This window comes from Corynebacterium sp. ACRPF, assembly GCF_022347395.1.
Taxonomy (GTDB): Bacteria; Actinomycetota; Actinomycetes; order Mycobacteriales; family Mycobacteriaceae; genus Corynebacterium; species Corynebacterium tuberculostearicum_D.
In genome coordinates this window covers 1-230,686 of record NZ_JAKRNB010000001.1, presented here as the reverse complement: position 1 = coordinate 230,686, position 230,686 = coordinate 1, and the positions used below count along the sequence as shown (strand labels likewise).

General features: G+C 59.2%; 202 protein-coding genes, 5 tRNA genes, 1 rRNA gene, 2 pseudogenes and 1 riboswitch (1 of these 211 cut by a window edge). Of the genes and pseudogenes, 132 read left to right on the top strand and 78 right to left on the bottom strand.

Annotation, left to right across the window (positions count from 1 at the left end; genetic code table 11):
- Positions 1–152 carry the start of an O-methyltransferase gene (locus tag MHX61_RS01050; RefSeq protein ID WP_239191627.1) on the bottom strand. The gene continues 496 nt to the left of window position 1, outside the view, so 152 of the gene's 648 nt are visible here — the first part of the coding sequence; the start codon lies at positions 150–152; its stop codon lies off the left edge, out of view.
- Positions 153–303: 151 nt separating this feature from the next.
- Between MHX61_RS01050 and sigE the strand changes: the two genes are divergently transcribed.
- The 3 genes from sigE to MHX61_RS01035 all read left to right on the top strand — a co-directional run bounded on the left by sigE (position 304) and on the right by MHX61_RS01035 (position 2,061).
- Positions 304–933 carry an RNA polymerase sigma factor SigE gene (sigE, locus tag MHX61_RS01045; protein WP_005323510.1) on the top strand — a complete coding sequence of 210 codons (630 nt, stop codon included), beginning with the start codon at positions 304–306 and terminating at the stop codon, positions 931–933.
- A 100-nt stretch (positions 934–1,033) separates the two neighbouring features.
- The gene (locus tag MHX61_RS01040; protein WP_034668126.1) at positions 1,034–1,483 is read left to right on the top strand and encodes an anti-sigma factor; all 450 of its coding nucleotides are present in this window, start codon (positions 1,034–1,036) and stop codon (positions 1,481–1,483) included.
- Between the two features lie 23 nt (positions 1,484–1,506).
- Positions 1,507–2,061 (top strand): twin-arginine translocase TatA/TatE family subunit, encoded by a 555-nt coding sequence (locus MHX61_RS01035; protein ID WP_239191626.1) that lies wholly within the window; start codon positions 1,507–1,509, stop codon positions 2,059–2,061.
- Between the two features lie 4 nt (positions 2,062–2,065).
- Here MHX61_RS01035 and MHX61_RS01030 read toward each other — a convergent pair whose 3' ends face one another.
- Positions 2,066–3,196 carry an Mrp/NBP35 family ATP-binding protein gene (locus tag MHX61_RS01030; RefSeq protein ID WP_239191625.1) on the bottom strand — a complete coding sequence of 377 codons (1,131 nt, stop codon included), beginning with the start codon at positions 3,194–3,196 and terminating at the stop codon, positions 2,066–2,068.
- Between the two features lie 105 nt (positions 3,197–3,301).
- Here MHX61_RS01030 and MHX61_RS01025 point away from each other — a divergent pair, with 105 nt between their 5' ends.
- Positions 3,302–4,042: a hypothetical protein gene (locus tag MHX61_RS01025; RefSeq protein ID WP_239191624.1), complete on the top strand. Its 741-nt coding sequence runs from the start codon at positions 3,302–3,304 to the stop codon at positions 4,040–4,042.
- 452 nt (positions 4,043–4,494) lie between these two features.
- Here the strand turns inward: MHX61_RS01025 and MHX61_RS01020 are convergent, their stop codons facing one another.
- Together MHX61_RS01020 and MHX61_RS01015 are read right to left on the bottom strand one after the other, a co-directional pair.
- A complete protein-coding gene (locus MHX61_RS01020; RefSeq protein ID WP_239191623.1) occupies positions 4,495–8,235 on the bottom strand; it encodes a multifunctional oxoglutarate decarboxylase/oxoglutarate dehydrogenase thiamine pyrophosphate-binding subunit/dihydrolipoyllysine-residue succinyltransferase subunit in 3,741 nt (1,246 codons plus the stop codon).
- 159 nt (positions 8,236–8,394) lie between these two features.
- The gene (locus tag MHX61_RS01015) at positions 8,395–9,129 is read right to left on the bottom strand and encodes a hypothetical protein (protein WP_239191622.1); all 735 of its coding nucleotides are present in this window, start codon (positions 9,127–9,129) and stop codon (positions 8,395–8,397) included.
- A 116-nt stretch (positions 9,130–9,245) separates the two neighbouring features.
- On the opposite strand from MHX61_RS01015, the gene MHX61_RS01010 reads away from it, so the two are divergent.
- The 3 genes from MHX61_RS01010 to MHX61_RS01000 all read left to right on the top strand — a co-directional run bounded on the left by MHX61_RS01010 (position 9,246) and on the right by MHX61_RS01000 (position 12,896).
- Positions 9,246–10,949, top strand: a complete 1,704-nt coding sequence (locus MHX61_RS01010) for a carboxylesterase/lipase family protein (protein ID WP_239191621.1) — start codon at positions 9,246–9,248, stop codon at positions 10,947–10,949.
- Between the two features lie 81 nt (positions 10,950–11,030).
- A complete protein-coding gene (locus tag MHX61_RS01005) occupies positions 11,031–11,879 on the top strand; it encodes a hypothetical protein (RefSeq protein WP_005327531.1) in 849 nt (282 codons plus the stop codon).
- Between the two features lie 174 nt (positions 11,880–12,053).
- Positions 12,054–12,896 (top strand): hypothetical protein, encoded by an 843-nt coding sequence (locus MHX61_RS01000; protein WP_239191619.1) that lies wholly within the window; start codon positions 12,054–12,056, stop codon positions 12,894–12,896.
- Here the strand turns inward: MHX61_RS01000 and MHX61_RS00995 are convergent.
- On the bottom strand, positions 12,893–13,411 hold the full coding sequence (locus MHX61_RS00995) for a hypothetical protein (protein WP_239191617.1): 519 nt from the start codon (positions 13,409–13,411) through the stop codon (positions 12,893–12,895). The two genes, MHX61_RS01000 and MHX61_RS00995, sit on opposite strands and share 4 nt — an antisense overlap.
- 112 nt (positions 13,412–13,523) lie before the next feature.
- Between MHX61_RS00995 and MHX61_RS00990 the strand changes: the two genes are divergently transcribed.
- Positions 13,524–14,765, top strand: coding sequence for an MFS transporter (locus MHX61_RS00990; RefSeq protein ID WP_239191614.1), 1,242 nt, complete (start codon positions 13,524–13,526; stop codon positions 14,763–14,765).
- A gap of 14 nt (positions 14,766–14,779) precedes the next feature.
- On the opposite strand, the gene MHX61_RS00985 is transcribed toward MHX61_RS00990, so the two are convergent.
- Positions 14,780–16,072, bottom strand: coding sequence for an Nramp family divalent metal transporter (locus MHX61_RS00985; RefSeq protein ID WP_239191604.1), 1,293 nt, complete (start codon positions 16,070–16,072; stop codon positions 14,780–14,782).
- 93 nt (positions 16,073–16,165) lie between these two features.
- On the bottom strand, positions 16,166–19,288 hold the full coding sequence (locus MHX61_RS00980; protein WP_239191602.1) for a DEAD/DEAH box helicase: 3,123 nt from the start codon (positions 19,286–19,288) through the stop codon (positions 16,166–16,168).
- A 367-nt stretch (positions 19,289–19,655) separates the two neighbouring features.
- Between MHX61_RS00980 and MHX61_RS00975 the strand changes: the two genes are divergently transcribed.
- The gene (locus tag MHX61_RS00975) at positions 19,656–19,859 is read left to right on the top strand and encodes a hypothetical protein (RefSeq protein WP_239191599.1); all 204 of its coding nucleotides are present in this window, start codon (positions 19,656–19,658) and stop codon (positions 19,857–19,859) included.
- On the opposite strand, the gene MHX61_RS00970 is transcribed toward MHX61_RS00975, so the two are convergent.
- Complete coding sequence (locus MHX61_RS00970) at positions 19,846–20,241, bottom strand: (deoxy)nucleoside triphosphate pyrophosphohydrolase (RefSeq protein ID WP_239191596.1); 396 nt, start codon at positions 20,239–20,241, stop codon at positions 19,846–19,848. The two genes, MHX61_RS00975 and MHX61_RS00970, sit on opposite strands and share 14 nt — an antisense overlap.
- Before the next feature lie 133 nt (positions 20,242–20,374).
- On the opposite strand from MHX61_RS00970, the gene MHX61_RS00965 reads away from it, so the two are divergent.
- The gene (locus MHX61_RS00965) at positions 20,375–21,721 is read left to right on the top strand and encodes a YjiH family protein (RefSeq protein WP_239191591.1); all 1,347 of its coding nucleotides are present in this window, start codon (positions 20,375–20,377) and stop codon (positions 21,719–21,721) included.
- Between the two features lie 8 nt (positions 21,722–21,729).
- Here MHX61_RS00965 and hutG read toward each other — a convergent pair whose 3' ends face one another.
- Positions 21,730–22,662, bottom strand: a complete 933-nt coding sequence (gene hutG / locus MHX61_RS00960) for a formimidoylglutamase (protein ID WP_239191589.1) — start codon at positions 22,660–22,662, stop codon at positions 21,730–21,732.
- Between the two features lie 63 nt (positions 22,663–22,725).
- Here hutG and MHX61_RS00955 point away from each other — a divergent pair, with 63 nt between their 5' ends.
- Together MHX61_RS00955 and hutH are read left to right on the top strand one after the other, a co-directional pair.
- Positions 22,726–23,469 carry an IclR family transcriptional regulator gene (locus MHX61_RS00955; RefSeq protein WP_239191588.1) on the top strand — a complete coding sequence of 248 codons (744 nt, stop codon included), beginning with the start codon at positions 22,726–22,728 and terminating at the stop codon, positions 23,467–23,469.
- Between the two features lie 77 nt (positions 23,470–23,546).
- Entirely contained in the window at positions 23,547–25,100 is a 1,554-nt protein-coding gene (gene hutH, locus MHX61_RS00950) for a histidine ammonia-lyase (protein WP_239191586.1), read from the top strand.
- Here the strand turns inward: hutH and MHX61_RS00945 are convergent.
- Positions 25,078–25,869, bottom strand: coding sequence for an SGNH/GDSL hydrolase family protein (locus tag MHX61_RS00945; protein WP_239191584.1), 792 nt, complete (start codon positions 25,867–25,869; stop codon positions 25,078–25,080). The genes hutH and MHX61_RS00945 overlap by 23 nt on opposite strands.
- Before the next feature lie 189 nt (positions 25,870–26,058).
- Between MHX61_RS00945 and hutU the strand changes: the two genes are divergently transcribed.
- The 4 genes from hutU to MHX61_RS00925 all read left to right on the top strand — a co-directional run bounded on the left by hutU (position 26,059) and on the right by MHX61_RS00925 (position 32,183).
- Positions 26,059–27,735 carry a urocanate hydratase gene (gene hutU / locus MHX61_RS00940; protein WP_239191582.1) on the top strand — a complete coding sequence of 559 codons (1,677 nt, stop codon included), beginning with the start codon at positions 26,059–26,061 and terminating at the stop codon, positions 27,733–27,735.
- Positions 27,736–28,905 carry an imidazolonepropionase gene (hutI, locus tag MHX61_RS00935; protein WP_239191579.1) on the top strand — a complete coding sequence of 390 codons (1,170 nt, stop codon included), beginning with the start codon at positions 27,736–27,738 and terminating at the stop codon, positions 28,903–28,905.
- A gap of 43 nt (positions 28,906–28,948) precedes the next feature.
- Positions 28,949–30,808 (top strand): DEAD/DEAH box helicase, encoded by a 1,860-nt coding sequence (locus MHX61_RS00930; protein WP_239191576.1) that lies wholly within the window; start codon positions 28,949–28,951, stop codon positions 30,806–30,808.
- Positions 30,809–30,956: 148 nt separating this feature from the next.
- Positions 30,957–32,183: an HNH endonuclease signature motif containing protein gene (locus tag MHX61_RS00925; protein WP_239191573.1), complete on the top strand. Its 1,227-nt coding sequence runs from the start codon at positions 30,957–30,959 to the stop codon at positions 32,181–32,183.
- Between the two features lie 20 nt (positions 32,184–32,203).
- Here the strand turns inward: MHX61_RS00925 and MHX61_RS00920 are convergent, their stop codons facing one another.
- From MHX61_RS00920 to putP, 3 genes are read right to left on the bottom strand one after another with little or no spacing between them, the layout of a single operon-like run.
- Complete coding sequence (locus MHX61_RS00920) at positions 32,204–32,653, bottom strand: DUF2269 domain-containing protein (protein ID WP_239191570.1); 450 nt, start codon at positions 32,651–32,653, stop codon at positions 32,204–32,206.
- Between the two features lie 44 nt (positions 32,654–32,697).
- Complete coding sequence (locus MHX61_RS00915) at positions 32,698–33,276, bottom strand: HNH endonuclease family protein (protein ID WP_239191564.1); 579 nt, start codon at positions 33,274–33,276, stop codon at positions 32,698–32,700.
- A gap of 37 nt (positions 33,277–33,313) precedes the next feature.
- Positions 33,314–34,879, bottom strand: a complete 1,566-nt coding sequence (putP, locus tag MHX61_RS00910) for a sodium/proline symporter PutP (protein ID WP_204609485.1) — start codon at positions 34,877–34,879, stop codon at positions 33,314–33,316.
- Positions 34,880–35,046: 167 nt separating this feature from the next.
- On the opposite strand from putP, the gene MHX61_RS00905 reads away from it, so the two are divergent.
- The 7 genes from MHX61_RS00905 to MHX61_RS00875 all read left to right on the top strand — a co-directional run bounded on the left by MHX61_RS00905 (position 35,047) and on the right by MHX61_RS00875 (position 43,738).
- The gene (locus MHX61_RS00905) at positions 35,047–38,082 is read left to right on the top strand and encodes a DEAD/DEAH box helicase (RefSeq protein ID WP_239191561.1); all 3,036 of its coding nucleotides are present in this window, start codon (positions 35,047–35,049) and stop codon (positions 38,080–38,082) included.
- A 3-nt stretch (positions 38,083–38,085) separates the two neighbouring features.
- A complete protein-coding gene (locus MHX61_RS00900) occupies positions 38,086–38,907 on the top strand; it encodes an SWIM zinc finger family protein (RefSeq protein WP_239191558.1) in 822 nt (273 codons plus the stop codon).
- Positions 38,907–40,025: an exonuclease SbcCD subunit D gene (locus MHX61_RS00895; RefSeq protein WP_239191555.1), complete on the top strand. Its 1,119-nt coding sequence runs from the start codon at positions 38,907–38,909 to the stop codon at positions 40,023–40,025. Before MHX61_RS00900 ends, MHX61_RS00895 begins: the two co-directional genes overlap by 1 nt.
- The gene (locus tag MHX61_RS00890) at positions 40,025–42,610 is read left to right on the top strand and encodes an AAA family ATPase (RefSeq protein WP_239191553.1); all 2,586 of its coding nucleotides are present in this window, start codon (positions 40,025–40,027) and stop codon (positions 42,608–42,610) included. The genes MHX61_RS00895 and MHX61_RS00890 overlap by 1 nt, the downstream gene beginning before the upstream one ends.
- 4 nt (positions 42,611–42,614) lie before the next feature.
- On the top strand, positions 42,615–43,121 hold the full coding sequence (locus tag MHX61_RS00885; protein WP_239191547.1) for a MarR family winged helix-turn-helix transcriptional regulator: 507 nt from the start codon (positions 42,615–42,617) through the stop codon (positions 43,119–43,121).
- Between the two features lie 5 nt (positions 43,122–43,126).
- On the top strand, positions 43,127–43,426 hold the full coding sequence (locus tag MHX61_RS00880; RefSeq protein ID WP_005323427.1) for a hypothetical protein: 300 nt from the start codon (positions 43,127–43,129) through the stop codon (positions 43,424–43,426).
- A 108-nt stretch (positions 43,427–43,534) separates the two neighbouring features.
- Entirely contained in the window at positions 43,535–43,738 is a 204-nt protein-coding gene (locus tag MHX61_RS00875) for a hypothetical protein (protein WP_005323426.1), read from the top strand.
- A 56-nt stretch (positions 43,739–43,794) separates the two neighbouring features.
- Here the strand turns inward: MHX61_RS00875 and MHX61_RS00870 are convergent, their stop codons facing one another.
- From MHX61_RS00870 to MHX61_RS00860, 3 genes are read right to left on the bottom strand one after another with little or no spacing between them, the layout of a single operon-like run.
- The gene (locus MHX61_RS00870) at positions 43,795–44,961 is read right to left on the bottom strand and encodes an ABC transporter permease (RefSeq protein ID WP_239191544.1); all 1,167 of its coding nucleotides are present in this window, start codon (positions 44,959–44,961) and stop codon (positions 43,795–43,797) included.
- Between the two features lie 3 nt (positions 44,962–44,964).
- On the bottom strand, positions 44,965–45,864 hold the full coding sequence (locus MHX61_RS00865; protein WP_239191540.1) for an ABC transporter ATP-binding protein: 900 nt from the start codon (positions 45,862–45,864) through the stop codon (positions 44,965–44,967).
- 2 nt (positions 45,865–45,866) lie between these two features.
- Entirely contained in the window at positions 45,867–46,274 is a 408-nt protein-coding gene (locus MHX61_RS00860; protein WP_239191536.1) for a hypothetical protein, read from the bottom strand.
- Between the two features lie 197 nt (positions 46,275–46,471).
- On the opposite strand from MHX61_RS00860, the gene MHX61_RS00855 reads away from it, so the two are divergent.
- Positions 46,472–47,269: a MerR family transcriptional regulator gene (locus tag MHX61_RS00855; protein WP_239191534.1), complete on the top strand. Its 798-nt coding sequence runs from the start codon at positions 46,472–46,474 to the stop codon at positions 47,267–47,269.
- Positions 47,270–47,333: 64 nt separating this feature from the next.
- Here MHX61_RS00855 and MHX61_RS00850 read toward each other — a convergent pair.
- The 5 genes from MHX61_RS00850 to MHX61_RS00830 all read right to left on the bottom strand — a co-directional run bounded on the left by MHX61_RS00850 (position 47,334) and on the right by MHX61_RS00830 (position 52,067).
- A tRNA-Arg gene (locus MHX61_RS00850) sits at positions 47,334–47,407 on the bottom strand.
- Between the two features lie 53 nt (positions 47,408–47,460).
- The gene (locus MHX61_RS00845; protein ID WP_239191532.1) at positions 47,461–49,035 is read right to left on the bottom strand and encodes an alpha/beta fold hydrolase; all 1,575 of its coding nucleotides are present in this window, start codon (positions 49,033–49,035) and stop codon (positions 47,461–47,463) included.
- A gap of 124 nt (positions 49,036–49,159) precedes the next feature.
- The gene (locus MHX61_RS00840; RefSeq protein ID WP_239191530.1) at positions 49,160–49,780 is read right to left on the bottom strand and encodes a lactate utilization protein C; all 621 of its coding nucleotides are present in this window, start codon (positions 49,778–49,780) and stop codon (positions 49,160–49,162) included.
- The gene (locus MHX61_RS00835) at positions 49,777–51,282 is read right to left on the bottom strand and encodes a lactate utilization protein B (RefSeq protein ID WP_239191528.1); all 1,506 of its coding nucleotides are present in this window, start codon (positions 51,280–51,282) and stop codon (positions 49,777–49,779) included. Before MHX61_RS00835 ends, MHX61_RS00840 begins: the two co-directional genes overlap by 4 nt.
- On the bottom strand, positions 51,282–52,067 hold the full coding sequence (locus MHX61_RS00830; protein ID WP_204611449.1) for a (Fe-S)-binding protein: 786 nt from the start codon (positions 52,065–52,067) through the stop codon (positions 51,282–51,284). The genes MHX61_RS00835 and MHX61_RS00830 overlap by 1 nt, the downstream gene beginning before the upstream one ends.
- Positions 52,068–52,281: 214 nt before the next feature.
- Between MHX61_RS00830 and argS the strand changes: the two genes are divergently transcribed.
- From argS to thrB, 4 genes are all read left to right on the top strand, one after another.
- The gene (gene argS, locus MHX61_RS00825; RefSeq protein WP_239191526.1) at positions 52,282–53,934 is read left to right on the top strand and encodes an arginine--tRNA ligase; all 1,653 of its coding nucleotides are present in this window, start codon (positions 52,282–52,284) and stop codon (positions 53,932–53,934) included.
- Positions 53,935–55,272, top strand: a complete 1,338-nt coding sequence (gene lysA / locus MHX61_RS00820; RefSeq protein WP_239191524.1) for a diaminopimelate decarboxylase — start codon at positions 53,935–53,937, stop codon at positions 55,270–55,272.
- Positions 55,273–55,446: 174 nt separating this feature from the next.
- On the top strand, positions 55,447–56,790 hold the full coding sequence (locus tag MHX61_RS00815; RefSeq protein ID WP_239191520.1) for a homoserine dehydrogenase: 1,344 nt from the start codon (positions 55,447–55,449) through the stop codon (positions 56,788–56,790).
- Positions 56,791–56,814: 24 nt separating this feature from the next.
- Entirely contained in the window at positions 56,815–57,744 is a 930-nt protein-coding gene (gene thrB / locus MHX61_RS00810) for a homoserine kinase (RefSeq protein ID WP_239191517.1), read from the top strand.
- Here thrB and MHX61_RS00805 read toward each other — a convergent pair.
- From MHX61_RS00805 to MHX61_RS00790, 4 genes are all read right to left on the bottom strand, one after another.
- Positions 57,731–58,390: a metalloregulator ArsR/SmtB family transcription factor gene (locus tag MHX61_RS00805; RefSeq protein WP_239191514.1), complete on the bottom strand. Its 660-nt coding sequence runs from the start codon at positions 58,388–58,390 to the stop codon at positions 57,731–57,733. The two genes, thrB and MHX61_RS00805, sit on opposite strands and share 14 nt — an antisense overlap.
- 38 nt (positions 58,391–58,428) lie before the next feature.
- Positions 58,429–60,261, bottom strand: coding sequence for an ATP-binding cassette domain-containing protein (locus MHX61_RS00800; protein WP_239191511.1), 1,833 nt, complete (start codon positions 60,259–60,261; stop codon positions 58,429–58,431).
- Positions 60,262–60,264: 3 nt separating this feature from the next.
- Positions 60,265–61,029: a molybdate ABC transporter substrate-binding protein gene (modA, locus tag MHX61_RS00795; protein ID WP_239191508.1), complete on the bottom strand. Its 765-nt coding sequence runs from the start codon at positions 61,027–61,029 to the stop codon at positions 60,265–60,267.
- Between the two features lie 67 nt (positions 61,030–61,096).
- Positions 61,097–61,357 (bottom strand): DUF2249 domain-containing protein, encoded by a 261-nt coding sequence (locus MHX61_RS00790; RefSeq protein ID WP_239191505.1) that lies wholly within the window; start codon positions 61,355–61,357, stop codon positions 61,097–61,099.
- Positions 61,358–61,423: 66 nt separating this feature from the next.
- On the opposite strand from MHX61_RS00790, the gene MHX61_RS00785 reads away from it, so the two are divergent.
- The 3 genes from MHX61_RS00785 to MHX61_RS00775 are packed head-to-tail and all read left to right on the top strand — an operon-like array spanning position 61,424 to position 65,036.
- Positions 61,424–62,503: a hypothetical protein gene (locus tag MHX61_RS00785; RefSeq protein ID WP_239191502.1), complete on the top strand. Its 1,080-nt coding sequence runs from the start codon at positions 61,424–61,426 to the stop codon at positions 62,501–62,503.
- Positions 62,490–63,668 carry a beta-carotene 15,15'-monooxygenase gene (locus tag MHX61_RS00780; RefSeq protein ID WP_239191499.1) on the top strand — a complete coding sequence of 393 codons (1,179 nt, stop codon included), beginning with the start codon at positions 62,490–62,492 and terminating at the stop codon, positions 63,666–63,668. Before MHX61_RS00785 ends, MHX61_RS00780 begins: the two co-directional genes overlap by 14 nt.
- Entirely contained in the window at positions 63,669–65,036 is a 1,368-nt protein-coding gene (locus MHX61_RS00775; RefSeq protein ID WP_239191496.1) for a multicopper oxidase domain-containing protein, read from the top strand.
- Between the two features lie 227 nt (positions 65,037–65,263).
- Here MHX61_RS00775 and MHX61_RS00770 read toward each other — a convergent pair whose 3' ends face one another.
- The 5 genes from MHX61_RS00770 to MHX61_RS00750 form a co-directional block, all read right to left on the bottom strand.
- Positions 65,264–65,851 (bottom strand): molybdenum cofactor guanylyltransferase, encoded by a 588-nt coding sequence (locus tag MHX61_RS00770; protein WP_239191495.1) that lies wholly within the window; start codon positions 65,849–65,851, stop codon positions 65,264–65,266.
- Positions 65,851–66,330 carry a cyclic pyranopterin monophosphate synthase MoaC gene (moaC, locus tag MHX61_RS00765; RefSeq protein ID WP_239191494.1) on the bottom strand — a complete coding sequence of 160 codons (480 nt, stop codon included), beginning with the start codon at positions 66,328–66,330 and terminating at the stop codon, positions 65,851–65,853. The genes MHX61_RS00770 and moaC overlap by 1 nt, the downstream gene beginning before the upstream one ends.
- 9 nt (positions 66,331–66,339) lie before the next feature.
- On the bottom strand, positions 66,340–67,539 hold the full coding sequence (locus MHX61_RS00760; protein WP_239191493.1) for a molybdopterin molybdotransferase MoeA: 1,200 nt from the start codon (positions 67,537–67,539) through the stop codon (positions 66,340–66,342).
- Positions 67,540–67,549: 10 nt separating this feature from the next.
- On the bottom strand, positions 67,550–68,662 hold the full coding sequence (moaA, locus tag MHX61_RS00755) for a GTP 3',8-cyclase MoaA (protein WP_239191491.1): 1,113 nt from the start codon (positions 68,660–68,662) through the stop codon (positions 67,550–67,552).
- A 66-nt stretch (positions 68,663–68,728) separates the two neighbouring features.
- On the bottom strand, positions 68,729–70,510 hold the full coding sequence (locus MHX61_RS00750) for a long-chain fatty-acid--CoA ligase (RefSeq protein WP_005327634.1): 1,782 nt from the start codon (positions 70,508–70,510) through the stop codon (positions 68,729–68,731).
- Between the two features lie 355 nt (positions 70,511–70,865).
- On the opposite strand from MHX61_RS00750, the gene rho reads away from it, so the two are divergent.
- From rho to MHX61_RS00650, 20 genes are all read left to right on the top strand, one after another.
- Positions 70,866–72,713, top strand: a complete 1,848-nt coding sequence (gene rho / locus MHX61_RS00745) for a transcription termination factor Rho (RefSeq protein WP_239191489.1) — start codon at positions 70,866–70,868, stop codon at positions 72,711–72,713.
- Positions 72,706–73,782: a peptide chain release factor 1 gene (gene prfA, locus MHX61_RS00740; protein WP_198492893.1), complete on the top strand. Its 1,077-nt coding sequence runs from the start codon at positions 72,706–72,708 to the stop codon at positions 73,780–73,782. Before rho ends, prfA begins: the two co-directional genes overlap by 8 nt.
- A gap of 6 nt (positions 73,783–73,788) precedes the next feature.
- Entirely contained in the window at positions 73,789–74,625 is an 837-nt protein-coding gene (gene prmC, locus MHX61_RS00735; RefSeq protein ID WP_239191487.1) for a peptide chain release factor N(5)-glutamine methyltransferase, read from the top strand.
- 32 nt (positions 74,626–74,657) lie between these two features.
- On the top strand, positions 74,658–75,326 hold the full coding sequence (locus MHX61_RS00730) for an L-threonylcarbamoyladenylate synthase (protein WP_005327639.1): 669 nt from the start codon (positions 74,658–74,660) through the stop codon (positions 75,324–75,326).
- 12 nt (positions 75,327–75,338) lie between these two features.
- Positions 75,339–76,514, top strand: coding sequence for a glycosyltransferase family 4 protein (locus MHX61_RS00725; RefSeq protein ID WP_239191485.1), 1,176 nt, complete (start codon positions 75,339–75,341; stop codon positions 76,512–76,514).
- Positions 76,515–76,587: 73 nt separating this feature from the next.
- Entirely contained in the window at positions 76,588–76,965 is a 378-nt protein-coding gene (locus tag MHX61_RS00720; protein ID WP_239191637.1) for a hypothetical protein, read from the top strand.
- A gap of 458 nt (positions 76,966–77,423) precedes the next feature.
- Positions 77,424–78,236: a F0F1 ATP synthase subunit A gene (gene atpB, locus MHX61_RS00715; protein ID WP_049361382.1), complete on the top strand. Its 813-nt coding sequence runs from the start codon at positions 77,424–77,426 to the stop codon at positions 78,234–78,236.
- Positions 78,237–78,339: 103 nt separating this feature from the next.
- Positions 78,340–78,582 carry an ATP synthase F0 subunit C gene (locus MHX61_RS00710; protein WP_049361381.1) on the top strand — a complete coding sequence of 81 codons (243 nt, stop codon included), beginning with the start codon at positions 78,340–78,342 and terminating at the stop codon, positions 78,580–78,582.
- A 44-nt stretch (positions 78,583–78,626) separates the two neighbouring features.
- A complete protein-coding gene (locus MHX61_RS00705; protein WP_239191484.1) occupies positions 78,627–79,199 on the top strand; it encodes a F0F1 ATP synthase subunit B in 573 nt (190 codons plus the stop codon).
- Positions 79,200–79,205: 6 nt separating this feature from the next.
- Positions 79,206–80,021, top strand: a complete 816-nt coding sequence (locus MHX61_RS00700; protein ID WP_239191482.1) for a F0F1 ATP synthase subunit delta — start codon at positions 79,206–79,208, stop codon at positions 80,019–80,021.
- A 60-nt stretch (positions 80,022–80,081) separates the two neighbouring features.
- Entirely contained in the window at positions 80,082–81,722 is a 1,641-nt protein-coding gene (gene atpA / locus MHX61_RS00695) for a F0F1 ATP synthase subunit alpha (RefSeq protein ID WP_023021750.1), read from the top strand.
- Positions 81,723–81,772: 50 nt separating this feature from the next.
- Positions 81,773–82,762 carry a F0F1 ATP synthase subunit gamma gene (locus MHX61_RS00690; RefSeq protein ID WP_239191478.1) on the top strand — a complete coding sequence of 330 codons (990 nt, stop codon included), beginning with the start codon at positions 81,773–81,775 and terminating at the stop codon, positions 82,760–82,762.
- A gap of 3 nt (positions 82,763–82,765) precedes the next feature.
- Entirely contained in the window at positions 82,766–84,211 is a 1,446-nt protein-coding gene (gene atpD, locus MHX61_RS00685) for a F0F1 ATP synthase subunit beta (protein ID WP_049361377.1), read from the top strand.
- A gap of 10 nt (positions 84,212–84,221) precedes the next feature.
- Positions 84,222–84,590, top strand: a complete 369-nt coding sequence (locus MHX61_RS00680; RefSeq protein ID WP_049361376.1) for a F0F1 ATP synthase subunit epsilon — start codon at positions 84,222–84,224, stop codon at positions 84,588–84,590.
- Between the two features lie 185 nt (positions 84,591–84,775).
- Positions 84,776–85,252, top strand: a complete 477-nt coding sequence (locus tag MHX61_RS00675) for a DUF2550 domain-containing protein (RefSeq protein ID WP_239191476.1) — start codon at positions 84,776–84,778, stop codon at positions 85,250–85,252.
- 23 nt (positions 85,253–85,275) lie between these two features.
- Entirely contained in the window at positions 85,276–85,968 is a 693-nt protein-coding gene (nucS, locus tag MHX61_RS00670; protein WP_179386385.1) for an endonuclease NucS, read from the top strand.
- On the top strand, positions 85,968–86,252 hold the full coding sequence (locus MHX61_RS00665; protein ID WP_234447200.1) for a hypothetical protein: 285 nt from the start codon (positions 85,968–85,970) through the stop codon (positions 86,250–86,252). The genes nucS and MHX61_RS00665 overlap by 1 nt, the downstream gene beginning before the upstream one ends.
- Positions 86,253–86,262: 10 nt before the next feature.
- The gene (locus MHX61_RS00660; protein ID WP_005323373.1) at positions 86,263–86,571 is read left to right on the top strand and encodes a thiamine-binding protein; all 309 of its coding nucleotides are present in this window, start codon (positions 86,263–86,265) and stop codon (positions 86,569–86,571) included.
- A complete protein-coding gene (locus tag MHX61_RS00655) occupies positions 86,572–87,498 on the top strand; it encodes a tetratricopeptide repeat protein (protein ID WP_239191475.1) in 927 nt (308 codons plus the stop codon). It begins immediately after the preceding gene.
- 20 nt (positions 87,499–87,518) lie between these two features.
- On the top strand, positions 87,519–87,911 hold the full coding sequence (locus tag MHX61_RS00650) for a low molecular weight phosphatase family protein (protein WP_239191474.1): 393 nt from the start codon (positions 87,519–87,521) through the stop codon (positions 87,909–87,911).
- A gap of 4 nt (positions 87,912–87,915) precedes the next feature.
- On the opposite strand, the gene glgB is transcribed toward MHX61_RS00650, so the two are convergent.
- Positions 87,916–90,033, bottom strand: a complete 2,118-nt coding sequence (gene glgB / locus MHX61_RS00645) for a 1,4-alpha-glucan branching protein GlgB (RefSeq protein WP_239191472.1) — start codon at positions 90,031–90,033, stop codon at positions 87,916–87,918.
- A 44-nt stretch (positions 90,034–90,077) separates the two neighbouring features.
- Positions 90,078–92,087 (bottom strand): maltotransferase domain-containing protein, encoded by a 2,010-nt coding sequence (locus MHX61_RS00640; RefSeq protein WP_239191471.1) that lies wholly within the window; start codon positions 92,085–92,087, stop codon positions 90,078–90,080.
- Between the two features lie 58 nt (positions 92,088–92,145).
- On the opposite strand from MHX61_RS00640, the gene MHX61_RS00635 reads away from it, so the two are divergent.
- From MHX61_RS00635 to MHX61_RS00610, 6 genes are read left to right on the top strand one after another with little or no spacing between them, the layout of a single operon-like run.
- Positions 92,146–92,967, top strand: coding sequence for an ABC transporter ATP-binding protein (locus tag MHX61_RS00635; protein ID WP_005327654.1), 822 nt, complete (start codon positions 92,146–92,148; stop codon positions 92,965–92,967).
- Positions 92,964–93,791, top strand: coding sequence for an NUDIX hydrolase (locus MHX61_RS00630; protein WP_239191469.1), 828 nt, complete (start codon positions 92,964–92,966; stop codon positions 93,789–93,791). The genes MHX61_RS00635 and MHX61_RS00630 overlap by 4 nt, the downstream gene beginning before the upstream one ends.
- Positions 93,788–94,921 carry an SAM-dependent methyltransferase gene (locus tag MHX61_RS00625; RefSeq protein ID WP_239191468.1) on the top strand — a complete coding sequence of 378 codons (1,134 nt, stop codon included), beginning with the start codon at positions 93,788–93,790 and terminating at the stop codon, positions 94,919–94,921. The genes MHX61_RS00630 and MHX61_RS00625 overlap by 4 nt, the downstream gene beginning before the upstream one ends.
- A 24-nt stretch (positions 94,922–94,945) precedes the next feature.
- Positions 94,946–95,728, top strand: a complete 783-nt coding sequence (locus MHX61_RS00620) for an electron transfer flavoprotein subunit beta/FixA family protein (protein WP_239191467.1) — start codon at positions 94,946–94,948, stop codon at positions 95,726–95,728.
- Between the two features lie 8 nt (positions 95,729–95,736).
- Positions 95,737–96,678 carry an electron transfer flavoprotein subunit alpha/FixB family protein gene (locus MHX61_RS00615; RefSeq protein ID WP_005323364.1) on the top strand — a complete coding sequence of 314 codons (942 nt, stop codon included), beginning with the start codon at positions 95,737–95,739 and terminating at the stop codon, positions 96,676–96,678.
- Positions 96,678–97,793, top strand: a complete 1,116-nt coding sequence (locus MHX61_RS00610; protein WP_239191465.1) for a cysteine desulfurase family protein — start codon at positions 96,678–96,680, stop codon at positions 97,791–97,793. Before MHX61_RS00615 ends, MHX61_RS00610 begins: the two co-directional genes overlap by 1 nt.
- Here the strand turns inward: MHX61_RS00610 and MHX61_RS00605 are convergent.
- Entirely contained in the window at positions 97,790–98,959 is a 1,170-nt protein-coding gene (locus tag MHX61_RS00605; protein WP_239191463.1) for an HNH endonuclease signature motif containing protein, read from the bottom strand. The two genes, MHX61_RS00610 and MHX61_RS00605, sit on opposite strands and share 4 nt — an antisense overlap.
- Before the next feature lie 208 nt (positions 98,960–99,167).
- Between MHX61_RS00605 and MHX61_RS00600 the strand changes: the two genes are divergently transcribed.
- Entirely contained in the window at positions 99,168–100,328 is a 1,161-nt protein-coding gene (locus MHX61_RS00600; RefSeq protein ID WP_239191461.1) for a glycoside hydrolase family 25 protein, read from the top strand.
- Here MHX61_RS00600 and MHX61_RS00595 read toward each other — a convergent pair.
- Positions 100,309–101,145 (bottom strand): spermidine synthase, encoded by an 837-nt coding sequence (locus MHX61_RS00595; RefSeq protein WP_239191459.1) that lies wholly within the window; start codon positions 101,143–101,145, stop codon positions 100,309–100,311. The two genes, MHX61_RS00600 and MHX61_RS00595, sit on opposite strands and share 20 nt — an antisense overlap.
- 94 nt (positions 101,146–101,239) lie before the next feature.
- Here MHX61_RS00595 and mnmA point away from each other — a divergent pair, with 94 nt between their 5' ends.
- A complete protein-coding gene (gene mnmA / locus MHX61_RS00590; RefSeq protein WP_204609373.1) occupies positions 101,240–102,325 on the top strand; it encodes a tRNA 2-thiouridine(34) synthase MnmA in 1,086 nt (361 codons plus the stop codon).
- Here mnmA and MHX61_RS00585 read toward each other — a convergent pair.
- Positions 102,318–102,685: pseudogene (locus MHX61_RS00585) on the bottom strand (PH domain-containing protein). The gene mnmA and the pseudogene MHX61_RS00585 overlap by 8 nt on opposite strands.
- A 77-nt stretch (positions 102,686–102,762) precedes the next feature.
- On the opposite strand from MHX61_RS00585, the gene MHX61_RS00580 reads away from it, so the two are divergent.
- Positions 102,763–103,677, top strand: a complete 915-nt coding sequence (locus MHX61_RS00580) for a methionine synthase (protein WP_204609371.1) — start codon at positions 102,763–102,765, stop codon at positions 103,675–103,677.
- Here the strand turns inward: MHX61_RS00580 and MHX61_RS00575 are convergent.
- The 4 genes from MHX61_RS00575 to MHX61_RS00560 all read right to left on the bottom strand — a co-directional run bounded on the left by MHX61_RS00575 (position 103,674) and on the right by MHX61_RS00560 (position 107,357).
- Positions 103,674–104,795 carry an ATP-binding protein gene (locus MHX61_RS00575; RefSeq protein ID WP_239191457.1) on the bottom strand — a complete coding sequence of 374 codons (1,122 nt, stop codon included), beginning with the start codon at positions 104,793–104,795 and terminating at the stop codon, positions 103,674–103,676. The genes MHX61_RS00580 and MHX61_RS00575 overlap by 4 nt on opposite strands.
- Positions 104,796–105,155: 360 nt before the next feature.
- Positions 105,156–106,148, bottom strand: a complete 993-nt coding sequence (locus MHX61_RS00570) for a serine hydrolase (protein ID WP_239191455.1) — start codon at positions 106,146–106,148, stop codon at positions 105,156–105,158.
- On the bottom strand, positions 106,148–106,645 hold the full coding sequence (locus tag MHX61_RS00565; protein ID WP_204609364.1) for a helix-turn-helix transcriptional regulator: 498 nt from the start codon (positions 106,643–106,645) through the stop codon (positions 106,148–106,150). Before MHX61_RS00565 ends, MHX61_RS00570 begins: the two co-directional genes overlap by 1 nt.
- Before the next feature lie 40 nt (positions 106,646–106,685).
- Positions 106,686–107,357 (bottom strand): 3'-5' exonuclease, encoded by a 672-nt coding sequence (locus MHX61_RS00560; RefSeq protein WP_204609362.1) that lies wholly within the window; start codon positions 107,355–107,357, stop codon positions 106,686–106,688.
- 45 nt (positions 107,358–107,402) lie between these two features.
- On the opposite strand from MHX61_RS00560, the gene ligA reads away from it, so the two are divergent.
- Entirely contained in the window at positions 107,403–109,472 is a 2,070-nt protein-coding gene (gene ligA / locus MHX61_RS00555; protein ID WP_255717422.1) for an NAD-dependent DNA ligase LigA, read from the top strand.
- A 10-nt stretch (positions 109,473–109,482) separates the two neighbouring features.
- On the opposite strand, the gene MHX61_RS00550 is transcribed toward ligA, so the two are convergent.
- The gene (locus MHX61_RS00550) at positions 109,483–110,142 is read right to left on the bottom strand and encodes an amino acid-binding ACT domain protein (RefSeq protein ID WP_204609358.1); all 660 of its coding nucleotides are present in this window, start codon (positions 110,140–110,142) and stop codon (positions 109,483–109,485) included.
- A 204-nt stretch (positions 110,143–110,346) separates the two neighbouring features.
- Between MHX61_RS00550 and gatC the strand changes: the two genes are divergently transcribed.
- The 3 genes from gatC (at position 110,347) to MHX61_RS00535 (ending at position 112,712) form a co-directional block, all read left to right on the top strand.
- On the top strand, positions 110,347–110,643 hold the full coding sequence (gatC, locus tag MHX61_RS00545; RefSeq protein WP_005327681.1) for an Asp-tRNA(Asn)/Glu-tRNA(Gln) amidotransferase subunit GatC: 297 nt from the start codon (positions 110,347–110,349) through the stop codon (positions 110,641–110,643).
- Positions 110,644–112,131: an Asp-tRNA(Asn)/Glu-tRNA(Gln) amidotransferase subunit GatA gene (gene gatA, locus MHX61_RS00540; protein ID WP_239191451.1), complete on the top strand. Its 1,488-nt coding sequence runs from the start codon at positions 110,644–110,646 to the stop codon at positions 112,129–112,131.
- An 86-nt stretch (positions 112,132–112,217) separates the two neighbouring features.
- Positions 112,218–112,712, top strand: a complete 495-nt coding sequence (locus MHX61_RS00535) for an META domain-containing protein (protein WP_239191450.1) — start codon at positions 112,218–112,220, stop codon at positions 112,710–112,712.
- Positions 112,713–112,781: 69 nt separating this feature from the next.
- Here the strand turns inward: MHX61_RS00535 and MHX61_RS00530 are convergent, their stop codons facing one another.
- Positions 112,782–113,105, bottom strand: a complete 324-nt coding sequence (locus MHX61_RS00530; protein WP_005323344.1) for a hypothetical protein — start codon at positions 113,103–113,105, stop codon at positions 112,782–112,784.
- A 47-nt stretch (positions 113,106–113,152) separates the two neighbouring features.
- Here MHX61_RS00530 and MHX61_RS00525 point away from each other — a divergent pair, with 47 nt between their 5' ends.
- The 3 genes from MHX61_RS00525 (at position 113,153) to MHX61_RS00515 (ending at position 116,633) form a co-directional block, all read left to right on the top strand.
- Positions 113,153–114,529: an MFS transporter gene (locus MHX61_RS00525; RefSeq protein WP_204609350.1), complete on the top strand. Its 1,377-nt coding sequence runs from the start codon at positions 113,153–113,155 to the stop codon at positions 114,527–114,529.
- A gap of 24 nt (positions 114,530–114,553) precedes the next feature.
- Entirely contained in the window at positions 114,554–115,585 is a 1,032-nt protein-coding gene (locus MHX61_RS00520; protein ID WP_005327686.1) for an ATP-dependent 6-phosphofructokinase, read from the top strand.
- A 79-nt stretch (positions 115,586–115,664) separates the two neighbouring features.
- The gene (locus MHX61_RS00515; RefSeq protein ID WP_370658395.1) at positions 115,665–116,633 is read left to right on the top strand and encodes a bile acid:sodium symporter family protein; all 969 of its coding nucleotides are present in this window, start codon (positions 115,665–115,667) and stop codon (positions 116,631–116,633) included.
- A gap of 14 nt (positions 116,634–116,647) precedes the next feature.
- Here the strand turns inward: MHX61_RS00515 and MHX61_RS00510 are convergent, their stop codons facing one another.
- Positions 116,648–117,433, bottom strand: a complete 786-nt coding sequence (locus MHX61_RS00510) for a DUF4261 domain-containing protein (protein ID WP_239191445.1) — start codon at positions 117,431–117,433, stop codon at positions 116,648–116,650.
- 57 nt (positions 117,434–117,490) lie between these two features.
- Here MHX61_RS00510 and gatB point away from each other — a divergent pair, with 57 nt between their 5' ends.
- From gatB to MHX61_RS00490, 4 genes are all read left to right on the top strand, one after another.
- Positions 117,491–118,996, top strand: a complete 1,506-nt coding sequence (gatB, locus tag MHX61_RS00505; protein ID WP_040425024.1) for an Asp-tRNA(Asn)/Glu-tRNA(Gln) amidotransferase subunit GatB — start codon at positions 117,491–117,493, stop codon at positions 118,994–118,996.
- A 135-nt stretch (positions 118,997–119,131) separates the two neighbouring features.
- Entirely contained in the window at positions 119,132–120,184 is a 1,053-nt protein-coding gene (locus MHX61_RS00500) for an NAD(P)-dependent alcohol dehydrogenase (RefSeq protein WP_204609344.1), read from the top strand.
- 202 nt (positions 120,185–120,386) lie between these two features.
- Complete coding sequence (locus tag MHX61_RS00495; RefSeq protein WP_239191443.1) at positions 120,387–121,814, top strand: hypothetical protein; 1,428 nt, start codon at positions 120,387–120,389, stop codon at positions 121,812–121,814.
- Positions 121,815–121,831: 17 nt separating this feature from the next.
- Positions 121,832–122,902: an aldo/keto reductase gene (locus MHX61_RS00490; protein WP_239191441.1), complete on the top strand. Its 1,071-nt coding sequence runs from the start codon at positions 121,832–121,834 to the stop codon at positions 122,900–122,902.
- An 18-nt stretch (positions 122,903–122,920) separates the two neighbouring features.
- Here MHX61_RS00490 and MHX61_RS00485 read toward each other — a convergent pair whose 3' ends face one another.
- Positions 122,921–123,613 (bottom strand): LysE/ArgO family amino acid transporter, encoded by a 693-nt coding sequence (locus MHX61_RS00485; protein WP_239191439.1) that lies wholly within the window; start codon positions 123,611–123,613, stop codon positions 122,921–122,923.
- Between the two features lie 70 nt (positions 123,614–123,683).
- Here MHX61_RS00485 and MHX61_RS00480 point away from each other — a divergent pair, with 70 nt between their 5' ends.
- The 4 genes from MHX61_RS00480 (at position 123,684) to MHX61_RS00465 (ending at position 126,473) form a co-directional block, all read left to right on the top strand.
- Positions 123,684–124,556, top strand: a complete 873-nt coding sequence (locus MHX61_RS00480) for a LysR family transcriptional regulator ArgP (RefSeq protein ID WP_204609335.1) — start codon at positions 123,684–123,686, stop codon at positions 124,554–124,556.
- Positions 124,557–124,625: 69 nt separating this feature from the next.
- Positions 124,626–125,576: a DoxX family protein gene (locus MHX61_RS00475; protein ID WP_239191437.1), complete on the top strand. Its 951-nt coding sequence runs from the start codon at positions 124,626–124,628 to the stop codon at positions 125,574–125,576.
- Between the two features lie 83 nt (positions 125,577–125,659).
- Positions 125,660–126,166: a hypothetical protein gene (locus tag MHX61_RS00470; RefSeq protein WP_239191435.1), complete on the top strand. Its 507-nt coding sequence runs from the start codon at positions 125,660–125,662 to the stop codon at positions 126,164–126,166.
- Positions 126,159–126,473: a transcriptional regulator gene (locus MHX61_RS00465; RefSeq protein WP_239191433.1), complete on the top strand. Its 315-nt coding sequence runs from the start codon at positions 126,159–126,161 to the stop codon at positions 126,471–126,473. Before MHX61_RS00470 ends, MHX61_RS00465 begins: the two co-directional genes overlap by 8 nt.
- Here the strand turns inward: MHX61_RS00465 and MHX61_RS00460 are convergent.
- The 3 genes from MHX61_RS00460 to MHX61_RS00450 all read right to left on the bottom strand — a co-directional run bounded on the left by MHX61_RS00460 (position 126,448) and on the right by MHX61_RS00450 (position 130,255).
- On the bottom strand, positions 126,448–127,722 hold the full coding sequence (locus MHX61_RS00460) for a glycosyltransferase family 87 protein (protein ID WP_239191431.1): 1,275 nt from the start codon (positions 127,720–127,722) through the stop codon (positions 126,448–126,450). The genes MHX61_RS00465 and MHX61_RS00460 overlap by 26 nt on opposite strands.
- Before the next feature lie 80 nt (positions 127,723–127,802).
- Positions 127,803–129,656: a dihydroxy-acid dehydratase gene (ilvD, locus tag MHX61_RS00455; protein ID WP_239191429.1), complete on the bottom strand. Its 1,854-nt coding sequence runs from the start codon at positions 129,654–129,656 to the stop codon at positions 127,803–127,805.
- Positions 129,657–129,712: 56 nt separating this feature from the next.
- On the bottom strand, positions 129,713–130,255 hold the full coding sequence (locus MHX61_RS00450; protein WP_204609322.1) for a PH domain-containing protein: 543 nt from the start codon (positions 130,253–130,255) through the stop codon (positions 129,713–129,715).
- Between the two features lie 308 nt (positions 130,256–130,563).
- On the opposite strand from MHX61_RS00450, the gene MHX61_RS00445 reads away from it, so the two are divergent.
- The 8 genes from MHX61_RS00445 (at position 130,564) to MHX61_RS00410 (ending at position 140,617) form a co-directional block, all read left to right on the top strand.
- Positions 130,564–132,414, top strand: coding sequence for an acetolactate synthase large subunit (locus MHX61_RS00445; RefSeq protein WP_204609320.1), 1,851 nt, complete (start codon positions 130,564–130,566; stop codon positions 132,412–132,414).
- Positions 132,415–132,416: 2 nt separating this feature from the next.
- Positions 132,417–132,935, top strand: coding sequence for an acetolactate synthase small subunit (gene ilvN, locus MHX61_RS00440; protein WP_005327728.1), 519 nt, complete (start codon positions 132,417–132,419; stop codon positions 132,933–132,935).
- Between the two features lie 99 nt (positions 132,936–133,034).
- Complete coding sequence (gene ilvC / locus MHX61_RS00435; protein WP_239191427.1) at positions 133,035–134,048, top strand: ketol-acid reductoisomerase; 1,014 nt, start codon at positions 133,035–133,037, stop codon at positions 134,046–134,048.
- A gap of 112 nt (positions 134,049–134,160) precedes the next feature.
- The gene (locus MHX61_RS00430) at positions 134,161–135,951 is read left to right on the top strand and encodes a DUF262 domain-containing protein (RefSeq protein WP_239191425.1); all 1,791 of its coding nucleotides are present in this window, start codon (positions 134,161–134,163) and stop codon (positions 135,949–135,951) included.
- A complete protein-coding gene (locus MHX61_RS00425) occupies positions 135,941–136,846 on the top strand; it encodes a hypothetical protein (RefSeq protein WP_239191423.1) in 906 nt (301 codons plus the stop codon). The genes MHX61_RS00430 and MHX61_RS00425 overlap by 11 nt, the downstream gene beginning before the upstream one ends.
- A 63-nt stretch (positions 136,847–136,909) precedes the next feature.
- Positions 136,910–138,496 carry a phosphoglycerate dehydrogenase gene (serA, locus tag MHX61_RS00420; RefSeq protein ID WP_239191421.1) on the top strand — a complete coding sequence of 529 codons (1,587 nt, stop codon included), beginning with the start codon at positions 136,910–136,912 and terminating at the stop codon, positions 138,494–138,496.
- Positions 138,497–138,613: 117 nt separating this feature from the next.
- Positions 138,614–139,633 carry a 3-isopropylmalate dehydrogenase gene (locus MHX61_RS00415; RefSeq protein WP_239191420.1) on the top strand — a complete coding sequence of 340 codons (1,020 nt, stop codon included), beginning with the start codon at positions 138,614–138,616 and terminating at the stop codon, positions 139,631–139,633.
- Between the two features lie 174 nt (positions 139,634–139,807).
- On the top strand, positions 139,808–140,617 hold the full coding sequence (locus tag MHX61_RS00410) for a fumarylacetoacetate hydrolase family protein (protein ID WP_005323319.1): 810 nt from the start codon (positions 139,808–139,810) through the stop codon (positions 140,615–140,617).
- Between the two features lie 216 nt (positions 140,618–140,833).
- On the opposite strand, the gene MHX61_RS00405 is transcribed toward MHX61_RS00410, so the two are convergent.
- Positions 140,834–141,937: an isochorismate synthase MenF gene (locus tag MHX61_RS00405; RefSeq protein WP_239191419.1), complete on the bottom strand. Its 1,104-nt coding sequence runs from the start codon at positions 141,935–141,937 to the stop codon at positions 140,834–140,836.
- Between the two features lie 100 nt (positions 141,938–142,037).
- On the opposite strand from MHX61_RS00405, the gene MHX61_RS00400 reads away from it, so the two are divergent.
- Positions 142,038–143,177, top strand: coding sequence for a PHB depolymerase family esterase (locus tag MHX61_RS00400; RefSeq protein ID WP_239191417.1), 1,140 nt, complete (start codon positions 142,038–142,040; stop codon positions 143,175–143,177).
- An 84-nt stretch (positions 143,178–143,261) separates the two neighbouring features.
- Here the strand turns inward: MHX61_RS00400 and MHX61_RS00395 are convergent, their stop codons facing one another.
- Genes MHX61_RS00395 through MHX61_RS00365 form a run of 7 tightly spaced genes read right to left on the bottom strand, consistent with a single transcriptional unit; the run spans position 143,262 to position 152,827 of the window.
- On the bottom strand, positions 143,262–144,743 hold the full coding sequence (locus MHX61_RS00395; RefSeq protein ID WP_239191415.1) for a choice-of-anchor M domain-containing protein: 1,482 nt from the start codon (positions 144,741–144,743) through the stop codon (positions 143,262–143,264).
- The gene (locus tag MHX61_RS00390; RefSeq protein WP_005323315.1) at positions 144,740–145,648 is read right to left on the bottom strand and encodes an anchored repeat-type ABC transporter permease subunit; all 909 of its coding nucleotides are present in this window, start codon (positions 145,646–145,648) and stop codon (positions 144,740–144,742) included. Before MHX61_RS00390 ends, MHX61_RS00395 begins: the two co-directional genes overlap by 4 nt.
- Entirely contained in the window at positions 145,645–146,379 is a 735-nt protein-coding gene (locus MHX61_RS00385) for an anchored repeat-type ABC transporter ATP-binding subunit (protein WP_370658394.1), read from the bottom strand. The genes MHX61_RS00390 and MHX61_RS00385 overlap by 4 nt, the downstream gene beginning before the upstream one ends.
- Positions 146,366–147,244 carry a choice-of-anchor M domain-containing protein gene (locus MHX61_RS00380; RefSeq protein ID WP_204609296.1) on the bottom strand — a complete coding sequence of 293 codons (879 nt, stop codon included), beginning with the start codon at positions 147,242–147,244 and terminating at the stop codon, positions 146,366–146,368. Before MHX61_RS00380 ends, MHX61_RS00385 begins: the two co-directional genes overlap by 14 nt.
- A complete protein-coding gene (locus MHX61_RS00375; RefSeq protein ID WP_239191411.1) occupies positions 147,237–148,745 on the bottom strand; it encodes an anchored repeat ABC transporter, substrate-binding protein in 1,509 nt (502 codons plus the stop codon). Before MHX61_RS00375 ends, MHX61_RS00380 begins: the two co-directional genes overlap by 8 nt.
- Positions 148,745–150,346 carry a choice-of-anchor M domain-containing protein gene (locus tag MHX61_RS00370; protein ID WP_239191406.1) on the bottom strand — a complete coding sequence of 534 codons (1,602 nt, stop codon included), beginning with the start codon at positions 150,344–150,346 and terminating at the stop codon, positions 148,745–148,747. The genes MHX61_RS00375 and MHX61_RS00370 overlap by 1 nt, the downstream gene beginning before the upstream one ends.
- Positions 150,347–150,382: 36 nt before the next feature.
- Positions 150,383–152,827 (bottom strand): choice-of-anchor M domain-containing protein, encoded by a 2,445-nt coding sequence (locus MHX61_RS00365; RefSeq protein ID WP_239191405.1) that lies wholly within the window; start codon positions 152,825–152,827, stop codon positions 150,383–150,385.
- 232 nt (positions 152,828–153,059) lie between these two features.
- On the opposite strand from MHX61_RS00365, the gene gltX reads away from it, so the two are divergent.
- From gltX to MHX61_RS00345, 4 genes are all read left to right on the top strand, one after another.
- Complete coding sequence (gltX, locus tag MHX61_RS00360; RefSeq protein WP_239191636.1) at positions 153,060–154,553, top strand: glutamate--tRNA ligase; 1,494 nt, start codon at positions 153,060–153,062, stop codon at positions 154,551–154,553.
- A gap of 238 nt (positions 154,554–154,791) precedes the next feature.
- Positions 154,792–154,863 (top strand) — tRNA-Gln (locus MHX61_RS00355).
- 39 nt (positions 154,864–154,902) lie between these two features.
- A tRNA-Glu gene (locus tag MHX61_RS00350) sits at positions 154,903–154,975 on the top strand.
- Between the two features lie 667 nt (positions 154,976–155,642).
- A tRNA-Glu gene (locus tag MHX61_RS00345) sits at positions 155,643–155,718 on the top strand.
- A 427-nt stretch (positions 155,719–156,145) separates the two neighbouring features.
- Here the strand turns inward: MHX61_RS00345 and MHX61_RS00340 are convergent.
- The 4 genes from MHX61_RS00340 to MHX61_RS00325 form a co-directional block, all read right to left on the bottom strand.
- Positions 156,146–158,353 (bottom strand): YhgE/Pip domain-containing protein, encoded by a 2,208-nt coding sequence (locus MHX61_RS00340; RefSeq protein ID WP_239191404.1) that lies wholly within the window; start codon positions 158,351–158,353, stop codon positions 156,146–156,148.
- Between the two features lie 3 nt (positions 158,354–158,356).
- Positions 158,357–161,008: a YhgE/Pip domain-containing protein gene (locus MHX61_RS00335; RefSeq protein ID WP_301438135.1), complete on the bottom strand. Its 2,652-nt coding sequence runs from the start codon at positions 161,006–161,008 to the stop codon at positions 158,357–158,359.
- A gap of 214 nt (positions 161,009–161,222) precedes the next feature.
- A complete protein-coding gene (locus tag MHX61_RS00330) occupies positions 161,223–161,516 on the bottom strand; it encodes a hypothetical protein (protein ID WP_234447205.1) in 294 nt (97 codons plus the stop codon).
- Between the two features lie 183 nt (positions 161,517–161,699).
- Entirely contained in the window at positions 161,700–162,383 is a 684-nt protein-coding gene (locus MHX61_RS00325) for an IclR family transcriptional regulator (protein WP_239191400.1), read from the bottom strand.
- A gap of 52 nt (positions 162,384–162,435) precedes the next feature.
- On the opposite strand from MHX61_RS00325, the gene leuC reads away from it, so the two are divergent.
- The 3 genes from leuC (at position 162,436) to MHX61_RS00310 (ending at position 165,582) form a co-directional block, all read left to right on the top strand.
- Positions 162,436–163,857, top strand: coding sequence for a 3-isopropylmalate dehydratase large subunit (gene leuC / locus MHX61_RS00320; protein ID WP_239191398.1), 1,422 nt, complete (start codon positions 162,436–162,438; stop codon positions 163,855–163,857).
- Positions 163,858–163,878: 21 nt separating this feature from the next.
- A complete protein-coding gene (gene leuD / locus MHX61_RS00315) occupies positions 163,879–164,469 on the top strand; it encodes a 3-isopropylmalate dehydratase small subunit (protein ID WP_204609277.1) in 591 nt (196 codons plus the stop codon).
- A 201-nt stretch (positions 164,470–164,670) separates the two neighbouring features.
- Positions 164,671–165,582, top strand: coding sequence for a hypothetical protein (locus MHX61_RS00310; RefSeq protein ID WP_239191396.1), 912 nt, complete (start codon positions 164,671–164,673; stop codon positions 165,580–165,582).
- A 102-nt stretch (positions 165,583–165,684) separates the two neighbouring features.
- On the opposite strand, the gene MHX61_RS00305 is transcribed toward MHX61_RS00310, so the two are convergent.
- The gene (locus MHX61_RS00305; RefSeq protein WP_239191394.1) at positions 165,685–166,683 is read right to left on the bottom strand and encodes a bifunctional NUDIX hydrolase/histidine phosphatase family protein; all 999 of its coding nucleotides are present in this window, start codon (positions 166,681–166,683) and stop codon (positions 165,685–165,687) included.
- 161 nt (positions 166,684–166,844) lie between these two features.
- Between MHX61_RS00305 and MHX61_RS00300 the strand changes: the two genes are divergently transcribed.
- Positions 166,845–167,843, top strand: a complete 999-nt coding sequence (locus tag MHX61_RS00300) for an NAD(P)H-dependent glycerol-3-phosphate dehydrogenase (RefSeq protein ID WP_239191392.1) — start codon at positions 166,845–166,847, stop codon at positions 167,841–167,843.
- 22 nt (positions 167,844–167,865) lie between these two features.
- Complete coding sequence (locus MHX61_RS00295) at positions 167,866–168,927, top strand: D-alanine--D-alanine ligase family protein (protein WP_239191390.1); 1,062 nt, start codon at positions 167,866–167,868, stop codon at positions 168,925–168,927.
- 13 nt (positions 168,928–168,940) lie between these two features.
- Here the strand turns inward: MHX61_RS00295 and MHX61_RS00290 are convergent, their stop codons facing one another.
- A complete protein-coding gene (locus MHX61_RS00290; protein ID WP_239191388.1) occupies positions 168,941–169,840 on the bottom strand; it encodes a DUF3515 domain-containing protein in 900 nt (299 codons plus the stop codon).
- Here MHX61_RS00290 and MHX61_RS00285 point away from each other — a divergent pair.
- The 8 genes from MHX61_RS00285 to MHX61_RS00250 are packed head-to-tail and all read left to right on the top strand — an operon-like array spanning position 169,788 to position 177,009.
- Entirely contained in the window at positions 169,788–170,825 is a 1,038-nt protein-coding gene (locus MHX61_RS00285; RefSeq protein ID WP_200435227.1) for a thiamine-phosphate kinase, read from the top strand. The two genes, MHX61_RS00290 and MHX61_RS00285, sit on opposite strands and share 53 nt — an antisense overlap.
- Before the next feature lie 2 nt (positions 170,826–170,827).
- Complete coding sequence (locus MHX61_RS00280) at positions 170,828–171,466, top strand: uracil-DNA glycosylase (RefSeq protein ID WP_204609263.1); 639 nt, start codon at positions 170,828–170,830, stop codon at positions 171,464–171,466.
- Positions 171,467–171,476: 10 nt separating this feature from the next.
- Positions 171,477–172,820 carry a DAK2 domain-containing protein gene (locus MHX61_RS00275; protein WP_239191386.1) on the top strand — a complete coding sequence of 448 codons (1,344 nt, stop codon included), beginning with the start codon at positions 171,477–171,479 and terminating at the stop codon, positions 172,818–172,820.
- A gap of 2 nt (positions 172,821–172,822) precedes the next feature.
- A complete protein-coding gene (locus tag MHX61_RS00270) occupies positions 172,823–174,955 on the top strand; it encodes an ATP-dependent DNA helicase RecG (protein ID WP_239191384.1) in 2,133 nt (710 codons plus the stop codon).
- Between the two features lie 19 nt (positions 174,956–174,974).
- The gene (locus tag MHX61_RS00265; RefSeq protein ID WP_005327804.1) at positions 174,975–175,187 is read left to right on the top strand and encodes a biotin/lipoyl-containing protein; all 213 of its coding nucleotides are present in this window, start codon (positions 174,975–174,977) and stop codon (positions 175,185–175,187) included.
- A complete protein-coding gene (gene rsmD / locus MHX61_RS00260) occupies positions 175,188–175,769 on the top strand; it encodes a 16S rRNA (guanine(966)-N(2))-methyltransferase RsmD (protein ID WP_204609257.1) in 582 nt (193 codons plus the stop codon).
- Positions 175,770–175,795: 26 nt separating this feature from the next.
- Positions 175,796–176,269 carry a pantetheine-phosphate adenylyltransferase gene (gene coaD / locus MHX61_RS00255; protein ID WP_005323291.1) on the top strand — a complete coding sequence of 158 codons (474 nt, stop codon included), beginning with the start codon at positions 175,796–175,798 and terminating at the stop codon, positions 176,267–176,269.
- On the top strand, positions 176,266–177,009 hold the full coding sequence (locus tag MHX61_RS00250) for a sulfite exporter TauE/SafE family protein (RefSeq protein ID WP_005323290.1): 744 nt from the start codon (positions 176,266–176,268) through the stop codon (positions 177,007–177,009). The genes coaD and MHX61_RS00250 overlap by 4 nt, the downstream gene beginning before the upstream one ends.
- Before the next feature lie 84 nt (positions 177,010–177,093).
- Here the strand turns inward: MHX61_RS00250 and MHX61_RS00245 are convergent, their stop codons facing one another.
- From MHX61_RS00245 to MHX61_RS00225, 5 genes are all read right to left on the bottom strand, one after another.
- Entirely contained in the window at positions 177,094–177,858 is a 765-nt protein-coding gene (locus tag MHX61_RS00245) for an amino acid ABC transporter ATP-binding protein (protein WP_005323289.1), read from the bottom strand.
- A complete protein-coding gene (locus MHX61_RS00240) occupies positions 177,858–178,811 on the bottom strand; it encodes an amino acid ABC transporter permease (protein WP_239191381.1) in 954 nt (317 codons plus the stop codon). The genes MHX61_RS00245 and MHX61_RS00240 overlap by 1 nt, the downstream gene beginning before the upstream one ends.
- On the bottom strand, positions 178,804–179,691 hold the full coding sequence (locus MHX61_RS00235) for an ABC transporter substrate-binding protein (RefSeq protein WP_239191380.1): 888 nt from the start codon (positions 179,689–179,691) through the stop codon (positions 178,804–178,806). Before MHX61_RS00235 ends, MHX61_RS00240 begins: the two co-directional genes overlap by 8 nt.
- The gene (locus MHX61_RS00230; protein WP_239191379.1) at positions 179,691–180,527 is read right to left on the bottom strand and encodes a DUF368 domain-containing protein; all 837 of its coding nucleotides are present in this window, start codon (positions 180,525–180,527) and stop codon (positions 179,691–179,693) included. The genes MHX61_RS00235 and MHX61_RS00230 overlap by 1 nt, the downstream gene beginning before the upstream one ends.
- Before the next feature lie 412 nt (positions 180,528–180,939).
- The gene (locus tag MHX61_RS00225) at positions 180,940–182,148 is read right to left on the bottom strand and encodes an IS110 family transposase (protein ID WP_239191378.1); all 1,209 of its coding nucleotides are present in this window, start codon (positions 182,146–182,148) and stop codon (positions 180,940–180,942) included.
- 486 nt (positions 182,149–182,634) lie between these two features.
- Here MHX61_RS00225 and MHX61_RS00220 point away from each other — a divergent pair, with 486 nt between their 5' ends.
- Positions 182,635–184,818, top strand: a complete 2,184-nt coding sequence (locus tag MHX61_RS00220; RefSeq protein ID WP_239191376.1) for a metallophosphoesterase — start codon at positions 182,635–182,637, stop codon at positions 184,816–184,818.
- 53 nt (positions 184,819–184,871) lie between these two features.
- On the opposite strand, the gene MHX61_RS00215 is transcribed toward MHX61_RS00220, so the two are convergent.
- Positions 184,872–184,945 (bottom strand) — tRNA-Leu (locus MHX61_RS00215).
- A 148-nt stretch (positions 184,946–185,093) separates the two neighbouring features.
- On the opposite strand from MHX61_RS00215, the gene polA reads away from it, so the two are divergent.
- The 3 genes from polA (at position 185,094) to MHX61_RS00200 (ending at position 189,118) form a co-directional block, all read left to right on the top strand.
- The gene (gene polA / locus MHX61_RS00210) at positions 185,094–187,742 is read left to right on the top strand and encodes a DNA polymerase I (protein ID WP_239191374.1); all 2,649 of its coding nucleotides are present in this window, start codon (positions 185,094–185,096) and stop codon (positions 187,740–187,742) included.
- Positions 187,743–187,803: 61 nt separating this feature from the next.
- Positions 187,804–188,685 carry a DNA glycosylase AlkZ-like family protein gene (locus tag MHX61_RS00205; protein ID WP_239191372.1) on the top strand — a complete coding sequence of 294 codons (882 nt, stop codon included), beginning with the start codon at positions 187,804–187,806 and terminating at the stop codon, positions 188,683–188,685.
- A gap of 76 nt (positions 188,686–188,761) precedes the next feature.
- Positions 188,762–189,118 carry a hypothetical protein gene (locus MHX61_RS00200; protein ID WP_239191370.1) on the top strand — a complete coding sequence of 119 codons (357 nt, stop codon included), beginning with the start codon at positions 188,762–188,764 and terminating at the stop codon, positions 189,116–189,118.
- Here the strand turns inward: MHX61_RS00200 and MHX61_RS00195 are convergent.
- Positions 189,082–189,558: an RDD family protein gene (locus MHX61_RS00195; RefSeq protein ID WP_239191368.1), complete on the bottom strand. Its 477-nt coding sequence runs from the start codon at positions 189,556–189,558 to the stop codon at positions 189,082–189,084. The genes MHX61_RS00200 and MHX61_RS00195 overlap by 37 nt on opposite strands.
- Before the next feature lie 3 nt (positions 189,559–189,561).
- Positions 189,562–190,293 carry a class I SAM-dependent methyltransferase gene (locus MHX61_RS00190; RefSeq protein WP_239191366.1) on the bottom strand — a complete coding sequence of 244 codons (732 nt, stop codon included), beginning with the start codon at positions 190,291–190,293 and terminating at the stop codon, positions 189,562–189,564.
- Positions 190,294–190,544: 251 nt separating this feature from the next.
- Between MHX61_RS00190 and rpsA the strand changes: the two genes are divergently transcribed.
- From rpsA to MHX61_RS00155, 7 genes are all read left to right on the top strand, one after another.
- Positions 190,545–192,005: a 30S ribosomal protein S1 gene (rpsA, locus tag MHX61_RS00185; protein WP_023021654.1), complete on the top strand. Its 1,461-nt coding sequence runs from the start codon at positions 190,545–190,547 to the stop codon at positions 192,003–192,005.
- A gap of 297 nt (positions 192,006–192,302) precedes the next feature.
- Positions 192,303–194,354, top strand: coding sequence for a glucose PTS transporter subunit IIA (locus MHX61_RS00180; RefSeq protein ID WP_239191364.1), 2,052 nt, complete (start codon positions 192,303–192,305; stop codon positions 194,352–194,354).
- An 81-nt stretch (positions 194,355–194,435) separates the two neighbouring features.
- Positions 194,436–195,035, top strand: a complete 600-nt coding sequence (gene coaE, locus MHX61_RS00175) for a dephospho-CoA kinase (protein ID WP_239191354.1) — start codon at positions 194,436–194,438, stop codon at positions 195,033–195,035.
- A 90-nt stretch (positions 195,036–195,125) separates the two neighbouring features.
- Positions 195,126–195,488 carry a DUF4259 domain-containing protein gene (locus tag MHX61_RS00170; RefSeq protein ID WP_005327840.1) on the top strand — a complete coding sequence of 121 codons (363 nt, stop codon included), beginning with the start codon at positions 195,126–195,128 and terminating at the stop codon, positions 195,486–195,488.
- A gap of 42 nt (positions 195,489–195,530) precedes the next feature.
- Positions 195,531–197,624, top strand: coding sequence for an excinuclease ABC subunit UvrB (gene uvrB, locus MHX61_RS00165; protein ID WP_239191352.1), 2,094 nt, complete (start codon positions 195,531–195,533; stop codon positions 197,622–197,624).
- Between the two features lie 129 nt (positions 197,625–197,753).
- Positions 197,754–198,206 (top strand): universal stress protein, encoded by a 453-nt coding sequence (locus MHX61_RS00160; protein WP_005323274.1) that lies wholly within the window; start codon positions 197,754–197,756, stop codon positions 198,204–198,206.
- Positions 198,207–198,289: 83 nt separating this feature from the next.
- Positions 198,290–198,730 carry a universal stress protein gene (locus tag MHX61_RS00155; RefSeq protein ID WP_204609222.1) on the top strand — a complete coding sequence of 147 codons (441 nt, stop codon included), beginning with the start codon at positions 198,290–198,292 and terminating at the stop codon, positions 198,728–198,730.
- A gap of 67 nt (positions 198,731–198,797) precedes the next feature.
- On the opposite strand, the gene MHX61_RS00150 is transcribed toward MHX61_RS00155, so the two are convergent.
- From MHX61_RS00150 to MHX61_RS00135, 4 genes are all read right to left on the bottom strand, one after another.
- On the bottom strand, positions 198,798–199,814 hold the full coding sequence (locus MHX61_RS00150) for an App1 family protein (RefSeq protein WP_239191350.1): 1,017 nt from the start codon (positions 199,812–199,814) through the stop codon (positions 198,798–198,800).
- A 20-nt stretch (positions 199,815–199,834) separates the two neighbouring features.
- Positions 199,835–202,060 (bottom strand): UvrD-helicase domain-containing protein, encoded by a 2,226-nt coding sequence (locus tag MHX61_RS00145; RefSeq protein ID WP_239191348.1) that lies wholly within the window; start codon positions 202,058–202,060, stop codon positions 199,835–199,837.
- A gap of 163 nt (positions 202,061–202,223) precedes the next feature.
- Positions 202,224–203,240, bottom strand: a complete 1,017-nt coding sequence (locus MHX61_RS00140; RefSeq protein WP_239191346.1) for a DoxX family protein — start codon at positions 203,238–203,240, stop codon at positions 202,224–202,226.
- Positions 203,241–203,317: 77 nt separating this feature from the next.
- Positions 203,318–203,920, bottom strand: coding sequence for an MBL fold metallo-hydrolase (locus MHX61_RS00135; RefSeq protein WP_204609214.1), 603 nt, complete (start codon positions 203,918–203,920; stop codon positions 203,318–203,320).
- Between the two features lie 65 nt (positions 203,921–203,985).
- Between MHX61_RS00135 and uvrA the strand changes: the two genes are divergently transcribed.
- The 17 genes and pseudogenes from uvrA to MHX61_RS00050 all read left to right on the top strand — a co-directional run bounded on the left by uvrA (position 203,986) and on the right by MHX61_RS00050 (position 221,982).
- Entirely contained in the window at positions 203,986–206,826 is a 2,841-nt protein-coding gene (uvrA, locus tag MHX61_RS00130; RefSeq protein ID WP_239191344.1) for an excinuclease ABC subunit UvrA, read from the top strand.
- Between the two features lie 7 nt (positions 206,827–206,833).
- The gene (locus MHX61_RS00125; protein WP_239191342.1) at positions 206,834–207,682 is read left to right on the top strand and encodes a hypothetical protein; all 849 of its coding nucleotides are present in this window, start codon (positions 206,834–206,836) and stop codon (positions 207,680–207,682) included.
- Between the two features lie 270 nt (positions 207,683–207,952).
- Positions 207,953–208,474 carry a translation initiation factor IF-3 gene (gene infC / locus MHX61_RS00120; protein WP_080970442.1) on the top strand — a complete coding sequence of 174 codons (522 nt, stop codon included), beginning with the start codon at positions 207,953–207,955 and terminating at the stop codon, positions 208,472–208,474.
- 36 nt (positions 208,475–208,510) lie between these two features.
- Positions 208,511–208,705 (top strand): 50S ribosomal protein L35, encoded by a 195-nt coding sequence (gene rpmI / locus MHX61_RS00115; protein WP_005323265.1) that lies wholly within the window; start codon positions 208,511–208,513, stop codon positions 208,703–208,705.
- A 55-nt stretch (positions 208,706–208,760) separates the two neighbouring features.
- Positions 208,761–209,144, top strand: a complete 384-nt coding sequence (gene rplT, locus MHX61_RS00110; protein ID WP_005323264.1) for a 50S ribosomal protein L20 — start codon at positions 208,761–208,763, stop codon at positions 209,142–209,144.
- 152 nt (positions 209,145–209,296) lie between these two features.
- Positions 209,297–209,749 carry a TM2 domain-containing protein gene (locus MHX61_RS00105; protein ID WP_239191340.1) on the top strand — a complete coding sequence of 151 codons (453 nt, stop codon included), beginning with the start codon at positions 209,297–209,299 and terminating at the stop codon, positions 209,747–209,749.
- A gap of 108 nt (positions 209,750–209,857) precedes the next feature.
- A complete protein-coding gene (locus MHX61_RS00100) occupies positions 209,858–210,661 on the top strand; it encodes an RNA methyltransferase (RefSeq protein WP_204609205.1) in 804 nt (267 codons plus the stop codon).
- Positions 210,662–210,764: 103 nt separating this feature from the next.
- Positions 210,765–211,811 carry a phenylalanine--tRNA ligase subunit alpha gene (gene pheS, locus MHX61_RS00095; RefSeq protein ID WP_239191338.1) on the top strand — a complete coding sequence of 349 codons (1,047 nt, stop codon included), beginning with the start codon at positions 210,765–210,767 and terminating at the stop codon, positions 211,809–211,811.
- A gap of 24 nt (positions 211,812–211,835) precedes the next feature.
- Positions 211,836–214,349: a phenylalanine--tRNA ligase subunit beta gene (pheT, locus tag MHX61_RS00090; protein ID WP_239191327.1), complete on the top strand. Its 2,514-nt coding sequence runs from the start codon at positions 211,836–211,838 to the stop codon at positions 214,347–214,349.
- A gap of 147 nt (positions 214,350–214,496) precedes the next feature.
- The gene (locus MHX61_RS00085) at positions 214,497–214,823 is read left to right on the top strand and encodes an aminotransferase class III-fold pyridoxal phosphate-dependent enzyme (protein WP_239191325.1); all 327 of its coding nucleotides are present in this window, start codon (positions 214,497–214,499) and stop codon (positions 214,821–214,823) included.
- Positions 214,820–215,740, top strand: a complete 921-nt coding sequence (gene argF, locus MHX61_RS00080; protein ID WP_239191321.1) for an ornithine carbamoyltransferase — start codon at positions 214,820–214,822, stop codon at positions 215,738–215,740. Before MHX61_RS00085 ends, argF begins: the two co-directional genes overlap by 4 nt.
- A gap of 3 nt (positions 215,741–215,743) precedes the next feature.
- Positions 215,744–216,226, top strand: coding sequence for an arginine repressor (locus MHX61_RS00075; RefSeq protein ID WP_005323257.1), 483 nt, complete (start codon positions 215,744–215,746; stop codon positions 216,224–216,226).
- Positions 216,227–216,307: 81 nt separating this feature from the next.
- Entirely contained in the window at positions 216,308–217,528 is a 1,221-nt protein-coding gene (locus tag MHX61_RS00070) for an argininosuccinate synthase (RefSeq protein WP_150850449.1), read from the top strand.
- Positions 217,529–217,534: 6 nt separating this feature from the next.
- Positions 217,535–218,965: an argininosuccinate lyase gene (gene argH / locus MHX61_RS00065; RefSeq protein ID WP_239191316.1), complete on the top strand. Its 1,431-nt coding sequence runs from the start codon at positions 217,535–217,537 to the stop codon at positions 218,963–218,965.
- A gap of 218 nt (positions 218,966–219,183) precedes the next feature.
- The gene (locus MHX61_RS00060; protein WP_239191315.1) at positions 219,184–220,701 is read left to right on the top strand and encodes an amino acid permease; all 1,518 of its coding nucleotides are present in this window, start codon (positions 219,184–219,186) and stop codon (positions 220,699–220,701) included.
- Positions 220,702–220,713: 12 nt separating this feature from the next.
- Positions 220,714–221,751 (top strand): ornithine cyclodeaminase, encoded by a 1,038-nt coding sequence (locus tag MHX61_RS00055; protein ID WP_005323253.1) that lies wholly within the window; start codon positions 220,714–220,716, stop codon positions 221,749–221,751.
- Positions 221,752–221,798: 47 nt separating this feature from the next.
- Positions 221,799–221,982, top strand: a pseudogene (locus MHX61_RS00050) (Trm112 family protein).
- 137 nt (positions 221,983–222,119) lie between these two features.
- On the opposite strand, the gene MHX61_RS00045 reads toward MHX61_RS00050, so the two are convergent.
- The 6 genes from MHX61_RS00045 to thiC are packed head-to-tail and all read right to left on the bottom strand — an operon-like array spanning position 222,120 to position 228,148.
- Positions 222,120–223,295: a ThiF family adenylyltransferase gene (locus MHX61_RS00045; protein WP_239191313.1), complete on the bottom strand. Its 1,176-nt coding sequence runs from the start codon at positions 223,293–223,295 to the stop codon at positions 222,120–222,122.
- The gene (locus MHX61_RS00040) at positions 223,295–224,083 is read right to left on the bottom strand and encodes a thiazole synthase (protein ID WP_239191312.1); all 789 of its coding nucleotides are present in this window, start codon (positions 224,081–224,083) and stop codon (positions 223,295–223,297) included. Before MHX61_RS00040 ends, MHX61_RS00045 begins: the two co-directional genes overlap by 1 nt.
- Before the next feature lie 10 nt (positions 224,084–224,093).
- A complete protein-coding gene (thiS, locus tag MHX61_RS00035) occupies positions 224,094–224,297 on the bottom strand; it encodes a sulfur carrier protein ThiS (RefSeq protein ID WP_200287553.1) in 204 nt (67 codons plus the stop codon).
- 24 nt (positions 224,298–224,321) lie between these two features.
- Positions 224,322–225,530 (bottom strand): glycine oxidase ThiO, encoded by a 1,209-nt coding sequence (gene thiO, locus MHX61_RS00030; RefSeq protein WP_239191311.1) that lies wholly within the window; start codon positions 225,528–225,530, stop codon positions 224,322–224,324.
- Positions 225,523–226,188 carry a thiamine phosphate synthase gene (locus MHX61_RS00025; protein ID WP_239191635.1) on the bottom strand — a complete coding sequence of 222 codons (666 nt, stop codon included), beginning with the start codon at positions 226,186–226,188 and terminating at the stop codon, positions 225,523–225,525. Before MHX61_RS00025 ends, thiO begins: the two co-directional genes overlap by 8 nt.
- Positions 226,189–226,216: 28 nt before the next feature.
- Positions 226,217–228,148, bottom strand: a complete 1,932-nt coding sequence (gene thiC, locus MHX61_RS00020; protein WP_239191310.1) for a phosphomethylpyrimidine synthase ThiC — start codon at positions 228,146–228,148, stop codon at positions 226,217–226,219.
- Between the two features lies 1 nt (position 228,149).
- Positions 228,150–228,264, bottom strand: a riboswitch (TPP riboswitch).
- Positions 228,265–228,412: 148 nt separating this feature from the next.
- Between thiC and MHX61_RS00015 the strand changes: the two genes are divergently transcribed.
- The 3 genes from MHX61_RS00015 to MHX61_RS00005 form a co-directional block, all read left to right on the top strand.
- Positions 228,413–228,586: a Trm112 family protein gene (locus tag MHX61_RS00015; RefSeq protein WP_034656461.1), complete on the top strand. Its 174-nt coding sequence runs from the start codon at positions 228,413–228,415 to the stop codon at positions 228,584–228,586.
- Between the two features lie 64 nt (positions 228,587–228,650).
- The gene (tyrS, locus tag MHX61_RS00010; protein WP_239191308.1) at positions 228,651–229,937 is read left to right on the top strand and encodes a tyrosine--tRNA ligase; all 1,287 of its coding nucleotides are present in this window, start codon (positions 228,651–228,653) and stop codon (positions 229,935–229,937) included.
- 631 nt (positions 229,938–230,568) lie between these two features.
- Positions 230,569–230,686 (top strand): 16S ribosomal RNA (locus tag MHX61_RS00005); the annotation flags it as partial.

The window sequence follows — 230,686 nt, the reverse complement described above, 5'->3', positions numbered from 1 at the left end:
GCCGTCAGCGTGGTGAGCAGCTGGCCCGTAGATTCATCTGGAACCGGCAGACCGTACTCATCGGCGTGGTCGCGCGCGCCACGCAGGGCCGCGGAGGGCTCGCTGGTGGTCTCGATATAAGAACGCAGTGCTTCATATGCGGTAGTAGTCACGTAATAAACCATAGGGAAAAGTGGCTGCCGATGTGGCAAAAACGCGCCTAGCCAGCGAGGTTGTGGTGGGTGGGGATAATGTGACGGACTCACAGGAAATTATCAGCACTGTGGCTGGAGTTTCACTTTGAAGTATAGAAAGATGACATGCATGACAACAACGAAGCGCGATGCCGAATCCCTTCAGCCCGCCACCCCTGAGGCGGAGTTGACCGGTACCGCGGCGTTCGATGCCGGCGAAGCCGACATGCCCGCCTGGGGTGACCTCGTGGCCGAACATGCCGATGGCGTCTACCGCTTGGCGTATCGCCTCTCCGGCAACCAGCACGATGCAGAAGACCTCACCCAGGAGACCTTCATGCGCGTCTTCCGCTCCCTGGATAAGTATCAGGCCGGTACGTTTGAAGGCTGGTTGCACCGTATTACCACTAACCTCTTCTTGGACATGGTTCGCCATCGCTCCAAGATCCGCATGGAGGCACTACCGGAGGATTATGAGCGCGTGCCCGGCACGGATATGACGCCGGAGCAGGCCTATACCGTGGCCAACTTGGACCCGGCGCTGCAGTCCGCGCTCGATGGACTGGCTCCCGATTTCCGCGTGGCCGTGGTGCTGTGTGATGTGGTTGGTATGAGCTATGACGAGATTGCAGAGACTCTCGGCGTCAAAATGGGTACGGTGCGCTCCCGCATCCACCGTGGCCGCTCGCAACTGCGTGCGGCACTGGAAAAAGAGGCGCAAACCAATGCGGAAACCCGCATGCTGCTGCGCACGCGTTAAACCATCGCGCGCTAAGCTTTAAAGAAACTGCATAGTCCCCGCTGCCGGCGGGGACTTTCCGTGTCCCTGAAGGCCAAGCAACTAGTGGAGGAGGGTGTCGATGGACTCGCTGCGAGGACGCCGGACCGTGTCCACGCTGAGCGTGCGCGGCGGATTCGATGCCGCCCAGGCCAAAGCCCGCGATAAGGCGAAAGCCAAGGCGCGGCGCAGCGATACCATCGGGCACCTCGGCCCAGAGGCTGTCGTTGCCTTCGTCGACGGGGAGATGGAGCCGAAATTCATGCACCGCGTGCGCATCCACTTGGTGCACTGCGCCGAGTGCCGCGCGGATGTACATCAGCAGCGCCATGCCTCAGAGTGGGTTCGCCACTGCGCGGATTCCGCTAAGGTCAAGGCGCCGCAATCCCTGCTGGCAAAGCTCGCGGGCATTGCCACCGAAGAGGTTGCGCCCGGGCCGGATGCGGCAACGCCCGTGCACCGGCCGCAGCAGGATTTTTTGGACAAGGTGGAGATGGTGGTTCGCGCAATCAAGCACAATCAGCGCGGCTAAGAGTGAGGGACTAGTATTTAACCGTGTTTTCTTCCATTGGTTGGCCCGAGATTTTCGTCATCGTACTCTTGGGCATCATCGTCATCGGCCCGGAGCGCATGCCCGAGGTGATTAAGGATGTGCGTGCAGCCATCTACGCGGCGCGCAAGGCCATCAATAACGCCAAAGCAGAGCTCAATGGCGAGATGGGGTCGATTACCTCGGAATTCGATGATATCCGCGGCCCGCTCACCCAAGCCGCCCAGTGGACGCGCCTCGGCCCGAAGGGCGCAATCACCAAGGCGCTTTTCGACGGCGACGATTCCGCCTGGGACGATTTCAACCCCAAGAAAATGGCAGAAAACGTCAAGACCGCTACCGCTCCACAGGAGCCGGAGGAGCAGCCGCAGCCTCAACCGCAGCAGCAGCGCCCGAGCTTCGACTACTCCCAGATCTACGCTGAGCAGCCGCAGCCAGAGCCCCGGCCGCAGCAACGCACCGCAGCCCCCCAGCCGACGGAGCAGCCCGCGCCCGAGAAAAAGCCGCCACGCGGTGGGGAAGAATCCACCGGCGGCGGCATGTGGGGCGATGTGACCTAAGGCGTTAGTTCACGCCCAAGTTGAGGTTTTTGCCCACCAGGGAATCGGAGCGGATGGCCAGCTTATCGGCCACCGCTTGGATCTGCTTGGCAGCGGGGGACTCGGGGGAATCGAGAACAATCGGCGTGCCGGCATCGCCACCGCTGCGCAAAGTGGGATCCAGCGGCACGGAGGCCAGCAGCGGCACCTCATGGCCCAAGATGACACCTAGGCGATCGGCCACAATCTGTCCGCCGCCGGAGCCAAAGACATCCATGGTGGAGCCATCCGGCATCACCATGGCACCCATGTTTTCAATGACGCCGGCCACGCGCTGGCGGGTCTGCTGGGAGATGGATCCGGCGCGCTCTGCCACCTCGGCCGCCGCAGCCTGCGGGGTGGTGACAATGAGTAGCTCTGCATTGGGAATGAGCTGGGCTACGGACAAGGCGACGTCGCCAGTGCCCGGAGGCAGGTCCAAGAGCAGCACGTCGAGGTCGCCCCAGAAAACGTCAGCCAGGAACTGCTGCAGCGCGCGGTGGAGCATGGGTCCGCGCCAGACCACCGGTGCATTGCCCTCCACAAACTGCCCGATGGAAATGTGCTTAATGCCATGAGAAATCGGCGGCAGCAGCATCTCATCATCGAGCACAGTCGGCCCGTCGGTGCAGCCCAAGAGGTTAGGGACGGAGTGGCCGTAGATATCGGCGTCCACAATACCAACCTTGAGGCCCTTCTGGACCAGCGCTGCAGCCAGGTTGACGGTCATGGAGGATTTGCCCACGCCGCCCTTGCCGGAGGCCACCGCGAAAACGCGAGTGGTGGAATCCGGCTTTGCAAACGGGATTTCCGGCTCGGCCTGGCCGCCGCGGAGCTTCTTCTTGAGCTCGCGACGCTGCTCATCGCTCATGGCTTCCATCGTCACCGTGACGTTTCCAACGCCCTCGATATCCTCTACCGCGGCGCGGGTATTGGACTCGATGGTGGACTTCATGGGGCAGCCAGCGATGGTGAGGTAAATTTCCACGGCTACGTCATTACCAGTGACGGTAACGGACTTCACCATGTTGAGCTCGGTGATGGGGCGGCCGATTTCGGGGTCTTCGACGCGGGAGAGTGCCTCGCGTACGGCGGATTCAGTAATAACGCTAGACATAACTCTTGCCATCTTAGTCACGCCGCAACAGGAGGTAAACACACCCTCGGTGTAGAATCAGCTAGACGCTCACGCGCCGCTAACTAAAAGGAGAAGAGTATCGCTATGCGCAGCTTTGCCCGTCCCGCCCGCGCCATTGTCGGTGTGGTGCTGTCCGCAACGCTGCTTTCCGGCTGCTCTTCCCAGTTCGATACCAACCCCTTTGCCGAGAGTCCCCAGAGCGAGCCCATTGGCATTTTGGTGGATACCAATGAGACCGACCAGCTTGTCCTTGCGGAAATCTTCCGCCAGGAGCTGATGGGGCAGGGCCGCGAGGCGTCCATTGTGAAGGAAGACATCTTCCAAGAGACCAAGGGTGGGCGTTCCATGAACCCGGGCGGCAATTTCTATGTGGGCTGCACCGGCGCGTTCCTTAATATCCTCAATCCCGGTGAGGCGCGGGCGATTTCTAAGGATTACAAAAAGGCACAGAAAGCCTCCGAGCCCGGCGGCGAGGACTACCTGGCCCGCACCCACATTGCGCTCATGTCGAGCTTGCCCACGGATACCTCCACGGTCGAGCCTTCCGGTGCCAGCGGCTGCGAGGACGCCGAGCCCGAATTGCCAGAGAATTTTGTGGTGCTCTTTCAAGACGATCTTTTCGACCGTGAAGAGCGCCAGGCTGTGGCCTCGCTGACTAAGTTCATTACCCAAAAAGACCTCTCTGACATGGTCGAAGAGGTAGAAAACGACGACTCCAGCGCGGAGAAGGTCGTGCGCTCCTGGATGAATTCTTCCGGCGGCGACATCGCCCATGAAGAAGGCGACTCCGATTCTTCCGGCGGGTCGAATCTCACTGGTTCTTAATATTTGACCGTTGGCAGGTTTGTGTGAGTTTCCCGGGCTTGTTGGCAACTTGGAGCTCCTGATGGTTAGCAACCGGCAGACCAACACCTCCACAGGATCAAGGACACGTGTGACTCGATATGGAACCATTCTGGGCTCGTGAATACCGACGCTAGTGCTTTTCATTGCTCCCGGGTTTGAGTGACAAGCATCCGCGACACGATTGGACATATCGAGTAAGCGCGCTAATTCTTAACCCGCTCCCTTGGCGCTCATGGGAAAGCGACCGCCAAGACAATAGTGTTCCGCTGGTGAGCGCGAAGGAATCGGAGATGAGAAAAGACGTGAGAGGGCAAGAACGCCGAGGGAGTGCTCCGGCAGAAGCAAGAACAGAAGCTTTACTAATGCTGGTGTCGGCATGAATAAACCCCAGTGAGGAGGTCCTCACTGGGGTTTAAACGGGGCAGAGGCGACTAGATGTCGAAAGCCTCTTCCAGCAGGTTCTTCTGCTCAATCTGGTGCACCTTGGCGTTACCGGTGGCAGTCGAGGACTGAGCACGGCGGGAAACGCGAACCAACTCCGGCATATCCGGAATCAGGGTGCGCAGGTGCTCGTTGTAGAACGGCCATGGGCCCTGGTTGGCCGGCTCGTCCTGAACGAAGCGAACCTGGGTGGCATTCGGGTAAGCCTCGAAAGCCTCGCGCAGGCGGTTGAACGGAATCGGGTGGAGCATCTCCACGCGGACGATGGCGATGTCATCGCGACCATCGGCCTCGCGCTTCTTTTCCAGATCCCAGTACAGCTTGCCGGAGACCAGCATGATGGTCTTGACCTTGTCGGTATCGCCGACCTTCTTGCCGTTGACATCAACGAAGTTCGGGTCGTTGATAACGGACTGGAAGCGCTTGACTTCGGTGAAGTCTTCCACGGCGGAGGTAGCCGCCTTGTTGCGCAGCATGGACTTCGGGGTGAAGACGACCAGCGGGCGCTTCATCTCACCGAGTGCCTGGCGGCGCAGCAGGTGGAAGTGGTTAGCCGGGGTGGAAGGCTGAGCCACGGTCATGGAACCCTCAGCGCACAGCTGCAGGTAACGCTCGATGCGGGCGGAGGAGTGGTCCGGGCCCTGGCCCTCGTAGCCGTGTGGCAGGAGAAGTACCAGGCTGGACAGCTGGCCCCACTTGGCCTCACCGGAGGAGATGTACTCGTCGATGATGGTCTGGGCGCCGTTGGCGAAGTCACCGAACTGTGCCTCCCAGGCCACGAGGGCGTCTGGGTTGCCCACGGTGTAGCCGTACTCGAAGCCCATGCCGGCGAACTCGGTCAGCGCGGAGTTATAAACCATGAACTTGCCGCCGTTGCCCTTGGAGGTGGCGATGGCGTGCATCGGGTTGTACTCGTTGCCGTTGCGTGGGTCGAAGGTGACGGCGTGGCGCTGGGTGAAGGTACCGCGACGGGAATCCTCACCAGCCAAGCGGACAACCTTGCCCTCGCCGGCCAGGGAACCGAAGGCGATGAGCTCGCCCCAGCCCCAGTCGATGCCGCCCTCGCGGGAGGACTTCTCGCGCTCCTTGGCTACCTTGCCCACGCGCTTGTGGTACTCGAAGTCCTCTGGTGGGTTGCCATAGGCGGCACCCAGCTCGGCGAGTTCCTCGGCGGTAATCGAGGTATCCAGGCCGCGGGTGAGTTCCTGGGAGGAGGTGATACCGGTCTGCTCCTTCGGGCGAGCCTTGCCAGCTTCCTTGTGCTCAGCAAAGACGGATTCCATCTGGTCATGGAAGTCGCGAGCCGCTGCCTCGGCGTCCTCGGCGGAAAGGTCACCACGGCCGATGAGGTCGTTGGTGTAGTGCTCGCGCACTGCCTGGTGCTCGTCGATGACCGAGTAGAGCTCCGGCTGAGTCATGGACGGATCATCGGCCTCGTTGTGACCGCGCAGGCGGTAGACCATGAGGTCAATGAAGACGTCCTTGCCAAACTGGCGGCGGTACTCGGCTGCCATCTGACCAACCCAGACAACTGCCTCTGGGTCATCGCCGTTGACGTGGAAGACCGGGCAGTCGAAGCCCTTGGCCAGGTCGGTGGCGTAGTGGGTGGAGCGGCCGGAGTCCGGGGTGGTGGTGAAGCCCACCTGGTTGTTGACCACGATGTGGACGGTGCCGCCGTTGGTGTAACCGCGCAGCTGGGACAGGTTGATGGTCTCCTGGACAATGCCCAGGCCGGTGAAGGAAGCATCACCATGCAGCATGACCGGAACAACGGTGTGGCCCTCTGGGCCCTTGTCCAAGATGTCCTGCTTAGCGCGGGCGATGCCTTCCATGACCGGATCGACGGCCTCGAGGTGGGATGGGTTGGCGGCAAGGGTGACCTTGATTTCGCCATCGCCAAACATCTGCAGGTGGTGGCCCTCGGAGCCCAGGTGGTACTTCACGTCACCAGAGCCGCCGAGCTGGCCGCCCTTGTAGTTGCCGTCGAACTCGCCGAAGATATCGGCCAGTGGCTTGCCCACGATGTTGAACAGGACGTTGAGGCGGCCGCGGTGTGGCATGCCGATGACGACCTCGTCCAGATCCTGGCCGGCGGCGGTATCAATGATGGAATCCAGCAGCGGGATGAGGGTCTCGGCGCCCTCGAGGGAGAAGCGCTTCTGGCCCACGTACTTGGTCTGCAGGAAGTTCTCGAATGCTTCGGCGGCATTGACTTTCTGCAGGATGTACTTCTGCTCCGCGTTGGTCGGCTTCGGCATGCCTGCCTCCAGGCGGTCCTGCAGCCAGCTGCGCTCATCGCGGTCGAGGATGTGGGTGTATTCGGAGCCGACCTTCAAGGTGTAGGCGGCGCGCAGGCGAGAGAGCACCTCGCGCAGGGTCATCTGCTCCTTGCCGCCAAAGCCACCGACGTTGAAGGTGCGGTCCAGATCCCAAATCGTCAGGCCGTGGGTCGCGATGTCGAGGTCGCGGTGGTCCGGGTTAGGCAGGCCCGGCTGTACCCAGCCCAGCGGGTTGGTATCGGCCAGCAGGTGGCCGCGGGAGCGGTAGGACTCGATAAGCTGCATGACGCGGGTGTTCTTGTCCACGCCGGAGTTCGGCACGTCCTGTGCCCAACGGAACGGCTCATAAGGCACGCCCATGGAGGAGAAGAGGTCGTCCCAAAAGGCGCCGTCGACAAGCAGCTGGCCAATGGTGCGCAAGAACTCGCCGGACTCTGCACCCTGGATGACGCGGTGGTCATAGGTGGAGGTCAGGGTAACCAGGCGGCCAACGCCCAAGTCTGCCAAGCGGTCCGCGGAAGCACCGGCGAACTCGGCCGGGTAATCCATGGAGCCCACGCCGATGATGGAGCCGGCGCCCTTGGTCAGGCGGGCGATGGAGTGGCGGGTGCCGATGCCGCCTGGGTTGGTGAGGTTAATGGTCACACCAGAGAAGTCATCCATGGTGAGCTTGTTCTTGCGAGAACGGGTAACGATGTCCTCGTAGGCCTCAACGAACTCGGAGAAGGACTTGGTCTCGCACTCCTTGATGGCGGCGACGACCAACGCGCGGGAGCCATCCTTCTGCGGCAGGTCAATGGCCAGGCCCAGGTTAATGTGTTCCGGCTGGATGACATAAGGCTTGCCATCCTTTTCCTCGTAGCGCACGTTCATGTCTGGGTGCAGCTGTACGGCCTTAACCATGGCGTAGCCGATGATGTGGGTAAAGGAGATCTTGCCACCGCGAGTGCGCTTGAGGTGGTCATTGATCATGGAGCGGTTTTCCCACATGAGCTTGACCGGCATATCGCGCACGGTGGTAGCGGTAGGAATCTCCAGGGATTCCTCCATGTTCTTTGCAATGGCCTTGAACATGCCCTTGAGCTGGCGCTCGTCGCCGCCCTTGTAGTCTTCGATGCGATCGAGCGGGGACTCGGACTTCTTCACGGACTGCTTTGCCTTAGCGGACTTTTCCTGCGCCTTGGCCACGGACTTATCCACGTTGGTCTCGCGGGCCTCCTGCTTGCGGGCGGTAGTCGTACCCTCAGTCTTCTTTGCGGCAGGCTTAGACGGCTTCTTCGGGGCTTCCTTGGCAGGTGCCTCAGACTTGGGCGCGCCGTTTGCTTCGAAGTAGTCGCGCCACTCCTTATCTACGGAGCTAGGGTCCTTGGAGTACTGCTGGAACTGCTCGTCTATCAGCCACGCATTGGGGCCGAAGATATTCGATGTGCTCACGGCAGGTATTCGCCTCATTTCTCTGCTTTAAAATGGTCGTTTATTCGACTTTAGTGCGGCCTTTGCACGAGCGCATGCGTCACTCGCCAAAGAGTCTGCCTACATGATACGGGTCATACCCCTAAACTCACTATGTTAGGGGTATCAATTGCCCCACTTATCGGTTCCCGGCTACCCCTAGGCTTGGGTGAGGGGAGAAAGCTGCTCGCTGGCGTGCTCGATGACCTGCTTGGCCAGCTTGCGGTTGGCGGTAGTGCCGAGCACGGCGCCGATGCCCATGGGCATGAGCTTGCTGATCCACGCCCACTCCAGGCGCTTGGTGATCTGCTTGGTAAAAAGCTTGGTCAGGCGGCCGTTGATTCCAGACAGCGTCGGGCCGGAGAAACGGGACAGGCTAGCGGCCGAGCGCATGCCCGCCACGCTATTGAGATCACCCACAAAGGTATCCACCAAAGCGGAGCCCTTCGAACCGGTCAGCACCAAAAGTACAAGGGCGCGGCGGCGCTCGGGGGACTTGATGTCATCGCCATGCAGGTAGGCCGAAGCCAAGATGTACCACGCGGTCGCCTCCAAAAAGACCACGGATTCGCCGGCGATGGTAGCTGCGCCGGTTACCAAGCCAACACCTGGGATGGCAGCGGAAGCGCCCGCGGCCGCACCCGTGCCGGAGGTGATATTAAGGAAGTGCTTGTCAATGAGCTCCTGTAGCTGCTGCGGGCTCGCGTCCTTATTGCGCTTCTTTAAGTTCTCGACGTACTTGATGATGACACCGGACTGTACGGCCACTGCGCGGTCCAGGGAATTGAGGAGCGCGGAGGTAAAGCGGTTGGTATCTTCCGGATCGATGTCATAGGTATCAAGGGTGTCGACCTCGGCGGAGTTGTCCTTCTTGTCTTTAGTAAAGAAACCCATGTGTCCTTTTCTTTCGCTAAAACTTATCTGCGCCCAGCATAGTAAAGGCTCTATTAATACGCCGTCGCGCCGCAAAGAGATCGCCGAGGGCGTGCAGGGCACCTAAGCTAGAGGGCATGGTTACGCCGCACGAGAACAACCGCGACTCCGAGGGTTTCCCTCTGGAGGAGTCTTCTGCGGCGGCGCGCCTCAAAGCAGAGCAGGCCCACGAACGCGCCCGCCGCGCGCACGAAGAGGCCCAAAACGCCCTGGCAGATGAGCTCACCGTGCGCACTACCTCCGGGTGGGTGCGCGGCGTTATAGAGGAGGACCTGCGCACCGATCGCCCCATTAGCGCCGGGCCGGTGCTCACTTGGCGCGGCATCCCCTTCGGCGATACCACCGCCGGGGACAATCGCTTCCGCGCCCCGCAGCCCGCACCGGCCTGGGAGGGCGTGCGCGATTGCAGCCAGTTCGGCCCACCGGCCCCGCAGACCACGTATTCCTGGACCGACCGCATTATCGGCTCCGAGGACTGTCTGCACCTCGACATCGTGCGCCCGCGCACTGAAGAGAAGCTTCCCGTGGTGGTCTACCTACACGGCGGCAGCTTCATTATGGGCTCGTCCCACATGCTTATGCTCCGCGGCTTTGAGTTAGCCACCCGCATGGACGTGGTCTACGTATCCATTAACTTCCGCCTCAACTCCCTGGGCTATTTGGATCTGCGCAGCCTGGGCGGGGACTGCAGCGCTAACCCGGCGGTGGCCGATCAGATCCTGGCGCTGCAATGGGTGCGCGACAATATCGCGGCCTTTGGCGGCGATCCTGATTCCGTCACCCTCATGGGCGAATCGGCCGGCGGCGCGGCGGTCCTCACCCTTATGACGAGCCCGGCCGCGGAGGGCCTCTTCCACCGCGCCATCGCCCAGTCCCCACCGATTGCGATGATCCATTCCCGCGCCCAGTCCACCTTGTGGGCGCGCGAGCTGGTTCACCGCCTGGCCTTGCCCCGGCGCACCTCGGTGGAGGACCTGCGCCAGGAAAACTTTGCCGATCTGGTGCGCTCGGGCCAATCCATGATGTGGCGGGCCGGCGAGCTCATTCACCTTAATTCCTGCTACGCGCCCACGGTGGATGATGAGCTCATTCCGGAACACCCCATCGCCGCCTTTGAAAACGGGAACCAGCACCAGATTCCGCTGCTCATCGGCACAAACTCGGACGAGGCTAGCTTTGGTAAATTCCTCTTCCAGCGGCAAAGCTCCCGTGAGCGCGCCGCCTTGCGCCTTCTGGCTTCCTTCGATCCCCAGCACGCCCCCGAGGTCGTCGCCGCCTATGACGGCGCGGTGGCCCGGGAGGACTTTGCGCACCTGCTTGCCGACGCCCTCTTTTGGGCACCCTCCACCCGCATCGCCACCGCCCATGCAAAAGTGGCGCCAACGTGGATGTATCGCTTCGACTTCGCCTCTGCCGTGCTCAAGTGGCTCGGCCTCGGCGCGATGCATTCGATGGAGCTCGGCAATGTCTTCGGTGACCCTTATTCCTCGCGCGCGTCTTTCCTGACCAATTGGGGCTCGCGCGCGGAGATGGAGGAACTTACCGCCACCATGCAGCAACACTGGTCCGCCTTTATCCACGGCGGCCGCCCGGAGATGAGCTGGCCACGCTACGGGTCCAACCACCGCGCCACCATGATCTTCGATGCCGAGGCCTATATTGAGCACGCCCCGCACGAGCTCAAGCGACAAGCCTGGGAGGGATACCACATGTTGGAGTGGGGAAGTGGGCGCCCGGAGCTGGTGAGATCTTTGGGCTTCCAACCATCCGGGTGGGAATAACGGTAGACTCCACAGTGACCGCGGGCGGCGGCTTGCCTACCGTGGGAACCTCTGCTTCCGAAGGATGGATTTTAAACCACCATGAGCTTTTTCGAAGATATTGCTTCTGCATTGGATGCCGAGGGCATCGAGTCCCGCGTCAACGATGACGTCATGTTCGTTCCAATCACCTCTGATCTGGAAATCCAATTTATTGAAATCGATCCGCTTCTCCCCGCCGCGAACGTCTACATTGCCGCGGCGGATGTTGATGAAGACGATGAGGAATTTGAGGCAGTCCTCGTCTCCGTCGCCTTCTCTGTAGATGATGCCGTGGAGGCGGTGTCCCGCCACATCGCTACCGACCAGGTGGTCACCGTTCTGCGGGACCTGCTGGAGGGCACCGATGAGCGCATCGCGGAACTAGAATTTGCCCAAGATGAGCTCAACCCGCACCTCGTCGTGGCTGAAGTGGCCAATGACTCGGAGCTGCGCGTGCTCGTGGAAACCATCGACGGCGTCCCGTCCGCCATCGTGCGCTTCCTTGCCTTCGATTTCGATGAAGACGATCTCGATGACATGGAGGATGAGGCAGTCGCCCTCGCCTGGGAAGTGGACGAAGAGGATGAGGACCTCGACGAGGCTGACCGCCTCGCCCTCTTTGATAACGCCGAGTTTGATGACGTTCCCATCGTGGAGGTTCCCGCTGAGGCCCTTGAGCTTGGCACCTACACCGACTTCGATCGGCTCTTTGATGTCCTAGGCCTCGTCTCCGAGCAGGCCCTGGACTGGGAAGCACAGCTCGTCTCTTTTGATGACGAGGACTACGAAGAGCCCGATGTCTACGACATCTTCGGCGAAGACGACGAGGACGAAGACGAGGACTACTTCGACGGCGACGATGCCGACCTGGATGACGAATCCGACGCCCCCGCAGCCGACGAAAAATAATCTCCGCCTCCCCATAGCCCAGCCCCGCCGCCACCAGCGGCCAGGCTGGGCCTTTCCCGTTTTAGGGGCCCTTTTGTGTTGCTACTTTCGCGCGCCGCCAATTAGGCTTTAAGACAATCCCAGCGTGCAGCTGGAAATCCGCCCTAAACCTAGCCTTGTGAGGAGGAGAAGACCATGGCGATGACCCGCGATACCACGTGGCGCTACGTCCTTGTTGTAGTAGCCGTGGCACTCTCACTTGCCGCGTGGTTTTGCACCGTCTTTGGTGTGTACTCCACGGTGAATGTGACTTTCGAGTCCTACCTGACCGCCAGCGTCTGGGTCCTCCTCCTGGTGGCCGCGGTGCTGCTATATACCTCGCAGCATGGGTTGGTGCCTAACTGCATCCTCCTGTATCCCATCTTCGGCGCCTCCATTAACCTGCTATTGGGCTCGTTGACGGTGCGCACGCAGGTGCCGATGTTCTTCGACACAGTCGGCACCGCCATCGTCGCCATCATCGCCGGTCCCGTGCTCGGCATGGCCACGGGGCTTACCACCACCGTATTGGGCGGAGTGTACTTTGCCTATGATCTCGCCTTTGCGCCCGTAGGTATTTTTATCGGTGCCGCAGTAGGCCTGCTGGCCCGCCGCGGGGTATTCAACAAGCTGTCGTGGATTATTTTCTCCGGCCTCGGAATGGGCATCGGCTCCGGCGTGATGAGCGTGTACGTGCTCATCTTTTCCTTCAGCGGTCGCCCGCGCAAGGGGCCAGAAAACCTCACCAAGTTCTACGAGATGATCTTCCAAGACGAGCGCCTGGCCATCATCTTGCAGGGCCTTACCTCGGACATTTTGGATAAGGTCTTTACCGTCCTCATCGCCTGCTTGGTCCTGCGCTTTATGCCAAAGGCAATCGCCCGCCACTATACGGTGACCTTCAACCACGAGGTGATGAGGAAGGTGCTCCACGCGCCTGACCCGCATGCAGAGTCAGACGCCTCTGCGCAGTCAACACAACAGCGCGCGACGGCCTAGGCGGCTTGGCTGAAGCCGGCGAAGAGTGACTCGGGGGAGTGGACCGGCTGATAGGAGCTATCAACGAGCCACACATAAGTGGCATTCGGGCCACGGGAGACCTCGTGGACTGCACCCACCATCTCTGCCGGCACGAGCGTGCGCACCCAGCCTTCTGCCACGGCCGGATCTACCGGCTGGCCAAAGTTCTCGGTAATGCGGATGGTGATCAGATAGGCCGGAATACGGTCTTGCCCAAAGCCGCGCACGCGGGCCTTCACACGCGCGCCCACGCGGTGGCGGGTAATGCTCATGCAATACTCTCCGCCCGGTCCACCGGCGGGCGTCGGCAGTTGCTTTATCGGTGGGCGCCAGGTGGGTGTAGGGCGCGCCAAGGAGCGCGGGTGGTGCATGATGGCGGCGATGGAATTGATGGTGTCGTATTCGTGGTAGAGCAAGTCCGCCGCAATCTCGGAAGCGGACTGGGGCAGGTTCATTGCGGTGGGCTGGGGAAACTTCTTTTGTACGTTGTGCATGGCCATCACACTAGAACCCAGCGCGGACACAGCCCCACCAAAAACAAACACATGTTCGAACATAGGCTGCAAATAGCTTTCCCTGACGCCAAGGATTAGAGTTGCAGCCGATATGATGAATACACGCAGTGGGGAAGCAGAACACGAGGCAGCGCCCAAGATTCCGCGCGAAATCTGGGTCATGGTTACGGCCGCCTTTATTATCGCTTTGGGCTACGGCCTCATCGCCCCGCTGCTTCCGCAGTTCGTGGTGAGCTTCGATGTTTCCATGGCTGCCGCGGGCCTTGTAGTCTCCATCTTCGCCGCCTCGCGCCTGATCTTCGCGCCCATGTCCGGATCGCTTGTGGATCGCGTTGGCTCGCGCCGCGTCTATCTCATCGGACTCATGACCGTCGCTGTGACCACGGGTCTAGTCTCCATTGCGCAAAGCTACTGGCACATCGTGGCCCTGCGCGCCCTGGCCGGCATTGGCTCGACCATGTTCACCGTCTCCGCCATGGGTCTTATCGTGCGCATGTCCCCACCGACGATTCGCGGCAAGTGCTCTGCCACCTACGCCACGGCCTTCCTGCTCGGAAATGTCGCCGGCCCCGTTCTTGGTGCCAGCCTGTCCTTCCTGGGTTTCCGCTGGCCATTTTTCATCTACGGCGTGGGCGTGGCGCTGGCCGCGTTCGTCGTCTGGTGGCAAATGCCTCGCGTGAACCACAAACAAGCCAGCAAGGATAAGCTGCCACCCATGCGCCTGCAGGAGGCCTGGGGCGATACCGCCTACCGCGCGGTGCTGACCTCCAACTTTGCCCATAGCTGGATCAACATGGGCGTGCGCGTATCCGTCCTGCCGCTTTTTGCCGCCTCCATCTTCCACAATGGCGCGGCCGCCTCCGGCCTGGCGCTCGCAGTCTTCGCGGCCGGCAACGCCATCGTGCTGCAGTTCTCCGGCAAGTGGTCCGACATCCATGGCCGCAAGCCGCTTATCCTCATCGGCCTCTTTGGTTCGGCCATCTTCATGGTGCTCATGGGCATGGCTACCAGCGTGTGGTTCCTCCTGCTCATTTCCGCCTTCGCCGGCGCCTCCTCCGGACTTATCAACCCCTCCCAGCAGGCCGCGGTGGGTGACATCGTGGGCAATGACCGCTCCGGCGGCAAGGTGCTATCCACCTTCCAGATGGCAGGAGACTTCGGCCAAATCTTGGGCCCCATGCTCATTGGCCTGCTTGCCGACGCCTCCGGCTTCCCCCTCGCCTTCACCGTCTGCGGTGCCATCGCCTTCATCGGCATCATTGCCTGGGCATTCGGTCGCGACCCGCACGCCGGGGTGGGGAACAAGCCGAAGCGAGTGCCGCAGGGGAAGTAGGTACTAATTCTCGGCTAGAGAATTTCACCCAATTGGGAAACACATAGATAAACGAAGGCAACGGAGATTACCGCCATCAAGGTGTTGACGATCCAACCGTTTCTCCATTGCTTTGGGGTGTGTTTGGTATTCAGCAGGACCAAAAGCGTAAGGCCTAAGAACGGCATAAACAAAGCGCCCAGGACGCCGTAGGCGATGATGAGTCCGGTTGGTCTTCCAAGGAGCAAAAGCAGCATTGGTGGGAAGGTCAGCCAGATGAGGTAAGCGCGGTAGTACTTTCCACCAGTGCTGGTTCGGGGATCGCCTTGCGGAATCTTTTTGAGGTGACCGATGTAGTCAGCAAACATCAGGGATACACCGTTCCAAACGCCAAGGCAGGAAGAGAATGCGGCGGAGAAGAACCCGACGATGAACAACTTAGACATGAACGTTCCGTAGCGGTCCTCGAGAACGTCCGCCATATCAACGAGCCCCTGATCATTATCGGAGACCGCGACGTTGGCGCTGTAAAGGAGTTCAGCGCCCAGCGCGAGTGTAGCCAGAACAAAAATACCGGTAACTGCGTAAGCCACCGCATTGTCCATGCGCATAACCTGCATCCATTTCGGTGTGTACCATTCCTTTTCTCTTAGCCAGTAGCCATAAGCGGCAAGCGTGATTGTGCCGCCCACTCCGCCGGCGATGGACAACACGTAGACGAAGGAGCCATCCGGAATCTGCGGTACCAAACCGCCGATGACCTCGGGAAGGTTCGGGGCCGTAATGGCTGCGATGCCCACCACGGTGACAAACATGATTCCGACCAAGATGGCTGATAGCTTCTCGAAAAGCTGATACCGCCCAAGCCAAGTTAGAGTAAAGCAGGATATTCCGGCAATAATTGCCCACATTTCTAGGCTGGTACCTGGGAAAAGAGCGCTAAGAGCGAGACCAGCGCCGGACATCGATGCGGCACCGTAGACAAGACCCCAAATAACGATATAAGGGGCAAAATACCAGGAAGTCCACCGTCCCAACTCGCGCCAGCCATGGAACATAGTGTTTCCGGTAGCAAGGCTATACCGACCGACGCCTTCGACCAGCACAATTTTCATAATTGTTCCGATAATGACCGCCCACAGGAGTGCGTAGCCATAGCGTTGACCGGCAATCATGGTGGCAACTAGGTCGGCTGCGCCGACGCCTGTTGCTGCCGCAACTAGCCCCGGACCGACCAGGGTCCATTTCACTCTTGTCTGGTCGGTTGATTCTGTGTCGTGCTTGCCCCCTGCAGGCCGGGCGGAATTCGATTCGCTGGTCTGGCTCATAGCACCCTCTCGATTGATTGTGTTTCTAATCACTATAGGGAGAGTGCTGTCTAGTATCAGGAAAACGAGGAATTCAATTCCTCGAGCGGAGATTTAAGCCACCGTTCTTCCCGCAGCATAGAGAGCCTTGGGCATTGACCTCTGGAGCTTCCACTCAAATTGAATTGGCTTTTCTCCATGGTGGGAAACATAATCCACTGCACCGAGGTAGGTATATGCGCTCGCTGTCCCTACTTCGTTTTTCTTGGTAAAGCGCGAGGCAATGAGAATTTTTCCATCTCGCTCCTGATGGCCGATATATCGCCTAGCCGCCTTTGATTTCAAAGTGGTTGTCGATTGAGATTCCCAGTGCAACAGATCGGGTGATATTGGATAGTCTCGGTAATTCGTGGAGGCACTGACTTGCTCGTCCTTTTGAAACGTCACCAAGAAAAGATCAGTGTTGATATCGGGAAAATATTTCACACCTTCGCGTGGCAGGTTTACAAGCTGCTGAAGGCTTCCTGACTCTAAAGCACCAATAAGCTCGGCCAACGAATAATCCGCATGCGTTTCCAAAACTGAACTATCGCTATGCTGTGGAACGATGCGCGAGGAGTCGCTGCTCAGTTGCATAACCTGCTCCAACTCCCAAGCAACTTGTGGATGCTGGCGCAAAATCGTCAGGGCGGCGTCATAGGAACCAGGGTGTGGAGAATTTGAGTTCGCCCAGAATCCGAGTACGAGCATTCGGGTGAAGGCCTGGTCTGATGGCCCCATGTCGGAGTAGCGAAGATTTGAGGAGGAAAGGATACGCAGATAGGCATCGATTCGGTGTGGATCGTTGACGTGAAGGAAGACCCGAATTCGGTTAAGCAAAAACGATTCGGTCTCATCCGTGTTTTGCTGTAGTAGCCCTTCTTCTCGAAGTAGCCGGGTCCATGAATATTTGGATGGCCGGTAGATATCCTCTAATTGCAGGTTCGAATCCTCAAGGAACTCTTTGAGATTCGTGGTTCGAATCTCAGAGAGCAATGCACGCACTTTGCGTAAGGAATTCCGTGAGACCTTCTTGACGTTTCGAAGAACCTGCTCGGTCGTCGTTTGGTCGAACTGGATATGCGAACCCGGTGGGGTGGTGGGGAAGCCCTGCTCAATTTCTTCAGCTAAGCGCTTGCCCCGCTTCCGGGTTAAGGCATGGAACTTTCTCTCAAAATCAAAATCGACGTGCTGCTGTCCAATGAAATCGAGAATGACACAGGAGTCCTTGCCCGGCGAAAGACGAAGACCACGACCCAGTTGTTGTAGAAAGACCACAGGGCTTTGTGTCGGGCGGAGCAAAAGAAGGGTGTTTACAGCAGGAATATCAACACCCTCATTAAATATATCTACAGAGAACAGGACTTTGACGTCGCCAGTCTCCAGATCTTTAATGGCCTGAGCGCGCTCGGTGGCTGTGAGATTGCTTGTTACCGCTCGTGCTGGGATTCCGAATTGCTGGAACTGCTGCGCCATATATTCTGCGTGAGCAATCGTGACGCAAAACCCGATAGCCTTCATATCTGAGAGGTCGAAGATGCGCCGGTTTAGCTCGTTAACAATGAAGCGGGTGCGCTTTTCTCCCGCTTTGATGTAAAACTCGGAGAGCTCTTCGGTGTTGTAGTCCTTTTTTCCTCGGCTCCAAGTCAATGAGGAAAGGTCCGTTCCATCGGCAATCCCGTAGTAATGCATAGGGACTAAGAGCTGTAGACGCAAGGCATCCCACAAACGCAGTTCATGTGCTACGCGATAGTCAAAGTATTTCTGGACGTTTTCGCCATCACCACGTTCTGGTGTTGCCGTTAAACCCAGGAGCTCTTGTGGCTGGAGGTGGTCCAAAAGTGCTTTATAAGTGGGGGCTTGTGCGTGATGAAACTCGTCGATTACTACGGCATCAAAATGCTTGCTATTTAGGTTTTGTAAACGGGAAGCGCTGAGAGATTGCACGCTGGCGAACACATAGTCCCAGCGGCGAGGCTGAGCGCCGTCGACTAGCAGCTCGCCAAAGTCCGCGTCTTTAAGCACTTCCTGGAATGTCCGGCGGGCTTGTTGAAGAATTTCTTTCCGGTGTGCAACGAAAAGCAGCCGAGGGCGTCGCTTCCATTGTTCGCATAGGTTCCGGTAATCCAATGCGGCAACTACTGTCTTTCCTGTTCCTGTAGCAGCAACCAGGAGGTTCCTATGCCGATCTTTTACCTCACGCTCTGAGCGTAGCGCTTCGAGCATTTCTTCTTGGTAGGGGTAAGGAGTTACCTCAAGGCCAGATAACTCCAGTTGGCGAAGTGCTCCGGAGTTTTCGCCACCCTTGGCAACGCGAAGAGACCGCTCGAGTCTCTCCATGTCGCGATTTGGGTCGAAGGTCTTGAAATGACTGTCGTGCCAGTAGCTATCGAAAGTCTTGATGAACTTATCGATTACTTCAGGAGTCGCGGTATTGGACCCGCGGACATTCCACTCCCAACCATCGACGAGAGCAGATCGGGAAAGGTTGGAACTGCCGATAAAGGCAGTATCGAATCCGGACTTTCGGCGGAATAGCCAAGCTTTGGCATGAAGGCGAGTGGATTTGTGCTCATAGCAAATCTTTACTTCGGCCTGATACTTTTCAACCAATCGCTCGAGCGCAGCTGCGTCGGACGCACCGCAGTAGGTAGAAGTGAGTAGCCGGAAAGGGATCTCGTTATCGCGAAGGTACTCGAGTTGTCTATCAAGAACGCTGATGCCGGAGTTCTTGATGAACGCACAGAGCAAATCAACCGAATCAGCAGTTTTAATTTCTCTCTCGATTTCGCTGGTTAAACTAGATTCTCCCTGGGCATTGGTGAATAGTGCACTCTTGGTGAGTGAAACATCCGGAAGCAGAGGAGGCTCTGCCAACCCGGAGTTGTATACGGCGTAGAGGAGTTCTTCGGAATCAATCTCTTCATCTTCACCCAGTAGAAGCGCGATGTTGTTGATTAGGGCAACCCGGTCTTCGGGTGACTTTAAACCGTATAGCCGTCGCTCTAGAAGTGAACCAATGTGTTGTGAAACCGCCGAGGTATAGCGGCCATGAGCTTCTTCATCGGAGCTTCTTCCAATACCGAATCCTGCAGCAGGATGTTGGCTTAACGTTTCGTTCATGCGTTCACGGATTCGGGCCGTAATAGGGGTCTCGTAAACGCCGAAAGGTAGGGAAGAGTCAGGGTTAGCACTCATAATGACCAAATTCTAAAGGCTTCGGAATGCAAATTGGCTGATTCAAGGATTGGCGAAGTAATTTTTCTCCAGGCGGTGTTGCCCTTCAGTGATTTTGAGGCATGGCATTCACTAGAGTTCTTTGATCTCAATTAAGAAGATCAATCCCTGCAGCCTAGACCTATATCCCTGTCGATTGGAGATCGGATTGAGAAGTCCAAAATGGCTACGTGATGAGATTCTTTTGGTCGCCGAAATTGGAATCCGTTTAGGATGGCCGGCTACAGGACCTAAGGAGGAAATATCTCGGGTTTCCAACCTTCTGGCCAGGGGAGTCATGTATGGAGACGAGTTCCAGCCCGGTCCTAAATTTAGGAATGTCAACGGCGTGAGCCGAAAATACTTTGATCTCTACTCGGCTCGCCCCTCCTATGAAGGACAAACGACCAACGGAGGAAAGGCAACGCAGGAAATCGCAGCATTGGCGGAATCCGATCCGCAATTGGTAGTGCGTTTGGCGGAGGATATCCGCCGCATGCTGGCAGAAGGCAAATACGAAAGGAAGAATCTTTCTTTCCTTAGCTGTGACTAGAAGCAATAGCTTCTACTGCCGGGATATCTGCGGGAGCCCACGTCAGGTGCGCGGCCTCTGTGGAGGTAACCCATTTTGTATCGTCGTGATCGGTCAGGCGTAGGTCGCCGTCGACAAGCGTGCAATAGAAAGTGGTTAGCTCAATGGTCGCAAATTCGTACTCATAGGTTGTTGTCGTCACTTTCTGGCCGACCTCGGCGATGAGGTTAAGCTCCTCGCGAATTTCACGAGCTAGGGCTTGCTCAGGGGTTTCACCAGGCTCGATCTTTCCACCCGGAAATTCCCAGTGGCCTTCCAGTGGCTTGCCTGGTTTCTTGCGGCAGGCGAGGAACCGCTCGCCGTCGTGGAAGACGGCGCCAACGACGCGAATGGGGTTAGACATGACTCCATTGTGCCTTGGATCTCGGAAACATCTAGACAGTGAACTGTTACTTAGATAACATATCCCCAATGTTCGCGTAAGGCTGTCACGCGGGCTTGATTTTTGTATGCAAGCTTGAGGAGACGGTTTTACTGTGACTTCTACCGAATCTGTCTACACCTCGCACCAGAGCCATGACGGGGAAATCCCGCAGCCTGGGGGACGGTGGAAACTCTTTTTATATAGCGCCATCGGCGCGTTCGTATTCTTCCTGCCGGTGACGTACCAGGATAAGCGCTCCATTCCTTTGGACCACATGGTCACCATGGTGCGCGAAGGGATTCCAGCGGCGGTGCCGTGGATTATCTTTGCCCTTGCCGTCTATGGCACGGTGCGCAGCTTTACCACCGGGGCGTTTAAGGAAAGCGCGCTGCAGGCGGTCTTTGCGGTGCTCAACATTGTGGGCGCGGTGGTCTCCTTCCTCATGGTCATCGATGCGCTGCCGTGGGTGCTGGGCGATGAAGACCTAGTGCCGTTCCTGTGGAACTCCATCGCGATTCCGGTAGGCCTCATCGTGCCTATCGGTGGTGCGTTCCTGGCGTTTCTCATTGGCTTTGGCCTGCTGGAATTTGTTGGCGTGCTCATGCAGCCCATCATGCGGCCGCTGTGGAAGACGCCGGGGCGCTCCGCCATTGACGCGGTGGCCTCGTTCGTGGGCTCGTACTCGCTGGGCATTTTGGTGACGGACCGCGTCTACCAAAAGGGTGGCTATACCGGGCGCGAGGCGGCCATTATTGCCACCGGCTTTTCGACGGTCTCTGCGGCCTTCATGGTCATTGTGGCCAAGCAGCTTGACCTGATGAAAATCTGGGGCACCTACTTTATTGTCACGCTCATCGTGACCTTTGTGGTGACGGCCATTACCGTGCGCATTCCGCCGCTGCGCACCATTCCGGATGAGTACTGTGCAGAAGCACACCCAGACCCGGAAAAGCCGGTGGAGGGCTCGCGCATCAAGAACGCGTGGCGCGAAGCAATGCTGGCACTGCAGCGCGCGCCGTCCTTGTGGGAGTCCATCTGGGAGAACCTGCGCGATGGCGTGCGCATGGCGGCGGCCATCGTGCCTTCCATCATGTCGGTGGGCCTTATCGGCCTACTGCTCGCGCGCTTTACACCCATCTTCGAGTGGATTGGCTACCTGTTTTACCCATTCGCGTGGGTAGTGCAGCTGCCGGAACCGGTCCAAGCCGGCAAGGGCGCGGCCATGGGTATTGCGGAGATGTTCCTGCCCGCCACCGCAGTGGCAGACAGCGACAGCATGGTGCTCAAGTTCGTCATCGGCGTGGTGGCAGTCTCCGCCATCATCTTCTTCTCCGCGCTAGTGCCGTGCATCTTGGCTACCAAGATTCCGGTGAAGCTCACCCACCTGGTCATCATCTGGTTTGAGCGCGTGGCGCTGACCATCCTCATCGCCACGCCGATTGCCCACCTGCTGTTTTGAGGTAGGAGCTAGGCCCCGAGGTGGGCCGTGACGATGTCATCGATTAACCGCGCCGCTGCTTTGGCGGTGCGGTTATCTATGTCAAAGGTGGGGTTGAGCTCGACGACGTCCACCAGGGCCAGCTTGCCCGTTCGCGCAATAGCCACGGCCATGGCGCGGATGCGCTCGTAGCTGACGCCTAGCGACGCCGGGGCGGATACGCCCGGCGCGGTGGATGCTGGCAGGACGTCGAGGTCGATGGATAGGTGGACCTTGTCCTTGCCCTCGGTGGCTCGGGCGGCAAGCTCGCCGCATTCGGCCGGGGAGAGGTTGACCAGCTCTTCGTCTAGGGTGATGGCCACACCGAGGGACTCGGCTTCGTCGAAAAGCACCGCGGTGTTATTGGGGCGGGAGATGCCCAGCACGGTGTAGTCGAAGTCATCGGTGAGCTCCGAAATCTGCTTGAACGGGGTGCCGGAGGTGGCGTGGTCCGCGCGGCGCAGATCGAAGTGGGCGTCCAGGTTGATGATTTTGGTGGCGCCTACCGCGCGGTAGAGGCCGCGGTGGGAGCCGAAGGCGGTCTCGTGACCGCCGCCCAGAATGATGGGGAGGGTGCCGGCTTCGACGAGCTCTTGCACCTTATCGGAGAGCGCATCGTGGGCGCCGTCGAGGTCGTCGGCTTGGGTGGTGATCGTGCCGGCGTCGGCAAGCGCATGCGCATGGTGCACCGACAAGGAACCCAGTGCGGAACGCAGCGCGGCCGGGCCTGCGGCTGCACCCTGGCGGCCGCCATTGCGCAGCACGCCCTCATCGGAGGCAAAGCCCAGGAGGGTTATCGGGGCGGGGGAGTCGGTGGACTGATTGATAACGCTATGCCAACGGGCATGCTCTGGGCCAGGGCCATCAGAGCGGCCGGACCATTCGGGGGCGGGGGTGAAAAGTTCAGCTTTTTCGGTGTTCATGGTTACCGAGGGTAGGCAAGAACGCGGGATATGGCAGGAAAATTCTGCCTACAATCACTAAGTGTGAGTACAAATCGAGTTCCAGCGGCCCGTCACGCGTTAGAGATTCTTAAGTTGTTATCGACGATTGACGTACCAATTTCTGCTGCCAGGATACAAGGTGAACTGGGACTGCCACGGTCATCTACCTATCACTTGCTAGCGGAGATGGTCGATGCCGGTTTTGTGGCGCACTTGCCGGAACATAAGACTTATGGCCTGGGCCTTGCGGCCTATTCCATGGCTTCGGCCTATGTAACTCAACAGCCTTTGGTGCGAATGGCTACTCGGGACTTGGAAAGGTGCGCGGATCTGGTGGGTGGATCGGGGCACTTGTCTCGTATGGCTGGATCGGAAATCTTGTACCTGCAGGAGGTCCGTGCTGCAGGGGCAATCTCTTTGGTGACCGAGGTTGGAGTGCGATTGCAAGCGCATAAGACGGCGTCCGGGCGCGTAATGCTGGCGCATCTTCCTGACGCAGAGGTGCGAGCCGCTTTTGATACCGCGGGTGGCAGTGGCTTTTCTGCTTTGAAGGAGCGCTTGCGGTTGGTGGCCGCGCGGGGTTGGGACCAAGAGGTGGAGGAAATTACTCGCGGCCAGGCTTCTGTAGCGGTCCCTATTCTGGACCATCTGGACCGCCCTGCGGCGGCGGTGGCGGTGACGTATCCGGTAAGGACGCCAGATGCAAAGGTGGATGGCGCCATTCGGGCATTGCAGGAGGTGTCAGACAAGGTCGCGGGGAAAATGTACCGCAATCGAAGAAAGTGATGTAGCATACATCTATCGCGTTGGGTTGTCGCGCGACACATTTTTGATTATCAATCCCTACTCCAAGGAGTTTTGCCATGCCTAACGCCTACCCATCCACCGTGACCGTCAACATCGGTGCGCTGAGCATCGAGGACGTCGTTGCCGTTGCCCGCTATGGAGCGAAGGTGGAGATTGCGCCCGAGGCTCTCGAAGAGGTAGCCGCAACCCGCGAGCGCGTGGAAGAACTGGCACAGGATCCGACCCCGGTCTATGGCATTTCCACCGGCTTTGGTGCACTTGCCCGCCGCCACATTCCGGAGGAGATGCGCGCCCAGCTGCAGCTTTCCCTGGTGCGCTCGCATGCTGCGGGAACTGGCCCGGAGGTGGAAGAAGAGGTCATCCGCGCGCTTATGCTCCTGCGCCTGTCCACCTTGTGTACCGGTCGGACCGGCGTGCGCCCCGTGGTGGTAGAAACCTATGCCAAGGCGCTGAACGCTGGCATCGTTCCGGTGGTGCGCGAGTATGGCTCGCTGGGCTGCTCTGGCGACTTGGCGCCGCTGGCACATTGCGCGCTGGCCCTGCTGGGTGAGGGCGAGGTGCGCGTCAACGGCGAGCTTAAGGACGCGGGCGACGCCTTGGCCGCGGCCGGAATCGAGCCGCTGCAGCTGCGGGAAAAGGAGGGGCTCGCGCTTATTAACGGCACCGACGGCATGCTCGGCCAGCTCTGCCTGGCCATTACTGACCTGCGCGCGGCCGCAAAGACCGCCGATATTGCCACCGCCATGACCGTGGAAGGGTTGCTCGGCACTCTCGTGGTCTTCGCCGATGACCTGCAGCAGCTGCGCCCGCACCCGGGCCAGGCCGATGCCGCGGCGAATATCCTCCAGGTGGCCGAAGGCTCGGAGATCCTGGAGGCCGCGCTCGAGGAGTTCAAGAAGAACCAGGTGCAGGATGCCTACTCCGTGCGCTGCGCCCCGCAGGTTGCCGGCGGGTTCCGCGATACCCTGGCCCACACCGCCCAGGTGGCCGAGCGCGAGCTCGTCGCCGCCGTGGACAACCCGGTGGTGGCCAAGGACGGCCGCGTGGTCTCCAATGGCAATTTCCACGGTGCGCCGGTGGCCTATGCGCTCGATTTCCTCGCCATCGTCACCGCGGACTTGGCGTCCATTTCCGAGCGCCGCACCGACCGCTTCTTGGACCCGGCGCGCAACCGCGGGTTGAATGCTTTCCTTGCTGATGGCCCCGGTGTCGACTCCGGTCACATGATCGCGCAGTACGCGCAGGCTGGCATCGTCAGTGAGATGAAGCGCCTGGCCAACCCCTCCTCGGCCGATTCCATTCCGTCTTCGGCCATGCAGGAAGACCACGTGTCCATGGGCTGGTCCGCCGCCCGCAAGCTGCGCAAGGCCGTTGATGGGCTGCAGCGCGTGCTCGCCGTAGAGATCCTCACCGCCGCCCGCGCCATCGACATACGCGAGGGTACCCCGGCCAAGGGAACCGGCGCGGTGATTGAGAAGCTGCGCGAGACTGTGGAGGGCCCGGGCGTGGACCGCTACCTGTCCCCGGAAATCGAGGAAACTGTACGTCTAGTCAAGGAGGGCGCTCTTATCGACGCCGTCGAGGACGCTACCGGCCAGCTGCGCGGCTAAGGGCTTGGGCCATCGCCACCTGTCCCGCGTGGGTGGGGTGCATGGGGAAGGAATCGGTCTCCTCGCCCGTAAAATCCACCCACGGCGAGGGGGAGCAGGCGGTGTGGTCTAGGGCGGCGTCGGCAAGCACGTAAGTAGCCCCATTGCGCTCGGCGGCCTCGCGCACCGCCTGGTTGATGCGCTCGATGGAGCGAGCCACCCATTCCCGGTCAGTGGCCGGGATTTTTTCTATGTAGGGGCAGGTCTCCCCGCGCTTTATGAGGGGAAGGTAGCCGGTAGCGAGGATTTTCGCGTTAGGGGAGCGACGGTGAATCTCCTCGTAGACCTTGTCGAGCCGGCGCGGCAGATCGCGGATTTCCAGGTCAATCTGCGCGCCGGATTCCGCCTGGCAGATATCGTCCGTGGCGCACTGGGTAAGGCGCACGAAGCTGGCGTCATTGCCGCCGATGGATAGGCTCACCAGGTCGGTGTCCTCGCGTAGGGCGTCCACCTGGGCGGGGTGCTCGCCGGCGGAGGAAAGCACGTCGAGGGTACTGGCGCCCTGGCAGGCCACATTGGTGAGCTTTGCGCCCATCTCCTTGGCCGCGAGCTCGGGGTAGGAATCCTGTGCGCGCACGCAGGTATTGGGCGGATCCAGTGGCAGCGTGGTCGAGCCCATGGCCGCATAGGAATCTCCCAGCGCCACATAGTGGGGCGGCTGCGGTTCCTCGGCGGGGGTGGAACAAGCGGCGAGGAGGGCCACGGAAAGGAGGGGGATGAACCGACGCATGCAGGCCATCGTAGATCATCCCGTGGGTGTCTCATATACTAGACAGTTCGGGTTTGTGTGGCATGGTACACAGAGCTAGGTCACAGTACCTTGTGACATGTGACGCTGAACAAGTCCTCGGGGACAGCCCCGGGACACCGGCCTAGGGGGCTTGGGAGGGCGTCAGAAAAGCACGACGAAAGGAAGCCCATGTCTCAACCACGCGAAGTACGCGCGCCGCGCGGAACCGAACTGTCCGCCAAGTCCTGGCAGACCGAAGCGCCCCTGCGCATGCTCATGAATAACCTCGATCCCGAGGTTGCCGAGCGCCCCGAGGACCTCGTGGTCTATGGCGGCACCGGCCGCGCAGCACGCAGCTGGGAAGCCTTCGACGCCATCGTTGAATCCCTCAAGGATCTCGAGTCCGATGAGACCTTGCTGGTGCAGTCCGGCAAGCCGGTGGGCATCTGGAAGACCAACGAGTGGGCACCGCGCGTGCTCATCGCTAACTCCAACCTCGTGGGAGACTGGGCTAACTGGGAGCACTTCCGCAAGCTCGAGGACGAGGGCCTCATGATGTACGGCCAGATGACGGCCGGCTCCTGGATCTACATCGCCACCCAGGGCATCCTGCAGGGCACCTTCGAGACCTTCGCGGCCGTGGCCAAGAAGCGCTTCGGCGGCAGCCTAGCCGGCACCTTCACCCTGACCGGTGGCTGCGGCGGCATGGGCGGCGCACAGCCGCTGTCCGTCACCCTCAACGGCGGCGCCTGCCTCATCGTGGACGTGGATGAGACCCGCCTGAAGCGTCGTCAGCACAAGCGCTACCTGGATGAGGTTGTCACCGACCTCGACGAGGCCCTCAAGCTGGTCCTAGACGCCAAGGAGAACAAGAAGCCCCTGTCCGTCGGCCTCGTGGGCAACGCCGCCGAGGTCTTCCCAGAGGTTTTGCGCCGCCAGCGCGCCGGGGAATTTACCGTAGACATCGTCACGGACCAGACCTCCGCACATGACCCTCTGTCCTACCTGCCTTCTGAAATCACTATGGAAGACTGGCACAACGAGGCCAAGGCGGATCCGACCACCTTTACCAAGAAGGCTCGCGAGTCCATGGCTGCCCAGGTCCAGGCTATGGTCGAGTTCCAGGATGAGGGTGCCGAGGTCTTTGACTACGGCAACTCCATCCGCGATGAGGCCCGCAAGGCCGGCTACCAGCGTGCCTTCGAGTTCCCGGGCTTCGTTCCGGCCTATATCCGCCCGCTCTTCTGCGAGGGCCTGGGCCCCTTCCGCTGGGCCGCGCTTTCCGGCGACCCGGAGGACATCAAGGTCACCGACCAAGCACTCAAGGAGCTCTTCCCGGACAACGAGCACCTGCACAACTGGCTCGACGCCGCCGAGGAGTACGTCGAGTTCGAGGGCCTGCCGGCACGCATTTGCTGGCTGGGCTACAACGAGCGCCACAAGGCTGGTCTGCTCTTTAATGACCTGGTCCGCGAGGGCAAGATCAAGGCGCCGATCGTCATCGGCCGTGACCACCTGGATTCTGGCTCCGTGGCATCCCCATACCGCGAAACCGAGGCCATGCTCGATGGCACCGATGCCGTGGCCGACTGGCCGCTGCTCAATGCCATGACTGCCGTATCTTCCGGCGCTACCTGGGTTTCCCTCCACCACGGCGGAGGCGTGGGCATGGGCCGCTCCATCCACGCAGGCCAGGTCACCGTTGCAGACGGCACCGAACTCGCCGCGGCCAAGTTGCGCGCGGTGCTCACCAATGATCCGGGCATGGGCGTTATCCGCCACGTCGATTCCGGCTACACTCGCGCGCAGGAGGTCGCCGACGAGCGCGGCGTCCGCATTCCGATGGAATTCAAGGCAAGGGACTAGATGAGCACACTTTTTACCGGCATTTCAGAACTCCGTACGGTCAGCGAAGGTGGCACGCTTAACGACGCCGCCATTATCGCCCAATCCGGCACCATCGCCTGGGTCGGCCCAGCCTCCGAGGCACCGGCCGCCGACGAGAAGGTGGACTTAGGCGGCCGCGCCGTCCTGCCCGGCTGGGTAGATTCGCACACCCACATGGTCTTCGATGGTGACCGTTCCGCTGAATTCGAGGCCCGCATCTCCGGCGGTTCCTATGAGGCAGGCGGCATCGCCGTGACCATGGACGCCACCCGCCAGGCCGGCACCGACCGCCTGGACAAGCTGGTGGCGGACCGCGTGGCCGCCGGCCGCCGCGGTGGCACCACCACCTTCGAAACCAAGACGGGCTACGGCCTCAATACCGAGTCCGAGGTGGAGGCCGCCAAGGTAGCCTCCCGCCACGTCGATGACGTGACCTTCTTAGGTGCGCACCTGGTCCCGCCGGGAGCGGACGCGGAGGAGTACCTCGACGAGGTCGTTGGCCCCATGCTCGAAGGCGTTGCTCCCTACGTGCAGTGGATCGACGTCTTCTGTGAGCGCGGCGCCTTCAACGAGGAACAATCCCGCCGCGTGCTGGAGGCCGGTAAGAAGTTGGGCCTTGGCCTGCGCGTGCACGGCAACCAGCTGGGCGTGGGTCCAGGCGTTGCCCTCGCCGTCGAACTGGGCGCCGCCTCGGTAGACCACGTCAATCACCTAACCGACGAGGACGTCGAGCTGCTAGCCAATTCCGATACCGTGGCCACCATGCTGCCGGCGTGCGACCTGTCCACCCGCGAGCCGCTCGCCCCGGGCCGCACGCTTCTCGACGCCGGAGCTACCCTCGCCATCGCCTCCAACCTCAACCCCGGCACGTCCTATACCTCTTCGATGAATTACTGCGTGACCACCGCGGTCCTGCAGCAGCACCTCTCCGTCGATGAGGCCATCCACGCCGCCACCACCGGCGGAGCGACCGCCCTGCGCCGCCACAACGTTGGCAACGGCCACGACCCGCAGGGCCGCCCCGCCAAGGGCACCATCGTGGAGGGTGCCGCCGCGGACCTGCACGTGCTCGACGCCCCCAGCGCCGTGCACTTGGCTTACCGCCCAGGCATGCCACTGAGCTACCGCACTTTCGTCGCGGGCGCTTAGGATATGGAGTTTGGGGCGGCAATCGCGTAGGGTTGGTGAAGCAATGAGCATTACCGATAACGCCACCGGCGGCGTCAACGAGCCGGAAGATTTTAATAAGTCGGAATCTCAGGACAACTCGCAAGGTGTCACCAAGGACACCAGGGCTGCGAATACTTCTGAGGACACCGGCGCTGAGTCCCAAGATTCAGCCAACGACAACTCCCAGGGGTTCGCGCATCTTGGCCTGCCAGAGAAAATTCTGGAGGCCGTTGCGAAAGTTGGCTTCACCAAGCCGTCCCCCATTCAGGAAGAAACCATCCCGATCTTGATGGAAGGCCGCGACGTTGTCGGCCTTGCCCAGACCGGTACCGGCAAGACCGCAGCCTTTGCGCTGCCGGTTCTGTCACAGATTGACACCAAGGCCCGCCACCCGCAGGCCCTCGTGCTCGCGCCAACCCGCGAGCTGGCCCTGCAGGTGGCGGACTCCTTCCAATCCTTCGCCGAGTCCCTCAAGGGTGTCGAGGTGCTGCCTATCTACGGTGGCCAAGCCTATGGCATTCAGCTATCCGGTCTGCGCCGCGGTGCGCAGGTCATCGTGGGCACCCCGGGTCGCGTCATCGACCACCTGGAGAAGGGCTCGCTGGACCTGTCCCAGTTGCAGTTCCTCGTCCTCGATGAGGCCGATGAGATGCTGAACATGGGCTTCCAAGAAGACGTCGAGCGCATCCTGGAGGACACCCCGGACCGCAAGCAGGTGGCGCTTTTCTCGGCCACCATGCCGAACGCTATCCGGCGCCTTTCTAAGCAGTACCTCGACAACCCCGCCGAGGTCACGGTGAAGTCCGAGCGCCGCACCAATGACAACATCACGCAGCGCTTCCTCCTCATTCCGCACCGCGCAAAGATGGATGCCTTCACCCGCATCCTTGAGGTCATCAATTACGACGCCATCATCGTCTTCTGCCGCACCAAGCACGAGACTGAAGAGGTGGTCGAGACCCTGCGTGACCGCGGTTTCAGCGCCGCCGCCATCAACGGCGATATTGCGCAGGCGCAGCGTGAGCGCACCGTCGATCAGCTCAAGGATGGCCGCCTAGACATCCTCGTGGCTACCGACGTCGCCGCCCGTGGCCTCGACGTTGAGCGCATCACGCACGTGGTGAACTTCGATATCCCGAACGATACCGAGTCTTACGTGCACCGCATCGGCCGCACCGGCCGCGCTGGACGCTCCGGCGAAGCCATCCTGTTCGTCACCCCGCGCGAGCGCCGCATGCTGCGCTCCATCGAGCGCGTGACCAACGCCCGCTTGGAAGAGATGGAACTGCCGTCCGTCGATGAGGTCAATGAAAAGCGCAAGGAAAAGTTCGCGGAGTCCATTACCAACTCCATGGATAATAAGCAGGCGGATTTCTTCCGCACCTTGGTGCGCAAGTACTCCGAGGACAATAACGCGGCCATGGATGACATCGCCGCAGCCCTCGCCGTCATGCTGCAGGGCGGCAAGAACTTCCTGATGGAAGACAAGCCGCTTCCCAAGCCGAAGCGCGACCGCGATCGCCGCGATGATCGCAAGCGCGATTTCAAGGGCGGCGGCAAGGGTCGCGGCCCCAAGCGGCCGGACGGAGACTTTGAGACGTACCGATTGGACGTCGGCAAGCGGCAAAATGTGCGCCCGGGAGCCATCGTGGGCGCTATTGCCAACGAGGGTGGCCTGTCTGCTAAGGACTTCGGCCGCATCACCATCGCGGTGGGCCATACCCTGGTTGACCTGCCAAAGAACCTTGACCCGGCAGTGCTGGATCGCCTGAAGGATACCCGCATTTCCGGCCAGCTGATCAAGATTCAGAAGGACACCGGCCGCCCGCCACGCCGTGACCACGGCGGTGGACGCAAGCGCGGTGGACGCTGGCGCGACTAGCATTTTCGACTGAATGGGCCTCTTCGGAGGCCCATTTTTTCGTGCCTTTTGACCTGCGGTTTTCCTATAAACGGGGGTAGTGTGTCGGAGGGGTTTTGTATACTGGAAGCGCAAACATGTTCTAGAGAAACTTCTGCGGGGGAAGTCCATGAATGCGCCCTACTTTGCCAATACCAATCCAGCAAATTCCACCTCACAAGCAGCTACAGACATTCGCAAGGCAGAATACCTCCTATGGAAACGCCTGCATCCAGACCCGGATGATGATATCGAAATAATTAGCCAATCACTGTCGGATCTCACCGGAACACGGCAGTCCCGAATTAGAAATATTATTTTCGCCTTTGAGCGATTGCAGGAGCTGCCGCGCCTTAAAGCCCGGCAGGAAGAGCACTACCACTTAGATTTAGACCGCTTAATTACCATCGATCAGACCCTCTCCAAGTTGGGAGAGATTGACGCCGAACAATGCCTGCTTATCGACGCCGAATTAACCACCTACCTCACCCCCAAACGCCCCAACCAAAAATTACCGTCCCATCGCAACCTGCGGCGAAAGCTGCGGGAGCTCATTGTCCGCCTTGATCCGACCATCGCCGCACGCGATCCGCGGCGCAAGGAGTCCTATCACCTCGAGCCTACGGGCGGGGAGTGGGCCGCTGTTTGTCTCGACGTGGGCCTAGAGACTGCCGAAATCATTGACCGAAATATTCGCGGTGTGGCCTCGGAGAAGGACATCTCCTTGGCTCAGGCTGCGGTCGAGTTGCTCACTGGCGAGGCTGAGGCTAAGGCGAAGGTGGTGCTCAATATGTACCGCTGCGATCTGCCGGATGCTCCCGCCTTCGTCCAAAGCTTGGGGTGGGTTTCGCCGGAGGTTGCCGATGACATGCAATCGCGGGCCACGACCGTGCGCGACATGGAGAAGGCGGCACAAGATGAAAGCGGAAACTATGTCACGCCGCCGCATATTCGCGCCTTTGTGGAAGGGCTCGATGGAACCTGCCGGTGGCCCGGATGTACGCGGCCGGCGATGGCTTCCCAGATGGACCACCGGCATGATTTCGCTGACGGAGGACCTACTTCGGCGGCAAACTTGACCTGCCTGTGTCAACATCACCACAACATCAAGACTGATGGACGGGCGTTTTATATCAAGGATCCGATTAGCGGGGACGTCGTCTGGCTCTTTGAAGATTCGACTTGGGTCTATGACGAAGCCAGCGGGCCGCTCGCGCCGAAGAATCGGAGGTGGGCGCAGACTGTGGCGCAGGCGACGCGGCGGCGTCGAGAAAATGCGCACGAAGATGCGCAAAAGCTGAAGGAAGAGCTAGAAAACGAGAAAAGGGACAGTGAAGACACTGTCCCAGAGGAGTAAATGGCTTTTTAGAAGGCCACTTAGAAGTGGACGTACATCAGGATGAGGCAGATGATCCACAGAAGGTTGAATACGCCGCCGAATGCGGACAGTGGCTTCTTAGCTGCCGCGTAGTCGAAGGATTCAGTCGATTCGAGGGCGGCCATCGCCTTCTTCTGCTTTGGCAGAATGACGAAGAAGAGCAGGCACCATGCGATGATGGCAACCAAGATGGCGATGTGGAAGTTCACTTCGGACTTGTAAGCGCTGATATCGGAAAGGAATACGCCGAGGCCGAGGATAGGCACGATGGCAGAGATGTAGCCGTAGGTATTGGTGATGTTGTGCAGGACGCGAGCGGAGCCGAGCGCCGCGTGGTCACCCTGTGCTGCCTTGACCATTTGGGTCTGGAAGCTAGAGGTTGATACGCATACTGGGCCGATCAAGAGAATGGCTGCGGCCACGTGGAGGAATACAAGGAAAGAAGTCATTGAAAGAACCCTTCAATCGCGGAAAGTTGCCACGTCAACCCTAATCAATTTCCGGTGAGTACGGCTAACCGACATTGCCTTTGCATCACCCGCACGTCCTTGGAAGGCAGGGGAAGGGAGTACTTTCGGGCTATGTCAGCAAGGCGGCGGGAATAGTCGCAGCGGTTGGCGGGAGGTAGCCATTCCGCGGGGAGGGCGTCTGACTTTTCTTGGTTGAGCTCACGGCTGGTGGCTACGAGATTGAGCGGGTCGTTGCCAAAGCGGACCTTGGTTTCGCGGTCCCACTCGGAAGCGCCCATGTCATAGGCCGCGGAGAGGGGAAAGATGTGGTCGATCTCAATGGGCGAGGTAGCGGGAATGGTGGTGCCACTATAGGGGTCATAAAGGGCCCCGCTGCGGGCGTGGCAGGCGTGGAGGGGTTCGCTGGATTGGCTTTCTAGAATGACCTCGCGGGTGGTGCAGGCGCCGTGGGGCTGCCAGATGCCGAAGTCTTCACGGTTGTAGCCGGCGGCTTCGGGGCGGGAGGGGAGCGTGGTGACGTCAAAACGCGGAAAAGGCCACGCATACCATGCACCGATGAGGACGGTGATGCATGATAGCGCGGCCAGGTAATAGGACTTCATGTCCTATTGGACTGCGAGGAGTCCGCGTTGGTTCCGATTACTTATCGGTGACCTTTTCTGCGGCTTCCTCAAAGTCGAGGTTGGAGTCATTTTCCACGAGCTTGGCCAGCTTGGTGGACTCTTCGAATTCGGCAACAACCTCTGGCTTAGGCTCCTTCGTGAGCTTGGAGACAATAACCGCCACGATGAGGGCCAGGAAGAAGCCTGGGACGATTTCGTAGAGGACGTCGGAAAGCGGAGACATGCCCCAGCCAATAGCAACGATTGCACCGGTAAGCATGCCGGCAATGGCACCGGCGGAGTTGAGGCGCTTCCAGTACAGGGAGAGCAAGATGATCGGGCCGAAGGCAGAACCAAAGCCTGCCCAAGCGAAGCCAACCAGACCCAAAATGGAGTCAGATGGGTTGATTGCCAGCAGGGCGGCGATGACCGCGATGGCGACGATGGCGGTGCGGGAGAGATTGATGAGGACCTGCTCGCTGGGCTTCTTCTTAGCAAAGATGAGGAAGAGGTCCTCGATGAGGGAAGTAGAGACGACGAGCATTTGGGACGACATGGTGGACATGATGGCGGCCAGAACCGCGGTCAGGACGAAGCCTGCGGGCAGTGGGTGCATCATGGCCTGCGCCATATCCAGGAAGATGGTTTCGAAGTTCTCCTGGTCGGTGATGCTGTGGCCGGTCTGGGTGAAGTAGACGGTGCCAGAGAGAGCGACGAAGATAGCGCCGATAACGGACAGACCCATCCAGGTAACGCCGTAGAAGCGGCCCTGGCGGGCGTCGGAAGGCTTACGCAGCGCCATGAAGCGGACCACGATGTGTGGCTGGCCAAAGTAGCCCAGGCCCCAGGCCAGGTTGCCGATGATGACGCCAGCGGAAACGCCCGCGAACATGGAGAAGTAGTTGTCATTTTCCACTACGCCATCGGTGCCGTAGGCATTATTGCTTGCGAAAGAGAAGATGGAAGCAGGATCGCTGAGAGAGACGATTGCCATAATTGGCACGATCATCAAGGCGACGAACATAAGCACGCCCTGGACGACGTCCGTGTAGGACACAGCCAAGAATCCGCCGACGAAGGTGTAGAAGATGGTCACCGCGGCGATAACAAGCATGCCGGTGAGGTAGTCGCCACCGAAGGTGGACTCGAAGTAGCGGCCGCCGGAGACCATGCCGGAGGAGACGTAGAAGGTAAAGAAGAAGATGATGATGGCTGCGGAGATGATGCGCAGCAGGCGGGACTTATCGTGCAGGCGGTTTTCAAAGAAGGACGGCACGGTAATGGAGTTGGCCGCGATCTCCGAGTAGGAGCGCAGGCGCGGTGCGACCCACTTCCAGTTTGCCCAGCAGCCGACGAGCAGGCCGATGGCCATCCATAGCTCGGACATGCCGGAGAGGAAGAGCGCGCCAGGCAGGCCCATGAGCAGCCAGCCGGACATGTCGGAAGCGCCTGCGGAGAGGGCCGCTACGAATGGGTGCAGACCACGGCCGCCCAAAACATAATCGTCATATTGATCGGTTTGCTTGTAGCTCCAATAGCCAATGGCTGCCATTGCGAGGAGATACACGATCATCGCAATGACGTACCAAGTTGAATCTTGCACGTTTTACTCCTTGTAGGTGTGTGATGACATTCTCACGTTAACGGGGTCACAAGGTTAACCCAAGCGAAAACACAGGTGTGGCGCAGATCTCCGTTTCGATTTTCTGTCGTTCAACTGGGAAAAGGGTGGAACATAACGAGCCTGTAACAAAACCAAAAGGGGCTGCTATGCTGGCGGCTATGGCTTCTTACCTCGTGCATGGACTGTGGCTCCCCGTTACGGGACTAGGTCTATGGATTGAACAGGTAGAAGGACACAAGATCGTCATGCCCAATGCCGTTCCTGAGGGCACCTTCCCGCCAGCGGTGGAGTCCATCCTGGCGAAGAAATCCTTCCGCAACCGAGCGCGGGTATCGCTGCGTACGCCAAAGGGCAAGGATGTCTCCCTGATGGTGCCCATGGCGATGTTCGGCCCCGAAGAGGCCGTGGCGGCGCTCGCCCAAATGGAGCACCTGAACCACAAGCCGCCCGCCACCATCGCCCCCGACCTTCAGTGGCTGATTCATGCCTACAGCGGCCTGTGCAAGTTCGTGCGCGCCGGGCGCGTGACCTTCCGGCTGGCTTACCAAGCCAATGAGTGGTTCCCCATGTGGCAGCTGGCCTCCGGCCTGGGCGAGCGCGGCTGGCTCGCGGAGATGATGGCGGTCGCGCCGGGCATTTTGCACGTGAATAATCGGGCGCTCTCGGATGACATGGCCGATGAGCTCACCCACTGGATTGCCTTTCGCGAGCTGCGGCCCGTGGCGGAGGCGCCGCGGCCGATGCCATGGCACGAGTTCGCCCGCGCCCTGCTCGATACGCGGCCAATCCGGCGGGGACGCTCGCAGCTGCTGCGCGGGCTCAATGAGTGGAAGAATTCCATCTACGAGGTTGAGCTCCAGCTGGTCTACATCGTGGAGGAGCCGCTTGACGTTGACCCGGATACGGCCAAGTGGCCAGTGCGCGTGCGGGTGCGCTCGGGCACGGATTCTCCGCGGCCGGTGTCGGCGCAGAGTTTGGATAGGGCGAGTGTGGAAAAGCTGCGCGAGGCTCACCGCAAAGCCGTGCGCATCGCACCCACGCTGGGGGAGACCGCGCAGCTGCCGCAGCCTGGCGACGGCGACTGGGACGTCTACCTTGAAACCCACCAGCTCACCCACTTTATTACCCACGAGGTGGATAAGCTCAAGGCCAGCGGCGTGACCGTCATGCTGCCCAAAGCCTGGGCACAGATGGAGACTAAGGCCAAGCTGGAAACCCACGAGGCCCGCGATCCGGCCGAGGCCGCCACGAAGAAACACATCGGCATGAATAAGCTGGTGGACTATAACTGGCGCATGTCCGTAGGCGATGTGGAGCTGACCGAAGAAGAGATGGAGGACCTGGTCAATTCCAAGTCCGGCCTCATTCAGCTGCGCGGCAAGTGGGTCATGGCCGATAAGCAGGTCGTTTCCCAAGTCTCCGGCTACATGGACGCGCTGCGGGAAAAGTCCATCGCGCGCAAGAAGAAGGAGCTCGAGCAGCTAGCTGCCTCCGCGGAAATGGCCAAGCAGCTCGACCAGCCAGGGTGGGAAGCCCTGATGGCGGACGTGGAACGCCGTCGCCAGGAGTTTAATGAGGGCGGCGAGGAGCACGAGCAGGTCACCGTGGCTGAGCTGCGCGAGCTGGCGCTGGAGTCCATGACCCAAGAGCCCATCGAGTTCACCGGCAGCACCTGGCACACGGCGCTGCTCGGCGGGGTGGATAAGGTCGCCCCGGAACGCGTGGAGATCCCCACGACTGTGCAGGCGGAGCTCCGCGAGTACCAGCGTCGTGGCGTCGACTGGCTGTATTGGATGTCGCGCAACAGCATTGGGGCAGTGCTTGCCGACGACATGGGGCTCGGCAAAACCCTCCAACTACTGTCCCTACTCGCGGTGGAAAAGGACCGCGGTGAGCAGACCGGTCCCACGCTCGTGGTGGCACCAACGTCCGTGGTGGGCAACTGGGCCCGCGAGGCTCAACGCTTCGTTCCAGATTTTAAGGTCATGGTGCAGCACGGCTCGAGTCGCCCGCGCGGCGAGGACTTTTTTAAGGAGGCCGGCGTGAGCGATCTCGTTATCACTACCTACGGCACCGTGGGCCGCGACTTTAATGACATGGGCGAGGTGGGCTGGCAGCGCGTTGTCCTCGATGAAGCCCAGGCCATCAAGAACTCCGCGACCCGCTCGTCCAAAGCCGTGCGCTCGCTGCCCTCAGAGCACCGCGTGGCGCTGACCGGCACCCCGGTGGAAAATCGACTCTCCGAGATGCGCTCCATCCTGGATTTCTGCAATCCCGGCGTGTTGGGCACCGCCTCGTTCTTCCGCAATCACTTTGCCAAGGCCATCGAGCGCAATAATGACGAGGAGATGTCCGAGCGCCTCCGCCAACTCACCGCACCGTTTATCCTCCGCCGCGTCAAGACGGACCCGAATATTATCGATGACTTGCCAGAAAAGTCCGAGCAGATCCTCACCGTATCCATGACCACCGAGCAGGCCGCCCTGTATAAGGCACTGGTCAACCAGGTAAAGAAGGACCTGCAGGAGGCGACAGGCATCAATAAGCGCGGTTTGGTGCTGGCCTCGCTAACCCGCATTAAGCAGATTTGTAATCACCCCGCGCACTACCTAGGCGATAACTCGCCGGTGACGCTGAAGGGCAAGCACCGCTCCGGCAAGGTCAAAGAGCTCATGCGCATCGTGGACGAGGCCACCGAATCCGGCGAGCGACTCCTCGTCTTTACCCAGTACAAGGCCTTTGGCGATATCCTGCAGCCTTACCTGAGCGACCAACTCGGCCGCGAGATCCCCTTCCTCCACGGCGGAGTAACCAAGAATAAGCGCGACCAGATGGTGGAAGATTTCCAGTCCGAGGACGGACCGCCGGCGATGATCCTATCGCTCAAGGCGGGTGGCACCGGCCTGAACCTCACGGCCGCCTCTATCGTCGTGCACATGGACCGCTGGTGGAATCCGGCGGTGGAAAACCAGGCGACGGACCGTGCCTTCCGCATTGGCCAGCGCCGCAATGTGCAGGTGTATAAGATGATCACCGCAGGTACGCTGGAGGAATCCATCCAGGATATCTTGGACGGTAAGACGCAGCTGGCCGGCGCCGTGGTGGGCGAAGGCGAGGGCTGGCTCACCGAGCTGGATCCGGATCAGCTGGCCGCACTCATGAGCTACCGGGGGAGGGAGTAATCCATGGCCGTCCAAGGCGACGACAATGTTATCTATGCCAATTTTGGCACTCGCAAGCGGGTAAGCACCCCGGCCGAGGTCAATCACGTGGACCGCAGCGGGCGCATCCTGTCCACTACCGCATCGCGTATTGCTGCCTTTACCTCGCAGGGCGCGGATCGCGGCCGGATTACCCGCGGCCGCCAGTATGCCGAGGGCGGACACGTCGTGGGTCTCGAGGTGCGCAACGGTGCCATCCACGGGCGCGTGGCTGGCTCCCAGAACGAGCCCTTTGCGGTGCTCATCCAGCTGCCGTACCGCAATAACGACGATATTGCCCAGCTGGCCACCGAGTTCGCCCGGACCCCCAATTCCGTGGCCAATGCGCGCAAGGGCCTGCTTTCCGACGCCGCCCTGGACACCCTCTTTGCCCCCGAGGCCGAAGACCTCCGCCTGACCTGCGACTGCCCGGATGGCGAGTACGTGTGCAAGCACATCGTGGCGGTGGGCGATAAGCTCGCCACCCGCGCTGATGCGGACCCGGCCGTCATCTTTAATATGCGCGGGCTGGACTTTGCCCGGCTGGAGCGCATGGTCTTAGAGCAGGCCAAGACGGTCAGCCGCGAAAGCTTTACCCCGAGCGACCTGTCCGAGGAAGAAAAGAATGACATCTTCTGGAACGGCCGCGAGCTGCCGAAGCTGCCGCAGCCCAAGGTAGCCCCAGCCATCGATGACTCCGATCCGGACCTGTTGCGCAAGGCCATGCGCTCGGTTTCACACACCAATCTGGATCTCCTGCGCGCGGTATCCGATATTGAAGACCTCTACTATCACCTCTCGCACTAATGACTGCTACCACGTTTATCCATACCTCCGATTTTCAGCTGGGCATGACCCGGTGGTTCTTGAAGGGCGAGGCTCAAGGCCGCTTTAATGATGACCGCGAGGCCGCCATCGTCCGGCTGGGAGAGCTGGCTCAGGACACGGGCGCGGACTTCATAGTCGTGGCCGGCGACGTCTTTGAGCACAATGCCCTCTCGCGCGAAATCCTCGCCCGCGCCACGGAGATGTTCAAGCGCCTGCCGGTGCCGGTCTATGTCCTGCCCGGCAACCACGACCCGCTGGTGGCGGATTCGGTCTTTTATAAGGCCAGCGCGGACAATGTCCACGTCATAGCAGACTCGGAGCCCATCGAGGTCGCACCCGGCGTGGAACTGGTTGGCGCGCCGTACCTGTCCAAGCGCGCGAATCACGACTTGGTCCGCCAAGCGCTCGAACCCTTGGAGCCGGCCGCGGGCATCCGCATCGCAGTCGGCCACGGCCAGGTGGACTCCCGCTCCGGCGAGGATGACGCCGATACCATCGACCTTGCCTTCGTCGAGGACTGCCTGGACCGCGGGGTCATCGACTACCTGGCGCTGGGCGATACCCACTCCACCGCGAGCCTTGGCACGACCGGCCGGGTGTGGTTCTCCGGTAGCCCGGAGACCACGGACTATAAGGAAACGAGTACTGGTGGCGGCGAATCCGATTCCGGCAATGCGTTGGTGGTGCGCGTGGGGGATAAGGTGGACGTCGATAAGCGCCGCATTGGCCGCTGGACCTTTGAAGCCCTCGACGCTGCCGTGGATTCCGCCGAAGACGTGGACCGCTTCCTTGCGCGCCTAGGCGAGTACCCCGATAAGGTGCGCACGGCCGTGAAATATAGCCTGCGCGGCACGCTCGGCGTCGAGGCCCACGCCCGCCTGCAGCGCGGACTGGACGAGTATGAGGCCGTATTTGCGTCCCTGCGCCCGCGTGAGCGCACCATGGACCTTTACTTGGAACCCAGCGAGGAGGAATTGGCCAGCCTCGATATTTCCGGCTATGCGGCCGAAGCGCTGCATGAACTATTGGATAACCGCGAGGATCCCGTCGCCCGCGACGCCGCCAACCTGCTATTCCGCCTGGAGGGACAGTCCTAATGCGCATCCACCGCCTAGAACTCACCAACGTCCGCGGCATTGAGCACCTGGTCCTCGATGAGCTGCCCGAGACCGGTGTCGTGGTCATCCACGGCGAGAACGAGGCCGGCAAGTCCACCATCGTGGAGGCGCTCGATGTGGTGCTCACCGAAAAGCACAGCGGCCGCTCCAAGCGCATTCGCTCCCTGCAGCCGGTGGGCAAGGACGTTGCCCCGGAAGTAACGGCCGAGCTGAGCGTGGGGGAGTACCGCTTCCGCATTGCCAAACGCTGGCTGTCTAAGAAATCCTGCGAGCTGAATGTTTCTTCCCCACGGCCGGCGCAGTTTACCGGCAGCCAGGCCGACGATGAGCTGGAGCGCATCCTCTCTGAGCATTTGGATCGCTCGCTTGTCGACGCCCTCTTTATGCGCCAAGACGACACCGGCGAGGCCATCTCTGCCGTTGGCATTCCCAGCCTGACCCGCGCGCTCGAGCGCGAATCCGGCCTGGCCGAGGACGAGGTCTCCGGCGACGATTCCGCGTTGCTCGCTCGCGTGGACAAGGAATACCAGCGCTACTTCACCGCGGCGAAAGGTAACCCGGCCGGCGAGTACAAGGACGCCGTCGCAGCCCTAGCCCGCGCCGAAGAGGGATACACAGAAGCCACCCGCGTCCTGCGCGAGCTCGATTCCGTGGTCGAGCGCTACGAGCAACTCGAGCGCGACCAAGCCGCCGCTGAAGCAGAGCTCCCCGCCGCCCGCGCCGATCTCACCGACAAACAGGCGCAGGCCGAGGAAGCCGCCACCGCGCAGGCCACCCTGGACTCCCATAAGGCCACCCTCGCTCGTGCTTCAGAGGATCTTGCCCGTGCGCAAGCCGCTGTCACCGAGCGCGCCGGGCTCGTCACCGCGGCCGAGGAAGCTGCCGTGGCCACCGAGGCCGCCCAGGACAAGCTCACCGCCGCCCAGGACAAGGCGAAAGAAGAAGCCGCGTCCAGAGAATCGCTGGAGAAGCATCTAGCAGAAGCCAAAGAGGACTATGCCGCGGCCCGCACCACTCTTAAACAGGCACGTCGCCTACAGGACAAGCAGAAGTTTGAGCAGCTCAGCGCCCGGCTGGAATCGCTTGACGGCCTAGCTGCCGAGGTGGACCAGGCCCGTGCGACCATCGCCCAGCGCGGCCGCGAGGTCACCGCTGCCGATATCACCGGCCTGCATAAGGCGGACTCAGCGCTGTCGGTGGCCGAGCGCCTGCACGAGGCTGCCGCCGCCAAGGTCCATTTCTCCGGACCTGCTGGCTCCACCATCCGCGTTGATGGCGAGGACATCGAGGTGGGGGAGGACACCGCCGTTGAGCTTGTCGACGCCCGCGTTATCACCATCGGCGATATCACCGCCCGCTTTTCGGCCGGTTCCTATTCCGCGCAAGACACCCAGCGCGATGTGGAACAGGCCCGCACCCGGCTGCACGAGCTGCTCGATACCCTGGGCGTAGGTTCAGTGGCTGCGGCCGAGGAAGCCCATGAGACGCACCGTGCACAGAACGACGCCCTCGATGCCGCCACCCGCGCTCTTGCCGCGGAACTGGGACCGGATGATTTGGGTGAGCTGCGCGCCCAGCATGCCGCACTGGCTGAGAAAGTCGCAGACCTTGCGGACGAGGAGGAGCTAAACCTCGTCGCCGCCGAAGCCGCGGAGGAAGAAGCTAGCGAAAAGGTCGATGCGCTCGACCGCGAACTCGTGCCGTACCGCGAAAGCCGCCTAGCCCATGAGGCTGTGCGCCTCGATGCCGAACTTGCCGCGGCCCGCGAAAACGCGCAGCGCGTGACTCGAGACCTTTCCTCCGCGCGCGAACGCGCCGCCGACGAGGACCTGCGTGCCGAGGTCAGCCGCCTAGAAGGCGTCGTGGGAGACCTGCGCGGGCAACTGGATCAGATGGAAGCTGTAGACCTTAAGACCGCCAACTCCTTGGTGGAAGGCGCGCAGTCCCACCTGGATTACCTGACCGACCGGATCCAACGCTGCGAGGTAGACCTTGGTCGGCTTTCCAGCGAGGTGAATTTCCACTCCGGTGCCGCCGAGCGCGCCCAACAGGCCACCGCGGCGGTGGAGATGGCTCGGGCGGTATATGAGAGTGTGGACAAGCGTGCGCAAGCCGCTCGCTATCTGCGAGAACTTTTGCTCAAGCACCGCGACGCCGCCCGCCAGCGCTACGCCGCGCCCTTCGTGGCTGCACTGTCGCGGCTGGCCCGCACCGTGTACGGCGGCGACATCACTTTCGAGCTCGATGACGACCTCCGCGTGACCACCCGCACCCAGGACAATGAGACGGTGAGCCTAGCGAGCCTGTCTGGTGGTGCCCGCGAGCAGCTGGCCATCCTCACCCGCTTTGCCATCGCGCAATTGGTGGGGCCGGAGTCGGTTCCCGTCATTGTGGATGACGCGTTGGGCTCTACCGATGCACACCGCCTGCAACTTATGGCCACGCTCTTTTCCCACGTGGGCCGAGACAACCAGGTGTTGGTCTTTACCTGCATGCCGGAGCGCTACTCCCGCGTGCCGGGACGCAGTGAGCGCGACATAGCCGCGCTCAAAGGGGTAATCTAGTGCCATGCCTTATCAAACTCGCTGGTTAGACGACGAAGAGCAGGAGCTATGGCGCCTGCTCCTTGGCGCCGTGCGCAAGATCGATAGGGGAATGGAGGAAACGCTCAAGGCCGGCGGCGAAGTATCTGCCTCCGAGTTCGCCGTCCTCGTTGCCCTGTCCGAGGCACCGGAACAACGCCTGCGCCTGCACGAACTGTGCACGCAGCTGGAGTGGGACCGCTCCCGCGCCTCCCACCAAGTAACTCGCATGGAAAAGCGCGGCCTGCTCACCAAGGAACCAGACGAGGACGATGCTCGCGGCATCAACGTGTGCGTGACTCATGTTGGCCTAGAACACCTGCGGCGTGCCGCTCCTGAACACGTGGAATCCGTGCGCCGCATGGTCTTTGACCATCTGCAACCCGAGGACGTACCGGCGCTGCGGCGCTTTTTCGCCGGAGTACTTCAGGTCAATAACATCCCGGGCTATGAGGGGTACGTGCCAGATTCGCTACTACACGGAAAGGATTAAGCTCCATGATGGGACAAGAGCTCTTTGAGCACCCGAAGAAGCAATATAAGACCTACGGGATCACCGCGTTGGAGGAGCTTAGCCCGCGCATCGGCGATCCAGAGGTGCACTTGGACGACGCCGCCAGCGAGGACCAGGTTGCCGCCATGGAGGAGGCACTAGAGGCCTACCCAGATTCCGCTCTCACCTATGACCAAGACACCGAGCTGTGGATCGTCGGCGCGGAAGAGGACATTGAGCGCATGCTTGGTGACCGCGAGTCCTTCGTAGAGGCGCTGCTCAATGATGAGGACCCAGGAATTTAATCGCCGATTTTCGGTGTCAATCAAAAGTGCGAGGAATGCGGCCTTCTGGGCGCTTAACTGTTAAGATATCCGTAGTTAATCCTCGGTGGATCGAAAGGTTTTATCATTATGAACGAGCGTGAGGCTCAGGAACAGCGCGAAGCAGCAGCCCGGGATAAGAGCAAGGGCTGGGTTTCCGTCTTCGTCCAGTGGATCCCGAACATGCTGCTGGCACTGGTAATGGTTGCTGCCATGTTCTTCGGTATGTACTACATCGAGCACGGCACCTTGGACATCACCCAGCCGATCACCAACGAGTTCATCACTCAGTAGCTTCGGCGCATAGAAGAATCCGGCTCCCGCACTACGGCGGGAAGCCGGATTATTTTTTACTTGCCCAGCGCCTGACGCCAAGTCATCTTCCTGCCATTATTCAAAATGGCGCGGCGGTAGATGCGGCCAACCATGACGATAATAAGTGCGGTGGTCAAGGCCATCAGCAGGTAGCTTGCAGCAAGTCCCAGCCAGCTGAGGTTGCCTCCGGCCACCTGCATAGGGGCGACCAGCATGGATACCGGCGGCAGCCAGGTCATGACCTGCATCCATGTGGCATCTAGGTGCATCCAGCCGAACATCGGTACATACATGGTGGCAAAGACGAGGAACAGGATAGGTGCCTGCGTGGATTGGAGATCCTCGGTGCGCTGCACCATCGAGCCGGCTGCAGCGTAGAGGCTGCCAAAGAAGAGCAGGCCGAGAATCTCGCCAACAAGGAGGACGGCTACCAAGCCGTAGTCCAGCTCGATGTCACTAGCCAATCCAGTCGTAGCAAGAGAGATAGCACCGCCGCCCAAGATGAGCAGCGTGGCTAGGAATCCAACGATGGTATTGCCCAGAATCTTGCCGGCCAAAAAGTCCACCGGACGCACGGAAGACAAGATAATTTCCACCACTCGAGACGACTTTTCCTCCGTGACGCGGCCGCCAATGAGGCCGGCGAAGGTCATGACGGAAAAGACGACCACCATTGCGCCAATGAGGACCGTGGCTACGCCGGCCATCTTTTGCTCTGAGCCGTCCTCTTCTTCTAAGTTCACCTGGTTGACTGTGGTGGATGGGGTAGCGTCTGCTAAGTCCTGTGGGTCGATATTGAGCTTATCCAGCGCCGTTGCTTGTGCTTGAGAAGACACGATTTGGTTGACCGTGGTAGTTACCGCGGCAGGCGTATCGCCCTTGCTGAGGAGATCCCAGCCGTCGTTCTCTGCCGGTACTAGGGCGGCATCGGCCTCGTCGTCTTCCACCAATTGCTGTGCTTCTGCGCGGTCTTTTGCCTCTGTGGCATCGATACCGGAATCATCAAAGGCAGACGCTTCCATGCCCACGACGGCTACGGAATCAGGTTCGTCATCGCCGCTGAAGAAGCTGATAGCAAGTGGCGCGATAATGGCGCCGAGGATGAGTAGCAGCATAGTGCCCACTACCATCTTCGACTTCAGCGCGACTGCCATCTCACGCTTGGCTACAACCCCGATGGTCTTCATTGCGGAATACTGCATGGCTTAGGCCTCCTCATTCTGGTTGCTGGTGACGACGTCCTGGAAAAGTTCGGTGAGATCTGGGATCTTGCGGCCGAAGGAATGCACCGGGCCAGCGGCTAAGGCCGACTGCAGGATCGTCTGGTCATCTACGGCGGGATCGGCTTGGAGCACTACGGCATCGGCAGTTTCTGCCACCAGCTCCGTGCCTTCCGGATACCAGCCGCGCGCTGGGGTAGCGACCTCGAAGCGAGGCGGGCCTTGGCTGCGCAGCTTATCGACGCCCCCTTCAGCCACCATATGCCCCTTCGTCACAATGCCCACGCGGTCACACAAGCGCTGCACCAGGTCCAACTGGTGCGAGGAGAAAATGACGGGCACACCTCGGTTGGAGCGCTCGCGCAGCATGTCTGACATGACGTTGACCGCAACCGGGTCTAGGCCGGAGAAAGGCTCGTCCAGAATCAGCATGTCAGGATCATGGATAAGGGAGGCCGCCAGCTGCACCCTCTGCTGGTTGCCCAAAGACAAGTCATCGAGCTTATCGTCCATACGCTCACCCAGGCCAAGCTGCTCAAGGAGCTCAGTGCCGGCGCGCTTGGCAGCGGGTTTATCCATGCCGTGCAGCGTGCCGAGGAAGACTAGCTGGCTCAGCAACGGCTCCTTGCCGTAGAGGCCGCGCTCTTCAGGCATATAACCTATGCGGCGGCGATTATCGTCATTAATTGGGGTGCTATCGAAATAGACTTCGCCGGAGTCTTTCGCTAGCACACCAAGCGCAATGCGCATGGTGGTGGACTTTCCGGCGCCGTTGGAGCCGACGAAGCCGAAGATTTCGCCTTCGCCAACGCTAAAGGTCATATCCCGCAGGGCTTGAGTCTCCCCGAAGGACTTATTGAGGTGATCGATGGTCAAAGTGGGCATGTTTAGTCCTCCGAGTTCTGGTTGAAGGTCAGTGCGTAGCCGACAGCGGGCAGGGTGGCAGAGATGAAATAACTAAAGAGCAGGTAGTAGCCGACTCCTAAGAGAAATTTGGTGCTATTTAATTCGAAGATATCTGCGCCCAGGAACCCAAAGTTGGATATGAAAGCAGCCGCGCTCCCGCCGATAAGCAATGACGTAGACAGCTTGAACGCCTTTTGCCGCCAGTGGTCCAGTACCTGGGCCTCATATTCATCGAGAGAGGCCAGAGGCTTCGTGTCCTTGGAGTCGATGGAAATTCGCAGAATGGTCCACGGTACGCACGAGAGCGCGATTGTTATCGACATGGCAAAGAGGGCCCAATAGGCGGAAAATGCTAGGGCAATGATGAGGAAAATCGCGGATACGGCCACGCAGCCATACATTGACGCGATTAATCCACGTGTGGGGCCGGGTCTGCGGAACCGTTCGGCGCGGATCGTTGTTGAAACAGGGGCGTCGTTTGCTGTCATACACCCAAGTGTTGCATAAACCCAACACTCTGGCAAGTGTTTCTGGAGATTCTCTCTGCAGTTGACCCTGACGCAGCGTAAGGCGTGACAATGAAGCCATGGACGACATCGATGAAGTTCTATATACCGTTGGCGAGGTAGCCGCGCTCTTCCGCATTACGGTACGGACTCTGCATCACTGGGAGGCACAAGGCTTGCTGTCTCCAACGTGGCGCAGCTGGTCCAATTACCGGCTCTATACCGAACAGGACTGCGCCCGCGTGCAGAAGATTCTGATCTATCGCGCCACCGGTATGAAATTGACCGATATTAAACAGCTGCTAGATGGCGGTGCCTCCGATTTAGAACATTTGCGGAGGCAAAAGGAGAGCCTGCTCGCGCAGCGCGACAGCCTTACTGACATGCTGGCAGCAATTGACACCTTGATGGAGGATGCAATGAATAACCGAAAGCTCACCACCGAAGAAATCGGACAGATTGTCGGCGATGCCAACTTCGCCGCGCATCAACAAGAAGCCGAGGAGGCCTACGGATCGAGTGAGGATTGGGCTGTGTATCAGCAGCGCACTGCCGGCTGGTCGAAGAAAAACTGGAGCGATGCGCAAGCCGGCGTGGTTGAGGTGGAAAAGGAGCTGACCCAGGCCGTAGCGAGCGGTGCGGATGTGTGGTCGGAGGAGGCGCAGGGGCTCGTCGAAAAGCACCGCGAAGCATTAAGCGCCTTCTTTCCCGTCACGCCGGCAAAGCACTTCTTAATCTCGCGCGGCTACGTAGCTGACGAGCGCTTCCGTGCCCATTATGAGGCGCAGCAGGAGGGGCTGGCCCAGTGGTTGGCGGACGCGATTGAGCATGCGGCTAAGGCGCAAGGAGTGGATACCGTAAACCCGGAGTGGAAATAATTAGCGGGCCGGAAGATAAATAAGCCGCTGACCACTAGAAAGGTCTAGTGGTCAGCGGTAACCGTGTCCCCGACAGGGATCGAACCTGCGACCTTCGGTACCGGAAACCGATGCTCTAATCCGCTGAGCTACGGAGACATCGCTGGGAAAATTCCCAACGATGTGATTTTAGCGCATGGGGTAGTGGGGGACTAAATCAACCCGGGGGCGTCGGCAGTAGTGACTTCGCCGGTGCGCAGGTAGTGCACGCCAATGTCATCAACGACCTTATTCTTAGAGGCAAAGTGCCCATGGCCAGGGCCGTGGACGGTGACTACACGCGACTGCATCGGCTTGGAGAGGCTCGTGTGGTATTGGTACGGCGTTTGTGGGTCGCCCGTTGCTTGAATCTGGAGGGGCTTGGTGGCGAGCTTGGAGCCGTCGAGAGGTGCCTGGCCCGTGACCGGCGCACGTCCACCACAGCCTGCGCCGGAGCCGTAGAGAGAGTTGAATTGGGTGAAGGGATCAGCGCTGACGAAGTTGGACCACAGGTAGCTCGGGTATAGCAGCGGATTTCCAGGCACGGTATTTTCATTACAGACAATGAGGTTCTGCATATTCGACGCCTGAGCGAGGAATTCTTGCTGTTTGCGCAGTGTCTCTGGGTCAGGCTGCTCGGTGTCCATGGGCTCGCTGCCATTCAAGTGCTTGGCAAAGGCATCCCATTGCGAAGGGGTCGGTACAACCAGGAGGCGCGTCATGTTCAGTAACGGGGAGGCTACTTGCAGGGCGTTGGGGTTTTGAATCTTCTGGCTGAGGAACTCCGCCTGCACGCGCAATGGGCCGGTGGCGGTCATAATGTCCGCACCGGGCTGACCGGCAAATTCGAGGCCTGGAGGTAGGTCACCAATCTTGGCGTTCGGTGGCAAGACGGTAGGGCGTACACCTGCCTCACGAGCTACCTTTTGAGACCACTTTTCATAGACCTGCAGCGGGGTGGTGCCGAGGTGGTACTTGGCGTCATTTTTGGCAATGAACCCAAAGAGATCATGCAGTCCCTTTTCATAGCCACGCTGTTGCGAAGCAAAGATGCCATTCCACGCCAGCTTGGGGCTCATGCCCGAATCCAACAGGACCTTGCCGGTATGCTCCGGATACTTGGTGGCGTAGGCGGAGCCGAGGTAGGTGCCATAGGAGGTGCCGGCAATGTCAATCTTTTCTTCGCCCAAGGCGCGGCGCACCATTTCCCAGTCCTGCAGAGTATTCGCGGTGGTCAGCGAGTTGGTATAGCCCGGGGTGTGCTTTTCGCAGGCATCGCGGGTGAGCTTACCTACCTGGAGGCTTTCTTGGAGCGGATTACTGGTGGCCGTGGCATCGCACTTTACTGGCGTGGAGCCGGGCAAGCCACGCGGTTGTACACCGATGGTGTCCCACTCATCGCGCACGGCCTGTGGCCATGGATTAGCGCTATTGCCGGCCCAACCATAGGCATCGCCACTTGGGCCACCAGGGTTGGTAAACAATGCGCCACGGCGGGCGCTTGGCTTTGCGGCGGGAACGCGCACGAAGCCGACGCTAATGGTGCCGGCCTGTGGGTTGTCGTAATACGTAGGCACGTCGATGCGGCCGCATTCGGCATTGGCGACGTCCACTTGCTCGGGGCAGTCTTCCCAGGAAATGGCGGGCTTGGTTTCTTGCGGAGCGGCCGTGGCAATCGGCGCGGTGACACCAAGGGCGACCGCAGCAGCTCCGAGCGTGGCCGCAAGCTTAGAAGAAAAAGAAAGCATAGGTTAGGTCTCCAGAATAAAAATGATTGGTAGACCTAGCCTATGCTTTTTTGATGCTTTTAGCATCATATTCACAGTAGGTGGGTGCCCTCACCGGCCGAGGCAGGAGAGGGGCTACACAGAACTACTTGACGATGACAACGATGAGGTCACGCGGGCCGTGCACGCCCTCGACACGAGTGAGCTCGATATCGGAGGTAGCGGATGGGCCAGAAATCCAGGTCGCTGGCTTCTCCGGGTTCATGCGGGAGATGACCTCAGGGATGCCGTAGACGATCTCATTCTGGTGGACGATGCACAGGTGGCGGTCCGGAACCAGGGTCAGTGCGCGACGGCCGCAACGCTCGTCAGACTCGAGCACGATAGTGCCGGTCTGCGCGGAGGTGACGTGGGAATAAGTAACCACAGCGTCGGTCTCGTTCAGGGTGCGCGGATCGACGGATTTATCGTCCGGCTTGGCGTCGAAGCCCTCGAAAAGGCTGGCGTCCATGCCTTCGGCGTAACGAATGTCGTTGCACTCGCGGTCCTTGAGGATCGTGGCGATGGTCTGCTTGAGCTCGCCTTCCTCGGTGACGTGCACCTCGGCCTTGTAATCCTCGAGTCGGTCAATGAGCATATCGCGCAGCTCGTCCGCGTTCAGGGTGCCCTCGTGGTGGTAATCGCGCGGGGCATCAACGTGGTCGGGGAGACCAGCCTGCTTCTGGGCGGAGCGGATGCGGCTTAGGATTTCCTGCTTTGCGTTCACTTTTTGGACTCCTCACGGGCCTCGGCAAGAAGTTCCTTGCCTTCTTCGGACTCGAACCACTGGCGGAAGGACTTCTTTGGCGGAACCGCGGTGTCGCGGCCCTCGGACCAACCGGACATAAACAGTGGAAGGGATTCGATGGTCTTGTTGGTGCCACCCAAGATGCGGCCCAAGGCGACCATGTGAGTTGCCTTGTTCCACAGCTTCGGGTTGCTCCACAGTAGCTGAATGGTCTTGAAGAGCTTCGGCTCGATTGGTGGGGTGGCGTGGGTGACCTTCTGGTGGCGGTTTTCCAAAATGACGTCGGAAAGCGGAATCTTCACCGGGCACACCTCGTCGCAGCGGCCGCACAGCGAGCACGCATAAGGCAGGCTGGCGGAAGGATCGTTGTGATCCTTCATGCCGGTCAGCTGCGGCGTCAGGGAGATGCCGATCGGGCCAGGGTAGACAGAGCCGTAGGCGTGGCCGCCGGCGCGCTCGTAGACTGGGCAAACATTCAGGCAAGCCGAGCAACGGATGCACTTGAGAGCCTGGTGGCCGATCGGGGAGGACAGGGCCGCGGTACGGCCGTTATCCAGCAGCACCAAGTGGAAGTTCTGCGGGCCATCGCCCTCAGTAACGCCGGACCACATGGAGGTGTACGGGTTCATACGCTCCGCGGTGGAAGAACGCGGCAGCAGCTGGAGGAAGACCTCCAGATCCTGGAAGGTAGGAACCAGCTTTTCGATGCCCATCACGGTAATGAGGGTCTCCGGCAGGGTCAGGCACATACGGCCATTGCCCTCGGACTCCACGATGTTGATGGTGCCGGTTTCTGCCACGCCGAAGTTGGCGCCGGAGATGGCAACCTTGGCCTGCATGAACTGCTCGCGCAGGAACTGGCGGGATGCCTCGGCCAACTCTGCCGGTTCTGCCTGCAGGGTGTCATCGGTATTCGGCATCTTGTTGAGGAAGATATCGCGAATCTCCGCGCGGTTGCGGTGGATAGCCGGAACCAGAATGTGGGACGGCTTATCCTCGCCCAGCTGCACGATGAGCTCGGCCAGGTCGGTCTCGCGAGCGTTGATGCCCGCTGCCTCCAGGTGCTCGTTCATGCCGATTTCCTGGGTGGCCATGGACTTAACCTTGACCACATCGGTCTCGCCGGTGGCGCGGATTAGGCCCTCAATGATCTGGTTAGCTTCCTTGGCGTCACGTGCCCAGTGGACGACGCCGCCGCGAGCCTTGACTGCCTCTTCGAACTGCTCGAGCAGCTCTGGCATGCGGGCGGCAACGTCTTCCTTGATGGCGGAACCTGCAGCGCGCAGCTCCTGCCAATCATCCAGCTCCTCCACAGCGTTGGAGCGCTTCTCACGAATGGAGGTGGTGGCGTGCTGCAGGTTGTGGCGCTGGGTGGCGTTATTCAGGCCAACGTGTGCCAGGGGAACAAAGGCCTTGCTGCCGCGCAGGTTGCCGTAGCCTTCCGGCGCGCGCGGTGGGGTGGTATCGAGGAAAGAGGTCATTAGAGCATCGTCTCCTTGGAGTAAGCGGCGGAGGTCGGAGTCCATGGGTGCTCCTTGGTGGAAGCCAGGATCTCAGCCATGTGAACGGCGCGGACGCCGGAACGCTGGCGGCTCAAGGCGCCGCCGATGTTCATCAGGCAAGAGGAGTCACCGCCGGTGACGAACTCCGCCTCGGTTTCCTTGATGTGGCGAGTCTTATCGGTGACCATCGCGCGGGATACCTCTGCGTTCTTGATGGCGAAGGTGCCGCCGAAGCCACAGCATTCTTCCTTATTCGGAAGGGTGACCAGTTCGATGCCTTCGACTTCCTGCAGTAGCTGCAGTGGGCGGTCGCCCAGCTTCAAAAAGCGCAGGCCGTGGCAGGAGGGGTGGTACGTCACGCGGTGAGGGAAGAATGCGCCCACGTTGGTAACGCCTGCCACGTCTACCAGGAATTCCGGTAGGTCCAGGGTCTTCTGGGTGGTCTTGCGGGCGCCGTCGACGTCGGCGGAGTTGCCGTAACGGTCGGCGATGCGCTCGTGCTGCTCACGAACGGCGCCGACGCAGGAACCAGAGGCAGCAACAACGTAGTCAATGGAGGGATCTGCGAAGGCATCCGCATAGGAGCGGATCATGCCCAGGGTTTCCTTCTGGTAACCGGTATTGATGTGCATCTGGCCGCAGCAGGTCTGCTCCTCCGGGAAGACCACCTCGTGGCCCAAGCGGGAGAGAACCAGTGCCGTTGCCTTTTGTACGTCCGGGAAAAGGGCGTCACCAATGCAAGTGGAAAATAGCGCAATGCGCATACGGTGCTCCTCGTTGATTCTTGACATGGGGGGGGTAGGCACAACCCTACTCCTTTTAAGCAGTACGTGCGTAATGCGTCCCTTTGTTGACCAGCAATTATTTCGCAATATCAATGTTGCAAAAAGCTCTTATCAAACGTTTGTCCTGCAAAGAGGAGTTTTCTGGCCCGGCCCTTTTCACACTTGACTTTTCAGTCCACTAGAATCGTGCGACATGACACCAGCTGATTTGGCCACATTGATTAAAGAAACTGCCGTTAAGGTCATGGAAAGCCATGAGCTTGATTCCTCCGTTTTGCCGGAAACGGTAACTGTAGAGCGCCCACGCAATCCTGAGCACGGCGATTACGCCACCAACGTGGCATTGCAGGTGGCTAAGAAGGCAGGTGCAAACCCGCGCGAGCTGGGCGGCTGGTTGGCAGAGGCCTTGGCGGACAATGATGCTGTTGCAGAGGCCGACATCGCGGGCCCTGGTTTCATTAATATTCGCCTAGCTGCCGACGCCCAGGGAGAGATCGTCACGCAGATCCTTCGCGCCGGCAAGGAGTACGGTTCTAACGATTCCTTTGCGGGTAAGAAGGTTAACCTCGAGTTTGTCTCCGCTAACCCGACCGGGCCGATCCACCTCGGCGGTACCCGTTGGGCGGCCGTGGGCGATTCCCTGGGCCGCGTGCTGGAGGCCTCTGGCGCGGAGGTCACCCGCGAGTATTACTTCAATGACCATGGCGGCCAGATTGACCGTTTCTCCCGTTCCCTGGTGGCTGCTGCGAAGGGCGATCCTACTCCGGAGGATGGCTACGGCGGAGCCTATATCCAGGACATTGCCCAGGCCGTCGTGGAGAAGAACCCATCCGCGCTAGAGGGCAGCGACGAAGAGGTCCAGGAAGCTTTCCGCGCAGACGGCGTGGAGATGATGTTTGCGCAGATCAAGCAGTCCCTGCACGAGTTTGGCGTGGACTTTGATGTCTATTTCCACGAGAACTCCCTCTTCGAATCCGGTGCGGTCGATGCCGCGCTGGAAAAGCTCAAGGCCGAAGGCCATATGTACGAGGCCGAGAATGCGTGGTGGCTCAAGTCCACCGTTTACGGCGATTCCAAGGACCGCGTGGTGGTCAAGTCCGATGGCAATGCAGCTTATATTGCAGGTGACATTGCCTACGTGGCCGATAAGTTCGACCGCGGACACGATTTGAATATCTACATGCTCGGCGCTGACCACCACGGCTATGTGCCACGCTTGAAGGCTGCCGCAGCCGCCTTGGGCTACAATGCCGACGCCGTCGAGGTGCTCATTGGCCAGCTGGTTAACCTCCTACGCGATGGCAAGCCAGTGCGCATGTCCAAGCGTGCGGGCACGGTCATCACCATGGAGGATCTCGTGTCCGCCATCGGTGTGGATGCTTCCCGTTATTCCCTGGTGCGTTCCTCTGTGGACCAGAGCATCGATATTGACTTAGGCCTGTGGGAATCCCAGTCCTCCGATAACCCCGTCTACTACGTGCAGTACGGCCACGCCCGTCTGTGCTCTATCGGCCGCAAGGCAGCCGAGCTGGGCGTCGATGCGGAAGGCGCGGATCTTTCCTTGCTCACCCATGATCGCGAGGGCGACCTCATCCGCACCCTGGGTGAGTTCCCAGCCGTGGTGGAAGAAGCCGCGCAGCTGCGCGAGCCGCACCGCATCGCCCGCTATGCCGAGGACCTCGCTGCAGTCTTCCACCGCTTCTATGACTCCTGCCAGGTTCTGCCCAAGGCTGGCGAGGACGAAGCTCCTATCCATGGTGCCCGCCTCGCGCTGGCACAAGCCTCCCGCGTGGTCTTGGCCAATGCCTTGACCATGGTGGGCGTGAGCACTCCGGAGAAGATGTAAGTGGCGGATTTCAATGAGCTGCCGGCCCACGTCTGGCCGCGCAATGCAAAGCGCGAGGAAGACGGCGTAGTAACCATTGCTGGTGTTCCGCTGCCGGATTTGGCGGAGGAATTCCAGACCCCGCTCTATGTCTTCGATGAAGATGACTTCCGGTCTCGCTGCCAGGATATGGCCCGCGCTTTCGGTGGACCCGAGCACGTGCACTATGCCTCCAAGGCATTCATTTCGAAGAAGATCGTGAACTGGGTCAATGAGGAAGGCCTGTGCTTGGATGCGGCCTCGCTCAATGAGCTCAAGATTGCCTTGGCCGCGGAGTTTCCGGCCGAGCGCATCACCACGCACGGCAACAATAAGGACGATGAATACCTGCGTTTGTGCGTAGACGCCGGCGTGGGCCACGTGGTCATTGATAACGAGCTCGAGCTGGAAGAACTCAATCGCATTGCGGGCGAGGCTGGCAAGGTCCAGCCGGTGATGATCCGCGTCAAGCCGGGTGTTGATGCGCATACGCACGAATTCATCGCCACGGCGCATGAGGACCAAAAGTTCGGCATTTCGCTCGCCACGGGTGCGGCCTTTGCTGCGGCCAAGCGTTGCTTGGAGGCGGACAACCTGCACCTGAGCGGCCTGCACTGCCACGTGGGATCCCAGGTCTTTAATGCGGAGGGCTTCAAACTTGCCGCAGAGCGCGTCATGGGGCTGTACCGCCAGATTTATACCGAGCTGGGCGTGACGCTGGAAGAGCTCGATCTGGGCGGCGGCTTTGGTATTCCCTACATGACTTATGAGGAGGCGCTGGATATCGAGCGCGTGGCCGGCGATATGCTCGGCGCGGTCAAGCACACCGCAGAGGAGCTGGGCATTGAGGCGCCCTTCCTCTTGGTTGAGCCCGGTCGCTCCTTGGTTGCCGGCTCGGCGGTGACCGTCTACCGCGTGGGTACCGTCAAGGATGTAGAAACCGGCAAGTCGGATCTGCCGCTGCGCCGCTATATCTCCGTCGACGGTGGAATGTCAGACAATATCCGCCCGGCACTCTATGGTTCGGCCTATGACGTGCGCGTGGTCAACCGCTTTAGCGATGGGGAAGAGGTGCCCTCCCGCGTGGTGGGCTTCCATTGCGAGTCCGGCGATATTCTCCTTGAAGACGGCGAGCTACCCAATGATATCCAGCCGGGAGACTTGATCGCCTTTGCTGCTACCGGTGGCTACCAGTACATGATGTCCTCGCGCTATAACGGTGCGGTGCGCCCGGCGGTCGTCGCCACGCGCGTGGGCCAGACCAAGCCCATGCTGCGCCGCGAGACCATCGAGGATCTTCTTTCCCTCGAAGTGGACTAGCCCGGCCACTCGGCCCCCGTCACAGCGCCTAATTTAATTCAGGGCCTGTGACGGGGACTTTTCTATCTGTTGACCCATTTACGGCGAAAGTAGACAGCTTGTTCTGTATAGTGTCCTGTATCCGCTTTTAGCGGGCACTAAACCTTTACCCCAACCGCACAATGGAGACGGATTATGGCTGCATCGACTAGCGAGCTTCAGGCACACGAGCATTCCGGCAAGGGCGAGGGCGAGACCGTTGGTATCGCGCTGCTGGGCTTTGGCACCGTTGGTGCTGAGGTCTTTCGCCTGCTGGGAGAGAATGCTCATGCCTTTGCTCACCGCATCGGTGGCCCAGCCGAGATTCGCGGCATCGCCATCCACAATAAAAATAAGCTGCGCCCGGGTGTGCCCCAGGAGTTGTTGACCGATGACGCCAAGGCGCTCGTCGCCCGCGACGATATCGACCTTGTGGTTGAGGTTATCGGCGGTATCGACTTCCCACGCGAGCTGGTGCTCGCCGCACTTAATTCCGGAAAGTCCGTGGTGACCGCCAATAAGGCCCTGGTTGCCGCGCACGCAGACGAGCTGGCGGAGGCCGCCGACCGCGCCGGTGTAGATCTCTACTTCGAGGCTGCCGTAGCCGCCGCGATTCCGGTAGTGGGCATGCTGCGGCGCTCCTTGGCTGGCGATCAGGTAGAGCGCATCTCCGGCATCGTCAACGGCACCACCAACTTCATCTTGGACGCGATGGAGTCCACGGGCGCTTCCTATGATGAAGCGCTGGCGGAGGCTACCCGCCTGGGCTATGCCGAGGCCGATCCCACCGCGGATGTAGAGGGCCATGACGCCGCCTCCAAGGCCGCCATCATGGCGTCTTTGGGCTTCCACACTCGCGTGAAGTTTGAGGACGTCCACTGCGAGGGCATTACCAAGGTCACCGCCGCGGATATCGCCGCGGCCAATGATGCCGGCTATTCCATCAAGCTGCTGGCCATTTGCGAGCGCCTTAAGCGTGAGGACGGCTCCGAGGCGGTCAATGCCCGCGTGCACCCCACGTTGGTGCCCAAGGAGCACCCGTTGGCCTCCGTGAGCGAGTCCTATAATGCCATCTTCGTCGAGGCCGAGGCCGCAGGTTCCCTGATGTTCTACGGCAATGGAGCGGGTGGCAATCCTACGGCTTCTGCCGTGCTTGGCGACGTCGTCGGGGCAGCCCGCAATATCGTCCACGGCGGCCGCGCCCCAGGCGAGAATACCTATGCCAACCTGCCTATTGCAGACTTTGGTGAGGTAGAAACCCGCTACCACATCGATATGGAAGTCCAGGACCGCACCGGCGTCTTGGCCGCCATCTCCGCCGTCTTTGCCGACAACGACGTTTCCCTGCGCACCGTGCGCCAGGAAGACGGCGAGGACACCGCCCGCCTCATCGTGGTCACCCACGCCGCGAAGGAGGCCGCCTTGGACACCATTGTGGCTGCCTTGGGCGAGCTCGAAGAGGTCAATGCCGTTCATTCCGTAATCCGCCTCGGCAGCTAGCCCAGCCAAATAGACTGGATAGCTATGAGCATCGAAGTTGAAGTCGGCACTAAAGCCATCGTGACCGTTCCCGCCTCCACGGCGAACCTGGGCCCAGGATATGACACCTTGGGCATGGCGTTGAGCCTGTATGACACCGTCGAGGCAGAGGTCACCACCTCGGGCCTTACGGTGGAGATTTTCGGCGAGGGTGCAGAAGACCTGCCGCGCGATGGCTCCCACTTGGTGGTCAAGGCGATTCGCTCCGCACTCTCGGCGGCCGACGCCACCGTGCCCGGTCTGCGCGTGGTCTCGCATAATAATATCCCGCAGTCGCGCGGCCTGGGCTCTTCCGCTTCCGCCGCAGTGGCGGGCGTGGCCGCCGGCAATGCGCTGGCGGGAAGCCCCCTAACCCAAGAGCAAGTGGTGCAGCTTTCTTCCGCCTTTGAAGGCCACCCCGATAATGCGGCCGCCTCCGTGCTGGGAAATGCTGTGGTGTCGTGGACCAATGTCCCCGTCGACGGCCATTCTTTGCCGGACTACCGCGCCGCATCCATCAAGGTGCACGAAGATATCCGCGCCACCGCGCTCGTGCCTGATTTCCACGCCTCCACCCAGGCGGTGCGCCGCGTCCTGCCCTCACACGTGACGCATTCGGATGCGGCGTTCAACGTCTCGCGCACCGCGGTCCAAGTGGCGGCATTGCAAAACTACCCGGATCGCCTGTGGGAGGGAACCCGCGATCGCCTGCACCAGCCGTACCGCGCGGATGTGCTTCCAGTGACCGCGGAGTGGGTCAACCGCCTGCGCAACCGCGGCTATGCGGCCTACCTATCCGGCGCCGGCCCCACCGTCATGGTGCTGCACACCGAGGATATTGAGGAGGGCATTCTTGCCGACGCCCGCGAGCAGAACCTCCGCGTCATCGACCTCACCGTGGCCGGCCCCGTCAGCGTGGAGCTTACGCAGGCTTAATCTTTAGCCGGCACACGTTGGGGTGCTGGCGCGGCACCAAGGTAATCGAGGTGTCATCATCGCTGGTTTCTTGCAGGAAGCCGGCGTGTACAGCGCACAGGAACGGCGAAGGCTCAAGCCCCGAAGAGACAAAGGGGCAAGCATGAAGCTCGATGTCGGTCGAGTCCGGCTTGGTGGCAGGATCAAAGCCCATATCGCGCAGGGTGGCAAAGAGCGTATCGAGCGCACCATCGGAGGCATCCGCGCCCGCAGCGCGCGCCCAGCGTCGCCCGATCTCTATGGCCTTGGCCGAGGCGGCGTCATCAAGCTCTTCCTTATCCGCCAGCATCGTGGTCAGCACTTCCACCAAGGTGATGTATTCCTCTGCCACCGCTTTATTATCCGGAATGCGGGCTTGGAAGATGAGGGAGGGGCGCCCGCGGCCCTTACTCGGCGCGGACACCACGTTGACGGCCCCAGCGTTGACCAGTTCATCGATGTGTCCGCGGGCGGTGTTGACGTGCATGCCTAGTTCCTCGGCAACGGTGCCGGCCTTGGCGCCTTCGGGGTGGCGTTGCACAGCGGTGAGGACCTCGCGCTGCTTGGGCGAGAGGTTGAGGGCCTCTGGAAAAAGTTCGGTGGTGGACCGGGGAAGTGAATCAGGCATGGTGGAAATCCGCCTTGGGGTCTGCGAATACAGAAAAACTAGTTGGGGTGGACAAAAACGTTTGCTTTAGACACTGTTAAGGATACGATGTTACCCGCCGCGACGCTTAAAGCGAACTCGCGGTCTACCGGTACTGTAGCCTCTTGGCCGCCCAGATCAACGCGCAGCTGCGCCGCTGCGAGGCTGGTGGCCTCGACGGCCAAGACGCGCGCTTCCCATTGATTGCAGGCCTCTGGGGCCGCGCCAATTGTGGCCGCATGCGGGGCAAAGGTCACCGCCACCTTCTGCCCAGGCTCAATAGACGCAGCCTCCTTAGTCGCCAGAACGGTAATATCGCCGCACGCGACCTCGACGGCGGACGCGCTGATCCCGGTCACGGTTCCTTCGAGGCGGTTGAGACCCGCTAGCGCCGCAACAAAGCCCGTTGGCGGTGCCTCAAGCAGACGCGCGGTAGCGCCGTGCGCCCGCACCTGGCCGGATTCCATGACCAGCATGTCCTGAGCCAGGTGCGCAATATCGAGCGCATCATGGGTGACAAGCAGCGTGGTACGGTCTGCGCGGGCCGCGTGCAAGAAGTGGCGCCACCTCTCGGCCGATTTCACATCGACTGCGGCAAGGGGTTCGTCCACAATCAGGACGGCCGGCCGTGCGGCTAGCGCGCGCACCAGCGCTACGTGGGCGGCCTGGCCGCCGGACAAGGCGGGAACGGGGACGTCGGCAAGCTCGTATAATCCCGCCGCCGCCAGGAGCTCCTGCGCACGGGTTTTATCGCGGGTGACCATGGCGACCGCCTCCACGGCTGTCGAGCGCGGCGGCAGGCCCGGACGCTGGGTGAGCAAGACGACGTCGGCGCACTCCGGGGAGACCTCCCCGCCGCTCAGACGCCCGGCAATGCGACCCATCAAGGTCGTCTTGCCGGAACCATTCGGGCCCACCACGGCCGTAATGGCGCGCGGGGAAAAATCCGTGCGCACACCGTCGACGGTCACAGACAGCGCCGGCGCATCAGTGGGACGGGTAAGGGTGCGCAGCTTATCGACGTCCAATTCATGCAATCGCCGCGCCTGCGGCTGGTAGTTCCGCCGCCGCAGGGCAGGCAGGCCCGCAAACGCCAGGCAGGCCAAGGCCAACCCGATAAGTAGCGCGGAGAGCACGTACGCGCCATCCGCATCGACTTCGCGCTCTAAATAAATGCCCAGCGGCATGGTGCGGGTGACCCCCGGCTGCGAGCCGGCAAAGGTCAGGGTCGTGCCGAATTCGCCCAGCGAGCGCGCGAAGGCCAACCCCGCGCCCGTGGCCAAGGCCGGGGCGATGGAGGGAAGGGTAATTTTGCCCAGGACCTCCCACCGGCCCAAGCCGACGCCGCGCGCAGAGGCGAGGATCTCCTGGTCCAGCTGGCGCAATGCCGAATCGACCGCGACCACCACAAAGGGCAGCGCCACAAAGGTCTGCGCCATAACGACTCCGGGGAAGGCGAAGGCGAAGTGGATGCCGAGGGCGTCGAGAAGCGGGGCCAGGTACCCCTTGCGGCCGAAAGCTGCGGTAAGGGCCAAGCCGCCCACCACCGGTGGCATGGCCAAGGGCAGGTAGACCAAGAGACGCACTACGGCGCTGCCGCGGCCGAGCTGCTGCACCCACAGGGCCAGCCCCAAGCCCAGTACGAGCGCAAGGATCATGGATTGGAAGGCTGCTGCCACTGAGATGAGCAGCATGTCCTGGTTCTCGTCGCGCGCGAGGTAGTCGCCTATGCGCGCCCACGGCACGCGCAGGCCAAGGGCGGCAACGGGGACGATGATGGTCGCTACCGCAATGAGGCCAATAAGGCCGATAAGAAGCGGGGCTTTGGGGCGAATAGGCTGTGGGGCGGACATAGTCTACTCCGCCGGGGTGAAGCCGCGCTCGCGCCAGGTGGACGCAAAGTCGCCGCTCAGGATATCGAGCACCGCGCGAGCCTGGTCGGGGTGGGATGCTTCTGCGGTAACGGCGCCCACAATCTGGTTAGTGAATTTCTCTGCCCCAGGAATGTCAATCACCTCGACATCATCGCCGGCCGCGGCGGCATCGGTGGAATAGACCCACCCAGCATCCGCCTCGCCCGAGGCGACCTTTCCTAAAACGTCGGCTACCTGGCGTTCTTGGGAGGATGGATGGACGTCCAGGCGCTTATCAGAGATGATCTGGGAGGAGATATCGCCGCAGGGAACTTGGGGATCGCAGAGCACGAAGTGGTCGGAGTGGGGCAGATCCTCCACGGAATGGATTCCCGCCGGGTTGCCCTTGGGCACGACCATGACCATGACATTGGTGGCAAGCACCTCGGGCGTGGCAACCGTGCCATCCTGCACCGCCTTATCCATGGTCTTTTTCGAAGCCGTGAGGAGAAGATCGGCCGGGGCGCCCTCGCGCAGCTTGCTTACCAAATCGGAGGAGCCGCCATTTTCAAAGCTCAGATTCACTGGCGGCTCCAGCTGGCCTGCGCGCTGAGTGAGTTTCTCATTGATGACGCGGGTGGAGGATGCAGCCAAGACATTGAGCGTGGCAGCATCCGCGTCCTGGGTGGAGGTCGTTGACGTTGGGGGAGCGCAGGATGTAAGCGCGAATGCGAGGGCGGCGAGGAGTGCGGCGGCGCGCTTCTTCATCTGCGGAGGGCTCCTTCTACTGCGGAGAGTGTGACCTATCCAGGATAGCCCTCCGCCCCGCGCGGGTTTAGCTCACGCGGGTGAACTTGATGTGGAAGTCGTTTTCTTCTTCCTTGAGGTAGTCCAGCTCGAAGTTCTCCTCGCGGGCCTCGACCTCCTTGAGCAGGGGAACCGGATTATGCGGGGCGATGAGGATCATGGACTCGCCTACGTTCAAGGTGTCCAGTGCGCCATGGATGGCGCCGTGGCGAACAGCGTGCGGAATTTCGGAGGCATTCAGAGTTGGGATGGAGTGTGGCTTATTGGCATCGGAGATGGGCAGTTGCATAGCGAGTGGTCCTTTCTTAAGGGGTGCGAGTTTCGCTCTGTAGCCAATATTAGTACGATAAAACCCGTGCAAAATAATAGCGTGGCGCATCGCCTCATCTTCCTCGCCTTCGCAGGTCTATCGTTGCTGGTAGGCCTGGCTGCGGGTGCCACCCTATTGGGGTTGACCGCCACCCCTGGCGCGTCTTTCGCCGCCGACCACGGACCACTCATGGTCTTCGGCTTCGTGGGCGGAGCCATCGGCCTTGAGCGCACCGTTGCCGTGCGCACCTCCTGGGCGTGGGCCGGGCCCGTCTGCCACGTTGCCGGCGTGCTGGGCATTCTCGCCGGCCTGCCGCGGGCGGTCCCCGCAGTGTGCTTTGCCGCCAGCTTCCTTGTCTTGGGCTTCATTTACGCCACCATCTATCGCCGTCAGGCGAGCCTTGCGATCTTGGTGCAGGCAGCTGGTGTAATCGGGGGAGTAGCAGCTGCTGCCCTGTGGGCCATGGGCCCGGGGTTCGCCGCGGCGATGCCGTTGTGCGTCCTCTACGCGGTGGCCACCATCATCGGCGAGCGCATGGAACTAGCGCGCGTCACCATGGCCGGAACCCGCGCCGAAAACCACCTGACCCTCCTAGTTCTGGGGCTGGCGGCGGCCAGCGTCATCTACGTGCTTTCCCCAGCGGTGGGCTATCGCGCCATGGGCCTGGTGCTCATTGCCACCGCAGCGGCCACCGCGCAGGTGGACGTGGCCAAGAATTTGGTGCGCTCTCACGGCCTGCCGCGCTACTCGGCGGCGTGCATGTTGGCCGGCTACGGCTGGCTCGCCCTCGGCGGTTACCTCTGGCTGCTGCACGGACAGTCCACCGGCTTTGCCTATGAAGCCTCAGTACACGCCATCTTCTTGGGCTTTGTCATGTCCATGATTTTTGCGCATGCTCCCATCATTTTCACCTCCGTTATCCGCCGCCGTTTGCCTTATCACCGGGTGCTCTTTGTGCCGGTGGCGCTCTTACACGGTGGCCTTGCGTTGCGCATCCTTGCCGATTGCGCCGAGCACACCACTGCCCTCCACACCGGCGGGGTGGTTACGATAATCGCAGTGTTAGTTTTTCTCGCCTGCGGGATTGCCCTGACCGGAAAGGAGGCGCGACGTGCGCATTCATGACGTATCCCTGGCCGCGCGCGGCCGCTGGCATACCCTGAGCGCCGCCCTTATTGGCTTGTGGATTTTTACCGGCCTCGGCCTGCTCATCGCTGCATCCTTGGGCGCTCCTGTGGTGTGGTGGGATATCATCCATCCCTTCACCATTGGCGCGCTGACCACGGCAATCATCGTCTTTTCCACCCATTTCACTGAGGCGTTGACCCGGACTGCGGGCGGGGACTATCGGGGCGTCGGCAGTCGCGTGGGCCTCGTGCAGCTCGGGCTTATCCTGCTGCTCATTGATAGGGCGGGGTATGACTGGGGCCCGCTTGCCGACGCCGCCTCTGCCCTCATCATCGCCGCCCTCACCTGGCACCTGTGGTTCATCGCGCGGCGCCTGCGCGGCTCATTGTCTGGTTCTTTTGCCGTGACCGTGCCCTTTTATATCGCGGCGTCTGTGTTCATGATTGTCTCCGTAGTGCTTGTCATCCTCAGCGGTAATGGGGTAGGCGAGTATTCCCTCCTTGTCGGCGCCCACTCGCGCGGCATGATCTGGGGCTTCGCATGGCTTACCGTCATCGGCACGGTGGTCACGTTGCTCCCCACGCTATCGGCCACCGCGATTTCGCCCACCGCTCGCGCGCGGTGTACTCGCGCGCTCATCGTGCACTGTGTTGGCCTGGCCTTGGCGATGGCGCTGTACGCGGTGGGCCTTACCCGCGCCGCAGGCGTGGCTCAACTGCTCGTGGTCCTGGCGGCGGTACTCATCATCCAGCCGGTGCTTGCCACCGTTATGGGGCGCTCGCCGCGGCTGACCACCGCCACCGTGGCCGTTATCGCCGGACTGCTGTGGGTGCTGGCGCTGTGTGCCGGTGACGCCATTTCCGCAGCGGTGGGTGCCTACCCGCGCGCCATCACCCTGATATTGCTGCCAGGCTTCCTCGGTGCCGGCCTCTTGCAGTTGGTCACCGGTGTCCTTCACCACTTGCTACCCATCCTTATCGGCGCACGCCCTAATACCACCGAGCGCACCGGCTACGCCCGTCTGCTGCTCATCAACCTGGGCGGAGTGCTGACATTGCTAGGCGCTACCGTGGCCGGGCTTATCATGATGGGGATAGGCCTTGCCGCCAACGTTATCGCCGTCGGCCGAGCCATCTACTTACAGAAAAGACTGGAGAGTTAAATGCTGAGCGTTTCTTCCTCACAACCTGCGGACAAACCCGCGCCGAAGGATTCTTCCTGGGCCTCGTGGCTGCTCATCGGCATCGCGCTGGCAGCGGTCATCGCGCTCGCGGTGGTCAATTCCACTGGTAAGGGCTCGGAGTCCGCGGCACCGGTATCCTCTGGCGAAACGCAGACCGTTGACGTGGGCGTGGATGGTATGGCCTTTACCCCCTCGTCCATCGACATCGATCCCGGCACCCACCTGGTGGTCAACTTCACCAACTCCGGCGACCAAGTCCATGACCTTAAGATTGGCGACGCCGAGACCGGCCGCGTCGACCCCGGCGAGACCGTCCAACTCGACGCTGGAGTCATCGACTCCTCCGAGGAAGGCTACTGCACCATCGCCGGCCACAAGATGCAGGGCATGACCTTCCAGGTCAACGTGGGAGACGGCGCCGCTGCAGGACATGACCATGCGGTGTCCTCAGCTAGCAACCCGCACGTAGACGTGCCAACCGCCGCCGAACTTGGCGCACAGCGCGACGAGTTTTCCGCCTTTGACGCCACCTTGCAGCCGGCCGCTGAGACGAAGACGCACAAAGAGACCTGGACGATGACCGAGGAAGTCGTGGAGGTCGCCCCCGGCATCAAGCAGATGCGCTGGCTCTTCAACGGCCAAGCCCCTGGTCCCACCCTGCGCGGCAAGGTGGGCGATAAGTTCGAAATCACCATCAAGAACGAGGGCTCCATGGCCCACTCCATTGACTTCCACGCCGGCGAGGTCAACCCAGATAAGACCATGAAATCCATCCAGCCGGGCGAGGAGTTGACCTACAAGTTCACCGCGAACCGCTCCGGCATCTGGATGTATCACTGCTCCACGATGCCCATGTCCCTTCACATCGCCAACGGCATGGCCGGCAATGTCATCATCGATCCGCCGAACCTTAAGCCCGTTGACGCGGAGTATAACTTCATGGCTACCGATGTCTTCCTAGGCGAGGAATCCACTGGCGCCGACGCCCAGCGCGTTGCCGACGGCCGCTTCGACCTGATGGCCTTCAACTACTACCCCGGCCAATATGACGCAGAGCCCATCAAGGCCAAGGTAGGCGATACCGTCCGCCTGTGGCTGACCAACCTAGGCCCCGACCAGCCGTTGAGCTTCCACGTTGTGGGCGAGCAATTCGATACTGCCTACAAGGAAGGCGCCTACCTCATCAAAAATGAGGACTCTACCGGCTCGCAAGCCCTAGACCTCCTCCCGGCGCAAGGCGGATTCGTTGAGATGACCTTCAACGAGCCCGGTACCTATTCCTTTGTCAATCACATCATGACTAACGCGGAGAAGGGCCAGCACGGCAAGTTCATCGTTACCGAGTAGCCCTCCAGCGGTACGGCCCCTCCCGCTCCTCCCGCCCTTCGCGCTTACCAGCGACCGTTCGTGGTCACATTTGATGCCCACCGTGAGCGCGAAGGGCGGGTTTGTGTATTCGTCCATCCCTCGCGCTCACGGAGGCGGCGATTTCGCGCTTGCTGCGGCTCTCAGTGAGCGCGAAGGGAGGGGAGGCGGAGACTTCTCCCTTGGCGGTCACCGGCGGAAGTGGAGGACTAGCCGAGCGGCTGCCGGTGAGCGCGAAGGGCGGTGTGGGGAGGGAACGCAGGAACCTCGCGCAGCTCCGCACGGGTGTCGTAGTCGCGTTCGGCGCCGGTGCCGGGAATCTCGATGAAGTTGGCGCCACGGATGAGGCGGCGGACGGAGACGTTCCGAGTCGTAGGAAGGGATTCGAGCTGAGAGTGGAGCGCGGGAGCGCGCCAGAGGGAACACAGCGGCTGGAGGTATCCGTCGGCGGCACGGGTGAGGACGGCATCGGCCGAGGAGGAGACGAGCGCCGAGTGCAGGCGGGGAAGCATTAGCGGCGAATCGGGGGCATCCACGGCGAAGAGGGCGAGCTCGGAGCAGTGGGATAATGCCTGGGCGCCGGCCGCGATGCCGGCGACGGGACCACCGTAGAGCGGTGACTCGCAGACCTGGGGCACGCCAAGGCGATGCGGAGAGACGGCCACGGTCGGCGTGCCGTAGGGAAGCTGGGCGAGCAGGCGGTCGATAAACCGCGTGCCGTGGACAAAAAGGGAGGCCTTATCGGTGCCGCCCATGCGCCTGCCGTGGCCGCCGGCGAGGATGACCGCGCCGAGCATTAGGACTCCGGGAGGGTGCGGGACCAGTCCCCGGAGCGGCCGCCGGATTTCGCCACGATTCCGCAGCGGCGGATAAACGCGGAGCGGTCCACGCCCTTGACCATGTCGATAATGGCGAGCGCGGAAACGTTCACGGCCGTCAGCGCCTCCATTTCCACGCCGGTGCGGTCGGCGGTGCGGACGGTAGCGGAGATGGACACGTGGTCGTCGGCAAGCGTGAGTTCGACTGCGCAGCCGTGTACGCCGATGGTGTGCGCCAGCGGAAGTAGCTCGGGGACCTTCTTGGCGGCCGAGATTCCGGCAATGCGGGCTACCGCGAGGACATCGCCCTTAGGCACGGTGCCATCGCGCAAGGCGGCCATGACCTCCGGAGAACAGGCGACCTCGCCCTCCGCAGTGGCGGTGCGCACCGTGGGCTGCTTCTCGGTGACGTCGACCATGTAGGCGGCGCCGTCAGAGTTCAGATGGGTAAATTCCATGGTTGCTCCTTAATACAGATAAACGGTGATGTCCTCGCCCATGGCTGGGGGCTCGGAGTCGATGAGGCAAAAGCCAGTGGTGCCGGCCAGGGACACGACCCGGTGGCTGCCGTGGGGCAGGTGCGAGGTGATGGCGGGCGCTGCCTGAAAGTCTACGGTGACGGGAACAATGGTCGGCCGTCCGCGGGAGGCGGGAAGGGGAGATTCCACTCGGGCGCGCAGGTTGACCCGCTGGCGTGGCGCGGGGTGTCCGGACAGTGCGGCGATAAGTGGCCGGGCATAAAGCTGGAAATCGACGAAGGCTGCCACGGGATTGCCGGGCAAGCACAGCACCGGGGTGTCATTCCACAGGGAGTAGCCCTGCGGGGCACCTGGGCGCTGGTCGACGTGCCCGAACCACGCGGAATCCGTGCGCCCGAGTACGGTGTGCACGACGTCGAAGGCGCCGGCTGATACGCCACCTGAGGTGATGATGAGGTCGTGGGAGGAGGAAAGCTCATCTAGCGCAGAGGCTAAGTCCGCAGGGGCATCACCCACGTGTACGTGTGCGTCTGCCCCTGCAAGGGCTGCGAGCATCGGGCCATTGGAATCCGGCAGCTGGCCGGGGGCGAGCTCCGCGGGGGAAGTGACGAGTTCTTCGCCGGAGGAGATGACCGCGATGCGTGGGCGCCGGTAGGCCGTAACGGTATATACGCCGGCGGAGGTGAGTGCGGCGATGACGGCGGCGTCGATAAGCGTGCCGGCGGTGGCGACTGGCGCGCCGGGCTGTATGTCCTCGCCGGCGGGGCGGATATGTGATTTGGTGGGGGCCTCCGTGATGGTGACCTCGTCCGGAAGTGCTACCGGGCCGGCCGGGGTGGTGGTGTTTTCTACGGGAACGACGAGCATTCCTGCGGTATCGGCCACGGGGGCGCCGGTCATGATGCGAACGGCGTGGCCGGCGGGCACATCGATGGGAGCCGAGCCGGCCGGTACATCGCCGGCGACGGGGAGGGTCCATGGTGCGGAGGAGGAAAGATCCGCGGCGTGGACGAGGAAGCCATCCATGGCCGAATTGGCATGGGGCGGCACGGGGAAGCGCGCGGTGGCGTCGGCGGCGAGGACGCGGCCGATGAGGGAGGCGTCGACGGGCGCGGACTCGGCCGGCGGCGTGGAAGCCAGCGCGAGTACGGCATCGAGGTGCGCGGAGATGCTGCGGGGCGTGGACATAAGACTCAGGTTAGCCGCCGATGGCGGACATCGGACGGTCCGGTTGGAGAAAGCCCTCGTCATCAATGCCATGACCGGGCTTTTTGGTCCACATTTCCCCGGCCCAAGCCTCCATGATATCCTCATCGCTCGCGCCGGAGCGCAGCAGGTCTCGCAGTGGGGTTTCGGAATTGCCAAAGAGGCAATTGCGAATGGCGCCATCGGTAGTAAGGCGGGTGCGGTCGCAATCGCCGCAGAAGGGGTGGGTGACCGAGGCAATGATGCCCAGCGTGCCGCGCGTGCCATTCGGAGCGCTGACCTCCCATAGGGCGGCGGGGGCGGAACCGCGCGGTTCGCGTGCCGGCTCCATGGAAAAATGGGTGCGCAGGCGGGCGAGGATGTCTTCGGCCGTGACCATGTCCTCGCGGCGCCATTGCTCGCGGGGCCCGAGCGGCATCTGCTCGATGAAGCGGAGCTGGGCGCCGTGGTGGACGGCATAGTCCGCCAGGGGAACGATGTCTTCTTCGTTTACCCCGGGCATGACCACGGCGTTGATCTTAATGGGATGCAGGCCCGCGGCATCCGCGGCGGCGATGGCCTGCAACACGTGGTCGAGCCGGTCGCGGCGAGTGAGCGCGGCGTAGCGCTCGCGGTCGATGGTGTCGAGCGAGATATTGATGCGGTCGAGCCCGGCCGCGGCGAGGGCGCCGGCGCGCTTTTCTAGGCCAAGACCGTTGGTGGTCAGCGCGGTGGATGGGGAGCGGCCCTGGTCGGTGCGCAGCTGCTTGGTCGCGGCAATAATTTTCTCCAGCGACTTGCGCAGCAGGGGCTCGCCGCCGGTAAAGCGCACTTGGCGGATGCCCAGCTTGCCGACGCCTATCCGGATCAGCCGGATGGTTTCCTCATCGCTCAAGGTTTGCTCTGTGGGCATCCACTCTAAGCCTTCGGCCGGCATGCAATAGGTGCAGCGCAGGTTGCAGCGATCCGTGAGCGAGACGCGCAGGTCGCGGGCTTGGCGTCCATAGCGATCCAACAGTGCGCGCGTGCCATCAGCGGCCGGTGCAGGCAGATCCGCCGGCGGTTTCGCTCGGCCCACGGTAGGCAGGGGCAGGGAAACGACGGGCTGCTGGGAGGAAGAGGTCATTGGTGCCAGTCTAAGAGAGGGGACGAGGTACACCAAGCTGCAACGGCGACTGACGCGAATTTATTCCTAGTTTTCCCGGCTTAAATCGGCGGCGTTGGTGGCATCGAGGCGCTGGGATTCGCCTGGGCCCTTGAGGCGGATGATGTTGTACTCACCTTCTGCCAGGTGGGCGCGCAAATCTTTCTTATCGAACTTGCCCACGGATGTCTTATCGATGGACTTCACAAAGGTCCAATACTCCGGCAGCATCCAGCTCGGCAGTTCCTTGCGCATGCTGGCGCGCAGGCGCTCTGCGGTTTCGATGGTGGGCGAGGCGCCCTCGGCCAATACTGTGACGGCGAGTGGGCGCTCGACCCATTGCTTATCGGGGTAGCCAATCACGGCGGCCTCGACGACAAGCTCGTCAGACATGATGAGGTTTTCTAGCTGCACGGAATAGATCCATTCGCCGCCGGAGCGAATGACATCGCGGGCGCGGTCCTCCACGGTAAGGAAGCCGTCCTTGGTAACAGAGCCGACGTCGCCAGTGCGCAGCCAGCCATCGGCGGTGAACTTATCCTCCGCGGCCTCGACTTGTTTGCCGCGGAATTCGGAGGCGATTTCGCCCGGCTCAGCGGTGGGCGAGTGGTAGTAGGAACCGGTGACTAGGTTGCCGCGCACCTGCAGCTCGCCGGCATTGCGGTCGGTGCGGGCGACAACTTGCCCGTCGTTGACCACGCGGTATTCCAGTGAGGCGGGGATGCGGCCTTGGGATACGCGGTAGGCCCAGCGGGTATCGCCGGAGGCACCTTGGGGCGGGCGGGCAACGCTGCCCACGGTGGAGGTTTCCACCATGCCCCACACGTGGACCACATCGACGCCGTAGCGCTCCTCCCACATCTTGATCAGCGTCGGCGGGACGGGGGAGCCGCCGGCGTAGATCTCGGTGAGCGTCATGCGCTCTGGTGGATGGTGCATGTAGTGGACAAAGAGCTGAATCCAGATGGTGGGCACGCCGTGTGCCACGCGCGGAGAGGTAGCGGCGATGGCTTTGGCTAGGGTGGGGGCGGACACGTCGGCGTCGGGAAGCACCAGCGGGGTGCCCGTCATGAAACAGGTGAAGGGAACGCCCCAGCTGAGCACGTGGCAGATAGGAATGCAGCACAGGAAGGTCTCGCCGTGGGTAATGCACAGCGAGTCCGAGGAACGCAGCTGCATGGCCTCTAGGTAGAGGGACCGGTGCGAATACAGCACTCCCTTGGGAGCGCCCGTGGTGCCCGTGGAATAGCACAGCGCCGCGGCCGTGCGCTCATCTAGTTCGGGCCAGTCATAGACGGTTGAGCGGCCGTCGATAAGAGCCTCGTAGGAATACACCTCAACCCCGCGGGGGAAAAGGTGGGCAAATTGCTGCGCTGGTTGGGCGCCGGTGATGATGACGCTTCCCACGGAGTCGGTGCCTACGAGCACCTTGCCTAGCTGCTGCGCCAGGCGGGGATCGCACACGATAGCGGAGATTTCCGCATGGTTAATAATGTGGCGAATCTGGTCATTCATCAGCTGTTTATTCAGCGGGGCGAAAATTGCGCCTTTGCAGGCGGTGCCGAACATTACCTCCAAGTGCTCGGCGCAATTCCACATAAAGCTGCCCACGCGCTCATCGCTGGTGATGCCCAATTCATCGTGAATGGCGTGGGCGAACGCGGCGGCGCGGGCGGCGATATCGCGGAAGGTAACTTCCTCGGCCGGATCGAATTCCGAGCCGGTGCCCTCACCGTGCCAGGTGGTAACCGTGGTGTCCCCGTGTACCGAGGCACCGTATTCCAAAATGCGGGTCAGGGAGAGGGGGATATCCATCATCGTGGAAAGCATGCCTCTACTGTAGCGGTGTCATGGTGCGGGCGTTGCGCCCTATGCGTTATACTTGTTCGCGACTGGTAGGAAACCGGAAAGTTTTAGCTCCCCTTTCCTATGCATTCGGGCCCAGAGAAGTATTTTTGCCCGCAGTCGTTTCTTGATTTCTTCCGGTTCGCGCACTAGCTGTGCGAAGTCTCCTCGAGGACACGGAAGAGGCCTCATACTTATTGCCCGGCAGGACGCACATGCGCCTTGGCACGAGGGCGAGAAGTCCTAGAAAAATACACATTGGCTTCCAGTGCAACGCCGCGAGCATAGGCTGCGGCGGCTCCCGCATAATCGGACCTGGTCAAGCAACGAAAGGATATCCGTGAGCGAAACGGACAACACCGCAGCACAGGATCTTGCATCCCTGAAGCTGCCGGAATTGCGCAAAATGGCCGCAGAGCGCGGCCTACGTGGTGTCTCTGCCCTGCGCAAGGGGGATCTCATCACCGCCATCAAGACCGGAAAGGTTCCGCCTAAGGCCAAGGCCAAGGTGGAAAAGGCCGCTCAGGTAGAAAAGGCGGACAAGGCAGAGAAGCCTGAGAAGGCAGATAAGCCGCGCAATAAGGCGCAGGATGAAGCGCCGCACAAGGCGGAAAAGCAGGAAGAATCCAGCGAGAAGAAGGATAATCGCCAGCAGGGCTCTGGTGAGGAGCAGCGCTATGAGTCGCGCTCCCAGGCCCGCCGCGCTCGCCGCAACCGCGCCCGCCGCCAAGAGCGTCAGGAGCGCCAGGAACGCCAAGAGCGCGAGGAGCGCAACCGCAACGAGGAGCAGGGCGGCACTAAGGACAGCCGCGACAAAAACTCCCAGGACGGCTCCGATAGTCAGGGCGAGAAGAATGACCGCGGCGATAATAAGCAGCGCGGCAACCGCCATGAGGACAACAATAACCACGAGCGCGGCAACCGCCGTGGGCGCCGCAACCGCCGCAACCGCCGCGGCCGCGGAAATAACAATGACAATACCGGCGGCAACGATTTGCAGGTCCGCGAGGGCGATGAGCTGCAGGCCGTCGGCGGCATCTTGGACGTCGTAGACAATAATGTCGCCTTCCTGCGCACCACGGGCTACCGTGCCGCGGCTTCCGACGTCTTTGTGAACAACGGCATCGTCCGCCGCCTGGGCCTGCGCTCTGGTGACGCCATCACCGGCCAGGTCAAGGTCTCCGGCCCGACGCATACGCACGGCAATGGCCGCAACCGCCGCAAGTACAACCAGCTGGTACAGGTCGATACCGTCAACGGCATCGATCCGGAAGGCGCAAAGCAGCGCCCGCACTTTAATAAGCTCACCCCGCTGTACCCGAATAAGCGCTTGCGTTTGGAGACGGATCCGAAGATCCTCACCACCCGCGTCATTGACCTCATCATGCCGATTGGTAAGGGCCAGCGCGCGCTTATCGTCTCCCCGCCAAAGGCCGGTAAGACGACGATTCTGCAGAATATCGCCAACGCGATTTCTACCAATAACCCGGAGTGCTACCTCATGGTCGTCCTTGTAGACGAGCGCCCTGAGGAAGTTACGGACATGCAGCGCTCCGTCAACGGTGAGGTAATTGCCTCCACCTTTGACCGCCCGCCATCAGAGCACACCTCCGTGGCGGAGCTGGCTATCGAGCGCGCCAAGCGCCTGGTGGAGCAGGGCAAGGACGTCGTGGTCCTGCTGGATTCCATTACCCGCCTGGGCCGCGCTTATAACAATTCCTCCCCGGCTTCTGGCCGCATTCTCTCCGGCGGTGTGGACTCCAATGCGCTCTACCCACCAAAGCGCTTCCTGGGTGCCGCCCGCAATATCGAAGAGGGTGGTTCGCTGACGATTATCGCCACCGCCATGGTGGAGACCGGCTCTACCGGCGATACCGTCATCTTCGAGGAGTTCAAGGGCACGGGCAACGCCGAGCTGAAGCTGGATCGTGGCATCTCTGAGCGCCGTGTCTTCCCGGCTGTGGACGTCAACCCGTCCGGTACTCGTAAGGACGAGCTGCTGCTCGTTCCAGAGGAGGCACGCATCATGACCAAGCTGCGTCGCATCCTCTCCGCCTTGGACTCCCACCAAGCCATTGACCTGCTCATTAAGCAGCTGAAGAAGACCCGCTCCAATGGCGAGTTCTTGATGCAGGTGGCCTCCTCGGCCCCGATGGCTGCGGATAAGGATGAAGAAGATTATGTCTAATCAGGTTTCGCTCGTTGATGACATCGTGTCCGAGTACCAGGGCATTGAGATGCAGATGGCCGATCCGGAAGTAGCCGGTGACCAGAAACAATTCCGCAAGCTCTCCAAGCGCTACGCGGAGCTGCGCCCCATCATCATGGTCAATGATGAGCTCACCCAGGCGCGCGAGGATCTCGCTGATGCCAAGGAGATGGCCTACGAGGATCATGACTTCCAGGAGGAAGCGGACCGCCTAGAAAAGTCCGTGGAGAGTTTGGAAGAAAAGCTCGCTGACCTGCTCGCGCCGCGCGATGAGCAGGATTCCGAGGACATCATTATGGAAATCAAGGCCGGCGCGGGCGGCGAAGAAGCGGCTCTCTTTGCCGGCGACTTGGCCCGCATGTACGAGCGTTATGCGGACAAGACGGGCTTTAATTGGGAGGTTTTGGGCCTCAATGAGTCCGATTTGGGCGGTGTGAAGGATATGACCATTTCCTTCCGCTCCAAGTCCCCGTCGCGCGATGGTGCATGGTCCGTATTCAAGTTTGAGGGCGGCGTGCACCGCGTGCAGCGTGTTCCGGTTACCGAATCCCAGGGCCGCATTCAGACCTCTGCTGCCGGCGTGCTGGTCTACCCGGAGCCGGAAGAGGTCGAGTCCGTCAATATCGATGACAAGGATATTCGCGTCGACGTCTACCGTTCTTCCGGTAAGGGCGGTCAGGGCGTGAACACCACCGACTCCGCGGTGCGTATTACCCACCTGCCTACTGGGCTTATCGTGACCTGCCAGAAGGAGCGTTCCCAGATTCAGAATAAGGCGCGTGCGCTGCAAGTTTTGCAGGCCCGTCTGGATCAAATGGAGCGCGAGGCGCGCGAGGCTGAGGCCGGCGAGCAGCGCGCCTCTCAGGTACGCACCATGGACCGTTCCGAGCGCATCCGCACCTATAACTGGCCGGAAAACCGCATCACGGATCACCGCATTGGTTACAAGGCCAATAACCTGGACTCCGTGCTGAACGGTGACATGCATGACCTTATTAAGGCCTTGCAGGACCAAGAGCGCGCCGAGCGCCTCGAGGCCGAGGGCTAAACCAGCGTGGAAAACACGTATGGACGGGCGCTGCGCCGCGGGGTGCAGCGCCTTCGTGCTGCCGGGGTGGCCAGCCCTGAATGGGATGCACGCATCCTGGCCGCGCACCTCATCCACTGCGGCCACATGAATATCCCGCTCGATCAGGCTCCTATGCCCGGCTTCGACGTGGCCTATGATGCGCTGCTGCGCCGCCGGGAAGCCCGCGAGCCTTTGCAGTACGTACTAGGCAGCGCCTGGTTCGGCCCGCTGGAGCTCAAGGTGGGCCCGGGCGTGTTTATCCCGCGGCCGGAAACCGAGGTGATGGCGGACTGGGCGGTGCGCAACGCAGATGGCCCGCGGCTGGTAGATCTGTGCACCGGCACGGGCGCTTTAGCGCTCTATCTGCACCACTATCTACCGGAGGCGCAGGTGAAGGCAGTAGAGCTTGCCGACGCCGCCCTGGCTTACACCCACGCCAATGCCCGTAACACCGGGGTAGAGGTCATCCAGGCTGACGCCACGGCCGACGATACTTTGGCGGAATGGAATGGGACCGTGGATCTCCTCGTGACCAACCCGCCCTACGTGCCAGAGACCCCGGATCTTGATCCCGAGGTCTATCATGACCCGCATAACGCGGTTTTTGCCGGAGCGGATGGGATGGGGGTCATTTCCGGCCTTATCCCGACCATTGCGCGCCTTGTGCGCCCCGGCGGCAAGTTAGCCATCGAACACGACGATTCCACGAGCGAGGCCGTACAAGCCGCGTTGGCCCGACACGGCGGCTTTGAACAGATCGCCCCGCTGCAAGACCTGACGGGAACGCCCCGCTTTGTCACTGCGGTGCGCGGGGTAGACTAAGACACCATTGAGGGCAAGAAGGGGAAAAGATTATGCAAGGAAAGATTTTTAACTGCGCCGATGATGCCGAGCGCGAAGAGGGCATGAACATTGCGGTCAAGGCTGCGCAATCCGGTCGCCTTGTGGTTATGCCCACCGATACGCTCTACGGACTCGGCTGCGATGCCTTTGATAATGATGCTGTAGCCAACCTCTTGGCCACCAAGCAGCGTGGCCCGGATATGCCGGTGCCGGTTTTGGTGGGTTCCTGGGATACCGTTCGCGGTCTGGTAGCTTCCTATACGGATACCGCGCGTGACTTGGTGGAGGCCTTCTGGCCCGGTGGCCTGTCCATCGTCGTTCCGCAAGCGCCGTCTCTGCCGTGGAATCTGGGCGATACCCGCGGCACCGTGATGCTGCGTATGCCCTTGCACCCCATCGCCATCGAGTTGCTGCGCGAGGTTGGCCCCATGGCAGTCTCCTCCGCCAATATTTCTGGCCACCAGCCGCCGACCACGGCGCTTATGGCCAAGCAGCAGCTAGGTAAAGCCGTAACGGTTTACTTGGATGGGGGAGAGACGGCCGTCGGCAAGCCCTCGACCATCATTGATCTCTCCGGCGAGCGCCCATACCTCCTGCGCGAAGGCGCGCTTTCGGCCGAGGAAATCGGCGAGGTCATTGGCGTCGACGCGCAGACCCTGCGCACCCGCCCACAAGCTTAAGGAGGCATTCGCGTGAGCGGCAGTGGTGTCCCGCTGCGCGAGCTGGCCCTCGTCATCCTCGTCGCAGCAGCATTTACGTATCTCACCACCGGTGTGGTGCGCTCCTTTTTGGTGCGCACTGGCCGCGTGGCGGAGATTCGCCTGCGCGACGCCCACACACAGCCCACCCCGCGCATGGGTGGGGTGGCGATGTTTACCGGCTTCGCGGCGGCGATATTCCTCGCAGCCCAGCTTCCAGCCTTGACTCGGGGCTTTATGCCCGTCACTCCGGAGATGAATGCGGTGCTCTGGGCGGCCCTGGCGCTCGTGCTCGTCGGAGTGGTTGATGACTTGGTGGAACTGAGTGCCATAGTGAAGCTTTTTGGCCAGCTCTTTGCGGCCACCTTGATGAGCGGACTGGGCCTTACCTGGACGCTGCTTTTCATCCCTTTTGGCGGCGGCACCACGGTCGTCCTCGACCAATTACAAAGCACCCTGCTCACCGCATTCTTTACCGTTTTGCTGATCAATGCCATCAACTTTGTCGACGGACTCGATGGCCTAGCGGCAGGCCTTGGCATGATTGCGGGCGGGGCAATTCTGGTCTTTTCCTTGACCGTTCTCCACGACCAAGGCGGTGCAGTCTCGGCCTACCCACCGGCCATCATCAGCGCTGCCTTGGTGGGAATGTGCGCTGGATTCTTGCCGCATAACTTCGAACCGTCGCGCATCTTCATGGGCGATTCTGGCTCGATGCTTATTGGTCTCTTGCTCGCTGCGGCCTCGACTTCCGCGTCTGGCAAGATCAACATGTCGCTTTACGGCACGGTGGACATTGTCGCTTTGATGTCTCCCATCATCGTGGTGGCCGCAGCGGTGTTTATTCCAGTCCTGGACCTTGTCTGGGCCGTCATTCGCCGTCTGTCCCAGGGACGGTCACCGTTTGCTGCGGATAAGGCGCACATCCATCACCGCCTACTCTCGCTCGGCCATACCCACCGCCGGACCGTGCTGGTTCTTTACCTGTGGGTCTCCGCCGTAGCCTTCGGCGCGGTGTCCTTTTCCATCGTGCCCGCGTCGGTGGCCATTGGCGTCACCATCGTTGCCTTGCTCCTCGCGTTCGCGGCGACCCTCGTGCCTTTGCGCCAAGGAAAGATTGGGCCTGCCGCGCGAGAGACCGTCGTGGTGAAGGAATCCGAGCCCTCGTGAGGTAGGGTGTGTAGCCGTGAGTGAAGCACAAGCGACTACGCAACCCTCGGAATTTGATGACCACCGCCGTCCCATGCAAAGGGCGGTCAAGCTGGGTGGTCTTGCCCTGCTGGTTATCACGGTGGTCTCCTTGGCCGTCTGGGGCGGTATCAGGGGTCTCCCCGGCATTTGGGGAGTCCTGGTCGGTGCCGCTATCGGTGGCGGCTTCGTCTTGTTCACCGCTTTGTCGGTTTTGCTGACCGCCAATACCACTCCTGCCAACACCATGGCCGTGGTGCTGGGCGGTTGGCTGCTCAAGGTCATCGTCTTGGTCATGGTGCTTCTCGTAATCCGAGATATGGATTTCTATGACACCATGGCGCTGTTCGTAACCGTCATGCTGGCACTTTTTGCCACCTTGGGCACGGAGGTGTGGGCAGTAGTTACCTCGCGCGTCACCTACGTCTCGTAGTAGGGAAGAGGCCTCCTAAAGGGCCCACCGCTTTTCTGGAAGGAAAGGTGGTGGGCCCTTTTGCTTTGCGTGCATGCAATCGTTTCTGTCGTGGTTACCCCCGTCAAGGTGGGGAAATAGGCAAGTGTGATGAACTCCACGTAGCAGGATTTAGGCAGAATGTGGCCTTTTTGTTGTGAATTTGTGGCGGAATTGAGCCCGCAGCGGTGAAACTAGGGGCGTTAGTGGCCCCCCACGTGCGAAAACTCTTGATCTAACTGATACGCTTTTCTTCGGGTTACCGCGGGCTAGCACAAAAGCTGGCTTTCGCAGCGGTGAATCCCTGTCTTGCGCACGCTGATGTGCGACGGAGTCCGTGTGTGAGGCAGAGAGTTTGAGACGTCCATCGCACCACACGGCCTTCGACAAGCTGTGTGGCCCGAACACGGGAGAGAACGCTGAGCGTTACAACATTGGCCATGAAGGGTAGCTTCCACGCACCCGAACTGGACCCAGAATTTTTCCCGGGGCACGTAACCGATGATGGCGGAGTCGTTGACCTCTGGTTGAGCGATTTTGCCAACGGTTGGTTCGCTTTGGATCGCATCATGCTCGTTCGCCTTCTGATGGCGGCCGTGCTGGTGCTCCTATTTGTTGTCGCCTTCAGGAACCCCAAGCTGGTTCCTAAAGGAATTCAAAACGTAGGCGAGCATGCGATTGACTTCGTGCGAGTTCAGATCGCAGAAGACATCTTGGGCAAGAAGGAAGGACGTCGCTTCCTTCCACTTTTGGCCTCTATCTTCTTTGCAGTTTTGTTCTGGAACCTCACAACTATTGTGCCGGGTCTGAACATTTCTCCGAACGCCCGTATCGGTATGCCAATCGTCTTGGCAGCTGTTGCGTATATCGCCATGATTTACGCCGGCGCTAAGCGCTATGGCTTTGGCAAGTTCATCAAGTCCTCGGTGGTTATTCCTAACCTGCCGCCGGCCTTGCACATTCTTGTCGTGCCGATTGAGGCTTTCTCTACGTTTGTTATGCGCCCAGTCACCCTGGCTCTTCGTCTTATGGCGAACTTCCTGGCTGGCCACCTCATTTTGGTCCTGTTGTACTCGGCTACGAACTTCTTCTTCTTCCAGTTCAACGCCTGGACCGCAGTGGGTGGCTTGACCCTGGTCGCAGCGGTTCTGTTCACGCTTTACGAGCTTATCGTCATCTTCTTGCAGGCATACATCTTTGCCCTGCTGACGGCGGTATACATCGAATTGTCGTTGCATGCAGATTCGCACTAACAACAACGCGAACCTCGCGGTTAACTAAATACCCCAAAATCAAACCAACACCGCCCCGCAGGACACTCCCGCGGGATATACATTGAAAGGGAACGACTTTCACATGAACGAGATCATCCTGGCTCAGGACGCAGCAACCACCTCCTTCGACGGCCTTCAGTCCCTCGGCTACGGCCTGGCCACCATCGGCCCGGGCCTGGGCATCGGCATCCTCGTTGGCAAGACCGTTGAGGGCATGGCACGCCAGCCTGAGATGGCCGGCCAGCTGCGTACCACCATGTTCCTGGGTATTGCCTTCGTTGAGGCACTTGCCCTCATCGGCCTCGTTGCAGGCTTCCTGTTCTAAAGAACGCTTTACACAAGTAAATCGAACTTTAAGAACGGAGACCCATGAACAACGTCATTTACTACCTTGCAGCAGAAGGAAGTGAGCACCTGCCGTGGGAGAGCGGCAACTCCATCCTCCTGCCCAAGATGTACGACTTAGTCTGGTCAATCATTCCGTTCGCCATCATCTTGCTGATTTTCGCGAAGTTCGTTCTTCCGAAGTACAGCCAGATGCTGCAGGAGCGTGAAGACCGGATCGAGGGCGGCTTGAAGCGTGCCAAGGCTCAGCAGGCCGAGGCTAAGGCTGCTCTGGAAAAGTACAATGCTCAGCTGGCCGACGCCCGTGCAGAGGCAGCCGAGATCCGCGAGCAGGCGCGCGAGCGCGGTAAGCAGATTGAGGCAGAGGCTAAGACCAACGCGGAAGAAGAGTCCCGCCGCATCGTCGCCAATGGCGAGAAGCAGCTGGAGGCTTCCCGCTCGCAGGTTGTTACTGAGCTGCGTTCCGAAATGGGCCAGAACTCCATCAACCTGGCGGAGAAGATTCTGGGCGGCGAGCTTTCCGACGCCTCTAAGAAGTCCTCCACCATTGATGGCTTCTTGTCCGAGCTCGACTCTGTGGCACCGGCCGGAAAGTAGGCAACTATGAAGGCAGCTAGCCGCGAAGCACTCGCAACCTCGCAAACCCGCTTGGATGAGATCCTGGCAGGCGACAACAATGTCGCCACCGCCGCGCAGGCGGGCCTGGATATCTTCGAGGTTGTCGATGTCTTGGATGCAGACCGCGAATTGCGCGTCGCATTCACCGATATCGCCGCCCCGAGCGAGGCACGCAAGTCCCTGGCAGAGACCCTGTTTGGCTCCAAGATTTCCGATGGCGCATTGCGCATCATCCAGGAAGCTGCGGCCGCACAGTGGTCCACCCCGAAGGACTTTGTCAAGGGCTTGGTGTCCCTGGGCCGCCGCGCACTGCTGCGCGGCGCTGAGGCGCAGGGTCAGCTGGGCCAGGTAGAAGACGAGCTCTTCCGCCTGTCCCAGATCCTTGACCGTGAGGGCGAGCTCACCCAGCTGCTTTCCGACCGAACTGCTGATTCCGCCCGCAAGCGCGGATTGCTGGCAAACGTGCTCTACGGCAAGGTCACGATGTTTACTGAGGCACTCGTGCTTCAGGCCATCTCCCGCCCAGAGCAGAACCCGATCGATGACGTAGCCGCACTGGCCGATACTGCAGCTGACCTGCAGGACCGCACCATTGCGCGCGTTACCGCAGCGGGTGAACTAAACGAAGGCCAGCAAGCAGTACTCGCTGAGAAGCTGGGCAAAATTTATGGTCGTGCGATGTCCATTCACTCTGAGGTTGACACCAGCCTCCTCGGTGGCATGCGCATCCGCGTCGGCGATGAAGTCATTGATGGCTCCACGGCAGGCAAGATTGCCCGCCTGCGTGCCCAGATGGCGTAGCCGAAACGACAGAAACGATTTAAGTAAGTGCTGGAAGATACTACCGAGAGCAGGAAGAACATGGCGGAGCTGACGATCTCCTCCGACGAGATCCGTAGTGCGATTGCGAACTACACCTCGAGCTACTCCGCGGAGGCCTCCCGTGAGGAGGTCGGCGTGGTCATTTCGGCAGCTGACGGTATTGCGCAGGTTTCTGGCCTGCCATCCGTTATGGCGAATGAGCTGCTCGAGTTCCCAGGCGGCGTTATTGGCGTCGCACAGAACCTCGACACCAACTCCATCGGTGTCGTGGTCCTGGGTAACTTCGAGTCCCTCAAGGAGGGCGACGAGGTTAAGAGGACCGGCGAGGTTCTCTCCATCCCAGTGGGCGAGGAATTCCTCGGCCGCGTAATTAACCCATTGGGTCAGCCGATTGACGGCATGGGCCCAATCAACGCTGAAGAGGAGCGCGTCCTCGAGCTGCAGGCACCGTCCGTGCTGCAGCGCCAGCCGGTTGAAGAGCCAATGCAGACCGGCATCAAGGCTATCGACGCAATGACCCCGATCGGCCGCGGCCAGCGTCAGCTGGTCATCGGTGACCGTAAGACCGGTAAGACCGCGGTCTGCATCGATACCATTTTGAACCAGAAGGCTAACTGGGAGTCCGGCGACAAGGATAAGCAGGTACGCTGCATCTACGTCGCTATCGGCCAGAAGGGCTCGACCATCGCCGGCGTGCGCCGCACCCTTGAGGAGCACGGCGCACTGGATTACACCACCATCGTGGCTGCACCGGCTTCCGATTCCGCCGGCTTCAAGTGGCTGGCACCGTTCTCCGGTGCAGCGCTGGGTCAGCACTGGATGTACCAGGGCAACCACGTCCTGGTTATCTACGATGACCTGACCAAGCAGGCTGAGGCCTACCGTGCCATTTCCTTGCTGCTGCGCCGTCCGCCGGGACGCGAGGCATACCCAGGCGATGTGTTCTACCTGCACTCCCGCCTGCTTGAGCGTGCTGCAAAGCTTTCCGACGACATGGGTGCTGGCTCCATGACCGCCCTGCCGATCATCGAGACCAAGGCAAACGACGTCGGCGCCTTCATTCCGACCAACGTCATTTCCATTACTGACGGCCAGGTCTTCTTGGAGTCCGACCTGTTCAACCAGGGCGTTCGCCCGGCTATTAACGTCGGTGTTTCCGTCTCCCGTGTCGGTGGCGCTGCACAGACCAAGGGCATGAAGAAGGTCGCCGGTAACCTGCGTCTGGACCTGGCTTCCTACCGTGACCTGCAGGCCTTCGCGGCATTCGCATCTGACCTGGATGCTGCTTCCAAGGCTCAGCTGGAGCGCGGTTCCCGTCTGGTCGAGCTGCTCAAGCAGTCGGAGTCCTCCCCGCAGCCGGTGGAGTACCAGATGGTGTCCATCTACCTCGCCGAGGCTGGCATCTTCGACGTCGTTCCCGTTGAAGACGTCCGCCGCTTCGAGGACGAGGTGCACGAGTACCTCAATGCCAATACCCCAGAGGTCTTTGAGCAGATTTCCGGCGGCAAGCCGTTGACCGATGAGTCCAAGGACGCATTGGTTGCGGCAGCTAAGGACTTCCAGCCGACCTTCCGCACCTCCGAGGGCCACAACTTGGGCTCCGAGGCGCCGGTAGAGCCTTTGGATGAAAGCGACGTAAAGAACACCGAGCTCAACGTCTCCCGTAAGACGGCTAAGTAGAGTTCAGAACTCACAACTAACCGTCTAGATTAAAGAAGGGAGGAGAAACGATGGCTAATCTTCGCGAACTACGTGACCGCATCCGGTCCGTTAATTCGACTAAGAAGATCACCAAGGCCCAGGAGCTCATTGCTACCTCGCGCATTACCAAGGCGCAGGCTAGGGTAGAGGCCTCTCAGCCGTACGCGGCTGAGATGACCAGCATGATGAACAAGCTGGCTGCCGCCTCTACATTGGAGCATGACATGCTGCGTGAGCGTGAAGACGGAAACGTCGCCGCCATTCTCGTGGTCACTTCTGACCGCGGTATGTGCGGTGGCTATAACAACAACGTCTTCAAGAAGGCTGCACAGCTGCAAGCTCTCCTGGAAAGCAAGGGCTACGAGGTAGTTCGCTACGTTACTGGTAATAAGGGCATCGGCCACTACAAGTTCCGCGAGGACGAGGTAGTTGGCAGCTGGGGCGGTTTCTCTCAGGATCCAACCTGGGAGACCACCCACGATGTGCGCCGTCACTTGATTGATGGCTTTATTGCTGGTTCCCATGGCACTACCAAGGGCCGCGACGGCCTGCATGCGCAGGGTGAGGGCGCCGGTGTACGTGGCTTTGACCAGGTACACGTTGTCTACACCGAGTTTGAGTCCATGCTGACCCAGACCGCGCGTGCTCAGCAGCTGTTGCCAGTTCAGCCGGTTATTCAGGATGAGGAGTACCACCTCGGTGACTCCGCTCTGTCTGACTCCGAGTCTGCGGACGACGTTGCCGCAGGATTCGAGTTCGAGCCAGACGCAGATACGCTCATGGAAGCCCTGCTTCCGCAGTACGTCTCGCGTATCCTGTTTGCTATGTTCTTGGAGGCTTCCGCTTCCGAGTCCGCTGCACGCCGTACAGCTATGAAGTCTGCTACTGACAACGCAACCGAGATGGTCGAGGACCTCTCTCGCGTGGCTAACCAGGCCCGTCAGGCACAGATTACCCAGGAAATTTCAGAGATCGTCGGTGGCGCTGGCGCGCTATCTGACAGCGCAGAAAGTGACTAGATTATGACTACAGCTCTGCAAGAGCAGAATGCACAGTCTTCGGCAGTCGCCGGTCGTGTCGTGCGCGTCATCGGTCCGGTTGTGGACGTGGAATTCCCACGTGAGGCACTGCCGGCCCTGTACAACGCACTGCACGTCGACATTAAGCTCGAAGCTGTTGCAAAGACCGTCACCCTCGAGGTCGCTCAGCACCTCGGTGACAACCTTGTCCGTACCGTCTCCATGGCACCGACCGACGGCCTCGTCCGCGGTGCCGAGGTCATCGACTCCGGAAAGCCAATTTCCGTGCCGGTCGGCGACGTCGTCAAGGGCCACGTCTTCAACGCCCTCGGTGACTGCCTCGACGAGCCGGGTCTCGGCCGCGATGGTGAGCAGTGGGGCATCCACCGCGAACCGCCAGCGTTCGACCAGCTCGAGGGTAAGACCGAGATTCTGGAGACCGGCATTAAGGTCATTGACCTGCTGACCCCGTACGTTAAGGGCGGCAAGATTGGCCTGTTCGGCGGCGCAGGTGTGGGTAAGACCGTTCTCATTCAGGAGATGATTACCCGTATCGCCCGTGAGTTCTCCGGTACCTCCGTCTTCGCTGGCGTCGGCGAGCGCACCCGTGAGGGCACCGACCTCTTCCTGGAGATGGAAGAGATGGGCGTGCTGCAAGATACCGCACTTGTCTTCGGCCAGATGGATGAGCCGCCAGGAGTCCGTATGCGCGTGGCTCTGTCCGGCCTGACCATGGCGGAGTACTTCCGCGATGTGCAGAACCAGGACGTGCTGCTGTTCATCGACAACATCTTCCGCTTCACCCAGGCCGGCTCTGAGGTTTCGACCCTGCTGGGTCGTATGCCTTCCGCCGTGGGCTACCAGCCAACCCTGGCAGATGAGATGGGTGTTCTGCAGGAGCGCATTACCTCGACCAAGGGCCGTTCCATTACGTCCCTGCAGGCCGTTTACGTTCCTGCCGATGACTACACCGACCCGGCCCCGGCAACGACGTTCGCTCACTTGGACGCCACTACCGAGCTGGACCGTGCTATTGCTTCCAAGGGTATTTACCCAGCAGTGAACCCGCTGACCTCTACCTCTCGTATCCTCGAGCCGGGTATCGTTGGCGAGAAGCACTACGAGGTTGCACAGCGCGTCATCGGTATTCTGCAGAAGAACAAGGAGCTCCAGGACATCATCGCCATCCTTGGTATGGACGAGCTGTCTGAGGAAGATAAGGTCACCGTTCAGCGTGCCCGCCGTATCGAGCGCTTCTTGGGCCAGAACTTCTTCGTCGCACAGAAGTTCACCGGCCTGCCGGGCTCCTACGTGCCGCTGTCTGAGACCATCGATGCCTTCGAGCGCATCTGCGATGGCGAGTTTGACCACTACCCAGAGCAGGCCTTCAACGGCTTGGGTGGCTTGGACGACGTCGAGGCTGCATACAAGAAGTTGAACGAGAAGTAGGGAGAGGCACATGGCTGACATCACCGCCGAATTGGTTTCCGTCGAGCGCCTGCTGTGGTCTGGACAGGCCTCCATGGTCACGGCTGAGACCACCGAGGGTGAGATCGGCGTGCTTCCCGGTCACGAGCCAATGATCGGTCAGCTGATCGATAATGGCGTGGTGACCATCCACCCAGTGGACGGCGAGCGCCGCGTCGCCGCCGTGCAGGGTGGTTTCCTCTCCGTTACCCAGGACAAGATCACCGTCCTCGCTGATTGGGCCATCTGGTCCGATGAGGTGGATGAGGAGAAGGCTCAGAATGATTTCGCTTCTGAGCACGAGCTCACCAAGTCCCGTGGCGAGGCCGCACAGCGTGCAGTTCGCCGCGCCAAGGCTTAATACCTTGGATTGGTAGGAGAGGGCAGCAATAGCCGCCCTTCCTGCTCTCTTAAGGCGCATCGGTTTATAGCCGGTGCGCCTTCTTCGTTTTTCTTTGCCTTTTCTTATTGGCGTGTAGGCCCTTCAAGGCGCTACAATCCAAAGAATCAGTTTCCCCACAGAGCGAGGATGGCGTGAAAAGGCCCATGAATTCAACGGTGGTTGCAGTGCTTCTGTGGGCCCTTGGAGTGGCCCTGCTGCTAGTTATTTTTCTGGCTGCGCTTCGCTTTTTCACCGTGCGATCGCGCGGTACTTCAGTCCTCCTGCGCCGAGTTCCGGCTAAGAATTCCCTTTCCTGGCGCCATGGTTCGTTGCGTTATGAAGGAGAGTTTGTGGAGTATTTCAAGCTCCGTTCTGTCTCTCCGCGCTGCGATCTGCGCATCAACCGCCTCGACATCGAAGTAGTGAGCACCCGCCCGCTTGATGATGACGAGGCTTCTTTTATGTCCGCTGCCACCGAGGTCGTTCGCTTTCGGGCTAAGGGAAAAGAATATGAGCTGGCTTCCGACGCCCACGGCATCATGGCCTTCGGGGCGTGGGTCGAGGCCGCTCCATCCAAGCGCCAGCAGCGCTTTGACTTCCGGCAATTGCGCGAGCGCGCTACCCGTCAATCCAAGCGATAGGCCCACCCGCTAGGGTAGAGAGCATGCGTTTAGTAATCGCCCGATGCTCAGTAGATTACGTGGGCCGCTTGGATGCCCACCTGCCGATGGCAGACCGCCTGCTCATCGTCAAAGCGGACGGTTCCGTGTCCGTGCATGCCGACGACCGCGCTTATAAGCCGCTCAACTGGATGACACCCCCGTGCACCCTGAAGGAGTCCGCGATTGAGGACCTCGACGGTGAAGATACGGGCGAGGTCTTGTGGCTGGTGGAAAACCCTAAGGGCGAACAGTTGCGCATCACCATTGCTGAGATTCATGAAGAAATCTCCTATGACATGGGCGAGGATCCAGGCTTAGTCAAGGATGGCGTCGAGGCTCACCTACAAGAGCTCTTGGCAGATCAGATCGATACCTTGGGCGAGCGCTACACCCTGGTGCGCCGCGAATATCCCACCGCCATCGGCCCCGTAGACATTATGGCGAAGGATGAAAACAACAATAATGTGGCGATTGAGGTAAAGCGCCGGGGTGGCATCGATGGCGTAGAGCAGCTGACGCGGTATCTGGAGCTGCTTAACCGCGATGAGCTTCTCGCCCCTGTGTCCGGTGTATTCGCGGCCCAGGAAATCAAGCCGCAGGCACGTACCTTGGCTGAGGACCGCGGGATTCGGTGCGTCGTACTGGATTACCAAGAGCTGCGTGGGCTCGAGTCGAATGAATTGCGGCTGTTCTAATGCCACGGCGAAATAGGCGCAAACCCGTAGAGATCCGATCCCTGCCTAAGGACGGCTCAACTTTCCTCGGCTCGCAAACGGTCGAGGGGCCAAGCTGGACGCACGGCGAACCCTATGTCATGCGGCATATCGGTTCTGCTCGGGCCCAGAAATATTACGTGTGCCCGGGGTGTAACCAGAACATCCCACCCGGGGTGGCACACATCGTTGCCTGGCCGCGGGACGTGGGCCGCCAGGGCGACGATCGCCGGCACTGGCACCGCCACTGCTGGGAGCGTAGGTAGACTGGCGGGCATGATTGTTGCATTTTCTGTAGCCCCTGCGGTGGTCAATAATGACTCCCAAGAAATGGCCGATGCTGTGTCCGAGGCCGTGCGCGTGGTCCGCGAATCCGGCCTGCCCAACGAGACCAATGCCATGTTCACCTTGCTCGAAGGCGAATGGGACGAGGTCTTTGACACGATTAAGAAGGCCACCGATGCAGTGCGTGCGGTTTCCCCGCGCACTTCTTTGGTGGTTAAGGCCGATATTCGCGAAGGCGTAACTAACCAGCTAACGGATAAGGTAGATGCGGTTAATCGCCGCCTTGCAAAGGAGGACTAGATGACTTCACCAAATAATGCTTATGTAGGAGGAGCGCTCGACCTCAGCCAAGTCAAGGCGCGAGCCGAGGCCCGGCAAAAGGCACAGGAGTCGCCGCAGGCAAATGCGGGCGGCATCCAACCCTTCTTCGCGGTAACCGAGGCCAACTTCGACCAAGATGTGGTTCGCCGGTCTACGGAAGTTCCGGTCGTGGTCCTCATCGGTACTGCTCGCTCTACCCAGTCGGAGCAGTTGAAGACTGACCTTGCGGATTTGGCCGCGCAAGGAAACTTGAGCTTCTTGGTTGCTTACGTGGATGCGGATGCTACTCCGCAGGTTGCGCAGGCCTTTGGCGTTAAGAATCTGCCGACAGTCGTGGCCTTGGGTGCTGGACAGCCGCTGACCAATTTTGAGGGCGCGCAACCCAAAGACGCCCTAAAGCAATGGGTCGATACCTTGGTGCAGAATGTTGGTCCACAGCTGAAGGGCTTGCAAGGCAATGAGGCATCGGAACAGCCACAGGAGGAAGAAGAGGATCCGCGGCTCCAGGAAGCAGAAAGCTTCTTGAACGCCGGCGACTTTGATGGCGCTCTCAACGTCTACAACTCCATCTTGGAATCTGAGCCCGATAATGTGCAGATCAAGCAGGCGCGTGACACCACGGTCTTGCTCAAGCGCCTCGACCCCGCCAACCAAACCGAGGATCCGATTGCGGCCGCGGAGGGGGATAAGGGGGACGTCGATAAGCAAATGCGGGCTGCCGACGCCGAGGTGGTAGCCGGAGCCCCAGAAAAGGCCTTTGATCGCCTCATCGAGACGATGAAGACAACGGCCGGCGACGAGAAGTCCCGCGTACGCGAGCGCCTGCTGGAGCTCTTTGGGCTCTTTGAGGGCAATGACCCACGCGTCCTGGAGGCGCGCACCAAGCTGGCGAGCGCCCTGTACTAGCTTGGGTAGCATGGGAAAGCATGACTTCAGTGCTTTTTCTTTGCAATACCAACCGAGGCAAGTCGCAAATGGCAGCGGCGCTCGCCCTCAAGCATGCACCAGATTGGGATATTTACTCTGCTGGCGTGCAAACTACCGATGAGCACGTCAAGCAAGGAATCAACAAAGAGGCGAAAGCTTCCCTGGCGAAGGTGGGAGTAGAGATGTCGGGTACGCCCACTCTCGTGGATCCCCAGATTGCCGCAACTGTTGACCACGTGGTGGTGGTAGGCGATGCGGATTATGATGGTCCAGCGCAGAGATGGGACATTGAGGATCCATCGCTACGCGGATTGGAAGGGGAAGAGCGCATGGACGCGCTGCGCGATGACATCGATGCCCGTGTGGCGGAGTTCGTGCGCGCGCACCGGTAGCGAACTAGCCTTCCAACACATACCACTGCACGGAATTGGCCGGCAGATGCAGGGTCGTGGAGTTGTTCTCCACGCGGACTCGCTGGGGAAGTGGATTTCCGGCGCCTTCATAGACGGCGTCGTCGGTGTTGAGCACCATCTGCCACTCGCCGTCGTGTGGAACCCAGAGGCCATAGTTGGGGATAGAAGAACCAGAAAGGTTGCACACGGCGAGCAGGGCAGAGGCGTCTGCGCCGTAGCGGACGTAGCCCAGAACGTTATTGGTCGAGTCATCCGCCTTGACCCATTGGAAGCCGTCCTGGTTGAAATCCTGGCTCCACAGTGCTGGGGTATCGCGGTAGACGAGGTTAATATCCCGCACGAGGCGCTTGATGCCCTGGTGCCATTCGCTACCCCAACCGTCGAGGTTGCTCCAGTCCACGGAATGCCCCTCGGCCCACTCGGTAGTCTGGCCAAATTCCTGGCCCATGAAGAGCAGGTTCTTGCCGGGGTGGGAGAACATGTAGCCATAGAGGGCGCGGAGGCCGGCGGCCTTATTCCAGTCGTCGCCAGGCATGCGTTCCCACAGCGAGCCCTTGCCGTGGACTACTTCGTCGTGGCTAAACGGCAGTACGTAGCGCTCGGAGTAGGCATAGACCATGGAGAAGGTGAGCTCGCCATGGTGATAGGAACGGTGAATGGGCTCGTGCTTGAAGTACTCCAAGGTGTCATTCATCCAGCCCATATTCCATTTCAGGGAAAAGCCTAGGCCGTTTTCAGAGGTGGGGGCGGTAACGCCCGGCCAGGAAGTGGATTCCTCGGCGATGGTGAGCACGCCTGGATGCGTGCGGTTGAGGGTGGCGTTGGTTTCCTGCAGGAATTGCACGGCCTCAAGGTTCTCGCGGCCGCCGTATTGGTTGGGCAGCCACTCATCGCGGGAATAGTCCAGGTAGAGCATGGAAGCCACGGCGTCTACGCGCAGGCCGTCGATGTGGAATTCTTCGGCCCAGTAGAGGGCGTTGGCCACGAGGAAATTGCGGACCTCGTTGCGGCCGAAGTCAAAGACATAGGTGCCCCAATCGGCCTGCTCGCCGCGGCGGGGATCGGGGTGCTCGTAGAGAGCCTGGCCGTCAAAGCGACCAAGGGCCCAATCATCCTTGGGGAAGTGTGCCGGCACCCAGTCCACGATGACGCCGATGCCGTTTTCGTGCAGGGCATTGACCAGCTCTCGGAATTCATCCGGCGAGCCCCAACGCGCAGAAGGCGAGTAGTAGCCAGAGACTTGGTAGCCCCAGGATCCGCCGAAGGGATGCTCGGCCACGGGCAGGAGCTCGACGTGGGTGAAACCGTGCTCCTTGAGGTACGGGATGAGCTCCTCGCGCAAGCGGTTGTAGTTGGCACCAACCTTCCACGAGCCAACGTGCACCTCATAGACGCTCATGGGCACATCGAGCTTGCCGGTGCGCTTGTCCATCCAGGCGGAATCGGACCAGGCGAAGCTGGTGGAATCCACGATAGAGTCCGTCTCCGGCGGGCAGGCGGTGCGCTTAGCTAGGGGATCGGCCTTGTCCTTGCGGCCCTCGTGGCTAAAGATGGCGAACTTATAGTGCTCGCCAGCACCGATACCGGGAACAAAAACCTCCCATACTCCGGTAGATCCTAAAGAACGCATCGGATACTGGGTGGGGTTCCAGCCACAGAAATCGCCCACAACGGCAACGCCCTGGGCATTAGGAGCCCACACGGCAAAGGAGACGCCGGACACGGTACCCATCTCGGTGTCATAGGAACGCAGGTTGGCGCCGAGGACATCCCAGAGGCGCTCGTGGCGGCCTTCCCCAATCAGGTGCAGATCTAGCGAGCCGACGGTGGGAAGGAAGTGGTATCCATCGGCCACGGTGCGGGTAGGGGCCTCGGGGTAGGTGATCTCTAGGCGGTAATCGCAGTTATCGCCAATTTCCGCCTCCCAGATGTCATCGCCGACCAAATCCATGGACACGGACTGCGTGGGAGTGTGCAGCTGCACCTCGGTAGCGCCTGGTTGGCGGGTGCGGACGGTACCTTCGTGCCAACCGTAGAAACCGTGCGGGTCATGGTGGCGGCAGTCATTGAGGCGAGCGAGGTCGGCGGCCGGGATAGTCATACAATCAGAGTACCTAGTTCGAGTGCGGTCCGGTGGGCGAATATTTACGGGCGATAGTCGCTAACTACCCGCCAGGTGAGCTGTTCCTGGAGGGCGTGGTCGGCAGGGGGAAGGACGAAGACATGGGCGACGTCGCGAAGCGGCTCTAGGCGCACAAAGTTGCGCTCGGACCAATGGTAGGCAGAGCCGGTAATCGTGTCCTGGACGGTATAGGACTCGCCGGAGTGGCGGCCGATAGCCTGCATATCTACCGTGACGGTGGCTTCCTGTGCATTGCGCGGATCCAGGTTGACAACAACGAGGACTACGTTGCCGGTGGTCGGATCCGCCTTCGAATAGGCAATGATGGCTTCATTATCGGTCTCATGGAACCGCAGGGTGCGCAGTTGCTGCAAAGCGGGATTATCGCGGCGGATCTGGTTAAGCAGCCGGATATAGGACTCAAGGGAATCTCCGGAGGCAGCCGCCGCCGCAAAATCGCGCGGGCGTAGTTCGTACTTCTCAGAGTCGAGGTATTCCTCAGAACCTGGGGCTACCGGGGTGTGCTCGTAGAGTTCGAAGCCGGAGTACACGCCCCACAGCGGTGACATGGTCGCGGCTAGGACAGCGCGAATGGCGAACATGGCACGACCACCGGTCTGCAGGGATTCGTGCAGGATATCCGGGGTATTAACAAAGAGGTTGGGGCGGCAGATATCTGCTTGGTCGACGTGCATCTGGCCAAATTGGGTGAGCTCTTGTTTAGAGGTCTGCCAGGTGAAGTAGGTATAGGACTGGGAAAAACCTGCCTTCGCTAGACCGAAGAGGCGAGGGGCGCGGGTAAAGGCCTCGGCCAAGAAGATGACATCCGGATGGGTGGCATGCACGCGGGTAATTAGCCAGTCCCAAAAGTTTGCCGGCTTGGTGTGCGGGTTATCCACGCGGAACGTACTCACTCCGGCTTCGACCCAAATCATCAAGGTTTCATAGATTTCGTGGTAGATGGCATCAGGAGCGTTATCGAAATTAAGCGGATAAATATCCTGATACTTCTTTGGCGGGTTCTCGGCATAGGCGATGGTGCCATCCGGAAGTACGGTGAAAAATTCAGGGTGGCTCTTCGCCCACGGATGGTCGGGCGACGCTTGAAGAGCAAAATCGAGTGCTACTTCCAGCCCGAGTTCCTGGGCGCGGGTGACTAGTTTCTGGAAATCCTCCATTGTGCCCAAGTCCGGATGGGTGGTGGAGTGATCTTGGATGGCCCAGGGGCTTCCCACATCCCCAGGCTCGGCAACGACCGAGTTATTCTTTCCCTTGCGGTGCACCTTGCCGATGGGATGGATAGGCGGAAAGTACACTGTATCGAAGCCCATATCGGCCACCCGCTCCAGTGCCTTGGCAGTGGTAGCAAAAGTGCCGTGGACCGGATTTCCCTCTTCATCCCAGCCTCCCGTGGAGCGGGGAAAAAGCTCGTACCACGAGCTATAGAGTGCGGCCGGGCGCTCCACATATACCTCGTGGATCGTGCCCTCCACCAGCAGGTCGCGCAGGGGATGCGAGTGCAGGATGCCTGCCACCTCCTCCGAGAGCGCTACCTGCACGCGCTTATCGACGTCCAAGGACTCATCCCCCAAGTCCCGAGCGGCCGCAAAGAGCGGTTCCACCACATCCGACGGGGTTTGCAGAGCCGCGCGAGAAAACAACTCTGCGCCATGCTGCAGGTCATTGGCCAGCTCAGCAGCGGATTGCCCAGCCGCCATCTTCTTGGTTACCGCGTTTTTCCACGTGGCGATGGGATCGGACCAGGCATCGACGCGGAAGTACCAGGTGCCTTGGGTGCCCGGGGTAAATACGCCGTGTACGCGATCCTGGTCATCGGGATCAACCTGCATGGTGACCGAGGAGGTAGCCGTGGTCCGTGCCGCCCACGCAGACAGGGTTGCCGAGACCGCGTCGTGGCCCTCGCGCCAGACGAGGGCGGTGACAGGAATTACCTCGCCTACAATTGCTTTGGAGGCTACAGAACCGGCGGAGATAAGCGGGCGGACATCGTCAATACCAAGGCGAGTAGTCATGCCCATAAGACTAATGCAGCTGTGTCAATTTCACCGGGCAAAGAACAAATCAGTCACAATGGAAGGCGTGAACGACGTAACTCCCACTGATCAAGATTGGCTCGTAGATTTTCGCGGCGTCGAGCTGCGCCGCGGCGGCAAGACCCTCGTCGGACCCGTGGACTGGCAAGTAGAGCTCGATGAGCGCTGGGTCATCATCGGCCCCAATGGCGCGGGCAAGACCTCGCTGGTGCGCATGGCCGCGGCCGAAGAGTTCCCCTCGAAAGGCACCGCCTTTTTGATGGGGGAGCAAATCGGCAAAACCGACATGCGCGATCTGCGCGCGCTTATCGGCATCTCCTCCGCGGCGGTGCAATCGCGCATCCCGGACACTGAGCGAGTGGACGATCTAGTTGTCTCCGCCGGCTACGCTGTGTTGGGCCGCTGGCGCGAAGAATACCAGGACATGGATTTCTCCCGCGCGGATGACATCTTGGCCCAAGTTGGCGCCACCCACCTCAAAGAGCGCACGTGGGGAACCCTGTCTGAGGGAGAAAAGAAGCGCGTCGTCCTCGCTCGCGCTCTCATGTCTAACCCGGAGTTGCTCATCCTCGATGAGCCGTCCGCCGGAATGGACCTGGGAGGCCGCGAAGACCTGGTGGGATACCTTGGCAATCTAGCTATGGATCCCGATGCCCCAGCGATAGTCATGATCACCCACCACGTGGAGGAGATTCCCTATGGCTTCACCCACGCCATGCTGTTGGATGAGGGTAAAGTTGTGGCAAAAGGACTGATTAATTCCGTCCTCACCTCCGAAAACCTGACTCGCGCCTTCCACCAGCCAATTCAGGTGGACCGCATTGGACAGCGATACTTCGCCCGCCGAGCTTCTCTATGACCAATCCTTTTCATGATCGTCTCGATGCCATTGACGCCAGCGATACCACCGGCTTCCACGGTGGGCGCCTGGCGGCAACCGTCCTGCTCCTTCGGGACGGCGCTGACGGTCTTGAAGTGTGGGTACAAGAGCGCGTCCACACGATGCACAACTACCCGGGGCATTCAGTATTTCCAGGCGGCGGTGTAGACCCCCGTGACTTTCCGCCGCGTGCCTGGGACTCGGGCGAGCTATGGGCCGGAAAGTCTGTCATCTCCATGGCCCGCCGGATGGGCGTGACCAAGTACAAAGCCCACGCTCTCGTTTTCGCCGCTGCCCGCGAGCTCTTCGAAGAGGCCGGCACCCTTTTCGCCATCCGCGAGGACGGCATTGTCTCCAATGCGCGGCGCTACCACAAAGAGCGAAAACTACTAGAAAACCACACCATTTCCTTTACCGAATTCCTCAGCAATAACGGCATGCGTGTCGACGCCGATATGCTCCTTCCCTGGGCGCGCTGGGTAGGAAAGGGAAAGAGCCATTGGTTCGACACCTTCTTCTTCGTTGGGGTGTTGCCCTCCGGCCAAGAACCCGATGGGGATACCGATGAAGCAGACGATGCCGGATGGTTCTCCCCGCAGCTCATCCTGGACGGCTGGCGCGCCGGGCTGGTGCGCCTTGCCATCCCCACGTGGGCACAGATGCAGAGGCTGAGCAAGTATTCCTCCGTACAAGAGGTCCTAGAGGATGCGTCCTTTTCGGACCTGCGCCCCGTCATTGGGGATCCCCGCGAAGATCCCCGTTACCGCGAATTCTTCTCCACCACCCCTTTAGACCGAATATGAGTTATACCCCCGCAGAAGTTGACTTCCTTGCCGAGCACCAAGAGGACATACCACACCTCGACCTCACCTTAACCAAGGCTTCTCGGCTCAAAGACACCGAAATCCTAAAGTCTAAGTTCGGTGAGTATGGCCGCGCGGTCATGGAGCTGGTAACCGCCCGCAGTTCCGGCAAGCTTCCGCACGATTGGCTTATGGATGCGGACTCCGCCCAGCAAGCAACCCCCTTCGAAGTGGCGGCGTATCGGACGAAATTCCTCGCCGAGCAGGGAGTGCGCAGCGTTCACGACGTCACCTGTTCTATCGGCACCGAAGGCTATAACTCTCCGCTCGACTATTTTGGCTCAGACCTGGATGAATCACGGGTAAGAATGGCGAGGCATAACCTCTCTTCCGCCAGGATTTTCCGCGCGGATGCGCTGACGACTACTACCACTGCCGATGTTCTCCTTGCAGACCCGGCCCGCCGCGCCGGCGGCAGGCGGATCACGCGGCCGGAGGATTTGGTGCCACCGCTCCCGGAGGTCGTCGACAAGCACCGCGGCAAGGAATTGGCCATCAAGTGCGCGCCTGGCCTTGATTTCAGCGAGTGGGATGGTCTCGTTACCGTCGCAAGCGTCGATGGCGGGGTAAAAGAAGCCTGCCTTTATACCCCAGGCCTTGGCAGCGGCCGAAGGGCAGTGGTGATTCGTGGAGGCAAGCTAGATGTCCTCGACGACCGCGCAGACAACCTACCCGATGCCGGAGACATTGGCAGTTACCTCATCGACCCGGATGGGGCCATCGTGCGAGCGGGATTGGTCCAGCATTACGCGGCCAGGGAAGGGCTGCATCAAATCGATCCGCGCATCGCATACCTGACAGGAGAGAGGATTCCGGAGGGGACTTCGGGATTTCCATTCATAGAAAAAGTACCCCTAAAGAGATTAAAATCCGTACTTAAATCCTATGATGCGGGAAGCCTAGAAATCCTTGTACGCGGGGTAGAAGTGGACCCTGACCAGCTGCGGAAGAAGATGAAGCTGAAGGGAAAGAAACCTTTTGCGGTCATCATTACGCGAATTGGCTCACAGGGAATCGCCTTGCTGTGTCAACCCCGAGTATTATCGTCCGAGGATAATTACGCAACATAAATATATCGGAAAGGTGAGTGCCCAATGCCAACTATCGTGGCTCTGGTCAAACACGTGCCGGATACGTGGTCTACCAAGTCTTTGAACGATGACCACACCCTGGATCGCACCTCCGTGGATAACGTCATTGATGAGGCTAATGAGTACTCCGTGGAACAAGCCCTGCGACTGCGCGACAATAACCCCGATGCTGGCTACAAGGTCGTAGCGCTGACGATGGGGCCGGCCCAAGCCGACGAGGCACTGCGTAAGGCTTTGGCCATGGGCGCCGACGATGCCGTGCTCGTCTCTGACGACTCCCTGGCTGGAGCGGACGCGCTATCGACCGCGTGGACCCTCAATGCCGCGCTCAATAAGCTTGACGACGTCCAGCTGATCACCGCCGGTGCCGAGGCTTCCGACGCCTCCACCGGCCTGCTTGCCGGCCTGCTCGCCGAATACCGCCAGCTGCCGGCCCTTACCGGCCTGCACAAGGTAGAGCTAGCTGACGGCACCCTGCAGGGCACCCGCGATGATGCGCGCGGTACCTGGGAACTCGAGGCGCCACTGCCGGCGATCGTTACGGTGAACGATAAGAGCGACAAGCCACGATTCCCCAACTTCAAGGGCCTTATGGCAGCTAAGAAGGCAGAAATCACCACCTTCACCTTGGCTGATCTGGGCATCGAGGCTATTGCGCCGACGACCTCTGTGTCGGCCGCTGAGAAGCGCCCACCGCGCACCGCCGGCGAAGTTATTTCGGAGCCCAACCCGCAGGACGCAGCGAAGAAGATCGTTGACTTCCTGTCCGCAAAGAACTTGATTTAGGAGTAGATATGTCGCACGTTTACGTACTAGTTGAGCACGACGCGGACAACCTCCTTCCCGTTACCGGCGAGCTGATTACGGCCGCGCGGGAATTGGGTACGGTGTCCGCAGTGGTCGTCGGCAAGCAGGCCGATAAGTTCGATGCCGACCTTGCCGCCCTCGGCGCCGCACAGGTAGTTCAGGCAACGGCCGAGGATTATGACCAGCGGTTCCTTACCCCGGAGGTCGATGCCCTGCATGCGCTTGGCGCTGCAAACCCAGCGCCCATCGTGCTGGCCGCAACTCCGGCCAATAATGAGATTGCCGGCCGCCTCGCGGCTCGCCTCGCCTCTGGCGCGCTGGTCAATGTCAATGGCATCGCCGCTGATGGCTCCGCCAAGATGAGTATTTTCGGTGGTTCTTATGAGACCACCTCCACCGCCGCTGGCCAGTGCCCGATCTACACCCTCCGCCCAGGCGCGGTTGAGGCTGCGCCACAGCAAGTGGAGGCGCAGCCGGCGCCGATGCCGTTGCCGGCCGCCACGGGCAAAGACGTCAAGGTAACTTCCTTTACTCCGGCACAGAAGTCCGCACGACCGGAAATTACCGAGGCCAAGGCAGTCGTCGCAGGTGGCCGTGGCGTGGGCGACGAGTTCGGCGCCGTCGTCGAGCCGCTTGCCGACGCCCTCGGAGCCGCAGTCGGCGCCACCCGCGACGCCGTCGATGAAGGCTTTTATGACGCCGCCTATCAGATCGGCCAGACCGGTGTTACCGTCTCGCCCGACCTCTACATCGGCTTGGGCATCTCTGGCGCTATCCAGCACACCTCCGGTATGCAGACTTCCGGCACCATTGTGGTGGTCAACCAAGACCAGGATGAGCCGTTCTTCCAGATCGCTGATCTCGGCGTCGTGGGTGACCTGCATGAAATCGCACCAGCCCTGACCGAGGAACTGAAGGCGCGCCAATAATGCCGCACTACTTCGACTATGCCGCTACCCAGCCGATGCGCCAGAGCGCGATTGACGCGTGGGTGGCGGCGGCCGGCTCCCTCAACTCCGGCGCGCAGTATGGTTCTGGCCGCAAGGCTCGGTCCGTGCTGGATGATGCCCGCGAAAAGGTCGCTTCCCTCCTCGGCTGCGAGCCCATCGAAGTCATTTTCACCTCTTCTGGCACCGAGGCGGACAATATCGCCATTCAGGGCCTCTACGCGGCTGGGCAAACGAACCGCATTGTTTCTACCGATATTGAGCACCCGGCCGTGCGCGATACTGTCTCTAAGCTGGAGAAAACCGGAGCGGCCGTCGATATCCTTCCCGTCGACCGTTCTGGGCACATCGCAGATCTGTCGGTCCTAGACACGCTTGCCGACGTCGCTACCTGCATGTGGGCCAACAACGAAACCGGCGCCATTCAGCCAATCGAAGAGATCGCAGCCCGAGCGAATGCGACAGGCACGCCCGTGCACGTCGACGCGGTCCAAGCCGTGGGCAAAGTCCCCATCAACTTTTCCTCGCTAGGGGTCACCAGCCTCGCCGCCAGTGCCCACAAGTTCGGCGGTCCCCGCGGCATCGGCCTGCTTTTGGCCAAGCGCAGCCCTGCGCCACAGCCGATCGCCTACGGTGGCGGCCAAGAGCGAGGTATTCGCCCAGGCACCGTAGACGTCGCGAGCGCTTCCGGTCTGGCTGCAGCGCTGGAGGAATCAGTCTCCGAAATCACCATCCAAGGCGAGCGAATTGCGGCTCTCCGCAATAAGCTGCGCGACGGAATCCTTGCCACCATCGATGACGCGGTGGTCAATTCCGCTGAGCCGTGCTTGCCTTCCCACCTGCACGTCTCTTTCCCCGGTGCTGACGGCGATAGCCTCATCATGCTGCTGGATTCATTGCAGATCGAGGCCTCTACCGGCAGTGCTTGCAGCGCTGGCGTTAACCGAATGTCCCATGTCCTCGAAGCAATGGGCGTAAGTGAGGCGGAAGGAATCGGTTCCCTGCGCTTTACTCTTGGCCGGCTCACTTCGGACGAGGACGTTGACTACGTCTTGGCTCATCTGCCGGAGGTCATTTCTCGAGCCCGCTCCGTCTAGCTATCATTCCTTTCCTTTGCTGCTGCCCGCCGGGCGGCGATCGCTTGGCCTACTGTTAGCGCCCAGTTCTTGTTCTTGGGCGCTAGCGGTCCTTGGGGCTCATCGTATTCCCAGCGGCCATCGTCAAAGAGCCATACTATGTCCCCAGTATGCGGGTCCATGATGTAGAAGGCGCCACCACCGGTCTTGATGTTGTGGTGATGCTGGCATAACGATGCCAAATTGCTACCCGCAGTTTTCCCTCCCTGTGCATGGTCAATTCGGTGGTCCTTTTGACAGTTTTCTGCGGGGCGATTGCAGCCCGGGAATCGGCACACGCCATCGCGGCCTTCTACGTAGGCGCCAATGAGCGGGGGAGTGACGTAGCTTTCGCTCTCCATTCCTTTGGCACGATCCATGTCTCGCGTCTGGGTGGGGCACAGACTGTCAGCGGTCTCTGGGCTTACCCACCCGAATCCCCGGATAAATGCGGGAGCCGCCTCCTGGTCGTGGGCTCGGTACATGTGAAGAACCACTTTCGTCCGCGACTCTATTTCGCCCAGAATCAACTTGGCTAGCGCTTCAGCTTTGGTGAGATTATGCTCTTCGGCAGCCTTACTGACGTGTTCATCGATAGCTATCATGGTTGCTTCATCGAATTCGACTGCTAGTCCGGCCTTTCCGCCGAAGCTGGGGTAGGTGTAATAGGAGTCGTTCCCTGTGTCAGACCCCGTATCCTCTTTGGGGTTTGGGTCCTCTACAGCGATGAGGCCATTTAGTTTTCGCCGCAAATTCGTATTCGAAGGCAGTACCTGGCCGGGCTTAGTGGGGGTCAGGTAGCTCGCGAGCTCTTGGTCTATCCGCTCGAGTATCTCGGTCGGGATGTCGCCAAGCTTGCTCAGCACGGCGTCGATAGTAATAAGACGAGAGAAATCCAGGAAGTAATAGGTTTCCTGGAGTGCTTTTGTGAGTGGCAGCTCTGCGAGTCGATATAGGGCCATTGTTATGTCTCGCGTGCGCCGCTCGCTTAAGCCCGTCCGGGTAGAAAGTGTGTGGCAGGAGATGTCGAAATCGTCCTCTAGATCTGGCTTGACCTCTCTCCAGAACAGGTAATCTTGCTTTCTGATTTCTGTGGCTTTAACTGCTATGGGATCGTTGGGGTCATTGACTATGTAGTAGGCATCCAAGATTAAATCCCCCGATTAGTAGAACTAGTGTGCGTAGTTTCATGGTGTCCATTTTAAGCCGTGTCCTGCCGCTTCGCAAGAGTTATGGGCAAATATGTGTTCTAAAAGGTTGTATTCCCAGAAGGGGGAAACGGAAGTAAAGAAAAATATCTCAAGTGGTGCGTGTTAAAGATGTGACAGAAGTGAAGGCGTTGCTAAACTCACGCGCATGACTTCAAAGAAGGCACTCCGAAAGAGCATTACTGCGGTAGTCACCGTGGCTGCACTAGCTGTAAGTGGTACCGCCGTTGCCCAGGCGGTGAGCTTTGGTGCACCTAAGGGCATTGACGTGGCGGCGCACCAGCATCCGGGCGGCATGCCCATTGATTGGTCTAAAGTGCGGTCCGACGGACAGTCCTTTGCATTTGTGAAGGCTACCGAAGGCGGGGATTGGGTAAACCCCCACTACGTACAGGATATTCAGGCGGCTAATGCTGCTGGACTCAAGACCGGTGCATACCACTACGCACGTCCGGCGGGCGACGCCAAGACTCAGGCGGCCAACTTCGCCGCGCAGATCGCCCTTGCCCCAGATCAGACATTGCCTCCTGCACTTGATATCGAGGTGGCGGAAGGAAAGTCTGCGGCACAGCTGGAGCAGTGGATTGAAGAATTTACTAGCGAGCTCAAGCGTCTTACCGGCCGCACGCCCATGATTTACACCTACAAGTACTTCTGGATGGGGCAGATGAATAACTCCCAGAAGTTCTCGGATATGCCACTGTGGCTTGCAGCCTATCAGGACCAGGCGCCTGAAGCGGTGGGCGGATGGAAGGAACTTTCCTTCTGGCAGCGTTCTGGTTCTGGCAAGGTAGCAGGCATTTCTACCGACGTCGATATGAACCTGTTTAATGGTTCCAAGCAGCAGCTGCAGTCTTTCAGTGACGGCAATTACGTCGACGTCGGCGGCGCGCTAGAGCAGCTGGTTGTCAGCGATGGTCTTGACTTGAGCTCCGATAGTACGCCGCTCATTGGCGCTATTTTGGCACTGGCAGCGGGGTTGATTGCGATTCCGCAGCTTGCCGACGCCGCCCAAAAGTCCGGCCTCGATCCCCAAGCGGCGGAGGGCCTGGCTGGCTTCGTAAAGACCCTTAAGGACAAGGATGCCCTCCCAGTGGAGGACCTGGGCGATATGGCCAAGGGCAACTTCTCCGTCAGCGACCTAGCTATCCTGCTGGACAATGCCGGTCACGTGAACAACGTTAAGTCAGGCAACGTCTCCGAGTCGGAGGTATCGGAAGCTAAGAATGCCGCCAAGAATGCCGGCGCTGACGTGCCTGATTTCGACGCGGCGCAGGTAGCTACGCTGCTTAATCGCGTGCTGCAGTAGCGCCGGTGAAAAACGCGCGGGTCCAGGCCTCGTCTTTGTAATGGGCGGGCACTGCCCCGCCAAGGAGTGCCTTTGCCAGCTGGGCGGCTTCGACGGAGCCCTCGGCTGGCATTTCTGTATCTGAGGCCACCAGGATGATGTTCCCGTAGCGCCGGCCTTTGAGCATCGGTGGGTCCGCGATGACGGCGAGGTGGTCAAATACCTTATCCAGGCCCGCGAGCTCGCTCTTTGCCAGCTGGAGATCGGAATGGTCTCCGCAGTTGGCTACGTAGAGGCCGCCCGCCGCCAGCGACTGCTTTGCAGCCTGAAAGAATTCCACGGTGGTGAGGTTGGCGGGTGTCTTATCGCCTGCGAAGACATCGCGGATGATGATGTCGCGGCTGGACGGAAGGAACCCCTCGGTTTCTTTGCGTGCTTCGCCGGCGCGGATTTTGACGGTGGGGGAACGGGGGACGTCGAAAAGCGTACGCACCAATTCGCCCAGCTTGGCGTCCAACTCCACCACGGTGTGTCGGCTGCCCGGGAGCCTGCTAGCGAAGTAGCGCGGGAGGGAACATCCCGCGCCGCCTAGGTGGGTGACGCGGAGCTTATTTGAGGGTCGAGTATTGAGGTGCTCAACCGCCGCCGCAATCCAGCGCATGTACTCGAACTCGAGCTCCTCCGGTTCGCCGAGCACAATGTGGCTGCTTGGCACGCCATTAACGTTGAGGATATAGGCACCATCGCGGAACTCATCCGGCACTACCTCGGCCGTGCCGGTAGAAATGTCGTAGGTGCCGGTGATTCCCGGATCGGTGGAAGCTCGCTTTCTGCCCATGTCACACAAGCTTAGGGAATGGATTCGATTTAAACCGCGTTGGGGCTAGGGAGTAGACTTTCGGGCCTGTAGTCAAGGTGAAATGGGGAGCACAATGCGAGTATTGGTTGCCATGTCCGGCGGCGTGGACTCATCGGTTGCCGCCGCCCGTGCAGTAGAAGCCGGCCACGAGGTGATTGGCGTTCACCTCGCGCTGCACAAAGACGCGCAGCAGACCAGGGAAAAGGCCCGCGGTTGCTGTTCGTTGGAGGATTCGGCCGACGCCCGTCGTATCTGCGATAAGCTGGGCATTCCCTTTTATGTGTGGGACTTTTCAGAAGAATTCAAAGAAGAGGTCATTACGGACTTCGTGGATTCCTACGCCCGCGGTGAGACACCCAATCCCTGCCTGCGCTGCAACGAGAAGATTAAGTTCCGAGCGCTGCTGCAAAAGGGCATGGCGCTTGGCTTCGATGCGGTTGCGACGGGCCACTATGCAACCATCGATGAAGACGGCTACATGCGCCGGTCTTTGGACGAAAATAAGGATCAATCTTATGTGCTCGGCGTGATTTCGGCTGAGGAGTTGGAGCACTGCTTTTTCCCCATCGGCGACACCCCCAAACCACAGATCCGCGAGGAAGCCGCAGCACACGGATTTTCCACCGCGAAGAAGCCGGATTCCTATGACATTTGCTTCATTCCCGACGGTAATACGCAGGCGTTTCTGGGTGCACGCATTGGGCTTCGCCCCGGCATGATCGTGGATCAACAGGGCACGGAGCTCAAGGAGCACGATGGTGCGTGGAACTACACCATCGGCCAGCGCAAGGGCCTAGACATCAAGGCGCCGGCTGCCGACGGCCGCCCCCGCTACGTCACCGATATTGATGCTGCTACCGGCACGGTTACCGTCGGCGCCCGCGAGGACTTGGCCGTAACCTCGATTCAGGCCGATCGCCTGAAGTACCTCCACCCAGGCATGGATGGGGATTTCGAGTGCGAGGTTCAGGTGCGCGCACACGGCTCCGTGGTGCCATGTACCGCCCACGTTGACCGCGAGGCGGACGAAATGCACCTCGAACTCAAGGAGCCGCTATCTGGTGTCGCCCGCGGCCAAGCGGCGGTGCTGTACTTGCCTTCGCCGGATAAGCTGGGAGACATCGTTATCGGCTCCGGCACCATCTGTGGAACTAATTAAGCACGCAGTTGGCAATGAGCCGATCTAGCGCTCGGACATCGATATCGGGGCCAATGTTGATTTTGAATTCGCCAGCCCTCGTCCACAGCTGCAGCTCAGCATTGAAGTCAAGGAGCTTTCCCGCGTTTTCCGTGGACCACATGTTAATGGAGGAATAGGGCAGGGAGTACATCTCTACCTTTTGCCTGTAAGGCCTTGAGCGTCGCGGATGATGAGGCGCCTATTGGTAAATACGGCGGCATCACGGACTGTCTTGAAAGCGCAGACGGGATATTCCTGTTCGGCCAAAACAGTGGAAATGTCCTGGGGAATTTCGCACTCGTTGTAGAAGGTCCAGCCGGAGTATTTTTCCACGCCCATAGTAAGGTTCCTTTCCAAGTGATACGTCGCGTATCGGGTAGATAATTCTGAAAAATAATACTAGCGCCGAGGTGAATATGGACGCTTTTGGCTTAGGCCCTATGCCGGGATACTCCATGAGTGAGGCGGCAGACATCGTGATGGGCGAGACGGGTGGTCTCCCGCACCTTCCGCAATTGCCGGACCGCGGGATTCACGCTGGGGCAATTGGGCGAACAGCGGGCTTGTTGGAAGCAGTCTCCATTGACCGCGGACCGCGCTCATGGGTGCTCAGCGATCGGCCGCAGCTCATCTCGCATCGGATAGGCGACCAGATGAGCCGGGATCTGGACGAGATTCAGGAGGTGTGGGGCGAGTCAGTTCCGCGCATCAAGGTCCAAGCGGTAGGCCCGTGGAGTTTGGCGGCCGCTGTGGAGCTAGGAAACGGGCACCGCGCGATTACTGATTCGGGTGCGTTCCGGGACTTGTGTGGTGCTCTATTGGCCGGAATTCAGGAACACAAGGCACAGGTAGCACAGCGCTTTGGGGCAGAAGTGCGGGTCCAGCTGGACGAGCCCCTGCTTGCCCACGTCCTGTCGGGCACCCTTCCAGGCACCACCGACTTCGATACGATTAGGGCTGTTCCCGCGGACCAAGTCAACGCGACACTGGCGGAGTTTTGCGCGGACTACCTCCGGCTTCGCGAGCCACTATGGGAAGTGGGAGCGAAGACGGTACTGCTCGATTTCGCTGGTCTAGCCTCGCCCGAGCATCTCGATGGCTTGGGGCAGTGGATTGATGGTGGCGCTCGCGTTGGTCTCGGCGTGGCAGGGCACGATGCTCGCACGGAAGCTATTTCTATTGCTCAGCACTTCGACCGCATGGGGCTATCACGGGAGCGAATTCCAGGGCAGGTTGATATCTTCCCGTGGCCGGTGGACAAGGCAGCGCACAGCTACTCTTTTGCCGCTGAGGTGGCGGGCATCCTCGTCCGCGACGCCGGCGATCTTTAATCGACGCGCCCGCGGCTATCCGTGGTGGTGAAGTATTCGCCCATATAGGGAATGACGTAGCGTAGCTTGCCATGGGCGGTGGGTTCGATGAGGTCGGCGTCGATAAGCCGCTGGCGGGTGGCCGACAAGGAGCGCACCGTGCGGTCCATGTGGCGCGCGATGTCTGCGATGGTGGCGATGCCATCGACTTCGACTGCGGCCATCGCCTCCAGGAACTCCCGCTGCGCCGGCGGCAGGGCCAGCGTCGCAGGCTGGTGCACCTGCGCGCCCATGATTGATATTGCGTCCGGGGCGATGGAGGCAATTGTCTGCTGGGAAATGCCGCTTTCTTGATTCCGGCGACTGCGCTCCCAAGCCAGCGAGCCCACCAATTGCACGAGGTAGGGGTAGCCGCGGGTGAGCGCGGCGGCGTTCGTAATCGCGTCCTGGCTAAACTCCAGTCCCGACCCCGAGGCTGTATGTTCGAGCGCCTGCTCCGCATTGGCCGGCGATAAGGGACCGAGCACGAATTTCTGGGCCCGGCGCAGGAAGGTGACCCCGGGCAGGTCCAGCAAGTGGTTGACCCCCTGCGGCAGGCCAGCGGCCACCAAGGCGATGTCGATTTCATCGCGCACCAAGTCTTGGTAGGCCACGGCGATGGTGGTGAGCTCTTCGACGTCGGCGTCTTGGACCTCATCGATGGTAAGGAGGATGCCGGTGCCGTTTAGCTCGGCGGATAGCTCGCGTAGGCGGGTATTCAACGTGGGGGTGAAGCGGTCTTCCTTCTGGTGGTCGAAGCCAATCGATCCTACGCCGCCGATGCCGATGCGGCTGACCTTCTTTTTATCGCTGGGCGAGAGCCGCTCGAGAAGCCTCGGAATCGTGGTGTTGACCAGTTCCTCCACCATGGTGGAGCGCCCGGAGGCACGCAGCGTTACCCAACCGCGCGCTTCAGCAATGTCTTCCAACTCGTTGATGAGGACCGTTTTGCCGATGCCCCTAGCGCCGCTTAGCACCATGGAACGGGAGGCATTGCCTGCCGAACCATCGAGGGCGGTGCGGAAACTATCGAGCACGACGCCGCGGCCGACCCAGAACAGGGGAGGGGCGCCGAATGTCGGGCGGAATGGGTTGTCCATGCGGCTAGTGTAACCCGTTTGCCGGAGATTTGGGAGACTTTCGGCTCAATGTGGAGATTTGGGAGACTTTGTAGATTTCTTACTGTGGTTTGTAGGTTTCTTACTGTGGAGAGAGTCTAGGCGCCAAGCGATGGCACCGATGTGCAGGGAGCCAGCGGTAACAATCGCGTACCACCATCCAAAATCTACTGCTCGGTACCACGGCATTGCGATGCCGACAAGAGCAATGATGGCGACCGTGAAGATTGCGTCTATAACCAGCATAGGGGAAGAAACTGGCTTCTTTAGGGTCTTCCATGCAGACCAGAGCTCGAACGCAGTGATAGCGGCAGGGATTAATGTGAGGAGCATTGTGGTTTCCTAAATCCTCTCGAAAAGTGCTTCTGCGAGGTCTTCAGTTCCCGCCGGCGAGTCATTATTTGCGAAGGCTGCGCGATTTTCCTTCGGATCAATGATGAGCATTGTGGAGTAGCCGTAGGTGCCGCCGTTGTGCCAAAAGCTCTTGCCGTCATCATTCTCCTGCCATCCATAGCTAGTGTCGCCATGTTCCATAAACCATGTAGCGAAAGCTGCCATGTCATGAGCGGTGGACCGAATGGCTCCAGCTGCGGCGGAACAGCCTTCCATTTCCCAAGGCTCAGCAGTTCGGCCTGCGGCTGTGAGTCCGCGAGGGGCTTCGTCGGGGACGGAACCTGGTGTCATGAGGTAGGTTTCCTTCATTCCGGCGGGCTTTAGGATTCTCTCGTGGAGTAATTGTTCGTATGGCGTATCGGCAGCCGTTTCTAAGGCGTGGCCGAGCAGCGCGTAGCCCAAGTTGGAATAGGATTCTGTGCCACGATCTGCAAGCTCCGATTCGGTTGCTGAATCGACGATATCTTGTGTGGATACACCTGCGTACGGGTTTGAACCGGTGATGCTAGAGACAGCAGATGAGAAAGTCATGGCTTTTGCCTGTCTGGGTAAGCCCGAGGTGTGATCGAGTAGCTCCCGAACTGTTACGTCGGAGACTGGTGAGTCACCAACCTCGAGGACTTCACCCATCGTGGTGTCGAGGCGAATTTTTCCCTCTTCTACCAGTTGGTGGGCAATTTCTCCGGTGAACATCTTGGTGGCAGAACCGATCTCTACCTCGGTGTGTTCATTGGCGCCGAGTCCGGCGAAGGTGGCCTTTCCCTGATCAAGTGTGAAGGCGGTGAGGTTGTTGAAACCAGCTTCTGAGTGTTCCCGTAGGTGCGTGGAGAGTCCTGGATCTCCGGTTGCGGTATCGGCCATCGAGATTCGCTGGGGTCCAACAATGAGTAAGAAGGTGGCCGATACCACGGTTACGACGGCGGCGAGGGCTAATTTGCGCATTAGTGGGCCTCGCTTGCGGTAATGATGGTCAGGAGGGGCACCACTCGGGCGGGGCGAAGTGCGTATTTTCCGCCTGTTTTGGTGGTCCAGCCCGCGCTAGTGAGGGCGCTGAGGTGGTGATAGGCCGTGCCGGTAGACGTGACGATTTCTTCTTCGGCAAGTTCTGTGGCGCTGGCCGGTGCGGTAAGGAGTCGGCGCAGGATCTCGCCACGAATGGGGTGGGCCAGAGCAGCAAGGCGGTCGAGGTTTTCGGACCAGTCTCCATTGGTTACTGCCCTTGTTGGTCGCTGCCATTGGTAGGTATAAGAGCCCTCGCCGATAGTGAGGTTGCCGCCAAAGATTACGGACCCCTCGGGAAGCTCTTCAGAAGGCTCGAGGGTGTCCGCAAGCCACATGGTGGACTCGCCTGTGGGAGCTTCCGCCTGAGTTGGTGTGGGGTTTTCGAGCTTGGCGACGCGCTCCTCGAGAGCTGAAACTCGGGATTCTAAAGATTCCATAGTTCTAGAATTCCAAAACTCTAGAACTATGGCAATGGGTTTAAGAAATCAGCGGCCACGCCGTCGAGACATCCGAGGCATCGCGGCCCTTGCCTTCTAGGTACTTCTTGAAGGCGACGCGGTCCTCGTACCACTTGACGGCCTGGAACTCCATGAGTTCGTTTTCCTCCATCTGTGCCAGGTTGGGGTAGTGCTGGCGAACCTGCTTCCAGGCCACGCGGGCGGCCGCGAGGGCGTCGGCAGTAGCTTCGTGGGCATTACCCAACTCGACGCCGTAGTGCTCGCACACGGCGCCAAGGGTGCGCTTTCCCTTGCGCCACTTATCGCTGACGCGGTCAATCACGTAGGGGTCGTAGACTGGGCCGGTCACCGTAAAATCGCCGGTGAGGCTGCGCAATACGGTGAGATCAAATGCTGCGTTGTAGACGATCAGCGTCAGGCCATCCTCCCATGCGGCCTTGATGGCTTCGACCGTGTCTTTTAGCACCTCCTCGTGCGGGCGGCCCTCGGCGCGGGCCTTTTCCGTAGTAATTCCATGGACATTGGTTGCTTCCTGCGGAATTTCGATTCCGGGATCGGCTAGGTGCTCAATTTTTTGCACATCGCGGCCGTCAATGCGGACTAGGGCGGAGGTAACAATGCGGGCTTCTTTAGGGTTAGCCGAGGTGGTCTCAAGGTCGAAGGCGAGCATGCGGGAGGCGTCGAAATTCATGATCCATACCTTAGTAGCTAGCCCCGACACGAGGGATAGCTACACTTGGGCAGCGTGACTAATCCAGTTGATCTGCACCGTGAATGGAATGACCTCGCGCAGGAAGTGCGCCGCCACCGCAACCTGTACTACAACGGTGAGCCGGCTATTCCCGACGCCGACTTTGATGCACTTTTCCAGCGCCTACTTGCGCTAGAAGAAGAGCACCCAGAGCTTGCCGTGCCTGATTCGCCCACCCAGCAGGTGGGTGCTGCCCCGAGCGCCGGCGAGGATATTGAGCACCTTGAGCGCATGATGAGCTTGGACAATGTTTTTAGCGCTGGCGAGATGCAGGATTGGCTGGATAGAACACCGGCTAAGACCTATCTCACCGAGCTGAAGATTGATGGCTTGTCTATCGACTTGGTTTATCGCAATGGGCGCTTGACCACCGCTGCTACTCGTGGCGACGGCACGGTGGGCGAGGAGATCACTGCCAATGCCCGCGTAATCGAGGATATTCCGCATGGGTTGACGGGAACTGCTGAATACCCTGTCCCGGAGCTTATCGAGATCCGTGGCGAGGTATATATGCGACCCGAGGATTTCGAGGAGATCAATGAGGACCGCGCGGCTGATGGCAAGGATAAATTTGCCAACCCGCGCAACGCCGCGGCCGGTGGACTTCGCATGAAGGACCCCGCCGAGGTGAAAAAGCGCCGCCTGAAGATGGTGTGCCACGGCTTGGGCGCGCGCGAGGGATTCTCGCCCACCTCACAGCACGATGCCTATAAGGCGATTGCGGCCTGGGGGCTGCCCGTTTCCCCGTATACCAAGCAGGTGCACTCAGCCAAAGAGGTTCAGGACGAGGTGGCGCATTGGGCAGAACACCGCCACGACGCCATCTTTGAAATGGATGGTCTCGTGGTCAAGGTGGATGATTTGGCGTCGCAGCGAGCGCTGGGTGCGACTTCCCGCGCACCGCGCTGGGCCATTGCCTACAAGTATCCGCCGGAGGAAGTGACCACGAAGCTCAAAAACATTGAGGTGGGTGTTGGTCGCACCGGGCGAGTAACCCCGTACGCAGTGATGGAGCCAGTCTTCGTTTCTGGATCTACGGTGGAGATGGCTACCCTGCACAACCAATCCGAGGTCAAGCGCAAGGGCGTGCTCATTGGGGATACCGTCATTATCCGCAAGGCGGGCGAAATTATTCCGGAGGTCCTTGGGCCGGTGCGCGAGCAGCGCGATGGTAGCGAGTACGAGTGGACCTTCCCGGAGAACTGTCCCGCATGCGGTACGAAATTGGCCCCGCAGAAGGACGGTGACGCGGATTGGCGTTGTCCCAATACGCAGTCCTGTCCGGCGCAGCTCTCGGCACGATTGGAGTATCTGGCCTCCCGCAAGGCGTTGGATATTGAGGCTTTGGGCGAGAAAGGTGCGATGGATCTGATCGACAACGGCATTCTCGTTGATGAGTCGGAGCTTTTTGAGCTCACCGCGGAAAAGCTATTGGCCTCAGATGTCTATACCGCAAAGAAGGACACCAAAGACAAGCGCTCTAAGAAGGAGGGCAACGTCAAGGTCAATACGGCAGGCCAGAACTTGCTAAACAACCTGGAGGAGGTAAAGGGGCGCGACTTCTGGCGCGTCTTGGTCTCGCTGTCCATACGTCATGTAGGCCCGATTGCGGCTCGGGCGCTTGCCTCCCGCTATGGATCCATGGACAAGCTGCGCGCTGCGAAGACGGAGGAGCTTGCAGAGGTCGATGGCGTCGGCATGACCATCGCGCAATCCTTCCACGATTGGTTCGAGGTGGATTGGCACCGCACGATTGTGGACAAATGGGCTGCTGCGGGCGTGGCCATGGAGGTAGCGGCCGAGGACCACAAAGAGCAGACCCTCGAGGGCTTGACCATTGTGGTTACCGGCAGCTTGGAGAACTTCACTAGGGATTCCGCGAAAGAGGCTATTGTCTCTCGCGGCGGCAAGGCCACCGGTTCGGTGTCGAAGAAAACCTCGTATCTAGTAGCAGGTGCAAACGCCGGATCGAAGGAGGATAAAGCTCGCGAGCTAGACATCCCGATCCTCAACGAGGCGCAATTCCAGCAACTACTAGAGACCGGCGAAGCCTAGTTTGCAGTGGCTATTTGAGGAAGCTGCCCAAGATAGTGCCGATGTGGCCCAGGTGCTCGACCTCGGAGGCGAGGTAGTCAGGGCCGCCGGTTCGACCCATGGCGATGACTAATCCGGTATCGCCGAGTGGGGCGGCGGCGAGTGCGGAGTCAAGCAGCGACCAGCTTTCGGGCACCCACTCGTCGCGTTCGGGGCTGAGGACGCGGGCGCTTTCCACCTCAATGTCGTGGGGAACGGTGCCGTCATCTTCCGGCGCCGCATTGGAGGAGGCCAAGCGGCGGATGGGCTCGTTATTGTCAATGACGATGCACCAGGTGGATGTGAGTGCCTTCGGGATCGCCGCGACAACCTCTTCCATGGCCGCAGTGACATTGGTGGCGTTAGCTACACGCGCGAGCAGCTCGATCTGGCCGCGGCGGTCTACTCGGCCGCTAAACGGGCGGATGGAATCAATTTCCACGCCGTCCACGGAGGAGGCGGCGGTGATGAGGACATCGGCCATTGTGCCTTGGGGCAGCTCAATGACGATGTCGTCCATAACGGTGCCATCGGGGAAGTTTTCTACGATGTCGACCGATTGGATATTGCCGTCGACGAGTCCAAAGGCGTCGGCAAGCTGGCCCAGGCTGCCAGGGGCATCGGGGAGCAGTACACGGATCAAAAAGGACATGGTCTCGCACGCTTTCGGTAGTTTGTAGTCCCAAACATGATACGTGCGTCACAATGCGGGCTTCAAGCAACGCAAATTTGGGGTGACGCGGCAGCCGTCGCGTTAGGTGCAGTACCATGGGTCGTTAGCAATTCACATAGTACATGCATCGTGTGAATATTTTTCACCCGCATGTCGATTATGCAGATAAAGGATGGAGTTCGCGTGTCTGAGATTTCGCGTGATGAGGTAGCCCACCTCGCCAAGCTTTCCCGCCTGGCCCTCAGTGAGGAAGAGCTAGCCCAGTTTGCAACGCAGATTGATGAAATTGTTGATTCCGTTTCCGCGGTAGGAAACGTGGATACTGAGGGTGTGGAGCCGATGAGCCACCCGCACTCCGTGGACGCCCCGATGCGCGAGGACGTTATTGTGCGCACCCTTACTGCAGAACAGGCCTTGGACCAGGCGCCGGCCGTAGAAGATGAGCGCTTTGTCGTGCCACAGATTTTGGGAGGAGAATAAATGTCTAACCTGACCGTTCCCGCGGAGGGCTTGACCTCCCTGACTGCCGCCGAGCTGGCGGAAAAGATTCATTCCCGCGAAATTACCTCCCGCGAGGTTACCCAGGCCTTCCTGGATCGCATCGCAGAGACCAATGAGGAGCTTAACTCCTTCCTGCACGTGGGTGCGGAAGAAGCCCTCGCGGCTGCCGACGCCGTGGATAAGGCCTTCGATGCTGGCGAAGAGCCTGCTTCTGGTCTGGCTGGCGTGCCACTGGCGCTGAAGGACTTGCTCGTTACCACCGATGCGCCGACCACCGCGGCGTCCAAGATGCTGGAGGGCTACGTTTCTCCGTATGACGCCACTGTGACCAAGCGTCTGCGCGAGGCCGGGATTCCCATCCTGGGCAAGACCAACCTGGATGAGTTTGCCATGGGTTCTTCCAATGAGAACTCTGCCTTTGGTCCAGCGCATAACCCTTATGACACCGAGCGCACCCCGGGCGGCTCGGGCGGCGGTACCGCAGCTGCACTCGCCTCCGGCCAGGCACCGCTCGGCATTGGTACCGATACCGGCGGCTCCATCCGCCAGCCAGCCGCGCTGACCAATACTGTGGGTGTTAAGCCAACCTACGGCACCGTGTCCCGCTATGGCCTCATTGCTGCTGCATCTTCGCTGGATCAGGCCGGCCCCTGTGGCCGCACGGTCCTAGATACCGCGCTGTTGCACGAGGTCATCGCCGGCCACGATGCCTTCGATGCGACCTCCGTGGATAAGCCGGTAGCACCGGTTGTCGCCGCCGCCCGCGAAGGTGCCAAGGGAGACCTGTCCGGTGTAAAGGTCGGCCTCATTAAGCAGTTTGAGCGCGATGGCTGGCAGGAAGGCGTGATGGAGAATTACCACGCCGCCGTCGATCAGCTGCGCGAGCAGGGTGCCGAAATTGTTGAGGTTGATTGCCCGCACTTCGATGACGCCCTGGCGGCGTACTACCTGATCATGCCGTGTGAGGTCTCGTCTAACCTGGCACGTTTCGATGGCATGCGCTACGGCCTGCGTGCCGGCGATGACGGCTCCCACTCCGCGGAGCAGGTCATGTCCCAGTCTCGTGCGGAGGGCTTTGGCCCCGAGGTAAAGCGTCGCATCATGCTGGGCACCTATGCGCTGTCCGTGGGCTACTACGACGCCTACTACCTGCAGGCGCAGCGCGTGCGTACCCTCATTGCGCAGGACTTTGCCCGTGCCTTCGAGCAGGTTGACGTACTCGTTTCCCCGACCACCCCGACTACCGCCTTCAAGCTGGGGGAGAAGGCCGAGGATCCGATGGCAATGTACAACTTTGACCTGTGCACCCTGCCGCTGAACCTGGCCGGCCTGTGCGGCATGTCTGTGCCGTCCGGTATGGCGAGCGATACCAACCTGCCCACCGGCCTGCAGATCATGGCTCCGGCCTTTGCGGATAATCGCCTGTACAAGGTGGGCGCTGCCTATGAGGCTGGCCGCGATAAGTAAATCGCCGCCTGTGGAGTCCCTGACGATTCCATAAAGGTTTCTTTACCCCCGTTGAAGTTATATTCGGCGGGGGTAAATTATTGGGTATGCATTTCAAAAAGACCGCACTGTTTTCGCTGTCCGCCGCTGTGCTGATGGGCGCTGGAGCTGCCAACGCTGCGCAGGTTCCCGACATCGATCCGGGGTTTAGCATGACCGCGCCGACCCAGTCTGATCTGATTTCTCCGCTCCCGGAGGGCGCAGAGAAGCTGGAGCCTCACATTGAAGGACAGACCATCACCGGCGACCTCCACTCCGTTAAGGAAGACGGCAAGCTGAGCGTCTCCTTTGCTAAGGACCGTACCCTGGCGGTCAATGATGGCTGCAATACCTACACCACTACCTACGAGGTGGCCAAGGATGGCACCATCAGCGTGGGCGAGTTCAATTCCACCCGCGCGGCCTGCGATGAGCATACGCAGGAGCTTTCCGACGCCCTCCGTGGCCTCCTCGAGTCCAACCCCTCCTTCTATAACCTCCCCGGCGGCACCGTTGCCTTGGGTAGCGATAATGCTGCGGTTGAGTTCACGGTGGCCAAGTAGAAACTAGCGCCGCGCAAGAGAAATGCGCACCATGTCTAGGGACGTGGTGCGCATTTGTGTGGGTGGAGACTATTTGGCGTCGGAAAGCGCATAAGCCGCGCCCGCCGAGGCTGCAGTGACGCTGAGTACCGCCGGCCACGCACCGATCTTCTTGGCCAGTGGGTGGGAGGCGCCGAATGCGCCCACGTAGAGTGCGCACAGGCCGGCGGTGGTAGCCGGGGTGGTTTTCTTGGCCCAAGAGCGACCCGCCCATACACCGGCAGCGGCGAGGATTACGCCGCCTAGCGGGCGAATGCCGGTCTCGCGGGCGGTGACCCAGCCACCGATGAGGCCGAGGGTGACAGTAGTCGCGGTAGAAACGTCTTGGGGCTTTTTAATATCGATCATGGACATGCAGCCAGTCTAGGTCGACATTTCTCGGACCGCTAGACTCTAAGGCCATGACTGTGGAGACGCATCTGCCGCCCGAGCGCCAAGCATGGCGCGCCATGTTTGCATTGTCCCTCGGATTCTTTGTATCCCTGCTGGACCAATCCATGGTGGCGGTGGCGCTGCCTGACCTGCAACGCGAGCTCAACGCAGGCGTAAACCACACCATGTGGGTATCCGCGGCCTATTTGTTGGCTGTGGTGGTGCCGCTGCTCTTTGCCGGCCGCTTGGGCGATGTTTTAGGCCAGCGCCGGATGTTCTGTTTGGGTGTGGGCATTTTCGGACTCGGTGCGGTGGCGTGTGCCGTGGCGCCCACAGTGGAAGTGCTCATTGCGGCGCGTGCCGTGCAAGGCGTGGGTGCGTCCCTCCAGATGCCACAGACCATGTCCGTTATCAATCGCATCTTTGCGCGCGAGCGCCGTGGGCGCGCACTGGGTGTGTGGGGCGTCATTGGCTCGGTAGCTGCACTTGCCGGTCCACTCGCCGGTGGCTTTCTGGTCGGGCACTTTGGGTGGCAGGCCGCCTTTTGGGTACACGTTCCCTTCGTGGTGCTAGCCATTGTCTTCGCGCTGCTGTGGGTGCCTGAGCTGCCCACGACCGCGCAGTCTATCGATGCGCCCTCGGCCATCGTGTCGCTCATCGCCTTGGCGGCAATCGTCTTTGGTATTCAGCAGGGCCCGGTGCTTGGCTGGGGATGGACCATTTGGCTGATCCTGCTCGCCGGAGTTGTCGCTAGCGTCTGGTTTATTCGATTGCAGGCAACTGCCCAGGCCCGCGGGTCGAGTCCGCTGGTGCCGCTGGCGCTATTTAGTGACCGCAATTACCTGGCGGGCTCGGTAGGAATCATTGCAATGGGGTTCATGGCGGCCGCAGTGATGCTGCCCATCATGTTGTGGCTGCAGACCATGCAGGGAGTGCCTGCGGGCGAAGCCGGCATCATCGTGGCTCCTATGGCGCTGGTGTCTCTCCTGATATCTCCGCTCGCTGGCATCATGGCGGATTATGTTAACCCGCGGATCCTGGGGGTGCTGGGATTTTCCATCCTGATACTTTCGCTCCTTGCGGCATGGTGGGTCATGCAGGTCGACGCCCTTCCGTGGGTCCTCGGTCTGCCCATTGCCGGGCTCGGCGTGGGACAGTCCTTCATTTGGGGTTCCAACGCAGCTACCACCTTGCGCGATATCTCGCCGGAGCTTATGGGCGCTGCCTCCGGTGTGTATAACACCTCCCGCCAGGTGGGTTCCGTGGTGGGAGTTGCCCTGGTATCCGCAGTTATGCAAACGGGTAACCCAGAGGCGGCAATTATTAATTCGCTGCTCGTCATCGTGGCTGCGCTGGTGGTGGGCCTGGTTTCTGCCCTAGGTTTTAGGGACACTCTGCAGGCCTAAAAATCGCGCGCTAGATTGGTAGATATGCGTCTAGGTGTTTTAACGTCCGGCGGCGATTGCCCCGGCCTCAATGCTGTAATCCGTGCGGTAGTGCGTACCGCGTCCAATGAATTTGGAGATACCGTTGTAGGTTATGAAGACGGCTGGGTCGGTCTGATGGAAGACCGCCGCCGCGATCTTTATGACGATGCGGAAATCGACCGTATTTTGTTGCGCGGCGGCACCATCCTGGGTACCGGCCGCCTGCATCCGGATAAGTTCAAGGCCGGCCTTGACCAGATTAAGTCCAACATGGCGGATGCCGGGGTGGATGCCCTTGTCGCCATCGGTGGTGAAGGTACCCTCAAGGGCGCAAAGTGGCTTTCTGATAACGGCGTGCCAGTAGTGGGCGTGCCGAAGACCATTGATAATGACGTTAACGCCACCGACTACACCTTTGGTTTCGATACCGCCGTTTCTGTGGCCACCGATGCTATCGACCGTCTGCACACCACCGCAGAGTCCCATAACCGCATCCTGATCGTGGAGGTTATGGGCCGCCACGTGGGATGGATTGCCCTGCACGCGGGCATGGCCGGCGGCGCGCACTACACCGTGGTACCGGAAGAGCCCTTTGATATCGCGGAGATTACGAAGGCGATGGAACGCCGCTTCCAGATGGGCGAGAAGTACGGCATTATCTGCGTGGCAGAAGGCGCCCTCCCGAAGGAGGGGACTATGGACTTCGAGGCCGGCGGCGTCGATCAGTTTGGGCACCAGACTTTCAACGGCATCGGCCAGGTAATCGGCGATGAAATCAAGGCACGCACCGGGTATGACGTGCGTACGACCGTGCTGGGGCATATCCAGCGCGGCGGCACGCCGACGGCCTATGACCGCGTGCTTGCTACTCGCTACGGCGTGCACGCAGCGCGCGCCATCCACGAAGGCAAGTCTGGCATGTGTGTTGCCCTCCATGGTGAGGATATTGACCTCGTCCCGTTGGAAGATGCCGTGGGTACGCTGAAGACGGTACCGGAATCGCGTTATCGCAACGCCCAGGCGCTCTTTGGCTAGAGGCATACTGCGTTCCGAATATTAAGATAGCGCTCCCACTGGGTGGGAGCGTATTCTTTTGCCCATGAGTATCGATAGCATGACAGATAATCGGGTGGAGGCGCCCGCTGCGCCCTCCTCAGCGCAAGACCGTCAAGCGCTCATTGCAGCGCTAGGCTTTCCCGTGCTCGTGATTATCGGTGGCGTGGTGGGATACCTCGCGCCAGAGACCGCAGCTTCCTTCGCCCCGCAAGTCACCCCACTGCTGGGTATTGTCATGTTCGGCATGGGCCTAACCCTCAAGCCGGTAGATTTTGCCTTGGTGGTTCGCCGTCCGCTGCCCGTTCTCATCGGAGTAGTAGCGCAGTTTGTCATAATGCCGCTGGTGGCGCTGTTGGTGGTCGCTGTGATGGATCTTCCTGATGCTGTAGCGGCCGGCGTTATCTTGGTGGGCTGCGCGCCCGGCGGCACGAGTTCCAACGTGGTGTCTTACCTTGCGCGCGGTGATGTGGCTTTGTCGGTGACCATGACGTCCATTTCCACCCTGTTGGCGCCGGTCCTCACGCCGTTGCTGACACTGTGGCTGTCAGGGGAGTACATGCCGGTCTCCGCCTCGGCCATGGCGTGGTCCATTGTGAAGGTCGTGCTCATTCCGGTTATCGCCGGCATTCTCATCGGCATGCTGGTTCCCCGAGTGGTGATAAAGATTAACGCGGCATTGCCGTGGATCTCGGTTGCGGCCATTTCAGCCATTGTGTGCATTGTGGTTGGCGGAGCGCACGACACCATCGCTACCGCAGGCGTACTCGTCTTCGCCGCAGTGGTAATCCACAACGGCTGCGGCTACGGCTTGGGCTACCTGGCCGGAATGCTGACCAAGCAGCCGATCGCCGCGCGGCGCACCATGGCCGTCGAGGTGGGCATGCAAAACTCCGGCTTGGCTACCTCCCTGGCATCGACCTATATGAACCCATTGGCCGCCCTGCCAGGTGCCGTCTTTTCGGTGTGGCACAACCTCTCTGGTGCGGTGCTGGCAGCCATCTGCCGCTATTCGGATTCCCGGAAGTAGGACCGGGAAACCCGCTAAAAATTAATCGTGACCGCAGGATAGGATTCGTCTACAAACCAGGGTTCTTTCTGCACGGTCAGTGGGGGCTGGCCTTGCTCGAAAGAGAGGGTGTCGCCGTCTTTGACGGTGGCGCCTTGCAGAACATGGTCTGTGATATTGGCCAGCTTGTAATAGAGATCGGTGGGATCCATGGATTCGGTCGCTGCCTGGACTTCAGGGTGTCCGGCTTGGACCAGCCCAACGGTATAACCCAAGATCTTGTTTTCTTTTTGGGTAAGCCACACTGGGGCGATGTGCATTGGGGCAAGGTTGTCCCGAACGGCCTCGAGGAAAGTATTCGGCGCGATAGAAACGTTGCCGCGCGGGTTATGCACTATCAGGCAGTCGGGGTGCTCGGCTACTACCGCGGTGGCCTTGGAGAGCAGCTCAAGGTGATCGCGGCGGGCTTCGCGGAATTGCTTCGCGCGATCATCTTCGGTCTCGCCGGGAAGCACGGACACGAGGATTTGTGCGGTGGCGGAATCGAGGCCGCGAGCATCCGCGCTCAAAATGGGGTGGAGGCCATAGCTTTCGCGGGTGGGAGGGGTATCGACGGCTTGGTAGTGCAATAGGAAGGACTCATCAAGCTCGACCATGATGCTTCCGGGATTTTTGCCCGGCGTGATATCTCCCAGGCGATCGCCAAAAGTGGTGGTCAGGCGCTCGCTTACCTCTTCAGGGGTAGGGGCAGTGCGGAAGACTGCGATGTTGATCAATGGGGCATCGATAAGCGCGGCATCAACGCTATGTGGTGTAGTCATAATATTCAGCTTAGGGGCGTGAGCGCGCGGGCGCATGGACGTATTAAGATGGCACGCATGACTGCTGCGATGTATGACCTGATGGACTTCGATGAGGTCCTAGAAAAGTTCGAACCGGTAATGGGCATGGAAGTCCACGTAGAGCTGGATACGGAAACCAAGATGTTTTCTACCTCTCCTACGAACTTCAACGCAGCGCCTAATTCCAACGTTGACCCGGTCTCCCTGGGCCTGCCCGGTGCGCTGCCGGTAGTTAACTCCAAGGGCGTGGAGGGCGCCATCAAGATTGGCCTGGCGCTTAATTGCTCCATTGCGGAGTCCTCTCGCTTTGCCCGCAAGAATTACTTTTACCCGGACCAGCCGAAGAACTACCAGATTTCCCAGTACGACGAGCCGATTGCCTATGACGGCTACCTGGACGTTGTGCTGGAAGACGGCACCGAGTGGCGCGTGGAAATCGAGCGTGCCCACATGGAGGAAGACACCGGCAAGCTGACCCACCTCGGTGGTGCGGACGGCCGTATTCACGGCGCCACGGCATCCCTGGTGGATTGCAACCGTGCGGGCATTCCTCTCATTGAGATCGTTACCAAGCCGATCATTGGCGCCGGTGAGCGCGCGCCGGAGGTGGCTAAGGCCTACGTTTCCGCGCTGCGTGAGCTCGTTGCAGCCTTGGGCGTTTCCGACGCCCGCATGGATCAAGGCTCCATGCGTGTGGACTCCAACCTGTCCCTGCGCCCGGTGGGCCAGGAAGAGTTTGGTACCCGTACCGAGACCAAGAACATTAACTCCCTGCGTTCCGTGGAGCAGGCGGTTCGCTTCGAAATGCAGCGCCAGGCGCAGGTGCTCGAAGATGGCGGCACCATTGATCAGGAAACCCGTCACTATCAAGAGACCGATGGCACCACTTCGAAGGGTCGTCCGAAGGAAACCGCGGAGGATTACCGTTACTTCAATGATCCGGACCTGCCGCCGGTCATCGCCCCGCGCGAGTGGGTAGAAGAGCTGCGCCAGACCCTTCCGGAACTGCCATGGGTTCGCCGTGCGCGCATCCAGGAAGAGTGGGGCATCAAGGATGAGGAGATGCGCGACTTGGTCAACGCCGGCGCCCTCGACCTCATCGTGGATACCGTTGAAGCCGGTGCGAAGCCGGACGAGGCACGCTCCTGGTGGGTTTCCTACCTGGCCGGCAAGGCCAACGAGCAGGAGACCGATCTTGCTGGTCTGTCCATTACCCCGCAGCACGTGGCGCGCGTTATCGCGCTCGTCAACGAGGGCAAGCTGACCACCAAGCTCGCACGCAAGGCCGTCGACGGTGTGTTGGCGGGCGAGGGTGACGTCGACGAGGTCGTCGAAAAGCGCGGCTTGGAGGTCGTGCGCGATGATGGCGCCATCGAGAAGGCCGTGGATGACGCGCTGGCCGCCAACCCGGACATCGTGGAAAAGTACCGTGCCGGCAATAAGAAGGTCACCGGTGCCATCGTGGGTGCGGTCATGAAGGCCACCCAGGGCAAGGCCGATCCGGGCCAGGTCAATAAGCTCATCGCAGAGAAGCTGAACTAAGACCCCCACATAGCCAGCCGCGTTTTCCTCCTCAACGAGAGGGGCGTGGCTGGCTTTTTGGTTTTCCTTCCCCGTTAGAGTTGGTGATTATTTTCGTTAGGCGAGGTCAGTGGGGTTACGCGTAGGGTCGTGGGCATGACAATTAAGAGCAAAGTATTGCAAAAGGAAAGCCCTGAAGCACCATTCAAGGTCGTAGAAATTGAGCGCCGCGATCCGCGCGAAGACGACGTGGTCATTGATATCAAGGCTGCAGGCATCTGCCACTCCGATATTCACACGATCCGCAACGAATGGGGCCAGGCCCACTTCCCGCTGACGGTGGGCCACGAGATTGCCGGCGTCGTGGAAGCCGTGGGCGATAAGGTCACGAAATTTAAAGTCGGCGACCGCGTTGGCGTTGGCTGCCTGGTCAACTCCTGTGGTGAGTGCGAACAGTGTCGCAACGGCCAGGAGCAGAACTGCCTGAATGGCAATGTGGGCACCTATAACTCCGAAGATGTAGACGGCACCATTACCCAAGGCGGCTACGCCCAGAAGGTAGTCGTCAACGAAAACTTTGTGTGCACCATCCCGGAGGGCATTGACTTTGATGTCGCAGCCCCGCTGCTGTGCGCCGGAATCACTACCTATTCACCGCTGGCTCGCTGGCAGGTCAAGGAAGGCGACAAGGTTGCCGTAGTAGGCCTGGGCGGCTTGGGCCACATGGGTGTGCAGATCGCGGCGGCCAAGGGTGCGGATGTAACCGTGATTTCCCGCTCCCTGCGCAAGGAAAAGGAAGCCTACGAGCTGGGTGCTAAGCATATTCTGGCCACAGGTGAGGACGAAGACTTCTTTGATAACCACCGTGGTGAATTCGACCTCATCTTGTCCACCATTTCTGCCCAGTACTCCCTCAATGACTACCTGCAGCTGCTGAAGCCGCGCGGCATCATGTCCGTTGTCGGACTTCCACCGGAAGAGCTGGGAGTACACATGAGCAGCCTTGTCGGCGGCGGCAAGGTGCTAACCGGTAATAACATCGGCGGCATTGCAGAGACCCAGGAAATGCTGGATTTCTGCGCCGAGCACGGCATCGGCGCCGTTATTGAAAAGATCGGCGTCAACGATGTTGATGACGCCTATGAGCGCGTGGTGGAAGGCGATGTAAAGTTCCGCTTCGTGATTGATACCGCGACCTTTGACGACTAAAGCGTTAGGTTGATTTCGCGGAACGCCCGAATGTGATTTACCACAACATCGGTATGTGCCAGTAGGTGTTTAACGGGTCACTTACGTACCATTCCTTAAGGAACGCATACCGGTGTTGTGTAGCCCATGTGCTGGGGAGTGGGGGACAAGGGGCCGCGCGCACCAGTATGCGAGAGATATTCGCTACAAAAGTTAGGCAACCGTGTCTTCTAAAAACATTATCGCCATTGCCATGTCCTTCGTGGGCTTGTTGGTGGGCGCCGGCTTTGCCACGGGCCAAGAGGTGGTGCAGTACTTCACTGCCTTTGGTTCCTGGGGTATTCCCGGCATCATTATCGCCGCACTGATCATGACCCTTGCCGGTACCGTGTTCTTGCAGCTGGGCAGCTACTTCCACGCTTCTGAGCACAATACCGTTTTCCGCAATGTCACCCACCCGATCGTCTCCAAATTGCTGGACATCGCGGTCATCATCACCCTCTTTGCCATTGGCTTTGTGATGTTGGCTGGCGCGGGTTCCAATATGGAGCAGCAGTTTGGCTGGAAGACTTGGATCGGCTCCACGCTCATGTTGGTATTGGTGCTTATCGTGGGCATGCTCGACGTGGATAAGGTATCCAAGGTTATCGGTGCTGTAACACCGACCATCATCATTGCGGTCATTGGTGTTGCCATCTACACCGGCCTCAATATGCCGGATGACATCGGCGCCGCTATGGACGCCTCCAGCCAGATCGACACCCCGATTGGTAACTGGCTCATTTCCGCACTCAATTACAACGGCCTGGCGCTGATGCTCGCCGTGTCCATGTCCCTGGTTATCGGTGGCGACAATATCAGCCCACGCGAGGCCGGTTGGGGCGGCGTTGTAGGCGGCGTCATCTACTCCATCATGATGGGCCTTGCCGGATTCTCCTTGCTGATGAACTCGGACAAGGCACAAGGCTCCGATATTCCGATGCTGTCTTTGGTAGATAGCGTTAACCCGACGCTCGGCTCCATCATGGCGGTCATCATTTACTTGATGATCTTCAATACCGCTATCGGCATGTTCTACGCACTGGGCAAGCGCCTGTCTGCTGGTCATGAGAAGCGCTTCCCGGTTATCTTCGTTATTGGCTGCTTGGCTGGTTTCGCCGTGTCCTTCGCCGGCTTCAAGACCCTGATGAACTACATCTACCCCGTCATCGGCTACATGGGCATTCTGATGGTAGCCATCCTGGTCTTTGCTTGGTTCCGCAGCCAGTCTCAGATCCAGGATGAGGCCGTGCGCCGTGAGCGCGTACGCGCCCTCATGCATCTGAAGCTGCATCCGGACAAGGCATATGATGCTGAGCGCTATGACGATGAAATTGGCCAGCACATCGAGGACTCCAATATGGACAATGAGGCCCTCTACGATGAGCTGGTGGATGAGGTCACCGAAGAGCTTGACGGCGACGATGACGTGGACTTTGACAAAAAGAAGTACGCAGAAAAGCGCCACGACTACTCCTATTACACCGAACGCGACGCGGTAGAAACCGACCGCACCCCGGAAGAAATTGAAAAGTGGGTCGAAGAAACCGGCGCATCCGGCGCCCCTGAAGAAGATGAGGAGCTGCCAAAGGCTGACAATTCCAAGAATTAAGCGGACAATGGGGTGCTATGAGTATCTATGCACCCGCATCTGACCGTTATGATTCGATGGAGTACCGCCGAGTAGGCAACTCTGGGCTGAAGCTGCCGGCCATTTCCCTTGGCCTATGGCAGAACTTCGGCGACGACCGTCCCCTGGCCACGCAGCGCGAAATCCTGCGCGCGGCGTATGACCGGGGGATTACTCATTTCGATTTGGCCAATAACTATGGCCCTGAACCAGGCGCCGCGGAGGACAACTTCGGACGCATCTTCGCCCGTGATTTCCGCCCCTTCCGCGATGAAATGATCATTTCCTCCAAGGCCGGCTGGGTGATGAATGATTCGCCCTACGGTTTCGGCGGCTCCCGCAAGTACCTGGTGAGCTCCTTGGACGCTTCCCTGAAGCGTATGGGCTTGGATTATGTGGACATCTTCTACCACCACCGTCCGGACCCGGATACCCCGCTGGAGGAGACCCTGTATGCGCTGCGGGATATCGTAGCCTCCGGCAAGGCGCTGTATGTGGGCATCTCCTCTTATGGTCCGGAGCTCACCGCTGAGGCCGTGGAGTTTATGGAAGATGAGGGCTGCCCGTTGCTGATTCATCAGCCCAGCTATTCCATTTTGAACCGCTGGATTGAGCGCCCGGGCGAAGACGGCGAGTCGCTGCTTGATGTCACGGCGCGCAGCGGCCTAGGCGTCATCGGCTTCGGCCCGTTGGCGCAGGGTATGCTCACGGACCGCTATATCGACGGCATCCCCGCAGATTCGCGTGCGGCGAAGAATAAGACCTTGGAAAAGGACTGGCTCAATGAGGAGAACCTTTCCATGATCCGCTCGCTCAACGATATTGCAGGCAAGCGCGGGCAGTCGCTGGCCCAGATGGCCATTTCGTGGGTGCTGCGTGACCAGGGGGATCGCACGCTTACCTCGGCGCTGTTGGGTGCTTCTTCGGTGGAGCAGCTCGAGCACAACCTGGGCGCGCTGGATCACCTTGACTTCAGCGCGGAGGAGCTGGCTGCGATTGACGACGTCGCCCATGACGCCGGCATCAACCGCTGGGCCGGCGCCACCGCCTCCCGCGTGCGAGGAAACTAGGCGGGTTGAATCCCGGCCCTAGAGCAGGAGCAACTTGAGCGTTAGGCCAATCATGATGACGCCGATGCCGAAGTTGATCCAGCGCCACACTGTGGGCCGGGACAGCACGTGGGAAAAGCGCGCGGCGCCAAAGCCGATGAAGGGGAACCAAGTGAAGCTGGCGCAGATTGCACCCACGGCGAAAAGCCAGCGCCCCGATTCGCCATATTGATTAGCAATGCCGCCGAGCATCACCACGACATCTACATAAGCGCCTGGGTTAAGCCATGTTAAGGCCAGGGCGGTAAGCAGCGGCTTAACCCAGGAGGGGGAGCGCTTAATCTCGACGCGAGTTGCGGTCTTGGTCGTGCTGTGTGCCTGAGAGCCATCGAAGGAGGCGACTTCCTGCGGGACCTTTGGCTGCGTGGATTCAACCTCGATGGCCTCGCCTTTGGTCTTGAGCGCATCGCGGAAGCAGGTGAAGGTGAAATACGCCAGGTAGGCGGCGCCAACATATTTCAAAACCTGCAGGGCGTTGGGGAACTTTTCTACCAAGTAGCCCACGCCGGCCGTGCCGGAGGTGATCAGGATGACGTCAGAAAGCGCGCAGACGACAATGATGAGGCCAATGTGGTCGCGGCGAATGCCGTATTTGAGCAGCATGGCATTTTGTGGGCCGACGGCCACGATGAGCGATAATCCCAAGAAGAAACCAGCAAGCACGAGGGACATGCCTTCTAGTGTGAATTCCCGGCCTGAATTAGTCCAGTTAATGAATCTACAGTTGGTTTAGAATAGCTTCATGAACCCGGTGCACCTAGAAACTTTGCTCGCCATCGTGGACGAAGGCAGCTTTGATGTTGCCGCAGCCGTGCTCGGCATATCGCCGTCTGCGGTAAGCCAACGCATCAAGGCGCTAGAATCGAGCACCGGTCGAGTGCTCCTTCGCCGTGCCACTCCGGTAACCGCGACAGAAGCGGGGGAGATCCTGGTGCAATCCGCACGCCGCATGGCGTTAGTACAGGCCGAGACGGACGCCCGCCTAGGCCACCGCCTGGCCCGCGTCCCGCTCTCAGTCGCAGTGAACTCGGATTCCCTAGCGACATGGTTTCGTAGGGTCCTTAGCGATACCGCGCGGCGGGGCGATGTCGCCCTGCGCATCCGGATTGAGGATGAGGCGCGCACCTTAGCCATGCTGCGGCGGGGCGATGTGCTTGGCGCAGTGACGAGGGAAGCCACGCCGGTCTCGGGCTGTGAGTCGAGCTTTTTGGGTACGATGCGCTACTTCCCAGTCGCGGCACCACATATTGCAGAAAGCTTCCATAGCGGCCGGCTGACCTGGGAAACTATGCCCCTTGTTGGCTATGGTCCCAACGATCAGGTACTGGATGATGCGATGCGGGAGCGCTTCATTGATTCGGCCGTGGTCCGTGCGCGGGTGTCACAGATTCCCTCTTCCGAGGGCTACCTCGAGGCCGTTCGCGTCGGCCTGGGGTGGGGATTGCTACCCCAGGCCCAGGCACTGCCGCTTTTGGAGGCGAAAGAGCTGGTGCTTCTCGACGACTCCCCGCTCGATATCGACCTCTACTGGCAGCGTTGGCGCTTGGAGTCAGAGGTTTTGAGCGAACTTACGCGTTCGGTTATCGAGGCTGCGACCGATCTAGTGGCAACGTAGCACGCGTGCTCGCGCGGCGCGCCGTGGTGGGTACCACAAAAGTGCAGGCACGTGCCCTAAATTGGAGCTATGAGCGATAAGCAGCAACCGGATAAAGCCACCCCGTTTGATGAGGATATGGACGTGCCTACCTATAACGCGAAGCCCGCTAGCAAGGATTCTGTCTCCGGCCAGGGGAAGTCGAAGCCTGGCCTCTTCGAGCGCGCCGGCCGCGCTGAGCCGCAGGAGATCAAGCCGTCCCAGGCGCAGCAGGACCACCCGGAAACCGAGGTACTGTCCTACTCCAGTGCGAATGAGGCCGCGCGTCAGCAAAGTGGCGGCGGCGAGGAGACCGTAGCCTTCGCGCAACCGGAGTCCACCACGTCGGCCAGCGTGGAGCAGGAGACGGCACTTGCTACTGCCGACGCCCCCGCGGACAGCGCCCTCAGCACTGAAACCGCAGAGGAGCGCGAGGCTCGACTGCAGGCGGAACAAGAAGAAAAGGAAGGCTATCAACGCTACGGTCGCCGCGGCACCATCGACTTCGGTCTGCTATTCATTCGCATCGCACTGAGCGCCTACCTGATCATTGCCGGTGCAAAAACCTTTTTCGAGCTCGGTGATAGCCAGGGCTTGTCCGGTCTAGAGGGCGACTTTGCTAACTATGCCTGGGATACCGCACTGTCCATTGCGGTGCCGACCATGCAGCTTATCGCTGGTGTGTTCTTGCTGCTCGGCCTCATCACGCCGCTGGCGGCCATGATTGGCCTGGTAGTGACCGGCTTTACTGCCGTCCACGAGCTAGCTCAGACCGATGCCGGCCTGGACGTCTTTAGCTGGCCGGAATCCGTATGGCTTTCCTTGGTCCTCTTTGTCATCGCAGTGGGCCTGCAGTTTACTGGCCCAGGCTTTATCTCCCTAGACTTCAAGCGCTCGTGGGCACGCCGCCCACTGGGTACTTCCTGGGCCTTTGTTCTCATCGGCATCGCCATCCTCGCCGCACTCTGGTTCTTCGGCGCAGGGGTTAATCCGCTGAATTAGGCCCTTATAGATTGTCCGTCGCAATAGCGGCGGATTTTCTTTTCCCCTTGCTTTCCAGGGTGGAAAGTATGATACTTTCTAAAGTGGAAAACAACGAAAGGTCGAGGACGAAAGGAACGGTGATCATGGACGAAAGTGTGCACGAGGCACTGACCTTCAATGAAGAAGTGGAAAAGGATCAAAGCGACAAGCGGAAGACTGCGCTTAATGCTCTGTTTGCTGCAGCGCTGGCAGTACTTTGGTTTATCTTGAGCCAATGGGGGAATGGCATGCCGTGGTGGGTGTTCCTCGGCTTCGTGGTGTTTGGTCTTGGAGCAATCATGTGGGTTGGTGCCCATCAGAGTGATGTGCGTCCGAGCTATAGGCAGGATCCATTCAACCAGCCGGAGCCGGATAAGAAGTACTATTTCGGAATCATTCTGATTTTTATCCCTACGTTTTTCCAGACCTTTCTCGAAGGACACATGGTAATTACGGCCGTAGCATTCACGTTGTGGGGCTTGGGCGTGTTTTGGGTTCTCAATTCTGGTGCGATGGATCTGTCCACGCGAGACCACGAGAGTAATAAGCGGGCAAGCGACGATGAGTGAGCTTGATCCGATAATCCACCCGCTTAATCGGTTTAAGATTTGTGCGGTGCTCAACGCGGCTGGCGCAGTGGAAGGCGCCATCAACAAAGAGATGCGTTTTGCCGCGATTCGAGACAAGGTTAATCAGTCCGATGCCACGCTGTCTAAGCAGCTAAGCGCACTGGAAAAAGAGGGGTATATCAGCCGCTTTCGCGAGTATGGATCTTCGCGTGGCAAGGACACGGTATGGGTGATGCTCACGGCGAAAGGTAAGGCCGCATTCGATTCGCACCTTGCAGCGCTTAAGACACTAGCGGGGCAGGAGTAGCGGTACTCGCGTTCCGGTTATTGCGCTGGGAGGCATAGAAAGCGGCTGCGAAAAGTGCGACGGCCAGTATGGTTAGCCATACGAAGTCATCCACCCAGAACTTTTGGTAGCGCTCCATGGCGTGGACATCGACTTGATCGCCCCACCACCACTTAGGCGGAACTGTCAGCAGCATGGCTGCCCAGGCGATAAGGACGGTCAGGAGGCTGCCTGCAGCCCAACCTGACGGCAGCCAGGTCCAGGCGCGGTAGACAAAGACCGGGATGATGAGCGTGAGCCAGACCCAGTGGTGCGACCAGGAAACAGGGGAGATGAGTAGGAGGGTGAGGGCGGTGACCAATTGGGCGTCGACAAGCAGATGCTCTTCGCACAGTCGCTTGATAAGCCACGCAGCAAAGGCAATAACCACTAGGGAGGCTGCGAGCCACGCAAGGTTGATGGTCAGTCCATTGGCGTCCATGGCTTCCGTAGAGGAATACATGCGCTGAATGGCTCCCTTGATGGAACTATTGGACTGGTACTCGGTTGCGACGCCGAAGTCGCCGCCAGAGCCCATATCGAGCAATTTAGAGCTGAAGAACTCCACGAATGCGTCCCAGCGGAAGGCTGCGGCGAGGAGAGTGGCTGCGACTGCGGAGAGGAAAGCCGTGGCAATCTGTTTCCATTCCTTGCGCACGAGGAAGTAAAGCAGCATTGCTAGCGGAGTAATTTTGATGGCCGCGGCCAGGCCAATCAAGATGCCTTGTGGTAGGAAGCGCTTGCGTGGGACGAGGTCGAGGGTAACCAGCGTCATGACCACGATATTTATCTGTGCAAAGCCGTTATTGAGGTCAACCGGCTCGAAGCGCAAGGCAATGGCCCAGGCAATGGCGGTAACGGGCAAGAGGAAATCCGGCTTCTTTAGCACCGCCTTGAAGACAAAGTAGAGGCAGACGAGCAGGAGAAGATCGGACAGGACAACCATGATGTCGCCCGCCATATCGTGGTCAATGCCGTCAAAGGCCGTGAGCGGAACCATGACGAGCGCGCCAAAGGGCGGATAAATAAAGGGAAGTTCAATATCGCCGGCCAGCATGGGCTCGCTATAGACGGAGCGGTGCTCAAGGAAGGCCTTGACGCCCTCGCGGTAGACCACCATATCGATAGGAAAGTCCGTGATGCGGGTGTCTTGAACAACCTTCCAGGCGCCAAAAATGAGACCCAGCAGAGCTAAGGCATAACGAAAAAGTGGGGTGCGCGCGAGTTTCATCGCAGTACACTTTATGCGATCTGCAGGTAAACGGGTGCGCACCCCACCGAGGCTCACAGGGATTTAGCAGTCACTACTGTCTAATTCACATGGCCATCGACAACGCGCACCGCGCCGCGATCGGCGGAGGTGGCCATGGCTGCATACGCGCGCAGTGCCTTGGTGATGGGGCGGTTGCGGTTCACTGGAGTCCACGGTTTCTCGCGCTGTTCCTGGGCGGCTCGGCGGCGCTCCAGCACGTCCTCGTCCACATCGAGGGTGAGTTGGCGCTCGTGGATGTCGATGGTGATGGTGTCGCCATTTTCGATGAGCCCGATAAGGCCCTGGTGGGCCGCCTCGGGGGAGATGTGGCCGATGGACAGGCCGGAGGTGCCGCCGGAAAAGCGGCCGTCGGTAATCAAGGCGCATGCCTTGCCCAAACCTGCGCCCTTGAGGAAGGAGGTGGGGTGGAGCATCTCCTGCATGCCAGGGCCACCGGACGGGCCTTCATAGCGAATGACTACCACGTCGCCCGGCTGAACTTCCTTGTTCAGGATTATCGATACGGCCTCTTCCTGGGATTCGACCACACGGGCAGGTCCAGAGAAGGTCCACAGCTCTTCTTCAACGCCCGCTGCCTTGACGATGGCCCCGTCTGGAGCTAAGTTTCCGCGCAGGACAACTAGGCCGCCGTCGGAAGAAAAGGCGTGATCGGCGTCGTGAATGCAGCCATGAGCGGCGTCAGTGTCGAGCTCGTCCCAGCGGTTGGATTGGGAAAATGGTTCGGTAGTGCGCACGCCGCCCGGCGCGGCGTAGTACAGTTCGCGGGCCTCATCGGTGGCGTGCGGGTTGCGGATATCCCAGTCATCGAGCCATTGCTCGGCGTTGTCGTATAGCGCCGTATGCACCTTCAAGTTCAGGTGCCCGGCGCGGCGAAGCTCTCCCAAGATGGCGGGGATGCCACCGGCACGGTGCACATCCTCAATGTGGTAGGTGCCATTGGGCGCGACCTTGGACAGGCAGGGCACGCGGTAGGAGATGTCATTAATATCGTCGAGGGTGAAATCCACCTCGCCCTCTTGTGCGGCCGCGAGCGTGTGCAGGATGGTGTTGGTGGATCCGCCCATGGCCATGTCAAGCGCCATGGCGTTGGTGAAGGCTTCCTTGGTGGCGATATTGCGGGGGAGAACGGATTCGTCCTCCTCGCCGTAATAGCGGCGGCACATATCGACGATGGTGGAGCCGGCCTTTTCAAATAGGCTGCGGCGGGCCGTGTGGGTGGCCAGGGTGGTGCCGTTGCCGGGCAGCGCCAAGCCGAGCGCCTCGGTCAGGCAGTTCATGGAATTGGCGGTAAACATGCCGGAACAGGAGCCGCAGGTGGGGCAGGCGGATTCCTCTACCTGGGTCAAGCCTTCATCAGATACCGCGTCATTGGCAGAGGCGGTAATGGCGGTGATGAGGTCGGTGGGGGCGTGGGCTACGCCATCAACCACGACGGCTTTGCCGGCCTCCATCGGTCCGCCGGAGACGAAGATGGTGGGAATGTTCAGGCGCAGCGCTGCATTGAGCATGCCCGGGGTGATTTTATCGCAGTTGGAGATGCATACCAGGGCGTCGGCAGTGTGGGCATTGGCCATGTACTCGATGGAATCGGAGATGATTTCGCGTGAAGGCAGCGAGTAGAGCATGCCGCTGTGGCCCATGGCGATGCCATCATCGACCGCAATGGTATTGAATTCCTTGGGTACGCCTCCGGCCTCGCGCACGGCGTCGGCGACGATATCGCCAACGTTCTTAAGGTGTACGTGGCCGGGGACGAATTGGGTGTAGGAGTTGGCGATGGCGACGATCGGTTTGCCAAAGTCATTTTCCTTGGTGCCGGTGGCCCGCCAAAGGGCGCGGGCGCCAGAGGCTTGGCGGCCGACGGTAGTTACTTTTGAACGCAGCGGGAACATGGTTTTCAGTCACCATTCCTTCAAGGGATGTGGGGGGGAGAGCGTAGGCGGCGTATTTAGTTTTCGGCCGAAGGCTTGAGCTCGGGGTGGCGCTCGAGGTAGTCCTCATACTCTTCTTTGCTGAGGAGGACTTGTTGGCCGTCACGGTGGACAATTACCACCTTGTCATCTGCCGCTTCACGGCCCTGGGTAAGGGCGTCAGGGATGCGGCCGCGGGAGGCCTCCGAAAGTCGCGGGAGCGAGTTAAAGGTAACGCCGGGCAGGCTGTGCTCCGCGCCGGCCTTGGTGCGGGCGAAGGTGCGGGCGCGTTGGAAGCCGATTCCGGCAAAATCGTCCCATGCGATCTGGATATTTTTCCGGAATGCGTAAGAGATAGCGATTCCAGATTCGGAGACTTTGGTGCGGGATTTTATGACCCACCACAATCCGAGGATGGGGATTATGAACAGCCAGGCGAGGTATTTGGGGGCCCATCCGATGCTCAGCAGAGCAATGGCGGACAGGATGAGGATGCCCAAGATGTGGTTGCGGGATGGCTTGAAAACCTCTGCCTGGGTGGTGGACTGACGAGGTTGGTTGTCCTTAGGTGGTGGAGTCATAGTGTGCAAGCCTAATTCACTAAGGCCGGCAAGGGCGAACCTATTTTTCAGACGTGTCCCATCACGTGGGAATGTGATCCCAAAAGGGGGTAGTCTCCACGAGGGTAATACCTATCAAGGTATAGTCATGTTCATGATCATTATTCGACTTCAGGTAGTACCAACGCGGTGGTGACCGCGACGCCTCATGACGTCGACGCATTTCGCCCCCGCAGACAGATAAGCCCGCGGGGGCTTTGTTTATATCTGGGGTCGGTACCGATGATGATCAGGACCTGTAATAGACCATTCCAAGGAGCACATTAACCGTGGTTACGACAACTTCGCCCACGCCCGCTTCGGTGGCTGCGGCCTCACGCGCCCACGCTCCGGAGCGGATGAGTGGTGCCCACGCCATTGTCCGCACTCTCGAAGACCTGGGAACCGATCTAGTCTTCGGCATTCCAGGCGGTGCCGTGCTTCCTCTCTACGATGCCTTGCACACCTCGACCAAGCTGCGCCATGTGCTCACCCGCCATGAACAGGGCGCCGGCCACGCCGCCGAAGGCTACGCCCAAGCCTCCGGCAAGGTAGGCGTATGCATTGCCACCTCCGGGCCGGGTGCGACCAACTTAGTGACAGCGCTTGCCGACGCCAACCTGGACTCCGTTCCCATCGTCGCCATCACCGGCCAGGTGGGCAGCAACCTCTTGGGAACCGATGCCTTCCAAGAGGCCGATATTCGCGGCGTGACGATGCCGATTACCAAGCACAACTACATCGTGACGGAACCGAGCCAGATTCCAGCTGCCATTGCAGCCGCATTCCATCTGGCTGCTACGGGTCGTCCGGGGTCGGTCTTGGTGGATATCCCCAAGGATGTGCAAAACGGTGAATTGGAATATTCCTTCCCAGCTACGTTTGATCTGCCTGGATATAAACCGACGACCAAGCCGCACCATCGCCAGATCGTGCAAGCGGTTGAGCTCATTGCACAGGCAGAAAAGCCGGTTATCTATGCCGGCGGCGGTGTTATCAAGGCCGAGGCGGCCAAGGAGCTGCGCGAGTTTGCGGAATTTTCCGGAATCCCTGTCGTGACTACGCTCATGGCTTTAGGCGCCTTTCCGGAATCTCATCCGCTGCACATGGGCATGCCGGGCATGCATGGCACCGTCCCTGCGGTTGCGGCCATGCAGCGAGCTGACCTGTTGATTACTATCGGCGCGCGATTCGATGATCGAGTAACCGGTGATGCCTCCACCTTTGCCCCTGAGGCCCAGGTAATTCATGCGGATATTGACCCGGCTGAAATTGGGAAAATCTGCGACGTTGCAGTGCCAATCGTGGGTGATGCGCGCAACGTGTTGGCAGGTCTCTTAAAGGAGTACCGCAAGAACTCCGGAGTGAATTCACCGGAAGTAGGCCCATGGCGGGACTACCTCGATGGGCTCAAGGAACGGTTCCCCCGTGGCTATGATCCCACTCCGGATGGGCAGCTCAATCCCCAATTTGTGTTGGAAAAGCTGAGTGAAACCGTAGGTCCTGGGGCTATCTACTGCGCCGGTGTGGGTCAGCACCAGATGTGGTCGGCACAGTTCATTGACTTTGAACACCCACGCTCCTGGATCAACTCCGGTGGTGCCGGAACTATGGGCTATGCCGTGCCGGCGGCCCTAGGCGCCAAAGCAGCATGCCCGGATAAGGAAGTGTGGGCGATTGACGGTGACGGTTGCTTCCAAATGACCAACCAGGAGCTCACCACCGCCGCATTGGAAGGCTTTCCGTTTAAGGTTGCCGTCATCAATAACGGCAACCTCGGCATGGTCCGTCAGTGGCAGACACTGTTCTTCAATGAGAACTATTCCAATACCAAGCTGCGAGAACGAGATGTTTATACCCCCGACTTCGTCCGCCTGGCAGAGGCGCTGGGGAGTGAGGCTATCCGCGTCACCTGTGAGGAAGAGGTGGTGCCGGCCATTGAACGGGCCCGCGCAATCAATGACCGCCCCGTGGTCATTGACTTCATCGTTGGTGAGGACGCTCAAGTCTGGCCAATGATTGGCGGTGGGGCGTCTAACGAAGAAATTCAATATGCCCGCGGTTTGCGCCCGCTGTTTGATGAAAATGAATCGGCAGCAGAGACTCCTGCCGATATCGACGAGACTATCCAGGAGGTATAGGCATGGCACCCAGTGACGTTTCCCGGCATACCCTGTCGGTCCTGGTAGAAGACGTAGAGGGAATCCTGTCGCGCGTGACCGGCATGTTTTCCCGGCGTGGCTACAGCATCATTTCGCTGGTTTCTGCGCAAACGGAAAATCCAGGGATTAACCGACTAACCATCGTGGTCGACGCTTCCGAAAGGATTATGGAACAGGTGACCAAGCAGCTCAACAAGATTGTGCCGGTCATCAAGGTGGTGGAGCTCGAAGCAGACTCGACTGTGGCGCGAGCCCTGATGCTGGTCAAGGTGGCTGCGAATAATGCCAACCGGCCGCAGGTGGTCGATGCCGTTAATATCTTCCGTGCCCGCGTGGTAGACGTGGCACAAGAATCAGTGGTGGTGGAGGCTACCGGTACCCCTGGAAAGCTGGCGGCGCTTCTCGACGTCCTGGAGCCATTCGGTGTGCTCGAGCTGGTGCAGTCTGGTGACGTGGCCTTGGGGCGTGGACCCAAGGCGATGGCGCCCCCGCGAAATTAAATCCCACTATATGGTCACTCCGTCTCATGTGGTGGTATAGTGCTAGGTGGGACGTTGATTCATTAAACTTACAATCACTACAGAATTGAGGACTACAACATGGCTATTGAAACCTTCTACGACGATGATGCGGATCTGTCTATCATTCAGGGTCGCAAGGTATCCGTTATTGGTTACGGCTCCCAGGGGCATGCACACTCGCAGAACCTGCGCGATTCCGGCGTCGAGGTTGTTATTGGTCTGCGTGAAGGTTCCAAGTCGGCGGCCAAGGCCGAGGAAGCAGGCTTTGCGGTCAAGACCGTTGCAGAGGCTGCCAAGTGGGCAGACGTAATCATGCTGCTGGCACCAGATACCTCACAGAAGCAGATCTTTGAAGATGAAATTGCCCCCAACTTGGAAGACGGCAATGCGCTGCTGTTTGGGCACGGCTTGAATATCCACTTTAAGCTGATTGAACCGCAAGCCAATGTCACCGTTGGCATGGTTGCACCTAAGGGGCCTGGCCATTTGGTTCGCCGCCAGTTCGTTGATGGCAAGGGCGTTCCGTGCCTCATCGCTACCGAACAGGATCCTAAGGACGAAGGCCACGATCTGACCCTGTCTTATGCAGCGGCCATCGGTGGTGCGCGTGCTGGCGTTATCCCGACGACCTTCGAAGCAGAGACGGTTACTGACCTCTTTGGCGAGCAGGCTGTCCTGTGCGGTGGCGTAGAGTTCCTGATTCGCACCGGCTTCGAGGTCCTGGCTGAGGCTGGATACGAGCCAGAAATGGCCTACTTTGAGGTGCTGCACGAGATGAAGCTCATCGTGGACCTGATGTTTGAGGGCGGCATCGCCAACATGAACTACTCGGTATCTGATACCGCCGAGTTTGGCGGCTACATTTCTGGCCCTCGCGTTATTGATGCTGATGCCAAGCAGCGCATGAAGGATATCTTGTCCGATATCCAAGACGGCACCTTCACCAAGCGCCTGCTGGCCAATATTGAGGGCGGCAACAAGGAGCTGGAGAGTCTGCGTGAGGAATTTGCACAGCACGAAATTGAAAAGACCGGCACCAAGTTGCGCGATTTGATGAGCTGGGTCAAGAACCCGCTGGATGCTACTGCCTAGGAATAAAAGGCGGTGTCTGTAGCGCACACCCACGGTGAACAGGCATGTTTACCGTGGGTTTAGCTTTATTTGTTTCAGGTAAAACTCCAGTGCAGGGAGTAGGATGAGGGCCATGGGTTTTACGACGCCAAGCTATGATCTCAAAGACCTCTTTGCACGAATTGATCGCGGGGATATCCAGTTACCTGACTTCCAGCGCAGTTATGCCTGGGATGAAGATCGTATCCGTTCTCTCATTGTTTCCGTGCTGCGCGGCTATCCCATCGGTGCGCTCATGGCTCTTGATACCCGAAACGAAAAGATGCGCTTCCGTCCCCGTGCCCTAGCCGGCGCACCTGAAACCGGCGTCGACCCCGGCTTGCTCCTTTTGGACGGGCAGCAGCGCCTGACCACCCTGTATCACTGCTTCAACGGCGAGGGCTTTGTAGATACCACTGACTTCCGCAAGAAGAAGATTCACCGCCGCTTCTTTATCGATATTCGCGCGGCCGTTCGCGGAGATCTAATGCCGGATGATGCCATCTTCGCGGTCAATCAAGACGGTAAGATTCGCTCGCACTTTGCACCAGCAATTGAGGGCGATATCCTAACGCGCGAAGATGCACTAGAGAATATGTGCATTCCCGTGGCTTCTTTGCTCAGTGAAGACGGCGTGGGCATGCTTTTTGAACTTGCGGCGACCAAGCAGGAATACAGCGCGGAACTGGCTGCCTTTAATAATCGCATCGTTCGACCTTTGTCCGGCTATGACCTGCCAATGATTCGACTTTCCCGCGAGACGGAGAGAGCCGGAATCGGCTCGATTTTCGCTCAAGCGAACTCGGCTGGTTTGCAGATGGACGTATTCGATCTGCTTACTGCCGTCTTTGCCTCTGAGGACCCCAGCTTCCACTTGGCCGCTGATTGGCACGAAGTGGAAAAGGACCTGCGGAAGTCTCCAGCCTTGGACGGAATTGGCCGCACCGAGTTTCTCTCCGCAGTATCGCTTCTGGTCTCCGGTGAAAAGGGCTGTGCCGGTGGCCAGCGCGAGGATATTTTGAAATTGTCATTGGCGGAGTACAAGTCGGCAGCCAACGATCTGCGCATCACCTTCCGCGAGGTATCAGAGTTCTTGGCGCAGCGCTGCATCCTTAGCATGGATCAGGTTCCGTTTAATGAGCAGATTGTTCCCCTGGCAGTCATTATCGCTCGCTTGGCCAAGCGCGGGGGAGCGCTTTCTACCGAGCAGTCCTGGAACCGCATCAACCAATGGTTCTGGTGTGGCGTCTTTGGCGAGCTCTACGGCTCTTCTGCGGTGCAGCTACGTGCTGCTCGCGACGTGGATGAGGTCACCGAATGGGTAGCCGGTGCAACGGATGAGGCGCCGAAGACCGTTACCGATGCCACCTTCCGTGAATCCCGTCTGCTTTCCGTAGATGGCAAAGATGGCGTATGGCACGGACTCTATGCCCTCCTCATGGCGCGCGGCGCGAAGGACTGGCGCACCGGAAAGGCCTTCACTCGGCATACCTTTGAAGAGCTCAAGCCAGGCTTTTTCCCTGTGTTCCCGCTCAATTGGTGCAAGCGTCACGGCGTCGATCCCGTCTTGGCTGGGTCGGTGATGAACTACACCCCGATGGGCAAACGAACCGAGGTAGTGCTCGACGGTTTCGCCCCCAACCGCTACCTACCTCGTGTTCAGTCCAAGTCCATCATGGAAGATGCGCAATTTGATGAGGTGCTAGCATCCCACGAAATGAACCTGGATTTCCTGCGCGCATCACAGCCGCGTGAATTCCTTGCGGACCGCCGTCACCGTTTCTTGGGCATCGTGGAATATGCTTTAGGTAAACCCGTTATCCGCGATGTGGATGAAGCAAACCTTTTTGGTGGAGAGGAAGGTCCGCAAGCTTTTGATCGCTAAATCTGTGCGCTTGGCCGCTACAGTGCTTGTTGCTTCTCTTGCGCTAGCAGCCTGTGGCACTCCGGTCACAGAATCCAAGCTGGTCAGGCGTGGTCTGTCCGACTTGGACGAGTCCGAAATCGATCTCAACAAGGCCAAGGCGGAAAACCAAAACCGTCTTATTGATCCGAAATTTGATGGCAAGTTGGTCATTGTTAATGACCCCATTGGAATTGAAGCCAGCCGACTATTTTTTGAAGATTCGGATTCGCTTGTCCTTTTTGCCCCGGACGATAAATCTATTCTTCGTGCAGCAACCTTGGCGGTAAACCAGCATTTGCCAGCGGTGCAGTATGAGGATGCTAGGCGTTTGGAAATCCATAAGTTGCTCACGGACTTGGGAGTAAGTCGCTTGGTGGTAGTAGGTGACGTGCCGTGGACGAAAACCTCTGGTGAATTCAGCGTGATCAAGGATCCAGGAACGCATAAGGCACTAGGGGAGTTCACGGCATTCCAATATGGTTCCAAGGTGGTAGCCTCGCCGGAGCAGATGGTAAAGGATATTGCACGGCTGGATAAGACTCCCCATATGGAGCTGCGTCCTGCCTGGGTGCCGTATGAAGGCGAACTTGATGCCGGAGAGGAAAAGAACCAACCCATCCCAGCACAGTCCCGCAGGGACGGCCAGATGGCGCCAAATATCGTTGCCACTAAGGATAGTCCCATCGCGAACGTAATTACCGCGGCAGCCTACGGTGGAAGAGTTTTGGTCGTGCCGACTGCTGATCCGCTAGCGGATAAGCACAGTATGGCTGCTGTAGCGGGCCGTGAGGACGGCGCCGTAGTAGCTTTGGGGCCGGAATTCGGTCGAGTGAAAGAATTTAAGGCAAAAATCAAGCAGGGCACCCCTGACTGAACTACACTTCCTTGACACGCGGTTATACCGCGTACACCGCATCACACTTAAGCGAAGGAAGATATGTCGAAGCCGGTAGTCCTTATCGCCGATAAATTAGCCCAGTCCACGGTTACGGCCTTGGGGGATTCTGTTGAGGTCCGTTGGGTGGATGGGCCGAATCGTGCCGAGCTCCTCGCCGCGGTTCCGGAGGCAGAGGCTTTGCTGGTGCGCTCTGCCACAACCGTTGATGCAGAGCTATTGGAAGCGGCTACAAAGCTCAAGATTGTGGGCCGTGCCGGGGTGGGACTGGACAATGTCGATATTCCGGCGGCCACAGACAAGGGCGTCATGGTGGTCAATGCGCCAACATCGAATATTCACTCTGCGTGTGAACAGGCAATTGCACTGCTCTTAGCGACGGCGCGCCAGATACCAGCGGCCGACCAGGCCCTGCGCGAAGGGGAGTGGAAGCGCTCTTCTTTCAAGGGCGTAGAGGTCTACGGAAAGACCATCGGTATTGTTGGCTTTGGGCACATTGGCCAGCTCTTTGCCCAGCGTCTGAAGTCCTTTGAGACGACCATTATCGCGCACGATCCCTATGCCAACCCGGCTCGCGCGGCAGCGTTGGGCGTGGAATTGGTTGAGTTAGAAGACTTGATGTCGCGTTCCGATTTCGTGACCATTCACCTGCCAAAGACTCCGGAGACAACCGGAATGTTTGATAAGGAACTTTTGGCCAAGGCGAAGCCAGGACAGATTCTCATTAACGCAGCGCGAGGCGGTTTGGTAGATGAAGCGGCTCTGGCTGAGTCTATCGAGTCGGGACATCATCGAGGTGCGGGCTTTGACGTTTATGCCACAGAACCGTGCACTGACTCTCCGCTCTTTAAGCTGCTGCAAGTCACCGTGTCCCCGCACCTAGGCGCCTCCACTGTAGAGGCCCAGGACCGTGCGGGAACCGATGTGGCGGAGTCTGTCTTGAAGGCGCTTAAAGGAGAGTTCGTGCCGGATGCGGTCAACGTCTCCGGCGGGCCAGTGAGAGAAGAGGTCGCTGGTTGGTTGGACCTCGCCCGCAAGCTAGGACTTACTGCTGGCCGCCTTTTGGGTCAGGCCCCCGTGGCCGTCGAGGTGGAGGCCTGTGGCGAGTTGTCTACCGAAGACGTGGAAGTGTTAGGACTTTCTGCCGTCCGGGGTCTGTTTAGCGGCGTGACTTCGGAGCCGGTGACCTTTGTCAATGCAATGCAGATCGCGCATAGTCGTGGGGTAGAGGTTGAGGTATCTACTAATGCGGAGTCCAAGGGGCACCGCTCTTCCCTGCAGGTGAAGGTTATTGGTGCTGATGGCGAGGTCTCCTCGCTCACCGGCGCGCTTATCGGCATCGATGGAACCGAAAAGTTCATTCGCATCAACGGCCGCGGCGTAGATATGCGTGCTACCGGCCGCAACCTCTTCTTCCGCTACGCGGACGCCCCAGGTGCACTGGGAACGGTGGGTACCAAGTTGGGTGCTGCGGGAATCAATATCGTCGCGGCTGCACTTACGCACGGTAAACAGGAATCTGATGCTGTGCTGATTCTGCGCGTGGAGGCCGAGGTACCAGAGCATCTCATCGCCGAAATTAATGCGGCCTTGGGTGCTGAATGCGAACAGTTGAACATGGAAGCATAAGGCTGCGGACTGCAACAGAATCTCAACCCGCGTGGTGCTAGGTAATTTCCTGCGCTACGCGGGTTTGTTTTGGTAGGGTAATCCCATATCCACTCTGTGAGAAAGGAATCCTACATAATGAAACTTGCGGTGATTGGCGGCGACGGGATTGGACCAGAAGTGACAGCCGAGGCACTCAAGGTGCTGCGAGCGGTTCGCTCCGATATCGAAACCACCGAGTATGACCTCGGTGCGCGGCGTTATCTGCGCAATGGGGAGCTTCTTGCGGACGCTGACTTGAAGAGCCTGCGAGAACACGATGCGATCCTGTTGGGGGCGATCGGCGCCCCAGGTGAGGTGCCGCCGGGCGTGCTGGAGCGGGGGCTGTTGCTTAAGATGCGGTTTGCGCTGGATCATCACGTGAACCTGCGTCCCTCTAAGCTCTATCCCACCGCTTCCTCCCCGCTGGCTGAACCGGGCGATATTGATTTCGTTGTGGTGCGCGAAGGTACCGAGGGTTTGTACTGCGGAAACGGCGGCACTTTGCGGGAAGGTACTGAGCATGAGGTAGCCAGTGAGGTATCGCAAAATACCCGCTTCGGCGTGGAGCGTGTAGTGCACGATGCGTTTGCGCGAGCAGCGCAGCGCCATAAGCATCTGACCTTGGTGCACAAGACAAATGTCTTGGTCAATGCTGGTGGTTTGTGGCAACGCACTGTTAATGAAGTCGCCGCCGAGTTTCCAGAGGTTGAGGTGGATTATCAGCATATTGATGCGGCGACCATTTATATGGTGACCGATCCGGCGCGCTATGACGTCATTGTCACCGATAACCTTTTTGGAGACATTCTCACCGATTTGGCGGGCGCGGTAACTGGCGGCATTGGGCTTGCTGCCTCCGGAAACATCGATGCTTCTGGCACGAATCCTTCCATGTTCGAGCCGGTGCATGGTTCTGCACCAGATATTGCCGGGCAGGGAATAGCGGACCCGACGGCGGCAATCTTGTCCGCCGCCATGCTTCTTCGTCACCTGGGCGATGAGTCTAATGCGCAGCGGATTGAGGATGCTGTGGCTCAAGATGTTGCGCACCGCGGCGATGGGCCGGTAAAGACCGTCGAAGTCGGTGACCGAATCGTCCAGCTTCTCGTCGAATAGAACGGGCTTCTTGCGCTGGGCGCTTGCCGACGCCCCCAACCCCCGCGTCCTGGCGTAGTCCGCACTGGGGTTAGCAACGGTGATTAAAGGACAATGGGAATTTACTCAAATTAACTAATTAACACCGTACCCTTTGCACACATGTGAAGGAGGCGATTGAGTAGGATTGCCGCTATGCGTTTAGGACGAATTGCACACCCAGAAGGAATCTGTTTCGCCATTATCGATGGGCCAAAAGACGCCCCAATGGAAGAGCTAGTAGCAAAGGAAATTGCCGGCACGCCCTTTACTCCGCCGGAGCCAACCGGCCGCGAGTGGAAACTTAACGAGGTTCGCCTCTTGGCGCCGACCCTTCCCACCAAGGTGGTAGCACTTGGCCGCAACTATGCGGACCACGTTGCCGAGGTTTTCAAAAAGTCTGCCGATAGTCTTCCTCCCACCATCTTCATTAAGCCATCTACCGCGGTCATTGGCCCGGATGCTGCAATCAAGATTCCGGACTACGCCACCAACGTCGAGTTTGAGGGCGAGCTAGCCGTGGTCATTTCCAAGCCGTCGAAGAATATCAAGGCCGAGAACTGGAAAGACCATGTGCTCGGCTACACCATCTGCAACGACGTTTCTTCCCGCGACCTGCAGTTTAAGGATGGTCAATGGGCTCGGGCCAAGGGTATTGATACTTTCTGCCCGCTCGGCCCGTGGATCGAAACCGATCTGGATAGCTTGAATCTGGACGATCAGAAGATTAATGCGTATCTGACGCACGAGGGTTCTCGCGAGCAAAAGCAGGATTCCAATACGGACCAGATGATCGTGAAGATGGGCGGCATTTTGGAGGAGATCTCCGCTGCCTATACCTTGCTGCCTGGTGATGTCATTACCACAGGCTCCCCGGCTGGCACCGCTCCTATGGTCCCGGGCGACACCATCGAAATCGAGATCCCAGGCCTCGGCACCCTGCGCAACTCCGTCCACCGTGCATAACCCAAGCCACTAGGAGCACCGCGCCTGCGTACCCACCTCCGAAGAAATGGGGGAACACTACCAGAGTTCTGGGCGGGTGTGATCGGGCAACCCCAATGAGACCCTTGTCGATTACGCCGCGGGACTTAACCCCGGCACCGCCCTCGGCATTGGATGTGGGGAAGGCGCGTGTGCGCACCACCGCAGCGACGTCGTGCTCGTCGCCAAGCGTGCAGCCTAGAGGCTGAGCGCCTTCAATATGGTGCGCAGCTTGGCCGTGGTTTCTTCCAGCTCGGCATGGGCATCGGAATCGCCTACGATGCCACCGCCGGCCCAAGCACGCGCGGAAAGTCCATCGCCGGCCACTTCCGCGCAGCGGATGGCCACCATGTACTCGCCGTCGCCGGAGCTATCGCACCAGCCGACCGCTCCGGCATAGAATCCACGGTCCGTTTCTGCCGTCTCAATGAGAGCTTGGGCGGCCTCTGCAGGGGTGCCACAGATAGCCGGGGTGGGGTGCGCTGCCAAGGCAAGCTCGAGCGCAGTCAAGTCTTTATCCTTGAGCGTTCCGGAAATTGGCGTGCCTAGGTGCCACATCTCATTGGTGCTAATAAGTTGCGGGGCGTCCGGGATATCTAGCCGCTCGCATAATGGGCTAAGCACCCGGCGCAGGTGTTCCACTACAAAGGAATGCTCGTGGAGATCCTTGGCAGAATGCAAGAGATCTTGGCCTGCGATGTGATCCTCAGCCGCGGTGGCGCGGCGCGGTGACGATCCGGCCAAGGGGAAAGCAGACACCGTCGAGCCCTGACGCTTGACCAAAACCTCTGGGGAAGAACCAACCAGCATCGCGCCCGGCCGGCCAGCAGGGGAGAGATCGGCAATGAATCCATCGCGGTTGGCGGAAAGTTCGATAAGGCGCGCCGCGACCAAGCGAGGATCAATAGCCTCAGGGAATTCGATATCTACGGCGCGGGCCAAAACCACCTTGTCCAGTTTGGAGGTCTCAATGGTGCCGATGGCTGCCTCTACGCGGCGTAGGTGCTCTTCGGGTTCTGGATCGAATCCGACCACTCGCGAGTTTAGGCTCTTATTGCGGTAATAGGCGTGCGGCTCCAAGGGGCCCTCTTCGCGGATGATGGCCTCCGGCACCGTTAGCGCGGCGGGTGTGTCAGAGTCGAACGGAATCGCACCGACGACCATGTCAACATCTTTGCTGCGCAGGGCAGAAATCGCCGCGTCGGTGTCGTTAAAAGTGTGGCGCGCACCTTGGGTACGGACAGACCCCGTTGCTCGCGAAAGCAAAAAATCGGGGGCGGTGCTTGGTCTGTCTTCGTGCATGGGGATCTAGCTTAATGCCTAGGGCTTTTCTTACAGAATTGAGTGTGCACTGGGCGTGTAAACAGTGAATCAAGTGAATAATGTGGTTAATTTTAACCTTGTGGCTAATGTTACTAAGTTTCTTCATCGTTCCCTATACCTAATCCTCGCTGCTGCGCTGGCTAGCGCTGCGCTTGTGTGTGCTGCGCCTGCCCATGCACAAGAAGGGCCAGCTCCCGCACCCGCCCCTGGCCCTGAAGAAGCACCGCAGCCAGCGCCAGCTCCAGCACCTGCTCCCGAAAATGCAAAGCCGGTTACCCCGCAGCCCGATGGGTCCCACCTAGTTCCAGAAGGTGTTAAGGAATCCACCCCGGCACCAGTAGAAGGTGGCAGCAGCGATGACACTGCAGCCCCTGTTCCGGATGGATCATCTCTTCCCGAGCCAGCGCCGCAGCCGGCAATGGTAGATACCAGCATCAATCCCAACCCGCCGTTTGCGCCGGGTTCCATGCAGTCCCTAGAGATGGAGCACGAGGGTAAGACCCGCAGGTACTTGTTGCGTATTCCAAACCACTACTCGCCGGAAAAGGCGGCGCCCGTTCTCTTCGGCTTCGGTGGGTGGGGAGATTCCCCGGAGAACTACTCCAGCTACGCGCGCATGCAGACCACCGAGGCCAATAACGAGGCCATCATCGTCTATCCAGAGGGATTTGAGCGAGCTTGGGAGGCAGCGCCCTATGCCAAGACCCGCGATGGGGAGGATATCCGCTTTATCAAGCGCATTCTTGATTCGGTAGACAAGGACTACCACGTAGATCGAAACCGCGTATACGCCATGGGCATGTCCAACGGCGGCGGCTTTACCTCGGTGCTTGGCTGCCACGCACAGGACACCTTTGCTGCTGTAGCTATGGTTTCGGGCGCCTTCTACAACCCGGTTGAGGTCAACTGTGCCGATGCGCCGATGAATACCCTCATCATGCATGGTGTCAATGACAAGATGATGACCTATGAAGGCGGTGACCGGCACGAGGCTGGATATCTCCCAGTGCGTACCGTGCTCGGCGGCTACCTGAAGCGCAATCGCTGCGATATGACCTTCCAAGCTACTCCGGAAGCAGGCGGCTCGGAACGCCTGAGCTTTAACGGCTGCCAGAAGGATGTACAGCTGGTCAAGGTTCCACAGGACCACACCTGGTTCTGGCAGCCAGATACTCCACGGGTGGTCTGGGACTTCCTCTCGTCTAAGACCAGGGTATAAAACAGCGGCGCTTAGCCACGGATAAGGCCCAGAGGAGAGATCCTCTGGGCCTAGTTTTATCGTTGGCTGCTCAAGAGCACTGTGCTAGTAGACGCGCGGCAGGTGGGTCGTAGCATCATCGGCAGGCTGCTGGGTTGGGGCCTTCTTCTTGCGGAAGAACTGGACATAGACCAACAGGCCGATGCCGAGCACCAGCGCGAATGCGCCTAGTCCCGCTAGAAGGCCCGCCCAGAAGCTGCTTTTTGCCAGGGTAGCGGTATACGCGGCGGCGTTAGTCAGTACATTCTCAGAGTCGCTGCCTTCCGCAGCGCCGGCATCCGGAACCTGCTGTGCACTAGCGGAGCCCGCAGCCTTGCCCTTAGTACGCTTAGTAGACTTTGCGTCCCGGGAGCCGGTGGACTTTTTGGCTGTCGAGTGGGAAGAACCGCTGGTGGAAGCAGAACGGTGCGAGCTCGTGCCAGTGGCCGTGCTCTTTCCGGTTTTCGCAGTAGAGGCAGAATCATTCACACGGCTAGCAGAGTGGTGGGTGGTAGCCCCAGAACCAGAACCGGACTTTCGCGTAGTACCAGAGGTTTGAGCTGAGCCCGTGGAGGGCGTGCCATGTGGAGCTCCATCCTTCCCAGCGTCTTGTGCCTTGGTGCGGGTGGCCTGCTTGCGCTTGCCTGCTTTATCCTTGCCAGATTCTTTATCGCCCTGTTGCGGATTACCGCCTTCCAGGAATTTCTGACCCTCCTGCAGGGTCTTGTCGAGCTCTTTGTCCAAGCCAGCGATGGCTTTGTCTACGTCTTTGACGTCTTTTTCCAGTTGCTTGGGGCGGCTATTTGAGTCGCCACCGTTGCCGGTAGCAGCGTCAGCATCGGTATAGTCCACGCCGCACAGGTCTGTCGCCGTGGCCTGCTCGCCGACGAGGAAACCGGCATGGAGGTGGTGTCGGGAGCCGTCGGGAAGCTCAAAGGTAAAGCTCACCGCATAGGTACCCGGCTCGGTAAAGACAAAGGCCGGGTGGGAATGGGAGTTGCCGGGGTAGTCCCAGGCGGAGCCATCGGCAGTATCCATAAGTACCTTGGGGCCACCAAGCTCCATCTGATAGGCCACGATACGGCCATCCTCGGGGCCCTGCGCGATAGCCATGCTCAAAGTAGCGGTGTCTCCGGTGGCGAGGAGATCTTGAGATAGCTCTTGGGTATTAAAACCCAGCCACGGGGCGTTGGGATCTTGCGTTTGCGGCAGTACCCAGCCTTCATCGGGCAGGGAACTATCGCTGAGCTCGGAAAGCGGCTGCTTGAGGTCATCAGATACCTCAATGGCAAAGGACTCAGAGTCATGCTCGATGTCCTTATCATCATCTTTGACCTTGAAGCTGAGATCGCCGGAATCGCCGCTGAGCGCCATATCCTGGTGGCCCTTGGTGATGAGGTCGAAGTCGCTGGCAGAGCAAGAATCGGTGGATTCTTCTGCATATGCGGTGGCGGGCGCGAAGAGTTCTACTCCCGCTCCCGGAAGGGCGCCGAGGCTTATCAGTCCCGCGGTGCCGAGGGCCACCGCAGTGCGGCAGACAGGTTTCATGAGGAGACGGATTCCTTTCGTGGGGTGGGGTGTGGGGCGTCGGAAAGCGAGGCACCTGCGTGCTTGCGGGCGCCGAGCAGTGGATGGATGGCCCATACAACCAAGAAAATGGCGGTGAGGGTGAGCACGATGGTGGCGCCGGCCGGCAGGTCAATGGCCCACGCCAGGTAGATGCCGAGGAAGCTCGACAGCGCACCGATGAGGGCAGAAAGGCACATCATGGTCTTTAGATTTGTGCTTAGCAGGCGTGCCGTTGCGGCCGGAGTGATGAGCAGCGCGAGGACCAAGATATTGCCGATGGTGCTCACGGAAATGACCACTGCGGCCGTGACGCACAGGTACAAAATGATGTCCAGCACAAAGACAGGCAAGCCCATTGCGCGGGCGGTTTCCCGGTCCAAGCACGTGGCGTTGAGCTGGGGGCCAAAGGCAATAACGATGGCGACAACTACGGCGCACACGCAGCCCGCGACGATAATATCGGTGCGGGAAACGCCGGTGAGTGAGCCGAAGAGGAAGCTTGTCAGCGAGGCACTATAACCATCGGTGCGCGAGATTATCACCATGCCCAAAGCGAAGGCCGCGGCGAAGAAGATACCGATGATGGAATCCGCGCGCACGTGGCGACGCTGCGAAAAGGCGGCGATGAGCAAGGCCACAACCGCACCGGCGACTGCGCCACCCACGAGCACCGAGGTTTGCAGGGCGAAGGCAATGGCTAGGCCCGGGAATACGGCGTGGGAGACGGCATCGCCAATAAAGGCCATGCCGCGCAGCACGACATAGCAGCCGATGACGCCGCATACGATGGCCGCAAGCAAGGAGATGCCTACCGCGCGGGCGAGAAAGTCAAGGTGGGGATTGACCAGGTCGCGCAGGAAATCGAGGAAGGAAATTTCTATCATGCGGTGACTCCAATGGCAGAAAGCAAAGGGGAACCGGCACGCACGCCAAAGGTTTTTGTCCACGGATCCGTCTGGTGAAGAAGGGTCGACGCAGAATCATCGGCTACCACGGTGCCGTTAAAGAGAATGAGGCGGTGGCAAGAATGTGCGGCTTCAGAAAGGTTATGAGTGGACATAATGATGGATGTTCCGCGGTGGGAAAGCTCTTCAAAAAGCTCGAGGAGCGATTCGGTATTGGGCGCATCTAGTCCGGTAAAGGGCTCATCGAGCAGCAGCACGTGTGGTTGTGTGGCGAGGGCCCGGGCGATGAGCACGCGCTGGCGTTGACCACCGGAGAGTTCTTCGATGGGGCGGGTAGAAAATTCTTCCATGTGAACCAGTTGAAGCGCCTCTGCCGCCGCGGCGTGGTCCGCGGCACGTGGCCGTTTGAGCCAGCCAATGATGCCGGTGCGCCCGCTGAGTACGGTGCGGTAGACATTGATGGGAAAGCCCCATTCCACCTCGTGCCGCTGGGGCACGTAGCCTACGATTCCCCCGATCTCTCGGGTACCGGAGGAGGGGATGAGCCCTAAGATGGCACGCATAAGTGTGGTCTTGCCCGCCCCATTGGGGCCTAAGAGCCCAATGAATTCGCCCGATCGGACCTCTAGGTTCGCACCTGTGATTACGCGCCGGTGGGATAGCGATACTTCCAGGTCGGCTACGGAAATGAGCGGTTTAGCCACGGCTATCGCCCCGCTTGGAAGAGCGCAGTACTAGGCCAAGGGCCAGCAGGAGTACGACTGCACCCACGCTGGCGAGGATAAAGACCCAAGTGGGGATGGAAGAGCCTGCGGTCTGGGCATCGTCTGGATTCCAAGTAGTGTCTTGGGCCGCTTGGACGTCGGCATCATCGCCCACGGCAAAGGTGAGCACGCCATCGGTACTGAAATCAGCGCCATCTTTGGTCTTACCTTTGACTCTGATGCCTACCTGATGGGTGCCTGGCTCTGTAAACGTCCAATTGGCATGGGTGTGGGTATTGAGGTCTACCCAGAAGTCTTCGTCGCTCTTTTGCGCGGTAGACCACAACAGCTGTGGTGCTTCAAAGCCGCCGTTTTGCAGGAAAAGGGAGAAATCGCCAGGACCGGAGTGGCCGAGGAATTCCATGGTGACTCCGCGATCGGCGGCATCGACAAGCGAGGGCGCTTGGGTATTCCAACCCAGCCAGGGAACCCCGACCTGCTCGGTTTGGGGAACCACCCAGACCTTATCGCCGGACTCAGCGCCAACGAAGCCAAAGTCATCCGTATCGGGAAGGGTTTGCTGTGCCTTATCGCCCACGGAAAACACGAGGTCGTCCAAGTGACGCCAGACTGGCTTATCGCCGGCATCATCGCGGGCCATAAGCTCAGACTCCGTGCCATCAAGCAGGGCGCCAACGTCTACGTGACCGGTATCGATGACCTTTTCTTCGCCCTGCGGGGCAACGTGTTCATCGGCACCGACCACCTGGGCCAGGTCGCCCGCCCAAGCAGGGCTGGTAGAAAGTGCCAAACCTGCAGTGAGGACGCAGGCGGCGGTGCGGGTGGCGGTACGAGTAGCGAATTTAAGCATCTTTATCTCCATGGGTGGGGTTGGGGTTCAGGCAACGCTGCAGGGAATCAGCGTTAAATTTCATAAGGTCGATGTAGGAGCTGACGGTGTCATCGAACGTGTCGCCGTAGATGGGGCACAGCTCCACGCCTTGCTCCGCGGCAGCCTGCTTCAGGGGCTCGGCGCTTGCCTGCTGCACGGGTTCTACAAATACGGCTGGCAGATGGAGGTTCTCCAGCGTGCGGCGCAAGGAAATGACTTCGCGTGGGGAAGGCTCGATGGCCGGATTGGGAGTGACGAAGCCGGCCACCGACATGTCATAACCTTGCTCCAGATAGGCGTAGCCGTGGTGCGTGGTCACAAGGTGCCGGTTTTCTTGAGGAATGGAAGAAATGGCGTGCTCTACGTAGGAATCCGTATCCCGCAGGCGCTGGGTGTAGGCCTCCGCTCGTTGGCGGTAGGACGCCCCGTGGGAAGGATCTGCCTGCGCCATTTCCTCGGCAATGACATCGACGTAGGCGATGGCGTTGTCCACGTTGTGCCATAGGTGCGGATCCACCTCGCCGTGGATGTGTTTTCCCAACACCGCCTGCGGCAATAGGTAGGTATCCGATCCCGGCCTGCCCAGGAAGCGGTAGGACGGATCCGGCGGTATGGGCTGCAGTACCGAAGAGGGGATTGACACCACGGTGGTGGCAGGGTCGAAGCGCTTGTCCTGGTCGCGCAGGTCAATGCGTCGCTCGGCTAGGTCTCCTGCAATATCCAGGTGTCCGGAATCTATCACTTGCATGCCTTTAGGCGGGTTTACTCCCACGGCCACAGTGAGGTGTTGGACGTCGGTGCCCTCTGCTTGAAACCCGAGGTGGTAGATTCCCGGCTGGGAAAATCCCCAGGACACGTGCGTGTGGGCGTTGGCCGGCAAGGTCACTGAGTCTTTTCCATCGATGCCATCGGCCGAGTTGAAAAGAACCTCCGGGGTGCCGAAGGTAGAGACCACATAGGCCGCGACGTTACCTGGCCCATCGGCAGAGACCATGCGGAAGTCCACTCCGGAAGAACGCTGCTGTGCACCGCTGATGCGCAGCCCCAGCCAAATTGCCTCGAGCGAGACATCTTCTACCAGCGGCACCAGAGTGGCACCGCGGGTGGAGGCAGCATCGGCGACTTCCACCACGGGGGCATCGGTGGATTCGTGCAGCGTATCGATGAGAGACTGTGGCTCCAGCAAGTAGCCATTGCTCAGTGCCAAATCGGCATTGGCAACATCGCGCACCGTGCGCAGCGTTGGCTCAAAGGTATGCGGATCTTTTCCGCTGGGGATAAGGCTTTGTACCCGGGCATCTTCTCCCGCGACGTTGCGCGCAAGATCCGCGAGGATCGGGGTGGTGGCCACCACGGCGAATTTTTCTCCGCTTCCGGTATCCAACGCAGCTGAAGGGGCACAACCAGTGGCCAGCAGGCAGGAGCCCAGCAGCGCCCCTATGGTCCGAAGCCTGCGTCTATGGGATAGCGCACGCGCCATTAGTCCGCTGCCTTAGCTACAGCTAGACGGGCAATGCCTAGCCCGAGGAAGAGCATGCCCAAGCCCAACGCTCCGATGCCAAAGGGAACATTAGGAGTCCCCGTATTGGCTAAAGAACCGCCCTTGCTGTGTGCCTGCCCAGACTGGCCAGTGTTTGATCCGGTGCTTGCGGTAGAGCCACCAGCGCTTGCCGACGCCCCACCTGCCGCAGCGCCATGCCCGCAGTCGCCGCCCTCCGGATTTACCGCAGCGCCCAAGTCGAAGTGACCGTTGTCAAAGGCTTCAGCCGGCTTGTCGCCGCCGACCACGAAGTGAAGTGTCGCTTCACCGGCAACTTGCTTGCCCTCATCGGTCTTGGCCACCTGGCGAATGGTGACGTCATAGGTGCCCTGCGCACCAAAGACCCAGTTGGGATGCACGTGCGTATTGGGGGCAATCGAATAGGTGCCCTCCGCCGCATCGGCATTGCCTCGGAACCACTCATCGCCCACAATCTTTCCCAGTCCGCCCTGGGAGTAGACCATCATCGGGCCAGGGCCCTTGAAGCCTGCTAACTCCCAGGTGACATCGCCAGGGATATTCTCGCGCATTGAAGGGCTTTGGGTATTAGCGCCGAGCCATGGCACACCATCGACCTGGGTAGAACCAATCATCCACGCCTGACCGGCTGGCACTGGGCCTACCTCTTGGGGCAGATCGACGCTGGATTTATCGGAGAGATAAAAGGTAGCGCCATCAGCATCGCGCCACTGGGAAGGGGAAACCGTATCGTCCTTGATTTGCGGAGTCATGCCCGGGGTGCACTCTTCGTTCCCGGAGGCGCCGGACTTATCGGCAGCTGCAGCGCCGCCCTTGTCTGCTGATCGTTGGGTGCTAGAAGCTTCTTGGTCATTGCTAACCTCGCCCGTGTCAGCCGATCGATCCGCTGTGGACGCATCACCGCCGTCGCCCACCTCCCAGGTGTAGGTCACAGCATTGCTGGACTCGCCGTTGGAGTGGGCCCGCACCGTCATGGTGTAGGTGCCAGCCTCGCTAAAGGCCCAGTTGACGTGCCTGTGGGCCGGAGTGGGTTGATTGATGACCTCACCGCTGGTGAGCTCCATTGAGCCGGAATCGGTCACCGTCTTGACATCGCCAAAGCCGCTGGTTTCAAAAACATACACTGAACCAGGTCCAGAGACTTCGGCGAATTCTAGGTCAACGTTGTCAAAGCCGCCATCGCGTGCAGGCTGGGTATCCCAGCCCGGCCAAATGATGCGCTGATCTTGTGTCTGCGGCAGGAAATAGGTGGGTTGGCCGATCTCTGGCACGGCCTCGGTGGCATCCGACCAGGCATCCTCGACAACCTTGAGCACCACATCATCGCCGGAGCGTGGAACGCCCGATCCAGTGATGTCTTCCTTCATCGATAGGTGTAGCTGGCCATCTGGGGCCGTGACATAGAAGGCGTCTACGTGGCCAGAGTCGAAGACCTCATCAAAGGCAAGTGCCGCGGCGGGGGAGAAGAAGGCCAGTGCTGTCGCAAAGACGGCAGCGAATACGTGAATGAATCGGCGCCGCAGCGGGATGCGCCGAGGGGCAAAAGAAGGTGAATGATGCATTGAGGTTTCCCGTCTAGTTAGTGGGGTAGAAGAGGCTTAGAAGTTGAGGCCGAAGCGCTTGCGAATGAGGTCCTCGTTATCGCGGAAGAAGTTATAAAAGGCCTTGAAAATCACCACGAGGACCGCTGGTAGGACCAAACTCCACGGGCTAAACGAGGAGCCTGTAGGCTCTTCTGGCCGGCCGGGGTGGGCTGGTGTGTCCGGGGTATCTGGGGTGGACGGTTGCGTGGAAGGCTCCTGAGAAGGCTCCGCAGAAGGCTTGTCTGTTGGACTCTCGCTGGGCTTTCCGCTCCCGGTCGTGCCCGGTGCGCGGAAGGAACAGGAATCCAATGTCTTATCGCCTACGGCAAAGGTGAGGGTTTGGGGCGCGGACTTTAGTTCCTTGCCGTCCGTGCCTGTGGCCGTATAGGTAGCCTCAAAGGTGTACAAGCCAGGCTTGGAAAAGGCCCAGTGCGTATGGGTATGGGCCGGAAAGTTGGTTTCGATGGTGTAGTCCTTAGCCGCAGAATTGGCGAGGACCGAAAAACCTTTGCCATGGGAGCCATCGATAAATGCGCCCCATTCGGCACCGTCCGGCGTGGAGGTGGGCTTCAAGTTGAGGTTGACGGCATTGTCCTTGGTTGAGGAATAATCCAGGTCCTGGGTGTTATAGCCGGGCCAAATGATGTTTTGGTCCTGGGTCTGCGGCAGGTGATAGAAGCGCTCACCAGGCTTTCCTAGGAAGTCGAACTCCTTGCCTGCGAGCTTCTTATTGCGCGGGGTGAGCGCATTATCGTGTACGCCGAGCACCACGTCATCGAGTTTGCGGTCAACAGATTTCTTGTCTATCTGTGCCGTGTCATCGCGCAGAACCGTTGCAAAGCCTCCCTCGGCAGGCTGGGCCTTGATGTCTACATGACCACGGTCTAGTAGGTACTTGTCGCTGCATTGTGCATTGCTGTCTTGCGGTTCTTCGGTGCCTGGCTGCGGCACGGAAGACGGAGTGTCTTCCTTGCCTGGGGTAGCCTCCGGTTCTTCATTGGAAGTGGAGAACTTCCCACTGATTTCATAGTTTTCACCAAAAGCAAAAGACTCAGTAATAACGCTGCTAGCATGTCCAGCCTTAAAGGTGGAATGGGGGAAGAGGTTAACCTTGGCAAAATAGCCTTTGAAGTACTCGCCCTCATCAAAGGCAACCTCGCCGTGACCGTTAGTAATAGGGGTTTCCAGATCCACAGTGGGGTATTTAGCCCCCTTCGTGTCATAGAGCCCGCCGGTGAGAAGGCCGTTGAAGTTTTTATCGTCGGTATCCACCACGATCTTGGTGCCACCATTGCCCTGCTTGCGCATGCGGATGGTGTAGCCCAGCTCTTTTAGCTCGGTTTCCTCGGTGGGGGCAAGCTGGCGCTGCTGGGAGGTTTGCTGCCACGTATCAGCGGCGGCAGAAGAATCGGTGTGGCTGGATTTACCGGGTTGGAAATCAAGGGGCTTGGATATCCAGCGTGGGGCATCGCCCTCTGGGGTGAAGACGGCCTGTACCTGGGACGGGTCGGGGCCCATATATTCGTCCCACTGAGCATGCCCGTCCTTAACGGGAAGGTCGGTGAGGAAGTAGCCGTCGATAAGCAGAGTGAGAGTGCCTTGTGCCTTGTTCTTGGCGTCGAAGGAAATGGTGGTGAGCTTGTCGTCACCGTCTTTTTCAGGATTGGACTTGGGGGCCATGCGCAGGCTGTAGCCTGCAGCAGCGGCGTTGCCGGCCGCAGACTGGGCGAAGCGCTCCTTGAGGCTCGGCGTTTTCTCCTCTTTGGGCTTTTGACCGCCAACTTGGATGGTGGTGGTCTGTGGCTCATTGGCTATGAGCTGGCCGTCCTTACCGCGCGCACTGGTGCGGTAGGTCAGGCGGTATCGTCCTGGCTTGGTAAACAGAGTGGAGTTGTGCGTATGTGTGCCGGCAACAAGGTAGGCAGAGTGCGGCGAATCCGGGAAGGAACCGAGCATACGGTGCAGCTGGGTTCCGTCCTCATCTTCATCTTTATTGGTAAAAAGCTCCACCTCGCCGGGGCCATCGACGTTGAGCAAGTCAAGGAAGGCTACGCCATCCCGAAATTTGTCCGTGGGCAGGGAAGCATCTGCGCCAAAGCCCAGCCAAATGGGCGAAGTATTACCGGATACCTGGTGCGGTGCTGTGTAGTAAGTCGTGCCAGGGGCCCCAATGTAGTCTTGGGTCCCGTTTGCCGGAAGCGTATAGAGATACTGGTTGCTGTTATCCGTAGCGCTGTAGCCCTTGCCCACCCAGGCAACAGTGTCTGCAATTGGGGGCTCTTGACCGCCAAACTCGGACTTTAGGACGAAATCGTTGTTCTCCCAGAAAGACTTGGGGGAGTCAACGTGGGTATTGGTAGCGATGTGCTTGCCATCATCGGGGCCTGCGACAGCCGTGGCGGGAGTGATAAGCGCCAAAGTGCTCAGCGTGGCAAGGAAACGGGTGCGTGGGGAAGCCACAGTTGGGAAGGCCTTTCTACAGTTCTCACAAGTTCACCAGAAACTATAGAAAATGATTCCCATAACCTGTTAGACGTAATGAAAGTCAGTTTCATTGACCTGTGGTTTTGTAGTGAAACCCGTTTCCAGTTACCCCAATTTGCGTGTAGGAATAGACTGCAAATTGCTGCGCGCCGGGCAGGTTTTAGGGGCGCTTGGGCTGGTGCGGACTGGAATCGGCGGCTCCACTACGATGGTGGGCATGACTGAAGTACGCGTTAGATTCTGTCCATCCCCAACCGGCACACCGCACGTAGGCATGGTGCGCACCGCACTATTCAACTGGGCCTATGCCCGCCATACCGGCGGCAAGCTGGTATTTCGCATCGAAGACACCGATGCCGCCCGTGACTCTGAGGAGTCCTACCAGGCCATCATTGATTCCCTGACCTGGCTTGGCCTGGGCTGGGATGAAGGCATCAATGTTGGCGGCCCGCACGAACCTTACCGTCAGTCCCAGCGCATGGACATCTACAAAGAGGTTCTGGACAAGCTTATCGACGGCGGATTTGTCTACCCGGCATACTCCACCGCTGAAGAAGTGGAGGAGCGCCACAAGGCGGCCGGCCGTGACCCGAAGCTGGGCTATGACAACTTCGACCGCGATCTCACCCAAGAGCAGATCGATGCTTTTGAGGCCGAAGGTCGCAAGCCGGTCTGGCGCCTGCGCATGCCGGAGCAGGACTGGACCTGGACCGACCTGGTGCGCGGGGAAATGACCTTCAAATCTGAAACCCAGCCAGATTATGTGGTTGCTCGTTCCAATGGTGCGCCGCTCTACACCCTGGTTAACCCGGTTGATGATGCCCTGATGCGCATTACCCACGTGCTGCGTGGTGAGGACCTGCTGTCTTCTACTCCGCGTCAGCTCGCGCTTTACGACGCCCTTAAGAAGATTGGCGTTGCCGAGTTCACCCCAGAGTTTGGCCACCTGCCCTTTGTGATGGGCGAGGGCAATAAGAAACTATCTAAGCGCGACCCGCAGTCCAACCTGTTTAATCACCGCGATAACGGCATCATCCCTGAGGGCATGCTCAATTACCTGTCCCTGCTGGGCTGGTCGTTGTCCGCGGACCAGGACATCTTCAGCATGGATGACTTGGTTGAAAACTTCGACGTCCACGACGTGCTGGGTAATCCCGCACGCTTTGATCAGAAGAAGCTCGAGGCCATCAACGCGGACCACATCCGCCAGCTGGACCCAGAAGAGTTTGCCTTCCGTCTGCGCAACTACTTGACCGAGTACACGGACTTCCCGGCTGACTATGACGGCGAGAAGTTTGTCTTCGCCGCTGACCTTGTCCAAACCCGTATCAAGACTCTGTCTGATGCCTATGGCCTCATGAGCTTTTTGGTGACCCCGGATGCCGATCTAAAGCTCGATGAGAAGGCAGCAAAGAAGAACCTCAAGGAAGAGGCCATTCAGCCGCTCGAGGTAGGCATCGAGACTCTCGAGGGTATTGCGGAGTGGAAGACCGAGAATATTGAGGCGGCACTATCCAAGGCCCTTATTGAAGACCTCGAGCTGAAGCCCCGTAAGGCCTACGGAGCACTGCGCGTAGCTATTTCCGGCGCTCAGGTTTCCCCGCCGCTCTTTGAGTCTATGGAGCTGCTGGGCAAGGAGTCCACCCTGGCGCGCCTTCGTGCGGCTCGTGAAGTGACTCCCTACGCGCCGGCGGCACAGTAGGAGGAGTGCCTCCCGTAAGGCGGCGATAGATATCTATCCCGCCCCTCGATGCGGTGAATGACAGCTGAACTACAGCGCTGTCATTCGCCGCATTTTTATTAACCATCCTAATGGCCTGAAAATGGGCTGTGTGCTGGCGATTTGGCAGTTTACGCGATGATCATTATAGTTATTACACGTTGCAGCGAGCAAGGGAGAACAGCCGAAAAGCAGTAAGCTTCCAACGCAAGTTAGCAAATGGCCTATGGTGTAATTGGCAACACAGCGGTTTCTGGTACCGCCATTCTAGGTTCGAGTCCTGGTAGGCCAGCAGTGAAAATGCTTTAAACGGCAGGCTCACTAGTTCTATGCCCCGTTCGTCTAGCGGCCTAGGACGCCGGCCTCTCACGCCGGTAACACGGGTTCAAATCCCGTACGGGGTACAAAGACCTCCAGCCTAAAGGCTGGAGGATTTTTCATACTCGGGGCAATTCTTTTCTTGGCGTCGTCATTTCCTGGCGCCATACGGGGTGCGAGTAGCGGGCGGCTACAACTGGTTATAACCTACCCCCAGACCATTGGCCTCGTTCGCGCAGGCCGCGGCCTGCTGCCAATGAGACCAGGGCTAATACCACCGCGAAGTTGTGCAAAACCCTTCCTGTCCTGCACGTGCAGGCATAAACTGCAAGTACAGCGGAAAACAAACAGAAAGGAGAGCGGGTGACAGAAAGCGAAACGCACCACAGCCAAGGCGCACAGCCCGAAAGCACAGCCAGGTAGTAACGCTATAATCCACAACTTCCTTCCCACCAACGTTTGTACGAAGTATAGGAGCCTGCAGCATATGCACTTCGACGCACAGCGCCATCCCGAGTCCTACTAGCACAGCGTTCTCGGCCACGGACTATCCACAGATTGCTTGCGGAATAACCACTGATTCGATCCGCACCTCGGCCACGAAGAACCTCACTGCAGTACCGGACTCGGGAATTTTTGAGTTTTCCTTCGACTTCCCTCAAAACCGTCCTTGACCGCGCGATTTGTGCTGAATTAACCCATCGTTTACTCTTAACAAGTCCGCAACGCACAGCGTGCGATTGCTGCGAACGCGCCCCGTTCGTCTAGCGGCCTAGGACGCCGGCCTCTCACGCCGGTAACACGGGTTCAAATCCCGTACGGGGTACCAACGGAAAGCTGCGAGCCAGATGGCTCGCAGCTTTTTCTCTATCCAAGACCTGTGCGGTTTAGCGGCATGTAGGACAGGTCTCGATGTCCAAGGGCTAACCGTCCTGCCCACGGGACGGTATGGGAGCTGGGGTAAAGCGGGGCGCAGACTCCCGTAGCGGTCCTTCAGTAGGGATTCAGGTGGGCCGTAAGTGGGTTACGTGCCCGATAGCTGCGTTCGAGGGAATCCCCTAAGAAGGAAGCTAGACCTAGCAGATAGGAAGGGTATCCGAGTCCCTTTAGTGGATGCATATGCGGCTTTCTCTGCCCCTTCTAGGTCTTTGGGGCACTAGCGTGGGACCCGACCATGAAAGAAGCCCACCAAGCCGTGAAAAAGGGCTTGGTGGGCGGTGTAGGAAGTGCGGAAGGGGAGGCGTCGTCCAGCGCTGCTACGCCATGACCTTCGTCTTCTTAATCGCCTTCTTGAGGCGCTTGTGGTAGGCATCCATGGCGCGGCGGAGAATGAGGCCGACGATGAGTGCAGGGATGGTAAACAGCAGTAGCATGCCCAACTCGCGCCAAATATCGCCGTGGTAGATGCCCGCAATGGCGCTGCGGAAAGCATCAATGGCGTACGTCGCTGGCAGCCACGGGCTCACGTTCTGGAACCATTCAGGCAGCAAAGGCAGCGGGTACGCGCCGCCGGAGCCAGAGACTTGTATCACGAGCAACAACACCGCTAAGGCCTTGCCGGCACTATCGAGTGTGATGACAAGCGCATAGATGATCAACATAAACACCAGTGAGACTATCCATGCGGCAAACATGAGCATGAATGGGTGAGCAGGCTCGATTTGGACGAAGAAGATGAGGCTGAGAACCACCAAGGTGGCCTGCGCAAGGCCGACCAAGCCGAGTGTGGCAAAGCGACCGAAGAACGCTTGGCCACGGGTGAATTCGCTCTCGTCGTATTTGCCGTTCTCGTCCTTGCGCAAGTATTTACGCTCGGCGTTGGTATGCACCAGCACGCATGCCAGAAGGGCGCCTACCCATAGGGACAAGGCGAGGTAGAACGGCGTCATACCCACGCCAAAGGCAGCGACAGGGTAGACCGGCTGGCGGTCTACAGCCACGGGAGCGGCGATGCGAGAGGCAAGCAGTTCTGGATCGTTGCCGACGATATCCGCTAGCTTGTCTAAATCGCCGCCACGGCGCGCCTCGTCGATTTTTCGGCCCATGTCCGCAAAACGGCCGCTTTGCTCCCGCAGGGTGCCGGCAAGGCCGGCGGTGGTATCGCGGGCGCGCGCCAGGCTTTGCTGTGGCGACCCGTCATCCTGGGAAACCGAAGAGCGAATGCCTGCGATGTCCTGCTTGACAGCATCAATATCGTCCGCGACAACCGAGACGCTCTGGTTGAGCTGATCTAGCTGCGGTTTGAGGTTCTCGTTATAGGAATTGCGTGCCTTTTCAGCAGCCTGCTTGGCATTGGCGATGGCATCCTTGGTGCGCTGCCGGGAGTCTTGGGACGTGCCCCGGCCTTGCTCAAGGTCATCGGCGGTAGATACCAGCGAATCATGCAGAGCGTTGCTCTGGGCAATGGAGGCATCTATCTGGCCCATCATCGCTTTATATCCACCCGCGACCGCGGCAGGTAGAGCTACTTTATCGGCTTGCTCCTTGATGGAAGTGCGAACTCCCTCAAAGGCCTGAGTTTGCTCATTCACCCGTTCAGCGGCGGTGCGGTAGGTCTGCGCCGTTTGTGCGCTGGTGGTGCTTGCATTATTGAGCAACTCATCGACCTGGGCAGAGAGTGCATCGTAGCTTCGCGTCGTAGCCGCCAAGGAAGCGTCGAGCGAACCAGCCGAGTCATTGAGGGTAGAGCGCAGAACGTCGATGGGGTTTTCGCCTTGGTCATTGTCTGTCTCCGTAGCCTGGCGGCCAGCCTCAGCGAGAATATTGTCCGCAGCCTGCGTAAGCGGCAGCGTGGAGTCGACCAGATTGCTTAGTGCACCTACGGTGCCAGCCGCAGCATCGAGGCGAGTGCTGACGTTATTGACGCGATTGTGCAGGTTATTGAGTGCAGTCTGGGTATCGTCCTCATTGAGGTATTTATCAAAATCCGAGACGACGCCAAGGCCGACATTGGATACCACGCGGGTGAAGGACTCGTCGATTTTCTGGATGACGCCGTCCGCACTCTTTTGCGTGATGGTGGTAGACAGCGCATTCTTCTTCTCATTGGTATAGAGGTTGAGCTTGCTTGGTTCGGTTCCTTCTACATAGAACGTGAGAAGGTCCGCGCTGAAGTCTTTGGGAAGGACAATGCCGGCATAGTATTCGCCGGACTTTGTTCCTTCAACTGCATCGGCGCTATCAGTAATGACCCAATCGATTTCGTGATTGCGGCTGAGCTGCGAGAGCACCTCATCGCCCAGATTAAGCTTCAGGGAGGCGAGGTCGCTTTCGTGGCCTTCATCCTCGCTGGCCACAGCAATCTTGAGCTGGTTGGTATTAGCAAAAGGATCCCAGCTAGCCAGCACGTTGAAGGACGTGAAAAGCAACGGGATGATGGCAAGGCCAAAGATGATGACCGCGGTCATTACATTGGTGCGAATGGCGTGGAGGTCATCGCGGAGAATGGTCAGAATGTTTTTCATGACTTACTCGCCTCCCTTTCCGGAGTCATCACCATCAACGGCGGGCATTTCCTTGGTCTCGCTGGTAGTAGAAGGTGTGGATTCCTCGTCAAAGTCCTCTAGGAGGTAGTGGTTTGGGTGTTCCTGTTGGTGCTCGAGGTGCTCCTGGATTTCCTCATCGCTGAGATCCGCCAGACGGTTATCGTGCGCGATGCTCTGCTTGACGTACTCAAGGGAGCAGATAACCCCCACCGCAATGAGCGTAACCAGGCAGGCCAGGCCGAAGATGATGGCCTTTTCTTCAGGGTTAATGCGTGAGTAGATGCCCAAAGCGACGACTAACGCTAGGCCTACCGCGACGGTGATCTTCATCAGCTGGGAGTAATTCTTGCGAGCCATGCTCCATTTATCCTCCAAGCTTTGTTGGTAGGCCTCGCGGTCATTCAAGGCATAGAGAAGGTCCGTGAAGCGATAACGGCTGCCAATGAGATGGACTTGCTCATTGATGACGAGCCCGCCCTTACGTAGCTCATCATTGACCAGCATGTTGACGTTGGACAGGCCGCGGCGCATCACAGTACCGATGAGGTAAGCGATCGCGGCCATGCCGATGAGCGCGGCAAGGTCGCGTGCATAGTGGTTGCCGTAGAAACCACCAACGGTTTCGCGCATGGCATCGATGCCGTAGGTAAAAGGCAGGAATGGATGTACCGCGCGGAAAAAGTCTGGGGTCATCTCAATCGGGTAGAGGCCGGAAGCGCCCGGAATCTGGATGAAGGCGAAGACCACCGCGATGCCGCGGCCTACGTGTCCAAACGTAGAAACCAAGCTATAGGTAATGCTCAGGTAGCACAGGCCCACGATAACAGCGGTAGCGACGTAGGCCAATGCATTCGCATGTTCAACACCAATGGCCAGGTTGCCGATGGACACGATGAGTGCCTGTGCGATGGCAAAGAAGGAAAGCAACAGGAAGCGGGCAAGGTAAGCCTTGGTAATGGTGAGGTTCTTGCGGCCCTGCGGGTCTACCTCCGCGCGGAAGATGATGAGCAGCATGAATGCGCCGATCCACAGCGTGAGGTTGATAAAGAGCGAGGACATGCCGGAACCGTAGTGCTTTACAGGGAATACGGCGTGGCTTTCCATCTCTGCAGGGGAGGCAAGGAAGGAAGACACCTCATCGGTGTTAAGGCCCTTGACAGACTGCAGGATGGAATTGTTATTGGCGGTATTGCTCAGCGCAATCACGTCGCTGCGGGAGGCGCGAAGCCCCTCCTCAATACCGTCGAGGTCCACAGAAAAACGCTCCACTACTTGCTGGGCCTGGCTTAGCTGCTCGTCGACGCCGCCCAAGAGCCCATCGGTTTGCCCGACTAGTGCCTGCTGGCTTTCGAGTGAGGCGGATAGCTTGCCGGTGGTAGCGGTGACGTCGGAAAGCGCAGCGTTGAGCTTGGGTAGGCCTTCGGCCACATTATCGCGCAGCGCGTGGGAATCATCGCGTGTTTGGGCGGCCATCTTTTCCAGCATGCCCGTGGTCTTATTGAGCGAATCGATGGTGTCGTTCGTATCGCCGTTGAGAGTATCTAAGTCACCGAGAACGGCCTTATTTTGATCATTGCGTTCGCGGAGGTCTCCTACCTGATCCTTAATCTGTTGGGAAACCTGTGGGGGCAGGGCCGGTGAAGACGCAAGCTTTTCAAGCTGATCGATGGCCCGGTCAGCTTCACCGACGATTCCTGACGCGCCAGCGGATGCGGCACCGACGCGATTGAGTGCGCCGCGTAGTTTGCCGGAGACCGAGCCTACGGTGGCATTGGCGGAGGCGGTGCCGTCCGCCATGGCGGTCGTGCCTTCTACATAGGCGGCGGTGGCATCATCCGAGAAAGAAGTGACTTCCCGCTGGACCTCTGCAGTAATGGAGTTAAGTTCATCCAGGGCAGTCTGCGCATCGTCGACGGTCTTTTGCACCGTGCCCAAAGACTCGCGGGCTTGCGCGATGGTAGGGCGCGCATCCTCGATGGTGGCATGCACGTCAGCAAGCTGGCTCCGGGAGTTAGCTACCGTATCTGCGGTCTCTGAAAAAGAATCCGCGGTCTTGCTTGCGGTGCGGTTAATCTTCTGGCTCAAATCGCCACCGGAGTTCTTTAGCTCCGTAGCCACCGAATCCGCTACCTGCTCATTGAAGGTCGAGCTAATGGTGGTGTCTAGGGTAGAAGCGCCAGTATCAGTAATCTTCGGTGCAATGGCGTTGAGCTTTTCATTGACGTGATATTCCAGCGTGGGCTGAGAATAGGTACCTTTAAAAAGGCTCACGAAATCGGCCGAGAAGTCCTCGGGGACGATCACCGAGGCGAAGACGTCACCCTTCTTAACGGCGTCTTCGGCTTCCTGGCGGTCCATGAACTGCCAGCCCAGTTTGTCATTGTCATGCAGCTTGTCAATCATCTGCCCGCCGACGTCTAAGTGGCCGGTCATCTCCGAGGATGCGCCTTTGTCCTCATTAACTACGGCGACCTTGAGGTGTTCTGTGTTTCCGTACGGGTCCCAGAAACCGGAGACGTTTACCCAGGAATACAGGGCTGGGGTGATCATCAAACCTATAAGGATCACCCAGACCTGCGGGGTCCGCCACAAGCGGACGAAATCTTGGAGAAATATCTTCCAACTAGTAATCACTCGAAGAACCGTAGCACCCAACCGGAAAGAACTAATAGTCTGACTGTCAGTTTTAACAGAAATGAGAGAGTGCGTCCTGTCGAGCTCGCAGATATGTTTCTGGTGTGAATTTCAGGGCGTTCTAAAGCGAAAGAACAGACATAGAAAAGGCCGCCGTGACCCATAACGTCAGGGGCCAGGGCGGCGCGATAAGGGGCTAAGCCCCGACAGGCGATTAGTGCTCGTCGTAGTGATCGCCGTGTGCGGCGTGGCGGTGGCCATCGTGCAGATAGTCCACATGGTCGCCGTGCGGGATAGCTACGTGGCCGCAGCCTTCACCATGGGTGTGGTCGGCGTGCGCCTCGGCTTCAACGTGCTCGGTGGTCTCGCACTCATCCCAGTGGCCATCATGCTCACGGTGAATGTGGCCCTCGTGGAGGTAGTCAGTGTGGTCACCGTGCGGGAAGGAAACGTGGCCGCAGTCAGCGCCGTGGGTGTGGGTATGGTCTTCGTGGGTGGTGTGGGTCATGATGCCTGATCCTCTCTGGTGGGGGAAGCCCCGTTGTTTTCAGTGTGTTTTCATTAAACCGTATTTTCATTTCGGTTTCAATAGGTGTGGGCGCGTTTCTCTAATTTTTCCGGTTTGGGAAATAAAAAGGGCCCGCCTCCTTGGGGCTAGGTGGAGGCGGGCGTCGTAAAGCTGGGGAGGACCTTAAAGGAGATTGCTCAATTCGCGTGCGGCGGAAGTGAGAATGTTGGCGTATTTCTGGGCTGGGGAAGGTTGGAAGCGCTCGACAGATCCGGAAATCGACAACACTGCGAGGAATGTCCCGGAACTATCGAAAACGGGCGCTGAGATGGAGGCTAAGCCGGCTTCGCGTTCCTCAATAGACTCGGAATAGCCTTGGTTTCGGGCCGCCTCAATGTCTTCTTGGGTAAACGAGGCGTTATCGGTATTGATGTCTACGTATGCGGCAATGATGCGCGCGGCAGAGCCGGAGCTAAGCGGTAGCTGGCGCCCGACTGGTACGACGTTGTGGAGGCCGGATTCCGGCTCCCTGGTGGCAATGCAGGTACGGGTATTTCCGGTGACCTCGTAGAGCTGGATGGATTCTCCGGTGTCTTCGCGCAGTTTCTCCATGATTGGCCCGGCTGCCTCGAGGAGATGATCGCGGTTGCCGGGGAGGGCAGGGCCGGCCTTCCACTTTCCATCGGGGGTGCGAACGAGGATGCGGTGTGCCTCGAGTGCGGTGGCCAATCGATGTGCCGTCGCCCGAGGCAGCCCCGTGGTTTCGCATAATTCATTGAGGGTGGAGGGGTGGTTGGCGGCAGCCATCATGATGGCCATTGCTCGATCCAACACTTTAATTCCGGAAACTTCGCTATACTCTCCCATACAATGAAATCTACGTCCCAAATTATGAGATTTCAAGTGTGGAGAGATGTTTATGAACCAGAAGCTGACATTGGCAGAAAAAGTCTGGCGCGATCACGTCGTCCAACACGGCGATGCTGGGGCCCCGGACCTTATCTTTATTGACTTTCAGCTACTACATGAAGTTACCAGCCCGCAGGCCTTTGATGGCTTGCGGCTGGCCGGCCGCAAGCTTCGTCACCCTGAACTGCACCTGGCCACTGAGGACCATAACGTACCCACGCAAGGCATCAAGTCCGGAAACCTCTTGGAAATCAAGGATGAGGTTTCTCGCACCCAGGTATCGACCCTGCGGAAAAACTGCGAAGAATTTGGTGTGCGCTTGCACTCCATGGGAGATGCGCAGCAAGGCATTGTCCATACAGTTGGCCCACAATTGGGAATCACGCAGCCAGGTATGACCATTGTCTGCGGCGATTCGCATACCTCCACCCACGGTGCCTTTGGTTCAATCGCAATGGGCATTGGTACCTCTGAGGTAGAACACGTCATGGCTACGCAGACGCTTTCTTTAAAGCCATTCAAAACCATGGCTATTGAGGTGACTGGCGAGCTGCAAGAAGGGGTATCTGCCAAGGACCTCATCTTGGCCATTATCGCGAAAATCGGTACCGGTGGCGGGCAGGGCCACATCATTGAATATCGCGGTGAGGCCATCCGCAAGATGTCCATGGAAGCGCGCATGACGATGTGCAATATGTCTATTGAGGCAGGAGCCCGCGCCGGCATGGTCGCTCCCGATGAGACGACCTTCGAGTATGTCAAGGGCCGCGAGTTCGCTCCCACAGGAACAGACTGGGATGCTGCAGTTGAGTATTGGAAGACACTTCCCACGGACGAAGGGGCAGAATTCGATACTGTCGTGGAAATTGATGGCTCCTCGCTGACCCCATTTGTTACGTGGGGAACTAATCCTGGACAGGGCCTTCCGTTAGGGGAGAAGGTCCCAGATCCGGAAGATTGTGGTGACGATAATGAACAGGCCACTGTGGAAAAGGCTTTGCAGTATATGGACCTGCAGCCAGGTACTCCGCTGCGCGATATCAAGATCGATACCGTCTTCGTCGGTTCCTGTACCAATGCCCGCATCGAAGACCTGCGCGCTGCGGCCGACGTGGTCAAGGGGCGCACCATCGCTGCCAATACGCGGATGATGGTCGTGCCGTCCTCCGCCGTGGTCAAGGCCCAAGCGGAGGAGGAGGGCCTCGACGAAGTCTTCCGACAGTTCGGCGCGGAGTGGCGTACCGCCGGCTGCTCGATGTGCTTGGGTATGAACCCAGATCAATTAGCTCCGGGCGAGCGATCCGCCTCCACCTCCAACCGCAACTTCGAGGGGCGACAAGGCCCTGGTGGGCGCACGCACCTTGTCTCCCCGCAGGTGGCTGCCGCGACTGCCGTGACCGGTTACCTGTCTAGCCCTGCAGACCTGGATTAAGCGCATAGAAAGGCATTGACAATGGAGAAGTTTATTACCCATACGGGAACGGGCGTGCCGCTGCGCGCTTCCAATGTGGATACTGATCAGATTATCCCCGCGCGCTACTTGAAGTCGGTCAAGCGTACCGGTTTTTCAGAAGGCCTATTTTCCAATTGGCGCTCCGATGACAACTTTGTGCTCAACCAGGCGCAATTCAAGGATGGCTCGGTGCTTTTCGCGGGCAGTGATTTTGGCACCGGTTCCTCCCGTGAGCACGCTGTGTGGGCACTGAGTGAATACGGCTTCCGCGCGGTATTTTCTTCCCGCTTTGCAGATATTTTCCGCGGCAACGCTGGAAAGTCTGGACTGCTTACTGGATTGATGGAGCAAGAAGACATCGAGCTCATCTGGAAGCAGTTGGAAGCCGGGGAAACCCAGGTCACCGTGGACCTAGATGCTCGAACGGTCACGGTGGGAGAAAATACTTACCGCTTCGATATTGATGACTACACCCGTTGGCGGTTGATGGAGGGGTTGGATGATATCGGCATTACCCTCCGCAATGAAGATGCAATCGCTGCGTACGAATCGCGCCGCCCCAGCTTCAAGCCCGCTGTTCACGCTCAATAGCAGAAGAATCGATGGCGATCGGCGGGCCAGCAGCGTACCTACAGTCCTAAGAGGCGAAAGGTCTGTAGGGGTGCCGTGCGTTCATACGTGAACCTCAAGCTTTCGCCTTGGGGTAGAGGTGGGGGTACAACTCGGTAACGTATAGGTAACAATTGCTTGCTCCAGTTTCCCGCAACAAAGTATCCCCCTAGCTTTAGATTTATGAGCAATCCCTATTCGAATAATGATTCCTTCAATTCAGGAAACAATGGTGCCGAGCACCCTGGAGCCGGCAATGAGTCTGCATCTTATGGACACGATGCGAATGGTCAGCCTGGCTACGGCCAACAGCACTATGGCCAACAGCAGTTTGGCCAGCAACAGTATGGACAGCAGCAAAACGGCCAGCCCGGATACGCCGGAAGCCCGTATCCGGGAGACGATTCCCTGTTTGGCCAAGATGTAGATGCTATTCAGGTCATCGGCGATAGCTTCCGGTATTTTGGTCGCAATTGGGCACAATGGATTTTTGGCCCACTGATCCAGGGCGTAGTGATGTTTATCCTCTACTTGCTATTGATTGCGGTCCTAGCGGGCAGCGGATCATCCATTGATGCCCTAGCCAACAGTAGCTCGGGGTCTGATGCTGCGCTTACTGGCGGGTTGGTCGCAGTGATGGTTCTTGTCTTTATTGCGATGTTCCTCGTGATGATTTGGGCATATAGCACCTGGTACCAGGCCGCCAATAAGCAGGTGGATACCGGCACGCTGCAGATAACGGACTTCCTCAGCTTAAAGAATATCGCCGGACTCATGGCGGTCTATTTTCTGTCGTTCGTAGTTGTCATTCTGGGCTTTTTCCTCCTGATTATCCCGGGCCTCTTTGCTGCCTTCTTCTTCACGTGGATGCCGGCCGTCAAGGCTGCACGCCCTGAGCTATCCGTGGGCGAAACCTTTGGTGCATCCATCGAGGTGGCAAAGAAGAATGTTGGAGTTACCATCTTGGTGCTCGTGCTCATTGCCGTCCTGTACGCCGTGCTGAGCTTTACTATCGTCGGCATCATTTTGTTCCCGGCGCTGAATACGCTCATTACGGTCCTCTTTGTCCGCCGCACCCTTGGACTACGCGGCTAGAAAGCTGCGTAGTCGCACAATAGGAGTGCACAGAAGGCCCTGCCGGTCCACCGAATCAGGTGGCAGACAGGGCCTTAGCCGTAAAACGGGAAAGGTGAAAAGCTAGCGCACGGGCAGTGGGCTGGCCAGGTAATCGGCACCGGTGAGCTCGCCGTTGTTAAAGGACAAGACCCATACAGAAGCCTTCTTAAACTTCAGCTTGTCCACGGGCTTCTTGAGGAACTTTGGTGCGAGGTCTTCAATGATGCCAGGAATGGTGGCGCCCTGGCTTACGATGACAGGCACGCCGCCGTCGTTGACCACGCGGCGGAAAGCTTTCTTGGCTGCTTCTGGGTCGTTCTCCCAAGCCTCGTCGCCAAAGTTTTTGTTGATGGAAATGTCCTTGCCTAGTTCGTCGGCAAGCGGGGCAGCCGTCTGCTGGCAGCGCTGGGGCAGTGCAGAGTAAATAGCGGTGGGGTGGAACGCGCTGAGCATCGGCACCAGCATCTCTGCTTGGCGGCGGCCCTTTTTATCCAGTGGCCGCAGGTTGTCATCGCCTTCCCAGCTACCGCTTTCATGCGCGCGTGCGTGGCGCACATAGAGCACGCGGGTAGCGGGCGCGATGCGCAGGCGCTTGGCCGCCTTGGCCACTACCGCGGTATCAACGTCGTAGGACAGGAGGTCCTGCGCCTCGTCGATGGGCAGCCACCGCAGCTCATCGGTTTCACTATTGGCGGAATAGGTTCCGCCCAGGTACTTGGCCACCCAGTAATAGACCACCTTTGTGCGGCCCTGGACTGGGTACGTTACCTTGCCAATGAGCTTGCCCAGACGCACGCTAAAGCCGGTTTCCTCCAGGATTTCGCGGGTAGCAGTGGTAGGCAAGGATTCGCCGGGATCGACCTTGCCCTTGGGCAGGGACCAATCATCGTAATGGGGGCGGTGGATGAGCGCGAATTCCGGGTCCTGCGGGGACCCGCGCCAGATTACGGCGCCGGCGGCAAGGGTAGTGCGGTGGAATTCCTTGGCAGGGTCCACCGGGATTTCCTGATGGCGGCCGGAAATAAACTCCTCGTGCTGCTGATCCTTATCGGTTTCGTGCATCTTTTTAATATTGGGCATCGTCTGCCTCCACGGGGCCTTTCCACAGAAATTGGGTGTTTGAAAACAACGTCTAAGCGCCCATTGTCCCACGGGCAAGGCGCGTTGTGCATCCTTGCCCCACCGGGGACGGGCATGCTTTAAGGTTGGGGTTATAAATTTGCACGTTTGGAGGAGACACCATGGTTCATGTTGCCGTAATGGGTGCTGGTTCTTGGGGCACTACCTTGGCCAAGGTCTTTGCGGACGCCGGAAATGACGTTCGCCTGTGGGCGCGCCGCGCGGAATTGGCGCAGGCCATCAACGAGACCCACACCAATCCGGACTATTTGCCGGATACCCGCCTGCCGGCCGCGGTGCGGGCCACCCATGATGATGTCGAAGCGCTGGCGCTTGCCGACGTCGTCGTGTTCGGCGTTCCCTCCCAAACCTTGCGCGCCAACGTGGAAAAGTGGACGCCGCACCTGCCAGAGGACGCGACCCTGGTGTCTATTTCTAAAGGCGTAGAGACCGCCACGCTCAAGCGCATGAGCGAGGTCATTATGGATGCGGCGGGCGTGCCAGCAGACCGCGTGGCGGTACTGTCTGGCCCGAACTTGGCCAAGGAGATCGCTGCCGGCCAAGTGGCCGCCACGGTGATTGCCTGCTCCGATGAAGACCGCGCGCAGCGCGTGCAAGCAGCGGTCGCCGCGCCGTACCTGCGGCCCTACACCAATACCGATGTCATCGGTGCGGAAATCGGTGGCGCCTGCAAGAATGTCATCGCCTTGGCCTGTGGTATCGCCTCCGGCAAGGGGCTGGGCAATAACACCATGGCCACCATCATCACCCGCGGTCTGGCGGAAATTACCCGCCTGGGCGTGGAGCTGGGGGCGGATCCATTTACTTTCTCCGGCCTCGCAGGCATGGGCGACTTGGTGGCAACGTGCACCTCGACTTTGTCGCGCAACCGCACCTTTGGCTACCGCCTGGGCCAAGGCGGCACGATTGAAGAGGCCAAGGCCGCGACCAATGGCCAGGTCGCGGAGGGCGTCTATTCCTGTGACTCCATCTATCGCCTCGCCCAGCGGGCCGGGGTTGAGATGCCTATCACGCACGCCGTTTATGGCGTGTGCTACGAGGGCATGGCGGTGGAAGATATGATCATCGCTTTGATGGGTCGGTCCAAGAAGTCGGAGTAGGTCAAGGGTAAAATCTGCGGGCATGACTGAAAAGACCCGCGTGGCCGTTATCTATGGCGGCCGTAGCACCGAGCACTCCGTCTCCTGCGTATCCGCAGGCGCGATCATGAACCACCTCGATCCAGAGAAGTTCGAGGTGGTGCCCATCGGTATCACCCGTGAGGGCGCGTGGACGCCCGGCACCACAGAGGGCTTAGAAATTGTCGATGGTGTTATGCCGGAGGTCAGCCCAGGTGCGGAACTGACCCTTTCCCTGGATCCCAATGCCAGGGGACAATTCCACAACGTCACCGACGGCACCCTCTTCGCCGAGGTCGACGTGGTATTTCCCATTCTGCACGGCCCCTTTGGTGAGGACGGTACAGTCCAAGGACTCTTTGAGCTTTCCGGCCTGCCCTATGTAGGCCCAGGGGTCTTGGCGTCCTCGGTGGGCATGGATAAGGAATTTACCAAGAAGGTGCTGGCGGTCGCAGATCTGCCAGTAGCGCCCGAGGTTATCCTCAAAGGCCGCACCGAGCTAAGCGAGGAAGAAAAGCAGCGACTAGGCCTGCCCGTCTTTGTCAAGCCTGCTCGCGGTGGATCCTCCATTGGCGTATCCAAGGTCTCTACTTGGGAGGAATTCCCCGCAGCCGTCGACCTGGCGCTAGAGGATGACGAAAAGATCCTGGTGGAGCCGGAAATCTTTGGCCAAGAGGTAGAAATCGGCGTGCTCCACTATGCCGATGGCACCTTGCTGGCCTCCGTCCCGGCACTGCTCGCCGGTATCGATGATTCCGATGAGGGCTTTTATGGCTTCGACACCAAGTACCTCGACAATGTGGTTACCGCCGAAATCCCGGCGCCGTTCGCACCTGAGCTGACCGAGAAGCTACGCGACATGGCAATCCGCGCCTTCGAGGCCCTCAACTGTGAGGGCCTGTCCCGAGTCGACTTCTTCGTCACCGAGGACTCCGTCTACATCAACGAGATCAATACCCTGCCGGGCTTTACCCCGATCTCCATGTACCCGCAGGTGCTCGCGGCTTCCGGGGTGGAATACCCGGCGCTACTTGAGGCGCTTATCGAGCAGGCCCTAGCCAAGTAGGCCCGAGCGCTGCCTACTTTTCGGTCGTGTGCTCTGCGAGCACATCGCCGATTTCCACCAGTGCCGCCTGCGCGGCATCTTGTGGGGCGTGTAGCGCAAGGTAGTCCTCGCGGCCGAGGGCAAACCACGTGCCTGCGGTCGTGCCATGGGCCAAGGTGGTGTCCTCGAACCATGGAATATCGTTAACCTGCTGGAGCTTGACTCCGGCCCGGTAGTTCTCCGGCTTGGCTACGCCGCATCGCGCAACGATGTCTTCGCGGCCATCGGCGCTCCACACATAGGTATTCTTTTCCTCAACCTCGCGGCGGCGGTAGCCCTCAGCTACTTCATCCGGAAGTGCCTTTTCTACTTCTGCGCACATCTGGTCATTGCCCGCCTTGAGAGCCTTAAGTGGCGCCTCGTGGGCGGTGGCAGGCTTTTCTTCGAGGGACGAGAGGGCGTCGTTAAGCTCGCCCGGCTCTGCATCAGTGGAGGCAGTGACCGCGACAATGGGGAAGCGCTGCGGCGCATACCAAGTGGTGAGGTTCGAGCCAGGGGTGGCATCGCGCACCTGGAACCACTGTTCGCCCTCTACGTCCTGGGTCTGGGAGTACTCGGTGTACTGGAAAGGCATATCTACGCCACAGCGCACGGTGACTTTATCGTCTGAGGTAGTGGCCCAGGCCGCGACGCCGGAAGGCACGGGCTCGGCAATATCGGCACGTGGCTTATCCATGACCTCATCTGGAAGGGCGTCGATAAAGCTGCGGCAGGCTTGCGAGTCTGCCTCCTTAGACTCCACGGGGGAGACCGCCACGGGTGCTTTGGCGACGTTATTGAATACGTATTTTGCGCCGAAGAGGACCGCCAGAACCATCACTATGGACAACCCAAGTGAAATGAAGATCGCGGTGCGGTTAAATTGGGATGTCATAAGGGCTCATAGTATCGAAAGGAAGCTGGTGAACTTAACTCAGACTCTCGCAGATGTGGGAGAACGCGCCGCTATCCGGGAAATTACCTCCGTGGCCTCCAGTGGGCTCAATGGAGACGATGCCGCGGTTCTGCCCAGTGCGCCGCCGAATTCCCGCACCGTAGCGGCCACCGATTTGATGGTGGAGGGGCGTCATTTCCTGCGGGAGTGGTCTACCCCGCGCGAGATTGGCAAGAAGGCCATCTTGCGCAATTTTGCCGATGTGGAAGCTATGGGTGCCCGACCGGTTGCCGCCCTCCTTGCAATCGCCGCGCCAGGCGATACCCCGGTGCCCTTCGTGCGCGGCATTGCCGAGGGAATCGCGGAGCATAGCTCTTTCTATAACGCCGAGTTGGTCGGCGGCGACCTTACGAAGTCCGATCTCTTGGTCATCAATATCACGGCCGTAGGCTTCCTCGGCGGCAGCCTTCCCGCCTTGACCTTGGACGGAGCGCGGGCAGGCCAGCAGGTGGTAGCGCACGGCAAGATCGGCCACTCGGCCGCCGGCTTGGCCTTGTTGGAGCGCTTTGGCCGGAACCTTCCTGCAGGGCATGAGCACCTGCAGCCGCTTATCGACGCCCACTGTGCCCCCTGGCTCAACCCCGGCCGCGGCGTCATTGCCCGCGCCGCCGGGGTCACCGCGATGACCGATAACTCAGACGGTTTGATTCAAGACTGCACGACGATGGCCGAGCACTCCTGCGTGCACATGGACTTGGATCCGCAGGCCTTGCAACCGGAAGAATTGCTGTGCCAAGCCGCGGATCTACTCGACTGCGACCCGTGGGAATGGGTACTCAGCGGCGGCGAAGACCACACCCTCATCGGCACGACGGCAAAGGAAGCCCCCTCCGGATTCCGAAAGATTGGCACCGTAACCCGCGGCTGCGGGGTTACGCTGGGAGGTACGACACCGAGCTATCAGAAAGGCTGGCTGAGCTTTTAACCATGCACCCCACCTACCACCCCTCTTGGGAGCCGGTGCTGGCACCGGTAGTTGAAAAGCAATGGCCACAGATTTCTCACGCTCTTGAGGGGCAGGACTATTTGCCCCCGGCGGAGGACGTCTGCCGCGCGTTGCAGATGCCGCTGGACGAGGTCCGCGTGCTCATCGTCGGCCAAGACCCTTATCCCACCCCAGGACACGCCATGGGCATGGCCTTCTCCACTCGCCCAGGTGTGAAACCGCCGCGTTCCTTGGTCAATATTTACCGCGAACTACACGATGATCTGGGTATCAACGGCCGGGAGGATGGTGACCTGAGCGCCTGGGCGGACCAGGGAGTGCTGCTGCTTAACAGAGTACTTACCGTAGCCCCAGGCCAAGCCGGTTCGCACCGCCGAATTGGCTGGGAAGAGATCACCGAGGCTGCCATTCGCGCGCTCAACCGCAGCCCCATGGTCGCGATTCTCTGGGGCCGGGATGCACAAGCATGCGAGCGATTTCTTCCCGACGTCCCCTGTATCAAGTCCCCACACCCCTCACCGCTTTCGGCCAGCCGCGGTTTCTTTGGCTCGAAGCCCTTTTCCCGGGCAAACGCCCTTTTGCGGGACCAAGGCGCACAGGAAATAGACTGGCGCTTGTAAACTATTGCGCATGTCCTACCCCAGCACGCTGGATTCCCACGGAATGCGCAATTGGGCCACCCGCGCCGTGGGGGAATTAGCCCATCGCCGCGATGAGATCAACGCGCTCAATGTCTTTCCCGTACCGGATTCCGATACGGGCTCGAATATGGCGCACACCATGGAGGCAGCGGTAGCGGAGCTCGACAATGGTGGCGATGTCGCCGATTCACTCGCGCTCGGGGCGGTGCGTGGTGCCCGCGGGAACTCGGGAATGGTGCTGTCGCAGGTCCTGCGCGGCGTGGCCGAGTCAACTGTGGACTCAGTTATCGACGGTGCCGTCTTTGTCCGTTCCCTCAAGCAGGCCGTGGAGCTGGTGGACCGAGCTATCGCCGAGCCGGTGGAAGGCACAGTTATTACGGTTTTGAAGGCAGCATCCGAGTCCGCCGAAGACGCTCAAGCGCAATCAGGCGCAACCTTGCACAGTACTGTCAGCGCCGCAATCGCTGCCGCGGAAACGGCCCTCGAGCGCACTCCTTCGCAATTGCCAGCCCTGCGCGAGGCAGGAGTGGTGGATGCTGGCGGCGCCGGCCTCGTTATCCTTTTAGAGTCTCTCCTCGCTGAGATCGAAGGCTCGACTGGGCACACAGGCCTGTCCGAGCCGGAGCCGGAAATTGAACTGGAAGTTGTCTTTTTCTTCGAGGGAGATATAGACACGCTCCAGGCAGCAATCGAACCGTTGGGAGACAGCCTCGTCATCGCTCGCGCCACCGAGGACAGCGCTAATGTACATATCCACTCCCGGCAGGCAGGCAAAGTCATTGAAACCGCCTTTGGTACAGGAAAGGTCTCCAACCTGCACCTTGAGGTGTTGCCTCCTCACGCCGAAGCTGCCTCCGAAGAGCCGATTGCTCGCCGAGTGTTTGCCGCCGCACCGGCCGGGCCTATCAGCGATCTTCTGGCATCTGCGGGGGTTAGCGTTGTGTCTCCGGATGCTCCCATTGCAGCGGGAGACGCGGACATTGTCCTTGCCACCGGCTTGAGCTCGGAGACCGGCGGTGGGAGAGTAGTGCCCGCGCAATCGCTAGCTGCGGCTCTGGCGGCGATTTCCGTCTATGAACCGGATAACCCAGATACCGGTGCCGTCGTTGCTGCCATGCGCGATGCTGCCAAGTCCATGCGGGTGGCTTACCCAAGCCAGGAAACTCCACAGTCAATCATTGCCACTTGCCGCGATCTCTTAGCAGAAGGCGGTGAGCAGGTCACAGTCTTAAGCGCCCTTGATCTAGACCAGGAGGACCTAGCTGAACAGCTTCGCGTGGACGTTATGGCACTGAAAGTACCGGATATCGCAACCGAAATCGGAGTGGAATAGCAATGCTCGGCTGGCAGGACAATCGCCCTTTGACGGAGGTGCTTGCGGCGAAAGACGCCGCGAAGATTACCAAAGCACTGGGGTATGAGACCTGCGGCGAGCTCTTAGCTCACTATCCGCGAGACTATATCCGCCACAACAAGGACGTCGGCCTAGGAGACGCTGCGGAGGGCGATATTGTCACGGTTACCGGAACCATTACCGGATTCACCCGCCATGACTCGGGCAAGACCACCATCATCAATGTGCAGCTCGATGGCAGCATCATTGCGACGTTCTTTAATGCCAATTACGTGATGCGGATGTTGCACCGCGGACAGCGCGTCATGATGAGCGGCAAGCTTAAGTTCTTTCGCAACCAGCCGCAGTTGCAGCAGCCGGACTTTGTAGAGATTGATGCTTTCGGCCGCCCCGATGGCGAACTGGATAATTACCGCCAGCCTGCAGCCGAATCTGGCAAGAAGCACCGCCCAAAGGCCACCGGCTCGCTGCGGAACCTGTCGCAGTTTGGCAGGCTCGACCAACTCCTCTTGGAACGCGAATGGATACCGGTGTACCCGGCGACGTCCAAGGTGACCTCGTGGTACATCATGGGCGCCATCCACTACGTCCTGTCCAAGACTCCGCCGATTGAGGAACCGCTGGATTATCAGATGATCATCAGCCTCGATAAGGCAGTGCGGGAAATCCATGAGCCTGGGGAAGCAGGCCCGTACCGTGCGATTCAGAGGCTGAAGTACGACGAGGCTTTGTCTATTGGCCTGGTGATGGCCTTGCGCCAGCGAGATGCCGAAGCCCGCACCGCTTCTACCATGCCGGCATCCTTAGGCGGCTATCGCGAAGAACTGCTGAGCCATCTGCCCTTTGATCTGACTGAAGGGCAGCGTCGGGTCATTAGCGAGATTGAAGACGATCTGGCTCGTCCTCTGCCCATGATGAGATTGCTGCAAGGCGAGGTCGGCTCGGGCAAAACCATGGTGGCTACCTGCGCAATGCTGCAGGCTGTAGACGCAGGAACGCAGGCCGCACTGTTGGCGCCTACGGAAGTGCTCGCCTCCCAACACGCTGCCTCCATTGGGACCTCGGTACCCGAAGGGGTCAAGGTGGTACTCCTGACCGGCTCCATGCGTACGGCGGACAAGCGGCAGGCTTTATTGGATATTGTTTCCGGCGACGCAGACATCATCATTGGAACCCATGCGATTATCCAAGACACCGTGGAGTTCTTTAACTTGGGATTGGTCGTCGTAGATGAGCAACACCGGTTCGGTGTAGAGCAGCGCGATAGCCTGCGGTTAAAGGCACGTAAAGGCCTTAGCCCCCACGTGCTGGTGATGACAGCAACACCGATTCCGCGCACCATTGCGATGACCGTCTTTGGCGACCTCGCCGTATCAACGCTGACCGAGCTGCCCGGTGGTCGCAAACCTATTCAGTCAGCAGTGGTGGCCGAGTGGCGGCTGACCTGGGTGCTACGCGCACTCGAGCGCATACGCGAGGAGGTTGCCCACGGACATCAGGCCTATATCGTCTGCCCGCGCATTGAAGGCAAAGGCGGAGTGCTAGAGCTTGCACAGCAGTTAGAAAACGGTCCCTTCAAGGGACTGCGGGTCGCCATCTTGCATGGGAAGATGCCCAATAAAGACGAGGTAATGACGTCATTTGCCAGGGGAGAGATCGATATCCTGGTCTCTACCACGGTCATTGAGGTGGGCGTGGATGTTCCCAATGCCACGGTAATGCTCATTCGCGAGTCCGAGCATTTCGGCGTTTCCCAGCTACACCAGTTGCGTGGGCGTGTGGGACGAGGCGGTAATGCCTCCGTCTGCCTTTTGCATACGACGGCAGCCGATAACACTCCGTCCTTCCGTCGTATCACTCAGATCGCCCAAACGTCCTCGGGTTTTGAACTGGCCGAGCTTGATTTGCGCCAGCGGCAAGAGGGCGACATCTTGGGCACCATGCAGTCCGGAACGCACCGCACACTGCGGCTACTGAACTTGGCGGATGACCAAGAAATTGTGGAGCGCACCCACACGGATGCGCGCGCCATGGTGTTGCGCAATCCCGAATTGGCTGAGAAACTCACGCGCAATTTGAGCGAAAGCGAACAGGAATACTTGGAGAAGAACTAAGACGGGTTAACCTAGAAGCATGAAAATTTACGCCCCCTTCGCGGGCATCGTCCGCTGCCATGTGAATGTGGGAGACACTGTTGATACCGGAGTACCGCTTGCGACCGTTGAAGCCACGAAGCTTGAGGCTCCCGTAGAAAGTCCGGGACCAGGAAAGGTCCACCGTATCGTGGTCTCTGACTTTAGTGATGTGGTGGGCGGAGACCTTTTGATGGAGATTGGAGAAGCATAAATGACGCGCATTATTGCCGGCGAAGCCCGCGGCCGCACCATCAAAGTGCCCGCAGAAGGAACTCGGCCTACCGCAGATCGCGCCCGCGAAGGGCTGTTTTCATCCCTCACTGCACGGTGGGGCTTTGCTGGATCTTCAGTGCTCGATCTTTTTGCTGGCTCTGGTGCCCTGGGCCTAGAGGCGGCGAGCCGTGGAGCAGATGAAGCAGTACTGGTGGAATCTTCGGCCGATGCGGTGAAAATCATCCGGCACAACATGGGCGTCGTCAAGCATCCCGGCGTGCGCGTGCAAGAGATGAAGGTAGGCACCTACCTGGCTAGTGCCCCGCGCAAACACTTTGACCTGGTGCTGGCGGACCCGCCGTACGCATTCGACGAGGTGGATGAACTCATTGCTGCCATCGAACCGGTGCTTACCGACCGCGCAATGGTAGTAATTGAGCGCCACGTCGATTCCGCGGATACTGTGTGGCCTGCTGGTTTTGAGCCCACCGGCCAGAAGCTGAAGAAGCGCACCTTTGGCATCGCCCGCATGGATATGGCGGTTTATACCCGCCCCGGCAGCGAGGACGCCGAAGGCTAAACCCCTGAACAGAAAGCGAAAGTAGCATGACTAAGGCCGTCTGCCCTGGATCCTTCGACCCCGTTACCTTAGGTCACGTCGATATCATCAACCGCGCTAACCAAATGTTTGATGAGGTTACCGTGTTGGTAACCGGTAACCCTGACAAGCCCTCAGGGCTTTTTAGCGTGGAGGAACGCATGGAACTTATCCGCCAGAGCGTGGATTCTTCCATCAAGGTGGATTATTGCTCCGGGCTGTTGGTGGACTACACCACGGAGCATGGGGCAGACGTCCTAGTGAAGGGACTGCGTAGCTCTCTCGATTATGAATATGAGCTGCCTATGGCGCAGATGAATCGGCGCCTTTCGGGAATCGATACTGTCTTCCTACTCACGGACGAGAAGTACGGCTATATTAGTTCCTCGCTGTGTAAGCAGGTAGCAAAGTTCGGCGGCGACGTAACGGGTATGTTCCCCGAATCCGTAGGTCGTGCGGTAAAGGAGAAATACCGGCAGTGAGCCTCGCACTGGTTATTTTCCTCGTCGTTGTCGTTGGTTCGACACTGCAACGGGTATCCGGAATGGGGCTCGGCCTCATCGGCGGCCCCATCCTCATGCTCATTATGGGGCCGGTCGAAGGAATCCTCGTAATTAACGTTCTGGCCTGCATAAATGCGATTCTGACCACCTATTCCGTGCGTGAGAATGTGAGCTGGAAGAAGTTCGGTCTGATAGCACCAGTCATGGTGATTGGTTCCTTGGCCGCGGCGCTGCTCATTAGGCGCATGGACACGGCAGGGCTCATGATCGTGGTGGGCGCTGCGCTTCTGGCCGCATTGGCCGTAGTGACATTTGGAAGGAAGTTTGTCCCGCCGATGGAGGGCAAAGGCCCTGCCATCTCCGCCGGTATTCTCGGCGGCTTTACCAACACCTTGGCCGGCGTGGCCGGCCCGGTTATTACCGTCTACGCCCAAGCGGCAAAGTGGCCCCAACATGTCTACGCCGCCACGCTGCAGCCCATTTTTGTTGTAGGCGGATTCTTTTCCGTGATGACCAAGACGCTCACAGGTGCGGCCCACTTTGATGGCTTGCCTTGGGTGATGTGGCCCGCCGGAGTCTTAGGTATGTTCGTCGGCATTTGGGCCGGCACCCGGATTGCCCAGCGTGTTCCGCGAGAAAAGGCCCGCGTGCTCTCACTAAGCGTTGCCGGGTTGGGCGCGGCCAGCGCACTGATTCGGGGTATTTTGACGCTTTCGTAGACGAGTCAGCCACGGCAAAGCCCGCCGGTCCTCTTCGCGGAAGAGGGCGGCGGGCTGAAGGCACTCAGCGGAGTGCTGCGGGAATTAGAGTAGCGACGCCAAAAAGTCCTTGGTGCGTGGCTGTTGCGGGTTATCCAGCACCTCAGCTGGGCTGCCGGACTCGATAACTACGCCGCCATCCATGAAGAAGACCTTATCGGCTACCTCGCGCGCAAAACCCATCTCGTGGGTGACGACGAGCATGGTCATGCCTTCAGCTGCGAGGTCCTTCATAACGCGCAGCACTTCGCCGACGAGCTCGGGGTCGAGGGCGGACGTAGGTTCGTCGAAAAGCATAAGCTTAGGATCCATAGCCACTGCACGAGCGATGGCCACGCGCTGCTGCTGGCCGCCGGAGAGCTGTACCGGGTAGTTATTGGCCTTGGACGCCAAGCCAACGTCCTCCAACAGCTCCATAGCGCGGGCGCGGGCGGTCTCTTCCGGAATCTTTTTCACCTGCACCGGTGCCTCGATGATGTTTTCAATCACCGTGCGGTGGGGGAAGAGGTTGAAAGACTGAAAGACCATTCCGATATCGGAGCGCTGTTCTGCGGCTTCCTTCTCGCTGATCTCATAAAGGGTGCCGTTCTTTTCGCGGTAGCCAATCAGCTCGCCGTCGACGTAGAGGCGGCCCGCCGTCGCCTTATCAAGGTGATTGACGCAGCGCAGGAAGGTGGACTTGCCGGAGCCCGAGGGGCCTAGTAGGCAGGCCACTTCGCCGGGCTGGACCTCAAGGTCAATGCCTTTGAGGACCTCGAGCTGTCCGAAGGACTTATGGACGTTCTGGGCGGAAATCATGGGAGTAGCCATTAGTTTTTAGCCTCCGAAATCACGGATACGTTGCGGGGGATGGTTCCTTCAGCGTCTGCCAGCGCAGCAAGTTGGCGGCCGGTGAGCTCGCGGGTTGCACCGCGCTCAAAGCGGCGCTCCAGGAAGTACTGACCCACCATCAGAAGGGAAGTAACCACGAGGTACCAGGATGCTGCGACCAGCAGCAATGGGATGGGCTGGAAGAGGGCGGCGGAAATATCCGTGGAACGGCCGAAGATTTCCTCGGTATAAGGAATGGCCACCACGAGGGAAGAGGTCTTGAGCAAGGAAATAAACTCATTGCCTGTGGGCGGAATGATAATGCGCATGGCCTGCGGAAGGACGGTGCGGCGCATGGTCATCCACCAGGACATGCCCAGTGCCTTGGACGCTTCCTTCTGGCCCTCAGGAACGGAGGTGATGCCGGAGCGCACGATTTCGGCCATATAGGCAGCTTCATTAAGCCCCAGGCCCATCACCGCAAGGAAGAAAGCGTTGGTGAGGATCGTCTGCAAAGATACCTCGGTAAAGCCCAGGTTGATGGACTGATAGATGGCGGAGAGCAGGCCCCAGAACACCAGCTGCACATAGATCGGCGTGCCGCGGAAGACCCAGAGGAAAATCCAGGAGACGCTGCGCAGCACCGGGTTCGGGGACATGCGCATAACCGCAAGGATGGCACCACCCACAACGCCGATGATCATTGACAAAATGGTGATGGCAATGGTGTGCAGGGAGGCAAGCGCAATGCGCTTATCAAAGAGATACTGGAAGTAGGTGTCCCAGCCAAAAGCCTCGTTGCGGGCGGAGACGATGATGAACCACACGCCGAGCACGATGAGCAGGCCGGCGAATACCCAGCGCCACGGGTGGCGTAGAGGACGCGCCTCGATCTTGGCGGGCTTTTCCTTAGGCTCTGCCGTAGCTGGCGTCGCCGCATTTTCATTAACCATTGATCGGCCTTTCATTAATCATTGCCTGGTCTATTAAGCCATCCTCGATGCCCCAACGGGACAAAATTTCTGCATACTCACCGGTTTCGATGAGGTGCTGCAGTGCCGCGGCAGAGGCCTTGCCCAGATCGGAATCCTTGGGTACGGCAAAGCCATAGGGCGATGCTTGGAACATATCGCCTACCTGTCGCATCTTTCCTTCGGAGCGATTGACCGCCCACGCCGTAACTGGGGAGTCTGCGGACAGGGCATCTGCGCGTCCCATAAGTACCGCCAGCGCGGCGTTGTCACCGGTGTCATAAGACAAGACTGTGAGATCGCCGTTGCACGCATCCTTCTTGGGCCGCACATCGTCGGTTTCAGATACCGTGGTGCGCTGCACCGCAACGGTCAAGCCGCAAGGATTATCCGGATCAACCTTCTTAGGTCCATTTACTCGTTCGGCCCACTGGATGCCGGCGTAGAGGTGATCTACAAAGTCGAATTCATTGCGGCGCTCGGGGTTATCCGTGAATCCGGATGCGCCCATATCAATCTGGCCCGATTGCACGGCGGGCAGGATCATGGAGAAGTCCTGTTCCACGGGCTGGAAATCGAGTCCCAAGACGCCGGCAACGGCGTGCGCAAGATCGAGTTCAACGCCCTGGAGCGCCCCGTGGGAATCCTTAAGCTGAAATGGGGCATAGGGTGGGTTAGTTCCGGCAGTGAGGACGCCATCGTTGTCGTCATACATGGCGGCAATTTCCGGCACCATTGCGGAATGGGGTTCTTCCCAGCCGTCCGGAGTGGAATCTTCCTCGTTGGTGACGCAGGCGCCTAGGCTCAGCGTGGGGACGAGGACCGCGGCGATAGTTGCGCGGCGAGAAAACGAGCGCGGCATTATTTTTGCGCCGTCCTTTCATCCATAGCGCGGGCCTTCTTCATATCTACGAAGATGAAGGCGGAGACGATGAGTGCACCGAGGATGAACATGCCGATGATGATGCCGCTAGAGGCATCTTGGTCAGCTCCCCAGGGCCACAGTGCGCGCAGAGAACCGAGCATGAAACCTGCCATAGCCATCAGCGTAGGGGCGCGGTGATGATCCAGCAGGAAGTTCAACACCTTGATAAACGCCGCAAGACCACACAGGGCACCCAGCGCGAAGACGGCGATAGTGCCTAGGTCACGATCTGAAACGGCGCCAATGATGGGCTGGTAGAGGCCCATGGTCAGCAGGATGAGCGAGCCGGAAATGCCTGGCAGGATGAGTGCACATACCGCGATGGCGGCGGCGAAGAAGACCACAATAAGGCTGGGGTTCTCGTGCGGTTCGGAGGTGAATCCGGTGATAAAGAAGATGGCAATCGTGGCAACGACGAACGCGATGATGGAGGAGGGGCGTAGCCGTTCCTGCTTGGAGAGCATGGATAGCGGTACAAAAATGGACACAGCAACCATGCCCAAAAAGAGCGCTCCGGAAGCCGATACGTGATTTTCCACGAAGTTAGAAAGCACGGTGGACATCCCGAAGACGGCGATGAACATGCCGATCGATACGGAGATGAGGAAGCTCCATTCCACCTTCTTGAAGCGGCCGGAGATGAGATCGTTGGCGTTGTGGACTGCGCGTTCATAAATGCCCGCGATGAGCGCCACGGTGCCACCGGAGATGCCCGGTACGAGCTCGGCCATGCCGATGAGGGCGCCGCGGATAGCGTTCAAAATGTACTGCATAAAATAAAAATCTACCTGGGAGGGGGCTGGTGCGGAGGGCGACTGGCCTAGCTAGGCAGCAGAAAAGTGCCGAAGTGGGAGGCTAGGCGAACCGCTGTGAATCGTAATGCATATCTTTCATTAGAGGGCGGTGATCTACCTACCGCGGTAGGGGAGGGTCTTCTCCCTAACCGTAGAGGTAAAACCGCATTCATGAATATTCTGTCAGTTTAATGCACCCCAATGCAACTATGCAGTTTGGGGCAGGATATACGGACTTGGCCACAGGGGGGGTGTTCCTATATAGGTTGTCAACCTCGCGGGTGGAGAAATCGGGGGCGGATTCTCTCTACGGGGTTGTTTGGTCGTGTGGTTTTCGGGCATGCCTGCTAGCCGACTGGGTTTTCCCAGTCGGCTGTTTCGTTCTTGGTGTTTAGGCTGCGATTCCTTCCTGTTGTAAGGCGGGATCGCGGTAGCGCTCGTGGTTGCGCATCATGGCGTAGAGGACGTTGAGCCGTCTGCGGGCTAGTGCCACTACTGCGGCGTTGTGTCTCTTGCCATCACGGCGCTTTCGTTCATAGAATTGCCGGGAACGCTCGTGGAATCTGATGGATGCAAAAGATGATTGCCATAGGGCGTTCTTTAATTTTTTATTGCCGGCACGGTTCAGTGAGTTCGACATGATCGAGGTTCCGGACTGATTCGTTCGGGGCGACAAACCAGCGTAAGAGGCCAAGTGCCCAGCTGACGGAAAGTCGGACATGTCGCCCGCGGTCATGAGAATTTGTGCTGCCGTCTTTGGTCCGATTCCTGGCATGGATAGCAGGATTTGAGTGTGGGGGATGTCGTTGATGAGCTCGATGACTTCTTGCTCGATTTGTTTGCGATGTTCGAGTTTTAAGAGTGCGTCTTTCGCCGACATTGCTATGCCCATTTCGGCATAGTGCGCACCTGCAATGGTGACTGTTTGCTCAGAGATAGCAGCGAATATGGCATCGAGGACAGGTTCGGGATTGCGTGCCTTATAGCGTCGAGCAAAGGCAGCTGCCTTGGCCTTACCTAGGCGCTTTACCTTGGTCGGTCCACCGTAGCGCGCAAGTAGGTGCAGAACCCACTTGCGGTGGATTATCTGACCGCGAAGGGCCTGTTCGAATTGCGGGTAGCAGCCTACTAGTGCACTTCGAATCTGATTGATGAGCCTGGTGTAGGACCGCGCTAAGTCTTCGTCGATACCGTTGAGGACCTTCAACTGGAGGAAAGCTTCTTCGACACGGTCGACGCTGCGGAGGGACTCCGGAAGGTTCTTTGCAGCGTGGGCAATGATATAGGCGTCCCGGATATCAGTTTTGGCATTGCCAGCGTGGATGCGTGAGAGTTGACGCATAGCCAAACCGGGAAGGTAGCGCACGTCGATTCCGATATCTTGAGCAACTGCGACAGTTAGTCGACCAATGTTATTTGGCTGGTCCACGACGACAAGGACTTTGTGGTCGTGTGCGCTGAACGTTGAAAACAGTGTGCGCAGGGATTTTTCGTTTTGGTTGATGCGCTTAGATAGCACCTGGGTGCCGTCGATATCTAAGAGGCAAGCGTGGTGAAAATATTTACCGACGTCCATGCCGATGACATAGTCGTAGGTCATGCTAGACCTCCTAGCGAATTGAATGAGTATGGGACTTATTTCATCGCTGGTGGTCGGACATACTTCACGCTGGCATCCACATTACTTTGAGACTTCGCACATTCTGTGCGGGTCAGGTTCCTATTAGCAGTCTGGAGTATGTCACTGCCTTCGGTGGCATCACCCCCCGGATCATTTTCAGACAGGGACGAAAACAAGCCATACCGAAGCCAGCGACTAGTTCCACTGCCACAAGGCAGAAGGAACGCAGATAAACATAACCTGCCCCAGCATGGGGCTAGGAGTACTAATCCTGGGCCCCTTCAAGCGGAACTGCCAACAACGTAATGGGGATAGTCCACACAGAGGAAACCATAAGTTTCCCATTATTCAGTCTCCTGTTTACGCGGGCTTCAACTAGCTGAAAGCTTCACGTCCTAGAATCCCTTGCGTATTCCCGCCATCTTCCCTGAGCAAGCATTCCTTTCCAGTCTTAAAGGACTCTCTATGAAAAATCGTTTCGTCCTGCCCGCGCTAACTGCAACCGCGGTGGTGGGAAACCTCGTTGTTGTACCGGCCGCAAGTGCTGCGGAGTCTGGGGCCGAGGGGGCGTCGCCAAGCGAGGGCTCTCGTTTCAGCATCGGCGTCTTACCGGATACCCAGTTCTATTCGCGCTATTCCACCCCGGAGACGGGCAACTTGGCCCAAGCTCGCTACGGAAGCGAACCCTACTTGGCCCAAACTCAATGGTTGGTAGACCACCAAGACGAGCTGAACATGGACTTCGTCACCCACCTGGGCGACGTTGTAGACCAGTGGAACGTGGAGGGCGAATGGCAGGTAGCCGATAAGGCCATGCAGGTCCTCGACGATTCTGACCTGAACTACTCCATCCTTCCCGGCAATCACGACATGGACGTCGAGGGTGCGTCGGCTCACCCTTATGACAAGTGGTTTAGTGCCGATCGTGCCAAGGCCGCTAATCCGGAGACCTTCCAAGAGCGCTACACTGCGGTCAATAATGACTCCGAGGCTCATGTGTTTGAAGCCGAGGGCCAGAAGTACCTCAACCTTGCGCTGGGCTGGCGCGCCAATGAAAAAGCTCTGGAGTGGGCGCAAGGCATCATTGATCAGCACCCAGACCTTCCGGTCATTGTGACCACCCATGAGGCCCTCAATATCGATGGCGAGGGCAACGTTTTCTATTCCGATGACTATGGCAAGGGCCTGTGGGATACGTTCATCAAGCGCAACGACCAGATTTTTCTGGTGATGGGCGGCCACCACCACGGTGCGGGCTACCGCGTGGATAAGAACGATGCCGGTCACGATGTCGTTTCCATCTTGCAGGACTATCAAATGGCTTACCAGGGCGGAAATGGTCTGCTGGGAGTGCTCGAGTTCGACCTTTCCGGCAAGCAGCTGGAGATGACCGCGCTCTCTCCGTGGGTGGCGCAGAAGCCGCACGAGGAGCTGACGCAGTTCGACAAGCTCACCCTGGATGGTAAGGGCGATAGCTACGCCATTCCGTTCGACTTTGAGCAGCGCTTTTCCTCCTTCTCCCCGGATTTCACCGTGGGTGAGGGCCACCAGCCGGATCTAGCGCAGCGTGCGCGCGACATCGCCGCGGAAGGCTATAGGCCCTATACCATCGCGGAGGATGAGCTGCCCAAGGGTGCGGATGACTTTGCCAAGAACGACCACACCGTATTTCATTGGCGCCCGGGCCAGGCCCAGGACAAGGACGGCCATGCGCTTGCCGACGGCGCCCCTGCCGGCCGTGGCACCACCATCCCCGATATTGCCAGCGATTCCGGCAGCGACCTGCATCGTTCTGGCGCCATGCTAGGTGATCGGGTGACCTATAGCTCCGATCACCACCCGCTGTCCTCTGATTCCGGCTCGCTCTTCTGGTCTGACCCAGCGGGCAAGGTTGGCAATGCCGAGTTCCGCACCGACAAGGGCGCGGCGGCTAATAACGTGGATACCACCAAGGGGTACACCTTCGAATCCTTCGTCAAGATTCCAAAGGACTTCAATGGTGCCCAGCATGGCTGGGGAAGTGCGCTTAGCCGCGACTCTGCCATCAACAAGCTGGTGGACGGCTCTGAAGACACGGATCCCACCGTCATGTTTGGCATCTCTAACCTGCGCGAGCTGCGCTGGTGGGCGGAGCCCAAGCAGGGAAGCGGTTCTACCGTATGGTCCCACGAGGTGCCCAAGGACGAGTGGATGCACATCGCCGTGCTCAATGATCCGGAGCGCGATAGCGTGGAGATGTTCATCAACGGCGCACCCATCTTGCGCAATGCCGTAGGCGCCGAAGGCCTTCTCCCGCGCGACCTGCAGTGGGTTATGGGCGGCGGCTTTGATAACCAGCGCCCGCAGGACCCGTGGTACGGCTGGATCGGCGAGACCCGCCTGACCCAGGGTGTTCTGGGCAAGGACGAATGGCTTACCGCCCGTGCACACGGGGACGGCAATCCGGCCGATACTACGCAGCCAGCCGCGGGCAGCTCCGCATCGAGCAGCGACGCGAGCTCCAAGCCCGCCGTCTTGGGAGCACTCCTCGGCATCGCGGGCATTGCCGGCCTCATCGGCTTAGCTTTGCCGCAGCTGAAGGCCTCGATCCCGCAAATCAACGCGCTCCTGCGCAAGTACCACCTGCCAACGCTGCCTGAACTGGGCTAAAGCAAAGGCCTCGGTTTCCCTGACTTAGTGGAAACCGAGGCCTTATCTCGTTGTGCCCCTGGTGAGACTCGAACTCACACTGGACGGGTTTTGAATCCGTTGCCTCTGCCAATTGGGCTACAGGGGCGCACAGTGTAAAGGCGGACTGCCTTTGACTGTGAAATAGTAGCGCAGGCACTAGGCGAATTCCTAATTGGGTAGTGTCAGCGGGGGAATGCCCACGTCATCCACAAAATCTGCACCGGGGTGTTCGGATGTCGGTGTGCTTCTCTAGGATGGGGCAGGTGACTACTAATCAGCCTCGACTTCTGCTCATTGACGGCCACTCTATGGCCTTTCGTGCCTTCTATGCCCTGCCGGTGGATAATTTCTCCACCTCAGGAGGCCAGCACACCAATGCCGTGTATGGCTTCTTATCGATGCTCTCTAATATCGTGGCGGAAGAGACCCCCGACGCCATTGCGGTGGCATTCGACGTGGGACGCAAGACCTTCCGCACTGAGATGTTCCCGGATTACAAGGCCCAGCGCGAGGCCGCGCCGGAGGAATTTAAGGGTCAGGTAGACCTCATTCGCGAGGTGCTCGAGGTACTGGGAATTACCACCCTGTCCCGGGAGAATTTCGAGGCTGATGACATTCTGGCCACTCTCGCAACCGAGGCACAGGACTATGAGACCCTCATCGTCACTGGCGACCGTGACTACCTGCAGTTAGTTAATGAGTCCACGACGGTGCTCTATCCCATGAAGGGCGTATCCACGCTCCACCGCTTTACCCCCGCCGCAGTAGAGGAGAAGTACGGTCTCACCCCCGCGCAGTACCCGGACTTTGCCGCGTTGCGCGGCGATCCTTCCGATAATTTGCCGGGCATCCCCAAGGTGGGCGAGAAGACGGCCACCAAGTGGATAGTCAAGTATGGAGACTTGGCATCCTTGGTCGAGCACGCAGAGGAAATTAAGGGCGTGGTGGGCAATAACTTCCGCGAGCGCATCGAGCAGGTGCAGATGAACCGCAAGCTCACCCAGATGATTACGGACATGGACCTAGAGGTCGGTCCAAATGACTTGGCCTTTAAGGAAGCCAAGGTCGCCGACGTCGCCGCCAAGTTCGATGACCTAGAGTTCGGTACCAACCTGCGCGATCGCGTACTCGCCGCCATTCCCAATGATGGCGCTGAGGCAGCCGAGCAGACCGAGGAGGTCCAAGAGCTCGAGACAGTCATCGATGATGAGCCACTGTCCCAGTGGCTGCCTGGCCGCGAGCACGTTGCGGTGTATGTCCAAGGCGAGGGAAACCCGGGACAGGGCGATGCGTCTGCGATTGCTTTCGTGGACCAGGAACGCCATGGCCTGCAAGTGGAGCTGGGCGATCTTTCAGCCGAGGACGATAAGGCCCTGGCTCAGTGGTTAGCATCTGATACGCCGAAGTATTTCCACGAGGCAAAGGCGGCCTTCCATATGCTCGCCGGCCGCGGTATTGAGCTTGCCGGCATCGCCCATGACACGGCCCTTGCTGCCTACCTGCTTCGCCCTGGTCAGCGCACTTACGCGCTTGCCGACGTCTACCAGCGCCACCTCCAAAAGACCCTCGGCGCCGCCACGGAGCAGCTTTCATTGCTGGATGATTCCTCCCTGGTTGACCAAGCTGCGGCAATTATGGAGCTGGCAGAGCGGCTCACTGCGGAGCTGCAGGAGATTGATTCCTTCGAGCTCTATACCGACCTTGAGTTGCCGCTGGTAACCATCCTGGCGCGCATGGAGGCTACCGGTATTGCCGTTGACGTTGACATTCTCGAAACACAAAAGGATGCCTTTGTAGAGCAGGTTGCCGAACAAGAGCGCGCCGCCCGCGAGCTTGCCGGCGATGACAAACTCAACCTCAACTCGCCGAAGCAGCTGCAAACCGTGCTCTTTGAGACCTTCGAGCTGCCCAAGACTAAGAAGACGAAGACGGGCTATTCCACCGCGGCCAAGGAGATTGAACAGCTCGCGGCTAAGAACCCTCACCCTTTCCTCGATCACCTCTTGGCACACCGCGAGTACCAGAAGATGAAGACCACCTTGGAAGGTCTCATCAAAACCGTGCAGCCTGACGGCCGCATTCACACCACGTTTAACCAAACCGTGGCCTCTACCGGCCGCTTGTCGTCCACCGAACCCAACCTGCAAAACATCCCCGTGCGCACCGAAGCAGGCCGCCAGATCCGTTCTGCCTTCATCGTGGGCGATGGCTTCGATGAACTCATGACTGCGGACTACTCGCAGATTGAGATGCGTGTCATGGCGCACCTCTCCGCCGATCCAGGCCTCATCGAGGCCTACAAGGAAGGCGAAGACCTGCACAACTATGTTGGCTCTCGAGTCTTTGACGTTCCCGTTGACCAGGTGACACCCGAGCTGCGCCGCCGAGTCAAGGCCATGTCTTACGGGTTGGTCTACGGGCTGTCTGCCTTTGGTCTATCCCAGCAATTGGGCATTCCGGCAGGGGAAGCAAAGTCCATTATGGAAAGCTACTTCGAGCGCTTTGGCGGCGTGAAGAAGTACCTCGATGAAGTCGTGGTCCAAGCCCGCAAGGATGGTTACACGGCAACGCTCTTCGGCCGTCGCCGCTACTTGCCAGAGCTAAACTCCGATAACCGCCTAGCACGCGAGAACGCGGAGCGCGCTGCGCTTAATGCACCGATTCAGGGCACTGCCGCTGACATTATTAAGGTGGCGATGATTCGCGTAGACCGCGCACTGCAAGGGATGAAGTCTCGCGTGCTGCTTCAGGTACACGATGAATTGGTGGTCGAAGTCGCCCCCGGTGAGGCGGACGAAGTTCGAGAGATTCTCGAGCGCGAGATGGACTCAGCGATCGAGCTGAACGTGCCGCTAGAGGTCTCCGCCGGAGCCGGCAAGGATTGGGATGCCGCAGCCCACTAGCTCGGTTACATTCTCCCGCCGGGAAAAGGCGCGCTTGAGGCTCGCCTCGCAAGGCCTAACCATGAGGCGGTGGGAGAGTGCTGAGGAGACAGCCCGCGCCTTCGGCGTCATGCAAGGCCAAGACTTGCATTCGGTGCGCCGGTCACTGGCCTTGCGGGCGAAAGACCATTCAGATGCTGGAAACATTGTGCGTGGGTATCCCATGCGCAATACGCTTTTCGCGGCTTCTATCAAGGACATAGGCTGGATAACCGAACTCTGCGCGAAGGGGCGCAAGGGTGATACCGAGCTGCGAGCAGGGGTAACCAAGCTCATTGACAATCCGCTTTCGCGCGCCGAGCTCAAGGAGCGGGCTGCAACAGCGTTGCCCGACGTACCCTTTTGGCATGTTGTGCGTGTAGCAATGGAAAGCGGTCACGCCGTCTATTCAGGAGCCGATCAGCTCATCACACCGGTGGATCTGCCGGGGCTAGAGGAGACCTTCAACGGCGATAAAGTCGCGGCGACCGCGGAGCTGATGACTCGGTACTTCCGAACGCACGGTCCCGCAACATTGCACGACTTTGCCTGGTGGGCAAAGCTCCCACAAAGACTGATACGGCCCGCAGCCGAAAACCTCGCGCCGGACATCATGCGCTGCGGCGAAGTTTCCCAGGACCTTGTGTCGGCTGAGATAGTGGAAATGGCCGAAGCGCGAAAGAAGCAATCGGTATTGCTGCTGGGAGCATTTGACGAGTACATCTTGGGTTATCAAGACCGTCTTTTTGCGATGACGAAGGAAGTCCACGAGGTACTTGTTCCTGGAAACCGCGGGGTATTTCGCCGCGCCATCGTGGTGGAAGGACAGGTCCGTGGAACGTGGAATAAGCAAACCATCGAGGACTTGGGCATGCCCGGCTATGCAATGCGGAAAGTTCAAAAGTTGTGGCGGGATGCGCACTAAGTTTTTTAGGTAGCCTTTTCTGTGCGGAAAAAGTTATGAGTGTAAGTCGAAAAACTAAGAAGGGAATTGCCGAGCCGTGGCGTTAGAAGAGAAGACGAATAGGTGGACCCTCCGCGTCTTTGAAAGCCTTTGGGCCATTCAAGTAACCTTTCCTGCCACCGATATTGCTGACTTCGGGCTCGAACGGTATCTTGCAGAATATAGGGTGAGTGTAATCGGGTACGGAATTTTGGCGGTGTCGTATGTTGTGGCCGCCATGACCATCGCCCGCGTCGCACCCAACCCGAAGGTCAGGAGGCTAACGGCCGCCGCGGTGATGGTGGTAGCTACGGCACTAGCATTCCTCTTCCCATCTTCCTGGATGTTCGCTGTCCTGGTAGTCCTTGCGCTCCTGTATTACTTGGTGCCGCGAAAAGAAGGCGTGTCCGTCTGAGATCGGCGCTCGACTAGGCAATTGGCCAGCATGTCAAACGGTGTTTGACCGAAGGCGAGGACACTCACGCTTAGGACGCCGAGTAACAACGGCACAATAAACGGCACTCCCGTCAGTGTGAGCATAGAAAGTAACAGCCAGGAATTGCGCAAGCAGGCCGCGCGCACACCGGGGTGGGGAGCGATGATCTCCAGCTTGAGCGACCATTTTCCTAGCGAAGTGGCCTTAGTGGCCTCGGCCCATACGCGGTAGGCATAAAAAACTAGGGCGAGGGCCACAGCGTTGTAAATCTCGAGGGCTTGGCCGGTTAAGGGGGCGTCGGCAAGTGCATTGATTGCCCATCGCGCCACAACGATCACGGCTGCTGCCAGGAAGGCGTCGATCCACCATGCGAGGCCGCGACGCAAGAGAAGGCCAATTCGATCCAGAATCATGCCCATAGGTTAGCGGCAATTCCGGCAGACGAAAATAATCGTGCCGGGGAAGATTTCGCCGCGCTCCGGCGACCATTGGCCCCACGTAGTGGTGAGATCCCTAGGCCATTCGGGCTCGATGATGTCCTCGATTAGGAACGGGCCTTCGCCCTGTAAAGCCTGAAACCAATCCGCGATAGTGCGATGAAATTCCGCATAGGTCAGGTTGCCATCGCGGTCTTGCTCCAGATAAGCGCGATCGAAATAGCTGATATCGGCCGTCAGATCGGTGGGATCATCAGGGAATATCCAGCGCATGGGGTGGTTGGCCGAGAGTACGAACCGACCGCCAGGTTTGAGGACACGGGAGACTTCACTTAGGGCTAAATCAAGGTTGGCAAGAAAAGGGAAGGCGCCGAACGCCGAGAAGGCTGCGTCGAAAGAGCCCGTCGCGTAGGGCAGTGAGAGTGCATCGGCCTGGGTTAAGGGGAGCCCGGGTCCAGCGTGGTTGAGCATGCCGCGGGAGATATCGAAGCCAGTGGCGAAGTGCGCGCGTGTCTGGAGCCATTCGGTACACGGGGCGGAGCCGCAGCCAATTTCGAGTACGGAGGAAGCCGAGACGTCGCCTAGCAAGTGTGCTTGGTCTTCGTGGAGCATTTCTGGGCACCAGTAAAAGGAAGAAAGATAGTCGGGGTGCTCGGCGTGGTAATTGGCGGCGTCGCTATCCCAGTAGGCCTGGTTTGCGTGCGAGGGGGAAGTCACGGTGGGAGAAATTCCTTTGCGAAATAGTTGGTCCGTGTATTTGCCCTTTTAGCTGGACAGATGTAGTGTTGGACGGGCGTGTCTATGCCACGGGTTGTTCTAAGTCCCTGTAGGAAGGCTTTAAGCAATCACGAGGCGGGATCGAATATTCCTCTTTTTAGCTGCATTTGCGCAGCTTAGCAAGCTTTTTTCGAGAGACGCGCAGTTGTCCAATTTCGATTTCCTACATTTATTCGGAGCATTTTTTCAATATGCCATCTTCTAACACCCCGCAGGTTGCGATTAACGATATCGGAACCGCAGAGGACTTCCTCGCAGCTGTAGACGCCACCATCAAGTACTTCAACGATGGTGACATTGTCGAGGGTACCGTCGTCAAGGTTGACCACGACGAGGTACTGCTGGACATCGGATACAAGACCGAAGGCGTTATCCCTTCCCGCGAGCTGTCCATCAAGCACGACGTCAACCCGGACGAGGTTGTTGAGGTCGGCGATGAGGTTGACGCACTTGTTCTCACCAAGGAGGACAAGGAAGGTCGCCTGATCCTGTCCAAGAAGCGTGCACAGTACGAGCGCGCATGGGGCGCCATCGAGGAGCTGCAGGCCAAGGAAGAGCCTGTTACCGGTACCGTTATCGAGGTTGTCAAGGGCGGCCTCATCCTGGATATCGGCCTGCGTGGCTTCCTGCCTGCATCTCTGGTTGAGATGCGTCGCGTCCGTGACCTGGAGCCGTACATCGGCCAGGAGCTGGAAGCAAAGATCATCGAGCTGGACAAGCAGCGCAACAACGTTGTCCTGTCCCGCCGTGCATACCTGGAGCAGACCCAGTCCGAGGTTCGCTCCGAGTTCCTGCACCAGCTGCAGAAGGGCCAGGTCCGTAAGGGCGTTGTTTCCTCCATCGTCAACTTCGGCGCCTTCGTCGATCTCGGCGGTGTCGACGGCCTGGTTCACGTTTCCGAGCTGTCCTGGAAGCACATCGACCACCCATCTGAGGTTGTCACCGTTGGTGACGAGGTAACCGTTGAGGTTCTGGATGTCGATCTGGACCGCGAGCGCGTTTCCCTTTCCCTGAAGGCTACCCAGGAAGATCCGTGGCGCGTATTCGCCCGCACCCACGCTGTGGGCCAGATCGTTCCGGGCAAGGTCACCAAGCTCGTTCCGTTCGGCGCCTTCGTTCGCGTCGAGGAGGGCATCGAGGGCCTGGTTCACATCTCCGAGCTGGCTCAGCGCCACGTCGAGGTTCCGGACCAGGTTGTCACCGTTGGCCAGGAAGTTATGGTCAAGGTCATCGACATCGACCTCGAGCGTCGTCGTATCTCCCTGTCCGTTAAGCAGGCAGACGAGGACTACACCGAAGAGTTCGATCCGTCCAAGTACGGCATGGCTGACTCCTACGACGAGCAGGGCAACTACGTCTTCCCTGAGGGCTTCGACCCTGAGACCAACGAGTGGAAGGAAGGCTTCGACGAGCAGCGTCAGGCTTGGGAGGCACGCTACGCAGAGTCCGAGCGTCGCTTCAACCTGCACACCGCTCAGATCGAGCGCAACCGCGCCGCAGCCGCTGAGGCTGCTGAGTCTGCAGAGTCCTCCAACTACTCCTCTGATTCCTCCGATGCAGCTCCGGCATCCGAGACTCAGGCAGAGGTTGGCGGCTCCCTGGCTTCCGACGAGCAGCTCGCTGCACTGCGCGACAAGCTCGCTGGCAACTAAAGCTTCCGCTTAGTTTCCGCTAAGCCTGAGGGCTTGGCTTAACGCCGCGCCCACTTCATCACCTAGATGGGGTGGGCGCGGATTTTGTGATCTTATAGACAGTTTGTGCAATCGTTTGCCAGATTGTTTGGCGCCTCTAGGTGGTTGACCAGCGGTGAAGCACTCCCAGGTAGAAAAAGTCCCTGGAAGGCCAACAAAACGGGCTTTTGTTCATGTGGGAATCCTCTTATACTCAAACCTGACGTTATAGCCAGTGCAGTACTGGTTATAAGTGGTATTTGAACTGAGGAGTAAGAAGTGGCATCTATCAAGGACACTTCCACCCACATCGTTGAAAGTATCGGCGGCGCCGACAACATCACGTCGCTAACGCACTGCGCGACGCGGCTGCGCTTTCAACTGGCCGATGCGGGGAAAGTTGACCAAGAAAAGCTCGATAGCGACCCGGCGGTGCTTGGTACCGTGCCCCAGGGCGCTCACGGCTACCAGGTAGTCATGGGCGGCGGCGTCGCTGACTACTACAACGAGATCATCAAGCAACCCGGTGTGCATGCTTCCAGCGACAAAGAGGCGTCCTCCAAGAAGGAGTATGACGGTGTTCGCGGTAAGTATGACTGGGTAGATTACTGCTTCGAGTTCCTTTCTGATACCTTCCGTCCCGTCTTGTGGGCATTGCTCGGTGCCTCGCTGATCATCATGCTGCTCATCCTGGCGGACACGGCACACATCCAGGACTTCCGCGCACCGCTGGAGGAGCAACCAGAAGGCTTCCGTCTGGCTCACGCCATGTTCCAGTCGGTCTTCTATTTCTTGCCCGTGATGGTCGGTGCAACCGCGGCCCAGAAGCTGGGTGCGAATATGTGGGTCTCCGCGGCTATTCCCGCGGCACTTTTGACCCCCGAATTTATGTCGCTGGGTGAGCAAGGCGATACCGTCAACGTATTTGGCCTGCCGCTGGTCATCAATTCCTATGGCTCCCAGGTATTCCCGCCCATTTTGGCCGCAATCGGCCTGTACTGGGTGGAAAAGGGGCTAAAGAAGATCATCCCGAGTGCAGTTCATATGGTCTTCGTGCCGTTCTTCTCCTTGCTCATTATGATTCCGGCAACAGCCTTCCTGCTCGGCCCGTTCGGCATTGGCGTGGGCAATGGCATTTCCTGGGTCCTGTACCAAATCAATGATTTCTCGCCGTTCATCCTGGCTATCGTCATTCCGCTGCTGTACCCATTCCTCGTTCCGATGGGCCTGCACTGGCCGCTGAATGTCATCATGATTCAGAACATCGCAACCTACGGCTACGACTTCATCCAAGGCCCGATGGGCGCATGGAACTTCGCCTGCTTCGGCGTCGTTGGCGCAGTCATGGTTATCTCCTTCAGAGAAAAGAACAATGCCATGCGCCAGGTTTCTATCGGTGCCTTCGCAGCGGGCATCCTCGGTGGCGTGTCTGAGCCTTCCCTCTATGGCATCTTGTTGCGCTTCCGCCGCAGCTACTACCGGTTGCTGCCAGGTTGTGCGGTAGGCGGCGCAATCATCGGTATCTTCGATGTCCGCGCTGAGGCCTTCGTCTTTACCTCTGCGTTGACCACTGGCGCTATGACGCCGCAGCTGGGCTACGTCCTTGGTATCACGGCTGCATTCCTTACCTCTTTCTTCCTGACCCTGTTCTTTGGCTACCGCACGGCGGAAGAAAAGCAGGCAGACTTGGAGCGCATCGCCCGCGAACAGGGCGAATCCGTGGATGACGTAGCTGCTCGTTCGGATTTCAAGTCCACTATGACCGAAAAGGGCGTGTCCTCGAATGCGGGTGGCGCCGTTGCTGCCAGCGCTGCGGGCACTGCTGCTACTGGTGTTGCCGCCAAGCAGGCTGGCAAGGAGGACATCGTGTTGGATTCCCCTCTGGAGGGCGAGGCAGTTGACCTTTCGGAAGTCCCAGATCCTATCTTTGCTGGGGCAAAGCTGGGGCCTGGTATGGCAGTCCAGCCAACTGGCACTACCGTCTATGCGCCTGCCGACGGCAAGGTGCTCACCGTTCAAAAGTCCGGCCATGCGGTAGGTCTCAGCCTCGACAACGGCGTGCAACTGCTCATCCACGTAGGCCTCGATACCGTGGAACTGGGCGGCGAAGGCTTCGACGTGCACGTGGAAAAGAAGCAACGCATTTCCGCGGGCGATAAGTTGATTAGCTTTGACCCAGAATTCATCCGTTCCAAGGGCTATAACCTGATTACTCCGGTCGTGGTTACTAATGCCACCAAGTTTGGCGCGGTCTCCGGTGAAGCCGGCCCGGTTACCCCGAGTGATGACTTGCTCCGCATTCCGCCGAAGCCGGAGGAAGCAGCGGAATAAAGAAACGCTGACACCTATAGCGACAGAGGAACCCCGCACCATCGCGTATGGCGGGGTTCCTTTTCGCGTAGGGTGGCTGCCATGAAACTCATTGGCCTTACAGGCGGAATTGGCAGTGGCAAGTCAACAGTTGCAACGCTCTGCCGTGAACGAGGGTGGCGCGTGGTAGACGCCGATGGCATTGCGCGCGACGTCGTCAAGCCCGGGCGGCCTGCGTTAGCGGAGCTGGCGGCAGCATTCGGAGAAGATATCCTCTTGGCGGACGGCAGCCTCAACCGCAAAGAATTAGCTCGGCGAGCCTTTGTGGATAAGGAACATACCGAGTTGTTGAACTCCATTACCCATCCACGCATCCAAGCGGAAACGCAGCGCCAATTCGACGAGGCACGTGAAGAAGGCTATGACTTTGCCGTTTACGATATGCCGCTATTGGTGGATAACGGTTTAGACAAAGACATGGACTACGTCATCGTGGTCGACGTGGCCGTCGAAGAGCGCGTCCGTCGCCTCGTAACTTCACGCGGGCTGGAAGAGGACGATGCGCGACGTCGCATAGCAGCGCAGGTAACGGATGAGGTAAGACTAGCCGCAGCCACGCACGTCATTGACAACAACGGCACGCTGGAGCAGCTGCGTGCGCGAGCGGCCGAGGTCATGAACCGTATAGAAGCGGAGTCATAGATGCGGGGGCACCCAAACTTTAACCGTTGGGTGGTTAGAGTTTACGCAGTTTCGAAGTTGCGTTAACTTTCGCGTCTTAAGCTACTCGCCGTGGGAACGTGGGATACTGGGCCTTTTGATAATCACGCGGCGCGAGAACTGCTCGCTAGCTTGCGTGATGGCTCTTTCGATCTCAAAGCCTTTCAGAAGTCATGTGCCGAAGAGCCCATGGACTCCGATGACGCAGAAACCATGATCGCACTGGGCGCCTTGTTGAAGCTGAAAGCTGATGCGCTGCCGGAAGGAATCCACCGCGAGGATCTTGCGCCCCTGTATACGCCGCAGTCTAAAGCGTGGCTGCGCCGCCGCATTAATAGTGCGATGCGACCAGAGACGTCTTCTGTTTATGCGCTGTGGGAGACCACCGGCGAGCTGGAAGAGTGGCTGCGCACCGCGCAGAACTCCTTGCCTTGAGTACATAGCTAGCCGCGCCGTATAAGCAGTAGAGTAGTGGGCATGGCTTTTGCTGCTGAACATCCTCTTATTCCAAATTCCGAGCACCGCGTCGTCAGCGAGGTCGAGCGCACCCCAGGTGAGTTTCAGGTTGTCTCTGAATACGAACCGGCCGGCGACCAGCCCGCCGCCATTGCAGAGCTCCATGAACGCCTCAACCGCGATGAGCGCGATGTAGTACTCATGGGTGCTACCGGTACAGGTAAGTCCGCCACAGCTGCGTGGTTGATCGAAAAACAGCAGCGACCCACGCTGGTGATGGCGCCAAATAAGACCCTGGCAGCGCAGCTAGCGAACGAGCTGCGCCAACTTTTGCCGCATAACGCGGTGGAGTACTTCGTTTCTTATTATGACTACTACCAGCCAGAGGCTTATATTGCGCAGACGGATACCTATATTGAGAAGGATTCGTCCATCAATGAGGACGTAGAGCGCCTGCGCCACTCGGCCACCTCGGCGCTGCTGTCCCGCCGAGACGTGGTGGTTGTGTCCTCCGTGTCGTGCATTTATGGCTTGGGTACACCGCAGTCCTATTTGGATCGCTCGGTCATTATTTCCGTGGACGAGGAGCTAGACCGGGACCGCTTCCTCCGTTTGTTGGTGGATATCCAATACGAACGCAACGACGTGGGATTTACCCGTGGCACCTTCCGCGTCAAGGGCGACACGGTTGATATCATTCCGGCGTATGAGGAACGTGCGGTGCGCATTGAATTCTTCGGCGATGATATTGATTCTCTCTACTACATTCACCCCGTCACTGGCGATGTCATTGAGGAAGTAGATGAGGTGCGCATCTTCCCCGCGACCCACTACGTGGCAGGACCTGAACGCATGGAAAAGGCCGTAGCCGCCATCAAAGAGGAATTGGCCGAGCGCCTGGACGATCTAGAAAACCGCGGCAAACTGCTGGAGGCACAACGACTTCGCATGCGCACCGAATACGATCTAGAAATGATCGAGCAGGTAGGTTTTTGCTCCGGCATCGAGAACTACTCCCGCCACGTCGATGGCCGTCCAGCCGGGTCCGCGCCGGCAACGCTGCTGGATTACTTCCCCGAGGATTTTCTCACCATTATTGACGAGTCCCACGTCACGGTCCCACAGATTGGCGGCATGTTCGAGGGCGATATGTCCCGCAAGCGCAACCTGGTGGAATTCGGTTTCCGGCTGCCCTCCGCAGTGGATAACCGCCCGCTGACCTTCGATGAGTTTGAACAACGCGTGGGGCAAACCGTTTACATGTCTGCCACCCCTGGCGACTTTGAACTTACGTCCTCGGACGGTGAGTACGTGGAGCAGGTGATTCGCCCGACTGGTCTGGTGGATCCGAAGGTTAACGTCAAACCCACGAAGGGCCAGATTGATGATCTTATCGACGAGGTACGCACCCGCATTTCGCAGCAAGAGCGTGTACTGGTGACCACGCTGACCAAGCGTATGGCAGAAGACCTCACCGATTACCTGCTGGAGCAGGGGATTAAGGTGCGCTATTTGCACTCGGATATCGATACCTTGCAGCGCGTCGAGCTTTTGCGGCAATTGCGCCTAGGCGAGTTTGATGTGCTGGTGGGCATTAACCTTCTGCGTGAGGGCCTTGACCTCCCCGAGGTATCGCTCGTTGCCATCTTGGATGCGGACAAGGAAGGTTTCTTGCGCTCTACCACCTCGCTCATCCAGACCATTGGCCGTGCTGCCCGTAACGTCTCTGGCGAGGTGATTATGTATGCCGATAAAATCACCGATTCCATGCAGGAGGCAATCGAGGAGACGGAGCGACGCCGCGAAAAGCAGATAGCCTATAACAAGGAACATGGCATTGACCCGCAGCCTTTGCGGAAGAAGATTGCCGATATCCTTGACCAGGTCTATGAAGACGGCGGGGAAGAGGAGACCAACTCCGACCCCTCTGCAGTGGTGGAGAAGCGAGACATTTCCAGCATGGCTACCGATGAGGTGCAGGCGCTTATCGACGACCTCTCGGCCCAAATGGGGGCCGCCGCGCGCGAGCTCAAATTCGAATTGGCTGGACGCCTGCGCGATGAGATTGCTGATCTAAAGAAGGAATTGCGTGGATTGAAGGAAGCGGGAATTTAGTTTTCTCCCCCTGAAAGTGATGATTGGCTCCGCGGGTACTTTTCTAAAGGGCTGCGCTAGTTATACTGGATAAGTGCCAGAAGCGCCGTTTAGTTGTCACTGTGAAGTAGTTCAACTGCAAGGAGAATAATGCTTACCTATAAAAACATTGCCGTCGGCACCGATGGCTCTGAAACCTCCCTGCGCGCGGTCCGCGCTGCGGCGTCCATGGCACGGGCGTACGACGCTAAGCTGATCATCATCTCAGCTTTTTATAACCACGCTGGATCCATGCTTGGTGCTCCGAGGGGCGACGAAGCCGGTCTGCCCGTTGTAAGTGAGGACATGGCCGGTACCTACCTGACCAATGCCACCCGTATCGCCGAGTCAGAGGGTGCGGAACACATTGAAATTGTAGGGAAATCTGGAGACCCAGTAAAAGCCTTGTTGGAAGTAGGCCAGGACTATGACGTGGACCTGTTCGTGGTGGGAAACCGCGGCGTGAATTCCGTTCGTGGTCGAGTCTTCGGTTCTGTCCCAACGGAACTGACCCACAAGTCAAAGGTAGACGTCGTCGTAGTTAATACCAGCGAGAAACGTTAATCATTTTTCGTTGTTACACTGGCAGTAATGCCTCTGTAGGCTAAATAAACACTCCGGGTACACACCCACAAAGAAAGGTCATCATGAGCGACTACAACACGATCGTTGTCGGTACTGACGGTTCTAAGTCTTCTCTCCTCGCTGTAGAGCGAGCTGCTAAGATTGCTGCCGCATTCGATTCCAATCTGATTATCGGTTGTGCTTACTACGAAAACCAGGAGCAGGCTTCCAAGACCCTGCGCCAGGATTCCGTAACCATTTTGGGCGATGAGAAGGCGGAGGCAAACCTCAAGGATGCTAAGGCACACGCTGAGAAGTTCGGCGCTTCCAAGGTAGAAACCGCTGTTCGCCCGGGCACCCCAGTGCAGGCCCTGATGTCCATCGTCAACGATAACGATGCTGACCTGCTTATCGTGGGCAACCGCGGCATCAACTCCCTGACCGGTCGCCTGCTGGGCTCCGTGCCGGCAGACGTTGCTCGCCAGTCTGACTGCGATGTAATGATCGTTCACACCGTCAGCTAACTGCGGTGATTAAAACCCGCCTTGGTCTTATTGGAAGGCCAAGGCGGGTTTCGTCGTTAAGCGCAGCTTACTCCGCAGGGTGTGCAGCGTTGAATGCGGCGGCAATGGCGTCGCCGTTCGCGCCCTGAATCAAAGGGATAGAGAAGTGGCCCTCCTCATTGGCATCAGCCAAAGGGCTCAGGGAGCCGTGGGAGAGCAACTGCTCTTGCGGGCTCAGATTGCGGATGAGCACAGAGTGGATCCGGTCCGGATGCTCATTGGCCACATCGCCGTAGGTGAGCGGATCATGCTGTCCGTCATCGCCAATGAGAATCCATTGCATATCCGGGTAAGCAATGAGCAGATTGCGCAGCTGAACACGCTTGTGCTCCTGACCGCTGCGGAAAAGTCCCGTTTCCGTTGGGCCCCAGTCCGTCAGCAGCATGGGACCCGTGGGGAAACCATGGTGAGACAGGAATTTCTTGAGCGAGCCAAAGGTATTCCAAGCGCCCGTAGAAAGATAAAACACTGGGGCTTGGGGGAAGCGCTGCTGTAGCTGAGCATAGAATTCGGCCATTCCGGGAACCGGCTGTCGCTTGCTAGGGCGCTTAGCCCAGGAATTCCACGCCGCGGTGAGTGCGCGCGGCAGCCACGTGACAAGCACCGTGTCATCGATATCGCTAACGATGCCGATCTTGGCCGCCGGATCAACGATAAGTAGTTGGACCTCCACGGCATTCGCGTTTGCGGCCTCGATTGTTGCCGTATGCCATCCGGGCTCTAATCCGTGGTCATGGATTAGTAAGTCAATGTATCCGTTGCGGTCAGTGGTGCCGGTGACAGTCTTTTCCCCAATAGTCACCGAAACGTCATGGTGTCCTACTTGAATGGTAAGAAACTGCTGGTAGCCGCGCTCACCCCACGTATCCCTCTTGCCTTCATCAGGATCATGCATCAGTACGCGGCCGAAGATTCTCACCTGATCGGTGGTGCCATAACCTGTATATCCCACAATCAGGGGCTGCCATCCACGGCGTTGGGAGCGCTTCAAAGTAATGGAGTTAAGTGAGCTTTCAGCTTTGCGCATGATGTCAGATAAGGCCATGGCATAAAGCTTACGGGAGCCTAAAGAACTTCGCCGCAGTCACCAACGAGCGTGAGGGATTGAGTAGCACGAGTGATGCAGACATAGAGGTTTTGCAATCCCTGTGGGGAGGCATCCACGATGCGCTGCGGATCGAGCACGACCACGTGGTCAAACTCGAGGCCCTTGTAGCGCTCCGCCGTGGCGGCGTCAATAACCGCTGTGAGCCTGCCGTCCTCTTCGCTGTGTACTCCAGGGGTGTAGGTGCCCTGCTCAAGCCGGCGCACCTGTACCCCATCACGGATGGCTGTCGCCGGAATGGCGTCAGGGTTAATCATTTCCAAAAGTCCATTGGCCAATTCCGTAATGGGCTGCGGGGTGCGATAGTTGACGGTTAAGAAGTGGTGACGGAAGCGCTGAGCCACGAAGGGCTCGAGGGCCTCGCCCCAGTCATCAACACCTGCCGGGGAACCAGTCTGGGAGGTATCACCCACCAAAGTCATCCACCGCGAAGGGCAGCGGCGGAAGAGCATTCGCCACTCCATAGGTGTTAATTCCTGGGCTTCGTCCACGATGATGTGACCATAAGCCCACGTATGATCTTCGCGGGCGCGTTGGGCAGTGGTGCGCTTATCGCGTACCTCCTGGCGGTGCGCTAGGGTCTCGGCGTCGATGACATCGTGGGCAGAAAGGATTTCTGCTTCAAACATGTCATCGTCATTATCAGTGGACTCGGAGGAGGACAAGATATCCAGTGCGTCTTCCGCATCCGCCACTTGCTCGCGCCACGCGGCATCATCGGCTGCCTTCTTTTCTTCAGGGTTGGGTAGGCCGATGAGGACGGCAAGCTCGTCTAGCAAGGCCGCATCCGAATCCGTCCATGCTCGTCCCTCTGCACGGTAGAGCGCTTCTTGGGTTTCCTCATCATACCCGTGCGCGGCAGAAGCGATGCGCTCACGCGAGGAGACTAGAGCAGCAAGCACATCGGTGGGGTGTAGTTCGGGCCAAAACTCATCGATCAAGGCAGTAACGGCCGCGTCCTCAGCAAGGTCATCGTGGAATTGATCAATATCGGCGCGGGAAAGAAGATTTTTTCCGCCAAGCGGATCGGCGCCGACCTTTTCTGCCATTTGCTGGGCTAGGTCCTCTACGAGGTGCTCGATGAAGGCACCACGCGCCTCATTGTGCGGCTTGCGCGAGCGCCGTGCACGTGTGCGGGCGCTTTTCACCATGTGTGGTGTGACGCTTAAGGTAAGGCCGTCGACGGTCAGCTCGCGAGGGGCGTCGGGAAGCAACTGGTAGTCCTTGACCGCAGTGGAGAGGATTTCCACCATGGCGTCGCTGCCCTTGATTTCCCGTGCCACGAGGTCTTCTTCGTGGTCCGGCTCAATTCCAGGAAAGAGCCCGCCGATGGTGGAGAGCACCACGCCGGTCTCGCCCAGTTCTGGGAGCACGCGCGAAATATAGTCCAAGAAGCTACTATTGGGGCCCACGATAAGTACGCCAGTGGCAGACAGCAGCTCGCGGTGGGTATAGAGCAGATAGGCAACGCGGTGCAGCGCAACTGCGGTCTTACCGGTGCCGGGGCCGCCTTCTACCACCATCACGCCGCGGGTGTTATCGCGGATAATCTCGTCCTGCTCCCGCTGAATAGTCTCCACGATGGAGGCCATGTGACCCGTGCGGGCTCGCTGCATGGCGTGATAGAGAGCGGATTCGCTTGCTACGCCGGCCTCTTCTTCACGCACGCCAGGGCCAGCGAGGACTTCATCATGAATGCCCGTGACGGTGCGCCCCTTGGTGCGGATTTGGCGGCGGGTGTGCACGGCTTCTGGTTGGGCGGTGGTAGCGAGGTAGAACGGCCGTGCCATGGGGGCACGCCAGTCAAGTAGTAGCGTCCGATAGTCCTCTTCACGCGCATCGAGCCCCATGCGGCCGATGTAGCGGCGGTCTAGGCCTTCCGGGGTGGGATTGTCACCTGGGGCGTCGATGTCGATGCGGCCAAAGACCAATCCCATTTGGGCCACATTGAGACGATCCAGCTTGGCTTGGAGCCCGTGGTATTCCGTTTCGCGGCGTACCAAGGCATCCGCGTCCGGGGTGGAGGGATCTACGTCCGCCTGCACCTCATTGAGCCGTTCATTCGCAGCAGCCACCTCATCGTCAAGCCGGGAGAATAGGCCGTCCACATAATCTTGCTCCGTAGCGATGGCTTCGCGCTCCGAGGAACCTGCGGCCGCCGCGTGCTTTTGGGATGCTGAGTTCACGTGACTCCTTGGTGATTGGACGTTGATGGGGTGGAAGGTGCCGGGCACGCTGTCCGGCGAGGGGGAGAGATGAGTTTAGACCCTGCTGTGACAAAGAACAACGGCCCAGCATAAGGCTGGGCCGTTGAGTCATCGCCGAGATACTCGGCCGAGGAAGATGTGGCTACTTAGAGCGCTTTTCCAGCTTCTTGATAGCTGCCTCAATCTTCTTATTTGCCTCCTGCTGTAGCTTGTCAGCGTGCTTGGAGGCCTTCTTGTTTGCGCGCTTGGACTTGGCGCCATCCAGCTTGGCGACGGCCTTGTCGGCGCGTGCCTGAGCCTTGGTAGCTGCCTTCACAGCACGGGTACGGGCGATGTCGCGATTAGCCTGTGCGGTCTCGAGCCAGTCACCCTTGTTGTCCTCAACGTAAGACTTGGCGTTGTCGACCGAGTCCTCAATGAAGGACTTGGCGTTGCCCAGCAAGCCGCGGCCAGACTCCTGCCAATCGTCCTTGTTGTCCTCTACGTAGGTCTTGGCATCGTCAACATAGGACTTTGCGGTATCTAGCAGACCACGGCCGGTGGACTGCCAGTCATCCTTGTTGTCGTCTACATAAGCCTGTGCCTTGGCAGAGGTCTCGTTGATCCAGTCACCGGCCTTGGAAGACAGCTCGTTAGCACGGGCCGAGAGTTCTTCGCGCTTCTGCTCGGACTCAGACTTAGTAGGCAGCGCCTGCTGAATCTTCTTATTAGTGCGCTTGCCGGCCTTCTGTGCGCGCCAACGCAGGGAAGGCTTGCCCTCGGTGTCCTGGGTAGCGATAAACAGGGCGCCGAGCAAAGCGGTGTTGGTAACGAAACCGTTGCGGCGGGATTCCTTGTCTTCCTTGTTGTCTGCTGCCCAGAAGTTGTTCTTGCCAATCAGGTTAGGCAGGGTAGCGGCGGCCAGAACCGCAGCGGAAGTGCGCGGTGCCTTGCCCAGAGCCAAGGTGGAGCTGGCGCCTACCTTCGCGCCGCCAATGGCGCGGGTAACTAGTTCTGGGTCATTGGGGATGTAGCCCTGGTACTCAGAAGGAACGGCCTTGCGCACGGTCTTGAGGAAACCCTCGGTTTCCTTCACGTGCTCGGACGCGTTGCGCAGGTTGTCTACGCCTTCCCATACAAATACGGATGCCAGCATGGGGCGGGCAAGCTTGCGAATCATAGTCCTTAAAGCTCCTTAGCTCGTTGTTCTAGACCTATCGTGTGCTAGACCATTGTACGCGGAAATTCGCCGTTGGATCACCAGCGGCGTTCCCACCAGTCACCAAGCTTGGGGCGCTCCTCGCCCAAGGTCGTGGACTTGCCGTGTCCCGGGCGCACGATCGTATTGTCGGGGAACTCATCAAAGATGCGCGCGGTGACGTCCTTATATAGGCGTACGAAGTCGCCCTCAGAGGTGGTCTTGCCCAAGCCGCCGGGGAAGAGGGAATCGCCTACGAAGAGGTTGGTGACGCCATCGATGCTTGCAACAAGTGCCGCCCCGCCTGGGGTGTGGCCGCGCAAGATAATGATGGGCAGCTGAAGGCCCGCGAACTCGATGGAATCGCCCTCGCGCAGCTCTACGTCTACCTCAGCTGGGATGGCGGGGGAATCGAGGAAAGAGGCGTAGTGAGTAGCGCCAGTTTCGGACAAAATCTCCTCGAGTGCGCGCACGTGGTCCCAGTGGCGGTGGGTAGTAAGCACCGCGGTGATTTTCACTCCGGCCTTGCGGGCCATGTCGAGGATTGCGGGGGCGTCATCGGCGGCGTCGACAAGCAAGCCCTCTTCGCCCGCCTGTAGGAGGTAGCAGTTATTGTCCATCTCGGAGACGGAGATTTGATGTAGCTGAAGCTCGTTAGTCATGTGTCCTAGCCTACGGGTACATTCGAGGGAAGATTGCAATCCCTAGTACTGGAGGTCTGAGCACAGTGGCTGATCGTTTGGTGGTGCGCGGTGCCCGCGAGCACAACCTCAAGGGCGTGGATATCGATATCCCCCGCGATAAAATGGTTGTTTTTACCGGCCTATCCGGCTCCGGTAAATCTTCGCTGGCCTTTGACACCATCTTCGCTGAAGGCCAGCGCCGCTACGTGGAATCCTTGAGTTCTTATGCCCGCATGTTCTTAGGGCAGATGGACAAGCCCAACGTGGAATTTATTGATGGCCTGTCACCCGCAGTGTCCATTGATCAAAAATCCACCAACCATAATCCACGCTCTACGGTGGGCACGATCACGGAGATCTACGACTACCTGCGCTTGCTATTTTCCCGTGCTGGTACGCCGCACTGCCCAAAGTGTGATGCGGTGATTGAGCGCCAAACGCCGCAGCAGATTGTGGATGCGGTGCTGGATCTGGAAGAAAAGCTGAAGTTCCAGGTGCTTGCACCGGTAGTTCGTAAGCGCAAGGGCGAGTTTGTGGATCTTTTTCAGGATCTTTCGGCGCAGGGTTACTCCCGCGTGCGAGTGGATGGAGAGACCCATCAGCTCAGCGATCCTCCCAAGCTCAAGAAGCAGATCAAGCACAATATTGAGGTAGTGGTTGACCGCCTGCAGGTAAAGGCCTCGCAGAAACAACGCTTAACGGATTCGGTGGAAACGGCCCTGCGCTTGGCGGATGGACTGGTCACCATAGAGTTCGTGGATAAGGAAGAGCTCACCCACACGTACTCGGAGAAGGCCGCCTGTCCTAATGGTCACACGCTGACCATTGAAGAGTATGAGCCCCGGGCCTTTTCCTTCAATGCTCCGTTTGGTTCTTGCCCGGTGTGTGATGGTTTGGGTACGAAGCTGGAAGTCGATGTTGACTTGCTTATTCCGGACCCAGATGCCCCGGCGGTTGACGCGATCCAGCCGTGGCACTCTTCTCCCAACTCCCGTTACTTTGTCAAGCTAGTGGAGGGTCTGGGTAAGGCAATGGGCTTTGACCCTAAGACGCCAGTGAGCGAATTGACTAAGGAGCAGCGCCACGCGCTCATCTATGGTACGGACGAGGAGGTGCAGGTTCGCTACAAGAACCGCTACGGGCGCCAGCGCAATTGGACCGCGCCGTTTGAGGGTGCCACCGGTTTCATTCACCGCAAGCTGGAAACGACCGATTCTCAGTCCCAAAAGGACCGCCTGCTGCAGTACACCCGCCGCGTGCCGTGTAGCACCTGTAAGGGCACGCGCCTGAAGCCGGAGATCTTGGCCGTCCGCTTGGCTTCTACTACTCACGGTGAGCAGTCCATTGCGGGGCTGTGTGCGCTTTCGATTGAAGATGCCTCTGAATTCCTGGACTCCTTGGTGCTGGGCCACCGCGAGGAAATCATTGCCGGTGCGGTACTCAAGGAAACCCAGGCTCGGTTGCGCTTCCTTCTGGACGTCGGTCTGAATTACCTGACCCTGGATCGCGGCGCGTCCACGCTTTCGGGCGGCGAGGCGCAGCGCATTCGCCTAGCCACGCAGATTGGTTCCGGTTTGGCCGGCGTACTTTATGTGCTCGATGAGCCTTCCATTGGTTTGCACCAACGCGATAACCAGCGCCTTATTAAGACCCTGCAGCGTTTGCGCGATATTGGCAATACCCTCATTGTGGTCGAGCATGATGAAGACACCATTCGGGAGTCCGATTGGCTCGTCGATGTGGGCCCGCGTGCCGGTGAATATGGTGGCGAGGTGGTCTACCAAGGTGAACCAGCGGGAATTGAAAAGGTAGAGGAATCCCTGACTGGCCAGTATCTATCTGGCAAGAAGGTGCTCGCCGTCCCGGATCGCCGCCGCGAGATTGACAAGGATCGCACCCTGAAAGTCGTGGGTGCACGCGAGAATAACCTCAAGGGCATTAACGTTGAAATCCCGCTGGGAGTGTTGGCGTGCATTACCGGCGTTTCCGGCTCTGGTAAATCCACCGTGGTTAATGAGATTTTGGCCAAGACCTTGGCCAATAAGCTCAACCGTGCCCGCCAGGTCCCCGGCCGTGCCAAGCGCGTCGAGGGCGTGGAGCACCTGGATAAGCTGGTCCAGGTTGACCAGAGCCCGATTGGCCGTACCCCGCGTTCCAACCCGGCGACCTACACGGGCGTCTTTGACAAGATCCGTAACCTTTTTGCCGAAACCCAGGAGGCCAAGGTTCGCGGCTACAAGGCCGGCCGCTTCTCCTTCAACGTCAAGGGTGGGCGCTGCGAGGCATGCCAAGGCGATGGCACCATCAAGATTGAGATGAACTTCCTGCCGGACGTGTATGTTCCGTGTGAGGTGTGTGAGGGCGCTCGCTATAACCGCGAGACCTTGGAGGTGCATTATAAGGGCAAGAACATCGCCGAGGTTCTTGACATGCCCATTTCTGAGGCAGCGGACTTCTTCGAGCCCATCAACTCGATTCACCGCTACCTTGCCACGCTTGTCGACGTCGGCTTGGGCTACGTTCGCCTCGGCCAAGCCGCTACCACGCTGTCTGGCGGTGAGGCGCAACGCGTTAAGCTCGCCTCGGAACTGCAAAAGCGTACCAACGGTAGGACCATCTACATCTTGGACGAGCCGACCACTGGTCTGCACTTTGAAGACATCCGCAAGCTGATGTTGGTAATCCAGGGCCTTGTAGACAAGGGCAATTCGGTGCTTGTCATTGAGCACAACCTCGATGTCATCAAGGCTGCGGACTGGATCGTGGATATGGGCCCGGAAGGCGGCGCCGGCGGTGGCACCGTAGTAGCGCAGGGTACTCCGGAAGATGTGGCGCAGGTGGAAGGCTCCTATACCGGTAGCTACCTAAAGGACATGTTGAAGTAGGGACACTGTGAATAGTTACCGCCTCGGCGTCAGCCTGCTGGCAGCGCTCACTCTGCTTACTGTGAGCGCCTGCTCCGGCGATCCTGAAACTGAAAACGTCCCAGCGCCGTCGACTAGCTCTCCAGCACTTGACCCGGACTCAGTGCGCACTCAGCTTGACCACGCAGTGGAGAAGACCGCAAGGAAGTACCACGCCAAGGTTGGGGTCGCTATTTCGGCCGGTGATGACACCATTGCTGTGGGCGATAAGGGCAAGGGCCCTGTCTGGTCCACCATTAAGGTGCCAATCGCCATCGCGGCGCTGAAAGACGGCGCGGATAAAAGCCTGGTTGACTTGGCAATCAAGGAATCCGATAACGATGCCGCCTACTCCTTGTGGTCCCAGGTGCAATGGCAGGAAGGCTCCGCCGATAAGGCAGTCGAGGAATTGCTCGAAGACTATGGATCGCACGCGGATATCCATGACACCGCCTTCGGCTACTCCACGTGGTCATTGAAAGACCAAGCAGTCTTCGGTGCTGAATTGCCCTGCATTGAGGAGGCGGACTACGTCCACAAGGTGCTCAAAGACATTGTGTCCTGGCAGAAGATTGGCCTGTCGAAAGAAAACCGAACCCGCGCCAAGAGCGGCTGGGGCTTGGACGAGGACGACAATGAGTACACCTACCGCCAATTTGGCGTTCATGAGGTTGCTGGCAAGCGCGTCGGCGTCGCGTTATCTGTGGTTACCGATGGCGAGGACTATGCCAAAGCCGAGCCAGCGGTAAAGTATCTCGCCCATGAGTTAGTGGACATCGTTGATAAAGGGGTAGAGAAGGGCAACATTGAACCAGCTGCTCAATGCAAGGACAGCTAAGCGAGTTGCGATTTGGTGGAAAGGGTAGAAGCTGCTATCCTCAAAGCCACTACCGCCCATGACGCCTTGTCGAGGTTCGTGGGTCACAAGCGGAGTCTCTCCCACCCGATGCCGCGAACACCGTTCGTAGGATAAAGGTAAAGGTAACCAAGCACTCGTGCTTGGCACTGTGAGAACTCCCGGCTGTCTTTGGCAGACCGGGTTTGATTCGTTTGTGGTCCCGGTAGGTGAACTACTTACTCATACACCCCCTAATCGAGGAGAACCACAATCAGCGCTGAAGCTCGCATCAATGAGCGTATCCGAGTACCCGAGGTCCGTTTGGTAGGCCCCGGTGGTGAACAGGTGGGCATCGTCCGTACCGATGATGCTCGCAAGCTTGCATACGAGGCTGACCTTGACTTGGTTGAGGTAGCCCCGAAGGCAAAGCCCCCAGTGGCCAAGATCATGGACTACGGCAAGTTCAAGTACGAGCAGGCTCAGAAGGCTCGCGAAGCCCGTAAGAACCAGCAGCAGACCGTGGTTAAGGAACAGAAGTTCCGCCCGAAGATCGATGATCACGATTATGAGACCAAGAAGGGTAACGTAGTTCGCTTCCTCGAGAAGGGATCCAAGGTCAAGGTGACCATCATGTTCCGTGGTCGTGAGCAATCGCGTCCGGAGCTGGGTTTCCGCCTCTTGGAGCGTTTGGCCGATGACGTCGCTGAAGTTGGCGTTGTTGAGTCCCGCCCCAAGCAGGATGGTCGCAATATGACCATGGTCTTGGGTCCGGTTCGCAAGGGCAAGAAGTAGACCAGATTCCACGTAGGATTTAAGGACTTAATACTCATGAAGCAGAAGACCCACAAGGGCACCGCAAAGCGTATCAAGGTGACCGGTTCCGGCAAGCTGCGCCGTGAGCAGGCTGGCCGCCGCCACCTGCTGGAGGGCAAGCCGTCCAAGCGTACCCGTCGTCTGAAGGGCACCGAGGCAGTCGCACAGCCTGACACCAAGCGCGTCAAGCGCCTGCTCGGCCGCGCATAATAGCGCCGAATCAACCCACATCCGCCATCACAATTCGAATTAAGGAAGTATCACTGTGGCACGAGTAAAGCGCTCAGTTAACGCAAAGAAGAAGCGTCGCGCGATTTTGAAGTCCGCTAAGGGCTACCGCGGCCAGCGTTCCCGCCTGTACCGTAAGGCGAAGGAGCAGTGGCTGCACTCCATGACTTATGCTTACCGCGATCGTCGCGCCCGTAAGTCTGAGTTCCGTAAGCTGTGGATCCAGCGCATCAACGCTGCTGCCCGCATGAACGACATCACCTACAACCGCCTCATCCACGGCCTGCGCCTGGCTGAGATCGAGGTTGACCGCAAGATCCTGGCTGAGCTTGCTGTCAATGACTTCGAGGCATTCTCCGCACTGTGCGAGGCTGCTAAGGCCGCTCTGCCTGAGGACGTCAACGCTCCTAAGGCTGCCTAGTCACTAGGAATACAACGCCCGTTTCTCCGGCTTATGTGCCGGGCGAAGCGGGCTTTGTTCGTTTTACACTCTATCTGTCTAGTGAGCTCGGTCTCGCATGCTACATTGAGTCCAGACCACGAGTGACCCCGAGACCAAGGAGCAGATTCCCTGTGATAAACCCAAATGGTAGCTACCAACCAGAAAATGGCGAGTATTCTGGCCAGTCCTATGACAACAACCAGGGGCAGCAGTACAACCCCTATAACCAGCAGGCCGGTTACCAGCCGCAGTACAACCAGGGCTATGCACCACAACCGAATATGGGTTCCTATCCGGTGCAGCAGCAGTATGTGGCGCAGGGACAGCAAAAGTCTTGGATTGCGACTTTGCTTCTGTGCTTCTTCTTGGGCTCCTTCGGCGCGCATAACTTCTATACCGGCCGCACGACCTTCGGCGTAGCGCAGCTGGTGCTTAATATCCTGGGCTGGGCTACTTTCTGGTTCTTGCTCGGATTCGCGTTTTGGGCCATCCTCGGAATCTGGGTCTTCATTGAGTTCATCATGATCATTGCCGGCGCCGGAGATTACGATAAGGACGCCCGCGGCGTGCCACTAGCTAAGTAGCACTCAACATTGTGATCCTGTTGCCACACGGGCAACAGGATTTTTTGTTTTGCATACGCAGCTGGGTCTGAGTCTGGGGCTAGGCAACTAGTAGGTAGGGTAGGAGCCATGAATTTGGATTTTGACTCTGCCTTTACTGAACGCACCCCGCGCATTGTTAACGCAGCCAAGCTGCACCGTGCGGCTAACCGGAAAAAGGCGAAGCAATTCCTGATTGAGGGAGAAAACGCCGTAGATGCCGCGGTGTCTACTGGCGCTGCTGTCGATGTTTTCGTCACTGAAAAGGCCGCAGAACGCTTCGGTGACATTATTACCGCCTGTGGATACATGGGAGTGTACGTACATCCCATCACCGATAAAGCGGCTAAGCATCTTTCCGATACCGCAACCACCACCGGCCTTTTCGCGCTGTGCAAGCCGGTGCTGTGGTCCGCGGGCAAAATCCTTAACGGCAAGCCAAGTTTGGTCTCCGTTCCCGTGCTTACTTCGGAGCCGGGAAATGCAGGTACATTGATTAGAACTTCCGACGCCATGGGCGCAGACGGAGTAATTTTTGCGGGCGAGACTGTCGACCCGCTCAGCTGCAAGGTTGCGCGCGCTTCGGCTGGCTCGCTGTTTCATGTCCCGGTAGCGCGAGACCCCAATATTAAGGATGTCTTGGGGCAGCTGCGTAAGTCGGGAATGCAGATCGTGGCGACGGCTGCCGATGGCGAGGTAGACCTCGCAGAGGCAGATTTGTCTCAGCCAACGGCGTGGCTCTTTGGCAACGAGGCGCATGGGCTCGGCGAATTGCTGGAAGAGGCTGACATGCGGGTGCGTATTCCGCTGCGCGGCCGCGCGGAGTCACTCAACCTGGCAACAGCCGCCAGCATTTGTCTTTATGAGTCCGCAAAGGCCCAAGAGCGAAGCTAAGTAGAACCCCGAATGAAAAGGGGGTCCCTGGGGCGGTCGGGCTAGCCGGGACAGAGTAAGATTGCACGCGTTAGTTTTCGCGCGAGAAGAAGGTACGAAGTACGTGTCCGATACACCGCAGATCGAATTGACCGAAGAGGCTCTTGGGGCCGCGGCCGATAAGGCTATCGCAGCCTTCGACGCAGCCGAAACGCTCGATGAGCTGGCTGCAGCCCGCCGCGAGCACCTAGGAGATGGCGGCTATATTCCGCAGGCTCGCCAGTCATTGGGGCAGCTGCCCAAGGATCAGCGCAAGAGTGCTGGCAAGGCTGTCAACATGGCCCGCGGCAAGATGGAAAAGCGCTTTGCCCAGGTTAAGGATGTCTTGGAGCAAAAGGCTCGCGAGGAGCAGTTGCGAGCAGAGACCGTTGACGTCACCATTCCCACCACTCGCACCCAGACTGGTGCTCTTCACCCAATTACCGCATTGTCTGAGCGCATTGCGGATATTTTCGTCGGCATGGGCTGGGAAATCGCGGATGGCCCCGAGGTCGAGGCAGAGTACTTTAACTTCGACGCTTTGAACTTTAAGCCGGACCACCCAGCACGTACCCTGCAGGATACGTTCCACGTCTCCGGCGAGGGCTCTAAGCAGGTGCTACGCACGCACACCTCCCCAGTACAGGTGCGCACGATGCTGGAGCGCGATGTGCCGCTGTATATCGCTTGCCCCGGCCGCGTATTCCGCACCGATGAGCTGGATGCCACCCACACCCCGGTTTTCCACCAGGTAGAAGGTTTGGCCGTGGATAAGGGCCTGACCATGGCTCACCTGCGCGGCACCCTGGAGCACTTGGCCAAGGTCCTGTTCGGTCCGGAGACCACGACGCGCATGCGCGTGAATTACTTCCCGTTCACCGAGCCCTCTGCCGAGGTTGATGTGTGGTTCCCCAATAAGAAGGGCGGCGCCGGTTGGATCGAGTGGGGCGGCTGCGGCATGGTGAACCCCAATGTGCTGCGCGCCGTAGGCGTTGACCCAGAGGAATACACGGGCTTTGCCTTCGGCATGGGCCTCGAGCGCACGCTGCAGTTCCGCAATGGCTTGACCGATATGCGCGACATGGTCGAAGGCGATGTCCGCTTCACCGTGCCGTTTGGCGTACAGGCCTAAAACCCAGAAAGGATAGACACACTAATGCTTATTTCCCAAGACTGGGTCACCCGCATCCTGGGCGCTAAGAACCCTGGTTGGAACGTTTCCGCTGCCGATATGGACTCCGGATTCGTGCGCGTCGGTTTTGAAACCGAGGGCTACGCTGCCGTTCCGGAGAGCACCGGTCCGCTGGTCATCGGCCAGGTGGTAGAGATCGAGGAACTTACGCAGTTCAAAAAGCCCATCCGCTACTGCCAGGTAAATGTAGGCCAGGCTAATGGCACGGGCGAGCTGCAGGGCATCATTTGCGGTGCTCGTAATTTCCGTTTGAATGACTATGTCGTTGTGGCGCTTCCGGGCTCGGAGCTTCCTGGCGACTTCAAGATTGCGGCGCGCGAGACTTACGACCACATCTCTAATGGCATGCTGTGCTCCGGCGCTGAGCTCGGTTTGGGCGCACAGGCTAACGGAATCATCGTCTTGGGCGATGACGTCGCCGATAAGGTAGGCGAGGATGCTCGCCCGGTTATTGGGCTGCATGATACCGACTTTGACGTCAACATCACCCCGGATCGCGGCTACGCCCTGTCCGCGCGTGGTTTGAGCCGTGAGATTGCCTCCGCTTTCGATCTAGAATTTGCCGATATTGCCGAAGACCCGTCCGTTGCTGGCATTGATACCTCTTCTGTTCCAGCGGCGCAGGGCTCGCTTATCGACGTCACTCTCAACCCCGAGACCAAGGCGCAGCGTTTCGGCCTCCGCAAGGTCAGCGGCATCGACCCGCAGGCACGCACCCCGTTCTGGCTGGAGCGCGAGCTCATGCTCTGCGGCCAGCGCAGCGTGAACCTGCCCACGGACATTACTAACTATGTGATGTTGCTTTTGGGCGCCCCGATGCATGCCTTTGACGCCAACGTTATCCAGGGAAATCTCGTTGTCCGCAATGCGGACGAAGGCGAGAAGTTTGAGACCTTGGATCACGTAAAGCGTGAGCTTTCTGCAGAAGATGTGGTCATCTGCGATGACAACGGCATCCAGTCGCTGGCCGGCGTCATGGGCGGTACCACCTCCGAAATCTCGGCGGAGACCACTGATGTGGTCTTCGAATCCGCTATCTGGGATCCGATTACCGTGGCGCGCACCTCCCGCCGCCATAAGTTGTCGTCCGACTCCTCGCGTCGCTTCGAGCGCGGCGTGGACCCTGCGATTGTCGAGGTCGCTCTGGACACCGCCTGTGCGCTCTTGCAGCAGCTGGCGGGCGGCACCATTGAGGAAGGACGGACGCTTATCGGGGACGTCGTCAAGCGCGAGCCCATTGCCCTGCGCACCGCAAAGGCTAGCGAGTATGCCGGCGTCGACTACTCCCGTGAAACCGTTATTTCCCGCCTCGAGGAAGTCGGCTGCACTGTCGCCGATGAGGGTGACATGCTGCAAGTAACGCCTGCAACGTGGCGCACCGATATCTCCATGGACGTTGACCTCATTGAGGAGGTCCTACGTCTGGAGGGCTTGGAGGACATTCCCACCGTCCTGCCTACTCCGGCCGGCGGTCGCGGTCTCACCCCAGCGCAGAAGCGTCGCCGCGCTATTGGTCACGGCCTGGCCTATGCCGGTTATGCAGAGGTATTGCCGGCCCCGTTCGTGGCGAACGACACCTTTGATGTGTGGGGCTTGGACAAAGATGATGCTCGCCGCCGCACCGTAGAGGTGCAGAATCCGCTTGAGGCAGATAAGGCCGTCTTGTCCACGACTCTGCTTCCGAACATGCTGGAGGCCATCGGCCGCAATGTTGCGCGTGGCCGCAGCGACCTCGCCCTGTATGGTCTGCAGCAAGTGGCATTCAAGCGCACCGAGGCATCGCCCATGCCTTCTGTAGAGCAGCGACCTTCTGAGCAGGTTGTTTCCGAACTTCTGGATACCCTTCCGGAGCAGCCGCTGCACGTTGCAACGGTGGCCACCGGCAATATCGAGCATGAAGGACCGTGGGGCGAGGGTCGCGCATATAGCTACGCCGACGCCATCGAATCCGCCCGCCAGGTCGCCCGCGCCGCCGGTGTGGATATCGAGCTGGAGGCAGCGCACGTTCTTCCCTGGCACCCAGGCCGCTGCGCTGCCGTGAAGGTGGCTGGCACTGATGTGGTTCTGGGCCATGCCGGTGAGCTTCACCCGCAGGTTCTGGAAGCGCTGAACCTGCCGGCGCGTACTTGCGCTATGGAGCTGGACGTTACCGCTATGCCGTTGGAAGAGAAGTTCCCTGCGCCGGTACTGTCCTCCTTCCCAGCATTGCACCAGGACATCGCGCTCGTAGTGGATGAAGACGTCCCAGCCGAGCGCGTGCGCGCCACCGTGGAAGAGGGGGCGGGCGAACTCATCGAGTCCGTCGAGCTCTTCGACATTTTCCGTGGCGAGCAATTGGGGGAGGGCAAGAAGTCCTTGGCCTTCCAGCTGCTGTTCCGCGCAGCGGATCGCACGTTGACCGATGAGGAGGTCAACGAGCACCGCACGGCCGCAGCGGAGCTGGCTAAGCAGCGCTTGGGCGCAGAGATGCGCGCATAGCTAGGCCCTAGGAAGGGGCGGTGAGATTTACCTCACCGCCCCTTTTTTCATGCATTTTTTCATTTCTGGTGCTGCATTAACCAGGGAATATCCCCAATTTACATGAATAGCATACGGTCGAGTGTATTTATTGCTATAGTCGCCCCTATGACGATTTCAGTAGCAATAGCAGGGGCCACCGGATACGTGGATGCGGAATTTCTTGCGGAAGTTACTCATAAGGGTGACTATCTGCGGCAAGAGGTTGAAAAATTGCCGCTTGTAGAACGCGTACGCGGCCGCGGCCTGATGCTCGGCATTGTTTTAGCAGAACCGGTGGCTAAGCAGGCCGTGCGCGACGGGCTTGCACAGGGGCTCATCCTCAACGCACCCAGTGAGAATGTACTCCGCCTCACCCCACCCATGGTCATTTCCCACGATGAACTAGACACAGCACTGACAACACTTCGAACGATAATGGAGGAACTGGCATGAGCCTGCGACACTTTCTAGCTGATGACGATCTCAGCCCACAAGAACAAGCAACCGTTTTGGATCTAGCTGAAAAGCTCAAGAAGGATCCCTTTGCAGAGTGCCCACTGGAGGGGCCTAAGACCGTGGCGGTGCTCTTTGATAAAACGTCTACGCGGACTCGCTTTTCCTTTGAAACCGCATTAGCGAATATGGGCGGCAAGGCCATTACCGTCGATACTTCTACCACTCAGATGGGCAAAGGGGAGTCCTACCAGGACACGGCCGCGGTGCTTTCGCGGTACGTGGAGGCAATCGTGTGGCGCACCTTTGACCATGACAACCTTCTCCAGATGGCGGAGACTACTACCGTTCCTCTGGTCAATGCGCTTTCCGACGACCTGCATCCCTGCCAGATTTTGGCTGACCTGCTGACCTGTCGTGAGAATTTGGGTGACCTCACAGGTAAAAAGGCCGTCTACCTGGGCGATGGCGATAATAATATGGCTAACTCCTACATGATTGGTTTCGCCACGGCCGGCATGGACGTCTCTATTATCGCGCCCGAAGGATTCCAGCCGCGCCAGGAATTCGTCGACCGTGCGCGCAAGCGGGGCAACATCACCATCACTGATGACGTGGATGAAGTTGCAGGCGCAGACGTAGTCATCACCGATACTTGGATCTCTATGGGGCAGGAGAATGATGGCCGCGATAGGCGTACGCCGTTCCTGCCGTACCAGGTTGATTCGACCATAATGAGCAAAGCGCATAAGGATGCAATATTCTTACATTGTTTGCCGGCGTACCGTGGAAATGAGGTCACGGCTGAGGTAATTGATGGGCCACAGTCGCGCGTCTTTGATGAAGCGGAGAACCGCCTGCATGCGCAGAAAGCGCTTCTTGTCTGGTTGCTCGAAATAAATAAGGAGACCAACTAAGTAATGAACACCCCGACCACCCGCAACGCTCGGCAGGCCAAGATCTTGGAGATTTTGGATCGCAATCGCGTCACCAGCCAGGTGCAACTATCCGAGCTTCTTCTCGCAGACGGCATCGACATCACGCAAGCCACTTTGTCCCGTGACTTGGATGAGCTGGGGGCGAAGAAGGTAAAGCGCGATGGTGGCCGTTCCTACTACGTGGTCGGCGGTGAGCTGGAGCAATTTGAAGACCAAGTGGGCGGCCCCCGTGAAAAGCTGCGCCGCATGCTCGATGAGCTGGTGGTATCCCATGATTCTTCCGGCAATATAGCTATGCTGCGCACCCCAGCCGGTGCGGCCCAGTACCTTGCCAGCTTTATTGACAGGGTGGGGCTGCACGATGTCATTGGTTGCATCGCCGGAGATGACACCATCTTCGTCTTGGCGCGCGAGGGCGTCACGGGCGCAGATCTGGCAGTGACGCTTACCACGCGGAATATTTAGACGGCGGTGGTGGCAATCCTGACCACCATCGTATATTATGTGCTTAGATGAATTGTTTCCAATAGAACAAGGAGATTAACCATGTCCGCACGCGTAGTCTTGGCTTACTCTGGTGGCCTTGATACTTCCGTTGCCATCCCATACCTAGCAAAAATGACCGGTGGTGACGTTGTCGCCGTTTCCCTGGACTTGGGCCAGGGCGGCGAAGATATGGAATCGGTTCGCCAGCGTGCACTTGACTGCGGTGCCGTAGAGTCCATCGTTATCGATGCCAAGGATGAGTTTGCAGAGGAATACTGCGTTCCCACCATCAAGGCAAACGGCATGTACATGAAGCAGTACCCGCTGGTATCGGCTATTTCCCGCCCCCTCATTACCAAGCACTTGGTAAAGGCCGCGCAGGAGTTCGGCGGCACCCACGTCTCCCACGGCTGCACCGGCAAGGGTAATGACCAGGTACGCTTCGAGGTTTCCTTCCGCGCCCAGGATCCTTCCCTCGAAATCATCGCCCCTGCACGCGATTATGCGTGGACCCGCGATAAGGCCATCGCCTTCGCGGAAGAGATCAACCTGCCGATCGAGCAGTCTGCTTCCTCGCCATTTTCCATCGATCAGAACCTGTGGGGCCGCGCGGTAGAGACCGGATTCCTCGAGGATCTGTGGAACCCGCCAACGAAGGACCTCTACGCCTATACCGAGGACCCAGGCCTGGGTAATGCTCCGGATGAAATTATCATCTCCTTTGAGAAGGGCATCCCGGTGGCAGTTGATGGCCAGAAGATGTCCCCGCTGCAGATTATTGAAGAGGTCAATCGCCGCGCTGGTGCGCAGGGCATTGGCCGTCTGGATATGGTGGAGGACCGCTTGGTGGGCATTAAGTCCCGTGAGGTCTATGAGGCTCCAGGCGCCATGGTCCTCATCCAGGCCCACGAGGCGCTGGAGGATGTCACCGTGGAGCGCGAGTTGGCCCGCTACAAGCGCTTGACCGATGCCCGCTGGTCCGAGGAGGTCTATGACGGCCTCTGGCACTCGCCGCTGAAGCGTTCCCTGGATGCCTTCGTTGAGGAGTCCCAGGAAAACGTCACCGGCGATATCCGCCTGAGCATGCATGCCGGCACCGCCACGGTCACCGGACGCCGTTCCGGTCAGTCGCTGTATTCCTTCGACCTGGCTACTTATGACACTGGCGATACCTTCGACCAGACCGCGGCTAAGGGCTTTGTGCAGCTACACGGCCTGTCCACCCAGATCTCCAACCAGCGTGACCGCGACGGCGGTTTCCCCACCAGCGCGCAGAAGTAGGAGCACATGGAACCGCATAAGACTAATGAGGGTGCCCTATGGGGCGGCCGCTTCTCCGGCGGACCGTCTGAGGCTATGTTTGCCCTCTCTGTATCCACTCACTTTGACTGGGTGCTGGCACCATATGACGTCCTAGCCTCCAAGGCGCATGCCAAGGTGCTGCACAAAGCGGGCTTGCTTTCCGACGTCGACTTGGACACCATGCTCTCCGGCCTCACCGAGCTAGGGGAGAAGGTGGCCTCCGGTGAGTTCCGCCCAGCACCAACGGACGAGGACGTCCACGGTGCAATGGAGCGCGGGCTCATCGAGATTGTCGGCCCAGAGGTAGGCGGTCGCCTGCGCGCCGGCCGTTCCCGTAATGACCAGGTCGCGACGCTGTTTCGCATGTGGGTACGCGATGCTATTCGCGATACCGCGGCTCAGGTGAGCGACTTGGTGGATGCCTTGGCTGATCAGGCGGCAGCACATCCGGACGCCATCATGCCGGGCAAAACTCACTCGCAGGCGGCGCAGCCAGTTCTTTTGGCGCACGAGCTTTTGGGCCATGCGCAGCCGCTACTGCGCGATATTGAGCGTCTGCAGGACCTGGATAAGCGCTTGGCAGTATCGCCCTACGGCTCCGGCGCTCTTGCCGGCTCCTCCTTGCAGCTAGATCCGGAAGCCATTGCGGAGGAACTCGGCTTTGATGCCGCCGCGGAGAACTCCTTGGATGGCACAGCGGCTCGTGACTTCGCCTCCGAGACGGCTTTCGTCTTGGCGCAGATTGCCGTCGACATGTCCCGACTTTCGGAAGAAATTATCTACTGGTGCACGCCGGAATACGGCTACGTCACCCTGGATGATGCATGGTCGACCGGCTCGTCCATCATGCCGCAAAAGAAGAATCCGGACGTTCCGGAGCTTACCCGCGGCAAGACCGGCCGCCTTATCGGTAACCTCACTGGCCTGTTGTCTACCCTGAAGGCACAGCCGCTGGCCTATAACCGTGACCTGCAGGAGGACAAGGAGCCCATCGTTGATTCGGTGGCGCAGCTTAACCTGCTGCTTCCGGCAATGACCGGGCTGGTGTCCACGCTGACTTTCCACGAGGACCGCATGCGTGAACTTGCCCCGCGCGGGTTCACGCTGGCTACCGACTTGGCCGAATGGATGGTTCGCCAAGGCGTTCCTTTCCGCGAGGCACACGAAGCGTCCGGCGCCTGCGTGCGCATCGCTGAAGAGCGGGGCGTCGACCTGGTGGAGCTCACCGAAGAGGAATTGGCGGGCGTCGACAAGCGGCTTAAGCCTAGCGTGCGTGAAGTGCTCACTATCGACGGGGCCGTTGCTTCCCGTGCCACCAAGGGCGGCACCGCTGGTGTCCGCGTGGCTGAGCAGCGCGAGACTGTCCGCGAGCGTGCCGCTGCAGCTCGCACGTGGGCGCAGAAGCCGCTGCGCTAGTTCTCGGCGCTCTTTAAAACCGCATGGTCGCTGGCCATGCGGTTCTTTTATATCTCGCTGCGGGGGTGGGAGAATGACCCCCATTCCCAACCTGTCAACTGCGTTGTTGAACACAATGGGGGTAGTGGTGACATGGGTAACAGTGTGGTGCGTTAGTATTCTTGCAGGGAATGTGACCTAACAGACTCATTCATCGTAATGAAAGGACGATCTCTCCCATGACAGTAAATTCTCCGCCCACCTCAGCTGGGCCACACGAGAATGAAAAGGCGGTCTACGCCTCGGAAGACCATGGCCTGCAAAAGGGAATGGGCAATCGCCAGTTGCAGATGATTGCCATCGGTTCCGCAATCGGTACCGGCCTTCTCCTGGGCACCGGCGGCCGCCTGCAGGACGCGGGCCCTTTCCTCGCCGTGCTGTACCTCGTTTGTGGCTTCTTCGGCTACATCATCCTGCGTTCACTTGGCGAGCTCATCGTCTATCGCCCCAGCTCCGGCTCCTTCGTGTCTTATGCGCGCGAGTTTTATGGCGAGAAGACAGCTTTCGTCACCGGCTGGCTGTACTGGGGAAACTGGGCTATGACCCTAGTGGCGGATGGCACGGCCGTAGCCATTTACATCAAGTGGTTTAGTCAATACACCGCGTGGCTCGATTCCGTCCCGCAGTGGCTACTTGCGCTCGTGGTGATCTGCGGCATTCTCGTGTTCAATATGCTCTCGGTGAAGATCTTCGGCGAGCTGGAGTACTGGTTCTCCTTGATTAAGATCGTCGCGCTGATCATCTTCATGTTGGTAGCCATCGGCGTCCTCATCTTTGGCCACCCGAGTGGCGACCCGACCGGCTTTAGTCTCATTTCTGACACCGGCGGCTGGTTACCTAATGGCTTGATGCCAGCCGTGATCGTCGTCCAGGGCGTCGTCTTCGCCTATGCCGGCATTGAGCTCGTTGGTACCACCTCCGGCGAGACCAAGAATGTAGAAAAGCACATTCCGCGTGCAGTCAACAACGTGCTGCTGCGCATCCTGATTTTCTACTTCGGCTCCGTGCTGCTGCTCACGCTCGTGCTGCCGTACACCACTTACGTTGCTGATGTGTCGCCATTTGTGACCTTCTTTGAGTCCCTCGGTGTAGGTGCGGCGGCCCCGATTTTCCAGCTTGTCGTTATTACCGCTGCGATTTCCTCGCTCAACGCCGGCCTGTATTCCACCGGCCGCATTATGTACAACATGTCCACCTCCGGCTCCGGCCCGAAGTTTGGCGCTCGTATGTCCAAGTCTGGCGTGCCCTACGGCGGCATCGTCATGGCGGCCATGGTGGGCTTGGTAGGCGTCTTCCTCAACTATGTGGTGCCGGAGATGGCGTTTGAAATCGTGCTCAACCTGGCAGCCTTGGGCACATTGGCATCTTGGGCGGCAGTTGCGCTCTCGCACCTCAAGTTTGTGCGCCTGGCCAAGAGTGGAAGCTACACCCGACCGGGATACCGCTCGCCGTTTGGCGAAGGCGGAGACTGGGCAGTGCTCATCTTCATTGGCCTGGTCATTATCCTGATGGCCTTCGATTATCCAATTGGCACTTTTGCACTTGCATCGACCCTGCTCCTCGTTCCGGTCTTTATGGCAATGTGGTACGCATGGCGCGACCGCATTCGCACTATCGCGGAAGAGAGGAAGGCGAAGCACCTGCCAACCTCCAGCTTCCCGGCCGCACCGCAAACAGACCTTCACCCAAAGAAATAGAAAGGAACCTTTATGAACCACGCAGTTAAGTTCGTAGATGTAGAAAATATGGCGCGCTGGATCCAGCGCGAAGGCGTAGAAAACATCATTACCGGAATGGTGGACTACCTCGAGGCCGACTACCGCGAATGGGAGCGCTTCGACAAGATTCCGCGCGTTGCCTCCCACACCCCGTTCGGCGTTATCGAGCTCATGCCTACCTCCAATGGCAAGGAGTACTCCTTCAAGTACGTCAACGGCCACCCGTCCAACCCGGCTCGCGGTTTCCAGACCGTTACTGCCTTTGGCGTGCTTGCCGACGTCGACAATGGTTACCCCACCTTCGAAGCCGAGATGACGCTGCTTACCGCACTGCGTACCGCCGCGACCTCCGCCATGGTGGCAAAGCACTTGGCACGCAAGGATTCCAAGCGCATGGCCATGGTTGGTGCGGGCTCCCAGTCCGAGTTCCAGGCGCTTGGCTTCCGCGGCGTTATGGGAATTGAGGACATTACCATCTATGACATCGACCCTGAGGCGGTAGAAAAGTTCAAGCGCAACTTGGAGCCACTGGGCTTTAATATCACTGCTTGTTCCAGCGTCGACGAGGCGGTATTGGGAGCAGACATCATCACCACCTGTACCGCAGACAAGGCTCAGAACCAGATTCTGGCTGAGCGCCACGTCGCCCCAGGCGTACACCTCAATGCCGTTGGTGGCGACTGCCCGGGCAAGACCGAGCTGGAGAGCTCCATCCTGGACAAGTCCAAGGTCTTCGTAGAGTTCCCAGAGCAGACCCGCATCGAAGGTGAAATCCAGCAGAAGCCGGAAGACTTCCCGGTTGTCGAGTTCTACCAGGTGCTCACCGGTCAGGCCACCGGCCGCGATGACGACGAGCAGATCACGCTCTTCGACGATGTCGGATTCGCTATCAACGACTTCTCCGCCCTGCGTTACCTGCGCGATTCCGTCAAGGGCACCGACTTGGAGTCTGAGATCGACATCATTGCCAACCCGGACGATCCTAAGGATCTGTTCTCCTTGGTTGCTAACGTTCCGTCCTTGCTTTAAAGCAAAGGTGGGGTAGAGGGATTTTACTTCTCCCTCTACCCGCTGGGATTAGATGTAAGAGTCTTGACCCAAAGTTGCTCGAGGTACTTGTCCGTCCGCAGGACAAGGGCCTGTTGATATATCCGGAAGATAAGCAAGTCCTTGTCAATGAGCGTTCCTAGCATTGCCTATCCCATTGAAGATGACGTTCCAGTAATTCTGGTAGGCCACGCGATGAAATGGCCCTCCTGAATCTGGATTCTATGTAAAGTCTGGATACTCTGTGCTAAACAGGTGACTCCCCAGCACCTTTTTATGAATCCAACGCGAAGTTCAAGGTGGACCTACCGGAAAACCCGAATCACCTTGTCATCGACATCATTGTCTAGCTAGTGCTTAGGTATTCCGTGGAACGCTGCGGGCTGGCTTGTTATGCCGCCTGCGACGTTTAGCATATTAATACCACGCTGTTTTGCATCCGCGGCGAAGGTCGAGATGAAGTTGGCCGATCGCTTGCCGGAAGCACAGTATACCCACGCTTTGCGCTGCCCTTCGGCCTGCAGGGAATCGAGCAGGCAGCGCGCCACCTCTGGATCGTCCTGCCACACGGAGGTTGGTAAATGGTAATGCTCTGTGCCGGCAGCAAAAAAGAAATCATCTATGGCAGCCTCCCCGGCCTCGCGCACGTCGATGGCCGCGGCACCGTCGCGCAGATCTTCGAACATCTCGGGGGCAGTGGCAGCGGCAGCGGCAGCATCGGCATCCGGCACGGCACAAGCTGCGCTACCGTAGTCTTGCTGCAGCTGTATGGTTAGCTCGCGTGCCGGGTCGTGGGGCACGCGGAAGTGAGTGATGGAGGCGGTCAGGGCATCGTAGATGCTCAACAAGCCCACCCGGTCGTGGTTCATGCCGGTTGCGAACTGGATTAGCTCGGTGGACATCAAGCCCGCGACCACGCTGGTGGTTACGCCCAGCACACCGGCGGTGGCGCAATCCGGCACGGAATCTGGGTCGGGTTGCAGGGGATAGAGGTCGCGCATGCCCACGCCGGACTCGGCGCCGGGCCCAGACCACCACACTGCGCAGTCGCCCCGGTAGCGAAGCACCGAGCCCCACACCAGCGGGGTGCCTGTGATCTCCGCAGCATCCGCTGCTAGGAACTTGGTGGCAAACGTGTCAGAACCATCCACTAGGATGTCCACCCCACGAAGGTAGCCCACGGCATTGTCGACGGTAAAACGGTCGCGAATCGCATGTATTACGATGCCGGTCTGCAGCTGCCGGAGCTTTTCGGCGGCGACGTCCACCTTGGGCCTTCCCACATCGTGGGTGCCGAACAGGATCTGGCGGTGGATGTTAGTGTGATCCACCGTGTCGTCATCGATCACAGAGATTTCGCCAACACCGGCGGCAGCTAGCTGCTGCATCAGGGGGCAGCCCAATCCGCCAGCGCCGATGACGAACACGTGGGTGCCGTGCAGCGCCTCTTGCTGGGGGATGCCGAAGCCAGGCAATAGGGTTTGGCGGGCTACTCTGTACAACTCTTCACGGGGCAGTGGGCTCATTACAGGACTTTGTCTTCCCAGCTAGCCAACCCCTCGAATGATGACGAGGGCACGGCGTGCTGCCGTTTCGGAATGCGGCCAGCTTGCCGGGCCAACCGGCCACCTTCCACGGCGTATTTCATTGCAGTGGCCATCGCCATGGGGTCCTGGCAGCGGTTAATAGCACTCGCTAAAAGCACGCCATCGCAGCCCAGCTCCATGGCCAGTGCAGCATCGGAGGCCGTGCCCACACCGGCATCCAGCAGCACGGGAACATGGGTGCGCGAACAGATCAGCTCGATGTTGTGCGGGTTCAGGATGCCTAGGCCCGTGCCGATGGGCGAGCCTAAAGGCATCACCGCTTCCACGCCCACGTCTTCTAGACGCTTGGCGACGATCGGATCGTCGCTGGTATATGCCAGCACCACAAATCCTTCAGCAACCAGCATCTCGCAGGCATCCACGAGCTCTACCACGTCGGGCAGAAGCGTATGGTCATCCGCGATAACTTCCACCTTCACCCAATTGGTGCCCAGCGCCTCGCGGGCTAGCTTGGCGGTTGTTACTGCGTCCCGAGCGGTGCGGCACCCAGCAGTGTTGGGCAGCACGTCAATGCCCAATCGCTGCAAGAGCTCGAAGATGGATTCCCCACCGGTGCTAGCGCTCGTGGCACTGTGCCTACGCATGGCAACGGTGGTCAGCTGTGTACCGCTGGCAACTAAGGATTGTTCCAACATAGCCTGGCTACTTGCCCCGCCGGTTCCCATCACTAGGTGCGAATCGAATTGTTTATCTGCGATAGAAAGCATGAGTAAAGCCCTACCCGCCCTGCACGGCGATCAGGATATCCATTTCATCGCCGTCGGTAACTTCATAAGACCAGTCGCTGGCTGGGATCACGTCGCCATTGACGGCCACGGCGACGCCTTTCGGCGAGGCATCGCCGGTCTCTGCTTTTACGACGGCAGCCACGGTGATATGCCCCTCGCTGCTGCGGCGCTTTCCATTAAGCGTGTATTCCATGGTGCTTATTCCTTTCTTTTGTGGCTATCGGGGTGGGCTGTATCGGGCGTGGCGTAGTGGATCGCAGGCAGAGATGTCTATCTCCAACCCGTTGGCGGGGTAGGTGCCCAACCCCAACTGGGCACCTACCTTAGCCCCAAAGGCGGACAACAGGATTCCGTGGCGGAAGTAGCCGGTGGAGATCACCAGCCCGTCGCGCACCTTGCCAAGGTAGGGCAGATCATCTGGTGTGCCGGGCCGGGCGCCGACGATGGCTTCGATGAACTCGCAATCCTCTAGCCCAGGAACCACGCGGATGGCGTCTCGAAGAAGCGTGTGCACACCGTCTACAGAAGGACCTTTGCGGTTGTCTTCGCGGCTGGTTGCACCGACGGCGATGGTGCCATCGGTGCGGGGGATGACATAAACCGGCCGGTCCTCCACGAATGCGCGCACCACTCGGGTAAGCGGTTCGCCACTGGTGTGCACCAGCGCGTCTGGGACCCGCAGCCGCAGCATGTCACCGTACACCGGCCGTAGCGCTAGGGGATTGACACCCTCGAACCAGCCGTCTACGTCCTTGGCACCTAGCCCGTTGCAGAGATAGACCGTGTCGCCGGTGGCCACTCGGCCATCGGTGAGCTGTACATCGTGCCCGTTGATGCGCGTTGCGGCCGTCGCCACGAAGCGAACTCCGGCTTGCTGCAGGTAGTCCAACAGGCACGCGCTGAACATGCGCGGGTTGATCTGATGGTCGCCCGGGATTTCCACTGCCGCCGCCAACTGGGGGCTTAGCCCCTGCTCTAGCCTTCGGGCTTGCCGTAGTGTCAGCGCCTGGGCATCCATACCGTGTCTTTGCTGCAGCGCCAGCAACTCGCGGATGTGCACGCCATCGGCGCGGTCGGCACCCACCACCAGGGTGGATTCACTGCGGTGCCCGGTCGGTGCGGTAGTTTTCTTACCTAACCTGGCCAGCAGGTTGGGGAACATCTCGCCCGAAGCCACCATCAGCGGGTACAGCGGCTCTTGCCGGTATTGCACCTCCGCAACCGGCGCCAGCATGCCACCGGCCACGAACGTGGCACCGCTAATGGGCTGGGGATCGACCACGACGATTCCTTGTGGGGATACGCCCGCTTCCACCAATTCGAATGCCGTGGCCAGCCCGATGATTCCCGCGCCAATGATGGCGTGCTCCGCGCGTAGCTTCTGACTATCGGGGTGGTTGCCCGGGCTGAGAACAGTGTTATTCATGTGAACCGATTGCTGCATTCCCGTTCACCCGATCGAAAGCTTGCACAACCGTGGTCGCCAAGGTAGTCGGATCATCGGAGTCCATGAAGGCACGCACAATCGCCACACCAGACACACCGGTTTGGGCCAGTGCTGCGGCATCGATGGCCTGTACATCGCCGATTGCCACGACCGGAACGGCCGAGGCCGCCACGAGTGGGGGATAGCCTTCCAACCCCAGCGGAGTGCGGCCGGAGATTTTCGTCGGGGTGGGGCGGAACGGACCGGCACCGATGTAGTCGATCACATCTGCGTACTCGTTAGCGTCCTGCACTAGCTCTAGGGTTCCGGTGGTCAGCCCGATGATCGCATCCTCGCCAAGAATCTGCCGCGCCAGGTGCGGGGTCAAGTCGTCTTGGCCGATGTGTACGCCGTGGATGTGGTGATCATCCATTAGGGCGGCCGCTACATCCACTCGGTCATCGATAAGCACCTTCGTTGCCGGATTGGCTTCCTCGACTGCCGCGGCAACGTCGATAGCTAGGGCGGTCAGATCGCGCACGCTGATGGGCTTGCTGCGAACTTGAATCACGCCCGCACCACCGGCGGCCGCTGCTGCGGCAACCTGGACGACCTTTTCCTGCGGTGCTCCCGTAACGTGGTAGCACCGCAGATCCAGGTGGCTACCCTGCGCAGCAGGGCGAGGCTTAGCGCTCACTGGGAATCGTTGCTTCCTTCTCCAGATCCTCGGCCACTTCCTTGGCCTCATTGCGGTCTAGATACAGCTTGGATCCCGCAAGGCGGAACTCCTCGGCCATTTCTTCTTCGCCTTCGGTATTAGTGACGCGTTCTTCGTCTACACTCTGGCGACCGAAGCCTGGCAAGCCGAGGTCCTTGACTAGCGTTTGCTTCTGGTCGGTGGCCAGAGCCTCATCGATCTTGTCACCGAATGCGTCGCGGATGTCCTGGCTGATCCGCATGGAGCAGAACTTAGGTCCACACATCGAGCAGAAGTGAGCGGTCTTTGCCGGCTCCGCAGGCAGAGTTTCGTCGTGGTAGGATTGGGCAGTATCCGGGTCTAGGGACAGGGCAAATTGATCGTGCCAGCGGAACTCGAAGCGCGCCTTGCTCATCGCATCGTCCCACTCGTGGGCGCCAGGGTGGCCCTTGGCGACGTCGGCGGCGTGGGCGGAGACCTTGTAGGTAATTACACCGGTCTTCACGTCGTCCTTGTTCGGCAGGCCAAGGTGCTCCTTCGGGGTGACGTAGCACAGCATTGCGGTACCTCCCATGGCGATATTGGCCGCACCGATGGCGGAGGTAATGTGGTCGTAGCCAGGCGCAATATCGGTGACCAGCGGTCCCAGGGTATAAAACGGTGCGCCGCCGCACCATTCCTGCTCTTTTTCATTGTTAACCTGCACCATGTTAAGCGGCACGTGGCCTGGGCCTTCGACCATGACCTGAACGTCGTACTCCCAGGCGCGGTGGGTTAGCTCGCCGATGGTCTTCAGCTCAGCGAACTGGGCTGCGTCGTTGGCATCGGCGATGGAGCCTGGGCGCAGGCCGTCGCCCAGAGAGAACGCAACGTCGTACTTGGCGAAGATCTCGCACAGCTCGTCGAAGTTCTCGTACAGGAAGGACTCCTTGTGATGAGCCAAGCACCAGCCGGCCATGATGGAACCGCCGCGGGAAACGATGCCGGTTACGCGCTTGGTGGTCAGCGGCACGAAGGGCAGGCGTACGCCGGCGTGGATCGTCATGTAGTCCACACCTTGTTCGCATTGTTCGATCACGGTATCGCGGTAGATTTCCCAGGTCAGGTTCTCGGCCACGCCGTCGACTTTCTCGAGTGCCTGGTAAATCGGCACGGTACCGATCGGTACCGGGGAGTTGCGCATGATCCACTCGCGAGTGGTGTGAATGTCGTTACCGGTGGATAGGTCCATTACGGTGTCTGCACCCCAGCGGGTGGCCCAGCGCAGCTTGTCTACCTCTTCGCGGATGGACGAGGTCACCGCGGAGTTACCGATATTGGCGTTGATCTTCGTATTGAAGGCATTGCCGATGATCATCGGCTCAGATTCCGGGTGGTTGATGTTGTTCGGGATGATCGCCTTGCCGGAGGCAACCTGCTCGCGCACTTTTTCTACGTCGCAGTGTTCGCGCAGTGCGACGTATTCCATCTCCGGGGTGATAATACCCTGGCGGGCGTAGTGCATCTGGGTTACGCGCTTGCCCTCCTTGGCCCGCAGCGTCTGGCGGCTAGCGCCTTTCCATTCGTCACTGGCCTCGCCACGTTTGAGGGCGCGGTTACCGTCATCCAACAGGTTGCGGCGCCTGCCCTCGTAGGCTTCTACATCACCGCGGGCTTCGATCCACTCACTGCGCAAAGCCTCCAGGCCCTCGGTCGGTTCGGCCCAGGGGCCGCGAGTGCGGTAGAGCTTCTGCGGTGGATTCGGGCCCGTTGGGGAATCGTCCAGCTGAACTTCGGTTTCCGGCACCTGTAGGGTGAAGGTCTTGCCGAAGGAATCCACCTGCTTTTCGATGGGGGCGAAGCTGTGCTTCGGGTGGATTTCCGCACCATAGTCGTCATTCGGGATGGTAGTGCGGGTGTGCTGTGTAGACGGATCCGTCATAAAAGTCTCTCCTCATTCTTCCTTCGCTGGTTCTAACCAGGCAGGTTCTAGCGGTACTCGCGCGGGGATTACAGCGCGATCTCAGCTCGATACCTCGAGCGCCCGTGTTCGGTTGCACTTCCTACTGTAACGCACAGCACCCGCGTGTTAAGTCCTAGGGCGGACGGTTGATTGGACAGCCTCAATGAGCAAAGTAGAAAAGCGGTAAACAACTACAGAGAGTCACTCGGTGGGATGGCTGGGGCACGGGTTAGACTTAGCAGCATGATTGATCAGAAGCTCCTAGAGATCCTCGCGTGCCCGATCGACAAGCAACCGCTGGAGGATCACGGCGACTATTTGGTTAACCCCAGGCTGAACAAGGCCTATCCGGTGCAGGACGGCATTCCGGTCCTGCTGGTGGACGAGGCTAAGGACTGGCCCATTGGGTCCAAGTAACTAAAGCCACACGCTCTGGAAAAGCAGACACTTAGATAATTAGGAAACAGGGGAGCACCTACGTATGACTAACAACACGAACATTGTTGACGAACTGGAATGGCGCGGGCTCATTAACCAGTCCACGGATTTGGAGGCTTTGAAAGAGGCCACAGAGAACCCGATCAGCTTGTACTGCGGTTTCGATCCGACGGGCAGCTCGCTGCACGCTGGGCACCTAGTACCACTGATTATGCTGAAACGCTTTCAGCAATTCGGCCACCGTCCAATCGCGCTGGCCGGCGGTGCGACGGGAATGATTGGTGACCCACGTGATGTCGGGGAGCGTTCTATGCTCACGGAAGAGCAGATCGCAGAGAATATGCAGATGATCAAGACCCAACTTGAATCTTTCGTGGACTTCACCGATGAGAGTGACGTTGCAAGCCCAGCGGTGATGGTGAACAACGCGGACTGGATTAGCCAGATCAACGTCATCGAGTACCTGCGCGATATCGGTAAGAATTTCTCGCTGAATACCATGCTGGACCGCGATACGGTTAAGCGCCGCTTGGAGTCCGATGGCATTTCCTACACTGAGTTTTCCTACATGCTGCTGCAGGCTAACGACTTTGTGCACCTGCACAATGAGTACGACTGTGTCCTGCAGATTGGCGGTGGCGACCAGTGGGGCAACATCGTTTCCGGTGTGGATCTGAACCGGCGCGTGAATGGTGCGAAAGTCCACGGCCTGACGGTACCGCTGGTGACGGATGCCGAGGGTAATAAGTTCGGCAAATCCACCGGCGGCGGCAAGCTATGGTTGGATCCGCAGCTGACCAGCCCATACTCCTGGTACCAGTACTTTATTAATGCTGGAGACGCGGTGGTTATCGATTACCTGCGTTGGTTTACATTCTTGACTCAGGAGGAGATCGCGGATCTGGAGCGCAAGGTAGAGGAGGAACCCTACAAGCGTGAGGCGCAGCGAGTGTTGGCGCGAGAAATGACCACACTGGTCCACGGCGCACAAGCCACCGAAGCAGTGGAGCTGGCCTCTCAAGCTTTGTTCGGTAAGGCGGGGTTACAGGATTTGGACGAGGCCACCCTGTCTTCTGCATTGCAGGAGACCGAGGTAGCGGAAGTCAGCTCGGATGCCACGATCCTGGATCTATTGGTAGGTGCGGGATTGGAGAAATCGAAGGGTGCCGCGCGCCGCACTGTGGGTGAAGGCGGTGCATACGTGAATAACCAGCGCATCGAGGACATCGAATGGTCTCCGTCTTCCCAAGACCTCCTGCATGGCTCGTGGCTGGTATTGCGCAAGGGCAAGAAGCGCTTCGCTGGGGCACGGGTTGCGAATCCTTCCTAATGCCGTCACGCTTCGTGTCAATAAGGTAGCTACATGATCCCTTGGTAACGGTTATTGGCCATTTACCAGGGGATTTGTGTGTTTCTAGGTGGGGGTGTAGCTTTATCGAAGTCGCCGCGAGGTAGCCGGGAGGTTACTTTTGAGCGAATTTTGTGCGGACTTGGTTCGATGATTTGACTTGGTTCATTTGGTTGAGTAAGTTTGTACGGGCCGCCATCGAGAGGTTAACGGTAGGTTAATTTTTTGTGGTGTGCGGATGATGTTTGAGAACTCAATAGTGTGCCAATGTACTTTTTATTTTTTGTGTGCATGGTTGTGTGTTGATTGGTTTGTCTGCCAGCAGGCTTAGTGGTTTGTTGGTTGGTGTGTGCCGGTTGGGTATGTGGAACACGTACCCTTTTTGAATGCTGTTTGGTGTTTCGGCTGCATTGAGATGGATTGGTTGGCATGTGATTGTGTTCAACTTTTTTGGTTTCCTTATTTTTGACCCCGTCGGGTTGAGGGAACTGTATTTTTTCTTTGTAGTAATTTTTTGGACGCCAGCACAGGCTTTTGTGGTTTGTGGTGGTTTGTTTGTTTGTTGGGTTTCGGGCTTTTCACGGCCTGTTTCGGATTTTTGTTCTGAAATTTTTTTGTGGAGAGTTTGATCCTGGCTCAGGACGAACGCTGGCGGCGTGCTTAACACATGCAAGTCGAACGGAAAGGCCCTGCTTGCAGGGTACTCGAGTGGCGAACGGGTGAGTAACACG

Bases quoted from the DNA above. Each gene is read 5' to 3' on its own strand.
- MHX61_RS00995 (WP_239191617.1), bottom strand. From the start codon at position 13,411: ATGCACAACGTACAAAAGAAGTTTCCCCAGCCCACCGCAATGAACCTG.
- MHX61_RS00730 (WP_005327639.1), top strand. From the start codon at position 74,658: ATGCAAGGAAAGATTTTTAACTGCGCCGATGATGCCGAGCGCGAAGAG.
- leuC (WP_239191398.1), top strand. From the start codon at position 162,436: ATGAACCAGAAGCTGACATTGGCAGAAAAAGTCTGGCGCGATCACGTC.
- MHX61_RS01040 (WP_034668126.1), top strand. From the start codon at position 1,034: ATGGACTCGCTGCGAGGACGCCGGACCGTGTCCACGCTGAGCGTGCGC.
- atpD (WP_049361377.1), top strand. From the start codon at position 82,766: ATGACTACAGCTCTGCAAGAGCAGAATGCACAGTCTTCGGCAGTCGCC.
- MHX61_RS01030 (WP_239191625.1), bottom strand. From the start codon at position 3,196: ATGTCTAGCGTTATTACTGAATCCGCCGTACGCGAGGCACTCTCCCGC.
- MHX61_RS00570 (WP_239191455.1), bottom strand. From the start codon at position 106,148: ATGCGCAAATTAGCCCTCGCCGCCGTCGTAACCGTGGTATCGGCCACC.
- MHX61_RS00705 (WP_239191484.1), top strand. From the start codon at position 78,627: ATGAACAACGTCATTTACTACCTTGCAGCAGAAGGAAGTGAGCACCTG.
- MHX61_RS00690 (WP_239191478.1), top strand. From the start codon at position 81,773: ATGGCTAATCTTCGCGAACTACGTGACCGCATCCGGTCCGTTAATTCG.
- atpA (WP_023021750.1), top strand. From the start codon at position 80,082: ATGGCGGAGCTGACGATCTCCTCCGACGAGATCCGTAGTGCGATTGCG.
- MHX61_RS00980 (WP_239191602.1), bottom strand. From the start codon at position 19,288: ATGAGTGCTAACCCTGACTCTTCCCTACCTTTCGGCGTTTACGAGACC.
- MHX61_RS00610 (WP_239191465.1), top strand. From the start codon at position 96,678: ATGCCGCACTACTTCGACTATGCCGCTACCCAGCCGATGCGCCAGAGC.
- MHX61_RS00325 (WP_239191400.1), bottom strand. From the start codon at position 162,383: ATGGGAGAGTATAGCGAAGTTTCCGGAATTAAAGTGTTGGATCGAGCA.
- MHX61_RS00525 (WP_204609350.1), top strand. From the start codon at position 113,153: ATGACTGTGGAGACGCATCTGCCGCCCGAGCGCCAAGCATGGCGCGCC.
- hutU (WP_239191582.1), top strand. From the start codon at position 26,059: ATGTCTCAACCACGCGAAGTACGCGCGCCGCGCGGAACCGAACTGTCC.
- MHX61_RS00230 (WP_239191379.1), bottom strand. From the start codon at position 180,527: ATGCAGTACATTTTGAACGCTATCCGCGGCGCCCTCATCGGCATGGCC.
- MHX61_RS00800 (WP_239191511.1), bottom strand. From the start codon at position 60,261: ATGTCCGCCCCACAGCCTATTCGCCCCAAAGCCCCGCTTCTTATCGGC.
- MHX61_RS00905 (WP_239191561.1), top strand. From the start codon at position 35,047: ATGCTGGCGGCTATGGCTTCTTACCTCGTGCATGGACTGTGGCTCCCC.
- gltX (WP_239191636.1), top strand. From the start codon at position 153,060: ATGGTGGGCATGACTGAAGTACGCGTTAGATTCTGTCCATCCCCAACC.
- MHX61_RS00220 (WP_239191376.1), top strand. From the start codon at position 182,635: ATGAAAAATCGTTTCGTCCTGCCCGCGCTAACTGCAACCGCGGTGGTG.
- MHX61_RS00375 (WP_239191411.1), bottom strand. From the start codon at position 148,745: ATGGCGCGTGCGCTATCCCATAGACGCAGGCTTCGGACCATAGGGGCG.
- rsmD (WP_204609257.1), top strand. From the start codon at position 175,188: ATGACGCGCATTATTGCCGGCGAAGCCCGCGGCCGCACCATCAAAGTG.
- hutI (WP_239191579.1), top strand. From the start codon at position 27,736: ATGAGCACACTTTTTACCGGCATTTCAGAACTCCGTACGGTCAGCGAA.
- MHX61_RS00155 (WP_204609222.1), top strand. From the start codon at position 198,290: ATGAGCGACTACAACACGATCGTTGTCGGTACTGACGGTTCTAAGTCT.
- MHX61_RS01010 (WP_239191621.1), top strand. From the start codon at position 9,246: ATGGTTACGCCGCACGAGAACAACCGCGACTCCGAGGGTTTCCCTCTG.
- MHX61_RS00530 (WP_005323344.1), bottom strand. From the start codon at position 113,105: ATGTCCATGATCGATATTAAAAAGCCCCAAGACGTTTCTACCGCGACT.
- ilvC (WP_239191427.1), top strand. From the start codon at position 133,035: ATGGCTATTGAAACCTTCTACGACGATGATGCGGATCTGTCTATCATT.
- atpB (WP_049361382.1), top strand. From the start codon at position 77,424: ATGAAGGGTAGCTTCCACGCACCCGAACTGGACCCAGAATTTTTCCCG.
- thiO (WP_239191311.1), bottom strand. From the start codon at position 225,530: ATGAATAACACTGTTCTCAGCCCGGGCAACCACCCCGATAGTCAGAAG.
- gatA (WP_239191451.1), top strand. From the start codon at position 110,644: ATGTCTAACCTGACCGTTCCCGCGGAGGGCTTGACCTCCCTGACTGCC.
- MHX61_RS00310 (WP_239191396.1), top strand. From the start codon at position 164,671: ATGAGCAATCCCTATTCGAATAATGATTCCTTCAATTCAGGAAACAAT.
- MHX61_RS01005 (WP_005327531.1), top strand. From the start codon at position 11,031: ATGAGCTTTTTCGAAGATATTGCTTCTGCATTGGATGCCGAGGGCATC.
- serA (WP_239191421.1), top strand. From the start codon at position 136,910: ATGTCGAAGCCGGTAGTCCTTATCGCCGATAAATTAGCCCAGTCCACG.
- MHX61_RS00520 (WP_005327686.1), top strand. From the start codon at position 114,554: ATGCGTCTAGGTGTTTTAACGTCCGGCGGCGATTGCCCCGGCCTCAAT.
- MHX61_RS00410 (WP_005323319.1), top strand. From the start codon at position 139,808: ATGCGTTTAGGACGAATTGCACACCCAGAAGGAATCTGTTTCGCCATT.
- MHX61_RS00565 (WP_204609364.1), bottom strand. From the start codon at position 106,645: ATGGAATCTTTAGAATCCCGAGTTTCAGCTCTCGAGGAGCGCGTCGCC.
- MHX61_RS00770 (WP_239191495.1), bottom strand. From the start codon at position 65,851: ATGCTCGGCGCGGTCATCCTCGCCGGCGGCCACGGCAGGCGCATGGGC.
- MHX61_RS00510 (WP_239191445.1), bottom strand. From the start codon at position 117,433: ATGACTACACCACATAGCGTTGATGCCGCGCTTATCGATGCCCCATTG.
- MHX61_RS00235 (WP_239191380.1), bottom strand. From the start codon at position 179,691: ATGCCGCGCTCGTTTTCTCGCCGCGCAACTATCGCCGCGGTCCTCGTC.
- glgB (WP_239191472.1), bottom strand. From the start codon at position 90,033: ATGACTATCCCGGCCGCCGACCTCGCTCGCCTCAATGACTGCCGCCAC.
- MHX61_RS00945 (WP_239191584.1), bottom strand. From the start codon at position 25,869: ATGCGTCGGTTCATCCCCCTCCTTTCCGTGGCCCTCCTCGCCGCTTGT.
- MHX61_RS00930 (WP_239191576.1), top strand. From the start codon at position 28,949: ATGAGCATTACCGATAACGCCACCGGCGGCGTCAACGAGCCGGAAGAT.
- pheT (WP_239191327.1), top strand. From the start codon at position 211,836: ATGCTTATTTCCCAAGACTGGGTCACCCGCATCCTGGGCGCTAAGAAC.
- coaE (WP_239191354.1), top strand. From the start codon at position 194,436: ATGAAACTCATTGGCCTTACAGGCGGAATTGGCAGTGGCAAGTCAACA.
- thiS (WP_200287553.1), bottom strand. From the start codon at position 224,297: ATGGAATACACGCTTAATGGAAAGCGCCGCAGCAGCGAGGGGCATATC.
- MHX61_RS00040 (WP_239191312.1), bottom strand. From the start codon at position 224,083: ATGCTTTCTATCGCAGATAAACAATTCGATTCGCACCTAGTGATGGGA.
- MHX61_RS00880 (WP_005323427.1), top strand. From the start codon at position 43,127: ATGATGGGACAAGAGCTCTTTGAGCACCCGAAGAAGCAATATAAGACC.
- MHX61_RS00370 (WP_239191406.1), bottom strand. From the start codon at position 150,346: ATGCATCATTCACCTTCTTTTGCCCCTCGGCGCATCCCGCTGCGGCGC.
- MHX61_RS00500 (WP_204609344.1), top strand. From the start codon at position 119,132: ATGACAATTAAGAGCAAAGTATTGCAAAAGGAAAGCCCTGAAGCACCA.
- MHX61_RS00480 (WP_204609335.1), top strand. From the start codon at position 123,684: ATGAACCCGGTGCACCTAGAAACTTTGCTCGCCATCGTGGACGAAGGC.
- MHX61_RS00330 (WP_234447205.1), bottom strand. From the start codon at position 161,516: ATGACCCACACCACCCACGAAGACCATACCCACACCCACGGCGCTGAC.
- MHX61_RS00490 (WP_239191441.1), top strand. From the start codon at position 121,832: ATGAGTATCTATGCACCCGCATCTGACCGTTATGATTCGATGGAGTAC.
- MHX61_RS00805 (WP_239191514.1), bottom strand. From the start codon at position 58,390: ATGCCTGATTCACTTCCCCGGTCCACCACCGAACTTTTTCCAGAGGCC.
- MHX61_RS00900 (WP_239191558.1), top strand. From the start codon at position 38,086: ATGGCCGTCCAAGGCGACGACAATGTTATCTATGCCAATTTTGGCACT.
- MHX61_RS00150 (WP_239191350.1), bottom strand. From the start codon at position 199,814: ATGGCCTTATCTGACATCATGCGCAAAGCTGAAAGCTCACTTAACTCC.
- MHX61_RS01000 (WP_239191619.1), top strand. From the start codon at position 12,054: ATGGCGATGACCCGCGATACCACGTGGCGCTACGTCCTTGTTGTAGTA.
- MHX61_RS00915 (WP_239191564.1), bottom strand. From the start codon at position 33,276: ATGAAGTCCTATTACCTGGCCGCGCTATCATGCATCACCGTCCTCATC.
- MHX61_RS00195 (WP_239191368.1), bottom strand. From the start codon at position 189,558: ATGGGCATGATTCTGGATCGAATTGGCCTTCTCTTGCGTCGCGGCCTC.
- sigE (WP_005323510.1), top strand. From the start codon at position 304: ATGACAACAACGAAGCGCGATGCCGAATCCCTTCAGCCCGCCACCCCT.
- MHX61_RS00100 (WP_204609205.1), top strand. From the start codon at position 209,858: ATGAATTTGGATTTTGACTCTGCCTTTACTGAACGCACCCCGCGCATT.
- MHX61_RS00855 (WP_239191534.1), top strand. From the start codon at position 46,472: ATGGACGACATCGATGAAGTTCTATATACCGTTGGCGAGGTAGCCGCG.
- thrB (WP_239191517.1), top strand. From the start codon at position 56,815: ATGAGCATCGAAGTTGAAGTCGGCACTAAAGCCATCGTGACCGTTCCC.
- MHX61_RS00895 (WP_239191555.1), top strand. From the start codon at position 38,907: ATGACTGCTACCACGTTTATCCATACCTCCGATTTTCAGCTGGGCATG.
- MHX61_RS00835 (WP_239191528.1), bottom strand. From the start codon at position 51,282: ATGACCTCTTTCCTCGATACCACCCCACCGCGCGCGCCGGAAGGCTAC.
- gatB (WP_040425024.1), top strand. From the start codon at position 117,491: ATGACTGCTGCGATGTATGACCTGATGGACTTCGATGAGGTCCTAGAA.
- MHX61_RS00305 (WP_239191394.1), bottom strand. From the start codon at position 166,683: ATGCCCAATATTAAAAAGATGCACGAAACCGATAAGGATCAGCAGCAC.
- MHX61_RS00265 (WP_005327804.1), top strand. From the start codon at position 174,975: ATGAAAATTTACGCCCCCTTCGCGGGCATCGTCCGCTGCCATGTGAAT.
- mnmA (WP_204609373.1), top strand. From the start codon at position 101,240: ATGCGAGTATTGGTTGCCATGTCCGGCGGCGTGGACTCATCGGTTGCC.
- MHX61_RS00640 (WP_239191471.1), bottom strand. From the start codon at position 92,087: ATGACTACTCGCCTTGGTATTGACGATGTCCGCCCGCTTATCTCCGCC.
- MHX61_RS00875 (WP_005323426.1), top strand. From the start codon at position 43,535: ATGAACGAGCGTGAGGCTCAGGAACAGCGCGAAGCAGCAGCCCGGGAT.
- MHX61_RS00060 (WP_239191315.1), top strand. From the start codon at position 219,184: ATGACAGTAAATTCTCCGCCCACCTCAGCTGGGCCACACGAGAATGAA.
- MHX61_RS00650 (WP_239191474.1), top strand. From the start codon at position 87,519: ATGACTTCAGTGCTTTTTCTTTGCAATACCAACCGAGGCAAGTCGCAA.
- MHX61_RS00460 (WP_239191431.1), bottom strand. From the start codon at position 127,722: ATGAAACTCGCGCGCACCCCACTTTTTCGTTATGCCTTAGCTCTGCTG.
- MHX61_RS00620 (WP_239191467.1), top strand. From the start codon at position 94,946: ATGCCAACTATCGTGGCTCTGGTCAAACACGTGCCGGATACGTGGTCT.
- MHX61_RS00205 (WP_239191372.1), top strand. From the start codon at position 187,804: ATGAGGCGGTGGGAGAGTGCTGAGGAGACAGCCCGCGCCTTCGGCGTC.
- moaC (WP_239191494.1), bottom strand. From the start codon at position 66,330: ATGGAATTTACCCATCTGAACTCTGACGGCGCCGCCTACATGGTCGAC.
- rpsA (WP_023021654.1), top strand. From the start codon at position 190,545: ATGCCATCTTCTAACACCCCGCAGGTTGCGATTAACGATATCGGAACC.
- MHX61_RS00635 (WP_005327654.1), top strand. From the start codon at position 92,146: ATGGAAGGCGTGAACGACGTAACTCCCACTGATCAAGATTGGCTCGTA.
- MHX61_RS00485 (WP_239191439.1), bottom strand. From the start codon at position 123,613: ATGTCCCTCGTGCTTGCTGGTTTCTTCTTGGGATTATCGCTCATCGTG.
- MHX61_RS00295 (WP_239191390.1), top strand. From the start codon at position 167,866: ATGACTGAAAAGACCCGCGTGGCCGTTATCTATGGCGGCCGTAGCACC.
- MHX61_RS00045 (WP_239191313.1), bottom strand. From the start codon at position 223,295: ATGAGCCCACTGCCCCGTGAAGAGTTGTACAGAGTAGCCCGCCAAACC.
- MHX61_RS00890 (WP_239191553.1), top strand. From the start codon at position 40,025: ATGCGCATCCACCGCCTAGAACTCACCAACGTCCGCGGCATTGAGCAC.
- MHX61_RS00380 (WP_204609296.1), bottom strand. From the start codon at position 147,244: ATGCTTAAATTCGCTACTCGTACCGCCACCCGCACCGCCGCCTGCGTC.
- MHX61_RS00665 (WP_234447200.1), top strand. From the start codon at position 85,968: ATGCCACGGCGAAATAGGCGCAAACCCGTAGAGATCCGATCCCTGCCT.
- MHX61_RS00990 (WP_239191614.1), top strand. From the start codon at position 13,524: ATGATGAATACACGCAGTGGGGAAGCAGAACACGAGGCAGCGCCCAAG.
- hutH (WP_239191586.1), top strand. From the start codon at position 23,547: ATGCCTAACGCCTACCCATCCACCGTGACCGTCAACATCGGTGCGCTG.
- MHX61_RS00790 (WP_239191505.1), bottom strand. From the start codon at position 61,357: ATGCAACTGCCCATCTCCGATGCCAATAAGCCACACTCCATCCCAACT.
- MHX61_RS00015 (WP_034656461.1), top strand. From the start codon at position 228,413: ATGATTGATCAGAAGCTCCTAGAGATCCTCGCGTGCCCGATCGACAAG.
- MHX61_RS01020 (WP_239191623.1), bottom strand. From the start codon at position 8,235: ATGAGGCGAATACCTGCCGTGAGCACATCGAATATCTTCGGCCCCAAT.
- MHX61_RS00615 (WP_005323364.1), top strand. From the start codon at position 95,737: ATGTCGCACGTTTACGTACTAGTTGAGCACGACGCGGACAACCTCCTT.
- MHX61_RS00285 (WP_200435227.1), top strand. From the start codon at position 169,788: ATGGACAACCCAAGTGAAATGAAGATCGCGGTGCGGTTAAATTGGGAT.
- MHX61_RS00760 (WP_239191493.1), bottom strand. From the start codon at position 67,539: ATGTCCACGCCCCGCAGCATCTCCGCGCACCTCGATGCCGTACTCGCG.
- MHX61_RS00775 (WP_239191496.1), top strand. From the start codon at position 63,669: ATGCTGAGCGTTTCTTCCTCACAACCTGCGGACAAACCCGCGCCGAAG.
- MHX61_RS00815 (WP_239191520.1), top strand. From the start codon at position 55,447: ATGGCTGCATCGACTAGCGAGCTTCAGGCACACGAGCATTCCGGCAAG.
- MHX61_RS00140 (WP_239191346.1), bottom strand. From the start codon at position 203,240: ATGATTCGCAAGCTTGCCCGCCCCATGCTGGCATCCGTATTTGTATGG.
- MHX61_RS00070 (WP_150850449.1), top strand. From the start codon at position 216,308: ATGTCCGCACGCGTAGTCTTGGCTTACTCTGGTGGCCTTGATACTTCC.
- MHX61_RS00395 (WP_239191415.1), bottom strand. From the start codon at position 144,743: ATGAAACCTGTCTGCCGCACTGCGGTGGCCCTCGGCACCGCGGGACTG.
- MHX61_RS00925 (WP_239191573.1), top strand. From the start codon at position 30,957: ATGAATGCGCCCTACTTTGCCAATACCAATCCAGCAAATTCCACCTCA.
- coaD (WP_005323291.1), top strand. From the start codon at position 175,796: ATGACTAAGGCCGTCTGCCCTGGATCCTTCGACCCCGTTACCTTAGGT.
- prfA (WP_198492893.1), top strand. From the start codon at position 72,706: ATGTCTAATCAGGTTTCGCTCGTTGATGACATCGTGTCCGAGTACCAG.
- MHX61_RS00135 (WP_204609214.1), bottom strand. From the start codon at position 203,920: ATGACTAACGAGCTTCAGCTACATCAAATCTCCGTCTCCGAGATGGAC.
- MHX61_RS00515 (WP_370658395.1), top strand. From the start codon at position 115,665: ATGACAGATAATCGGGTGGAGGCGCCCGCTGCGCCCTCCTCAGCGCAA.
- tyrS (WP_239191308.1), top strand. From the start codon at position 228,651: ATGACTAACAACACGAACATTGTTGACGAACTGGAATGGCGCGGGCTC.
- MHX61_RS00415 (WP_239191420.1), top strand. From the start codon at position 138,614: ATGAAACTTGCGGTGATTGGCGGCGACGGGATTGGACCAGAAGTGACA.
- MHX61_RS00870 (WP_239191544.1), bottom strand. From the start codon at position 44,961: ATGCAGTATTCCGCAATGAAGACCATCGGGGTTGTAGCCAAGCGTGAG.
- MHX61_RS00600 (WP_239191461.1), top strand. From the start codon at position 99,168: ATGACTTCAAAGAAGGCACTCCGAAAGAGCATTACTGCGGTAGTCACC.
- MHX61_RS00535 (WP_239191450.1), top strand. From the start codon at position 112,218: ATGCATTTCAAAAAGACCGCACTGTTTTCGCTGTCCGCCGCTGTGCTG.
- argH (WP_239191316.1), top strand. From the start codon at position 217,535: ATGGAACCGCATAAGACTAATGAGGGTGCCCTATGGGGCGGCCGCTTC.
- hutG (WP_239191589.1), bottom strand. From the start codon at position 22,662: ATGAACACCGAAAAAGCTGAACTTTTCACCCCCGCCCCCGAATGGTCC.
- MHX61_RS00550 (WP_204609358.1), bottom strand. From the start codon at position 110,142: ATGTCCTTTTTGATCCGTGTACTGCTCCCCGATGCCCCTGGCAGCCTG.
- MHX61_RS00300 (WP_239191392.1), top strand. From the start codon at position 166,845: ATGGTTCATGTTGCCGTAATGGGTGCTGGTTCTTGGGGCACTACCTTG.
- MHX61_RS00970 (WP_239191596.1), bottom strand. From the start codon at position 20,241: ATGTCTAACCCCATTCGCGTCGTTGGCGCCGTCTTCCACGACGGCGAG.
- MHX61_RS00660 (WP_005323373.1), top strand. From the start codon at position 86,263: ATGATTGTTGCATTTTCTGTAGCCCCTGCGGTGGTCAATAATGACTCC.
- MHX61_RS00630 (WP_239191469.1), top strand. From the start codon at position 92,964: ATGACCAATCCTTTTCATGATCGTCTCGATGCCATTGACGCCAGCGAT.
- MHX61_RS00700 (WP_239191482.1), top strand. From the start codon at position 79,206: ATGAAGGCAGCTAGCCGCGAAGCACTCGCAACCTCGCAAACCCGCTTG.
- thiC (WP_239191310.1), bottom strand. From the start codon at position 228,148: ATGACGGATCCGTCTACACAGCACACCCGCACTACCATCCCGAATGAC.
- MHX61_RS00390 (WP_005323315.1), bottom strand. From the start codon at position 145,648: ATGATAGAAATTTCCTTCCTCGATTTCCTGCGCGACCTGGTCAATCCC.
- MHX61_RS00710 (WP_049361381.1), top strand. From the start codon at position 78,340: ATGAACGAGATCATCCTGGCTCAGGACGCAGCAACCACCTCCTTCGAC.
- MHX61_RS00225 (WP_239191378.1), bottom strand. From the start codon at position 182,148: ATGACCTACGACTATGTCATCGGCATGGACGTCGGTAAATATTTTCAC.
- ilvD (WP_239191429.1), bottom strand. From the start codon at position 129,656: ATGTTCCCGCTGCGTTCAAAAGTAACTACCGTCGGCCGCCAAGCCTCT.
- MHX61_RS00830 (WP_204611449.1), bottom strand. From the start codon at position 52,067: ATGCGCATTGCGCTATTTTCCACTTGCATTGGTGACGCCCTTTTCCCG.
- MHX61_RS01025 (WP_239191624.1), top strand. From the start codon at position 3,302: ATGCGCAGCTTTGCCCGTCCCGCCCGCGCCATTGTCGGTGTGGTGCTG.
- MHX61_RS00680 (WP_049361376.1), top strand. From the start codon at position 84,222: ATGGCTGACATCACCGCCGAATTGGTTTCCGTCGAGCGCCTGCTGTGG.
- nucS (WP_179386385.1), top strand. From the start codon at position 85,276: ATGCGTTTAGTAATCGCCCGATGCTCAGTAGATTACGTGGGCCGCTTG.
- MHX61_RS00240 (WP_239191381.1), bottom strand. From the start codon at position 178,811: ATGGTTAATGAAAATGCGGCGACGCCAGCTACGGCAGAGCCTAAGGAA.
- MHX61_RS00720 (WP_239191637.1), top strand. From the start codon at position 76,588: ATGCAAAGGGCGGTCAAGCTGGGTGGTCTTGCCCTGCTGGTTATCACG.
- uvrB (WP_239191352.1), top strand. From the start codon at position 195,531: ATGGCTTTTGCTGCTGAACATCCTCTTATTCCAAATTCCGAGCACCGC.
- MHX61_RS00885 (WP_239191547.1), top strand. From the start codon at position 42,615: ATGCCTTATCAAACTCGCTGGTTAGACGACGAAGAGCAGGAGCTATGG.
- MHX61_RS00560 (WP_204609362.1), bottom strand. From the start codon at position 107,357: ATGAATTTCGACGCCTCCCGCATGCTCGCCTTCGACCTTGAGACCACC.
- MHX61_RS00055 (WP_005323253.1), top strand. From the start codon at position 220,714: ATGAACCACGCAGTTAAGTTCGTAGATGTAGAAAATATGGCGCGCTGG.
- MHX61_RS00625 (WP_239191468.1), top strand. From the start codon at position 93,788: ATGAGTTATACCCCCGCAGAAGTTGACTTCCTTGCCGAGCACCAAGAG.
- MHX61_RS00750 (WP_005327634.1), bottom strand. From the start codon at position 70,510: ATGCTTTCCACGATGATGGATATCCCCCTCTCCCTGACCCGCATTTTG.
- MHX61_RS00290 (WP_239191388.1), bottom strand. From the start codon at position 169,840: ATGACATCCCAATTTAACCGCACCGCGATCTTCATTTCACTTGGGTTG.
- MHX61_RS00405 (WP_239191419.1), bottom strand. From the start codon at position 141,937: ATGCACGAAGACAGACCAAGCACCGCCCCCGATTTTTTGCTTTCGCGA.
- argS (WP_239191526.1), top strand. From the start codon at position 52,282: ATGACACCAGCTGATTTGGCCACATTGATTAAAGAAACTGCCGTTAAG.
- moaA (WP_239191491.1), bottom strand. From the start codon at position 68,662: ATGACCTCTTCCTCCCAGCAGCCCGTCGTTTCCCTGCCCCTGCCTACC.
- MHX61_RS00985 (WP_239191604.1), bottom strand. From the start codon at position 16,072: ATGAGCCAGACCAGCGAATCGAATTCCGCCCGGCCTGCAGGGGGCAAG.
- MHX61_RS00865 (WP_239191540.1), bottom strand. From the start codon at position 45,864: ATGCCCACTTTGACCATCGATCACCTCAATAAGTCCTTCGGGGAGACT.
- MHX61_RS00465 (WP_239191433.1), top strand. From the start codon at position 126,159: ATGAGTGAGCTTGATCCGATAATCCACCCGCTTAATCGGTTTAAGATT.
- modA (WP_239191508.1), bottom strand. From the start codon at position 61,029: ATGAAGAAGCGCGCCGCCGCACTCCTCGCCGCCCTCGCATTCGCGCTT.
- argF (WP_239191321.1), top strand. From the start codon at position 214,820: ATGAGCCTGCGACACTTTCTAGCTGATGACGATCTCAGCCCACAAGAA.
- MHX61_RS00270 (WP_239191384.1), top strand. From the start codon at position 172,823: ATGCTCGGCTGGCAGGACAATCGCCCTTTGACGGAGGTGCTTGCGGCG.
- MHX61_RS00280 (WP_204609263.1), top strand. From the start codon at position 170,828: ATGCACCCCACCTACCACCCCTCTTGGGAGCCGGTGCTGGCACCGGTA.
- MHX61_RS00845 (WP_239191532.1), bottom strand. From the start codon at position 49,035: ATGCTTTCTTTTTCTTCTAAGCTTGCGGCCACGCTCGGAGCTGCTGCG.
- MHX61_RS00595 (WP_239191459.1), bottom strand. From the start codon at position 101,145: ATGGGCAGAAAGCGAGCTTCCACCGATCCGGGAATCACCGGCACCTAC.
- MHX61_RS00675 (WP_239191476.1), top strand. From the start codon at position 84,776: ATGAATTCAACGGTGGTTGCAGTGCTTCTGTGGGCCCTTGGAGTGGCC.
- MHX61_RS00075 (WP_005323257.1), top strand. From the start codon at position 215,744: ATGAACACCCCGACCACCCGCAACGCTCGGCAGGCCAAGATCTTGGAG.
- leuD (WP_204609277.1), top strand. From the start codon at position 163,879: ATGGAGAAGTTTATTACCCATACGGGAACGGGCGTGCCGCTGCGCGCT.
- MHX61_RS00920 (WP_239191570.1), bottom strand. From the start codon at position 32,653: ATGACTTCTTTCCTTGTATTCCTCCACGTGGCCGCAGCCATTCTCTTG.
- MHX61_RS00430 (WP_239191425.1), top strand. From the start codon at position 134,161: ATGGGTTTTACGACGCCAAGCTATGATCTCAAAGACCTCTTTGCACGA.
- MHX61_RS00655 (WP_239191475.1), top strand. From the start codon at position 86,572: ATGACTTCACCAAATAATGCTTATGTAGGAGGAGCGCTCGACCTCAGC.
- MHX61_RS00580 (WP_204609371.1), top strand. From the start codon at position 102,763: ATGGACGCTTTTGGCTTAGGCCCTATGCCGGGATACTCCATGAGTGAG.
- MHX61_RS00475 (WP_239191437.1), top strand. From the start codon at position 124,626: ATGAGCGATAAGCAGCAACCGGATAAAGCCACCCCGTTTGATGAGGAT.
- MHX61_RS00575 (WP_239191457.1), bottom strand. From the start codon at position 104,795: ATGGACAACCCATTCCGCCCGACATTCGGCGCCCCTCCCCTGTTCTGG.
- MHX61_RS00245 (WP_005323289.1), bottom strand. From the start codon at position 177,858: ATGGCTACTCCCATGATTTCCGCCCAGAACGTCCATAAGTCCTTCGGA.
- MHX61_RS00450 (WP_204609322.1), bottom strand. From the start codon at position 130,255: ATGACTCCACCACCTAAGGACAACCAACCTCGTCAGTCCACCACCCAG.
- ilvN (WP_005327728.1), top strand. From the start codon at position 132,417: ATGGCACCCAGTGACGTTTCCCGGCATACCCTGTCGGTCCTGGTAGAA.
- MHX61_RS00085 (WP_239191325.1), top strand. From the start codon at position 214,497: ATGACGATTTCAGTAGCAATAGCAGGGGCCACCGGATACGTGGATGCG.
- polA (WP_239191374.1), top strand. From the start codon at position 185,094: ATGGGGCAGGTGACTACTAATCAGCCTCGACTTCTGCTCATTGACGGC.
- rpmI (WP_005323265.1), top strand. From the start codon at position 208,511: ATGAAGCAGAAGACCCACAAGGGCACCGCAAAGCGTATCAAGGTGACC.
- MHX61_RS00160 (WP_005323274.1), top strand. From the start codon at position 197,754: ATGCTTACCTATAAAAACATTGCCGTCGGCACCGATGGCTCTGAAACC.
- MHX61_RS00340 (WP_239191404.1), bottom strand. From the start codon at position 158,353: ATGAAAAACATTCTGACCATTCTCCGCGATGACCTCCACGCCATTCGC.
- MHX61_RS01015 (WP_239191622.1), bottom strand. From the start codon at position 9,129: ATGGGTTTCTTTACTAAAGACAAGAAGGACAACTCCGCCGAGGTCGAC.
- MHX61_RS00275 (WP_239191386.1), top strand. From the start codon at position 171,477: ATGTCCTACCCCAGCACGCTGGATTCCCACGGAATGCGCAATTGGGCC.